We start from the raw sequence: 227,425 nt of genomic DNA on the forward strand, positions 1-227,425 counted from the left end.
TTCTCTTGGGCCAAGGCAATTTACGTTTCCCCCTTCACGCGCGAAGAGGCCGACGGGCTTGCAACTACGGTGGGCGCAAAGATGGGAATCCAAATCCAGCCAGGTGCGCTGGAAGCCCTCCACGAGGCTTCGGGCGGGCATGCCTTCCTATACAGAAACCTCAGTTCTGCCGTCGTCGGACACCTGCCGAAGGACGATTTCCAGAGGGTCATGAGCAGGTCCGCGGTTCTCTTTGAGATCACGGACTGGAAGAGTCGGGTGCAGGGCAACATCGACGAAATGATCCAGCACGTCAAGCGCTACTACGCCACTGAATCGGTCATGTTAGAACTGCTAATGGACGACCCCGCCGACTTTGCGGAACTAGCCGCCACCGAGCACGTTGCCGTCCGAAGGCTAAAGGACCTAGGTCTAATTCACGAGTCGAATGGCGCCTTCCAGCCGAGTGTCGTACTAGAGCTCCGATGAGCCAGCCCGATTACAGCGAGTGGGTCGGGCTCCTTCGACAGAAGTCCCACGTTCGGAGCCTCCTGTTTCTTCAACTTGGCGCGGCGCACGAACCGGCTAGGCGAGCGCTGCGAGAGGCGGGCTTCGCGCTCGTCAGCGCTGCCGACGTCGCCAACCTGTCAGTTGATTCGCCCGAGTCACTGATCGTGATTGACGGGGTTGAGCAGCTGGTCAACGGCCGCAGCGATCTCACGCTGGGTCTCCTGCGCGAGCGCGCGTTTGCCTGGGTTGAAGCAGGCCGCCGCTGCATCCTTCTGTCCCGGGCGCCGAGAGCGGCCTTCCCGGCCGTTCCCGGGAGTTCGCTGCTGGACGACGCCAGCTTTGCTCATGGTCCTGATGTGCAGGCGCAGGACGTAAGTGAGTGGCCCACCTGCGTAATCGACGGCGCGGACCCCGATGAAGTGTTGCGAGGGGCGCTAAGTGAGCTCGGTGCAGAAGTCAATGCGGCCATGGATCGGGCCATCTTCGACTGCCTACTGACCGGCGGTGACGCAATCGGCATCCTTTCCGCTCGTGATATCGAAGCCATCGAGGCCGCCGGCCTGATCACTGCTCACGGCACAACCTCGACATGGAACTTTCCGACGCACCTAGTCCCCCTCAAGGAGGCTCTAGCGGACGTACTAGCGGAGCAGGTCCTGCCGCAGGAGCAACTTGGTGACGTCAGCCGTGGTCTGTGGCAACTCGAACGCCTCGTTCGGCGGGCAGTACGAAGAAGGGCTATCGAAGCATGGGGGACAACCTGGCGTCAGCACTGCCTCACCAAGGACCAGTCAGCCAAGGTCCTTGAGCGAGCTACTCAGTCAGCCTACCCGGCGGCGAACTCGATAAAACTCATCCGCGACCCGCTGGAATGGCTGAGTTTGGGCGAGCTCCTAGACCTTAAGCAGAAGTCGCAAATTGGCGACCTAGGAATACCTGACTATCTTTGGCGCAACTTCGCCGGAGACATCATGCCTATCCGCAATCGGCTGGCACACATGCGCACCCTTCACCCCGGCGATTCTGCCAATGTCGTCAAATGGCTCCGCGTTCTGGAGATCAAACTCGCTAAGTAGATTACGGGGTGCGGCCGAGCGGGTTCCTCAAAGTCACACGAGGGATGGCGGTGCTAGTTGCTGAGAGGGTTGGTGGTCAAGGTCCAGTTCTCGAGCGCGTGGCAACTGCGGCATGCTACTGAGCCGTAAGGGTGCAAGTTCGGTCCGGAACGCTTCGCGGTGTCCGGGCCCAATGAGCCAAGTGAACTCTGGACTGACTGTCCAGAGCCGCCAAGCGAGCTGGCGCTGCTCGTCTCCGCGCCGCTTCGACTCAACGGTTGGGGACTCGCGGCCAAATCGTTCAACCGCCCCAAGCTTGAGGACCGACAGAGCCGGTGTCGATCGCTTGGCTTCGCCAAGCACCTTCACGGCCCCATCGTCATCCAAAATGGCCAGGTCGAGTTGTAGCGACTTGGTCGGCAACTCAAAGAGCACCCGCTCGTGCGGATAGCCAAGGTCGAGGATCGCGTCGACGTATGCCGCGATCTGTGGCAGGTACTCGGCGTTGAACCACCCGCCTTCCGCTGAACGGGAGAGCAGCGCCCAATGCCCCTGAGGCGTTGGGCGGTCGAGAGTGTTGAAGCGCCCGTCGGGCTTCACCTCTACGAGTCCGGCCCGCACCCCGCGGAAGAACAACTCGACATCGCCGACATCCACTTGGTTTTGCGTCGCCAGGAGTTGCCCGGATCGCATCGTGAGGCGGTTGTCCGCGTAGAGCTCCTTCGATGCGTCCCTCAGTAGCTTCTCGAACGCGGGCGTTCCGAACATGGAACCAACGTACGCACCACCGCTGACAGCCGCCCGAACCCTCCAGTGGGTTACCACCCAGTCCCGCACAAGGTTCAGGCCGCCGGCTTCACCCGGCGGGCGCCGCTCCTATTCTGGATCGATGGAGGCAAGCACCGATCCTGCAACGCCATGCGCGACCCACGAACTTCAGTTCTGCGCCCTGTGCCACCCGCCGGCCAGGTCGTACCGCACAGGTCTGCGCGCAGTCGACGTCCCCTCCGGCTCTTACGTACAAGTCAAGGGAGGGAGAAGCGTCTACCACCAGCCCGACTGCTACAACGTGACTGGCGACTGGGATGGCGCCGATCAGGCACAGCTTGGGGCACTCCTGATCAGACCCCCCGAAGACATCCAGCGCAACGATCTTCGCCCAGCCCAGTGCTGTCAGCCACCCGATTTGCTTCGACATTAGGGGCACCGTCCGGTCAGTGACGACAGGAGGCGCCCGGTCAGCGGGCAGTGCGCACGAGCGTCATGTCGCCGCCTCGGATCTACTGCTCGCGCCCACTACTGTCAATTCCGTGTCTGACTCCTTCGATGGGGCGGAGAAAGCCCTCGCGCGTGCTACGAGGATGACGGACGACCTCGTCCGTCACCAAGACACCGAGGAGGCATTCACAGATCGGCTTCCATATGTGCTGGAACTCTTGGCCGGGGTGCGTCGCCAACTTGATGCAGTCATCCCGAGGGGTGGCGATCTTGGGGTGTGGTGGGCTGGGCAGCGGACAACGGAACGCGAGGCCCTGACGCAGCTCCGGCACGCGCAATTGAAGCGGCTTGAGTCCAATCAGGCCTCGCGCTGGCACACGCAGACGAACACTCCAGCGGGGCTTTGGCGCGGGCACCGCGTTAGTGCTGGGGACACAGTGAGTTGGATCGAGTGGCATTTCGTTGACGGCTACTTTCAGGGGCGCCAGGTTCTCGACGTGTTGTACGAAGCAGTGAGCGACTTACGAAACCTCATAGACGAGGCACGCCGAAGGTCACGCGAGTAGGTGACCGAGGTGCCACGAGCGCAGGGGGGCACCACACCTGGCTACACCTCAGTCCAGCGCGACTCCCAGATGCGTCACTACGCCGCCTGTCAGCCGGTCGCAGCTGTGCTCTCATTGTGCCTATGCATCGTCTCGCAGGATCGATCGCCATCGACGATCTGCTGGCAGCAATGAAGTCGACTCGGGCGGTGTTTCACTCCGAGGCCGATTTCCAACATCATCTTGCCTGGCAAGCTCACCTTCTAGACCCTCAGCTCCAGGTCCGTCTCGAGTTCCGACCGGACGCGGGGATCCGCGAATCAGTCGACGTGATGCTGGTGAGGCCCGATCTTGGCATGGCCACGTTCATTGAGTTGAAGTATCTCAAGGCAGCATGGTCGGGACTGGTGTCCTCTGAGCAATTCGACCTTCCCAACACGGGAGCACACGACATCGTCCGATACGACGTCATCAAGGACATCGAACGCCTTGAGCGCTTCGTTGACGGCCGCCCCTTCAGCAACGGGCTACTACTCTGCCTGACTAATGACTCCTTGCACTGGCGCGAACCCATCGGCATGCGCGCCACCATCGCCGAAGCCTTTCGCATCCATGAGGGAAGTCGCGTTCACGGAATACGCCAATGGGATCAGAGGGCCGGTGCTGGCACCACACGAGGCCGGACGTCCCCTCTGAACCTTCGAGGGCAATACGGCCTTCACTGGCTGCCATACTCGAGAATCGATAATGGACGCACCGGAGAGTTTCGCATCCTGGCCGTGGCCGTCGAGGCTGGCAGCCGCTGACGGTTGCTAACCAGGATCCGATCCACCCTGAACGCTAGGTCATTTCGAGGTTCGCCACATCTCTCATGGCGCCGGGCCCTCGCGTCACACCGCCGCGTGTGCGGTCCTGCCGTGAGCCGCAACTGCAAGTGCGTCGAACCGTGATGTTCACACCAGCACGTGACTAACGAAACACCAGCCTCGAGCAGGTGCTTCAGATCGATTAGGGCGTCCTCCGCGCGGTAGTGGAGCTTCGCGCCGGCAGGAACCTTCGGATTGACCCGTCGCAAGTAGTTGATTGTCTTCTTCTCACCGAGCACGAGGTCGCAGTAGGCAGCGGCGTAGCTCAGATGGAGCCAGTCGTTGAGGTCGTTGGCCTCCCACTTCTCGGTCGCGTTAGCGATCCGCAGATGGAGAACCTCACGCATCCGACCCAAACCGGGTGTCAGTGCAAGATCTTCCTCAGATCGATCGCCCAGCCACGTCCCGAACTCCTCGGGGGTCAAGCCTGCTTCCTTGGCGCTGGCCGGGAGATCGGTGCCGAGATCCGAGATGAAGCGGGTTCTCGTGAGGTCACGGATGCGCGCCTTGGCCTTGCCGTTGCCGGGAATAGCCGTGGCGAGGGGAAGGAACGACTGAGACCACTTCTCGACGACCTCTTTGCCGTCGTCTGGCATCGGGTCCGAGTCGATCAGCAGATCGGTTAGGACAGTGGCCCACACCTGCCGCTCGATCAGCCCGGAGATCTCCGGGCCGAGGTCGGGCGCGACAGGCTTTGCGCGCTCCATATCGAAGACCGCCCGCGGGGCGAGTGTCGCAACGTCGCTGATGGTCAGCGGAGCCCCCCCAAAGAGCGCGCGAAGTTCCGCTCGCCGTAGAGCCAAGACTGAGCGCATCTGCCAGCCCCGCGAGTAGCGCAGCATGGTGGCCGCGAGTTGGATACGTGAGGCACCTCCTCGTTTCGAGGTTTCCTTCAGGTGAGCGCCTGACAGCGGGATCACTACCCGTTCTTCATTAGCGGCCGACGCCAGCAGCTCGAAGAACTCGCGCTTGGCAGGAGCCAAAGGCTGCGGATCCTTCTCCCAACGGGCGAAATCGATCCAGTCCCGCTGATCCAAGTACACCGTTGGAAGTTCGCACCTGTCTTGCGTGGTACCCAGCTTCATGGTCAGCGTGTGACCGGAGGCGACGAATTCCATCCGTGACTGTTGAGGAAAAAACGTGGAGCTCGCCACGGCGACACCAGCCCCCTCGGGTCGAGACAGCGGGGCAGTGGCCACCATCAAGTCGTCTCGCACGAACGTCGCGGTCGCGGCGGCGTAGTCAAGCTTGATCGCGAGAATCCGGCTGAGCGGGTGCGCCCCGGACAACTCGAAGTCACCCATCTTTCCCCCAGGTCTCCGTCAAAAACGAACGGCTTCGAGGGTCTCACAACCCGAAGATCGACGAGGGAGCAATCGGTCATGTGTGCACCCGGACCCGCGCGAAGACTAGGCAGCGCCAATGTTGCCGTTGCGGGGATTAGAGACCGACTGCGTCTTACCGCCGCGTGGTGGCGCAGGGCGAAGGCGGTCAGCGGCTGCCCTTGCCGAGCGTGGGGAGTCCGCCTTGCATCACCCATCGAGGTTCGCTGTCAAACCCCACCGCGTAGTCGCCGCCCTGTTTGGGATTGCGACCTCGGCACGGTATGTCGCTAATGCTCGAGCGGTGGGGCAGTAGTCGGTTCGACCCATCGAGCCTAGTGAAGGCGCCACAGATTCGGCACTGACCCTGGATTGCAGACATGCACAAAGGTTCATGCCACCTTGGCTACTCGTCAAGGGGCTTTGCGCAGGCGCTGAAGCTTGCTCGGGGTACGAAGCAGGACTGGGCTAATGGGGCGAGCGCGGCGGGCCATCTCGACGACCCGCGTCACACCGCCGCGTGCGACAGCCCAAAGTTGGTGCTTTCCAAGGCCTTTGTGTCCAAGGTAGGAGGTGCCGGGTCGCGCCTGAACGGCAGCAGTTAGGTCGCTGACTCACTGGGCCACCGGCGTATCAACTCAGCAAGGCGCTGTGCGCATTGAGCGAGAGTCCACGAGTGCCGTGGAGTCCCTCCGGGCAGCACAGCGTGTCGAGCGCCGGCCCCGAGCACGTCGGGGTGATTGAGCGATCCCGTCAAGGTTCTGAGCTCTTGCTTGCTCCAGCCGGAGCGCTGCAGGAAGGCCTTTTCCGAGCCCCCTGCACTCCGCTTGAGGAACTCGAACACCTTGTACAGCAGAACCGCATCTGGCTCCCCGGGCTTCCCGAAAAGCGCCAACGCCGCAGCGTAGTCAGGGTCCCGGTCGGCAAGCCGTGAGATGTCGCCCACCGAAGATGGTGGCTGGCTGGCAGGTTCCACCCCGGTGCGCCAGCGGATGGATCGCTGGGAGAACACGGTGGCGAACCCGTCTGCCCGGGTGTCGTCTCGTACCCGATCCATGGACACCACTGCACTGGCGGATGGGTCCAGGACTCGCGCCATGGCGGTCAATTCGGAAGCGACCTTGCGCGCCTCGGCTAAGGCAGTCTGGGCGTTCTGGCAGTCCGCGAAACGGGTGCCGGAGGCGTAAAGCGTCCCGTCGGCCTCGTGTCCCAGCATGAGCTGGGTTTGGCCTCTGTACTGCTTCTCCAGCAGTTTCGTCGTGTACGGGTCTGCTTGGAGGTGGAGACGCCAGCCCATGAACCAGACGCTACCGAGGGCGGGCGGAAGAATCCGCGCGATGTAGGGGCCCACTGCAGTCAAGTGTCAACCCACTCTGGCCGTCAGGGCGTCGCCATGGCAGGAAGGATGGGCTGCGTCTCTTCGCCGCGAGTCCCCAGACCAGTCTGGGCCACTCGGCGCGCTGTTGACCGTCTTGCTATGGGAGTCCCTAAGGCGGAGGTGACGCGCCGTCGACGTGAGCCTCTTCGCCTCGAGGATTGATGCCTATGGCATCGCTCTCAACATGGTTCAGCTGCAGGCTGCAGAAGAAGCACTCGAAACCGAGGAAGAGCAAATATGCGTTGTTGCTGTACTCGTCTGGCCCCTCGTACTCGAAGTCGATCTCAACGTCCCAAATGAGCCAGCCACTATTTCCACAAGCGGGGCAGTCGTAGTTCTCGGTGACGTCGCCGGCGTGGGGAGTGCGATTGCCGAGCTCGGTGAGAACCTCCGAGGACCCCCCATCCGGGAGTCGAGCGACGAGGGCCTCGTACCGTTCCCGGGCGCGTTTGACCTTCCGCTGGGCAGCCGAGGACAGGGCCGCGTTGCGCTGAGCAACCTCTCGTTCGACCTGCTCAGCGACCTCCGCACCTAGGAAGGCTGCGCGGTCTCGAACGAAGCTGTCGACTCCGGCTAAGACGAAGTCGATGCCGGCGGTGACTTGGTCAGTGACTCTGGAATCGTTAATCGCGGCTGCGTGGGCGGCATCGTTACGGGCCTCCAAGGCCTGCTGCGCTGCGCCTACATGGGGACGTACCTGCTCGCAGACTCGGGCAGACAGGATTACCGCTTTCGCAGCCCCAACTGTCTTCTTGCCTCGGTACGAGTGGGGCTGCGCCGTGGCGACACCTCGCTCGACGAGTAGGTCAATCAGGACGTGGTGCCCATCTCGATCATCGAACAGCAGCCGAGGATCCACCTGAACCAAGATCGCCTTCGCCATCAGCTCCACAGCGGCACCTGCGTGGACAGCCGCATCCATACGAAGGTGTCGATCGGACGACCGGACCTTGTCGTTGGCGCAACGGGTGTGGTGCGAAGCAGCCGAATACAGACGCTCCACATCAGAAGGTTGCGCCGATTCTCGATGATGATCCCCCATGGCCGTCAGAGTAGACGTAGGCACTCCGTGAGGAGCCAAAGGTCGGTGCCGGATCGCTTGTTGGGCCGGCATGCGCCGTCCATGCCCAGCATTCCTCTATGGGGAGAAGAGCAGGGCCAGCGCTTGTAGGAGCAATGACAATCGCCCTGGTACTTCCGGGCTGCTCGTCAGGCGACCAGAAGTCACCTGACGAACATTGAAGGCGGCTTACCTGGCGATCAGCGAAGGCAATTTCGCCAACGCCTGCAGGTTTGTCGACGAGCAGGCCAAGAAGAGGGTTGGCGACCTTCGGCTCCGGTTGCGAGGTGGCCATGGCCAAGGAGTATCCGCCCGAGACACGCGCGAAGATGACCGACGTTGAGATTGCCATGGCTGACGTGGACACCTCAGCCGACATGGTCAAGATCCCCGAGCAGGCCGTTTCCTTCGGTGGCCAACCCTCGCACGACGGTGACACGACGCTCGTCAAACGCGATGGATTGTGGTGGATCACTGCCAGTAGCTGACAGCATCGCGCCGTCCGTAGGCCAGTCTCGGGCCAAGCTGGCTGATGGTCTGGAGGAACGCCCGCCCGTAGCCTCCCCGGTGCGTCTCAGCGCCGCATTCCGCTCACTCGGAGGCGATCGGCTGCCCGCTGGCCATGTAGTCGGAAACCCGCTGCCCGGGAGGCCCGTAGTGGAGCTACATCGGTTGGTGGCACAGGGGCGCGCCGGCTCACTCGACTTGTGGCTCCCGTTACACCAGCATTGAGGGCGTGGCGGAACCAAGTGATCCCAAGCGGGCGGTGCACGCGGTTGCCGATCTTCGGGCGTGGATCGCGAAGGACGCCTTGGCAAGGACCCTTCCGGCCTCGGCTGTCGATTGGGCGCGGTCTGCCTTGATGGCCTTCGATGAGGACGACTACGTGGGCGCCTGCATCGGTGCCGGGCAGGCAATCGAGCACTTGGCCAAGACACGGTTGCTCGACCACCCATCCAAGCTCGCCAAGCAACAGGATGGCAAGAAGGAGGACTTCGCTGCTTTCCTTGATGGGGTCGGTCGAGTCAATATCGTGACCTCGGGGACGTCCAGACCGTCCAGATCGGCGAGGCACTCAAGAATGCACTCGCGTTGGACGCAAAGGCCTTTCCTTCTAGAGAAGCAGCCGTGCTGCGGAACGGTCGAAACAGCGCTCTCCACCTCGCCTACGCGGACGTGGGCATGACAGTCAGTTCTATTGGCGCCATGGCTCGCGTGCTACGGCTCCTGCTCGGTGGTCCACAGGCAACCGCAGGCTGGTTGTCGATCTCGGAACCGATGGAGGCGCTCCTAGCTGCCCTCCCGCTGGTGGATTTGAGCCCTGAGGATGTCCGAAGTAAGGAATTGATGGCGGTTCTCGCCAAGAGGGATCTCCACGTCCTCATTGGAGAGTGGGCGGCTGCTCGAAGATGGGATGCGCTTTGGAGCCGAATTCCGCCCGAGCAGCTCCTGGCCATGACGACCGCGTCAGCTCCCTCGGGTGGGGACGACGGTTACCTCGGACTCTGCCCAACGGGCGGCCACCTCGCGTGGTTCTACGACGACTACGAAGAGGACGAGGATTCGGAATACGACGAAACCTCTCGGTACATGAGGCACTTCCTAGACCGCGTCGACTGCCCCCTATGTGGGCTGCGGCTTCAGTCGCCGGAAGAGCTGGATTACCACGGCCTGGAGCGCGACTTCGGCGTCGAAGAGTGGGTACGCGAGGAGCCGTAGGTAGCGCCCACGCGCACCTCGGGTCGCAGCCAAATGGCCCGTGAAACGGGCGATGCGCTCTCAGGCCCTGCGGCGAAGGTGACACGCCGGTGCGATTGGATCGGAAGTTTCAGCATGTTGGTCAACGCACCTGCGTCCTATCGCCGCGATCGTCCGGCTGCGTCATGACGCCCCGGCCTGGCCTTCTTCCTGCGCGCCGTCGCCACCGGCAAGACCTTCAAGGAGGCGCTGTACGACCTAAACGAGCTCTCTCGGATGTGGTGTGCCGGCGCCTGGTCGCTTGCGCTCGAGTGGCTTTCGAACGGGGACATGGACGCGCGGCGGGTGGGCCCTGTGGCCGAATGTCAGGGCAATTGTGCTTCTTGCTGAAGTACGCCATTCCGGATCTCGCGCAAAGCCTCGACCGTGCGCCGGACGACGATGTTCCAAGACTTCTCCCAGTCGCCGCGAACATGGTCGAGGTCCAATGCAACGAACGCCGGCTCCTGTTTGTGTGCACTGCTCGGATGGCCCGCGGCGTTCCGAACGGCGACCACGTGCTGAAGTGTCCCGATTGCTCTGATCGCCGGATGCTGATCATCCTTCAGGGAGTCAGTCAGAGATAGTCGCAGGCGGTGAAGGGTTCCAGCCTGTGGTGCGTCTGCTCGCGCCGGAACTCTCATGGTGGAGAGGACGTCGGTCAAAGCGGTGCAGCGGGAGTCGAACGTCTCTCGACTGTCGACGCTGTCGATCATGCTGGCGATGACTCCCAGGCGATTGACTTGCAGCAGTTTCTCGCTATAGATGCTCCTCCACGCAAGGTCCAGGTGATCGAAGGCGTCCGTAAGGGCAGCGTGAGGGACCGGACTGCTATCGATGTGGACGGTCGACCGTGTTCCGAGCGCCTCGTCGAGCGCCGCCAGGAGGTCCTGGATATCGGTGGCCTCACGGAACGCATGTGTGCGGAGTCGTGTCACGTCCCACGACCACGTAACGCTGTCCGTGTTGGTCTGAATACCACCGGCAGTAATCGGTTCCCGCTTCAGAATCCCCAAAAGCTGATCATCGGATAGAGAAGTGGACGCTCGCATGTTGACGGCTCTTACGAGGGGAGCGCCCTGAAGAACGAGGTTCTCAGCGCGGTCCGGATGCGGTTGGACCTCTCGCTGCCTGACAGCGGCCAAGTGCATGGCCGCGAGGAAGGCACGACAGAACCCCCCGGCCCAATGGCCGGATGCGTGACCGAGTCCGCCAACGGTCACCGCGATGCGGTCCCCCGGACCGGGTTCGATCCCGTGGCCGGAGTCGCTCCATGTCGGCCCGTACTGGTGAGTCCAACGAGGTAGGTCCTCCAGCGCCTGCGCGGCGTCGTAGCCAGCTTGGTCCATCTGGTGCTGGACGTATTGCCAGACGGGCCAACGACCCGCGTTTAGCCGGTGACCCTCGGTGATGATGTCGACGAGGGTGGCGGCGTCCAGTGGTAGGGGATCGGAAATGCGAAGCACTTGTCCATGGTGACACTTCGTCGATCATGTGCTCGCTTGTCCACGCAAGCGAGGCTTCGTAGTGAGAGCTGCTAAGCGCCTCAGCCCGATTCGCGGGCCAAGACACGCTATGGATTTGAGAGATCCCGTGCGTCACTTCGCCGCCGAGTGGACGTGACTGACCTTCGTCGCACTTCGGCTGCTCGCCACGTCGAGCAAGTCGTTGCAGTCGTAGTCGGAACGCAGGAGCAAGAGCGATTGGCAAACGGATCCTCCGGGCCTGGCTGGGCTGCGTCAGGCGTTCCCCGCAGCCCGGGGCACGGTGGGGGGGCTAGCTGCTGCCCGACGCATGTTCAGGGGAGCGATGGCGGAGAACAGTAGTTGCCGCAAGGGCACAAGCCCAGCCGATCGCGGCCCAACCGCCGACGGTCCCGAAGCTTCCGGCGTGCGTGGGGTAGCCGACCGAAAATCCCCCCATCCACATCACCGTCACGGCAGAGGTCCATGATGGGACCGGCCAACCAGAGATGTTGGTTGAGGCCAAGCCAGTTGTCAGCACAATGGCCACGGCCAAGGCCGCTTGCATCGGCCAGTGATCCAGACCGATCGTGATGTCGTCGGTGGGTGGACGTCCCTCACGCCGCCCAGCCACCATGTCAGCCGCATAAAGGGTTAGAGGGATAGAGGCGGCGACCGTGAGAAGCAGAGTTACTCGGTTCAGCGCGCCGGATCCGACGGCGGTCATGGCCGCTCTGGGCCTGAGCCCGATACCGGTGTGGCCGGATAGCAGAGCCAGAACGAAAGACGTGAGAAGCAGTCCAGCGGCAGGCAACAGCTGACGCCATTCCGGGACGACGACAGCGATGGTGCCTACGGCGAAGCCGACGAGGGCTACCTCTATCTGGGGAGCCATCCGTTCGGGTGCGAAAGCCGCAGACACGACCGGAGCTCCGACGAGGAACACGAACATGGCTCCCCAACCGGTCTCAAGGAGGTAGCTCGAGTCGAAACCGGGCTGACGGAGGATAGGTACTAGCAGATCGACGTAACCAAAGAAGAAGATCACCCAGAAGGCTGCGGCGAGCATTGCGAAACCACGCGCAGGCCACATCTTCGACATCACACAAGACTGCACCTGATCGGCACGACTGACCAGACCGCGCCCCGCGAGGCATGGTCAGCTGATGGAACGCGATATGACCGGTCAGCCGAGACGCGTGGTGCTGTTGACACGGCATGCTTACGCACGAATAAGGCGAGTACGACAACCGAGTTGCCACGTGAGGTGCGTCAAACCGCCGCGAGCCGGCGCTTCCGAACAGCGGCACATCCGACGACTCACGACGCCGAGCGCGGCAGCTCGCCGATGTGGCGAGCCTCAATGCCTTTGGGCACCTTCCTGGTCGTGTCCCTCTTCAGGAAATGGCTGGCTGCCCTCAAACACCTCGATGATCAACTCGTGGTCGGTGGCCGGTTCCGGGGGCTGTGGCGGGCCCTGCTCCTGATCAGTCTCCTCTTCAGGCATCTGCGTTCCCTTCTTCCTCTGAGTCCTCACGCAGCTCGCGTGCCTTGGTGCGAGTCTCTTCCAGCATGGCGCTGTCCCCCTCGACATCGTGGATCAACTCGGGATCCGGATCGAACGGGGGAGGACCTGGCTCGGGTTTGGACATCGACGAGTTCACCCCTTGCCCATGAGAGTTGAGGAGAGCAAGCCTAGGACGCTCACCACGATTGACGCGGCCAAGAGAACAGCCGCAGTCCGGAACCGCTTCGTCTTCTGGCTCATGCGCTGCTCGCCGCTGGCAAGCGTGAGCAGGTGAGAGTCGATGATTACCAGCCGAGTGCGGCTCGGATCCCGATGAATGTACTTGCGGCGGAGCACTGCTGGGTCGATGGTCTGACCCACAGCAGGCCACAACGCCCAAACAGCGCAGGCACCGCTCACAGTAGCGACAAGAGCGGAGAACAGTCCGAGCCAACTCACGTCGTTGGCGCGCAGGCCAACCACCACGCCCGCGGAGCCCAACACCAGGCCGGCCTTCGAATCGAGGGACGCTCTGCGGGCTCGCTGGTCCTCGATCGCTCGAAAGAGAGCCGCCTCAACCTCAGGCAAACTCGCGACTGAACGCGGGTCGAGTTCACCCCCATCGGCAGCCATTGTCCAAGGTTACGACTGACAGCGTTCGGTGCAGGGATATCGAGGTCGCGACGTTCCCGGGCCGCTCGTAGGGTGCTCCACTGACTGACCGTCCGGACATTAGGCGGCGGGAAGCCGCCGTGGCTGGGACGGCCTCGCTCGCCTCGTTCGCCAGCAGACATGCCAGACCACCCATCGGGCACCGCCGCGCCGGCTCGTCCCTTTCCGGCATTAGGGGACGGATAGAGGTGCGTCACACCGCCGCGATTGACGAGGTGTGTGTCTGCGGGCGATCATGACCAACCACGTCTCGAGACTCGCCGGTCAAGGCGCCGCAGTGCTTGACATTGCACAACTGCCTGACAGCGGCCCTACTTACGGGTCCGGCGTTGCCGCCCGCTCGGACTGCAGCTTCTCAAGCAGCAAACGATTCTGCTCCAAATGGTCCTGCGACAAAGGGACATCAAGGGCATCTGGCCGGGCGTTGCGGCGCTCGGCGGTGACGATCCAGGTCATCAAGACGAATGGCCCACCTAGCGCTGCCAGGTTTGGGTTGTCCTCGAGTTCTAGATAGGCCAACTCACGGTAGGTGTCGGCCTCGGCCCAGCTCAAGGTCTTGGCGACGGCGAGGCGTTCGCTGGGGAGCGGGAAGACCCCGGGTCCGCCGATCACCGGCATAGGTTCCTCAATGCCGTGGCGGGCGAGGTTGCGCTGCGCGTCGGTCATCCTGCCGGGGACGTTCAGGTCGACCAGGCGCCAGGTCATCGCACGGTCAAGATACTCGCGCACCTCGGAAGCTGTGGCGTGCGAGTGGGCCAAGCCCACCTCGTCGCGCACGAGCTTCCACACGGTTCTCGGCAGCAAGGCAGCCGCCCGCTCCCCAATCTCGGCGAGCTCCTCGTCTGGATCGTTTGACGGGCTGGCTTCGCGCTCGGCACGGGCCCAGGCCCTGCGCATGGGGTTCAGCTGACGCTGGATCAAGAAGGTCGCGGTCTCCCGCAGTGCCTCCGGGGAGAGGGAGCAGCCTTCGTCGAATAGGACGAGGGCGCAGTACTGCCAGGGGCTACTTCGGCGCGAGACCTGCCCCAGCAGTGCGGCAGCTTCCAACACTTCGTCGTTGTGCGTCAGGACGCGAGTTCCTCCGAAGCCGTCACGAATGACCTTGGCGCGGGGCAGAAGGCCCCTTGTACGCCAGCGCTCCAATTGCGTGGGGCTGACGCTGATGTCCGCTTCGGCCGCCAGGCGCGCGATCAACTCCAGGTCAGCGTCGCTCGGCTTGGATCGCACATGGCAATCTTCCTGTATGAGCACGCCCGCGTCACGCGCCCCCGCTCCTCGGCATTGCCCGCCGGACCGCGACTGCCAGACGTGGGCGTTTGTGCCGAGCCCGGATCCCGACGACCCAAGCAGCCACGAGCAGGTCGACGAGGAGGTCGAGGACGCGTGGAGCGCGGCGTCCACTTGGCTCGAAGCGGTGGACCAAGCCCTCGACGATGGGCACGGGCTGACCTCGCTGCTGCTCCCACACCCCCAGGCGGGGCGAGCTTCGGTTGAGACCGGGCTGGTCGACGCCGACCTCGTGTATGCGATCGTGGCAAGCGTCGAGAGGGCTGGCGAGGAGGTCGATGGGCTTTATCTGGGGCTGGTGGCCCAAGAGCCCTCGACGCGATGGATCGGCTTGGCAGGCTTCTTCTTGCCGGTCTGCGCGAAGTGTGACAGGGGCGGCGTCGCACGAGGCACCGACCGCATCCTTGACCTGACGAGCCGATCCGGGTTCGGTGAGATTCCGGGCTCCGCGATCCCCGAAGGCCTGCGCCCTGGACCGGGATGGTTCGACCGGGAGCGACTCCAGACTGTTGCCCGCCGCTCCACGGCTTCCATGCGGACCCCATGGTCCCCATGGCCACCGGCCGCGCAGGGCAACCTCCCCACCGCATTCTTGGTCCGGGTGGGGCCGGTGGTTACGAGCCTCAGCGGCCTGGTGCTTTGCGCCTCGGCGCAGGAGGCGTTGGGATTGCCTGAACTGATAGGTGAGCCGCCAGCCGCGTGGTCCTGAACGACAGGGGATCTGGGCTGGTTCCTCATCACCACTCGACATCGGCCCCGTGCGCCACGCGAGGTTCTGCTTGGACGCGGCGCGAGCCATGACTGGTGGACAAGCGACAACCCGTCCGTCGACGAGGCCCCCCGGCGACTCCACCGGGGTCATCTCCCCCGACAAGCGACTGAAGCGGAGGAGTCTGACAGATCGCGCTTTTGGGCCTTGGGCGGCAGTGGTGTCGCAACTCGTGCCGAGTTGCAAACGCTGCTACACACCCCCGCGTAATTGTTCTTGCCACACCCCCGCGTAGATAGACCGGTCCTGGGACCAGCGCGATGCGGATCATTGTGCTGGCAGCACTCGCTGCCTTGACCGCAAGGGTTCGCATGCCACTTCCTCTCATCCTAGGCGCCATCGCGCTCATCGCCGCCGGCGGAGGCGGGGCCACTGCCGGCGCCATCGGCGCAATCGACATGGCCGAGGCCAAGAAGGTCGCCGGTCGCTCGAGGGAGCGCTACGAAGCGGCGCTGGCCGGGCACGCCAAGCATGAGAAGAAGACCGGTGACCACCTCGCCTCCTACGGCCGGCGCCAGATCGAGGTGCAGACCACGACCCTCGCAGGGTGGGTCTCGTGGCTGGAGGCGAACGAGCGGAAGATCAAGAGGCTGGACCGGACTGTGGTGGACGGGCTCCAGGTCGCCAGACTTGACCTTCCGGCCCTGCGCAATCTGGTCAACCAGGGCAAGCTCCTCCAGGGCGGGGTCGGCGCCGCTGTTTCGGCGGTGGTGGCCCAACAGGCGGCGCTGAGCGGCGTGCGCGCTCTTGCGGCGGCCGGTACGGGTGCCGCCATATCCACGCTGTCCGGCGCGGCTGCCGAGAGCGCAACCCTGGCTTGGCTCGGTGGCGGCACACTCGCAGCAGGCGGCGGTGGCATGGCGGCCGGGGGGATGATGCTCACAGGCTTCGCAATCGCGCCCGCTCTGCTGATCGGGGGCATCACACTCGCCATCCAGGGTGAAAAGGCCCTCACCCAGGCCAAGCAGTACGAGGCCGATGTGAAGAAGGCGCAAGCCGAGATGGACCTCCAGGTCGACCTCATGAAGCGCCTGCGTCGGCGCTCCGACGAACTCCGGTCGGTGCTCGACCAACTGGACGAGCGTGCCAAGTCTTCGCTCAAGGAGCTCTTGAAGCTCGACTTCGACCCCGACCGCGACCTCGAGCACTTCCAGCAGACCGCCCTGCTCATGGCCGAGATCGGCCTGGTCCTGTCCGCCCCGCTCCTGGACGAGAACGGAACCCTCACCCAGGAGTCGCTCACAATCATCGAGAGGAACGCCGCATGAACACCAAGGCCCTGACCAGCCTCCCCATCGCCGGGAAGATCGTCGGCAACGTCGCCGGTCCTTTGTCTGCGGCGACCGTGCTGGACGAGATCGTCAAACTCACCGCGGAGTGGATCAACGTCCACGAGGAGGAGACCACCAAGAGGGTCCAGATCAAGGCCGACACCAAGGTCAAAATCGCCGAAATCCACGCCCGGCGCGACCTGTTCCTCACCCACCTCGACAAGACGTTCGACGAGCGCCAGAAGAACTTCGAAGTGCTCTTCGCGCGCCTGGACGACGCCCTCGCCAACAACCTCGAGGCTGTCGGGTTGATTCTCTCCAGCATCACTACCCTCGCCCTGAAGAGCCCCTTCGCAGACCTGCACGACCCAGTGGCCCTGCGTCAGAAGTTAGATGACCCCACCGCGGAGTGGGAAGTCTGACGCCGTCCAGCTTGCGCCCTTCTGCGACAAGCAAGGACGTATGCATCTGTACGTCGTTGACTCGTGATCGCTCCCTTTGGAACCGAACTTCTGCGGGGAGCAGCCGTCCTGAGCGGACGCAATGCCCCGATGTTCTCGCCCACGAGCAGGCAACAGGGAGTGTTCCGCCCACGGCTACGAGGTGGATGCCTCAATGGCTCGACAGGGGCAGATGGTTGCAGAAGCAGGGGGACCAATTGGCTCTGCTGATTCGGCAACGTGCGCTTGACCAACGGGGCGCAGCACTGCTCGATGTCGCTACCTCTCGCCAAACCTGACCCCATTCCGGAGACGCACGAGTATCCGAATGAACGGCGCTCGGAGCCATCGGGTTCAAGTCGCATCGGCGCTTGGCCCGGCCTCTCGGCAACGGTGCCCGGCCCACGGGCCCGTCTTCTCCGTGGAGCCATCAAGTGCGTCCTACCGCCGCGAGTCGACCATCCCGAGCGCGCCGGTCCCGGCGGTAGGCGAACTGACTGTGGCCTAACTGGGGCGGGCGAACGCCGGGGTCACAGTGCGTCTGCCTCGGCCAGCAGTGCGGCAGCCTGGCGCACCATGGTTTTGGCCCTCTCGACGGTGATGAGGGTCGAGGAGTAGTGCGCAGCGTCTTTGTCCGCGAGCAAGCGCCTGAGTTTGGTGGGCAGGGTCGTGTCGCGCAGTGCAACCTCGCCGAGCATGATCACAGCCTGTCCGTGATCCTGGCCCCGGCTCCATTTGCCGAGGCTGAGTCCGCAGATGGCATCGGTCGCGGCGATGCCAGCCAAGACGGCCAGGGCTGCTGCGACGTGGGCCTCACGGCGGTCTTCGGTGAGCACAAGTTCGGCGACGTCCAGAAAGGCTCGCGCCTGATCACGACGTGCTCGGCATTCGGCTGGGGCGCAGGTGACGACGCGACCGGAGTGGCGAGGAGTCACCGCAGCCTCCGGAGCAGGTCCAAGAGGCGTTCGCCGTGCACCGGGATGTCGTCGGCACGCCATGAGTCGACCAAGGGATCGGCGTCCCGAGCCATCTGCCCCAAGGTGGCTGGCGTGAGGTCGATGATCTGGGCGGCGTTGCCGGTCCAGGCTCTGATGTGGCGGTCGAGACGGTCGAGTTGATCCAGCCAGGCGCCCTCGTCGATCTGGGCCAAGGGCTCCGGGCGAACAAGCAGCACATCGATGTCGCTGTCCGAGTCGGCGCTGCCCCTTGCGAAGGAACCGAACATGCCGACGTGGATCGGCTCGACCGCCCAGTCGGCCACTTCGCTGCTGATGCGATCGAGAAGCTCCCCTCGCACCCTGGTCAGCCGCTCGATGTGGGGAACGGCCAGGTGCTCACGGTTCAGGTTATAGACGGGGTAGCGAGCAGGCGTCTCGACGAGCACCACTCCCTGCCTGACCAAGCGGGTCAGCACGCGGCGGACCCCCTCGTCGCTGCCCCGCGCAAGACGACGGTGCACCTCTGCTGCAGTGCATCCCGCGGTCGTGGCTGCGAGCACCTGCAGCACCCCAGCATCGAGGGTGGGCGCGATGGTCGTGAGCGGGAAGGACAGGTCCACAAATCCATCATCCAACTATTGTTGGCATGAGTCAACTATAGTTGGCACATCCACCGGGCCTGGGGCTATTTGGGGCCTGGCAACTTGCCAATCCGGTCGGCGATGACGAACGCCATGATGTTGTCGAGCTCGACGGTGAGGTCGGGGGTTTGACCTTTGAGGCATGTGGGGCAACGAAGGGGCCATCGCCGACCGTCGCCTGAGCCAAGGGGCAGGAATCCGGTTCCTTGGCATTGCTTGCAGGTGGTGTAGCCGTCAATGGTCACGATTGCGTGCAGGACGCTCAGCAGGGGGCGCCACGTGCCGACCGTGTTTTGGTTCAGTGCCTGTCGGGCGGTAGCGACGAGCTGGGCGAGCTGGACATCGTTGCGAACGTGCGCGGTCGTGGCCGCGCGTCGGTGAAGAGAGCGCAGTTCTCGCACGATGTCCTGCTGTTGACGATGCAGAGGAACCAGAGCTGCGCCGAGGGCGCGACCGCTCAGGCCTTCGGCTCGCAGAGCGGCCGAGTCTGCGCTGATTTGCTGGTCAAGGTCCAGGAGCTGGGCTTCGAGCGCGTCTGCTTCACCTTCGGGTTGGGCTGGACCCAGCAGGCAGCGTTTGGCGGCGTGTTCGAGCACCTGCGGCGCCGCAAGTACGTGTCTGACGTGTTCCAGGACGGCAGCGTCGACAACGTCGACCGGGACGTTGAGGCAGGACCCGTGCCGGTGGGGATCTGCGGTTGGTAGGTAGTGGTCCCGGCATGAGTAGGTCGGGCGTTGGGTTCCCGCGGTTCGCCCCATGGCCCCGCGCCCGCACGGCATCCGCAGAACGCCCGACAAGAGGTAGGGCCCCCGGGACTGCTGTTGCGGCCCGGTACGGGCCTGTTGCCAAGCTGACCATTGCGCAGACTCCGCTTGGGTGAGGATCGCTGGGATCGAGACGGAGATGCCATCGAAGATCCAGATTCCGGAGGCCGCTCGAAGTGGCGGTTCCCTGAGGGTCCAGCGACGCAGAGAGGCAGCGGACCAGGAAGACGCCCGCGCAGGCTTCATACCCGCCGAGTTCAGCTCTGCCGCAACGGTGGTCGCGTTCGAGCCGTCCACGATCAGTCGTTGGAAGATGGTTCGGATGGTGTCCGCTTGCGCGTCGTGTGTGACCAAGCGTTTACCTCGCTTGGAGGGCGCTGACACGACTCGATACCCGAACGGTGGCGTGGAAGAAACGAATCGTCCTTCATTTTGGGCGGCAGCGCGGCGGCCCTGTTGTGTGCGTTCCGAGATGCGGCGCCGCTCCCACCCGCCAATGACACCCAACACGCCAGAAGTCAGATCGCCGGCGGGAGTGGAGGTGTCCAGGCCTTCGTCGATGAGGACGACATGACACCCGTGTTCACGTAGCTTCTCTACAAGGTTGAGCAGGCCGACCGCCGAGCGGGAGATGCGATCGATTTTGGTGGCCATGACGGCATCCACACCACCGGCTCCGACTCTGGCCAGGAGCCGGTCAAGGCCCGGTCGGGAGTCCAGCACGCCTGAGACACCAGCATCATCAAAGTGCTCAACCAGGACCGCGGCTCGGGCTGTCACAGCTGCGGCCAGGCGGCGCCGCTGGTCGGGCAACGATGTGCCCTTCTCGACCTGCTCAGCTGTCGAGACCCTCGCGTAGGTCACGACCCGCACCCGGTCGCTCACGACGCCCTGCGGCTCACCTTCAGTGAAAGAACCCGCTGCTCGGGAGGCAAGAGGGCTTCGATCAGACGGGTGAGGACTTTGGGATCCACCTGATCCCGAAACCTCACCCGAACCCGCACCCCGCCCACTGGTGGAAGACGCCTCTGCCATTCGCTCATACCCCCCGAAGGCCGACGAGGCACTGCGGGCGGTCAACCCGCAACAGCACGGGATAGCCCTGGCAACGGACAAGTAGGCAACCAACAGGGAACGCTGGCTGCCTGCGCCTTCGCCGCCGTCCTCATGCTCGTCGTGAAGTCGGGACCGGTGAAGTCCGCGCTGGCCAAGGTGATCACCGCCGCCCTCGGAACGGGCACGTGACCCCAGCCGTCCGCCGCGAGGCCGGCATGGTCACGGCCGAGATCGCCGTGGCCCTGCCGGCCCTCGTGCTGGTGCTCACCCTTGGGCTCGGGGCCGTGGGTGCGGTGACCGACCACCTGCGGTGCGTCGACGCCGCGAGGACGGGTGCTCGACTGCTCGCACGCGGGGAGCCGGTCGAGGAGGTGCGGCGAGAGGTTGCCCGGCAGTCGCCTGAGGGTGCCCGGATCGCTCTCGCCGTCGGCCCCGGCAGCGTGCAGGTCGACGTCAGCACCGACCTGCCCACCGTCCTGTCGGCGCTCGGGGTGCGGGGTCGACCTCGTGGAGTCGCCCATGCCGTCCCGGAGGCCGCTCCATGACGACGGCTGACGAGCGCGGCTCGGGGACGGTGCTCGTCACCGCCGTGGCGGGGACACTCCTCATCGTGTCCGTCGCCGTCGTCCAGATCGGAGCGGCGGCGAGTGCCGCACACCGTGCGCGCGCAGCGGCGGATCTCTCCGCCCTGGCTGCCGCCAGCGCCTTGCAGCAGGGTCTGGCCGACCCGTGCGGCCGGGCCGAGGAGTTGGCGAGCCGCAACGCCGCCCGGCTGCAGTCCTGTCGCCTGACCGACGGCGCATCGGTGCAGGTGCGAGTGCTCACCGACGTGAGCGCTGGCTGGCCGGGGGTGGCGCGGACCGCCACGGCGTCGGCGAGGGCGGGACCGGCGCAGGACCCTGCTCAGTGAACGACCGTCAGACGCGACGAGCACCCGTGTCCGCCGACCGGCCCTCGTGGTCATGAGGGGCCGGTGCGCCCGGGAGCTGGACCTGGGCCGTGGTCCACGCGTGCGCCGGCGCCCGGACGTGAAAGGCCCGGCACGGCATCATCAGCTGATGCGGTGCCGGGCCTCCGGTCTCGCAGAACCCCCGCAGGGTCAGCGCTGGTCGCGGGGAAGGTCTCGGGTCGGCTCCGTGTGGCGGCCCGGGAGGTCCTGATCCTGCGTGGCTCGAGGCTGCGTGGTCTGGTACTGGGCGTTCTGGCTCTCGGCGATCTCGGCGCGGCGACGGGCCTCCTCGGTCGAGAGGTGCTGCTCCTCGACGCGCTCGTCGGCCTCGCGTCGCAGCGCGGTGGTCTCCTGCTCGCGCAGCTGACGCTCCTCGGCCAGCTGGCGCTCACGCTGGGCGAACTCCTCCTGCATGCGCCGCTCGTCATCGAGTCGCCGCTGCTCGGCCAGGGTGGCCTGCTCCTTGGCGTCACGGCGCCGACGGGAGCTGCGACGCATGCCGCCGCGCATGAGGGCCCATCCGAGCCAGAAGACGGTGATGACGGCGGCACCGGTGATGAGCAGAGCGAGCGGGGGGAGGCTGACCGTGCCGTTGAGGACGTCGATGTCGACCCCGTCGGTGAGGGCCCGCGTCCCCTCGAAGAGGAGGATTCCGGCGGCGACGGCGAGCAGGACGAGGATGAGTCCGAGGATGATCACGCCTGCGAGGCTAGCGCGATCGAGAGCCGTTGTGCCTGATCAGCGCACCCGAGTCGAGCCGGCGCCTCCTGCGGGTGGCCGCGCGGTCGCTCCGGCACCCGCACCCGCAGACCAGGGGTCAGGCCGGTCGCGACATGAGGACGACGTCGAGCAGACGGACCGCTCGCTCCTTGTCGAGCGGCTCGTTGCCGTTGCCGCACTTCGGCGACTGCACGCAGGCGGGGCATCCACGCTCGCACCGGCACCGGGCGATGGCATCGCGGGTCGCCTCGATCCACTCGCCGAACGCCGTGTGGGCGCGCTCGGCGAAGCCGGCACCCCCCGGGTAGCCGTCGTAGACCATGATCGTCGGCAGGCCGGTGTCCGGGTGCTGGTCGGTCGACACCCCGCCGACGTCCCAGCGGTCGGAGGTCGCCACGAGCGGCAGCATCCCGATGGCCGCGTGCTCGGCGGCGTGGGCGGCTCCGGGGATCTGTGCCTCGTCGATCCCGGCGGCCTCGAGCAGGTCGACGGGCATCGTCCACCAGACGCCGCGGGTGACGAGCGAGCGCTCGGGCAGGTCGAGCGGGTGCGTCCCGAGCACCTCACCCGAGGGCAGGCGCCGGAGGAACGACGTCACCTGGCTCGTGACGCGCACCGAGCCGAAGCAGACGTCGACCTCGCCCCACTGCACCGTGCGCTGGGCGCCGAGGATCTCGAACGAGCTGCGTGACTGCGAGTGCGTGCTCCAGCCCGGGTCGCCGCGGACGACGGTCGCCGTCGCCGACTCGAGGTCGAGGTCGGTGACGACGAACGGGTCGCCCTGGTGCACGTGCACCGCGCCGGTGTGGACCTGCGAGTGCGCCGACGCCTCGTCGATGGTGCCGAGCACCCGGCCACTGCGTCGCTCGACGATCGAGACCACTTCCGTGGTGCCGCGGAGGTTGACGTGGTCGCCGGGCCGGTCGTCACGCGCCCAGAACCACCCGGTCGGGCGACGGCGGAGGATGCCTCGCTCGACGAGCAGGTCGAGGACGCCCCTCGCGCCGGTGCCGAACATCGGCAGGTCGGCCTCGGTCAGCGGCAGCTCGTGCGCCGCGGCCGCGAGGTGGGGCGCGAGCACGTGCGGGTTGGCCGGGTCCATGACCGTCGACTCGATCGGGGCGCCGAAGATCGCCTCGGGGTGGTCCAGGAGATAGGTGTCGAGCGGGTCGTCCGCCGCGATGAACATCGCGAGAGACGCGCGACCAGAGCGCCCGGCGCGCCCGGCCTGCTGCCAGAGGTTGGCGCGACGCCCGGGCCACCCGGCCATGAGCACGGCGTCGAGCCCGCTGATGTCGACCCCGAGCTCCAGTGCGTTGGTCGCCGCGAGCCCACGGAGCTCTCCGTCGCGCAGCGCCCGCTCGAGCTCGCGCCGCTCCTGGGGGAGATAACCGCCCCGGTATGCCGCAATGGTCGCCTCCGGTGTGCCGCCCACCTGGCCGAGGCGGCGACGTGCGGACGAGGCGAGCGACTCGACCCCGGCCCGGCTGCGGGCGAAGGCGAGGGTCTGGACCCCCCGGTCGACGAGCTCGGCGAGCAGCTCGGCCGTCTCGGTCGTCGCTGACCGGCGGGACTCGTCGATGGTGGGCGGCTCCCACAGCGCGAAGGTGAGCGCCTCGCGAGGTGAGCCGTCGACCTCGACGGGACTGACCGGCATACCGATGAGGCGTGAGGCGTGGGACGCGGGGTGGCTCACGGTCGCGGAGGCGAGCACGAAGGTCGGGTCGGCGCGGTAGCGGGTCGTCACCCGGCGCAGCCGGCGGAGCACGGACGAGACGTGCGACCCGAACACGCCGCGGTAGATGTGGCACTCGTCGATGACGACGTACTGGAGGGACCGCAGGAACGGTGACCAGTGCTGGTGGCCCGGGAGCAGGGAGTGGTGCAGCAGGTCCGGGTTGGTGAGGACGACGTTGGCGTGCCCGCGGATCCAGCGGCGCTCGTCGGTGGGGGTGTCGCCGTCATAGGTGGCAGCCCGCACGCCCGGGATGGCCAGCGCCTCGATGCGAGCGAGCTGGTCGGCGGCGAGGGCCTTGGTGGGCGCGACGTAGAGGACGGTGGCGCCGCGACCGGTCGGCGATGCCAGCCCCTCGACGACGGCGGACAGCCCGGGGACGAGGTAGCCCAGGCTCTTGCCCGAAGCCGTGCCGGTCGACAGCACGACGTGCGAGCCCGCGTGGGCGAGGTCCATCGCCTCGCGCTGGTGCGACCACGGCTGGGCGATGCCGCTGCCGGTGAGGCTGGCCAGGACGGGCGCGGCGACCCACTCCGGCCACTCGGCGACACGCGCCGCACGGGCGGGGAGGTGCTCGACGTGACGCAGCCGAGGGCTGCGGTCACCGGCCGCGAGTGCGGCGAGGATCGCAGTCGGCTCGGCAGATGTCGACATGGGGGTTACGGTAATGCCGTACGCCGACAGCGCTGCCAGCTTCCTGGCCTGCGTGGATGCATCTACGACCTGGATCCGGAGCCTCGGATGCCGGACTGATCAAGGAGCCTGGCCGAAGTGAAGCTCAGCGTGTCGATGACCGAGCGCGAGGACGTCGTCATCGTGACCGTCGCGGGTGAGGTCGACGTCTACACCGCCCCCCAGCTGCGTTCCGTCCTCGAGGAGCGGGCTGCCGCCGACCAGACGAGGATCGTCGTCGACCTCCAGGGTGTCGGCTTCCTCGACTCGACCGGGCTCGGTGTCCTCGTCGGGCGCCTCAAGGCGGTCCGCAAGCTCGGCGGCACGCTGCACGTGGTCTGCACCGACGAGCGCATCCTGCGGCTGTTCGCCATCACCGGGCTCGACCAGGTCCTGCCGGTCCACGCCACGGTCGACGAGGCGCTCGCGTCGGTCGACGACGACGTCCAGGAGCCGGACCTCTCCGACTGACGCACCCATGGTCCGGGCGCCTCAGGGCGTGAGAGCAGTCACACCGGGGCACAGGCCCTTCATGTGACTTGAGTCACCGGGTAAGGTCCACCCCGCGCCTGCCTGTGGGCATTCGGTCCCGGGCCTCGACGGCGCACACCCGTCAAGGAGGATGGAATGGCTGCACTCGCGCTCGCACCAGCCGAGGCGAGTTCCACGCTGGACCTCACCGGATCGAACGTCACCCTGGTCCTGGGGGTCGCGGTCATCGCCGTGATCGCCCTCGTCATGGGGTTCGTCTTCCGGGCACAGGTCCTGCGTGCGGACACTGGAACCGACAAGATGCGCGAGATCGGCGCTGCGGTCGAGGAGGGGGCCGCGGCCTACCTCACGCGACAGTTCAAGACGCTGAGCATCTTCGTCGTGCTCGTCTTCGGGCTGCTGCTCCTCCTCCCGGCCCCCGACTGGGGCGTGAAGCTGGGTCGCTCCGGCTTCTTCGTCGTCGGCGCGCTCTTCTCCGCCTCGATCGGCTACCTCGGCATGAAGCTGGCCACGAAGGCCAACGTCCGCGTCGCCGCCGCCGCGCGCGGTGAGAACGGTCGCGACGAGGGCATGCGCATTGCCTTCCGCACCGGTGGCACCGTCGGCATGGCGACCGTGGGCCTCGGCCTGCTCGGCGCCTCCGTCGTCGTGCTGCTCTACAAGGCCGAGGCGCCCAAGGTGCTCGAGGGCTTCGGCTTCGGCGCGGCCCTGCTCGCGATGTTCATGCGTGTCGGTGGAGGCATCTTCACCAAGGCCGCCGACGTCGGCGCCGACCTCGTCGGCAAGGTCGAGGCAGGCATCCCCGAGGACGACCCCCGCAACGCCGCGACCATCGCCGACAACGTCGGTGACAACGTGGGCGACTGCGCCGGCATGGCGGCCGACCTCTTCGAGTCGTATGCCGTGATGCTCGTGGCCGCTCTCATCCTCGGCTCCGTGGCGTTCGGCTCCTACGGCCTCGTCTTCCCGCTGCTCGTCCCGGCCATCGGTGCGGTCACCGCCCTCATCGGCGTGTTCATCACCAAGGCGCGCGGCACCCAGAACGCGCTCGACGCCATCAACCAGGGCTTCTACATCTCGGCCGCCATCGCTGCCGTCCTGTCGGCCATCGCTGCGTGGCTCTACCTGCCCGCGACGTTCGCCGAGCTCGGCTCGCGCGACCAGGGCATCGGCGCCCTCGAGGGCAACCCGCGCATCACGGCGATCCTCGCGGTCGTCATCGGCATCGTCCTCGCGGCGATCATCCTCTGGCTCACCGGCTACTTCACCGGCACCGACAAGCGCCCGACCAAGGACGTCGCGCGCACATCGCTCACCGGCGCCGCGACCGTCGTCCTCTCGGGCATCGGTGTCGGCCTCGAGTCGGCCGTCTACACCGCGGCGATCATCGGTGGCGCGGTCTACCTCGCGTTCCTGCTCGGTGGCGGCTCCGTGGCCCTGTCGCTGTTCCTCATCGCGCTCGCCGGCTGTGGACTGCTCACGACCGTCGGTGTCATCGTCGCCATGGACACGTTCGGACCCGTCTCGGACAACGCCCAGGGCATCGCCGAGATGTCGGGCGACGTCGACGAGGAGGCCGCGAAGATCCTCACCGAGCTCGACGCGGTCGGCAACACGACCAAGGCCATCACCAAGGGCATCGCCATCGCGACGGCCGTGCTCGCCGCGACCGCGCTCTTCGGCTCCTACACCGACGCGTGGCAGACGGCGGTCCGCGAGATCACCGACCCGGGCACCACGACGCAGGCGGAGGCCGAGTCCTTCCTCGGCGACGCCCAGGCGCTCGTGACCAACCCGTCCACGCTGGTCGGCCTGCTCCTCGGTGCGGCCGTGGTGTTCCTCTTCTCGGGCCTGGCCATCAACGCGGTGACGCGTGCGGCCGGCGCCATCGTCTTCGAGGTGCGTCGCCAGTTCCGCGACATCCCCGGGATCATGGAGGGCACGACCAAGCCGGAGTACGGCAAGGTCGTCGACATCTGCACCAAGGACTCGCTGCGTGAGCTCGCGACGCCCGGTCTGCTCGCGGCCCTGACCCCGGTGGTCGTCGGCTTCGGCCTCGGCATCGGCGCGCTCGCGGGCTTCCTCGCCGGCGCGATCGGCACCGGCTGCCTCATGGCCGTCTTCCTCGCGAACTCTGGCGGCGCCTGGGACAACGCGAAGAAGATCGTCGAGGACGGCCACCACGGTGGCAAGGGTTCGTCCGCGCACGAGGCCACCGTCATCGGTGACACCGTCGGTGACCCGTTCAAGGACACCGCCGGCCCGGCCATCAACCCGCTCATCAAGGTCATGAACCTCGTGGCCGTGCTCATCGCCCCGGCGATCGTCACGCTGAGCATCGGCGGGGGCGCGAGCGCTCCGATCCGCTACGGCATCGCCGCGGTCGGGTTCATCATCATCGTCACGGCGGTCATGATCTCCAAGCGTCGTGACCTCGCCATCGGTGGCGACGACGACGTCGAGGGTGTCAAGGAGCTGGACGCCTCGGCTCCTGACTCCGGGGCCGTCACCGAGCCGGGCGAGGCCGTCGAAGACGCCCTCGACTCCGACGTCATCGACAACGGTGACCACGTCGAGGTGTCCGCGCGCCGCTGAGGCGGGCCCGACCCGGTCAGAAGTTGGTGAGCCGACCACCCACGGGTGGTCGGCTCACCCATTTCTCCATCGTTCGAGCGCCCTGTGGAGGCCGACGCGGCTCGCCTCGGCGTCCCGCCACGATCGAGCATGCCGACGACCAGACATCACCCTCTGGTGCCGAACCATGGCTGACTCGCTGGCCGACCAGACGTCGAGTCGACGCCTCGCCTTAGGCTGAGGACATGCGCTCCTCGCTCCTCGACCAAGCCGACCTCGGCAACCTCCGCGACGCGTGACTCCGGTGTCCGCTCCCGTCCCGGTCGTCGACGACGACCTCGTCGCGCGGCTCCGCGCCGACCTCACCGCCGCCGACTTCACCGTGACCGGCACCCTGCAGGTCCTCGGTCCCCTCGCCAGCGGCGCCCTCGCCCGCGAGCAGTCGCTGCCCGCGCGCCGGGTGGCCAGCGCCTCCTCGACGCCCGCGGCCACCCTCATCCGGCTCTTCACCCTGGGAGACCCTGTCGACGTCGCCGAGGTGGACCGTGCCCTGCCGACGCTGCGCCTGGCGGGCGCCATCGCGCTGGGTCTCGTCACCGAGGAGGGCGACGGCGTCGTCGCCCGCTTCGACATCCGCCCCTACGCGTCCGACGACCGGCACTGGTGGGTCGCGTCCGACCTCGCCGAGGTCGCGACCGGGTCGCCGGTGCGCGAGGACCACGTCCTCGGCATCGGCGGCGCGTCGACGACGCTCGCGCAGTGGACGATCCGACGTCCCGTGGCCAAGGCGCTCGACCTCGGCACCGGGTGCGGTGTGCAGGCGCTGCACCTGGGCCACCACGCAGACCACATCGTCGTCACCGACCTCTCCGAGCGCGCCCTCGCCTTCGCGAGGTTCAACGCCGCGCTCAACGAGTGCGCGTGGGACGTCCGGTCCGGGTCGATGCTCGAACCCGTTGCAGGAGAGCGCTTCGACCTCGTCGTGAGCAACCCGCCGTTCGTCATCACCCCGAGGTCGGGAGAGGTCCCGCTCTTCGAGTACCGCGACGGTGGCGCGGCGGGTGACTCCGTCGTGGCGGGACTCGTGCGCTCGGTCGGCGAGCACCTGGAACCCGGAGGAGTCGCGCAGCTCCTCGGGAACTGGGAGGTGCCGCGCGGGTCGACGTGGACCGAGCGGGTCGGCTCATGGCTCGAGGGGGCAGGGGTCGACGCGTGGGTCGTCCAGCGCGAGGTCCAGGACCCCGCCGAGTACGCCGAGACCTGGTCGCGCGACGGTGGTCACCACGCGGGCACGGCGGACTTCGACGCGATGTATGCCGCGTGGCTCGACGACTTCGCATCTCGCGACATCGAGGCGATCGGGTTCGGCGTCATCACCCTCCACCGGCCGGCCACCGACAGAGAGCCGTTCGTCGACCTCATGGACGAGCGTGGACCCGTGCCGGCGGCGATGGGAGACGTCGTGCAGGTCGGTCTCGAGGCGCGCACCTGGCTTGCCGAGCACTCGGACGACGAGGTGCTCGACCGCGCGTGGAAGGGGACACCCGACGTGACCGAGGAGCGGCACACGCTTCCCGGCGCCTCGGACCCGTCGGTCATCGTCGCCCGCCAGGGTGGCGGGCTGGGACGGGTCATCAGGCTCACGACGGTCACCGCGGCATACCTCTCCGTGGCGGACGGCGAGCTCACCCCCAGACAGGGCCGTCGGAGCGATCGCGGGGATCCTCGATCTCGACCCAGCCGAGACCGCGCGCGAGGTCGTCGCGTTCGTCCGGGACGCTGCCAAGGACGGCCTCCTCGTGGCACCGACGGCCTGACCACCGCCCCGAGACATCCAGCAGGCGCTTCGCAACGAACACACCGCAGGGTCGACCCCCCGGCCCTCCCTGCGAAAGTGAGTTGATCCGCAATGAAGCGCATTCTCATCGGAGCCACCGGCGTCGCCGGCCTGGCCGTCGGACTGATGCTGGCACCCGGGGCCGCCCAGGCCGGCCACAGCAACGCCCTCGTCAGTGCCCACCTCACCGGCCGGGCGGAGGTCGCCGCCGACGGTTCCAAGGGCGTCGCGGGTGACCCCAACGGACGGGGCGAGGCCTACGTCTTCGGTGTCGACGGCGACCCGACCACGCTCTGCTACATCCTCGAGGTGAGCCGGGTGGCCGAGCTGGAGCAGGCGCCGGGTGCGCCGCGCATGGCCCACATCCACAAGGGCGCCGAGGGCACCAACGGCCCGGTCGAGGTCAACCTCGCGTTCCCGCAGGGTGGCCAGGCAGCGGACTGCCTCACCGAGGGTGAGGCCGGCAAGGGCCTCGACCCGGGCGAGGTGCAGGCCATCCTCGCCAACCCGTCGGCGTACTACGTCAACGTCCACAACGGCGAGTACCCCAGCGGCGCCGTGCGCGGTCAGCTGCACGCGGACGACTGAGGGCGAGCCCGATCGGGTCGCCGCGCCTATGTTGGAGGCATGAGCGAACACCCGGACGACAGCACCAGCCAGGCCGACCCGACCCTCGAGGAGAGCGGCGCGGTCTCGGAGGCAGGGTCGAGCGCCCTCAACCCCGAGACCGCGCTCGGGGGAGCGGACAGCGTGCCCGACACCCCCGACGTCAACGACCCCGTCGAGGACGGGTCGACCGACCTCAACGAGCCCGGTCAGGAGTCCGACAACCACTGACCGGGCTCGCCGGGGGAGTGAGTGACGCGGGTCGTCCAGTCTCCCGACCCCGCCCCGTGAGCACGTGAGGTGAGCCAGTTGTGAGTGAGCGCTCACTCACTCATACTTGAGGGCGTGACTCCTCGCGCCCCCGCCATGGCCCCCGACGAACGTCGGGCCTCGATCATCGCCGCCACGCTGCCGCTGCTCCGGGAGCGTGGGAGGGCGGTGAGCACCAAGGACATCGCCAGGGCCGCCGGGATCGCCGAGGGCACGATCTTCCGCGTCTTCGACAGCAAGGACGCGCTGGTCGACGCGGCGATCCACGACGCCTTCGACAACTCGACGCTCATCACCGAGATTGCCGCCGTCGACCGCACCGAACCCGTGCGCGACCGGCTCGCCGCCGCGGTCGCGGTCATGCAGGAACACCTCCAGGGCGTCATCGCCCTCATCACCGTCCTGCAGTCGTCCGGCCACGAGATGCACCCACCCCACGGGGGAGAGGCGCACCGTCGACGGGAGGAGGCGACGGCACAGCTCGACGCGGCCTTCATCGACCTCATCGGGGCCGACGCCGACCAGCTGCGCATCCCCGCCACGACCTTCATCGGCTACCTGCGCATGCTCACCCTCTCGAGCGTGCACCCGATGCTCGACGGCGAGACCTCCAGCCCGGAGCAGCTCGTCGATGTGCTGCTCGAGGGCGCGCTCGCGCGCCCCACCACCGCTCGCTCCACGTCCACGAGGAAGAGGAAGTAGCCGTGCTGCTCCGACTCATGCGCGACTACCTGCGCCCGTACCGCGGCTCGCTCGCCGTGCTCGTCCTGCTCCAGCTGGCGGGCACGATCGCCTCGCTCTACCTCCCCAGCCTCAACGGCAAGATCATCGACGAGGGGGTGGCCAAGGGCGACACCGGCTACATCATGTCGACCGGCGGCTGGATGCTCGCCGTGTCGCTCGTCCAGATCGCCGCCACCGTGGCCGCGACCTACCTCGGCGCCAAGGCGGCCGCCGGCCTCGGGCGCGACCTGCGCGCCGGGATCTTCGCCAAGGTCGGGGACTTCTCTGCGCAGGAGGTGTCCCGCTTCGGTGCCCCGACGCTCATCTCGCGCAACACCAACGACGTCACGCAGGTCCAGACGGTCGTCTTCATGGGCGCCGCGATGATGGTCTCCGCCCCGATCATGATGGTCGGCGGCATCGTCATGGCGCTGCGGGAGGACGTCGGTCTGTCCTGGCTCGTGGCGGTCGCCGTGCCGCTCCTCGCCCTCTGCGTCTCGCTCGTCATCCGCCGGATGATCCCCAACTTCCGGCTCATGCAGGAGTCCGTCGACTGGGTCAACCGCGTCCTGCGCGAGCAGATCACCGGCATCCGGGTCGTGCGGGCGTTCGTGCGTGAGGACCACGAGCGTGCGCGCTTCGCCGAGGCCAACACGCAGTACACCGGCACCGCGCTCGCCGTCGGGCGGCTCATGGCGCTGGTCTTCCCGATCGTCATGCTCATCTTCAACGCCTCGACCGTCGCCGTGCTCTGGTTCGGCGCCCAACGTGTCGACAGCGGGCAGATGCAGGTCGGGGCGCTCACGGCGTTCATGGCCTACCTCATGCAGATCCTCATGTCGGTGATGATGGCGACCTTCATGTCGATGATGATCCCGCGGGCCACCGTCTCGGCCGGGCGCATCGCCGAGGTGCTCGACACCGACTCGACCGTCGTCCAGCCGATCCAGCCGGTCGCGCTTCCGTCCGGTGGCACGACGCTCGAGCTGCGCGACGTCGAGTTCGCCTACCCGGGCGCAGATGTCCCTGTGCTCCAAGGGGTCTCGCTCACGGCGGAGCCCGGTCGCACCACGGCGATCATCGGCAGCACCGGCTCGGGCAAGTCCACGCTGATCTCGCTCATCCCGCGCCTCTACGACGTCACCGACGGCGCGGTTCTGCTCGGCGGGGTCGACGTGCGGGACGCCACGCTCGAAGACGTGTGGAGCCGGATCGGCCTCGTCCCGCAGAAGCCCTACCTCTTCACCGGCACGGTCGCCTCGAACCTCCGCTACGGCGACGCGGACGCCACCGACGACGAGCTCTGGGAGGCGCTGCGCATCGCCCAGGCCGAGGACTTCGTCCGCGCGATGCCCGACGGGCTCGAGTCCGCGATCGCCCAGGGGGGCACGAACGTCTCGGGCGGTCAGCGCCAGCGCCTGGCCATCGCGCGGGCGCTCGTGGCCAAACCCGACGTCTACCTCTTCGACGACAGCTTCTCGGCGCTCGACCTCTCGACCGACGCGAGGCTGCGGGCGGCACTCAAGCCGGTCACCCGGCATACGACGGTTGTCGTTGTCGCACAGCGGGTCTCGACGATCATCGACGCCGACCACATCGTCGTCCTCGAGGACGGAGCGGTCGTCGGGTCGGGCACCCACGACGAGCTGCTCGAGACCTGCCCGACCTACCTCGAGATCGTCGAGAGCCAGCGCAGCGCAGGGGAGGCGGCAGCATGAGCACCGACCGGATCCTCACCGAGGAGGAGAAGGCCGCCGAGCGGCGCCGCGGCCCCGGAGCCACGCAGCGAGGCGGCCCACCGCACATGCGGATCGGTCAGCCCGGCGAGAAGTCGACGAACTTCCGCGGGTCGGCCAAGCGCCTGCTCGCCCTCCTGCGACCCGAGAGCCTTGCCCTGTATGCCGTCCTGGCCTTCGCGCTGGGGAGCGTCGCCCTCAACGCGGTCGGGCCCAAGATCCTCGGGCGCGCCACCGACCTCATCTTCGCCGGGGTCGTCGGGAAGCAGCTGCCCGACGAGGGCACCGTCCCGCAGATCGTCGCCGGCCTGCGCGCGCGTGGTCAGGACACGTTCGCCGACCTCGTCGAGGGGATGCCCTTCCTCGTCCCGGGTGCCGGCATCGACTTCGGTGCCGTCGGGCGGGTGCTGGTCATCGTGCTCGCGATCTACGTCGTCGCCAGCCTGCTGCAGTGGGCGATGGGCTGGATCCTCACCGGTGCCGTGAACCGCACGATCTTCAACCTGCGCCGTGACGTCGAGGACAAGCTCAACCGGCTGCCCCTGCCGTACTTCGACAGCCAGCCCCGTGGCGAGCTGCTCAGCCGGGTCACCAACGACATCGACAACGTCTCGCAGAGCCTGCAGCAGACGCTGAGCCAGCTGCTCACCTCGCTGCTCACCGTCATCGCCATGGTGGCGATGATGCTCTGGATCTCACCGCTGCTGGCGCTCATCGCGCTCGTGACGATCCCGTTGACGATGGTCGTCACGGCGGTCATCGGCAAGCGGTCGCAGAAGCACTTCGTGCAGCAGTGGAAGTCCACCGGCGAGCTCAACGGGATCGTCGAGGAGACCTTCACCGGTCACCAGCTGGTCAAAGTGTTCGGCCGCCAGGAGGAGGCGCGCGCGGCCTTCCGGGCCAAGAACGACGACCTCTTCGACGCCGGGTTCGGGGCGCAGTTCGTGAGCGGCATCATCATGCCGACGATGATGTTCATCGGGAACCTCAACTACGTCATCATCGCCGTCGTCGGTGGGCTGCGCGTGGCGAGCGGCTCGATGACCCTGGGTGACGTGCAGGCCTTCATCCAGTACTCCCGCCAGTTCACCCAGCCGCTCACGCAGGTGGCCTCGATGGCGAACCTCATGCAGTCCGGTGTCGCCTCCGCCGAGCGGGTCTTCGACGTCCTCGACGCACCCGAGCAGCAGGCCGAGGCGAGCACGCCGACCGTGCTCGACGACCCCCACGGTCGCGTCGAGTTCGACGGGGTGTCCTTCTCCTACTCCCCGGACAAGCCGCTCATCGAGGACCTCGACCTCACCGTCGAGCCGGGCCAGATGGTCGCGATCGTCGGTCCTACCGGTGCCGGCAAGACGACCCTGGTCAACCTCATCATGCGGTTCTACGAGCTCGACGCCGGCCGCATCACCCTCGACGGCGTCGACATCACCGACCTCTCGCGGCACAACCTGCGCGGCGAGATCGGCATGGTCCTCCAGGACACCTGGCTCTTCGGCGGGACGATCCGCGACAACATCGCCTACGGCCGCCCCGACGCGACCGAGGAGGAGGTCGTGGCCGCGGCGCAGGCCACCTACGTCGACCGCTTCGTGCACTCGCTGCCCGACGGCTACGACACGGTGCTCGACGCGGAGGCCGGCAACATCAGCGCCGGCGAGAAGCAGCTCGTCACCATCGCCCGGGCGTTCCTCTCGGACCCGGCGCTGCTCATCCTCGACGAGGCGACCTCGTCGGTCGACACCCGCACCGAGCAGCTCGTGCAGCGTGCGATGTCGGCGCTGCGCCGGGACCGGACGAGCTTCGTCATCGCGCACCGCCTCTCGACGATCCGCGACGCCGACCTCATCCTCGTCATGCAGGACGGTCGCATCGTCGAGCAGGGTTCGCACGCAGACCTGCTCGCCGCCGGTGGCGCCTTCGCGCAGCTGTATGCCGCACAGTTCCGTTCCGCTGTCGCCGAGCCCGCCGAGTAGCCCACCTCCTCACACGCGCGTCGAGCGCGACTTATTGCCAGTTGTGGCGCCGACCGTGGTCGGCGCGCCGACGCTGGGACGCGCCACAACTGGCAATAAGCCGAAGGGGGTGGGGTCAGCGGACGACGCCGAAGCCACCGTTCCAGGAGACCTTCTCGCCGGCGGCGAGGGTGATCTGGAGGAAGCCGAGGGCCTCGAGCTCGCGCGCCCGCTTGAGGGCGCCGGCGTCGATGACCGTGAGGCCACCGGCCTCGATGACGTCCGTGACGACGGACTTCGCGTCGGCGTCGTCACCGGCGACGAGGACGGTCGTGGGGAGCGGGCCGACCTCCTTGGCGACGAGCGTGCCACCGAAGGTGGTGTTGAAGGCCTTGACGACCTTGGCCTCGGGCAGCGCCGCGGCGATGACGGCGGCCGCGGAGGAGTCGGCGGGGACGGTGAGCGAGTCGAAGGTCTCGAAGTCGACCGGGTTGGTGATGTCGACGATGACCCTGCCCGCGAGCTCGTCGCGGCGGGCCTCGACGATGCCGGCGACCTCGCCGTAGGGGACTGCGAGGACGACGACGTCGCCGGTGACGGCCGTGGCCGCGTCGGCCTTGCCGAGGACCTGCACGTCGAAGTTCCCGTTGCCGGCGATGCCCGCGATGGCCGTGCCCATGTTGCCGCTGCCGAGGATGGTGATGCTGGTCATGTCGAAATGCCTTCCGTGGTGGTGGAGTCGGGTTGTTGCTTGTAGGTACAACTAAACGAACTCGTCGTCCATTCCCGCAGGCGCGGATAGTCTCGGCCTGTGACGGGACAGGGCGAGCCCAGGTGGCTGGACCAGGCGGAGATGACGGCATGGCTGCGTCTCATCGCCGTGGCCGAGCGGCTGCCCGGCGTCCTCGACTCCCAGCTGCGGCGCGGCAGCGGGCTCACGCACTTCGAGTACCAGGTGCTGGCCATGCTGTCCGATGCGCCCGAGCGCACGCTACGCATGACCTCGCTCAGCCTGCAGACCAACGCGACCCTCCCGCGCCTGTCCCACGTCGTGAAGCGGCTCGAGGACCGCGGCTTCGTCCAGCGCTCGGTCGCCCCCGAGGACAAGCGCGCGATCAACGCCGCGCTCACCGACGTCGGGTTCGAGGCACTCGCGGCGGCGGCGCCGGGTCACCTCGCCACCGTGCGAGAGCACGTCTTCGACCCGCTCTCGGACGCGCAGGTCCTCGCCCTGTCGGAGGCGCTCGGCGCGATCCTCACCCGGGTCGACCCCATGGGTGACGCCCCGACGGACCGCCGCTTCAGCTCCTGACGTCCCGACCCCTCAGGCGCTGACGTCCCACGTCCACCCCCTGGCCTCCTCACCCTCGATGGGGAGGCGGGCCGGCCGGTCGCGCGTCGCTGCACGCCGTCCTGGCTGCGCCGCACCCCCTCCACGCTCCGACCGGAACAGATCCATCCTGCGATCCGTTAGGATAGTTGAAACAACAACCAAGTGAGCCAGGAGCGATTCCGTGAGCATCAACCCCGTCCGTCTCAACCACGCCGTCTTCTACGTCGCCGACCTCGCCCGCTCGGTCGACTTCTACACGAAGGTCTTCGGCATGGAGGTCGCCGCCAGCGAGCCCCGGATGGGCGCGGCGTTCCTTCGCCTGCCCCGCTCGGGCAACCACCACGACCTGGGCCTCTTCGGCGTCGGCCCGAACGCGGCACCCAAGAGCCGTGGCCTCGGGCTCTACCACCTCGCCTGGCAGGTCGACGCGATCGAGGACCTCGAGACCGCGCGTGACCTGCTCCGCGCCGTCGGCGGCTACACCGGCGAGTCCGACCACGGCGCCACCAAGAGCGTCTACGGCATGGACCCCGACGGCAACGAGTTCGAGATCATGTGGATGCTCCCGAGCGAGAAGTGGGGCGAGTTCGACGACCTCGCGCCGGTGCTTCCGCTCGACCTCCCGGCGGCGATCCGCGAGTGGAGCGGCGTGCGCACCGCCGGTCGCGTCGTCACCGAGGCCTCGGCGTGACCGAGTTCCCCGCCCCGGTCGTCGCCCTCGCCGGCTCGACCGATCCCGCCGCGCCCCTGGTCGTGCTCCTGCACGGCCGGGGCTCGGACGAGCGCGAGATCGTGACGCTCGCGGGGCACCTGCCGGACGGGCCGGCATACGCCGCGGTCCGGGCTCCCATCGCGGAAGGTGGCGGCTACGCCTGGTTCACCAACCGCGGGATCGGGCGCCCCGTCGCCGAGTCGCTCGCCGAGACGATGGCGTGGTTCAGGACCTGGCTCGACGAGGTGGTCCCGGCCGGTCGTCCCGTCCTTCTCGTCGGCTTCAGCGGTGGCGCCGCCTTCGCGGGCGGTCTCCTGCTCCAGGACCCCAGCCGGTATGCCGGGGCTGCAGTCCTCTACGGAACCCTCCCCTTCGACGCCGGCCTCGCGGTCACGCCGGGGCTCCTCGAGGGCGCGCATGCGTTCGTCGCGCAGGGTGACGAGGACCACGTGATCCCGCGCGAGCTCCTCGACCGCACCTGGGACCACCTGCACGGCGACTCGGGTGCGACCACGCGCTCGCGGCGCGACCCGGGCGGCCACGGCATCACCCGCGAGACGCTCGACGAGCTCGGCGACTGGATCTCGGAACGGCTCGCCCTCGGTCGCTGACCAGCCAAGACGGCGACGCTCGTCCCCGATCGAGGTGTGGCGCCGGAGTAGGTTGAACGGCGTTCGGGCTTGCGAGCCGACTCGACCAGGAAGAGGCCGTTGATGTCTTCGACCCTCACGCCGGTGGCCCTCGCGGCCGCTGAGCCGCTCATCGACGCGAACGTCGTCGACTACCTCATCGTCGGGCTGTACTTCGTGTTCGTCATGGGGATCGGGCTGGCTGCCCGTCGAGCCGTGTCGGACTCCATCGACTTCTTCCTGTCCGGGCGCTCGCTGCCGGCGTGGGTCACGGGCCTCGCGTTCATCTCGGCCAACCTCGGCGCCGTCGAGATCATGGGCATGTCGGCCAACGGTGCGCAGTACGGCCTGCCGACGGTGCACTACTTCTGGGTCGGCGCGATCCCGGCGATGCTCTTCCTCGGCATCGTCATGATGCCCTTCTACTACGGCTCCAAGGTCCGGTCGGTCCCCGAGTTCATGTTCCGGCGCTTCGGCACCGGGGCCCACCTCGTCAACGCCATCAGCTTCGCGATCGCCCAGCTGCTCATCGCCGGCGTCAACCTCTTCCTTCTCGGGTCGATCGTCCAGGCACTGCTCGGCTGGCCGCTGTGGGTGGCGCTCATCGTCGCCGCCGTCATCGTCCTGTCCTACATCACCCTCGGTGGGCTCTCGGCCGCGATCTACAACGAGGTCCTCCAGTTCTTCGTCATCGTCGCCTCGCTGCTGCCCCTGACCCTCATCGGCCTCAACCGGGTCGGTGGCTGGAGCGGGCTGCAGGAGAAGATCACCGCGGCAGCGGACAGCGCCCGCGCCGAGGCCGAGGTGGCCACGGCCGAGCAGCAGCTCAACGCGTGGCCGGGCCAGGCGCTGACCGGCTTCGACTCCGGCTTCCTCTCCGTCATCGGCATCGTCTTCGGGCTCGGCTTCGTCCTCTCCTTCGGCTACTGGACGACGAACTTCGTCGAGGTCCAGCGAGCGATGGCCTCGAACTCGATCTCGTCCGCGCGCAAGACCCCGATCATCGGCGCCTTCCCCAAGATGTTCGTGCCGTTCATCGTCATCCTCCCGGGCATGGTCGCCGCCGTCCTCGTCAAGGAGATGATCGACCTCAAGGCGGGTGGCGCCCCGACCGGCGGCGCGAGCGGCGAGGTCAAGTACAACGACGCGCTCCTGCTCCTCATGCGCGACGTGCTCCCCAACGGCCTCCTGGGGCTGGCCATCGCCGGTCTCCTCGCCGCGTTCATGGCGGGCATGGCGGCCAACATCTCGGCCTTCAACACGGTCTTCAGCTACGACCTGTGGGAGCGCTACATCCGCAAGGACCGCTCCGACGACTACTACCTGCGCATCGGCCGGCTCGCGACGGTGGCGGCGACGGTCATCGCGATCTTCACGGCCGCGATCGCCGGTGGCTTCTCGAACATCATGGACTACCTTCAGACGCTGTTCGGGTTCTTCAACGCCCCGCTCTTCGCGACCTTCATCCTCGGAATGTTCTGGAAGCGGATGACGCCGACGGCCGGTTGGGCCGGGCTCGTGGCCGGCACACTGTCCGCCGTCCTCGTCGCGTTCCTCTCCGAGGACGCGTTCGGCACGGCGAGCCTGGGTTTCATCCCGCTGTCCGGCCAGGGGGCGAGCTTCGTCGCGGCGTCGACCGCCTTCGTCGTCGACATCCTCGTCTCGGTCGCCGTCTCACTGGTGACGACGCCCAAGCCCGCCTCGGAGCTCAAGGGCCTCGTCTACTCGGAGACTCCCAAGGAGGACCTCGTCGACCCGGACGAGGCGGCCCGCCCCTGGTACCAGCGCACGATCCCGCTCGCGATCATCGCGGGTGTCATGGTCCTCATCCTCAACTTCGCCTTCTAGGAGGTGCGCGACATGGCTGAAACCAAGAAGACCGCCGGCGCGTTCGACATCCGCAACTTCATCGGGATGCTGCTCGGGCTCTACGGCCTCATCCTCACGCTCATGGGTCTGTTCGGCGACAAAGAGCTCGAGAAGACCGGCGGCGTCAACGCCAACCTCTGGACCGGCCTGGTGCTGCTCGTGGTCTCCGCGGGCTTCATGACCTGGGCCCGGATGCGGCCGACCGTCGTGCCCGAGCACGTCGAGCCGGTCGTCGACGACGCGACGCGTCCGGCGCCACGCAAGAAGCCGAAGCCCAAGCACGGCCACTGACCCGAGAGCGAGAGATGCCCTGTATGCCGGACGGCCGGCATACAGGGCATCTCGCGTGGGTGCCCCGAGGGGTCAGGCGAACTGCCAGGAGCGCTTCGACAGGCCGAACCAGAAGCCGTCGATGACGCTCTGGCCGTCGATGCCGCCACCGGCGTGGGCCGCACCGAGGCTGACGAAGAGCGGAGCCCAGTGCTCCGTGCGCGGGTGGGCCTCCTGCGCGGCCGGTGCCTTGTCCATGAAGTCGAGGATCGCGTCGACGTCGCCGGAGTCCACGGCCTCGGCGGCCCAGTGGTCGAACTCCGACGAGGCGGCCGGGGGAGCGCTGTCGGCACCGGCGCGAGGGTTGAACCAGCGCAGGTTGTGGGTGGTGAACCCGGAGCCGATGATGAGCGTGCCCTCGTCGCGCAGCGGCGCCAGCCGCGTGCCGATGTCGAACAGCGCCTGCGGGTCGAGCGTGGGCATCGACAGCTGGAGCACGGGGATGTCGGCCTCGGGGAACATCTCGACGAGCGGCACGTAGGCGCCGTGGTCGAGCCCTCGCGACGGGTCCTGGTGCAGCCCGCCCCCGACGTTGCCCAGGTGGCCGGCGACGGACCGAGCCAGCTCGGCAGCGGGAGGCGCGTCGTAGGTCACCTCGTAGTACTTCTGCGGGAAGCCCCAGAAGTCGTAGAGGAGAGGGGTGCCGGCCGTCGTCGAGCTCACCGAGATCGGCGCCTGCTCCCAGTGGGCCGACACCACGAGGATGCTCTCGGGTCGGGGGAGGTCCGTCGACCAGCCGGCCAGCTCTCCGGTCCAGCGTGCGTCGTCGGCGAGGGGTGGGGCGCCGTGGCTGAGGTAGATGACGGGCGTTCGCGTGTCCACGACCCGACTCTAGGGTGGTCCGGGGTCGCGGCGCCCCTGTGTGTCGGGGATCAGCGTGCGGGAAGCCGCGTCACCCAGTACTCCGCGGTCCCCGGAGAGGCCACACCGAACCTCGCGTTGACCGCCCACAGCCAGCCACCGGCGAGGGTCGCGGTCGAGGGCACGTCGAGCGTCTCGTCGGTGCGAGCACCGCGCCACCTCGCCGCCCACGCGCTGCCGACCGGCACGAGCTCGAGCACCGAGACCTCGGCCTGGCCCGAGCCGCGCACGTTGTAGAGGGTGAGGCCATCGAGGACGAGGCCATCGCCGCCGGTGATGCCGGAACCCCCGGTGACGGTGATCGCGGATGCCTCGCCGCTCGTCGGGTCGACCTGCCACAGGCCGCCGACCCGGGAGTTGTTGAGGACGAGGCTGCCGTCGGGCAGGACGCGAATCCCGTTGGCGTTCACCGCGACTCCGTCACCCTGGGGCCACGCACCCGCGAGCGGGAGGAAGGTCGGCACCGCTCCGGTCGGGGCGCCGCCGGTGGTCAACGCGATCTTGGTGAGCCGGTCGGGCACGATGCGCGAGTCGGTGACCCAGACCGTGTCACCGTCGACGACGAGGTCGTTGAGGAACTTCGCGCCATCCACGACGGTGTCCTGGACGACCGTGCCGGTGCTCCCGTCGACGGCCCAGACGTGACCCACGGCGCCCACGTTGCCGGCCGCCCAGACGAGGTTGGTGCGTGCGTCCCAGAACAGGCCGCGGATGGCCCGACCGGTCGCACCTGCGAGCAGCGTGGAGGACGTGCCGGCGAGCAGGTCGCCGGCGACGATGCGCCCGTCGGCGAGGGAGCCGACGTAGAACCGCGTTCCGGGGCCCGAGGTGATGCCCTCGGGGCGGATGCCGTCAGGCAGGCGGACGGTCTCCGGTGCCGGTCCGGCCCGACGCGGTTCGGCCGTGGCCGCTCCGGCCAGTGCGAGCGAGGAGGCGGCGATCGATCCGGCCACCCCGGTGATGACCAGGCGACGACTGTGGCTGGAAGAAGTGTCCATTCCCCATTCTGTGCAGTTTGTTGAATGTTTGTCTAGGGTTGCGGCCGTCCTCTTCACGGTGCGGGGGGTGTGCCGATCGCCAGGGTGCGGGCCCTCGCGAGGTCGCGCTCCACGAGCGAGGTCGTCGCGTCACGCTGCCCGGGCGAGTCCCACTCGATCCGGGTGAGCTCCCGCTCGGCCGCGTCGGTCACGGAGGCGAGGCCGGAGTCGGAGACGAGCCCGACGGCATGCGCCTCGATGGCTCCGGTCACGGGAGAGTCGACGAGGACGATGCCCTCGTCCCGCAGGGCGTCCCGCTGGGCCGGAGGCGTGTCGACGACGTCGTGGATGAGGACGAGCCGCACGGCCTCGGGGTCGGCTTCGAGCATGCGCCGGCCGACCTCGATGTCCCCTTGGCCGCTGTCGCCGACGAAGACGACGTGGGTCTCGGGCATGAGGGCGCGGAAGCGCCGGAAGTTCTCGATCTTGGCCCCGGCCATGGCGTCGTGGTTGCGCAGCCCTCCGAATGTGCCCGAGAGCACCGAGTGGGGTGGGAGGCCGAGCTCCCCGAGGCCGCGCCGGGTGTGCTGCTCGATGAGGCCGGCCGGGTCCATCGGCCGGGCCGTGACGAAGGTGAGGTCACCCGGTGACTCGGGGTCGGCGGCGTGCCCGGCGTCGAGCGCGCGGTAGAGGGCGACGACGCCCGGGTAGACCGTCCCACGTGGGTAGCGCTTGTCGTGCAGGGCGCAGCGGAGCGTGTCGTCGATGTCGCTGAGGACGTGCAGGTCAGGCACGTCGACCGTCGCGGCCTGGGTGCGGATGTGGTCGAGGATGTCGGCACGCAGGCCCTCGTCGTCCACGACGTCGAACACGAGGTGCTCGAGGTCGCGGTGGTCCCGACCGGAGCCGAGCAGGCTCTTGAACCGGGTGAGGTCACGGCCCTCGAGCGCGAGGAAGGCGTCGTGGACGAGCTGCTCGTGCGCGTGTCCGGACGTCCACCGGCCGGGTCGCTGGAGGGCCTGCGCCAACGACTCCGGTGTCGGGTCCGCGAGCACCCGCTCGGCGTCCGGGGGCGCGCCCACCGGTCGCTTGGCCGGAGCCGGGGAGCGGACCAGGACCGCTCCGGGGGTGACGCCGAGCTCGACACTCACGGCCTCGCCGACGGGGTCGCCGTCGACGTGGACGGCCGTCGGCCGGGCGAGGTCGAGCTGGACGTGGCGGGTGCGGTGGGTGCGCATCCCCGTCCATCGGCCGCGCCGTCGCGTGAGCACCCCGAGGGCCACGCCGGCCCACCCGAGGAGGGTGCGAGGGGCGACGACGAGGACGTCGAGCCGGCCGTCGGTCATCGACGCCGACCGCATGAGGGGCAGGCCGAGTGGCAGCACCCGGCAGTTGCCGACGAGCACGGTGCGCACCAGCTCTGGTTCGGCCTCGCGGCCGTCGAGCCGCACCGTGACGGCCGTCGGGTCGCCGATCGCACGGCGGCCGAGGGCCGCGAAGTACGCCGCCCACCCGAGATGCTCCTTGTGCCGCTCCTGCGTGGCCGCGAACGCCTCGGCGTCCATGCCGATCCCGGCGACGACGGCGACGTCGTGGTCGAGCGTCGTCCCGTCCGCCCTCGTGACCGTGACCCAGGCGAGGTCGGTGTCACGGACCGGGCCGTCCACCGCCACCTCGCTGGCGGCGTCGAGCGAGAGCCCGTGCAGGCCGACGGTGCGCGACCACAGGTTTGCCGTCCCCGTCGGGACGACCCCGAGCGCCACCCGGTCCGCGGCCTCGCCGGAGCGCGACAGCGCCGCGGCGACGTCGCGCACGGTCCCGTCACCCCCGACCGCGACGAGCCGGTCGACGCCGAGTGCGAGCAGCTCGCCGACCTGCTCGGCGCCGGAGGACTCCGCCGTGGTCTCGCGGACGACGGGCTCGGGCCAGCCACGGCGACGCGTCGCCCGCCGGACTGCCGCCACGGCGTCGGCGCTGCGCGCCTTGGCAGGGTGGACGACGATGCCGCAGAGGTGCTCCACATTCGACCAATTGGTCATTTCTGGCGCGTCGCCCCTGTCCACATTCGACCTATTGGTCAGTTCTTGCGCTTCGCCTGTGTCCACATTCGACTCTTCGCTCATCTCAGCCCCACCCGTTTCCGGGGGTGGCGCGGACGACGGAGTCGTCGAAGGCAGCGAGGGTCATGAGTTCGGGGTCAGTCACCAGGCCACCGTATCCACGCCACGACGAGGTGGCGTCCGGTGGTACGAGGTGGTCGCGCCATGGGGCTGCGCCTGTCGGCGCCAGGGTGGTCCCGATTCATGAACCGAAGGACCTCGGTCGGGAGCGTCGTCAGGTGAGGCGGGAACGCAGCTCGCGCGCGAGCACCTTGCCGGTGGCGTTGCGGGGCAGCTCGTCGACGAAGTGCACCTCGCGCGGGACGCAGTGCCGGGCCCGGTTGGCCCTGACGTGGTCCTTGACCTCGTCCTCGGTGAGCTCGTGGCCCTCGTGGAGGGCGAGGAAGGCCACGAGCCGCTGCCCGAACTCGGGGTCGGGGACGCCGACGACGGACACCTCACGGACGGCGGGGTGCTCGACGAGCAGTGACTCGACCTCGATCGGGTAGACGTTCTCGCCGCCGCTGACGATCATGTCGTCGTCGCGGCCGTCGACGTAGAACAGGCCGTCCTTCTCGTGCCCCATGTCGCCGGTCGACACGAGCCCGTCGACGAAGTCCTTGTTGGTGCCCGACGTGTAGCCGTCGAAGACGAGGTCGTTGCCGCAGAAGATCCGGCCGGTCTCGCCCGGCGCCACGTCGCGGTCGTCGAGGTCGAGGATCCGCACGACCGTCCCGAGCGGAGGGGTACCGGCTGTGTTCGGGTCGCGGCGCAGGTCATCGGGGGTGGCGATGCAGACCCACGACGCCTCGGTCGAGCCGTAGAGGTTGTAGAGCACGTCGCCGTACTCGTCCATGAAGGTCGTCGTGAAGCCGTGCGGGTAGGCCGAGCCCGAGGTGGCGACGACCCGCAGGTGGGGTCGGCGGCGTCGTCCGTCCGGGTCCGCGGGCAGCTCCATCATCCGCTGGAGCATCACCGGGACCGCGAACATCGCGTGGCAGTCGTGGGTCTCGAGGGCGTCCTTGGCCTGCTGCGGGTCGAAGCGGCGCTGGAGCACGATCGTCGCCCGCAGGGCGAAGCACAGCTGCATCGCGGCGTAGCCCCAGGTGTGGAACAGCGGGGCGCTGATGAGGATCCGGTCCTGGGCGTTGAGCGGGATCCGCTCGATGATCGAGATGAGCGGACCGAAACCGCCGGGTGTCCTGCGCGCCGCACCCTTGGGGGTGCCGGTGGTGCCCGAGGTGAGGATGATCGTCCGACCGCCCTTGTCGGGCCGGGACAGCGGCCGGGGTCGCGCGGTGGCGGCGAGCTCGGCGACCCAGTCGCTCTCGCGAATCACGGTGAGGCTCTCGGGCAGCCCGGAGGCGACGGCGTCGAACTCGTCGTCGTGGATGAGGCCGACGACGTCCTGCTGCTCCGCGACGAGCGCGAGCTGACCGGACGAGAGCCCGGTGTTCATGAGCACGAGGTCGATCCCGACGGCGGCGGCGCCGGTCATGACCTCCATCGCGCCGACGTGGTTGCGGGCGAGCAGGCCGAGGCGCTGGCCCGGGCGGAAACCCTTCGCCTGCAAGAGTGCCGAGGCCTTCTCGGACCCGGCGAGGAGCTCGGCGTAGGTGACCGGACCTCGCTGCTCGTCGATGACGGCGACCTGGTGGGGGCTGCGGCCCGCCGCCTGGCGAAGCTCGCCGGCAAGACCGAAGCCCCACTTGCGGAGTGCGACGAGCTGGTTGACCTGGCGGTGCGGCGGGGCGGGCGCGAGCATGCCGCGCTTGGCCATCACTGCGCCGACGGTGAGCAGGCTGATCGCCATGGCTCAGGCCTTGGGCGTGTCGAACCAGTTCTGGAACGCCATCGCCGCGCTGAGGTCGCCTCGGGCCTTGATCTTGCCCATCATGACCATCATCGTCGGGTTGCCGGAGCCGGTGATGAGCTTCGCGAACTCGGCGGGGCCGAGCATGATCGAGGTCTTGGGCTCGACGGTCGGGGCCTTCTCGACCGTGCAGGTGCCGTCCTTGACGACGACGGCGTAGGTGTCGTCGGTGCCGCCCGGTCCGCCGGTGATGCGCCAGTTGACCCGGGCGTCGGCGCCCTTGGCCTTCTCGGGGTTGAAGAGGGCCGGGAAGCGCTCGAAGATCGCGTCGAGGATCGACGTGCGGTGGTCGCCGCCCATGACGTCGTTGATCTCCTTGTCGGAGGCCTTCTTGACGGTGTCGGCGAACTCCGACGGGCTCATCGTGCCGAAGGTGTTGGGGTCGATGTCGGTCATCGCGAGGCTCCTCCTCGTTGAGGTCAGGTGATCAGCCTCGACCCTACTTCCGGGTAGGTAGGGCGACAACGGCTGAGGCCCCGTGCCTCCGGTCACACCCTCAATAGTAGAGCTGCCAGCCGCTGCCGATCTGTCGGGCCGTGCCCCAGGCGCCGCGGCCGGTGCCGGGGTAGAGGATCATCCGACCGTCCCTGGTCACGGCGAGGACGTCCTCTCGTCCGTCACCGTTGAAGTCACGTGCGGCATTGACACCGGCGAAGGTGTGCCAGCCGGAGCCGACCTTGACCCGCCCCAGCCAGCCTCGCGCACCGTTGCCCCGGTACAGCCACATCGCGCCCGAGGTGTCCACCGCCAGGACGTCGGCCCTGCGGTCGCCGTCGAAGTCTCCGGGCGTGAAGACAGCGAGGAAGCCACCCCACCCGCTGCCGATGGTGACCGGGGTGCCGAGCCTGCTGGGACCGGTGCCGGGGTAGAGGCGGAAGCGCCCGGCGGCGTCGACGGCGAACACGTCGGTGTGGCCGTCGCCGGTGAGATCGGCCCCTCCGTCGACCCACCTCGCTCCCGCGAACCCGGTCGCGAGAGCCGGCCCGGACGGATCGCTTGCGTGGCGGAGGATGTCGCCGTCGACACGGAGGACCGACGGAGACCCGGTCCGGGTGATGTTGCCCCCGGAGGCGATCCGCGCGGCGTCCGTCCCGGCGATGGACGTCCCCCTGAAGGCTCCGCCGGAGACGGAGTACTGGCGGACGACGCCCTGGTCGGGGCGCAGGTGCGAGGCCACCAGGGCCTGGACGACCATCCGGCTGGTGAGGTAGCGCGGGACACCGAAGATGTTCGTCGTCATGGCCGGGGTCACGGTCACGAGTGGTGTCGGAGCGCTGGGTCCCGCCTCGCCGACGGCGGTGAGCGAGATCGTGTGCTTGACGCCCGGCGTGAGGCCGGTGACCTGAGCCCAGCGCCACTCGGCGTCAGTGGTCGCGGGGACCCTCGCGACCGACCCACCGGGAGACGCCGTGAGGAGCCATTCCGTGACGTGGGGCCGGTCGTCGGGGTAGATGCCCAGCTCGGCACCATGTGGAAGCGCTCGGACCGTGTGGTTCGCCGTCGGCGCCTTCGGCACCAGGCTGAGGTCCAGGGCCGCGAAGTCGATCGTGTGCTTCTCCGGCGGGGTCCATCCGGAACCACCCAGCCGGACGGTGCCGTCACGGAGATATGTGCTGGGCAGCATGTTCGCGTCGTAGATCGTGATGGACTCCAGCTCGTGCGACCCGGCGATCGCCGTGGCCCTCACGGTTCCCACGCCGGTGGGGACGGGCGTCGCGGGCCCCGATGTGCCGATGCCCATGCCCCAGCTGATCGACACGACCGGGAGCTGTGGCTGCTCGTCCGCGGTGGTGATCTCGACGTCGACGTTCCCGGCCACGGAAGGGTCGCCGAGGAGACGTGCGGACAGCAGTCGTGGCGGGGCGAGCTCGCCTGTCTGCGGACCCGACAGGCCGAAGGCCGCAGCCGCGAAGTCGAGGTCATGGCTCCCGACCTCGACGATCCCTCTTCGGACCCGGCCGTCCTTGCCCCACGTCTCCGTACCAGCCGTTCCGGACGTGGAGAGCATCACTCGCTGCAGCCGGTACGTCCCGGCGGGCCAGGACGCGTGCCAACCGATGGTGGCGGAGCCGGAGGCTCCGGGACCATCGACCCTCACCTTGCGCACCGCGCCGGTGACCTCATCGATGAGCTCGGCATCCAGACGCGTGGGCAGGGAGCCGCTGAGCGCGTAGTGCAGTGTCGCCGAGGTGGTGGACGTCACCGCCCCGTCGACCGTGATGGCGGTGAGCCGGTACGTGGGTTCCGCGGACGCGTTGGGGGCGGGCAGGGCGAGAGCCATGAGGAGCGTGGCCAGCACGCAGATGACTCGACCCAGGGATGCGCGCACGGCAGAGACCTTCGGTTCGGGCGAATGACCCCACTCGCGGAACGTCCGGCCCCCACGGCGCGGCAGGTGAACCGTATCGCGCGATCCGCCGGTCGGGGACCCATCCGCAAAATCGGGATGGCCGCCCGACGCGGTACGCCGCGCCTTTGGAGGGGTCAGGCCTTCTTGGCGGCCTTCTTCGCCGTCGCCTTCTTGGCCGTCGTCTTCTTGGTGGCAGCCTTCTTCGTCGTCTTCTTCGCGGCTCGCTTGCGGGTCGTCGGGCCCTTGGCGCGCTTCTCGGCGAGCATCTCGAACGCCCGCTCCGCAGTGAGCGTCTCGAGGTCGTCGTCGCGGCGCAGCGTCGTGTTGGTCTCGCCGTCGGTGACGTACTCACCGAAGCGACCGTCCTTGACGACGACCGGCTTGCCCGACACCGGGTCGGGGCCGAACTCCTTGAGCGGCGGCTTCGCGGCGGCCCGGCCACGCTGCTTGGGCTGGGCGTAGATCGCCTCGGCCTGCTCCAGCGTGATCTCGAAGAGCTGCTGCTCGGACTCGAGCGAGCGCGAGTCGGTGCCCTTCTTGAGGTAGGGACCGTAGCGCCCGTTCTGGGCGGTGATCTCGACCTGCTTCGTCGTCTCCTTGCCGTCCTCGCCGGTCACGGTCTCGCTGACGACGCCCACGACGCGCGGCAGCGACAGCAGCCTGAGGGCGGTGTCGAGCTCGATGGTGGCGATGTCCATGTCGGCGAAGAGCGACGCGGTGCGTGGCTTCACCTTCGCCTTGCCCTTGAGTGCCGCGGTGTCCTCGTCCAGCACCTCGGTGACGTACGGCCCGTAGCGCCCGGCCTTGGCCACGATGTCGCGTCCGTTCTCCGGGTCCTGGCCGAGGACGCGCCCGTCGTCGGCGGCGGTCGCGAGCAGCTCGCGTGCCTTCTCGGGCGTCATCTCGTCGGGGGCGATGTCGTCGTTGATCGTCGCGCGCCGGGGAGTGGCCGCAGCGCCGTCCTCGGAACCGGACTCACCGGCATACGACTCGGTGACCTCGCCGGTCACGGGGTCGACACCGGCGGGCGCGACCTCCTCGACGTACGGGCCGTAGCGGCCCACGCGCACGACGATCCCGTCGCCGATCTCGATCGTCGAGATGCCGCGGGCGTCGATGTCGCCAAGGTCGGCGACGAGGTCGCGCAGCCCCTCGCTCGAGCTCGCCTCGTCACCGAAGTAGAAGCGCTTGAGCCACGTGGCGCGCTGGGCGTTGCCACCGGCGATCTCGTCGAGGTCCTCCTCCATCGAGGCCGTGAAGTCGTAGTCGACGAGCCGGGTGAAGTGCACCTCCATGAGGCGGGTCACCGCGAACGCCAGCCACGACGGCACGAGTGCGTTGCCGCGGTTCGAGACGTAGCCGCGGTCCTGGATCGTGCCGATGGTCGAGGCGTAGGTCGACGGGCGACCGATCCCCTTCTCCTCCATGGCCTTGACGAGCGTGGCCTCGGTGTAGCGAGCCGGCGGCGAGGTGTCGTGCCCGTCGGCCTCGGCACGGATGACCTTGAGGGCCGTGCCCTCGCCCAGGCGGGGGAGGCGGCGCTCCTCGTCGGCGGTCGCGTTGCGCTGCTCGTCCCGGCCCTCCTCGTATGCCGCGAGGAAGCCGCGGAACGTGATGACCGTGCCGCTCGCGCTGAACTCGATGCGCTCGGCCGGTGCGTCGGTGTCGAGGCTGGCGCCAAGCTTGACCGTGGCGGTCGACCCGCGGGCGTCGGCCATCTGCGAGGCGATGGTGCGCTTCCAGATGAGCTCGTAGAGGGCGAACTCGTCGCCGCGCAGCTCACCGGCGACCTGGGCCGGGGTGCGGAAGCGGTCGCCGGCGGGGCGGATGGCCTCGTGCGCCTCCTGCGCGTTCTTGACCTTCTTGGCGTAGTTGCGCGGGGCGTCGGGGACGTAGTCGCCGCCGTAGAGGTCGCGCGCCTGCTGGCGGGCTGCGGTGAGCGCCGACTGCGACAGGGCCGTCGAGTCGGTACGCATGTAGGTGATGTAGCCGTTCTCGTAGAGCCGCTGCGCCACGCGCATCGCGTTCTTCGAGGAGAGGCGCAGCTTGCGCGACGCCTCCTGCTGCAGGGTCGAGGTCGTGAACGGCGCGCTCGGTCGGCGCGTGTACGGCTTCTCGGCGACCGAGACGACCGACACGTCGGCGGTCAGCACGGCGGTGGCGATGCCGGTGGCGGCGGTCTCGTCGAGGTGCGCGACGTCACCCTTGAGGCGGCCGTCGTCACCGAAGTCGCGGCCCGTGGCGACGCGGCGGCCGTCGACGGAGGACAGGCGGGCGGTGAACGCGGAGGACTCGGCGTCGGGCGTGAACTCACCCTCGACGTCCCAGTAGTTCGCCGACCGGAACGCCATCCGCTCGCGCTCGCGCTCGACGACCATGCGGGTCGCGACCGACTGCACGCGGCCGGCGGAGAGCCCGGCCTTGACCTTGCGCCACAGGACGGGCGAGATCTCGTAGCCGTAGAGGCGGTCGAGGATGCGGCGGGTCTCCTGCGCGTCGACGAGGGCGGTGTCGAGGTCGCGGGTGTTGGCCGCGGCGCGCTGGATGGCCTCCTTGGTGATCTCGTGGAACACCATCCGCTTGACGGGGACCTTGGGCTGGAGGGTCTCGAGGAGGTGCCAGGCGATCGCCTCGCCCTCGCGGTCCTCATCCGTGGCGAGGTAGAGCTCGTCGGCGCCCTTGAGGAGCCGCTTGAGCTCGGACACCTTCTTCTTCTTGTCGGCGTCGACGACGTAGTAGGGCTCGAAGTCGTTGTCGACGTCGACACCGAAGCGACCGAAGGGGCCCTTCTTGATGTCGGGGGGCATCTCCGACGGGGTGGGGATGTCGCGGATGTGGCCGACGGACGCCTCGACGTCCCAGTCCGGGCCGAGGTATCCGGCGATGGTCTTGGCCTTCGCGGGCGACTCGACGATGACGAGCTTGCGGCCCGTCGGTGCCTTGGCGGTGGGGCTCATGCGGCATCGATCCTTGTCCGTCACCTCGTGCAGCGGATTCGTCGCTGCTCCGACGAGGAGACGTGAGTGACGGTACAGGCTCCGCTCAGATCGCCGAATCCAGACCCAGCACCTCGGACAGCCTCGCCCGCATGACCTCGCGGTCCGGGCTGACGCCGTGCCACAGCTCGATCGCGACCGCGCCCTGGGCCACGAGCATGCCGAGTCCGTCGAGCGTCTGCGCCTCCCGCTGCGCTGCCGCGCGCAGGTATGCCGTCCTCGGCGGGTTGGGGATCACGTCGGCCACGAGCAGCTCGGGCCGGAGGGTCTCGAGGTCCACGTCGACCTGCGCGTCGCCGTCGCCGAGGCCGACCGAGGTGGCGTTGACGACGACATCGGCACTGTCGGGGACGGCATACGTGCTGGTCCAGGGGACGAAGTCCGCGTCGGCACCGGTGCGTTCTGAGACGAGCGCAGCGAGCGACTCGCCCCGAGCGGTGTTGCGGTTGACCACGGTGATCCTTGCTGCGCCGGCGAGGGCCGACTCGACGGCGATGGCGCGACCGGCCCCACCCGCGCCGAGGACGACGATGTGGGTCCCGGCCGGGTGGCGCAGCTCGCGCAGCGCCTCGACGAAGCCGCGACCGTCGGTGTTCTCGCCGATGAGGTCGCCGTCACGGGCGACGACGCAGTTGACCGCGCCGATGAGCTCGGCCGACTCGCCGAGCCCGTCGAGGTGGTCGATGACGGCGACCTTGTGCGGCATCGAGCAGTTGAAGCCGACCCACCCCATGGCCTTGGCGCCGAGGATCGCGTCGGAGAGGTCTGCCGACGAGACGTCGACGTTGACGTAGCGGGCGTCGAGGCCGGCCGCCGCGTAGGCCGCCTCCATCATCGCGACCGTCGGGTTGTCGTCGGCGGGCGTGGAGAAGGATCCGGTCAGCGTGCTGAGGAAGCCCATGGCCCACCTTCCCACCACAGCACGGGGTTGACCATGGGACGGGAGCGCGGGTCCCACGCTCTGCGTGGGCCGGCATACGACCTCGTGTGGCCCGGGCGGGGTCAGGGGACGATGACGGACTTGCCCTGCGCGTGGAACTCGCCCTGCCGCCGGAGCACATCGGGTGCGTCCTCGAGCGACCAGCGCTGCTCGATGAGCGGCTCCAGCCGGCCTGCCACGACCTGATCCATGAGCCAGGCCTGGTCGCTCGTGCTGCGGGAGGCGACCCGGAAGGCGGGGGCCTTCTGACGGGTGAAGGCGAAGACCAGCGGGACCGCCAGCATCCGGGGGAGTGGCTTGACCCATGTCGTCTTCGGCGAGGTCACCGACACGTAGGTCCCGTCCTCGACGAGGAGCCGGCGGCAGTCGCGCAGGCTGAGCGTGCCCGCGTTGTCGAAGAACACGTCGAACCGCTCGCCGAGGTCCCGGACGTCCTCGCGGGTGTAGTCGACGACGCGGTCGGCGCCCCGGGCCCGGGCAGCCTCGACGTTGCGGGTGCTGCAGACGGCGGTGACGTGGGAGGCGCCGAGGAGCCTGGCCAGGGGCACGGCGAAGCTGCCGACGCCTCCCGAGGCCCCGGCGACGAGGACCCGGTGTCCCTCGCGGAGGCCGCCCCAGTCGCGCAGTCCCTGGAGCGCGGTTTCGGCGGCCACGCCGAGGGTGGTGGCCTGCTCGTGGGGGACGCCGTCGGGCAGGGGGAGCCACCAGTCCTCGGGGGCGAGGGCGTACTCGGCGAACCCGCCACCGTCGATCTCGCCGAACACCCGGTCGCCGATGCGGTGACGCGTGACGCCGTCACCGACCGCGACGACCTCGCCCGAGGCGTCGGCGCCGGGGACCTGGCGGTTGGGGCGACGCAGGCCAAGAGACGGGCGGGCGAACATCGGCAGCCCGGTGACGTAGTGCCAGTCGAGGGCGTTGACCGAGGCCGCACGGACCCGGACGAGGACCTCGCCTGCCGCGGGCTGCGGGGTGGGGACGGTGCGGACGGACACGACCTCCTCCGGAGCGCCGTACCGCTCGTGGAACGCGCTGCGCATCGTCGCGGGAGGCGCCAGGTGCGTGGGCGGTGCGGTGGGGGACTGCGTCGGCTCGGTCATGGCGACCTCCTGTTGGGGTGACGGCGGATTCGCGCGTCCACTTACGGTGTAAGGTAGGGCTTACGGCGTAAGTTCGTCAATGGCCCATGTGGAGACGATGCGCACGACAGGAGGACCCGTGACCCACACCGCGCGACGCCCGACCCGCCGGCCGCTGAGCCGCGAGCGGGTGCTCGAGGCCGCCGTCAGGCTCGCGGACACCTCGGGGCTGGACGCGGTCTCGATGCGCCGGCTCGGGACCGACCTCGGCGTCGAGGCCATGTCGCTCTACCACCACGTCTCGGGCAAGGAGGCCCTGCTCGACGCCATGGTCGAGCACGTCGGCGCCGAGCTCAACGCCGAGATCGCGGCCCACGAGGCGGCCGGTGCGCCCGACCCCGCGAAGGACTGGCGGGCGGCGCTGCGGGCCAGGGCGCTCGCGGCGCGGGTCGTCATGCTCCGGCACCCGTGGATGCCGTCGGTCCTCGAGAGCCGGACGGAGATGAGCCTCGAGGTCGTGCGCTACTTCGACGGCGTCGTCGCGATCCTCATGGCCGGCGGGTTCGGGCACGACCTCACCCACCACGCGCTGCACGCCCTGGGCAGCCGGGTCATCGGCTTCACCCAGGAGCTCTTCGACCCGGGCGACGGCGAGGACACGTCCGAGGAGGTGCTCGCCCAGATGGCCCAGGTCGTGCCGAACCTCATGGCGATGCTCGCCGACGTCGCCCACACCGACGGGCCGGAGCAGACGCTCGGGTGGTGCGACGACCAGACCGAGTTCGAGTTCGGGCTCGACGTCACGCTCGACGGCCTGGAGCGTCGGCGCGAGCTCAGGGGCTGACAGCTCCTTGACGTCAGCGCCAATGGTCGTTCTGGCGACCGTTGGCGCTGACGCAATGGGAGCGCGCAGGCGCGTGGCGAGCGGACGGTGGGCGGACGGCATACGCGGGCTGTGAAGGGACTTGACCCTCACGCGACGTGAGCCACGACGGTGGTCCCATGACCACGACACGAGAGACTGTGACGGTGGACGAGCTGCTCACGGTGGGACAGGTGGCCCAGACCTTCGGCGTCACGGTGCGCACGCTGCACCACTACGACGAGGTCGGGCTGCTCAGCCCGTCGGAGCGCTCGCCCGCCGGCTACCGCCTCTACACCGCCGACGACCTCGACCGGCTGGCGACGATCGTCACCTACCGGCGGCTCGACCTGCCCCTCGACGAGGTGGCGGCCCTGCTGCGCGGCGAGGGCTCGACGCTCGAGCACCTCCGGCGTCAGCGCGAGGCGGTCACGGACAAGGTCGACGAGCTCAGGGGGCTCGTCGACGCGATCGACGCAGCGATGGAGCGAGAGATGAACGAGCAGCCGGCCACCCACGAGGACCTCAAGGAGATCTTCGGCGACGGGTTCAAGGACGAGTACCAGGCCGAGGCGCAGGAGCGCTGGGGCGAGACCGACGCGTGGAAGCAGTCCTCGCGCCGGACGCAGGGCTACACGAAGTCCGACTGGGAGCGGATCAGGGCCGAGGGCGACGCGGTGAACTCGCAGTTCGTCGCCGCCTTCGAGGCCGGCCTGCCGGCGACCTCGACCGAGGCGATGGACGCCGCGGAGGCCGCGCGGATGCAGATCCACACGTGGTTCTACGACCTCGACCACGACTTCCACCGGGGCCTCGGTGACATGTACGTCGCGGACCCGCGGTTCATGAAGACGTACGAAGCCATCGCGCCCGGGCTCGCGCAGTACGTCCGAGACGCGATCCACGCCAACGCCGACCGCCACGCCTGAGCCCGAGCTCGGCCTTCCCACCGACCGCCGCGTGTGCCTGAGACCACGCCGGAGCGTGCTCTCAGGCACACGGGGCGAGGGTGTCCTCGCGCTCGCCTAGGCTCAGCGCGTGAGCGCACAGGGACTCTTCATCGCCTTCGAGGGTGGCGACGGCGCGGGCAAGTCGACGCAGGTGCGTCTGCTCGCTGCAGCGCTGGAGTCGCTGGGGCGTGAGGTCGTCGTGACGCGCCAGCCCGGCGGGACCGAGCTCGGGGCCGAGATCCGCGACCTCGTCCTGCACGGCAACCACGTCTCGCCGCGCGCCGAGGCCCTGCTGTTCGCGGCCGACAAGGCGCACCACGTCGACCAGCTCATCCGACCGGCGATGGACCGGGGCGCCGTCGTCGTCACCGACCGCTACACCGACTCGTCGGTCGCCTACCAGGGCGCCGGGCGAGACCTCGGCGCGGTCGAGGTCCACGACCTCCAGATGTGGGCGGTCGACTCGCTCGTGCCCGACCTCACCGTCATCGTCGACATCTCGGCGGAGGAGGGACGCACCCGTCGCGGCGAGGTCCACGACCGGCTCGAGGCCGAGGCCGACACCTTCCACGACGCGATCCGCCACCACTTCCTCGCCATGGCCCAGGGTGCGCCCGAGCGCTACCTCGTCGTCGACGGCACGCTCCCGCCCGACGAGATCCATGCGGCCGTCATGGGCCGCCTCGAGTCGTCCGGGCTGCTCGCCAGCGGTCTCGACGGCGGCCGCGACGGCGGTCGCGACGGCGGTGCACCGTGAGCGTCTGGCGCGACGTCATCGGCCAGGAGCCCGCGGTCGAGACCCTGTCGCGGGCGGTCACCGAGCCGGCGGCGATGACCCACGCGTGGCTGTTCACCGGCCCGCCCGGCTCGGGTCGCTCCGTGGCGGCTCGGGCATTCGCCGCAGCGCTCCAGTGCCCCTCGAACGGGTGCGGGCAGTGCCGCGAGTGCCGCACCGCGTCCGACGGCACCCACGCCGACGTCGACGTCATCGCCACCGAGGGCCTCTCGATCAAGGTCGAGCAGGCCCGCGACCTCGTGGCGCTGGCCGCCCACCGCCCCTCCGTCGGGATGTGGCGGGTCATCATCGTCGAGGATGCCGACCGCCTCACCGAGCGGGCGGCCGACGCGCTGCTCAAGGCCCTCGAGGAGCCGACCCCGCGCACCGTCTGGATGCTCTGCGCGCCCTCGGTCGAGGACGTCATCATCACGATCCGCTCGCGCTCGCGGCACGTGCGCCTGCGCACCCCGTCGGTCGAGGCGGTGGCCGACCTCCTCGTCCGCCGGGACGGCGTGGACCCGCCCATGGCGATGTATGCCGCCCGCGCGGCGCAGTCCCACGTCGGTCTCGCGCGTCGGCTGGCGCGCGACGAGCACGCCCGCATCCGCCGCCACGACGTGATCTCGCTCGCCTCCAAGATCCGCACCGTCGGAGACGCCATCGACGCGGCGTCCGACCTGTCGACGATCGCGACCGAGGAGTCGCAGGCGTCCTCGGCCGAGCGCGACGCCGCCGAGAAGGCCCGGCTCATGGAGGTGCTGGGCGCCGACCCGTCGGCGCGCACCCAGCCGCCGCACATCCGCTCGCAGCTCTCCTCGCTCGAGAAGGACCAGAAGGCCCGGGCCACACGCTTCTCGCGCGACATGGTCGACCGGGCGCTCGTCGACCTGCTCTCGGTCTACCGCGACGCGCTCGTCCTCCAGACCGGCGCCCCGACCGCCCTCATCAACGAGGACGCCCGCCAGACCGTGCAGCAGGTCGCACAGGTCCTCTCGTCCGAGCGGGTTCTCATCGCGATGGACGCGATCGGCACCGCGCGGGAGCGGATCTCCGCCAACGTCCAGCCGCTGCTCGCCCTCGAGGCGATGGCGCTCGACCTCCGCCTGCCACGCTGAGCAGCCCTCTCGCGGGGACCCGCTGGCTGGCCGCGATCACCGGCCGGGCAGCGGGTCCCACGCTCTGCGTGGGCCGGCATACCCAAGGTTCGACCCGTAGGGTCGACGCCATGCGTCGCCTGCCTCTCACCGCCGCCCTCGTCTCGGTCGCCCTGGTCGCGTCGGGCTGCGCGACCGTCGGTGACCTCTTCGACCGTGGCGCGCCGGCCCCCTCGTGGTCGCCGCAGGAGCCGCCGGAGGGCATGGCCGGCCTCGACTCCTTCTACGAGCAGCAGCTCGAGTGGGAGGACTGTGGGGGTGGTCAGTGCGCGCGGCTCAGCGTGCCGCAGAGCTACGCCGAGCCCGACGGCGACACCATCGAGGTCGCCGTCCTCAAGGTCCCGGCCCGACGCGGGTCGCAGCGGATCGGCTCGCTCGTCGTCAACCCGGGCGGGCCGGGCGGGTCCGGCGTGGACTACGCGCAGGCCGCCGACTTCATCGTGGGATCGGCCGTGCGCCAGCGGTTCGACATCGTCGGGTTCGACCCGCGTGGCGTCGGGCGGTCCGCGCCCATCGACTGCGTGAGCGACTCCGAGCTCGACGCGTTCCTCGGTTTCGACCCCACGCCGGACGACGCCGGCGAGGAGGAGAAGTTCGCCGCGAACGCCGAGGGCTTCGCTCAGAAGTGCGGCGCCAACGCCGGTCCCCTGCTCGGGCACGTGTCGACCGTCGACGCCGCCAAGGACATGGACGTGCTGCGTGCGGCCCTCGGCGAGGAGAAGCTGCACTACCTCGGCAAGTCCTACGGCACCTACCTCGGTGCGACCTATGCCGACCTGTTCCCGCAGCTCGTCGGCCGCTTCGTCCTCGACGGGGTCGTGGCGCCTGACCTCACCGCGCAGGAGGTCAACCTCGGCCAGGCCAAGGGCTTCGAGACCGCGACCCGCGCCTGGGCGCAGTTCTGCCTCGACAAGGGCGAGTGCCCGCTCGGTGGGTCGGTGGACGAGGTCATGCAGGGGATCCGCGACTTCCTCGCCCGGGTCGACGACCAACCCCTGCCGGAGACCGGCGACCCCGCCGTCACCCAGCTCACCGAGGGCTGGGCCTCGACCGGGATCGCCGCCGCGATGTACGACGAGGGCATGTGGGACGGCCTCGTCGAGGCCATGCGAGACGCGCTCGACGGCAACGGCGCCGAGCTCATGGGGCTCGCCAACACCTATGCCGACCGCCAGCCCGGGGGCGGTTACAGCGGCAACATCATGGAGGTCATCTACGCCGTCAACTGCCTCGACAAGCCCGAGACGGACTCGGTCGAGGAGCACGCGGCGGCGGCAGAGGCGGCGAGGTCGAAGGCTCCGACGTGGGGCCCGTTCCTCATGTGGTCCTCGCTCATGTGCGGGTCGTGGCCGGTGGAGACCGAGCGCTCGTCCGAGCCGCCGAAGAAGGTCTCGGCCGAGGGTGCGCCGCCCATCGTCGTCGTCGGCACGACTCGCGACCCGGCGACGCCCTACGAGTGGTCGGTGCGCCTCCACGACCAGCTCGCGAAGTCGTCACTCATCACCTACGACGGCGACGGGCACACGGCATACACGCGGTCCAACGACTGCGTCGACAAGCCGATCGACGCGTTCTTCGTCAAGGGGACGGTGCCGCAGGACGGCCTGCGCTGCTGACCCGGCTCAGCTGGGCGGGGCCCTCCGGACATGCAGTGGGTATGCCGTCCGCCCCCGTCCGTGCTCGCGCGGGCTTGGTGGGTCGGTCCCGGTGGTGGGTTCTGCATGTCCGTCGGGCCGGTCCGGGGGCCGCGGCGAGGGTCTGCGGTGGCCGGTTTCGCGATGGGCGGGGGTTGTTCGTATACTCGTTCGGCGTGCTCGACCCTCGGGCCAGCACCACGCCGCTTTAGCTCAGTCGGCCAGAGCGATTCACTCGTAATGAATAGGTCGTCGGTTCGATTCCGACAAGCGGCTCACGAGAAAACGGCTCCCCACCTGCGTAAACAGGTGGGGAGCCGTTCGTGTTTCTGGCGTCAGTACACTCCAGAGTCCACTCTAAGCGCCTCTGGGGGCTGCTATTCGTGGCGTTCCTGGCGACGATGGCGACACTCCCGTGGACGATGCACGAGCGGGCCAACGCGAAGCCGGTCAAGCCGACCTGGCAGCAGCTCGTCGTAACCGTCGACGACGAGCGCGCGGTCGAGCTGGCGCGCCAGTGGGACGCTCCCTTCGCAGTGGAGTATGCGGCCGACGCCGACATCACCGTGAGCGCAGTGAGCCATGCCGACCTCGTTGCGGGTGAGGCGACCCGCTCGATGGATGGTGACCGGATCGGCGGGTGCATGCTCACGGTGGAGAACCCGTCCGACGTCGTCATGCTGCACGAGCTCGGCCACTGCTTCGGCCTGCACCACGACAACGGGCACAGCGACTCGCTCATGTACTGGATGCAGGGCGGCGACTCCGGCGCGGCCGGCGTCACCGAGCACGATCGGGCCGAGCTGCGCGACCTCTACGCGCGCTGACCCTTGGTCGGGTCTCGGCTCAGAGGTACGGGCTCCACATGTCGAGGGCCTTCTCGAGCGAGTGGTACGCCCACATGCGCTGACCGAGCGCCTCGCTGCACTCAGGGGAGTCGGCCGGTTCGCTGTCGGCGCCGCACACCGCCTCGAGGTCGACGTCGGCCACCTGTTGTAGCGCCGCGGTTGTCGTCTCGACGAGTCCGGTCATCGACGTCGGGACCGTGAGCTCACCGAGGTCGCGCATGGCGAGCTGGGCGGTGATGCCCGCGGTCTGCCCCGGCATGTAGCAGGAGATGCGTCGGGCGGACTCGGCGGGATCGTCCTGCTTGAGCACCCAACGCATGCGGCACTCGCCGGCCTCGTCGATGACTGATCGCCAGTCGTCCTGGTGTCCGGCGATGACGACCGCGACCTCTTCGGGCGTGGCCGCGCTCGGAGTGGGGGGCTGCGTGGCTGTCGCCGCGGCGGATGAGGCCGCTGGCGAGGTCGTGTCCGGGTCCGAGCCGCACGCAGTCAGCGACGCGACCATCGCCATGGCACACATTCCCCACCTGATCCCCATCGCCAGATAGTGCCATCAACGAGTTGGTCTGCGCCTGCTTTCGGGCCGGATGCCCGTCCATCGCCCTGTGTTCGTCGAGACAGCCAGTCCGCTGACCTGCAAGGATGGACAGATGAGGGTCGCCGAGGGTCCCGACGCATGCGCCGAGCACGAGTGGGTCAGCGACGCGCAGATCACGACCTCCGACGAGTCGCACGTCGTGAGGGTGTGCCGGCACTGCTCGGCCGTGGCGCTGATCGGACCCGAGCTGCCCATCGGCGACACCTGAACGGGCTGGAGCCGCAAGGCGCGGGCCCCCGCCTGCAGGGGGAGGGACGCGACGCCAGGCGGGGGCCGCTCGGCACAGGCTAACTCCGCACCCCACGCCCGTCAGCGGTTTGGTGGGGACAACTCGACGCCTGCCCCCGGCACGTAGACGTAGTGCGACCCCCGCCGGCAGGGCGGCTGCTTGGCGGGGGCCGCCGACTCAGACTAGCCCTGGCCGAGACGGCACGCGCCCACTTCACGGGGCCAGGATCGGCGAGCGCAGCGCCCGGACCAAGACCAAAAACTCACGATGCTGCTGCCTCGAGAACTGAAAGGTCTCCGTGGGGTTGCCCACCGGGTGTGACTCCGAGATCGTTAACACCAGCGTGCCGCGCCGCACGAGCCCGGGCGGCGTGAGCTCGATCCCCGCGATGGCGGCCGCTGGGAGCACCCGAACCGACTCACCCGCAGCCGGCCGTCCACGGACGGAGTGGGAAAGCTTGACGATCGAGACGCTGCCCCGCTCGAGCGACACAACACAGTTGCGCCCTTGGGCTTCGATCACGGCGCTCCTACACGTGTCCCCGGGGCGGCGTTGCCCAGGGTCGAACGGAGCCGCTTGGTCTCGAACAGACACCAGGACGACACCCCAACCCTGACGGTAGACCTCGGTAGCGCCGAGCGCGACCGCTCCGTCGGTGGGTGTGGGTTCGCCGGCTACGTCACGCCTCCAGGTGCACCTCGCAGGCTTCCGCCGGCGCAGGCTCCACCGCTTCACACGCCGCCCGTTGACGTCCTGCCACACACCGGTGTCGTGTCATGTCCGCCAGCCCTGCTCGTCGAGGGCCTTGGCCCACTCGACCTCGTCGCCGTCGGTCTCAGGGGCGAAGTCGGCGAGGGTGTACTCGAGCACAGGGGACGATCGGAGCGTCGCCGACGCCAGGCTGCTCTGCGTCAGCGCCTAATGGGGCGGCGACTCTCGCCGTCTGAGCACCGAGCACGATCCGAGCGACATGCACATGTCGGTAAGCGATGGCAGCAGCCGGCGACGAGTGGGCCGCGGTGATGTTCTTCTACGCGGCATACCAGCGCATGCGCGCCGCCCTCCTCGAGGACCCCACGTTCGACTCAGCGGCTGGCTGCGCCGCTCGACACGTTGACCTCCGGCCTGAGGATCGTCACGCCACCCGCCACCACGGACGCCGATCGCGTAACCAGTTCTTCGAGTTCGGTGTGAATGAGATCGTCCAGATCCTGTACCCCGGTTCCATCGGGGCCTACGACCAGCTACATCAGATGAGCATTCAGGTTCGATACGAGCGCGGGCTTGTGCCCGACCTCCGCGCAGTGGTCGAGGCGTGGGAGCGCTTCCGGAAGCTGGATGAGGAGGGGGCGCTCACCGGTCGGCCGTGACGGCCGAACCGAACGCCCCCACCTCCGAAGTGGTGGGGGCGTCCGCTCACGGCAGTCGGCACGAAGGGCGGGTCAACCCGAGACTGAGGTCTGCGCGTCCGCCGAGCTCTTCTGGGCCGGAAGGACCTCGGCCCGCGTCCATATCGTCGGTGCGTAGGTGGCAATGACCTTCCCCGTGCCTACCCTTATCGCGCCCTTGCTGACGTGAAGGTGGCCATCCACCACGTCGATCGCTTCTCCTTCGCCGTGCTGGATCCACTCACCCCGAATCCGAACCTTGACGGCCATCTAAATCCCCTGTCTGTCTGGGTTGGCGTCGCAGCGTGTGACGCTCGACTCGACCGTACCTACCACCGGCGACCGTGTTCAGGGCCCTGTCCACAGGCGCCCGTGAACGAGGAAACGCCCCGCCCTCCCGAAGGAGAGCGGGGCACTCGTGTGCAGGGCCAGGGTAGGTCGGGCGCCGTGGCCGCAGGGTTGTCGTTGCAGGCCGCCTCTTGACCTGCCTCGACCGCGTCACCACTGCCAGCCTCGGTTCATGCCTAACACCTCCCCCGTGTCTTCCGGAACTATTCTACGCGGGCGGCGGCCCCCGAGGGTGTGGCGTTCGCATGCCGTCGTTCAGTGGGCCTTGCGGAGCGCCCTGCGGCCCAAGCGGTGGACGCAGTAGCCACCGATGCCGACGATGAGGAGGACGCACTCGACGAGGCCTCGGCGGCCGACGTCGACGTCGTGGCCGTGGCAGGCCTTCCGGCAGCTCGACCAGTCCGAGAACGACCCCATCGACATGGCCACCGGTGATCGGGTGGGCCACATGATCTTCGTCCAGGAGTTCCTCTTGGCCGGGGACCCCACCGAGGTCGAGACGACCTTCGACGCGCTGCGTGACGGCGTGCGCGCCTGCGAGGGGCAGATCCCAGCCGGCGAGGAGGGACCCGGCAAGGCCGAACCCACGACCATCCCGGATGTGGGCGAGGACCGCTTTGGGCAAGTGACCACCGTGGAGGAGGCCGGCGGCGGGGCGTACTGGCTGCTGCACACCTCGTGGGTGCGCCAGGGCCCGGTCCTGATGAACCTGCAGGTGGTCGACATCGTGATGGGCGAGGGAGTGCAGCCTGCGTTCACGACCGAGGACCAGAATGCGTTCCTCACCACCGCCGTGGACAACCTCCCGTAGCCGTCCCAGGCATCCCGACACGGAGTGTCGTGGGGCGAGATGATCGACCCGGCGCCAACAGGACGGCATGCGAGCGGGGCCCTTCGTCCCTGAAGAGCCACCGGGTCTGCGGCACCGCGTGAACCCGGAGACTGGACCGGACCCTGGGGGTCATCCTGCACGGCAGTGTGGGGACGACAGCCGCTGACCCGCTAGTCTTGGTCGGAGAAGAACTCGACCTTGCGCCGTGCCCCGGAGACGATGATGAGGTCGCCGTCGTTGACCACGGAGGCCGGCGTGGCGTACGAGAAGTCCTTGCCCACGGTCTTGATGCCGACGATGGTCACGCCGTACTTCTGCCGTATGCCGGCCTCGGCAAGGGTGCGTCCGAGGATGCTGCGCGGCGGAGCGGTCTTGACGATGGCGTACCCGTCGTCGAACTCGATGTAGTCCTGCATCCGACCGCGGACGAGGTGCGCGACGCGCTTGCCCATGGCGTGCTCCGGGCGGACGACGTGCGCGACACCGACCTGGGTGAGGATCTCGCTCTGGGAGGTGGTGATCGCCTTGGCCCAGATGTCGTTGACCCCCAGCTTGCGCAGCACGAACGCGGTCAGGACGCTGGCCTCGAGGTTGTTGCCGATGCCGATGACGGCCTTGGAGAAGTCACCGACGCCGAGCTGCTCCATCGCCTGCAGGTCGGTGGCGTCGGCTTGGACGACGTGGGTCCAGCGACCGGCAAGGTCCTGGACGCGCTTGGCGTCGAGGTCGATGGCGAGCACCTGCACGTCGTCGCGTTCGAGCTCGTCGGCCAGCGACTTCCCAAACCGTCCGAGACCGATGACGACGACGCCGCCTGACTGCGCGATCTTCTTAGCCAATGAGGGGGGCTCCTTCCGGGTAGCGGTAGCGGCGGTTCCGCTCACGCAGGGCGAGTGCCGAGACCAGCGTGATCGGTCCGAGGCGCCCGAGGAACATCAGCGCGACCAGGACCAGCTGTCCCGGGTCGTTGATCTTGGGAGTGATGCCGGTGGAGAGGCCGACCGTGGCGAACGCGGAGGTGGTCTCGAACAGGACGTCGCGGAATGGCAGGTCGGTGAGCTCGGTCAGGACCATCGTGCCACCGACCACGGCAGCGACACCGAGCAGCGCCACGGTGATGGCCTGCCGGACGACCCGGTGTTCGATCCGTCGGTCGAACGCGATGACGTCCTCGTCGCCGCGGACCTCGGCCACGATGACAAAGAACAGCACGATGAAGGTCGTGACCTTCAGGCCGCCGGCCGTGCCGGCCGAGCCGCCACCGATGAACATCAGCAGGATGGTTCCGAGCAGGGTCTCGTCCGTGGCGGCGCCGTAGTCCCAGGCGTTGAAGCCGGCGGTGCGTGGCTGCACCGCGTGGAACCAGCCACCGAGCAGCTTGCCCAGAGGGCCGAAGGGCCCGAGCGTCCCGGGGTTGCCCCACTCGGCCAAGGTGATGAAGGCGGTGCCGCCGAGGAGCAGGATCCCCGTCATGAGGAGGGTGAGCCGGGTGTGGAGGCTCCACATGCGCGGCTCCCGGCTGCGGAGCAGCTCCATGAGCACCGGGAATCCCAGGCCTCCGATGATGATGGCCACGGAGATCGGCATCAGCACGAAGCCGTCGCCCAGGAAGCCCATGAGGTTGTCGCTGAACAGTGCGAAGCCGGCGTTGTTGAACGCGGAGACGGCGTGGAAGACCCCGTGCCACGCCGCGGTGCCCCAGGACTCGTCGTACTCCGCACGAAAGCGCAGCGTGAGCGCCACCGCGATCGTGGTCTCGACCACCAGGGTGATGAGGAAGACGCCTCGCAGGACTCGGCGCACGTCGCCCAGGCCGACACTCTTGGTCTCGGCGGCGGCGGTCAGTCGTGTCCGCAGTCCCATGCGCCGCGACAGGAAGAGCGCGATGAGGGAGGCGAGCGTCATGATGCCGAAGCCGCCGACCTGGATGAGCGCGAGGATGACCACCTGCCCCGGCACGGTCCAGTAGGTGGCGGTGTCGACCACGGTCAGGCCAGTGACACAGACCGCGCTGGTGGCCGTGAAGAGGGAAGTGACGAAGGGCGCGCCGCTCTCACCGGTGCGCGCCAGCGGCAGCATGAGCAGGAGGGTGCCGACCGCACCCGCGCCCGCGAACGCGGACACCACCACCTGGGCGGGATGTCGGAAGACAGGCTTGCGGGCCGAGCCGGTGGCCATTCGACGCAGGAACACCGGCCAAGGATGTCAGGTGGTGGACGTGCCGAGGGCTGCCGCCCAGACCCATCTCGTTGGGGTCATGACGCCATCAGTGCGATCGCCAGCCCAACGGTGAGGGCATCCGTCGCCCGCCCCCGCCCCCGCCCCGCAGGAAGGGACGCGCCCCCGCTTCCGCTTCGGCCCCGGCATACCGGCTCATCGACCCGGGTACCCGATCATCGAGCTGACGGTTCTCGACGAGCCCAACCGCGTCGGCCGGGAAGCTTCGAGGCCACTCATGACCTGGCGTGAACGTCGGACGGCCCCACCCGTTGTGTCGGGTGGGGCCGTCCGGTCATGCGGGGTGGGACAGGAGATCAGAGCTGGTTGAAGTCGCTCCGCGACGGAACCGTGCCCTGGTCGTACACGCGGGTCGGCTCGTCCTGATGGCCGGCGGCGTCGAACTTCTGCTTGGCCTGCTCGGCCTGCGCACGAATGCTGGGCGTGTTCTCGGCCTCGGCCCTGACCTTCGGCAGCTCCTCCTCGGCCTTGACGAGGTAGGACTCCCAGCGGGTCTGCATGGGCTTGATGAGCCCGCCGCCGACACCGACGATGAGAATGCCGCTGATGGTGGCCAGCACGGCAACCAGGACCGGCAGGGTGACCGTGGTGGCGATGCCGACCTGGTTCAGCGCCGCGATGATGCCAAGGCCGAGGATGAAGAACGCGGCGATGTTGGCGAGGGTCTTGCCGTAGGACAGCCCACCGAGGGTGTTGGCGAGCAGCTCACGCACAGCGGTGGCGATGGCCGCGGCCACCACGACGATGATGATCGCGACGATGGCCTTGGGCAGGAACGCGATGACGTTCGTCAGCAGGTCGCTGATCGGGTTCGGGCCGAAGACCCCGAACGCCATCTGCAGCACGAACAGCAGCAGCGTGTAGTAGACGAGCTTGCCGACGATGTCGGAGGCGTCGTACTTGCTCTGGGCCAGCGCCTTCTTGATCCCGCCTCGCTCGACGGCGCGGTCGAAACCGACCCGCTCGAGGACCTTGTCGATGGCCTTGCCGAGCGCCTTGGCGATGAGGATGCCGATGATCAGGATCAGGAGGAAGGCAACCAGCTTGGGCAGGAAGACACCGATGGTGCGCAGCGCGTCACCTGCGGCGTCTCTGAGTTCGTCGGTCATACGAGCGACTCCTTTACAACGTAAATGTTCTGGGGACCTGCGCGACGTTACCCCGCCTGACCAGCGAAAAGGCCACCAGCGCGAGGGCAATGTCCAACTCCTTCCGGTGCCCGCTCAGGCGGCGTCGTAGGCTGGTCGTCCGGCGTCAGGGAGGCAGACATGGATGTGCAGAAGACCCCCGACCCGGTGACAGGGACCCCTGAACGCCGGTGGGGTCGGCTGAACCGAGCGCTCATCGTCGACCAGGCAGTGGCGATCATCGACGCCTCCGGCCCCGGAGCCCTGACCATGCGACGCCTCGGGCAAGAGCTCGGAGCCGAGGCCATGGCCCTCTACCGCTACGTCAACGGCCGAGAGGACCTGCTCGAGGCCGTCGTGGACCGGCTGGTGGGCGAGCTGCGCGTCGATCCCGGTGCTCAGATGCACCCGATGGACGGCTGGCAGGCCTTCCTCCAGTGGATGGCTCACGAAGTCCGCCGACTGGCCCTCGAGCACCCGAACGCCTTCCCGCTGATCGCCACGCGACACCCCGCTGCACCTTGGCTGCGGCCACCACTGCGCAGCCTGCGCGTCGTCCAGGAGTTCCTCGACGGGCTGACCTCGCGCGGCTTCAGCGACGACCAGGCCGTGGCCGCCTATCGCTCCTTCACCAGCTTCCTGCTCGGCCACCTGCTGCTCGAGTCCGCCACCCTCGGAGCCGCCACCGGGCCTGTCGAGCAGCCCCTGAACGAGGGCGAGGCCGACGTGCCCAACGCCGACGTCGAGGTGGACCTGGCCGACTACCCCACCGTGGCCCGGCTGCGCGAGAGGCTGTCCGAGGACCACACCGAAGCAGAGTTCGAGAAGGCCCTCGAGGCCCTACTCGAACGCATGGACCTCGCACTGAGCCAATGACGGCGACGGTCGGCGCCATGCCACCGTTCACGCCAGTTGTGCGGTAAGGATGGACCGTGAGGATCGCCGAGGGTGACGACAGGTGTGACGAGCACGAGTGGGTCACGGACGAGCAGGTGACGACTTCTGAGGAGTCGCACGTGGTGAGGGTGTGCCGGCACTGCTCGGCAGTGGCGCTCATCGGGCCCGAGCTACCCATGGGCGACACCTGACCGGGTGGCCGTCGCAGGGGCGCGACCCCGGCGGCTCGGGAGTCGTGCTCAACCGGGCCGGCGACCTGGCTCGACGCAGACGGCCCCGCACCTGGGGTCTCAGGTGCGGGGCAGGGTCGCATGGGCATCGGCTCCGTCAGGCGTGCCGGGAGGCCGGCCGCACCAAAGAGCTTCGGGTGGTCACCACTGCCATCCCTTGCTCATGTCGACACCTCCCGAAGCCTCGGTCGCGTTGTCAAACGTCTGTTCAGAGTAGGACTGGCGCACCACGGGAAGTCGATTGGCGAATGACCATCTCGAAGGGGGGCACTGCGCCCCGTGCACCCCGTGCGAACAGGGCCGGATGGATGTGGTCCGCGGCTCACCGGGCGTGCCACATCTCCTGGGCGACGGTGATCTGCTCCCGGATCGCGTCCATGAGCACGTCGGTGACCTCGCGCGCCGCGGCCTCGTCGCTGCGCCCCGCCCACGCCGACAGGTCGACCGCGGGCCCGACCGACAGGCACGCCGTGTGCCGGTGCCAGATGTGCTCGCTGCCCTGCTTGGGCCCCCACATGCCGACCGGGATGACCGGCGCCTCGGGGTGGCGCAGCGCGAGCCGCGCGGCACCCGTGCGCGCCGGGCCGGGCATCTGGTCGGGCTCGGTCGTGAGCCTCCCCTCGGGGTAGAGGGCGACGAGGTGTCCCCTCGACAGGTGCCCGGAGGCGAGGTCCAGCGCCGCCGCGGCCGACGCCGACCCGCGTGCCACCGGGATCTGGCCCGTCGCCCGCGCCAGCGCCCCGACTCCCGGCCAGCCGAACACCTCCTGCATCGCGAGGAAGTGCGGGAAGCGCCGGTGCCCGATCGCCACCCGCGCCAGGGCGAGCGGTTCGGTCGTCGTCAGGTGGTTCGCGACGACGATGACCGGACCGGTGCGCGGCACCGAACCCGTCGTGCGGAACCGCACCCGGTGCGCCGCCTTGGCCGCGACCCAGACCAGGGCGAAGCCGGCCGCGTTCCTGAGGTGCTGGCGGAGGCTGGGCATCAGAGCCGGCCGAGGAAGCGCTCGACGTCGACGACGACGCGCGTCACCTCGCCCGTGGCGACGACCTTGCCGTCCGTATGCCGTCCGCTCACCCTGAACCGGTGCAGCCGCCCGTCGCTGTAGGACGGGTCCGCCGTGACGATGACCTCGGCGCCGACCGGGGACGCGCCGGAGTGCTGGAGGTCCACCCGCGTCCCGACGCTCGTCCGCCCCTCACCGAGGACGGGCTCGAGCGCCGCGCACGTCGCCGCCTCGCACCACGCGAGCAGCCGCGGCGTCGCGAGGACGGGCAGGCTGCCCGAGCCCAGGGCTGCGGCGGTGTCGTCGTCACCGACGACGAAGCTCTGCTCGACGGGGACGGGGGCGCGGCCCGGGGTGCTCATGCGCCCCAGTCAAGCAACGACGTCAAGAACGCGCGTGAGTACGCGACGTCAGGCGGGCGGCTCGAGCTCGTCGAGGGTGAGCAGCACGAGGGCGGCCGTCCAGAGCAGGGGTGCGGGCCCAGCGGGGCTGCCCGACCGGTTGACCTTCTCGGGGAGGGAGCCCCATGGTGTGCGGTGCTCGTCGAGCCAGGTCAGCCAGCGCTCGGCGGTCTTCTCGCGGCCCGAGGCCGCCGCGGTGTAGGCGACGAGCGCGGTCTCGGGCGTCCACGAGGTGCCGTCCTGCTTCCACTCCGCACCCGGGGCGAGCCCGCCGGAGGACCGCATCGCCTCGCGCTGGTAGGCCAGCCACCGCTTCGTCGTCCGCCCGTCCTCCGGCCCGAACGGCGGCATCATCATCGCCACGGCGGCATCAAGCCCGCCGCGCTCACCGAACCGCTCGAGCGCCGGGCCCATCGACTCGTGCACGCGCTCCTCGAGCCGCTTGGCCGCCTGCCCCGCGACCCACCGCTCGGCGGCGGGGCCGTGGTCGGCGGTCGCCCGCAGCCCCGCCAGCATCGGCGCGACGGTCCCGAGGGACGTCTGCCCGACCGGGATCTCCCAGTAGTCCGGCGACGGCGGCGGCAGCAGCCACCCGCTCGACGTCAGCCGCAATACGTTCATGACGCACTTCGTGCGCAGCGCGTCCGCGGACCTCGGCAGTGCCTCGTCGGTCATGGACCCGATCGCCCAGAGCACCCAGCCGCACCCGTCCGACTGCGGTCCGCGCGGGTCGACGACGACGCGCTGGCCGTTGAGGAGATAGCGCGCGTCCAACCCCTGCTGGGTGTCGAACGGCAGGCGCGAGATGAAGTCGATGACCGCCGCGGCCTCCTGCGTGTGACCGGTCCGGTCGAGGGCCAGCGCGATGAAGGCGCCGTCCCTGGGCCAGAAGTAGTCCCACCGGTCGGCGGCGCCGGCGGCGGGAGCATGACCGGAGTCGAGGCCGCCCATCGCCTGGTGCAGGTCGATGAGCGCCCACCGGCTCATCGACTCCCATGGCGTGCCCTCGCCCGGCACGGTGCCGAGGTCGACCCACTCCCGGGCTGCCCGGACGATGGAGGCGCCCCGAGGGTCGCCGTCGCCGATGCGGTACTGCGGTGGGGTGGCGAGCTGCGGCTCGGCCCACAGTCCGTCGGACGAGGCGCGGGTCCCGCAGGCGGCGAGCAGGGCGCAGCTCAGCAGCGCCGTCACGGCACGCACTCCACGTCGCACGTCGTCCACACCTCCCGGGCTCTTCGGTCCCGGCGAACCTACGCCGCGCCCGGGTGAGTTGTCCTGCGAACCGTGGGCGCGGGTCCCACGCTCTGCGTGGGCCGGAATACCGAAAACGCCGTGGTATGCCGTCCGCCCACCGCTACGCGGCCACGAGCGCCGTCAGGCGCGGCGCCTCGGTCTCAGTGGACGTAGGGAACGCGCTCCCAGCTGAGGACGGGCTCGTCCTTGTCGCGTCCCACGGTCACCTCGAGCCAGTTCGTGTTGTTGCCCGAACCGTCGACGGTCACGCGCTGCAGCTCGCTGGAACCCTGCACGCCGTACAGCGACAGCCACGTCGAGCCCGCCGCGAGGGGCTGGTCCTCGTTGTAGGCGTGACTGTCACCGTTGAAGAGGTAGGTCTCGCCGGCAAAGGCGTTCGACTCGTCGATGAGCAGCTGCACGAGAGGCTTGAACGCCGAGACGTCCGCGAAGGTCGGCGACCACGTCGGGTCGAACATGTCGGCCTGGAGGAAGATCGCGACGGCACGATCCTGACGACGTCGCGCGTCGTCGAAGGCCTCGCGGACCGTCGACAGGGCACTCTCCATGCGGGCGGACTGCTCGGCGAGCTGCGCGGCGTTGGGCGCCGTCGCCCCGGTCCACGCAGCGGTGCCGTCGTTGCTGCCGACGACGTGGACCGCGGCCATCGACACTCGGTCCTCCCGCCACCGGACGTTCTCCGGGTAGCCGGCCGCCGTGTCGGCCTCGACCTTGCGGGTCGTCTCGCCGAGGGTCCGGCCGGGGGCGGGGAAGAAGGTGGCGCGCAGGAACCGGAGTCGCTCGAGCGGGTCGTAGCTGCCGTTGCTGGGGCGGTGGCAGTCGGTCCACTCGTTGTCGCCGGGCGTGAAGACCAGCGGGTTCTCGACGGTGTCGAGGACCGTGCGAATGCCGGTGATGTAGTCGTCGGAGCAGACGCTCGAGCCGTTCTTGATGTCTCCGACGTGCACGGTGAACTCCGGGTCGGCGGCGTTGATCTCACCGATCCAGGCGGGGAATCGGGCGACCTGGTCGCTGCCGTAGGGGACGTCGCCGATGACGGCGAAGCGGTCCCTGTGGGCCGGCGCAGGGTCGGCGGCGGCGCCCACCGGGGCGAGCACGGCGGCAGTGAGCGCGAGGGAGGTGGCGGGCAGGACGGCATACGGGATCTTCTTCACGAAGCTCTCCTCGGGGTGGGGGCGGACCTCCACAGCCAACCGGTGCCCGGTGAACGCACCGGGCCGTGAAGATGAAACCTTGCACCCGGCGCCTACGAGGGCTCGGCTAGCCTCGCCCCGTGCCAGAGGTGAACGCGTTCGGTCAGCAGGTCGGCGACGTGGTGGCGATGTGGGCGCCGCGGGCTGCCCCGGCGCCGACCACGCTGGAGGGTCGCTACGTCCGGGTCGTCCCGCTGGACTCGGTGCACTACTCCGACCTCTTCGACGCAGTGTGCGGTCCCGACGACGGCTCGCTCTGGACCTACCGGCCAATCCCGAGGCCCACGAGCCTGGCCGGGCTGTGGATGCACCTCGCCGCGGCCGTCGACGACCCGGACACGGTCGCGTTCACCCTCGTCCCGCTCGAGGGGGAGCGGGCCGGACGCCCGAGCGGCGTCGCCTCCTTCATGCGTATCGACCCGCGCACCGGGCAGGTCGAGGTCGCGGGGGTGCTCCACGCACGCTCCCTGCAACGGACGCGCGCCGCGACCGAGGCGATCCACCTGCTCATGCGGCACGCCTTCGACGACCTCGGCTACCGGCGCTTCGAGTGGAAGTGCGACAGCCTCAACGAGCCCTCGCGCCGAGCGGCGGCCCGCCTCGGGTTCACCCACGAGGGGCGGTTCCGCAACCACATGGTCGTCCAGGGCCGCAACCGCGACACCGACTGGTACTCGGTGACCGACGACGAGTGGCCGGCGGTGCGGGCCCGGCACGAGGCCTGGCTCGACCCGGGCAACTTCGACGCCGACGGCCGCCAGCGAACTCGACTTATTGCGACTTTGCGCAGCTGAGCGGGCGGCGCCCCACCCCGGAAGGGGCGCAAAGTCGCAATAAGTCGAACGGGGGTCGGCGGGTCAGGCGTCGCTGAGCGGCTTGTCCTTGGTCGCCAGCTCTTCCTTGGCCTTGGCGGCCGCGTGGGCGTGCTCCTCGGCGGTGCGGGCGGCGGACGCAGCCCTGGCGTCGGACTCCTGGGCGGCCGGCATGCGCCAGCGTGCCGTGGTCATCCCGGCCTCGCGCGCCCGCTCGATGGCCTCGGTGACGCAGCGCTCGGCGTCCTCGCGTCCGGCCCAGTGCGCGCCCTCGACCGACTTGCCCGGCTCGAGGTCCTTGTAGGTCTCGAAGAAGTGCTGGATCTCGAGGCGGTCGAACTCGCTGATGTGCTCGAGCTCGGTGATGTGCGCCTTGCGCGGGTCGCCCGCGGGGATGCAGAGGATCTTGTCGTCGCCGCCGGCCTCGTCGCGCATGTGGAACATGCCGATGGGACGCGCCCGCACGAGGCAGCCGGGCCAGGTGGGCTCGTCGAGCAGGACGAGGGCGTCCAGCGGGTCGCTGTCCTCACCGAGCGTGTCCTCGACGTAGCCGTAGTCCGAGGGGTACGCCATCGACGTGAACAGCATCCGATCGAGCCGGATGCGACCGGTCTCGTGGTCCACCTCGTACTTGTTGCGGTGTCCCTTGGGGATCTCGATGGTGACGTCGAACTCCACGATGGTGGCCTTCTTTCGGATGGGTATGGATGACCTACGCTCGGGGACCAGTGTCCCGTATGAGTGGGGGGACACCAACGAAAGGGGTCCGATGCGGCGGGCAGCAGTGGCGGGGGTCACCCTCCTCCTCGTCGGCACCGCGGGCTATGCGGCCGCCGACGTGGTCGACCTCGCCCCCGGCATCCTCACCTACGAGGGCGCTCCCGTGGACCCGCCCACCCCCACCGGCTCGCCGTCGTCCTCACCCACCTGGGCCGCTCTGCCGAGCGCCGCCGCCACCACCGCGACCCCCTCTCCTTCGACGTCGGCCTCCGGCGCCGCACCGACGAAGGCCGGTCTCACCAAGGCCCTGTCGCCCATCGCCGAGGACCCGTGGCTGGGTCCCAGCGTCGGCATCAGCGTCCGAGACGGCCAGACGGGCGAGGAGCTGTATGCCGTCTCGCCCAACGTCGCTCGCGCCCCCGCGTCCACCCTCAAGGTCCTCAGCGCCTTCGCCGTGACGTCCCACGTCGACCTCGACGCGCACATGACGACCAGGGTCGTCACCGGGGACTCGCCGAACGAGGTCGTCCTCGTCGCCGGCGGCGACACCCTCCTCGGCCTCGGTGCGTCGGACCCGCACGCGGTCGAGGGCCACGCCGGCATCGCCACCCTCGCCGACGAGGTCGCGCAGTCGCTCGATGACCGCGCCGCCGGGCCGGTGACGCTGCGTGTCGACGCGACCTACGCGGCGGGTCCGCGCTATCCCACGACGTGGAAGAAGGAGGACATCGCCGCGGGCTTCACCCAATCCGTCTCGATGCTCGACCTCGTCTCCCAGCGCGCCGGCGGTGGCAAGGCCGCCCCACCCGTGCCCGAGTCCGGCGTCGCCGCCGCGCTCGCGAAGGCGCTCGCCGCGCGTGGTCACGCGACGACGGTGGCACCCCTGCGCGGCCACGGGTCCCCGGCCCCGGCCGGCGCGACCGAGCTCGGCGCGGTGGAGTCGGCGACCTACGCCGAGCACCTCGCCTTCGCCCTGCAGCACAGCGACAACGCGCTCACCGAGAACCTCGTCCGCCAGGCCATGGTCGCCGCGGGCGCGTCCCCGGCCGCCCCGCTCGGCCCGCCGCAGTTCGTCGTCACGACGCTCGCCGAGGCGGGAGTGCCCACCCAGGGCCTGCGCCTGCTCGACACGAGCGGGCTCTCTCCGGGGCAGACGGCGACCGCCACGGCGATCGCCGACGTGCTCGCGCTCGCGACCACCGGCAAGGACCCCGCGTTCCTGCGGGTCGTCTCGACCCTTCCCGTGGCGGGGCTCAACGGCAGCCTCTCCGACCGCTACAGGGGCAAGCAGACCAAGGCCGTGGCCGGCATACCGAGGGCCAAGACCGGCACCCTCAAGGGCATCTCGAGCCTCGCCGGGACCACCGTCGACGCCGACGGGCACGTGCTCGTCTTCGTCGTCCTCACCGATCGTGTGCCAGCCTCGTCGGGAACGCTGGGCGCACGCGCGGCGTTGGATCGCTTCGTCACCGCACTGACCCAGTGCGGTTGCCACTAGGAGGGCACGTGAGCAACAGCTACGTCGACTGGGAGTTCGCCAAGACCACGGGACGCACCCTGGTCGCCGCCGGTCCGAGCGTCTCCGCGGACGAGGCGGCCGCCGAGGTCGGTGCGATCCGCGAGGCCGCGAGCAAGGCCCACGGCCCGGTCGCGGAGACCTCCCGGCTGCACACGCCGGACGACGCGCCCGAGGCGCTCGTCATCGACCGCCCGACGTGGATCGCGATGAACGCCGACTCGATGGGCGCGATGCTCAACCCGGCGTTCGAGCAGATCATGTCCAAGCGCGGACCCGAGGCCGCCCCGAGCGGCCTGGCCGCGTCGATCGGCGGCAAGGTCACCGGTGCCGAGGCCGGGGCGCTGCTCGCCTTCATGTCGAGCAAGGTGCTCGGCCAGTACGACCTCGCGCCCGGCGGCACCCCCGCGCTGCTGCTCGTCGCCCCCAACCTCGTCCAGGTCCAGCGGGAGCTCGACGTCGACGCCGACGACTTCCGGGCATGGGTGTGCATGCACGAGGAGACGCACCGGGTGCAGTTCACGGCCGTGCCGTGGCTGCGCGACCACATGGTGGCCGAGGCCCGCGCGCTCGCGACCGAGATGGCGCCCGACCAGGACCGCCTCCAGGAGATCACGCGGACCCTGCGCGAGAAGCTGCCCGAGGTCTTCTCCAGCGGGTCCGGCGGGATCACCGAGCTCGTCATGACACCCGAGCAGCGCGAGAAGCTCGCGGAGCTCACCGCGGTGATGTCGCTGCTCGAGGGACACGCGGACGTCGTCATGGACGACGTCGGCCCCGCCCACATCCCCACGGTCGCCGAGATCAGGTCGAAGTTCACCGAGCGCCGCAAGGGCGCCAGCGCGGTCGACAAGCTGCTGCGCCGCCTGCTCGGCCTCGAGGCCAAGATGCGCCAGTACAAGGACGGCGCGAAGTTCGTCCGTGGCGTGCAGGACCGCGTCGGCGTCGAGGGCTTCAACGCGATCTGGACCTCACCCGAGACGCTCCCGCAGCCCCGCGAGATCACCGACCCCGCCGCCTGGGTCACGCGCGTCCACGGCTGAGCCGGCACCTCCCGTGAGCGGTCCGCACCCGTCGACGGCGAAGATCCGGTATGCCGTCCGCTCGGCGCTCGCAGACCTCCCGCCCGGCTCGGTCGTGCTCGTCGCGTGCAGCGGGGGAGGCGACTCGATGGCGCTGGCCGAGGCCGTCGCCCACGAGCAGCGCCACGCGTCGTGGTCGGGCGGTGCCGTCGTCGTCGACCACGGACTCCAGCTCGGGTCCGACGAGACCGCGTCACGCGCGGCGGAGTGGGTGCGGGACCTCGGCCTCGACCCGGTGCTCGTCGAGCGAGTCGTGGTGTCGGAGAGCGGTTCCGGGCTCGAGGCAGCCGCTCGCGACGCCCGCCACGCCGCTCTCGAGACCGTCGCCACCCGTGCCGGTGCAGCGGCGGTCCTGCTCGGGCACACCCTCGACGACCAGGCCGAGCAGGTGCTCCTCGGTCTCGTCCGCGGCTCGGGTGCCCGCTCCCTGGCCGGTATGCCGGTCCACGCAGAGCGTGGGACCCGCGCCCGATACCGGCTGTGCCGTCCCCTCCTCGGGGTGACCCGGGCCGAGTGCCGCGAGTCGTGCATCGCCGAGGGCGTCCCGTGGTGGGACGACCCGATGAACGAGGACACCGACTTCACCCGGGTTCGGGCCCGGCGGGCCGTCGCCGACCTCGAGGCCGACCTCGGGCCGGGAGTGGCTGCGGCCCTCGCGCGGTCGGCCGACCAGCTGCGCGAGGACGCCGACCACCTCGACGCGCTCGCCGACGCCGCCGCCACCACGCTGGGGACCGGGCCGTGGGACGTGGCGCAGCTGGCCGGGCTGCCCCGGGCCGTCCGGACGAGGGTCTGGCGCCGGCTCCTCGTCGCGGCCGGTGCGCCGGCCGGGCAGGTGAGCGCACGGCATACGGATGCCTGTGACGCCCTGGTCGCGGACTGGCACGGGCAGGGGCCGGTCCACGCACCCGGCGACCTGCGCGTCCTGCGCCGGAAGGGGCGCGTCGCGGTGATGTCGGGCTCGGACGGGGGCGGATCGGCATGGTGAGCTACCGGATCACCGAGCACGACCTCACGACCGCGACGTTCGGCATCTCGGTCCTCAGCGAGACGACGCTGTCGCTGCGTGCGGTGTGGCGCCCCGAGAAGTACCCCTACATGTCGCCCTGGCGCCGGGCGATCGAGCCGCGGCTGGCGCGCCTGGACCTCGAGCTGCTGCTCGCGCTCGTGGCGCCGGACTACTCCACCCCCGAGTTCCTCAACCCCAGACCCGTCTCGGGGACCACGGACGTCGCCGACGAGCTGCGGACGGTGGCAGCCCTGCCGCTCCGCGTCGTCGACCGGGACCTCGACGACCTCTATCCCGACGGACGGCCCGAGGCGCTCGTCGGGCCGACCCCGCAGGTCCTGCGCCGCATCGTCGGGGTGATGGAGGAGTACTGGCGGACCTGCATCCGGCCCTGGTGGTCGCCGCTGCACGGCAACCTCGCCGGTGACATCACGGTGCGGGCGGTGACGAGCGCGCGGGTGGGGCTGAGGCCCATGCTCGAGGACCTCACCCCGGCCCTCACCCTGGGCGAGACGGAGCTGCGTGCCTGGAACCCCAGCGGGCCGGAGTTCGTCGCCGACGCGCGCGGCCGGGGTCTCGTCTTCGTGCCGACGCACTTCACGCCGCACGCGTCGTACCCGTTCAACGCCGAGGCCGAGCCCTACATCCTCTACCCGGCGCTGGGGCGAGGCCGCCTGGCGCTGCCCGAGCCCGCGCCCGAGCGAGCGGTCCAGCTGCTCGGCGCCACCCGGGCCACCCTGCTCATGAACCTGCGCGAGCCGATGTCGAGCACGACGGTGGCGGCCCGACGCCGGATCAGCGTCTCGGCAGCCAACCAGCAGCTCCGGTGGCTTCGGGACGTCGGGCTCGTGACGTGCGTGCGTGACGGGCGCTCGCTGCTCTACTTCCGCACCTCGGCGGCCGAGGCCGTGCTCGGGGACCTCGACCCGCCGACCTGAGCTCCCCTACTGCTCAGGTCGGCGCGCGGGCAGGGCGGGACAAGCCTCCACCGTTGCGGGGCCTCCACCCAACGATGAAGTGAAGGACTTCACCGTCGAGGAGCGCTCGGCTGACGGTGCGAGCCGCGGGTCTCCCGGTCGAGACCCGGCCCGCCCCCGGTGGTGCCCTGAGGCGTCCCGTCCGGTTGACTAGGCGCAACGACGGACCGTCGACACGACAGGGAGAGTGCACCGTGGACGCTGCCCACATGGGAGCAGACCTCGAGCGGGTCCTCATCACCGAGGACGAGATCCAGGCCAAGCTGGCCGAGCTCGCTGAGGAGATCGCCGCCGAGTACGCCGGCAAGGACCTGCTCCTCGTGGGCGTCCTCAAGGGTGCGGTCATGGTCATGGCCGACCTCATGCGGGCCCTGCCGATCACGGCGCCGGTCGACTGGATGGCCGTCTCGTCCTACGGGTCCGGCACCAAGAGCTCCGGCGTCGTCCGGATCCTCAAGGACCTCGACACCGACATCTCGGGCAAGCACGTGCTCATCGTCGAGGACATCGTCGACTCCGGCCTCACGCTGTCGTGGATCCGCTCCAACCTCGAGTCGCGCAGCCCCGCATCGGTCGAGATCTGCACCTTGCTGCGCAAGCCCGACGCCGCCAAGGTCGAGGTCGACGTCAAGTGGGTCGGTTTCGACATCCCCAACGAGTTCGTCGTGGGCTACGGCCTCGACTACGCCGAGCAGTACCGCGGGCTGCGCCAGGTCGGCACGCTCGCCCCCCACGTCTACAGCTGACCACCGAGAGCGGGCCGACGCGCGGAACACGCGGCATACGCCGGTCGTTGTCCGATCGGACGCACCCGGTGCCGTAGGCACTGTCACGGGTAGCGTGTACACCTAGCCTGTGGCGCGCGAGCGTGCACGGATGAGCTCGTTGATCAGGAGGACATGGGGCCCTCGGCCCCATTCACATTCATGGATGCCAAGCGCGTGTTCAAGACCCCGTTGTTCTGGGTCCTGGCGGTCATCGCCATCACCGTCGTGATGTTCTCGTTGGGAGGGGACGGCGGCTACGCGACGATCGACACGGCCAAGGCCGAGAAGCTCATCACGGACAAGAAGGTCGACAAGGCCGAGCTCACCAGCGACAACGTCCTCAACCTCGACCTCAAGTCGGACTCTCCCTTCAGCGACGAGGAAGCCAACATCTCGGGGGCCGACAAGGTCCGCGCCGAGTTCGTCGACGCCCGCGCCGAGTCCCTCGTCGAGCTCGTCAAGGCCAACCCGCCGACCGACGGCTACAACGACAAGCGCGAGACCCAGAACCCGTTCTGGACGCTGCTCATCAGCATCTTCCCGATCCTGCTGCTCGTCGGCCTCTTCTGGTTCATGATGAGCCAGGCCCAGGGCGGTGGCTCGCGGGTCATGCAGTTCGGCAAGTCCAAGGCCAAGCTGGCCACCAAGGACACCCCCAAGGTCACCTTCGACGACGTCGCCGGTGCCGACGAGGCCGTCCAGGAGCTCCACGAGATCAAGGAGTTCCTCTCCGACCCGGCCAAGTTCCTCGCGGTCGGCGCCAAGATCCCCAAGGGCGTCCTCCTCTACGGCCCTCCCGGAACCGGCAAGACCCTTCTCGCGCGCGCCGTCGCCGGCGAGGCCGGTGTGCCGTTCTACTCGATCTCCGGCTCGGACTTCGTCGAGATGTTCGTCGGTGTCGGTGCCTCGCGTGTGCGCGACCTCTTCGAGCAGGCCAAGGCCAACGCCCCCGCCATCGTCTTCGTCGACGAGATCGACGCCGTGGGTCGCCACCGCGGTGCCGGCCTCGGTGGTGGGCACGACGAGCGCGAGCAGACGCTCAACCAGCTGCTCGTCGAGATGGACGGCTTCGACGTCAAGACCAACGTCATCCTCATCGCGGCGACCAACCGCCCCGACATCCTCGACCCGGCCCTCCTGCGCCCGGGCCGCTTCGACCGCCAGATCGCCGTCGAGGCCCCGGACATGCTCGGCCGTCACCGCATCCTCGAGGTGCACTCGCAGGGCAAGCCGATGGCTCCGGGCGTCGACCTGCTCGCCGTCGCCCGCCGGACGCCCGGCTTCACCGGCGCCGACCTGGCCAACGTGCTCAACGAGGCCGCGCTCCTCACGGCCCGCACCGACCAGACCCTCATCGACGACTTGACGCTCGACGAGGCGATCGACCGCGTCATCGCCGGTCCGCAGAAGAAGACGCGGATCATGTCGGCCAAGGAGCGCAAGATCACGGCCTACCACGAGGGTGGGCACGCGCTCGTCGCCGCGGCGATGAACCACACCGACCCCGTCACCAAGGTGACGATCCTGCCGCGTGGCCGGGCTCTCGGCTACACGATGGTCATGCCCATCGACGACAAGTACTCGACCACCCGCAACGAGATCCTCGACCAGCTCGCCTACGCGCTGGGTGGCCGCGTCGCGGAGGAGATCATCTTCCACGACCCGACGACAGGTGCCGCCAACGACATCGAGAAGGCCACCGCGATGGCCCGCAAGATGGTCACCGAGTACGGCATGAGCGAGCGCGTCGGCGCGATCAAGCTCGGCTCGAGCGGGGGCGAGGTCTTCCTCGGCCGCGACATGGGCCACCAGCGCGACTACTCGGAGCGGATCGCCGGGATCGTCGACGAGGAGGTGCGCAAGCTCATCGAGGCGGCGCACGACGAGGCGTGGCACGTCATCAACGACAACCGCCACATCCTCGACCGGCTCGTCCTCGAGCTTCTCGAGCGCGAGACGCTCAACCAGAAGGAGATCGCCGAGGTCTTCGTGGGCATCGTCAAGCGCCCGCTGCGCCCGACCTGGCTCTCGAGCGAGCACCGCGGCATCTCCGACCAGCCGCCCGTCCTCACCCCCGCCGAGCAGGTCGCCCTCAACGGTCACGGCCCGTCGGGCGAGCCGAGCGGGGCCCACGTCAACGAGGGTGACCCCTCGACGACCGCGGCCATCGACAAGGCCGCCAGCGAGGGTGCGCATCCGGCGGCCGAGGCCGCTGCCGAGCACCCGCCGACCCAGGTGATCGAGGTTCCCGAGGGCCAGCGTGTCGACCCCGACGCCCACTGACGGGGGCCGGGCCGTGCCCACCGACGACGAGGAGGACACCCTGCCCGCGCGCCAGGTCGACCACGAGCGCGCCCGCCGGGCGGTCCGCGAGTACCTCTACGCCATCGGCGAGGACCCTGACCGCGAGGGCCTGCGCGACACCCCGGACCGCGTCGCCCGCGCGGCGACCCAGCTGTATGCCGGCCTGTCCCAGGACCCGGCCGAGATGCTGTCCACGCGCTTCTCGATCGACCACGAAGAGCTCATCATCGTGCGCGACATCGAGATCTACTCCACCTGCGAGCACCACCTGCTGCCCTTCCACGGCGTCGCGCACGTCGGCTACATCCCGGCGCCCGACGGGACCGTGACCGGGCTGTCCAAGCTCGCGCGGCTCGTCGACGTCTTCGCCCGCCGCCCCCAGGTCCAGGAGCGGATCACGACCCAGGTCGCCGACGCGCTGGTCGAGAACCTCGGCGTCCAGGGCGTCATCGTCGTCATCGAGGCCGAGCACCTCTGCATGTCGATGCGTGGCGTGCACAAGCCGGGTTCCCGCACGATCACGTCGGCCGTCCGCGGCCAGCTGCGCGATCCTGCCACCCGGTCCGAGGCGATGTCGTTGCTCCTCGGCGGCAAGCGGTGAGCGGCACCCGGTGATCCCGCTCGTCGCTGGTCCGCGACCCCTCGTCATGGGGGTCGTCAACGTCACGCCCGACTCGTTCAGCGACGGCGGTGAGTGGTTCGAGCCCGAGGCCGCGATCGCCCACGGCCGCGAGCTGGTCCGTGCCGGCGCCGACCTCATCGACGTCGGCGGAGAGTCCACCCGCCCGGGTGCCGAGCGCCCCTCGGTCGAGGAGGAGCTGCGCCGGGTGGTCCCGGTCGTGCGAGCCCTCGCCTCCGAGGGTGCCGTCGTCTCGATCGACACGATGCGTGCCGCCGTGGCCGAGGCCGCGATCGACGCGGGTGCCGCGATCGTCAACGACGTGAGCGCCGGCCTCGCAGACGGTGACATGGCAGGCCTCGTGGCGCAGGCCGGCATACCCTTCATCGCCATGCACTGGCGCGGCCACAGCACCGACATGCAGTCGCGCGCGGTCTACGACGACGTCGTGACCGACGTCTGCCGCGAGCTCCGGGAGCGGGCGGATGCCCTGCAGGAGAGCGGGATTCGCGCGGACAACATCATCCTCGACCCCGGCTTCGGGTTCGCCAAGACGGCCGAGCACAACTGGGCCCTGCTCGGCCGCCTCGACGAGGTCGTCGGCCTCGGCCACCCGGTGCTCGTGGGAACGTCGCGCAAGACGTTCCTCGGACGGCTCGGCCGCCCGGGCGGCTCCGCGCCGCGACCCCCGGCCGAGCGGGACCTCTCGACCGCCGTGACGTCCTTCCACGCCGCCCGGTGCGGGGCGTGGGGCGTGCGCGTTCACGACGTCGCCGCGACGATCGAGGCGCTCGACGTCGCCGACGCCCTGCGTGCCCCCGACGGAGAGGAGGGCCCGTGAGCGACCGGATCACCCTCAAGGGAATCTCGGCCAAGGGCTTCCACGGCGTCCTCGACTTCGAGAAGCGCGACGGCCAGACGTTCGTCGTCGACGTCGAGATGGACGTCGACCTCACCCAGGCCGGGACGAGCGACGACCTCGCCGACACCGTGAACTACGCCGAGGTGGCGGGCGACATCGTCGCGCTCATCGAGGGCGAGTCGCTCGACCTCATCGAGGCCCTCGCCGACCGCATCGCCGCCAAGGTCCTCACTCGCTCGCTCGTCGAGTCGGTCGTCGTCACCGTCCACAAGCCCCAGGCCCCGGTCGGGCACCCCTTCACCGACGTCGCGGTCACCGTCGAACGCCTGCGCGAGACACCGGTCGTCGTCGCCCTCGGCTCCAACATGGGCGACCCGCTCGAGACGATCCAGAACGCCGTCAGCGCCCTGTGGCTGGCCCTGGACCTCAAGTCGGCGTCACGCATCTACGAGACCGCACCGGTCGGGGGGCCGGCCCAGTCGGCCTACCTCAACGCCGTCGTCGTCGGGACGACGTCGCTCTCACCCCAGCGTCTGCTGCGCACCCTCCAGGACATCGAGCTCGACCACGGGCGGGTGCGCAAGGAGCGGTGGGGGCCGCGCACGCTCGACCTCGACCTCATCCAGTACGGCGACCCGGTCTTCGACACCGACGTCCGGCTCTCGACTGAAGCCCTGACGCTGCCGCACCCCCGCGCCCACGAGCGGGCGTTCGTGCTCGTCCCGTGGGCCGATGCCGACGCCGAGGCGGCGTTGCGCGTCGACGGGCAGGTGCGACGGGTCGCCGAGCTCGTCGCCGAGGTCGGCAGCGCCGGCGTCGCCCTGGGCCCTGACGTCGACCTCATGGAGGACGGGTGGTGAGCCACCACGGGGTGCGTGCCCGCGTGGCCGTGCTCGTGGCCCTCGTCGTCGGCCTGTTGTCGTGGCTGCTGTGGCAGCTCCTCACCGGCGAGGGCACGCTCGTGCCGCGCCCCTCGTGGCTGGCCGCGCTGCTCCTCGTGGGCATGGCGGCGTTCGTCGGCGGGTGGGCCTGGCCGGTCCGCTCCTACCTCGCCGGTCGCTCGACGCGTCGGCTCGACCCGCTGCGCGCTGCCCGCGTCGTCGTGCTCGCCCAGGCGGCCACCCTCACCGGCGCTGCTGCCGGAGGCTGGTATGCCGGCCAGCTGGCCGTCGTGGCGGGCGACCTCTCGCTCGTGGCGAACCAGGCCCGGCTGTGGCGGCTCGCCCTGCTGGTGGGCGCCGGACTGGTGCTCTCTGCCGTCGGCCTCGTGGCGCAGTCCTGGTGCCGCCTCGACCCGCCGTCCGACGACGACTGACCGGTGCGAGCCGGGAGTGGCTGCCGCCGGCTACTTGTCGACGTCGCCGACGACGAAGAACGTCGAGCCGAGGATCGCCACCATGTCGGACACCAGCGTCCCCGGCAGCAGCTCGGTGAGCACCTGGACGTTGTTGAACGACGCCGACCGCAGCTTGAGCCGCCACGGCGTCTTGTCTCCTCGTGAGACGAGGAAGTAGCCGTTGAAACCGAGCGGGTTCTCGGTGGCGACGTAGGTCTCGCCCTCGGGCACCTTGAGGACCTTGGGCAGGCGTTGGTTGACCGGGCCGGCAGCCAGCGACCCGAGCACCGACAGGCAGTGCTCGACGAGGTCGAGGCTGACGTGCACCTGCTCGAGCAGCACCTCGAGCCGGGCCAGGCAGTCCCCGGCGCTCCGGGTGACGACGCGCCCTGGCCCGTCCTCGCCGAACAGCTCGGCATACGCCAAGTACGGCGCGTCCCGCCGCAGGTCGACGTCGAGACCGGAGGCGCGGGCGATGGGCCCCGACACGCCATAGGCCTGCACGGTCCCCACGTCGAGGACCCCGACCCCACGGGTGCGCGCGACGAGGATCTCGTTGCCGACGAGCATCGACTCGAGGTCGGGCAGTCGGCGACGGACCGCCTGCACGGCGTCGTCGACCCGACCGAGCCACCCGGCCGGCACGTCCTCCTTGAGGCCGCCGACCCGGTTGAACATGTAGTGCATCCGCCCGCCGGACGCCTCCTCGAGGACCGCCTGCAGCTCCTCGCGCTCGCGGAAGGCGTAGAAGACCGGGGTGATGGCACCGAGCTCGAGCGGGTACGAGCCGAGGAACATGAGGTGCGACAGGACCCGGTTGAGCTCGGCCAGCATCGTCCGCAGCCACACCGCGCGCTCGGGCACCTCCATCCCGAGCATCTCCTCGACCGCGAGGACCACACCGAGCTCGTTGCCGAAGGCGCTGAGCCAGTCGTGGCGGTTGGCGAGCACGATGATCTGCCGGTAGTCACGGACCTCGAAGAGCTTCTCCGCGCCGCGGTGCATGTAGCCGATGATCGGCTCGGCGCGCACGATCCGCTCGCCGTCGAGGGTGAGGCGCAGCCGGAGGACGCCGTGGGTCGCCGGGTGCTGCGGGCCGATGTTGAGCACCATGTCGGCCGTCGCGAGCCCACCGGCGCCGACGCCGACGGTGAGCTCGCGGGGGCTCGACTGTGAAGGCATGCCTGCAGGCTAGGACATGGCGAGAGACTCAGGTCAGGTCTGGCACGTCCGGGAGCGCGACATCGCCCAGTGGAACCCACCCAGTCCGTGGGGGTCGGTGAGTGCGGCGATCGTGGAGGCACGGCCGAGGTCGTGCACGTAGCCGAGCGGGTCGGTCGCGGCCCTCGAGTGCTCCGGGGTCGCTGCGGTGAGGCCGAGGCGGTGCAGGAGCTTGCGCTGGGTGACGACCTCGTCGGCCCCGAGCGAGTCGGTCGCGACGTGGGCGGTGAGGTCGCGCCGACCGTCCGGGACCGCTTCGACCACCTGACCCTCCCTGTATGCCGTGAGCGACCCGTGACTCGGTCGTCCGGTCCTCGCGTGGCCGTAGTCGACGGCGATGGCCATGCCAGATGCGCTGCGGGACAACAGGTCTCGCCAGGCCAAGTCGCGGCTCAGTCCGATCTCGACCCGATCGCTGGGCGTCACGGCCGGCCACCACGCGTCCGCCCACGCCCGGTCGTCGGCGGCCACCTCGTCGCCCAGCCGCTCGGCCCCGGAGCCGTCCACGAGCACCTCGCGCAGGACGCCGTCGTCGTCGACCTCGGCGACCGTGCAGGGGACGACGTCGAGCCACTCGTGGGCGAGGACCAGGGCGTCGAGGTCGCGCAGGTCGTCCGGGAGCGTCGGCCCGCCGGGGGAGCGCAGCCACTCGACGGGTGACGGCAGGTCGCGGGGGCGCTCCACGACCTCGACCCCGACGAGCTCGAGGTCGGGGCGCTGGTCGTGCAGGTGGTGCAGCAGCTCGCCGCGCCCGCACGCGAGGTCGACGACACGGCATACGCCCGCTTCGTCGGCAAGCCTCGCGACGACCTCGGCGAGGACGGCACCCAGCCCGCCGTGAGCGGAGGTCGTGAAGTGTCCCGCAGGCCCTTCCTCACGCCGGTAGAAGCCGTCGGTGCCGTAGAGCGCTTCCCCCCACGCCTCCCGCCACGTCCGCATCCCCCCATCCTGCCTCGTGTGCCTGAGCGCGACCTATCGCTCGCGCTCAGGCACACGAGGCAGGGGCTGTGGATGACGGCGAGGCCGGATCGGCGAATGTGGGCACGATCTTTCACCATGCGACGACCTCCCGCTGCGGTCACCGCCCTGACCAACGCCCAGGACGGCATGGTGGCGCGGCGTCAGCTCCGGCCACTGGGTGTCAACCGGGACCACGTCGCCGCCGGCGTCCGGGCCCAGCGGTGGGCTGAGCGCAGCTCCGTGGTCGTCAGCACCTTCACGGGGGAGCTGACCCGGAGGCAGCACGCGTGGCTCGGGGTGCTCCATGCCGGGCCGCCGGCCATCGTCGGGGGCTACACGGCTCTGGAGTTCCACGGACTCAAGAACTGGCACAGGGACGACCTCACCATCCTGGTGGACTGTGAAGAGCACCTCGAGCCCTTGGCGGGCATCAGCTGGTTCCGGACTCGTCGCCCCCTGGGCCTCTGGCACTCCAGGGAGCACGCGCTGCCGCTGGCCCGGGTGGAGCCGGCGGTGCTCCTGTGCGCGGCGTACGAGCCGAGCTGGCGCACGGCCCAAGGCCTGCTCGCCGCCGTCGTGCAGCAGCGGCTGACCACGGCTGCTCGGCTGCGGGAGCAGATGGAGCGCCTGAAGCCGCTCCGCCGCGCACCCCGCTTCAGGGTGCTGCTCGCCGAGATCGAGGGTGGGGCGGGGTCCTTGGCCGAGGTCGACGTGACGCGCATGTGTCGTGAGCAGGGGCTGCCTCGGCCGCATCGGCAGAGGCGACGCAAGGACACCGGCGGCAGGTGGCGCTACACCGACTGCGAGTGGGACCTGCCCGGCGGCACGACACTCGTCCTCGAGGTGGACGGCGCGTTCCACATGGAGGTCGAGCACTGGGAGGACGACCTCAGACGGCACCGAGGACTCACTCGTCCGGGTCGCCTCATCGTCCGTTGCACGTCCCGTGAGATCCGCGACGAGCCGTTCCAGGTGGCTGGCGACCTTCGAGCGCTCGGACTCCGCGCCTTGTGTGCCTGAGCGCCACCTAGGGGTCGCGCTCGGGCACACAAGGCTTAGGTTTGGGGCGTGAACGCAGGCGAGCACCCCGCGCGGTTGTCGATCGGGATCATCGGGGCCGGTCGCGTCGGGGCGGTACTCGGAGCGGCCCTCGGCCGGGCGGGCCACCGGATCCAGGCGGCGTATGCCGTGAGCGCCGAGAGCCGTGAGCGTGCGGCGGCGCTCCTGCCGGGCGTCCCCCTCAAGGACATCCCCGACGTCATCGACGGTGCCGACCTCGTCCTCCTCGCCGTGCCTGACGACGCCCTCCCCGAGCTCGTCTCCGGACTGGCCGCCACCGAGACCTGGCAGGCGGGCCAGATCGTCGTGCACACGAGCGGCCGCTACGGCGCCGACGTCCTGCGCCCGGCCATGCGGGCCCACGTCCTCCCGGTGGCGATCCACCCGGCGATGACGTTCACGGGCACCGCCCTCGACCTCGGCAGGCTCGAGGAGTGCGCCTTCGGCGTCACTGGACCGGACGCCCTGCGACCGATGGCAGAGGCCCTCGTCGTCGAGATGGGCGGCGAGCCGGTCTGGGTCGCCGAGGACCAGCGAGCGGCCTACCACGCAGCGCTCGCCCACGGCTCGAACCACCTCGTGACCCTCGTCGCCGAGGCGATGGAGGTCCTGGCTGCCGCCGGCGTCGAGCAGCCACGCGCCGTCCTTGGCCCGCTCGCCCGGGCCGCCCTCGACAACGCGCTGCGGCTGGGTGACGCAGCGCTCACCGGGCCGGTCGCTCGCGGTGATGTGAGTACCGTTGCCTCGCACCTTCGCGAGCTCGACCGGATCTCGCCGGAGATCAGGACGACCTACGTCGCCCTGGCCCGCGCCACCGCGGTGCGCGCGCTCGAGAGCGGACGGCTCACGCCGTCGGCCGCCGAGCCCTTGCTCGACACCCTCGCCGACCAGGAGCCACAGGAGCCGACACCGTGACCGACAGCGCCACTTCCACCGAGACCCCTGCGGCGACCCCGGTCGTCGCGAGCACTCGCGACGAGATGCGTGCGGCCCGGGCCGCCCTCGACGGGGGCGACGTCGCCGTCGTCATGACGATGGGGGCCCTCCACGAGGGTCACGCCGAGCTCATCCGCGAGGCCCGCCGGGCTGCCGAGCACGTCATCCTCACGATCTTCCTCAACCCGCTGCAGTTCGGGCCCAAGGAGGACCTGTCCCGCTACCCGCGCACGTTCGACGACGACATGCGGATCGCGACCGACGCCGGTGTCGACATCGTCTTCGCGCCGACGCCCGACGTCGTCTACCCCGACGGCGACCCCGGTGTGCGCGTGTCGGCCGGACCTCTGGGCGACGTGCTCGAGGGCAAGTCCCGCCCCGGACACTTCGACGGCATGCTCACGGTCGTGGGCAAGCTGCTCCACCTCACCGGCGCCCGCCGGGCGTTCTTCGGCCAGAAGGACGCCCAGCAGCTGCTGCTCATCCGGCGCATGGTGCGCGACCTCGACTTCCCGGTCGACGTCGTGTCCGTCCCGACGGTGCGAGAGAGCGACGGCCTCGCCCTGAGCAGCCGCAACACCTACCTCACCGCGTCCGACCGTGAGGTCGCGCTCTGCCTGAGCCGCGCGCTCACGGCGGGTGCCGAGCAGGCGGCATACGGGCCCTCGGCCATCCGCCGAGCGGCACGCGACGTCGTCGTGGAGGAGCCGCTCGCGCTCGTCGACTACCTCGTGCTCGTCCACCCGAGCACCCTCCAGGACGTGCCGGAGTGGTACCGCGGCGAGGCGCTGCTCGCCGTCGCCGCCCGCGTCGGCACCACCCGCCTCATCGACAACACCCCGATCCTCGTGGGCCCCGGTGGTGGCAGACTCGACGTCTTCTCGCAGCCCGACTCAGGCAGCATCCCCGCCCGTCCGGCCTCGTGACCCGGCATCTCGACCAGGAGCCCCCGCCCATGTACCGCTACATGCTGCACAGCAAGATCCACCGCGCGACGGTCACCCAGGCCGACCTGCACTACGTCGGCTCGCTGACGATCGACATGGACCTCATGGACGCCGCCGACCTCCTCCCCGGCCAGCAGGTCGACGTCGTCGACGTGGACAACGGCAACCGGCTGACGACCTACGCGATCGAGGGCGAGCGCGGCTCCGGGATCCTCTGCATCAACGGCGCGGCAGCCCGGCTCATCAGCCCCGGCGACACGGTCATCATCATCGCGTACGCCTCGATGTCGGACGAGGACGCGCGCGCCCACGACCCGCACGTGGTCTTCGTCGACAAGGACAACAAGATCGTCGAGGTCGGTGACGACGGCGGGGACGTGCCCGAGGGCTTCGGCCTCATGACGTCGGCCGTGACGAAGCGCTCGCACGGGTGACCGCACCCGAGGTGCGGATCCCGCGAGCGCTGGCCGCGCCCGCGCCGGGCTGGACCACGTCCGCCGACGTCATCGTCGTCGGCTCCGGCATCGCCGGGCTCACCTGCGCGCTGCGCCTGCGCGAGCGGGTCGACCGCGTCCTGCTCGTCACCAAGACCGTGCTCGACGAGGGCTCGACGGCCTGGGCGCAGGGCGGCATCGCCGCCGCGCTCCACCCTGAGGACTCGCCCGAGGAGCACCTCGAGGACACCCTCGTGGCCGGCGTCGGGCTGTGTGAGCGCGATGCCGTCGAGGCGCTCGTCACCGAGGGCCCCAAGCGGGTCCGTGAGCTCGTCGCACTCGGGGCGGAGTTCGACCGTGACGCCGAGGGCGAGATCAAGCTCACCCGCGAGGGCGGGCACCACCGTGACCGGATCGCCCACGCCGGTGGAGATGCGACCGGTCGGGAGATCTCCCGCGCCCTCATCTCCGCCCTCCACCGCGTCATCGACGACCCGGGCATCGAAGTCGTCGAGCACGCCCTTGTCGTCGACCTGCTGCAGGACGGCGCTGACGACGACGGCTTCGGCGATGACGGCCGCGTCGGAGAGGACGGCTCCGGGGAGGGCGCGCCCGTGGTCGGTGTGACGCTGCACGTCATCGGCGAGGGTCAGCTCGACGGCGTCGGTGCCGCCTACGCCCGCGCGGTCGTCCTGGCCACCGGTGGGCTCGGCCAGATCTACACGTCGACGACGAACCCGCCCGTGGCCACCGGCGACGGCATGGCCGCGGCGCTGCGTGCCGGAGCGCGGATGACCGACCTCGAGTTCATCCAGTTCCACCCGACGGTGCTCTTCCTCGGTGAGGGCTCGACCGGGCAGCAGCCGCTCATCTCGGAGGCGGTGCGGGGCGAGGGCGCCTTCCTCGTCGACGCCGCCGGCCACCGCATCATGGAGGGCCGGCACGAGCTCGCCGACCTCGCGCCCCGCGACGTCGTGGCCCGCGCCATCCTCGAGACGATGCGCGAGCAGCGCACGGACCACGTCTTCCTCGACGCCCGCCACCTCGGCGCGGCCTTCCTCGAGGAGCGGTTCCCGTCGATCGTCGCGTCCTGCCGCTCGCTGGGGTTCGACCCGGCGACCGACCTGTTGCCGGTGGCCCCGGCCCAGCACTACGCGTCCGGCGGGATCACCACCGACCTCATGGGCCGCTCGTCCCTGCCCGGGCTCTATGCCTGCGGCGAGTGCTCGTGCACCGGCGTCCACGGTGCCAACCGTCTCGCCTCCAACAGCCTGCTCGAGGGCCTCGTCTTCGCCAGCCGGATCGCCTCGGACATCCCCGCGAGGATCGCCGCCGGCGAGCTGCCCGAGATCGCCGTGCCGACCACGCCGGCGCACGCCGGTGGTGAGGGTGCGGGTCCGGGTGCCCTGCTCGACAGCTCGCAGCGCCTCACCGTGCAGCGGGCGATGACGTCGGGGTCGGGCCCGGTGCGCTCCGCCGAGTCGACCGCCTCGACCGCTCGGGATCTCGCCGAACTCGCGTCCCTCCCGCCGTCGACCGCCGAGCCGGGTCCCAAGACGTGGGAGACGACCAACCTGCTCCACCTCGGCCAGGCGCTCACCGAGCTCGGCCGCCGCCGCGAGGAGACCCGCGGCGGGCACGTGCGCAGTGACTTCCCCGAGCGTGACGACGCCCGCTGGCTCGTGCGCCAGAGCGTCGTCGTCGCACCCGACCGATCCCTCACCGTGACCGAACGGAGTATGCCGTGAGCTCGCCCTCACCGTCCGACCTCGCCTTCCCGGAGGCCGAGGCCCGCCGGGTCGTCTCGGGGGCCCTCGACGAGGACCTCGGAGGCCCTGACGGCGTCGACGTCACGACGACGGCGACGATCCCGGCGACCCAGCAGACCCGCGCGGCGGTCGTGGCCCGGGAGGCCGGCGTCGTCGCCGGTGTCGGGGTCATCGCCCTGACCCTGGACGAGGTGGCCCGCCGACTCGGGGCCGAGCCGGTGTCGGTGTCGCTCGCCGTCGCCGACGGGGACCGGGTGGAGCGAGGCGACGTCGTGGCCGAGCTGTCGGGCTCGACCCGGGTCACGTTGGTCGCCGAGCGCACGCTGCTCAACGTCCTCTGCCGGCTCTCGGGCATCGCCACCCACACGCGCAGGTGGGCCGACGTGCTCGAGGGCTCGGGCGCAACGGTCCTCGACACGCGCAAGACCACGCCCGGGCTGCGCGCCCTCGAGAAGTTCGCCGTGCGGGCCGGCGGTGGCAGCAACAAGCGCATGGGCCTGCACGACGTCGCGATGATCAAGGACAACCACAAGCTGGCCGCCGGAAGTCTCGCCGCGGCATACGCCGCCGTGCGTGAGCAGTTCCCCCAGGTGCCGGTCCAGGTCGAGGTGACCACGACGCAGGAGGCGCTCGAGTCGGTCGAGGCCGGGGCGCGGTTCCTGTTGTGCGACAACATGTCCACCGACCTGCTGCGTGCAACGGTCGACGCCGTGCGCGCGACGGGGGAGGAGGTCGAGATCGAGGCCACCGGCGGGCTCACGCTCGAGGTGGCTTCGGACTACGCGGCGACCGGCGTCGACTACCTCAGCGTCGGCGGGCTGACGCACTCCTCACCGATCCTCGACCTCGCCCTCGACCTGCGCACCTGACCTGCGACAGCTTCTGACCAAGAGGTCACGAATGGCCGTGGCGGTTCGTGACCTCTTGGTCGAAAAGTGCAGGGAAGGGGCAGAGAGGCGGGGGTGCGGGGCGCCGCGGTGCAGTCAGTGGCCCTTGCGGAGCGTGGGGTGGTCGGCCTCGATGGTCGCGGGGTGCACGAAGAGGGGCAGCAGCCGACGTGACGCGGGGGTGCGCAGCGCCTTGACCGCCGCCAGATGGGCCTCGCACCGGAGCACGAGCTCGTCGTAGGCCGACTGGCCCATGAGCTCGACGAGCTCGGCGCGGTTGCTGCGGTAGACCGGCTCGGCGCCGACGTGCGCGTCCGGGTTGCCCGAGCAGTACCAGTCGAGGTCGTGCCCGCCCGGACCCCAGCCGCGCCGGTCGTACTCACCGATCGAGACCTCGAGGTAGCTCGTGTCGTCGGGGTTCTCGACCGTCCGGAACGTGCGCCGGATCGGCAGCTGCCAGCACACATCGGGCTTCTGGGTGTGCGGGGGCTGCCCGGTGAGGACCGCGTGCTGGTGCAGGGCGCACCCGGCGCCGGCGGGGAACCCGGGGCGGTTGAGGAAGATGCACGCCCCGTCGACGACCTTGGTCTTGCGGGCGTCGTCCTCGAGCTCGGTCCAGTGCGACACCTTGGCCGGGTTCTTGCGGTCGGGCCGCAGCTGCCACTCGTCCTCGCCGAGCTGCTCGACGACGGCCGCGACCCGTGCCAGGTCGTCGTCGTCGGAGAAGTGCGCTCCGAGCGTGCAGCACCCGTCGTCGGGGCGACCGGCATAGATGCCCTCGCACCCGGACCCGAAGATGCAGGTCCACCGCGACGTCAGCCAGGTGAGGTCGCACCGGAAGCGCTGGCCGGCATCGGCGGGGTCGGGGAACTCGACCCACGTGCGCGGGATGTCGAGCGGGGTCTCTGCCACCGGGTCACCCTATGCCGCCGGGCGCGGACTACCGTGGACCCATGCGGCTCGGGGTCATCGACGTGGGTTCCAACACCGTGCACCTCCTCGTCGTCGACGCCCACACCGGCGCCCAGCCGCTGCCGGCCAGCTCGCACAAGCGCGAGCTCCGCCTCTCCGAGCACGTCACCGACGCCGGCGACATCGACGACTCGGGCCGCGACCAGCTCGCCGAGTTCGTCGCGGAGTGCCTCACCGTCGCCGAGGACCAGGGTGTCGAGGACCTCATGGGCTTCGTCACGAGCGCCATCCGTGAGGCGCCCAACGGCGACGACGTGCTCGCCCACGTCAAGGACCGCACCGGCGTCCTCCTCGAGGTGCTCTCCGGCGAGGATGAGGCACGGCTCACCTTCCTCGCCGCCCGGCGCTGGGTCGGCTGGTCGGCCGGAACCCTGCTCGTCGCCGACATCGGAGGTGGCTCGCTCGAGCTCGCCCAGGGGATGGACGAGGACCCCGACATCTCGATCTCGTTGCCGCTGGGCGCCGGCCGGGTGACCCGTGACCACCTCGCCGGGGACCCTCCCGGTGAGGCTGCGGTCCGGGCCGCACGCAAGCACGTCCGCGCCACGATCGCCCGCCAGCTCCGCCCGCTCGCCAAGGCCGGGGCCCCGGACCGGGTGGTCGGGACGTCGAAGACGATGCGCTCCCTCGCCCGGATCACCGGAGCCGCACCGAGCAGCGAAGGCATGTATGCCGTCCGCCACCTCGAGCGCGCCGCTCTCGACGACATCCTCCCCAGGATCGCGAACATGACTGCGGCACAACGCAGCTCGCTGCCTGGGGTGTCGGCCTCACGAGCGCGGCAGCTGCTCGCCGGAGGCATCGTCGCCTCGGCCACGATGGACCTGCTCGGTGTCGACCGACTCGAGCTCTGCCCGTGGGCGCTGCGCGAGGGGATCATCCTGCGCAGGCTCGACGGAATGCACTGATGGCCGCCGGCGACGCAGTGGTGATCCCGGACATCCCGGTCGCCCTGTCGACGGCGTCGGTCTATCCGGAGAACTGCGCCGCGGCCTTCCAGCACGCGGCCCGGCTGGGCTACGACGCCGTCGAGGTCATGGTCTGGACGGACCCGGTGACACAGGAGGCCGGTGCCCTCCGAGCGCTGGCGGAGCTGCACGGCATACGGATCGTCTCGGTCCACGCGCCGACTCTGCTCATCAGCCAGCGGATCTACGGCGTCGAGCCGTGGGGCAAGATCGACCGGTCGCTCGAGCTCGCGCACGACCTCGGCGCCGAGACGGTCGTGCTGCACCCACCCTTCCGGTGGCAGAAGGAGTACGCCCGCGACTTCGCCGACGGCATCGCGATGCGTGAGCACCAGTCCGGCATCACCCTGGCCGTCGAGAACATGTACCCGTGGCGGGTCCGGGGGCGTGAGATCGAGGCCTACCTGCCGCACTGGGACCCGGTGCCCCAGCCCTACGACCACGTGACGCTCGACCTGTCGCACACGGCGACCGCGGGCTCGGACGCGATGGCGATGGTCGAGGCGCTCGGGACGCGGCTCAAGCACCTGCACCTCGCCGACGGGCTCGGGTCGATGCGCGATGAGCACCTCGTCCCGGGACGTGGGTCGCAGCCGTGCGCCGAGGTGCTGGACACGTTGGTGCACAGCGGTTTCGACGGCTCAGTGGTGGTCGAGATCTCGACCCGCCGCCTCACCGGCGAGCAGCGTGAGGTGGCGCTCGCGGAGTCGCTCGCGTTCTGCCGACTGCACCTGGCCGGAGCCCTCGAGGTCGAGGGGGAGCGGTGAGCCCCCGCGGCCGCAGGCCCGGTGGTGAGGACACCCGCGCCGCGATCATCGCGGCGGCGCGGACCGAGTTCGCCCAGCGCGGCTACGACGGCACCTCGTTGCGCGCGGTCGCACGCGAGGCAGGGGTCGACCCCAAGCTCGTGCACCACTACTTCGACGGCAAGTCCGAGCTCTTCGTCGAGGTCATGGCGTTCCCCGCCAACCCCGCGGTCCTCGTGGAGCGGGTCGCTGCGGCGCCGCGCGACCAGCTGGGCGAGACCCTGGCGCGGGTGTTCCTCGCGGCCTGGGACGGACCCGAGGGCCGCGAGCGGTTCGCGGCGATGTTCGCGGCGGCAGCAGCGCACGAGGAGCACGCCCGGATGGTGCGCGAGTTCGTCGGCTGCGAGGTGCTCCACCGCGTGGTCGAGGCGATGCGCACCGAGGTCGGAGTCGAGCCACGGCCCAGCGAGTCCCTGGAGGTGCGGGTCGCGCTCGGGGCTGCCCAGCTCATCGGCATGGGCCTGCTCCGCTACGTCGTCAAGGTCCCGGCGGTCGCCGACGCCAGCGTCGAGGAGCTCGTCGCCATCCTCGGGCCGAGCCTGCAGCACCACCTCGTCCCACCGGCCCCCGGCTGACTGCCCCGCGGCGCGCACGGCGGGGCAGTCAGGTGGAACTCTTGCGGGGGAGGCGTCGGCGGGTCTAAATTCATCACATGATGAAAAGTCGTGAGGATCGGGCGACGATCGACGCGATCGTCGTCGAGCACCTCGTGGTGCGTCGCGGCGGACGTGACGTCCTGCCCGACCTCAGCGTCACGGTCCCGTCCGGCCAGGTCGTCGGGCTGCTGGGCCCGAGCGGTGGCGGCAAGTCGACCCTCATGCGAGCGATCGTGGGCGTGCAGCAGGTCGAGAGCGGTATCGTCACCGTCCTGGGCCAGCCCGCCGGCCATGCGGCCCTCCGGCACCGGGTCGGCTACCTCACCCAGTCGCCCAGCATCTACGCCGACCTGTCCGTGCGGCACAACCTCGAGTACTTCGCCCAGGTCCTCGGTGCTCCCAAGAGCGCGGTGCAGCGGTCCATCGAGGCGGTCGATCTCGTCAGCCATGCCGACGCGACCGTGGCCACCCTCTCCGGCGGCCAGCAGTCCCGGGCGTCGCTCGCAGCAGCGCTCGTCGGTGACCCCGAGGTCCTCGTCCTCGACGAGCCCACCGTCGGCCTCGACCCGGTGCTGCGCCGAGACCTCTGGAACCTCTTCCGGCGGCTCGCCCACGAGGACGGCCGGACCCTGCTCGTCTCGAGCCACGTCATGGACGAGGCGACCCGCTGCGACCGCCTCCTCCTGCTGCGCGAGGGCGTCATCCTCAGCGACTCGACCCTGCCGGAGCTCCTCGCAGCGACCGGGGCGCCCGACGCCGAGCAGGCCTTCCTCCACCTCGTGGACCGTGCCGCAGCCGACGCACCGACAGGAGAACGGTCATGAACCTGCGCATCACGCTGGCGACCGCCACCCGCATCCTGCGCCAGCTGCGGGCCGACCACCGGACCATCGCGATGATGCTCGTCGTGCCGTGTGTCCTGCTGGGCCTGCTCGCCTGGATCTTCGACGGAACACCGGTCTTCGACCGGATCGGCGCGGCGCTGCTCGGCGTCTTCCCGTTCGTCGTGATGTTCATCGTCACGAGCGTCGCGACCCTGCGCGAGCGCACCTCCGGCACACTCGAGCGGCTTCTCACCACCCCGCTCGGCAAGGGCGACTTCATGCTCGGCTACGCCCTTGCCTTCGGCCTCATGGCGGTCGTGCAGGCCCTCGTGGCAACGTCTTTCGCCGTCTGGGTCTGCGACCTCGACGTGGCCGGTCCGATGTGGCTGCTCGTCGTCATCGCCGTGTGCGACGCGCTGCTCGGCACGGCGCTGGGGCTCTTCGTCAGCGGCTTCGCTGCCACCGAGTTCCAGGCCGTGCAGTTCATGCCGGCGCTCGTCCTGCCGCAGTTCCTGCTCTGCGGGCTGCTCGTGCCCCGCGACTCGCTGCCGTCCGTGCTCTCGGCGGTCTCGGACTGGCTCCCGCTGTCGTATGCCGTCGACGCGATGCGCACGATCGCTGCGGTCCCCGAACCCCTCGGGGACGTCACCTCCGACATCGCCGTCATCGTCGGCGCGATCGCCCTCGCCCTCGCCCTGGGAAGTCTCACGCTGCGGCGGCGCACGCCCTGAGCGGGAGGTGGGCGCGGGTCCCACGCTCCGCGTGGGCCGGCATACCGGCTCGGTTCTGGTCCGGGAACGGGAGCGGTTAGCCTGACGCCGTGGATGCCTCTGACCTGCTTCGATCCAGCCTGCTGCACCTGTCCGACTCCTCGCTCGTGCGCACCACGATCGAGAAGGCGCCCGTGAGCCGGGCCGTCGTCCAGCGCTACGTGCCGGGCACCGACGTGGCGCACGCGGTCTCGGCCGCCGCCGAGCTGCGGGCGACGAACCGCCAGGTGACCATCGACTACCTCGGCGAGGACACCCTCGACGCCGGGCAGGCCGCGCACACGGTCGACACCTACGTCGGGCTGCTCCGTGCGCTGCGGGCCAAGGACCTCACGCAGTTCGGCGCCGCCGAGGTGAGCATCAAGCTCAGCGCCGTCGGCCAGGCGCTCCCCAGGGACGGCGAGCAGATCGCGCTCGACAACGCGCGCACCATCTGCGAGGCCGCCAAGGAGGCCGACACCACGGTCACCCTCGACATGGAGGACCACACGACCACGGACTCGACGCTCTCGATCCTCGCCGAGCTGCGCAAGGACTTCCCGGAGACCGGAGCGGTGCTCCAGTCCTACCTGCACCGCACCGAGGCCGACTGTCGTGACCTCGCCACGGCGGGCAGCCGGGTCCGTCTCTGCAAGGGCGCCTACAAGGAGCCCGCGTCCGTCGCCTACCAGGACGCGAACGACGTCGACCTGTCCTACGTCCGCTGCCTCAAGGTGCTCATGGCCGGCGAGGGCTACCCGATGGTGGCCAGCCACGACCCGCGCCTCATCGAGATCGCCCGGGCGCTCGCGAGCCGCCACGGCCGCGAGCCCGACTCCTACGAGTTCCAGATGCTCTACGGCATCCGCCCCGACGAGCAGACCAGGATCGCCGACCGCGGCCACCAGATGCGGGTCTACGTCCCGTTCGGCGAGGAGTGGTACGGCTACCTCATGCGCCGCATGGCCGAGCGCCCGGCCAACCTGCAGTTCTTCCTCCGCAGCCTCGTCACCAAGGGCTGAGCCCCCGCTGAGGCCGCGCTCGACCCGACGTCGTGGCGCTCGACCCCGAATGCCAACCCGGGCGGAGCGGACCATTATCGGGTGACCCGAGAATGCGGCGGCGGGCTGGACGGCATGCGGCATAGTCTCGCGACATGGGAATGGTTGCGATCTTCGGTGCGGGTGTCATGGGCGAGACGTTGCTCTCGGGGCTGTTGCGAGCGGGCCGACCGGCCGACGACCTCCTCATCACCGAGCGCCGGGCCGACCGCGCCGCCGAGCTGACCGAGAAGTACGGCGTGCGCGCCGTGACCAACGTCGAGGCGGCCACCGAGGCCGACACCCTGGTGCTCGTCGTCAAGCCGCAGGACATGGCGGCGCTCCTCGACGAGATCAGCCCGCACGTGGCCGAGGGCAACCTCGTCGTCAGCCTGGCCGCCGGCATCACCACCGAGTTCCTCGAGCGCCGTCTGCCCGAGGGGCGCTCGGTCGTGCGCGTCATGCCCAACACCCCGGCCCTCGTCGACGAGGGCATGGCGGCGGTGAGCGCGGGGAAGCACTGCCTCCCCGAGCAGCTCCAGCACGCCATCGAGCTCCTCGCGGCGACCGGCAAGGTCACCGAGGTCCCCGAGAAGCAGCTCGACGCGGTGACCGCGATCTCCGGCAGCGGGCCGGCATACATCTTCTATGTCGTCGAGGCGATGATCGAGGCGGGAGTGGTCCTCGGGATGCCCCGCTCGACGGCGACCGAGCTCGTCACCCAGACGCTCTACGGCGCGGCCACCATGTTGCGCGACACCGGGCAGCACCCCACGGTCCTCCGCGAGCAGGTCACCTCACCCGGCGGGACGACCGCAGCCGCCCTGCGTGAGCTCGACGACCACAAGGTGCGTGCCGCCTTCATCAGCGCGATGGAGGCGGCGGCGGTCCGGTCCAAGGAGCTCTCCGGTGGGTGAGGTGCTCGTGACGGCGATCGAGGTCGTCCCCGTCACCAAGGACAACTGGCGCACCTATCGCGACGTCAGGCTCGCCGCGCTGCTCGACACCCCCCGCGCCTACGCGAGCACGTATGCCGGCAACGCGGCCCGGGAGGACGAGGCCTGGCTCGCTCGACTCGACGCGATGCACGTGTGGCTGGCCTTCGAGGGGGACCGTCCCGTCGGCCTCGTGGCGCTCTCGCACGACGACGAGCTGCCCGAGAACGAGGCCTATCTCATCCAGATGTGGGTCTCCGCCTCCGCGCGCGGTCACGGTGCCGGTGACCTCCTCGTCGACGCGGCGCTGGACGGTGCGCGAGAGGCCGGGTACTCGCGCGTCCTGCTCGACGTCGGCGAGGAGAACGTCGTCGCGCAACGCCTCTACGAGCGCCACGGGTTCGAGCGGACGGGCGCGACGTGGGACAACCCGCTCTTCGGTGGCATCCGCGAGATCGGGTACGCGGTCAGGGTGGACCCGGGTTGCCGCCCCTCGGTGGCGTCGGGGACAGTTGAGGCATGAGCGAGATCAGCGTGCGCCCGCTGGGCGAAGAGGACTGGCAGCAGTACCGCGACACCCGCCTGACCGCGCTCCGCGAGTCCCCTGAGGCCTTCGTCGCGACGGTCGACGAGGAAGAGGCCTACGACGAGGACTTCTGGCGCCTGCGCATGACCCGCTCGGCGCGTCTGCTCGCCGAGCGCGAGGGCCAGCCGATCGGGATCGTCAGCGTGGGCCGCTCGAGCGACGACAAGCCGACGACCTCCGAGCTCTTCGGGCTCTGGGTCTCGCCCGAGGCCCGGGGCAGTGGCGTCGCCAGCGAGCTCGTGCGCGCCGGTGCCAGGCTCGCCCGCGAGCAGGGCCAGAAGCAGCTCGCCTACTGGGTCGGCAGCGACAACGGCCGCGCCGTGGCTTTCGCCAGCGGGTTCGGGTTCCGGCCCACTGCCGACCGGCGACCGATGCGGGTCAAGAGCGACGACGACGAGGACGAGGTCGCCATGGTTCTTGCTCTGGGCGGCGACCGCGGCTCTGCTCCCGTCGACTTCTAGTCTTCCCGGCCACCCGCCCTGCGGGCGCTCCCCGTATGCCGTCCGCTCGCCCCCGCTGTGGGTCGCGCCGGCGTGCCTGTTCGCCGCAGTCCCATCCGCGCTGCGCGCGCTGGCCGCGCTCCGCGCTCCCGCCAGGCCCAGCCAGCGGCGAACAGGCACGCATTCGCTCCTGGTCGCGGCACCCCGGCCCCTCACCCCTGGCGTCGCGCACCACGGCCGTCCGTGCGGCGGGGGGCTCGGGTGGGGGGAGCGGGTGGGGCCGCGGTCTTGGCGTCTATTGCTTGAGGTCTGCGGCTGTGGCCCGGGTCAGGGGCGGGTGGAGAGGCGTTCTAGGAGCTCGCTGGGGCCGCTGACGATGAGGGTGTCGTGGGCCGAGACCTTGGTGGAGGGGACGGCATACGTGAAGTCGGCACCGGGGGACTTCACGCCGACCACGGTGACGCCGTACTTGCTGCGGATGGCGCTCTGCTCCAGCGTGAAGCCGATGGTCTCCGTCGGCGGGCGCATCTTGACGATCGCGAAGCCGTCGTCGAACTCGATGTAGTCCTGGAGCTTGCCGCCGACGAGGTGCGCCACGCGGCGTCCGGTGTCGGCCTCGGGCCGGACGATGTGTTGCACGCCGATGCGGTCGAGGATGCGCGCGTGCTCGGGTGACATCGCCTTGGCCCAGATGTCCGGGACGCCCGCGTCGACGAGGTTGGCGGACGCGAGGACCGATGCCTCGAGCGAGGAGCCGACCCCGACGACGGCGATCTGGTAGCGCGAGGCCTTGGCGTCCCGGATGACCCCGGCGTCGCTGGCGTCACCGTGGATGATCGAGCTGAGCCGGCCGAGGAACTTCTCGGCGAGGAAGCCGTCCTTCTCGATGGCGACGACGCGGTGACCGAGGCGGCGGAGCTCCAGTGCGGCGGCGCCACCGAATCGACCGAGCCCGACGACGAGGACGTCGAGATCGCTGTTCTTGCCTCCCACGGCTTCCTCCTGACGGCGGCGCGCCGGGATGGCGGGTCCGCGATGACGGGCACTACGGGGTCGAGGCTAACGCCAGCGGGGCCCGCGGCGGGTAGCGTGCCCGACATGGCTCACCGCACGCGCCTGGTCTGGGACGACGGCTTCACGGCATACAACTTCGGCCCGAGCCACCCGATGGCTCCTGTCCGCCTCGACCTCACGACGCGGCTGGCCCGATCGCTGGGGGTCCTCGACCACGTCGAGATCGTCTGCCCCGACGTCGCGAGCGACGAACTGCTGGCCACCGTCCACGACGCCGGCTACGTCGCAGCCGTGCGCGCCGCGTCGCTCGACCCGTCCGCCGCAGAGGCGCGACGGGGGCTCGGCACCGAGGACGACCCGGCCTTCCTCGGGATGCACGAGGCGAGCGCCCGCATCGTCCAGGGGACGGTCGACCTCTGCGACGCCGTGTGGCGCGGCGAGATCGACCACGGCGTCAACTACTGCGGCGGCCTGCACCACGCGATGGCCACCCACGCGGCCGGGTTCTGCATCTACAACGACGCGGCGGTGGGCATCCAGCACCTCCTCGACAACGGCGCCGAGCGGGTCGCCTACGTCGACATCGACGTCCACCACGGTGACGGGGTCGAGCGGATCTTCTGGAACGACCCTCGCGTCCTCACCGTCTCGGTGCACGAGTCGGGTCGCGTGCTCTTCCCCGGCACCGGCTACCCCGGCGACATCGGCGGGCCCGACGCCCGGGGGAGCGCGGCCAACGTCGCCCTGCCGCCCGGCACCGGTGACTCCGAGTGGCTGCGGGCGATCGAGTCGGTCGTGCCCCACCTCGTCGAGGCCTTCGACCCCGACGTCCTCGTGAGCCAGCACGGCTGCGACACCCACAGCCAGGACCCGCTCGCGCACCTCACCGTGTCGGTCGACGCGCAGCGCCGGGCGCACGAGTGCCTGCACCGGCTGGCCCACGACACCGCCGACGGCAAGTGGGTGGCCCTGGGGGGCGGCGGCTACGAGCTCGTCCACGTCGTGCCCCGCTCGTGGACCCATCTCGCGGCGATCGCGGCCCACGCGCCAGTGCCGGCGGACACCGAGATCCCGCAGGACTGGCGCGACCACGTGCGGGCGCTCACGGGTCGCGAGGGGCCCGCCACGATGGGCGACCTGCGGGCCGAGGACCTCCCCATCTGGGTGCGCTCGTGGGGCATGGGACACAACCCGGATCGCCCCGTCGACGCCGCCATCCTCGCGACGCGTCAAGCCGTCTTCCCGCTCCACGGGCTCGACCCGTGGTTCGACTAGTGGAGGAAATCTCCCCACTGAACCGCGTGTCGGCTGGACTTGGGAAAGATTCCGCTCCAACTGCTTCCCCAATGGTCACATCAGCCCCTATGGTTGCTTCTTGCACGCCCGTAGATGACCGCCGGTGGGGAAGCCGGCGATGCGCGCGTGCAGAAGTCGAGGTGGCCATGTCCCAGGAACGCTTTGCCGAGGTGCGGTTTCTCACCGTCGCCGAGGTCGCCTCGATCATGCGCGTGTCGAAGATGACCGTCTATCGCATGGTCCACGGAGGAGAGCTCCCGGCCGTGCGCGTGGGTCGGTCCTTCAGGGTTCCCGAGGACGAGGTGCAGAAGTACCTCCGGGAGTCCTACATGGGCACCGCCTGAGCGAGCCGAACTGCGTGGCGAGGGCCGGACCGGCATGGTCCGGCCTTCGCCATGTCCGGCCCCGTTTGGGCGCTCGGCCTGCCCGCCGGTAGGGTTGCTCCCTGACACACGCGCGCCGGTCGGCCGCGCAGGCCGACCAGCAGCTGCTGGTCCACCGTCGTTCGCATCTCTCAAAAGCAAGGACTGCTCATGGGTTCAGTGATCAAGAAGCGTCGCAAGCGCATGGCGAAGAAGAAGCACCGCAAGCTGCTTCGCAAGACTCGCCACCAGCGCCGCAACAAGAAGTGACGCGTCCCTGACGCGACGAGGACGACCCCCGCCCCTTCGGCGGGGGTCGTCCCGCGTTCTGGCTCTGTATGCCGGCCCATGCGGAGCGTGGGACCCGCGCCCACCCATCGCCCCCGTCTCGGGTGACGGGCCTCTCCCTCCAAGAGTGCCGTGCCGTGGGGGCGACGAAGTAGGGTCGGGCACGACGATGTCGACCGAGGGAGGCAGGACCCGTGGGCCAGGTGGTTCTCGTGACGGGGGTGTCCCGCTATATCGGTGGGGTCCTCGCTCGCCGGCTCGCGGCCGACCCCGGTGTCGACAAGGTGATCGGTGTCGACGTCATCCCGCCGCCGCGTGACCTCGGCGGCGCCGAATTCGTCCGGGCGGACATCCGCAACCCGATGATCGGCAAGGTCATCGCTCAGGGCGATGTCGACACCGTGGTCCACGCCAACGTCATCGCGACGCCCACCTTCGCCGGAGGACGCACTCCGCAGAAGGAGATCAACGTCATCGGCACCATGCAGCTGCTCGCTGCGTGCCAGAAGGCGTCGACGGTCAAGCGGCTCGTCGTGAAGTCGACGGCGGCGGTCTACGGCTCGACGCCGCGCGACCCTGCCATGTTCACCGAGGAGATGACGGCCAAGCGGCTGCCGTCCTCCGGCTTCGGCAAGGACTCGATCGAGGTCGAGGGCTACGTGCGCGGCTTCGCCCGGCGCCGTCCCGACGCAGAGATCCTCACCCTGCGCTTCGCGAACATCATCGGCCCGCGGATCCGGACGTCGATCACCGACTACTTCAACCTGCCCGTCATCCCCGTCCCGTTCGGTTACGACGCGCGCCTGCAGTTCGTCCACGAGGACGACGCCATCGCCGCGCTCGCGCGCGGAGTGACGGGCTCGACGACCGGCGTGGTCAACGTCGCCGGCGACGGTGTGCTCACCGTCCTGCAGGCCGCGGCGATCGTGCGTCGGCCCTTCGTCCTCGTGCCCATGGCGGCTGCCGGGCCGCTCGGTGGTCTCGGCAAGAGGTTCGGCCTCGTCGACTTCAGCCCCGACCAGATGACCTTCCTCGCCTTCGGGCGCGGCATGGACACGACGGTGATGCGGAGGACCTTCGGGTTCAACCCCTCCTTCTCCACGCGCGCGGCGTTCGAGGACTTCGCGCGCACGGTGACCCCGGTGGTCCCGTCGTTCGACGCGGTGAGCGGAGTCGTGGGCGGGCTCGCGGGGGCTGCCCAGCAGGTGTTCGGACGTGCGACAGGAGGGCGGCACTGATGGCCACCGAGAAGTCCGGCGCGAAGAAGCCAGCCGCGAAGAAGCCGGTCGGGAAGAAGCCAGCCGCGAAGGAGTCCGCGGCGACGAAGGCGACTTCCGCGGCCACGAAGACGGCGACGACAACGACGAAGTCCGCGGCGACGAAGACGGCGACGACGAAGACGGCGACGACGAAGGCGGCCGCCACGAAGCCCGCCGCGACCAGGACCGCCGCCTCCACGACGAGGACTGCGACGTCCAGGCGCGCCACCTCCGCGACGAAGACGTCACCGAAGAAGGCTCCTGCACGTCGATCGTCCTCGGTCGCCGCCGGCGCAGCCCGGGCCTCGGGCGAGCGAGCCCGTCGAAGGTCCACACCGCTGCTGTCGGCACAGGTCGACGACGTGCTTCCCGTTGAGCCGAGGGCCGCCGCTCCCACGCCTGACCCCGCGCCGAGGACGACCCCTGAGCCCGCGCCGAGGTCGGCCGCCGAGCCGGCCGCCTCGCCGAAGGCCAAGCCGGCCGCCGACACGGAAGCGGGAAGCGCAGCCTCGCCCGCCACGCGCCGGGCCCACCGGCCGCACCCCACCGTCCGGGCGAAGGCGTCGGCCAAGGCGACCAAGCAGGCCGGCGTGCGACCGACGAGCCCGAGGGCCAAGCGCGCCGCGGACGAGGCGGCCCGCCGGCACCTGCGCGTGGCCACCGTGGCGGAGCCGAAGCCCGCGCTGACTCCCGTCCGGCCCGCGTCCCCGGACCCCACCGCCACCCAGACCGACATGTCGCTGCCGGTGCCGGGGATCGAGGAGCTGCTCAGCGCGTCCATCGCCGCGATGCGGATGGCCGCCCAGGGCGCCGGCATCTCCCCGGAGGAGATCGAGCGCCGGATCGCCGCGACCCTGGCCTTCCTCCGTCGTCGGCTCGAGGGGGACTACTCGGTCGACGAGTTCGGCTACGACGAGCACTTCGCCGAGCACGTGATCTTCCCGATGCTGCGCCCGATCTACCGCAACTGGTTCCGGGTCGAGGTGCGTGGACTCGAGAACATCCCCGACGAGGGTGGCGCCCTCATCGTGAGCAACCACTCGGGCACGATCGCCATCGACTCGCTCATGGTCGCGCAGGCCATCCACGACGAGCACCCCAGGCACCGGATCATGCGGGCGCTCGGCGCCGACCTCGTCTTCCAGACCCCGGTGCTCGGGTCGTTCGCCCGCCGTGGCGGCTCCACCCTGGCGACCGGCGACGACGTCGACCGGCTCTTCGCCAAGGGCGAGCTCGTCGGTGTCTTCCCCGAGGGGTTCAAGGGCGTCGGCAAGCCGTTCAAGGAGCGCTACAAGCTCCAGCGCTTCGGCCGGGGCGGGTTCGTGTCGGCAGCCCTCAAGGCCGGCGCGCCGATCATCCCGACGTCGGTCGTCGGCGCCGAGGAGATCGCCCCGATCCTCGGCAACATGAAGACGGTGGCACGCCTCCTCGGAGTGCCCTACGCCCCGATCACCCCGACATTCCCGCTTCTCGGGCCGCTCGGGCTCATCCCGCTGCCGAGCAAGTGGATCATCGAGTTCGGCGCACCGATCGAGACCGCGAGCCACGGCGCCGCAGCCGCCGACGACCCCATGCTCGTCTTCGACCTCACCGACCAGGTCCGCGAGACGATCCAGCAGACCCTCTACTCGCTGCTCATGCAGCGCCGCTCCATCTTCTTCTGAGGCCCGTATGCCGTCCGGTCCCGACCCAGCCCCCGCCCCCGACGAGCGCCCTGCGCCCGAGGCGCGGGTCACCCTCATCGGCAAGCCCGGCTGCCACCTCTGCGACGCGGCCCGGGCCGTCGTCGCGCAGGTGACCGACGAGCTCGGGGAGTCCTTCGTCGAGCGGTCCGTGCTCGACGAGCCCGAGCTCATGGCGCGCTACGCCGAGGAGATCCCGGTGACGCTCGTCGACGGTCGGCAGCACGACTTCTGGCGCGTCGACGCGGACCGGCTCCGCGCGGCGCTGGAGCGACCGCAGGCCTGACTCCGGCGGCTCCGGAGTGGCGGAAGCGGTTACACCGCCCGCTTGTACCAGAGGGCGATCTGTGCTCCGTCTCGGGGTCCGCTCGTGACTTTGTGCATCCCTTCACAAGTGCGTACGCTGATCGGGCACCACCACCCTTCTGAACAGGAGTCGAAGGCCTCGTGTCCGCCGACGTCGCAGCCCGCCGGGGGATTCCCGATGCGTCCGTGGCGCGACTCCCCGGATACCTCCAGGCCCTCACGAGCCTCGCGGAGCGGGGCATCAGCTCGGTGAGCTCGGAGGAGCTCGCGGCTGCGGCGGGAGTGAGCTCGGCCAAGCTGCGCAAGGACCTCTCGCACCTCGGCTCCTATGGCGTGCGCGGCGTCGGCTACGCGGTCGACCGCCTCGCCTACGAGATCTCCACCGCGCTCGGGCTCACCCAGGACTGGCCGGTAGCGATCATCGGCATGGGCAACCTCGGGCGCGCGCTCGCGGCATACAGCGGTTTCACGACGCGCGGCTTCAACGTCATCGCGATCCTCGACCGCGACGACGAGCTCGTCGGGACCTCGGTGGGGGACCTGCGGATCCGCCCCATGACCGACCTCGAGTCGCTCGTGCGCGACGACCGCCTCGCGATCGGTGTCATCGCGACGCCGGCCGACTCGGCGCAGGACGTCGCGGAGCGCCTCGTCGAGGCCGGGGTGCGCTCGATCCTCAACTTCGCGCCCTGCGTGCTCGACGTGCCCGACGACGTCATGGTTCGCAAGGTCGACATGTCGACCGAGCTCCAGATCCTCGCGTTCCACGAGCAGCGTCGCACCGGTGAGCTGGACCTCGCCCAGTCGTCGGTCGAGGGGGTGGCCCTGTGAGCCTGCTCGTCCTCGGACTGTCGCACCACGGCGCCCCGATCGGCCTCCTCGAGGCGGCGGCGCTCGACCCGGCCTCGCGTGGACGACTCGAGTCGGCCATCGTCGGCTCCGAGCACGTCGTCGAGGCGGTCGTGGTCTCGACCTGCAACCGCACCGAGGTCTACGCCGAGGGTCTGACCTTCCACGGAGCCCTCACCGACGTGTCCGAGGCACTGGCCGCGGCCACCGGCGTGCCGCTCCCGGACCTCCAGCCCCACCTCTACGTGCACTACGAGGACCGTGGCATCGCCCACGCGTTCTCGGTCGCTGCCGGACTCGACTCGATGGCCGTCGGCGAGGCGCAGATCCTCGGCCAGCTCCGTGAGGCCCTGAGTCGCGCGCAGCGCCGCGGGCACGTGGGGCCGGCGCTCAACACCCTTCTCCAGCAGGCACTCCGCGTCGGCAAACGCGTCCACACCGAGACCGGGATCGACGACGTGAGCCGCTCGCTCGTCGGTGTCGGCCTGGGCGTCGCGGACGACGTCGTCGGCCCCATCGACGGTGCTCGCGTGCTCGTCATCGGGGCCGGGGGCATGGGTGCCCTCGCCGCGACGACCGTGAGCCAGGCCGGCGCCGAGTCGGTGACCGTGGTCAACCGCGGCTTCGCGCGCGCCGAGCGTCTCGCAGCCCGGGTCGACGGGGTCGCGCTCTCGTGGGACGAGCGCACGACCGCGCTCGTCGACGCCGACATCGTCATCTCCAGCACCGGCGCCACCGGTGTCGTCGTCACCGCCGACGACGTCGTCGCGGCCCAGCAAGCCCGTGGCGGCCGCCCCCAGCTCTTCGTCGACCTGGCCCTGCCGCACGATGTCGACCTCTCCGTCGCCGACCTCGACGGCGTGACCCGCATCGGTCTCGCCGAGCTCGGCGACGCGCTGAGCCACGCCGGCGACGTGCCTCAGGTCCGGGACGCCCGCGACATCGTCACCGGCGAGGTCGCCGCCTACCTGACGGAGCGGTCCGCCGAGGCCGTCGCCCCGACCGTCGCCGCCCTGCGCACCCGTGCCCAGGAGGTCGTCGACGACGAGATGGCCCGCCTCGAACGGCGCACCCCCGACCTCGGCGACGCCCACCGTGCCGAGGTCCAGCGCGCCGTGCACCGCATCGTCGAGAAGCTCCTCCACGCTCCGACCGTCCGCGTCAAGGAGATGGCGCAGAACGGCCAGGGCGGCAGCTATGCCAAGGCCCTGAGCGAGCTCTTCGACCTCGACCCCCGCGAGGTGTCGGTCGTGTCCACGCCGCCGGTCATCCCGGTGACCGACGACGAGGAGGTCGGCCGATGACCCTGCGCCTCGGCACCCGCCGCTCGTCGCTGGCGACCACGCAGTCCACGTGGGTCGCCGACCGCCTGCGTGCCCTCGGGCACGAGGTCGAGCTCGTCGAGATCACGACCGAGGGCGACCGCGACCGCACCACCCCGCTCGCGACGATGGGCGGCACCGGCGTCTTCGTCTCGGCCCTGCGCGAGGCGCTGCGCGACGGCAGCGTCGACCTCGCGGTGCACTCGCTCAAGGACCTGCCGACGACGCCCGAGGACGACCTCGTGGTCGCGGCCATCCCCACCCGCGAGGACCCCCGCGATGCCCTCGTCGCCCGCGACGGCCTCACCCTCGGCGAGCTGCCCGCCGGCTCGACCGTCGGCACCGGCTCACCCCGGCGCCGGGCCCAGCTCGAGGCGCTCGGGCTCGGACTCGAGCTGCGTGAGCTGCGCGGCAACGTCGACACCCGCCTGGGCAAGGTCACCACCGGGGCGCTCGACGCCGTCGTCCTCGCCCACGCCGGCCTGCGCCGGCTCGGGCGAGCCGATGTCGTCACCGAGGTCCTCGACCCGATCCAGATGCTCCCGGCCCCGGGCCAGGGCGCGCTGGCCGTCGAGGTCAGGGCCGACGACGCCGCCACCCGCGACGCCGTGGCCGCCCTCGACGACGCCGACACCCGTGCCTGCGTCGTCGCCGAGCGTGCCGTCCTCGCCGAGCTCGAGGCCGGGTGCTCCGCACCCATCGGCGCCCTCGCCGAGATCGTCCTCGGCGACGAGGGCGACGAGCTGTCGCTGCGTGCGGTCGTCGCGAGCATCGACGGCAGCGGCGACGTCCGCCGCTCCGCCGCGGGCTCCCCGTCCGACGCCGACGCCGTGGGCCGCGGCCTGGCCCGACTCCTCCTCGAGGACGGCGCGGCCGACCTCGCACCCCTGACCACCAGCCCCACCGTCCACACCGAACGTCCCGGAGCGTGACCAGTGAGCACCACCCGCTCGAATCGACCGACCACCCCCGCCCGCACCCCCGCGCGGGTCGCCTTCGTGGGCGCCGGCCCCGGGGACGCCGGACTGATGACGGTGCGCGCCCTCGAGTACCTCGCCGAGGCCGACGCCGTCGTCATCGACCAGGTCGCCCGTGAACAGGTGGTCGAGCGCCACGCTCGTCCCGAGGTCGAGATCATCGACGCCGGGCACGGCGAGCACGGACAGCCCCTGACCCACGCCTCCCGGGCCAAGCTCGTCGTCAAGGCGGCCAAGGCCCACCCGCGTGGCCTCGTCGTCCGCCTCATGGACGGTGACCCGGCGACCTTCAACGGGCTCGCCGAGGAGGCCGCGGCCTGCGTCAAGGCCGGCGTGCCCTTCGAGGTCGTCCCGGGCGTGAGCTCGGTGAGCGCTGTCCCGACCTACGCCGGCGTGCCCCTCACGACGACGAGCTCGCGTGGCATCCACGTCATCACCGCAGGCCAGAAGATCAAGGACGTCTCGGTCGCGACCGACCCGTCGGTCACCGTCGTCGTCCTCGGTCAGCCCGACACCCTCGTCGGCACCCTCGAGGCGCTCCGCGACGCCGGTCGGGCCGAGGAGACGCCCGTCGCCATCACCGAGCGCGGCACCACCGTGCAGCAGGTGACGGTGACGACGACGCTCGGCGAGGTCGCCAAGGCCGCCAAGGCGATGCAGTTCCCGGCGCTGGCCGTCGTCGGCGACACCGTCGCCCTGCGCGACTCGCTGTCCTGGTTCGAGACCAAGCCGCTCTTCGGCTGGAACGTCCTCGTGCCCCGCACCAAGGACCAGGCCGGTTCGATGGTGCGCCGCCTCGAGCGCTACGGCGCCGGGGCCACGAGCGTCCCGACCATCTCCGTCGAGCCGCCGCGCACCCCGCAGCAGATCGAGCGGGCCGTCAAGGGCCTCGTCACCGGCCGCTACGAGTGGGTCGGCTTCACGTCGGTCAACGCCGTCAAGGCGATCCGCGAGAAGTTCGAGGAGTTCGGGCTCGACGCCCGCTCGTTCGCCGGGCTCAAGGTCGCTGCCGTCGGTGGCGTCACCGCCGAGGCGCTGCGCGACTGGGGCATCAACCCCGACCTCGTCCCCGAGGGCGAGCAGTCGGCCAAGGGCCTGCTCGACGAGTGGCCTCCCTTCGACGAGCTGCTCGACCCGATCAACCGCGTGTTCCTCCCGCGTGCCGACATCGCCACCGAGACCCTCGTCGCCGGGCTCCAGGACATGGGCTGGGAGGTGGACGACGTCACGGCATACAGGACCGTTCGCGCCGCTCCGCCTGCTGCCGAGATCCGCGACGCGATCAAGAGCGGCAGCTTCGACGCGGTCGTCTTCACGTCGAGCTCGACGGTGCGCAACCTCGTCGGCATCGCCGGCAAGCCGCACCCGTCCACGGTCATCGCGTGCATCGGGCCGGCCACGGCCAAGACCGCCGAGGAGTGCGGCCTGCGGGTCGACGTCCTCGCGCCCGAGCCGTCCGCGGACGAGCTCGTCGACGCCCTTGCCGACCACGGTCGGTCGCTGGCGCTGACGGCTGCCGAGGCCGGCGAGAGTGCGGTGCGCCCGAGCCAGAAGCGGCCCACCGCCCGGCGTCGCGCGAAGTGACGGGACGGTCGCCGATGCTGCCGGTGAGGCCTCGTCGGCTACGCCAGTCGCCGGCCGTTCGGCGGCTCGTCGCCGAGACGCGGCTGCACCCGGCCGAGCTCGTCCTGCCCGTCTTCGTCCGTGAGGGCATCGACGAGCCGCAGCCGATCGAGGCGATGCCCGGCGTCGTCCAGCACACCCTCGACTCGCTCGCCGACGAGGCGCGCCGCTGCGTCGAGGCCGGGCTCGGCGGGATCATGGTCTTCGGCGTTCCCGACGACGCGGCCAAGGACGCCGTGGGCTCCGGGGCCGACGCCGAGGACGGGATCCTCAACGTCGCCCTGCGTGCCGTGCGTGACGCGGTCGGCGACGACCTCGTCGTCATGGCGGACCTGTGCCTCGACGAGTTCACCGACCACGGCCACTGCGGGGTGCTCGATGAGCAGGGCCGCGTCGACAACGACGCGACCCTCTTCCGGTATGCCGCGATGGCCCTCGCGCAGGCCCGCGCCGGTGCGCACGTGCTCGGCCTGAGCGGGATGATGGACGGCCAGGTGGCGTTCGTGCGGGAGGCTCTCGACGAGGCCGGCTTCCAGGACACGATCCTGCTCGCCTACGCCGCGAAGTACACGTCAGCGCTCTACGGGCCGTTCCGCGAAGCCGTGCAGTCCTCGCTCGTGGGGGACCGCGCGACCTACCAGCAGGACCCGGCCAACGCGACGGAGGCGTTGCGCGAGATCGAGCTCGACCTCGCCGAGGGCGCCGACATCATCATGGTCAAGCCGGCGCAGACCCATCTCGACATCATCGCGATGGCCGCTCAGACGTCGTCCGTGCCGGTCGCGGCCTACCAGATCTCGGGCGAGTACGCCCAGATCAAGGCGGCCGCCGAGCGCGGCTGGATCGACGGCGACCGAGCCGTGATGGAGTCGCTGCTGCACATCCGTCGGGCCGGCGCCCAGGTCATCCTGACCTACAGCGCCCTCGACGTCGCCAACCGCATCTGATTGCGCAAAACTTCACCCCCGCCGGCCCGAAGGCCCTGCGGGGGTGAAGTTAGGCGCAATCAGTTGCGCACGAGGCTGTCAGGCCTGCTTGGCGAGCTGCACGTCGATGTTGATCGTGATCTTGTCGGAGACGAGGACGCCGCCACCCTCGACCGCGGCGTTCCAGGTGAGGCCCCAGTCCTTGCGGTTGACGGTCGTCGTGGCCTCGAAGCCGGCCTTGGTGTTGCCCCACGGGTCCTGGCCGACGCCACCGAAGTCGACGTCGAAGGTCACCGGCTTGGTGACGTCCTTGATGGTGAGCTCACCGGTGAGGGTCTCGCCGTCGAAGGAGGTCGAGCGGAAGGTCATGACCGGGAACTGCTCGGCGTCGAAGAAGTCGGCGCTCTTGAGGTGGGCGTCGCGGTCGGCGCTGCCCGTCTCGACCGAGGCGATCTGAGCGGTGACGTCGACGACGGACTGGGAGATGTCCTCGGCGACCTCGACGGTGCCGGAGACCTCCTTGAAGTAGCCGCGGACCTTGCTGACCATGAGGTGACGGGCGACGAAGCCGACCTCGGTGTGGGAGGCGTCGACGGCCCAGGTGCCGGCGGGGAGCTGCTGGGTGGTGAGGGTGGTGCTCATGAGTGGACTCCTCAGGAAGTTGGGGGTTGGTGCCTTCACGTGGTTCAACGGCACCGTATTAGTAGATATTTCAACCTTCTTGCCGAGGGGGTGTGATCCGGGTCACACCTAGGGTCTGCGGTGGTGCCGGGAGTGGCGTCCGAGTTCGCTAGCATTCGGGCATGGCCGGGGATGACACGTCGAGCACCCGCTGGCTCAGCTATGAGGAGCAACAGGCGTGGCGGGCCTACCTGCGGGCCCACCGTGAGCTCCAGGTCGCCCTCGACCGAGACCTCACCGAGTTCGACATCAGCCTCCCCGAGTACGAGCTGCTCTCCATGCTCTCCGAGCAGGACGGGGACCGGGCCCGCATGTCGGTCCTCGCCGACCTCGTCGTCCAGAGCCGGAGCAGGGTCACCCACACCGCCAAGCGCCTCGAGATGCGCGGCTGGGTGCGCCGCGAGCCCACGCCCGAGGACGGCCGCGGTGTCGCCCTGGCCCTCACCCCCGCTGGGCGCCGCCTCATCGAGAGTGCTGCCCCGACCCACGTGCACTCGGTCCGCGAGCACTTCATCGACCTCATGACGCCCGAGCAGCTCAGCGTGCTCCGGGACGCCTTCTCCGAGGTGCGCTCGCACCTCGTGCCGGGTGCCCGGCCGGAGGACGAGATCGCGTAGGGGGCGACAATGGGGCCATGACGTCCAGCCCCACCCCTGCCCGCTCTTCCGTCGCCCCTTTCTCTGACGCCCCGGCCTCCGCAGCCCTCCTCGAGCGCGCGACCCGCGTCATCCCCGGTGGGGTGAACTCACCGGTGCGGGCGTTCCGCGCCGTGGGCGGCACACCCCGCTTCATCGCCGAGGCCAGCGGGCCGTGGCTCACCGACGTCGACGGCCGGCGCTACGTCGACCTGCTCTGCTCGTGGGGCCCGATGATCCTCGGTCACGCCCACCCCGACGTCCTCGAGGCCGTGCGCACCGCCGCCGCCAAGGGATTCTCCTTCGGCACCCCGAGCGAGAACGAGGTGCTGCTCGCCGAGGAGATCGTGGCTCGCATCGAGCCGCTCGAGCAGGTCCGGCTCGTCTCGTCCGGCACCGAGGCGACCATGAGCGCCGTGCGGCTGGCCCGCGGCGTCACCGGCCGAGCTGTCATCGTCAAGTTCGCGGGCTGCTACCACGGCCACGTCGACGCCCTTCTCGCCGCGGCCGGATCCGGTGTCGCCACCCTCGCGCTCCCGGACTCCGCCGGCGTTCCCAAGGAGATGACCGCCGACACGATCGTCCTGCCCTACAACGACGTCGCCGCGCTCGAGGCCACCTTCGCCGCGCGCGGAGGCGAGATCGCGGCCGTCATCACCGAGGCCGCCGCCGGCAACATGGGCGTCGTCCCGCCGGCGCCGGGCTTCACCGAGGCCCTGCGCCGCATCACCCGCGAGCACGGCGCCCTGCTCGTCTCCGACGAGGTCATGACCGGCTTCCGCTGCAGCAAGGCCGGGTGGCTCGGTCTCGAGGGCCCGTATGCCGGTGGCGCACCGGACCTGTTCACCTTCGGCAAGGTCATGGGTGGTGGCTTCCCGGCGGCCGCCTTCGGTGGCACGACCGAGGTCATGAGCCACCTCGCGCCGCTCGGCCCGGTCTACCAGGCCGGCACCCTGAGCGGGAACCCCGTCGCCACCGCGGCCGGCCTCGCGACCCTCAAGGGCTGCACCGACGACCTCTACCCGCGCCTCGAGGCCACGGCCCATACCATCGCCGACGCCGCCAGCGCCGCGCTCAGCGCCGAGGGTGTGGCCCACACCGTCCAGTGGGCCGGGTCGATGTTCTCGGTGTTCTTCCGCGACTCCGCGGTCACGAACTACGACGAGGCTCGCGACCAGGACACCACGGCATACGGGCGCTTCTTCCACTCCATGCTCGAGTCGGGAGTCCACCTGCCACCGAGCGCGTTCGAGGCGTGGTTCGTCAGTGGCGCGCACGACGACCAGGCCATCGGGCAGGTCGTCGAGGCGCTGCCGGCAGCGGCCCGGGCGGCGGCCCAGTCCGGTTGACGGGACGCTCAGGTTCGTTTGCGACAATCGGCGCCATGACCAGGCCAGGCCCCGCCTCCGATGAGGCAGACCGCACGGTCGTGCACCTCGTGCGGCACGGCGAGGTCCACAACCCCGATCGCATCCTCTACGGACGGATGCCCGAGTTCCACCTCTCCGAGCTCGGGCGGCGCATGGCCGACCTCGTCGCAGCCCACCTCGTCGACCACGACATCACGCACGTCATCTCGAGCCCGCTCGAGCGCGCCCGCGAGACCGCCGCTCCCATCGCGGCGGCGCACGAGCTCGAGGTCGAGATCGACGAGCGGGCGCTCGAGGCCGAGAACGCCTTCGAGGGGCGCGCCGTGGCCGGCGGCAAGGGCATCTTCCGCGACCCGAAGATGTGGAAGCTCATGGTCAACCCGATGCGCCCGTCGTGGGGCGAGCCCTACGTCGACCTCGCGTCGCGGATGCAGGCCGCCGTCGACTCGGCGCGCGACCTCGCCCGCGGCCACGAAGCCGTCATCGTGTCCCACCAGGCGCCGATCTGGATGCTGCGCCTCGCGATCGAGGGCCGCCGCTTCGTCCACGACCCGCGCAAGCGGCAGTGCACGCTCGCCTCCCTCACCTCGCTCACCTACCGAGGCGACGAGCTAGAGTCGCTCGCCTACAGCGAGCCGGCCGCCGAGCTGCTGCCGTTCGCGCACTCGGGAGCCGGTGCATGACACCTCGAACCCCTCGGTATGCCGTGTCCCGCGCTGCCGTGTCAGTCACCTCCGTGCTCGCGCTCCTCGCGCTCGGCGCGTGCTCGTCGGACCCGAACTCGATCGCGGAGCAGGCCAAGAAGGGCGACCAGAAGGGCTACATCGCAGGCAACGGCGCGATCGAGCAGATCCCCGTCGACCAGCGGCTCAAGCCGGTGACGCTGGAGGGCACGACGCTCGACGGCAGGCAGTGGTCGAGCACGTCCGAGCGGGGCAAGCAGGTCGTCGTCGTCAACCTCTGGGGCTCGTGGTGCCCGCCCTGCATCGAGGAGATCCCCGACCTCGAGAAGGTCTGGACCGACGTGCAGGCCGCCGGCAAGCCGGTGCAGTTCATGGGGATCGACTTCCGTGAGGACCCGCAGCGCGGTGCGGCCTTCGTCAAGACGCAGAGGATGACCTATCCGAGCCTCACCGACGAGTCCGGCGTGCTCATCCTCGCGTTCGGCCGTCAGGCCCCGACGAGCCCGCCGTCCACCCTCGTGCTCGACCGCGAGGGCCGGGTCGCGGCGCGGGCCAACGGCGCCGTCTCGGCCACGACGCTCCAGGGCCTCATCGACGACGTGCTGAAGTCCGAGTCCTGACGAGTGACCGACCAGATCGCCTCCGGCGCCCTGCCGCTCGCCGTCCTCGTGGCGGCGCTCGCCGGGCTCGTGTCCTTCGCGTCGCCGTGCGTCCTCCCGCTCGTGCCGGGATTCCTCGGCTACGTCACGGGGTTGAGCGACACCGCGCTGGAGCAGCGCTCGCGCGGCCGGATGGTGCTCGGCGCCCTGCTCTTCGTGCTCGGATTCACCGTGGTCTTCGTCCTCGGCTCGATCTTCATCGCCACGCTGGGACGGGCGCTCATCGAGCACCGGGTGCTGCTCATGCGCGTCGGGGGAGTGCTCGTCATCCTCATGGGACTCGTGTTCCTCGGTGTGGGCTCGCGGGCAGGCTCGCAGCGCCAGCTGGCGCCGTCGTGGCGTCCGCGTGCCGGGCTCCTGGGTGCGCCCCTGCTCGGCGCCGTCTTCGGGCTGGGCTGGGCGCCGTGCACCGGTCCCACCCTCGCCGCCGTCCTCACCCTCTCGGCCTCGACGACGAACCCGAGCACCGGTCGCGCGGTGACTCTGGCGACGGCATACGCGCTGGGTCTGGGCCTGCCGTTCATCCTCGCGGCGGCCGGGATCGAGAGGTTCGGCCGCGTGTCCGGGTGGGTGCGGCGCCACCACCGCGTCGTGCAGCTCGTCGGCGGAGGGCTCCTCATCGTCGTCGGAATGCTGCTGCTCACCGGCGTCTGGGAGGACCTCACCCGGTGGCTCCAGACTGAGCTCGTCAACGGGTTCGAGGTGCCGATCTGATGAGTCTGTCGACCCAGCCCACCGACCCGCGCACCGAGCGCGACGACATCACCCAGCCGTCGCTCGGCCCGCTGGGGCTGCTGCGCTTCGCGTGGCGCCAGCTGACCTCAATGCGCACGGCGCTCTTCCTGCTGCTCCTGCTCGCGGTCGCCGCCCTGCCGGGGTCGATCTTCCCGCAGCGCTCGATCGACGCCGTCCGCACCGCCGACTGGATCGCCCAGCACGAGACCGCCGGCCCCTGGCTGGACCGGCTCGGGTTCTTCGAGGTCTACGCGTCGCCGTGGTTCGCCGCGATCTACCTGTTGCTCTTCGTCTCGCTCGTCGGGTGCGTCCTGCCGCGCTCCAAGGTCCACTGGAAGGCCATGCGCTCGCAGCCGCCGCGGGCACCCAAGCGCCTCGAGCGGCTCGCCGCGCACGACACGGTCACGGTGGACGGTGCGCCCGAGGACGTCCTGGGCGAGGTGCGTGCGGCGCTGAGGTCCGCGCGCTTCCGCACCCACTCGCACGACGACACCACCGTGTCGGCCGAGAAGGGCTACCTCAAGGAGACGGGCAACCTCTTCTTCCACCTCGCGCTCATCGGCGTCATCGTCGGCATGGCCTGGGGCCACCTGCTCGGCTGGAAGGCCGACATCATCCTGCCCGTGGGCGAGTCGATGGCCAACGTCGCTGCCCGCTACGACACCCTGAGCACCGGCCCGCTCGTCGACCCCGCCGACTTCGAGCCGTTCACGATGACGCTCACCCGCTTCGACGCCGAGTTCGAGACCGACGTCCAGGGCAAGGGGCAGTTCGGCTCGCCACGGGACTTCACGGCATACGTCGACTTCACGAAGTCTCCCGGCGCCGAGGTGGAGAAGAAGGTCATCCGGGTCAACGGGCCGCTCGAGACCGGCGGCGGCACGGCCTTCCTGCTCGGCAACGGCTATGCGCCGAGGATCACGGTCAAGGACGCCGACGGCAACGTCACCTACTCCGACGCGACGCCGTTCCTCGCGCAGGACAACAACTACACGTCGGTCGGCGCGGTCAAGGTCGCCGGTGCCGGGCCGGCCGGCAAGCAGCTCGGGTTCGCCGGGCTCTTCCTGCCGACGTCCGTCCTCGACGAGCAGGGCCCGCGGTCGGTCTTCCCCGACCTGCTCGAGCCGGCGCTCGCACTGTCGGCCTTCGAGGGGACGCTCTTCCCGGGCGGGCGGCCGCAGTCGGTCTACTCCCTCGACACCTCGGGCATGACGCAGCTCGAGAACAAGGAGGGCACCGACTTCCTGCGGATCTGGCTCAAGCCCGGCCAGACCTACACGCTGCCCGGCGGGCAGGGCTCGATCACGTTCGACGGGGTCGAGCGGTTCGCCGGGATCTCGGTGCGCAATGACCCGGGCAAGGAGCTCACGCTCGTCGCCTCGCTCGTGGCGCTGCTCGGGCTCATCCTGTCGCTGACGATCCGTCGGCGCCGGGTCTTCGTGCGGGTTGCGCCCGCGAGTGAGGAGGGCCGTACCGTAGTGAGCATCGGCGGCCTGGCCAAGGACGACGACGAGGGCATGGGCGAACAGCTCGAGGACGTCCTCACACGACTGGAGGAACGACGCACGTGACCAACGAGACCCTGGCGAGCTACGCCAACCTCAGCCTGTACTCCGCGATGGCGGTCCTCACCCTCTCGATGCTCGGGTATGCCGGCTACCTCGCCGGGCTGCTCCCCGCCCGCGAGGCGCGGGCCGAGTCCGTCGAAGGGGCCGAGGCGCCGGAGCGCGAGCTCGTCGCCGCCGGTGGCGGGTCCGTGGGTGCCGGTGCCGGGGGTGGCGACGTCGTGACGACCTCTCCGACGGGCACCGAGGTGCCGCTGCGCGCCCGCAAGGCCGGAGGCATCGCCCAGACCCTCGCGATCCTGGGCACGGTGCTCCTGCTCGTGTCAGCGGCGCTGCGCGGCGCCTCCGTGCAGCGCTGGCCGCTGGGCAACATGTTCGAGTTCGGGGTGGCATCGGCGCTGTTCACGATGGTCGTCTTCGTAGCATGGGGTGTGCGCCGCGACCTCAAGTGGCTCGGGCTGTTCGTCGTCGCACCCGTGCTCATCCTGCTCGGGCTCGCCAACACGGTCTGGTACACCGAGGCCGCCGAGCTCATGCCGTCGCTCAAGAGCGTCTGGCTCGTCATCCACGTCACCGTCGCGACGATCTCGGTCGGGCTCTTCGCGGTCGGGTTCGTCGTCGCCCTGCTCTACCTCGCGCAGGACCGCTTCGGTGCCGACAGCCGGGTGCTGCGTGCGCTGCCGGCGGGCAGGACCCTCGAGCGGCTGACCTACGGCCTGCACATCGTGGCGTTCCCGCTGTGGACGTTCACGCTCATCGCCGGTGCCATCTGGGCCCGCCAGGCGTGGGGTTCCTACTGGAACTGGGACCCCAAGGAGGTCTGGACGTTCATCATCTGGGTCGTCTACGCGGCCTACCTGCACGCCCGGGTCACCCGTGGCTGGCGCCGCCAGTCGGCCACCTGGGTCGCGGTCGCCGGCTTCGTCTGCATCATCGTCAACTACGCCGTCGTCAACGTCTACTTCGTCGGCCAGCACTCGTACTCGGGACTCTGAACACATGTCGATGGTTCGCTACCTCATCCTGCGCACGCTGATCTTCGTCGGCTGCCTGGCCGCGACGTGGCTGCTCGGGATGCGTGACCGCGAGGAGCAGCTGCTCGCGGTCGTCATCGCCGCCGTCGCCTCGCTCGTCATCTCGGCGGTCGTGCTCAAGCCGTTCCGGCAGCAGGCCTCGGCCGACATCGCCGAGCGGGTCGACCGCCGCGTCGAGCGCAAGCGCGAGCATGCCTCGGGGAGCGACGAGGCGGCCGAGGACGCCGAGGTCGGACGCCCCGCCACCCGCACCGACGACGGCGCCACCAGCGGCGAGGCGGACTCCGACTTCCGCTGACCGCGGCCTCGGGCGGTTGTCGCCACCATCTCGCGCTGTCGGGTGAGGATTCGTCCCCGACGACGCAGGCTGCCCCCGACAGCCGGTGGCGGGGAGCGTCACGCCCCCACAACCGGGGGCGGCGGCGTCAGAAGAGGGCGCGGGAGGTGAGGATGCCGACGAAGATCGACACGGCATACACGAGCTCGTACTTGCCCGTGGAGCCGAGCACGGGCACGAGCCGGCGCCCCTCCGCGCCACCCATGACGACCTGGACGGCGCGCCAGATGGCGGCCATCGACAGCAGGCCGAGCAGCGCCCACGGGTCCCAGATGGCCATGACGCCGACCGCGAGGATGCTCACGACGATGAGGGCGAGCCAGAAGCGTCGGGTGCCCGCGTCGCCGAGCCGCACGGCGAGCGTGTGCTTGCCGGACTGCGCGTCGGTGGGGATGTCGCGCAGGTTGTTGACGACGAGGATCGCCGACGCGATGGCACCGACGCCCACGGCCGCGGCGACGCCGAACCACGACAGCTCGCCGACCTGCGCGTAGAGCGTGCCGAGCGTGGCGACGAGACCGAAGAAGACGAAGACGAAGACCTCGCCCAGGCCGAGGTAGCCGTAGGGGTTCTCGCCGCCGGTGTACTTCCACGCCGCGATGATCGAGAGGATGCCGAGCGGCAGGAGCAGCCACGCCTCCGCGAGGGCGACGAGCGCCAGCCCGGTGATGGCCGCGAAGCCGAACGACAGGAACGCTGCGGCCTTGACGCTGCTGGGCTGCGCGAGCCGCTGTCCCACGAGGCGCACCGGGCCGACCCGCGAGTCGTCGGTGCCGCGGATGCCGTCGGAGTAGTCGTTCGCGTAGTTGACGCCCACCTGGAGGGACAGGGCGACGACCGCGGCGAGCAGCGCGATCGCGTAGCTCGGCTCCGAGTGCTGGGCGGCCGCGGCGGTGCCGATGACGACGGGGGCGACGGCAGCGAAGAGGGTGCGGGGGCGCGCGCCGGCGACCCACTGTCCGAATGTGGCCATGTGGAGGTGTGCCTAGAGTCCTTTGAGGAAGTCGGGGTCGTCATCGGGCCCGCGCGGCATCTGGCGACGCGGCGGCGGGGGGCTCGCCTTGGGCCGGCCGGCGAGCAGCCACGCGACGGACCCGGCGAACGGGAACAGCAGGATGACGAACACCCAGATGAGCTTGGGCAGGCCCCGGACCCGCTGCTCGTCGGTCTTGACGCAGTCGACGACGCAGTAGATCGACAGCGCGAGAGCGATGAGGAAGGGCAGGAAGCGGAGCACGCCCCTATTCTCCCACGGGCGCGAAGAGCCGCCGGATGGCCGCCCGGTCGGGCTTGCCGGGGCCGCGCGCGGGGATCGCGTCCACCTCCCGGACCGCTCGTGGCAGGGCGTGGTCGGGCAGTATGCCGCGCAGCTGCTCGCGCAGCCCACTCACCGTCGGCGCGTGGCCGGGTGAGGTGCCGTCACGCACGACCGCGACCGCGAGGACCTCGCCCCACTCCGGGTCGGGGATGCCCACGGCGACGGCCTCGGCGATCCCCTCGAGCCGGGCCACGGCCTCCTCGACGAGGCGCGGGGCGACCTTGAGCCCACCCGTGTTGACGAGGTCGTCGATGCGCCCGTCGACGTGCAGCCGGCCCTCGTCGTCGACGTGCCCGACGTCGTCGGTGCGGAACGTCCCGGGCGCCGGGAAGGCGGCGCGGGTGCGGTCCGGGTCGCCGAGGTAGCCCCGGGCGACAGTGGGGCCGACGAGGTGGATGCGTCCGTCGGTGTCGAGGTCGACCTTCATTCCGTCGAGCGCGCGCCCGTCGTAGACGCAGCCGCCGGCGGTCTCGCTCATGCCGTAGGTCGTCACCTCCCTGACTCCGGCATCAGCGGCCCGGCGGAGGAGGTCGGGGTGGGTGGCGGCGCCACCGACGAGGACCGCGGCGAAGCGGGCGAGGCGCTCGGTGGCGTGGAGGTCGGCGAGGAGCCGGGTGAGCTGGGTCGGGACGACGGAGACGTAGGTCGGGAGGTCGGTCGGGGGCATCCCGTCGACGGCAGCGACCCAGGTGGCCGGCGTGAACCCCTCGGAGAGCGCCATGACGTGTGGTGTCGTCCCCGCGACGACGGAGCGGAGGAGGACCTGGAGCCCGGCGACGTGGTGTCCGGGGACGGTGAGCAGCCACTGGCCGTGACCACCGAGCCGGGCCGCAGTCGCCTCGATGCTGCTGCGGAGGTTGGCGGTCGTGAGCAGGGCTCGCTTCGGGGCGCCGGTGGACCCGGAGGTCCCGACGACGACCGCGAGGTCGTCGTCGAAGTCGAGGTCACCGGGGTCGAGAGGTGCGAGGTCCGGGGGAGGGGAGCCCACGGCATACGGGGCCACGGGGTGACCGCCCTCGAGGGCGAGCGCGAGACGCGGGAGGACCTCGAGCACCGTCGCGCCGCCCGGAACGGCGAGCGGCTCGATCCTCATGGGACAACTCTAGGCAGCGCGGCTGCGGATGAGGATGATGGGCGCATGGACCCCGAGTTCGCGGCATACCTCGAGCGGGTTCGCGCCCATCGGGCCGAGCTCGGGGAGTCCATGGCCGCCCTCGACGCGGCGCTCGCGCTGCCGATCGGGCTGGGGGTCCTGTGGCGGCGCCGGGTGCGTGCGGCGCTGACCGAGCTCGAGCACGACCTGCGCGACCACCGCGCGATCACCGAGCAGCCCGGCGGGCTCTATGCGGACGCGGTGGCCCGTGCGCCGCGCCTCGCCTCGGTCTCCAAGCTCCAGATGGAGGAGCACCTGGACTTCGTCGAGGTCGTCCAGCGACTCCTCGGGGAGCGGGAGGCCGGCCTCCAGAGCGAGGAAGCCGTTGCGGCACACCGGGAAGCGGCGACCGAGCTGGTGGGGCGCATCGTCCGTCACCGGCAGCGCGGTGCCGACCTCATCTACGAGGCCTACGAGGTCGACATCGGCGGCAGCGGCTGAGCTGCCCTCGTCACCCTTGCGAGCAGGGACGCGGACGGCTCACCGCAGGGCGAGCAGCCCGAGCTTGCCCAGGGTCGCGCTCGCGACGACGTCGTCCCGCCCCTGCACCAGGGCCCAGGCGTCGCGCATGCCGTCGTTGTAGTCGATGTCGTCGAGCACGAGCAGGGCGCCCGGCTCGGACACCGCAGCGATCCGGTCGACGTAGTCCAGCGTGGCGGACCCGACGTGGTGGCCGTCGATGTAGGCGTAGCCCCACGGCCCCTGCGCCAGCACACCTTCGAGGGTGTCGGCGAACGTCCCGACGACCACCTCGGCGTTGCCGATCCCGGCGCCGCGCCACGTCTGCTCCGCCTGGCGCGCGAGCCCGGAGTAGCCCTCGAGGGTGGTCAGCGTGGCACCAGAGGGCAGCGCGGCGGCCTGGTAGCCGCCCGAGATGCCCACGCAGGTGCCGAGCTCGAGCGCCTTGCGTGGTTGCCACACGGTGAGCAGGTGATGCAGCATCCGTGCGCCGGTGGGCGGCTGCGAGGCACGGGCGCAGATCCACGCCACGGGCTCCTCTCGCCCGCCGGACCACGACACCACGTCGTCGGAGTGCAGCATGTCGCGGCGTCCCGCCTCGATGAGCTCGAGCGTCCGTCGCAGACCCGGGTCGGTGGTGTCGGCGGCGACCCGTGCCATCGCCTCGCCCAGGCGTCGTGCGGACGGCTCGGTCGCCGCCGCCAGCCGTGCGGACTCCTGACGGGCGTGACGCCGCAGCGCGGGCGCACGAAGCCAGGACCGCAGGGCCACGCGCCGAGCCAGCAGGCGTGGGCCCAGGGTGCGCTTCAGCGTGTGCATGGTGACTCCCCGTGCGGTGGTGTGGCAGAGGCGCTCCCCCGGTCAAGGTGCGACAGCCTGCCGGCGCTGATCGAGCCACAGTCTAACGGCGGAGCAGCTCCTCGACGGGTGGCCCGGAGAAGGGTGTCGCGGGCCGGTGAGCGCGGCGGACCGCCCCGCATGCCCCAGTGGCCCGCCGGCGCCTGACGCTCGCCACTCCCTGGTGGGCCCCGCCACGAAGGCGCCTAGGTCAGAAGTACCAGGGGAACGGCGACCAGTCCGGGTCACGCTTCTCGAGGAACTGGTCGCGTCCCTCGACGGCCTCGTCGGTCATGTAGGCCAGTCGGGTCGCCTCGCCGGCGAACACCTGCTGGCCCATGAGTCCGTCGTCGGTGAGGTTGAAGGCGAACTTGAGCATGCGCTGCGCCTGCGGCGACTTCGACATGATCTCGCGCGCGACCTGGAGGGCGTCGGTCTCGAGCTCGGCGTGGGCACTCACGATGTTGACCGCGCCCATCCGGTGCATGTCGTCGGCGGTGTAGGTGCGTCCGAGGAAGAAGATCTCGCGAGCGAACTTCTGGCCGACCATCTTGGCGAGGTAGGCGCTGCCGTAGCCCCCGTCGAACGAGCCCACGTCGGCGTCGGTCTGCTTGAACCGGGCGTGCTCGCGCGAGGCCATCGTCAGGTCGCAGACGACGTGCAGCGAGTGCCCGCCGCCGGCCGCCCAGCCGTTGACGAGGCAGATGACGACCTTGGGCATCGTGCGGATGAGCCGCTGCACCTCGAGGATGTGGAGCCGGCCGCCCTCGGCCTTGACCCGGCGCTCGTCGACGCCGGCGGCGGTGACGTCGTCGGTCCCCTCCTGCGCGTACTGGTAGCCGGAGCGACCGCGGATGCGCTGGTCGCCACCGGAGCAGAAGGCCCACTTGCCCTCGCTGCCCGTGCCCGACGGACCCGGCCCGTTGCCGGTGAGGAGGACGACGCCGACGTCGGCAGTGCGCCGGGCGTGGTCGAGCGCCCGGTAGAGCTCGTCGACCGTGTGCGGCCGGAAGGCGTTGAGCACCTCGGGGCGGTCGAACGCGATGCGGACGGCGCCGAGGCCTCGAGCCCGGTGGTAGGTGATGTCGGTGAAGTCGAAGCCCTCGACCTCGTCCCACGCCGCCGGGTCGAACGTCTCACTCACGCCATCGATCGCAGTCACGCGACGGAGCCTAACGGGGGACGACCCGGGCCCCGCCCTGAGTCAGCGCTGCCAGTCGTAGTCGGCCTCGCCCTCGGCCTTGACCAGCTCGTCCGGCACGACGACGAAGTGGGTGCGCTCCGCCTCGCTGAGGGTGGCCGGGTCGACCTTGCCCTCGGGGTCGACGATGTCGAGGTGCGCCCGCAGGGCTCCCTCCGCGAACTCGTTCCAGGTGAGGCCGGAGCGCTTGGCGTAGCTGCGGGCCTGCTTGAGGAGGGCGGAGTCGAGGCTGATCGTGGTCTGCATGCTCCCAGAGTAGGTTCGCACCATGCGTTTGCTCCCTCCCACACGCGGCCGATGACCCAGCCCTCCCTCGACGACCTGCTGACCCCGCTGCGGGTCGTGTCGATCCCGATGCGGGTGCGCTTCCGTGGGGTCACCGAGCGCGAGGTGGCCCTCATCGAGGGTCCGGCCGGCTGGGGCGAGTTCGGACCCTTCCTCGAGTACGCCCCAGCCGAGGCGAGCCGGTGGCTGGCCTCCGCGGTCGAGGCCGCCTGGGTCGGGTGGCCGGACGCGGTGCGCGACTCGGTGCCCGTCAACGCGACCGTCCCGGCGGTGGACCCGGACGCGGTTCCCGCTGTGCTGCAGCGCTTCCCGGGGTGCACCACGGTCAAGGTCAAGGTCGCCGAGCGTGGTCAGCTCCCCGACGACGATGTATGCCGTGTGGCCGCCGTCCGTGACGCGATGGGCCCTTCCGCTCGGATCCGGGTCGACGCCAACGGCGGCTGGGACGTCGACACCGCGACCGAGACGCTGAGGCGGCTCACGGCATACGACATCGAGTACGCCGAGCAGCCGTGTGCCACAGTCGAGGAGCTGCGCGACCTGCGAGTCGTGCTGGCGCGCAACAGGATCGACGTTCCGGTCGCGGCCGACGAGTCGATCCGCAAGGCCGAGGACCCGATGCGGGTGCGTGACCTCGGGGCCGCCGACATCATCGTCATCAAGGCGGCGCCGCTCGGGGGAGTGCGACGGGCCCTCGAGATCGTGCAGGAGTGCGGCCTGCCCGCGGTCGTCTCGTCCTCGCTCGACACCAGCGTCGGCATGGCGGCCGGGGTCGCCCTTGCCGCGGCCCTGCCCCGGCTCGACCACGCGTGCGGGCTCGGGACCGTCGCCCTGCTCGACGGCGACGTGACGACCGACTCGCTCACCCCCGTCGACGGGGCACTGCCGGTGCGACGTGTCACGGCCGACCCGGACCTCCTCGACCGCTACGCCGCGCCGCCCGACCGCGTCCACTGGTGGCGCGAACGACTCACTGCCGCACTGGAGCTCGCATGATCGACATCCGCTGGGTCTGGACCTTCCTCGACACCCCCGCGCCCGACGGCGACCGCTCGTGGGACTTCTGGGCCGAGGTGACGCGTTCGCACCTCACACCACCACGAGGCGAGCGCGGCGAGTTCTCGACCCTGCTCCCGGAGCAGGGGGACGCCTGGGTCAAGCTGCAGGAGGTCGTCGAGGGCGGTGGCGTGCACGTCGACCTCGACGTCGACGTGCCACTGCGCGAGGCTGCCGAGGAGGCGGCGCGGCTCGGGGCGTCGGAGGTGGCGGCGCACGAGGGCTTCGTCGTCATGCGTTCGCCCGGAGGGTTCACCTTCTGCCTCACGTCCTGGAGCAACGCCGGCTCGGCGACGACGCAGGTGCGCGAGGGCGAGCCCGACCTGCTCGACCAGGTCTGCCTCGACATCCCCGCCGACGGCTACTCGCGCGAGGTCGACTTCTGGGAGACCCTCACCGGGTGGCCGAAGCGGCCGGGCTCGCTCCCCGAGTTCGTCTCGCTGACGCGACCCGACGGCATACCCGTGCGGTTCCTGCTGCAACGACTCGACGAGCCCACCGGCACGGCCCGCGGGCACGTCGACTTCGCCTGCCACGACCGGGAGGCGAGCCGGGAGGCCCACCTGACCGCCGGCGCCACCGTCGTCTCCGAGCACGAGTTCTGGACGGTCATGCGCGACCCGGTCGGCCGTCTCTACTGCCTCACCCACCGGCGGCCCTGAGGGGTCGGGTTCGACGTCTCCCAGCCACGGCACAGGTGCGGCACCTACCCTGTGACGCACCGGCGGACGGAGGGTCGATGGCGACCAAGGGCCTGAGAGGGCGACGCAGCGCGCTCGAGCGCGCGCGCTCGGCCTGGGCGGACCGGGTCGGCCCGCGCCCCCGACCGGACGACGTCGACGACACGATCGTCGACAGCTGGGACCGAAGTGCCGGCCACGTGCCGGAGGGTGTCACCGAGGCGCCGATGGCCGACCCCGACCAGACCCGTGCCGAGTTCGAGGACTCGCCGCTGCACGTCGCGGTCGGCAACATCTCGACCGAGCTGCGACGGGCAGCGGAGGACGGCGACCTCGTCGTGGCGGTGACGGACCGGGACACCCGGATCCTGTGGACCTACGGCGGTCGGGTCATGCGGCGCAAGGCCGAGCGCGTCAACTTCGTCACCGGTGGCCGGTGGGACGAGGAGAGCGTCGGCACCAACGCGCTCAGCCTGGCCCAGCGGACCGGTCGCACGCAGACCGTGTTCTCGGCCGAGCACTACGCCCCGATCGTGCACAACTGGGTCTGCTGGGCGGCGCCCGTGCACGACCCGGCGACGGGTGAGCAGATCGGCGTCCTCGACCTCTCGACGACGTGGGACCGCACGCACCCCATCGGTGCGGCGACCGCGATCGCGCTGGCCGCGCTGCTCGAGCGCGAGATCCCGCGCGGCGGGCTGGTGGGCGCAGCACCCCGGCTCGGGACCGGACTGACGCTGCGCATCCTCGGAGCCGCCGAGGCCCACCTCGACGGCGCGCGGCTGCTGCTCACGAGACGGCAGAGCGAGATCCTCGCGCTGCTCGCGCTCCACCCCGAGGGCCTCACGCTCGACGCGCTGCACGCCGCGCTCTACGGCGACGCGCGGGTCTCGCCGTCCACCCTCAAGGCCGAGGTGTCGCACGTGCGCCATGCCCTCGGCGGCCGGCTCGCCTCACGGCCCTACCGCCTCGACCTGCCGGTGACGTGCGACGCCCTCACGGTCATGGAGGCCGTGCGGGCGCGCGACGTCCAGCGGGCCGTCGAGCACTACGGCGGCGACCTCGTGCCCGGCACCGACTCGCCCGAGCTCACCTCGACCGGGGAGTACCTCGCGGTGGCCGTGCGCGAGTCGCTGCTGGCAGACCCGCGGCCGGAGGTCGTCGTCCGCTACGCCCGCGCGGTCCCGTGGGACGTCGAGGTCGTCGAGCGTGCGCTCGCGGTGCTCGGGGACCGGCCGCACCCGGTGCGCGCCGAGCTCGTGGCGCAGGCCCGAGCGGCCAACCTCTGACCCAACCTCTGGGCCCACCCTCTGGGCCCATCCTCTGCCCATCCTCTGGGCCCAACCTTCGACCAACCTTCGACCAACCCTCGCCGACCTAGCGTCCGCAGCAGATGGTGACGCACTGGCGCGTCACCCGTGGACAAGGAGGTCCGGTCATGGTCTTTGCACCCCCGAACGCCGAGGGCTCGAAGGTGACGATCCCGTCGCACTTCGACAACTTCATCGGCGGCAAGTGGGTCCCGGCGCAGGACGGCGAGACGTTCGAGGACATCTCACCCGTCGACGGCAAGGCGTTCGTCACCGTCGCCCGCAGCAAGGCGGCGGACATCGACGCGGCCGTCCAGGCTGCCACCGACGCCAAGGACGCGTGGGCCCGGACCTCGACCACCGAGCGCAGCAACATCCTGCTCAAGATCGCCGACCGCCTCGAGTCCCACCTCGAGGAGCTTGCCGTCCTCGAGTGCTGGGAGAACGGCAAGCCGGTGCGCGAGACCCTCGCCGCGGACCTGCCCCTGGCGATCGACCACTTCCGCTACTTCGCCGGCTGTGTGCGCGCCCAGGAGGGCGGCATCTCCGAGATCGACCACGACACGATGGCCTACCACTTCCACGAGCCGCTCGGCGTCGTCGGCCAGATCATCCCGTGGAACTTCCCGATCCTCATGGCGACGTGGAAGCTCGCCCCCGCCCTCGCCGCCGGCAACTGCGTCGTCCTCAAGCCGGCCGAGCAGACGCCCGCGTCGATCCTCAAGGTCGTCGAGCTCATCGCCGACCTGCTGCCCGACGGCGTCCTCAACGTCGTCAACGGCTTCGGCGTGGAGGCCGGCAAGCCGCTCGCCTCGCACGACGGCATCAGCAAGATCGCGTTCACCGGTGAGACGACGACCGGCCGCCTGATCATGCAGTACGCCTCGCAGAAGATCATCCCGGTCACGCTCGAGCTCGGTGGCAAGAGCCCCAACGTCTTCTTCGCCGACGTCATGGCCAAGGACGACGCGTTCTTCGACAAGGCCCTCGAGGGCTTCACGATGTTCGCGCTCAACCAGGGCGAGGTCTGCACCTGTCCCTCCCGCGCCCTCGTCCAGGAGTCGATCTACGACGAGTTCATGGAGCGGGCCATCGCCCGGGTCGAGGCCATCACGGTCGGCAACCCGCTCGACCCGAACGTCATGGTCGGCGCCCAGGCGAGCAACGACCAGTTCGAGAAGATCCTCAGCTACCTCGACATCGGACGCCAGGAGGGCGCCAAGGTCCTCACCGGTGGCAACAAGCGCACCGTCGAGGGACTCGAGGGCGGCTTCTACATCGAGCCGACGGTCTTCGAGGGCGACAACTCGATGCGGGTCTTCCAGGAGGAGATCTTCGGGCCGGTCCTCTCGGTCACGAAGTTCACCGACCAGGAGGATGCGCTCCGGATCGCCAACGACACCCTCTACGGCCTCGGAGCGGGAGTCTGGTCGCGCGACACGAACACGGCATACCGGATGGGCCGCGGCATCGAGGCGGGACGCGTGTGGGTCAACTGCTACCACCAGTACCCCGCGCACGCCGCCTTCGGTGGCTACAAGCAGTCCGGCATCGGTCGCGAGAACCACAAGATGATGCTCGACCACTACCAGCAGACGAAGAACCTGCTCGTGAGCTACAGCCCCGACAAGCTCGGGTTCTTCTGAGATGACCGAGCCATCGGTGATGACCCGCGTCGAGCTCACGGACCCTGCCGCCGAGCTCCTCGCGCGACTGGAGCGCATCCACGGTGCGCTGATGTTCCACCAGTCCGGCGGGTGCTGCGACGGGTCGTCACCGATGTGCTTCCCGGCAGGCGAGTTCATCACCTCGGACGCCGACGTGCTCCTGGGCACGTTGGCGCCCGAGGGGGTGACCCCCATCGAGTTCTGGATGAGCACCTCGCAGTACGAGTACTGGAAGCACACCCACCTCACCGTCGACGTCGTCCCCGGCCGCGGCTCGGGCTTCTCCGTCGAGGCACCCGAGGGCGTGCGCTTCCTCATCCGCTCGCGGCTCATGACGGAGGAGGAGCTCGTCGCGTTCGACCTGCTCTGAGGCGCTCTTCGTCGCGTATGCCGTCCGCCCACCACCCGACGTAGGCTCACGGGCGTGCCGCTGCTCCTCGACCTCGAACCGTTGCGGAGCAACACCGACTACCGACGCCTGTATGCCGGGTTCACCCTCTCGAACGTCGGCTCCCAGCTCGCCGTCGTCGCCATCGGGCTCCAGGTCTACGACCTGACCCGGTCGACGGCGTCGGTGGGCGTCGTGGGGCTCTGCGCTCTCGTGCCGCTCGTCGTCATGGGGCTCTACGGCGGGACGCTCGTCGACCACTTCGACCGACGCGTCGTCGGGCTCGTGGCCCAGTCGGTGGCGTTCGTCGTCTCTCTCCTGTGTGCCCTCCAGGCCTGGATGGGCAACACCCAGGTGTGGGTGCTCTACGCCCTCGTCGCCGCGTGGAACGCCGCGTTCGCGGTGTCGTCGCCGGCGCGCACGTCGATCTACCCGCGGATCCTGCGCCGCGACCAGCTGCCCGCGGCCAACGCGCTGTCGGTGTTCGCGATGAACGCCTCGATGACGGTCGGTCCGCTCCTCGCGGGCGTGCTCGTCGACTGGGGCGGGTTCCGCGCGGCGTACACAGTCGACGCCGTCATCACGACCGCCGCGCTCTGGGGCCTGGCCCGGTTGCCCTCTCTCCCACCGGACCCCCACAGCGTCCGCCGAGATGACGGCCTGACCCCCACGGTGGCGGACGCAAGGCAGAGGCGGGCACCCGGCATACGGTCGGTCCTCGACGGCTTCTCGTTCCTCGCGACGCGACCCAACGTCCGCATGACCTTCATCGCCGACATCTGCGCGATGGTACTCGCCCAGCCTCGGGTGCTCTTCCCCGCGGCGGGCGCCGTGATCTTCGGTGGCGGAGCGACGACCGTCGGCGCGCTGTCAGCGGCGGCAGCGGTGGGCGGCATCGGTGCGATGTTCTTCTCCGGACGGCTGGGGTCGGTGATCCACCAGGGGCGGGCGATCCTCATCTCGATCGTCGGCTGGGGCGCGGCGATCGCGGGCCTGGGGGCGGCGATGCTCGCGGCCGGTGACGTGCTCACCCGCGGCCAGGCGCTCTGGGTGGGGCTCGTCGCGATGGCGGTTGCGGGCGGGTCTGACTCGGTGAGCGCGGTCTTCCGGACGACGATCCTGCAGGCGGCGACGCCGGACCACCTGCGCGGCCGGCTCCAGGGCGTCTTCATCGTCGTCGTGGCCGGCGGGCCTCGTCTCGGCGAGCTGCTAGGCGGGTTCGTCGCGGAGAACATCGGCGAGGGGACGACGGCGCTCGTGGGCGGGTTCGCCTGTGTCGCAGCGATCGTCGTGCTCGCGAGGCTGCAGCCGGGTTTCCTCCGCTACGACGCGCGCACCCCGACGCCCTGATCAGTCGGCGGTGGTCGTGAGCCTCGGCAGCTCGAGACCGAGCAGGGCGTTCTCCACGACCTCCGCCAGGGCGGGGTGGATCCAGTACTGGCCGCGCGCCACCTCACGTGCCGACTGCCCGAACGACGCCGCCTGGATGAGTGGCTGGATGAGCGTCGACGCGTGCGGCCCGAGGCAGTGCGCGGCGAGAAGCAGCCCGGTGTCCGGGTCGGCGTGGACGACGAGGATCCCTGTGGTGTCCTCGAGGGCCCATCCGTATGCCGTGTCGCCGAACGACTGCGTGTAGCTCACGTAGGGCGTCCCGGCCTCGTCGAGCTCGGCGCTGGTCGGGCCGAAGCCGGCGATCTGCGGGTGACCGAAGACGGCGTGCGGGACGAAGCGGTGGTCGGCGTCCACGGCCTTCGCGGCCGGGTCGTGGTGGCGGCCGGTGTCGACGGCCAAGTTGTGGGCGACGATGCGCGCCTCGTGGTTGGCGACGTGCTTGAGCTGCCACGAGTTCGCGACGTCGCCGAGGGCCCAGACGGCGTCGGCGGTGGTGCGCTGCTGCTCGTCGATGACGACGACGCCACGCTCGTCGAGCTCGATGCCGCCGGCTGCGACCTCGAGGCGGGCGCCGTTGGGCGTGCGACCGACCGCGACGAGGACGGCGTCGACCTCGAGGTCGGTGTCGCCGTCGAGGCCCTTGAGGCCGAGGGTCCACGTGCCGCCGTCCGAGCGCGTCGCCGACGACACGATCGTCTCGAGGCGCAGGTCGTGGCGACCGCGGGCGAGCTCGGTGTAGCGACGGGAGATCTCCGCTTCCTCGACACGGAGGAGTCTGCTCGACCGCTGGACCTGGGTGACCTCGACGCCGAGCGCGCTGAAGACGTGCGCGAACTCGCAGGCGACGAAGCCGCCACCGACGATCGCCATCCGTCGTGGGAGCTCGTTGATCCGCATCACCGTGTCGCTCGTGTGCACGCCACGGTCGGGGTCGACCCGATCGAGGCCGTCGACGTCGAGCATGTCCGCGCGGGACCCGGCGGCGACGACGACCCGGTCGGCGGTGATCTCCTCACCGGTCGAGAGCGCGAGGTGGCGCTCGCCGACGAAGCGGGCGGTCGCGGCATACACGGTCACGAACTCCTGGCTGCGCCGGAAGCGCTCACCGCCCGCAGCGATCTCGTCGATCCGGCCGGTGAAGATCCGATCGCGGATCGCAGGCCAGTCCACGGTGACGTCGCGGCTGATCGTCACTCCCAGCCGCTGCGCCTCGCGTGACTCGATGACGCGGTCGGCGGGCAGGACGAGCATCTTGGTCGGGATGCACCCGACGTTGAGGCAGGTGCCGCCGAACTTCCCCTCCTCGACGATGGCGATGTCGAGGCCGGCGAGCTCGGGGGTGATGAGCGAGTTCCCCGACCCGGTGCCGATGATGATCAGGTCGTGGTGCGTCGCCATGACAGCAGCGTATGCCGGGTGCTCGCCCCGGTCGTCGGCTCGGGTGGCCGTGCGGGGACCGCGGGCGGCGGTGGAGGAGGCGGTCGACGGCACGCGCCTGTCCACAGGCGTGGTGAGTGGCGCGCCTTGTCCACAGTGCGATGATCTCTGGGTCGACGTGGGATCGCCTGTGGCAGTTGGCTGTTCGCATGGTGGACGTGGAGACCTTGAGGGAGCGGGCCGCACGGTGGCGGCTGGCGGCGGACACGACGCGGCAGGAGTGCCGGATGCTGGCGGGGGTCACCGAGCTGAGCTGGCGTGGCCCCTCGTCGGTCGAGTTCCGCAGGGCAGTCGCGGGGCGGCTCCGAGAGATGCACGAGCTCGCCGAGCGCGAGGACTCCGTCGCCGACCTGCTCGACCGGCTGGCGGACGCAGCGGAGAGGGCGGCGTGAGGTCGTCATGGGGCGTGTGAGGGCTTCGTGAGCGACCTCGACGTCACCGGTGGCGCCGGTGGCGTGGAGGTCGCCGTCGAGGACCTGCGCCGGGCGGCGTCCCGTCTGCGGGTGGCTGCGGGCGTGGTCGACGAGGCAGCGCCGGGCCCGTGGCGGGCACCGTTGCTGCCGGTCGTGGTGTCACCGGAGCTGGTCCAGCTGCTCGGGCGGGCCAGGTCCCAGTCGGGCGACACGCGTGAGCGGGTGGACGAGGTGGTCCGGCGGCTCCGGGAGCTCTCGGTGTCGACCGACCGTGCGGCCGCGGGCTACGAGTCTGCCGAGGCGACCGCGCGTGGCCTCGTGGCCGGACTGCACGACCAGGCGATGGTGCTGGCCTGGCTGGTGTCGGAATCCACGGGCCACGCGTTCGGACTGCTCGACGAGGGGGAGGGGTGGGACGTCGATGTCACCGCCGTGCCGGCTCCCGACTGCGTGCCCGTCCCCACCTCCGCGGACTCGCTCCTCGCCGGTCTCGAGTCGCTCGGCGACCGCGAGAGCGAGGGCGGCGTCCGCGTCATCGAGCTCGCCGCGAGCGACGGCACCACGACGTGGGTCGTGCAGGTGCCGGGCACGCACGGTGGTTGGTTCGAGGGTGGGTCGGTCCCGATGGACTGGTCGGCCAACGTCTCGCTCATGCTCAGCGCGACCAGTGCCTCCAAGGTCGCTGCAGCGCGGGCGCTGGATCTCGCACAGGGCGCTCGGGCGAGTGCGCGTGACCGGGTCGTCCTCGTCGGGCACAGCCAGGGCGGCATCGTCGCCGCAGCGCTCGCCTCGGACCCTGCGTTCGCCGGGAACCATCGCGTGAGCCACGTCGTCACGGCCGGCTCACCCATCGACGACTTCCCGATCCCCGGCTCGACCCAGGTGCTCTCGCTCCAGCACGACACCGACCCCGTGCACGCGCTCGACCTGTCGCCGCCACCGGACCGGCGGAGCTGGACGACGGTCGAGACCACGGCGCCGCTCGACGTCCGGGCCCACCTCGCCGCGGGCGCCCACGCGCTCTCGGCCTACCGCGCAACGGCGGCTCGGGTGGACCGGTCCGGCGACGTCTCGCTGCGTCACTGGCGGGCCGGCCTTGCCCCGGCGCTGGCTCTCGCACCCGGCGCGCGACCGGTGGTGCATGAGTTCCGTGCGGAGCGGCGGTGGCAGAATCGCGACTCGTGACCCCCAAACTGCTCTTCCGCCGGGTGGCCGTCGCCGAGGCGATCACCTGGGCCCTGCTGCTCGTCGGCATGTTCCTCAAGTACGTCACCGAGACGACCGACCTCGGCGTGCGGATCTTCGGGATGGTCCACGGGGTCGTCTTCATCGCCTACGGGCTCGTCGCCATCACGACGTGGGTCAACCAGCGCTGGCAGCTCGGCGTGGGCATGCTCGCCCTCGTCAGCGCCGTGCCGCCCTTCGCCACCATCCTGTTCGACCGGCGCGCGGAGTCCTCGGGCCTGCTCGAGGGTCCGTGGCGGTTCGGGGCCGGCGACGAGACGCCGACCACGGCGCCCGAGCTTGCCCTCGCGTGGCTCACCCGCAACCCGGGACTGGCCGCGGTCGCCGGGGTGGTGGCCGTTGCCGGGCTCACCGGCGCCGCCCTCCTCGTCGGACCGCCCGCGTCGGGCAGCTGATGAACCCGTCCACCGCGCTCGCTCGCATCCTCGTCGACGAGCTCGTCCGCGGTGGCGTGCGGGACGTCGTCCTCGCACCCGGATCACGCTCAGCCCCCCTCGCGTATGCCGTCCAGCAGGCCGAGCGCGACGGACTCCTCCGCCTGCACGTCCGAGTGGACGAGCGGACCGCCGGCTTCCTGGCCCTGGGGCTCGCGAAGGGTTCTGGCACACCGGTTCCTGTCATCACCACATCGGGGACGGCCGTCGCCAACCTGCACCCCGCGGTCCTCGAGGCGCACCACACCGGCGTGCCGCTCGTCGTGATCTCGGCCGACCGGCCGCACGAGCTGCGCGGCACGGGCGCCAACCAGACGACCGCCCAACCGGGGATGTTCGGGTCGGCGGTGCGCTGGTCGGTCGACCTTCCCGCGCCGGAGTCCGTCGAGTCCGTGGGCGCCCCCCACCGCACCTCCGTATGCCGTGCGCTCGCCGCCGCGACCGGCTCGATGCTGGCCGGACCCGGCAACGGTGCCGGCGGTCCAGTCCACCTCGACGTCGGCTTCCGCGACCCCCTCACCCCCGACGACGACCGACTGATTGCCCGTAGCGGCGCCTCCCAGCCTCGTGGAACCGGCAGTTTCCCCGCCGCTACGGGCAATCAGTCGCAGGGGCTGGCGGGGCGCGCCGAGGGTCGGCCGTGGGTCATGCCGCCGGCACCGACGACGGCCATGTCGTGGGGAGGGGTCGAGCACGTCCCGCGGACGCTGGTCGTGCTCGGTGACCTGGGCTCCTCGATCCCCTCGCAGCAGGTGCTCGACTGGGCGAGCCGTCACGGGTACCCCGTCGTCGCCGAGCCGTTCGGGGACCACGACCGGGCCGGCGTCCTGCCCCACGGCCCGCTGCTGCTCACTGCGGCGGACTGGCTGGAGCAGCACCTCCCGGACCGTGTCCTCGTGGTGGGCCGCGTCACCCTGTCCCGAGCGGTGGCCGGAATGCTGCGCCACCCGGCTGTCCGCGTCGAGGTCGTCAGCGCCCAGCCGCAGTGGTCCGACCCCGGACACGTCGCCCACGCCGTGCACCCCCTCTCCGCGCTCACGGACTCGAACGGCGCCACTCCCGACGCGGCATGGCTGGGTGCCTGGCAGGACGCGGGATCCCGTCTGGCGCAGGCGGTCTCGGCATCCCCGGCGAAGTGGGGGACGGGACTGGCCGTCGGTGCCGTGGTGGGGGAGGCCCTGCCGGAGGGGGCCCAGCTCTTCGTCGGGTCGTCCAACCCGGTGCGTGACCTCGACCTCGGCGCGGCTCCTCGGAGCGCACCTCTGAGCGTCGTCGCCAACCGTGGGCTCGCCGGTATCGACGGGTGCCTCTCGACGGCGATCGGCCTCGCCCTGACCACCGACGCGCCGAGCTACGCGTGGGTCGGCGACCTCACCTTCCTCCACGACGGCAACGCGCTGGCCATCGGTCCCGATGAGCCGCGCCCGGACCTCACCGTCCTCGTGACCAACGACGGTGGCGGCGGGATCTTCCGCACCCTCGAGCACGGCGCCCCCGAGCGCGCTGACGACTTCGGCCGGATCTTCGGCACGCCGACGGGGACCGACTTCTGGGCACTGTGCCGAGCACACGGCATACGCCATGTCCTCGCGCAGACGCGCGATGAGGCGGCCGCGGCCCTGTCCGCGGAGCCCGACGGAATCACCGTCGTCGAGGTGCCGGTCGACCCCGAGTCGCACCGCGCAGCGCACGAGCGGCTGCGGCAGGTCGCGCGCGAGGCGCTGGCGATTTCGGGCTGAGGGTCCGGCCTTGCGAGAATGAGCGAGTGACCACCCCCCAGCGCACGGACGTCCTCGTCGTCGGAGCCGGCCCGGCCGGATCGGCGGCAGCGGCATGGGCGGCCCGCGCCGGCCGCGACGTCGTCCTCGCCGACGCCGCCGTCTTCCCCCGCGACAAGACCTGCGGCGACGGGCTCACGCCCCGCGCCATCGGCGAGCTCGAGCGCCTCGGCCTCAAGGACTGGGTCCGCGCGCACACCGTCAACCAGGGCCTGCGCGCGCACGGGTTCGGCCAGACGCTGCTCCTGGAGTGGCCGGGTGGGTCGCTGCCCGACTACGGCTCGGCGGTCGCGCGGACCGAGCTCGACGACCACCTCCGCACGACGGCGCTCAAGTCTGGTGCCCTCGGCGTCGAGGGGGCCAAGGCGGTCGACGCCCGGCTCGAGGGTGGCCGGGTGCGCGCGGTGACGTTCCAGCGCGACGGCGAGACGTTCGAGATCGAGTGCGAGCGGCTCATCGTCGCCGACGGCGTGCGCTCACCGCTGGGCAAGGTGCTCGGTCGCGAGTGGCACAAGGACACCGTCTATGCGGTGGCGGGCCGCTGCTACGTCGACTCGGCCATGTCCGACGACCCGTGGATCAGCAGCCACCTCGAGCTGCGGGGTGAGACCGGCGAGATCCTGTCCGGGTACGGCTGGATCTTCCCCCTCGGCGACGGCACGGTGAACGTCGGCGCCGGCACCTTGGCCACGACCAAGCGACCCGCCGAGGTGGCGATCAAGCCGCTCATGGCGCACTACGTCGAGGAGCGGCGGGCCGACTTCGCGCTGAGCGGCGAGGCGAGGATGCCCACGAGTGCGCTGCTGCCCATGGGCGGCGCGGTGAGCAACATCGCCGGGCCCAACTGGGCGCTCATCGGTGATGCCGCCGCCTGCGTCAACCCGCTCAACGGAGAGGGCATCGACTACGGGCTCGAGGGCGGCCGTCTGGTCGTCGACCTGCTCGACACCGATCTCTCCGTCACCTGGCCGGCGACGCTCCAGGAGCACTACGGCGAGGCGTTCTCGATCGCCCGCCGCCTTGCCGGTGTCGTCACCGTGCCGCGCATCCTGCCGGCACTGGGCCCGGCCGGCATGCGCTCGGACTGGCTCATGACGCTCGCGCTGCGGTGGATGGGCAACCTCGTCACCGACGACGACCGCGACCGTGCTGCACGCGTGTGGCGCTGGGCCGGGCGGCGGTCGATCGCCCTGGACTCGCGCCCGCCCTTCACCTGACCCGCGCGACCCTCTCCGGCCGCCGCACCGACCTGCACCCGACCCGACCCCTCGAGGTCGGGTGCAGGCGATGCGTCCGCTGGTTCCCCGCTCAGCCGGTGGTGGTCCAGCGCCAGCTGCTGCCCTCGAAGTTGACCTCGGAGAGGGAGTCGCAGGCCGACGTCATGCAGACGCCGAAGCGGATGCCGACCTGCTTGCCCTCCGGCAGGTTCTTGTTCATGACGCCGATGACGAACTGGTCGGTCGCGCCCCACCGGATGAGGCCCCGGCGCGAGTCGTCCCCGAGCTTCCAGTGGACCGCCACCTTGCCGGGTCCGCTCTGGTCCCGGAGGTAGAAGTAGTCGCCGTAGGCGTGGTAGCAGGCGTCACCTGCCGGGTGCGACGAGAGCGCCTGGCAGCTCGCCATCGACGAGACGCCGGACATCGTGTCGAGCTCGAGGGTGGCCGCGTTGGCCTGGGTCGACGTCCCGAGCATGAGGAGGGCGGCGGTTGCTGCAGTGAAGGTCATCCGTGTGAGTGTCATGCGCGAGAGGATGGATCCACCCGCTGCGAATCTGCTGCGATCCTGCTGCGGGCGGCGCGCGAAGAGCTGCCTCGTTCCGCGGGCGGGCTGCGGCGGGGTCGCGGCGGCTCACGACGTCGGCCACGGCCTTGACATTGATCCGGTTGTCGCCCGTACCTCGCGTCGCCGGGGCAAGATGTGGGCCCGAAAGCGCGAGATGGCCCCGACAAGGCGGCACGGTGCCTCAGGGACGGGGGGCGGTGAGGGCGTCGCGCATCGGGATGAGCTTGGCGTCCGACTCGGCCACCTCGGCCTCCGGCACCGAGCCGGCGACGATCCCGCAGCCGGCGTACAGCGACATCCGCCGTGGGTCCTCCGGGTGGATCGCGCCTGACCGCAATGCGATTCCCCACTCGCCGTCGCCGCTGGCGTCCATCCAGCCGACCGGGCCGGCATAGCGGCCGCGGTCCATGTGCTCGAGCTCGGAGATGAGCGCGTCGGCCACCGGCGTCGGGGTGCCGCAGACGGCTGCGCTCGGGTGCAGCGATGCGGCCAGCGCGAGCGACGAGGTGTCGTCGGTGAGCACCCCGGCCACGTCGGTCGCGAGGTGCATGACGTTGGAGAGGTGCAGCACGAACGGCGCCTCGGGCACGTTCATCGAGGAGCAGTGCGGGGCCAGGGCATCGGCGACCGAGCGCACGGCGTACTCGTGCTCCTCGAGGTCCTTCGACGAGCGCGCCAGCGACGCGGCGAGCGCGAGGTCGTGCTCGTCGTCGCCGGTGCGGCGGATGGTCCCGGCGAGCACGCGGGAAGTGACCAGGCCCTTCTCGCGGCGCACGAGCATCTCGGGCGTCGCGCCGACCAGCCCGTCGACCGCGAAGACCCACGTCGACTCGTAGCTCTCGGCCAGCCGGCCCAGCAGCCACCGCACGTCAATCGGCGCAGCCGTGCGGACGTCGAGGTCGCGGGCGAGGACGACCTTGTCGAGGTCACCGCGCTGGATCCGCGCCACTGCCTCGGCTACGGCACCGGCCCACTCGGTCGGTGACAGCGAGCCGTCGGCGAAGGCCACCTCGCCGGGCGCCTCCACGTCGCCGTGAGCGACCGGCTCCACGCTCGGCGGAAGCGCGTCCGTCGTCGTCGTGGTGGTCACCCACCAGTGGTCGCCGCGTCGGCCGATGACGACCGAGGGCACGACGAGCGTGGCGCCGGAAGGCGAGTCAGCGGCATACGAGATGGCGCCGAAGGCGACCGGTCCGGTGCCCGGCAGGTCGACCTCGTCCCGGACCACGGCGGACGCGGACACGGACTCCCACCACGACTCGAGCACCTCGAAGCGCGACGCCCCGTGAGCCGTCACCGACGCGGCTCGACCCCAGCCCACGAGCCCTTCGCCGCGGCGCACCCACGACGTGGTGTCACGGGCGTCCGCCGCAGGCAGGAGCGACAGCAGGGCGGTGCCGTCCGCGGGGGACAGCGGGACGGTGCGCGTGACCAGGGGCGCGAGGGGTGAGGTGTCCGGGCCGGACGTGGGCAGCGACGTCATCACCGGTGAGCGTAGTCCCGCCGACGCCGGAGTCCCGCACCGAGCCGCCCGGACGCGGTGAGAGGATGACGCCATGAGCCGCGCCTCCCTCGACAAGCAACCGCGCGACGTCGCCGCGATGTTCGACGACGTGGCCGAGCGCTACGACGTCACCAACGACGTGCTGTCCCTCGGCCAGGACCGCCTCTGGCGGCGCGCCGTCCTCAAGGCGGTCGACGCCAAGGCGGGGGAGCGGGTCCTCGACATCGCCGCCGGCACCGGCACGTCGAGCGAGCCCTTCGCCGACACGGGTGTCCACGTCGTGCCCGCCGACTTCTCCCTCGGGATGCTCCGCGTCGGCAAGAAGCGTCGTGACGACCTCGGCTTCACCGCCGCCGACGCCATGAAGCTGCCGTTCGCCGACGAGTCCTTCGACGCGGTGACGATGTCGTTCGGGCTGCGCAACGTCGCCGACGTCGACGCCGCCCTCGCCGAGTTCGCCCGCGTGACCAGGCCGGGTGGTCGCCTCGTCGTGTGCGAGTTCAGCCAGCCGGTCAACGGTGCCTTCCGCAAGGTCTACAGCGAGTACCTCATGGAGGCGCTGCCCCGCGTCGCCCTCAAGGTGAGCTCGAACCCGGAGTCCTACGTCTACCTCGCCGAGTCGATCCAGGCCTGGCCCGACCAGCGCGCGCTCGCGACGCGGGTCGCCGCCGCCGGGTGGAGCGAGGTCGAGTGGCGCAACCTCAGCGCCGGGATCGTCGCGCTTCACCGAGCGGTCAAGCAGGCCTGACGCCGGACGCGCGTGCTCGACCCGACTTGGTCCCGCTCGACCCCGGATGCCAACTCGGGCCGAGCGCCGCTGTATCGGGTGACCCGATAATGCGGCAGCCGTGTGGACTTAGGTTCGCCTTAGTGCAGGGTGCGAAATCGGCTGCATAGAGTAGGTCGGTGTTCGTGAAGACTTTCACAAGCAAGGTGTGTCGTTGACGTATCCCCCTGACGCCGCAGGCGTCGTCGTCATCGGAGCCGGCCCAGCCGGTTCCGCTGCTGCGGCACACCTGAGCGCGGCCGGGCACGACGTCCTCGTCCTCGAGCGCACCCCCGACGCCTCGACGCGCACGGGAGCCGCAGCGCTCTCACCCGCCGCGGTGCGCGAGCTCGAGGTCCTCGGGCTCGGCGATGCCGACACCGAGGGCTGGCAGCGCACCACCGGCGTCCGCTTCGTCGGCGGCGGCATGCGTCTCGCCCTCGCCTGGCCCGATGCCGGCGGACGTCCCGCGCACGGCCTCACCACCTCGCGTTCCGCTCTCGACGACACCCTTGCCTCGTATGCCGTGCGCTCCGGCGCGCGCCTGCGTCGCGGCACCGAAGTCACTAGCTTCACCCGCGACGCCGCGGGTCGGGTCGACGGTGTCACCACGACCGACGGCGCCGTGCGCGCCGACGTCGTCATCGACGCCTCGGGCGGCACCCTCGACGCCGGCGCCGGCGTCGGCACCCGCTCGCGTGGGGCCGTCGCCGTCAGCGCCGACTTCGAGAGTCCGCGCCACACCGATGACCACGTCGAGTCCTGGCTCCGCCTGTCCGCCGGCGACGGCGCCGCACTGCCCGGCCACGGCTGGATCGTCGGCCGCGGCGACGGACGCGTCACCGTCGGCGTCGGAGCCCTTGCCGAGGACACGACCGCGACGGCCGACGCCTGCGCCGGAGTCCTCCAGCGGTGGCTCACCGCACTCCCGGCCAACTGGCAGCTCACCGAGTCCTCGATGACCGGCGCTGTCAGCGGTGACCGACTCGGCACCGGTGTGACCACCTCGCCGTACTACGCGGACGGCGTCCTCCGCGTCGGCGACGCAGCCTCGGTTGCCCACCCCGTGACGGGTGAGGGATTCACCGCCGCACTGACCTCCGGACGCCTCGCCGCCGTGGCCGTGGCCCGCGCCCTCACCCACTCAGGCGCAGCCGGGCGCGAGGCCGAGCTCACGGCATACGACGCGGTTCTCGCTCGCGCGCTGGGACGGCACCGGCCCCTGGGACGGGCCGCCGCGCGCGTCCTCGACAACCCCCGCGCGACGCGCCTCGTGACCACGTGGGCACTGCCCCGCGAGCCGCTCATGAAGCTCGTCCTCGCCCGCGTCACCGCCCCGAACCACACTGCAGTTGAGACCTGCGTCACGCCGTCTACGATGAAGCGCGTGACCCGAGCCGCCGCACACCCTGGCACCGAAAGGGGAGTTGACCAGCGATGAGCAACCCCTACGTCCCGATCCTCTTCCTCCTGGCGCTCGGTTTCGTCTTCGCCGCCGGCTCGGTGGGCACCAGCCTCGTGGTCGGACCGAAGCGCTACAACCGCGCCAAGTCCGAGCCCTACGAGTGCGGCATCCAGCCGTCGCCGCGTGCCGAGGGTGGCGGTCGCGTGCCGATCAAGTACTTCCTCACGGCGATGCTCTTCATCATCTTCGACATCGAGTCGGTGTTCCTCTACCCGTTCGCCGTCGCCTTCGACCAGCTCGGGCTCTTCGCGCTCGTCGAGATGGTCCTGTTCATCCTCACCGTGTTCGTCGCCTACGCCTACGTGTGGAAGCGCGGCGGACTGGAGTGGGACTGATGACCCGTATGCCGTGTGCCCCCGACGCGCTCGCGCGCGCCACTGCTCTGCCTGACCCGAACGGAAGGGGTCTCTGATGGGACTCGAGGAGAAGCTGCCCGCAGGCTTCGTGCTGACGACCCTGGAGAACGTCGTCGGCTACATGCGCAAGGCCTCCATCTGGCCGGCGACGTTCGGACTGGCGTGCTGCGCCATCGAGATGATGGCCGTCGGCACGCCCGACTACGACATCGCCCGCTTCGGCATGGAGCGCTTCTCGGCGACGCCGCGCCAGGCCGACCTCATGATCGTGGCCGGACGCGTGTCCAACAAGATGGCGCCGGTCGTCCGCCAGGTCTACGACCAGATGCCGAACCCCAAGTGGGTCATCTCGATGGGCGTCTGCGCCAGCTCCGGCGGCATGTTCAACAACTACGCGATCGTCCAGGGCGTCGACCACATCATCCCGGTCGACATCTACCTCCCCGGCTGTCCGCCGCGTCCCGAGATGCTGCTCAACGCGATCATCGAGCTGCACGACCAGATCCAGAACTCCAAGCTCGGAGTCAACCGGGTCGCCGCTGCACGTGCCGCCGAGGAGGCCGCCCTGCGCGCCGTCCCGACGTCGCTCATGCCGCCGACCCACGACCACGGCGCCCTCACCGCGACGCCCGGGAGGAACCTCCTCGCATGAGCGACGACACAAAGCCCCCCGCGCCCGACGCGACCGCGCCGGAGCCGGTCACCGGTTCCGAGGACCTGCACGCGACCGACCTCGACCTCACCGAGGCCAACGCCTACGGTGACACGACGCCCGTCCGCATCGGCGAGCGTCGTGGCATGTTCGGGCCCACCCGCGGTGGCGACACGAGCGGCTACGGCGGCCTGCGGACCCCGATCCTCTTCCCGGGTTCGGCCGAAAAGCCCTACGGCAGCTACTTCGACGAGCTGACCGGCACGCTCGAGCGGGCGCTCGGCGAGACCGGTGGCACGGCATACGGATCGGCCATCGAGCGCGTCGTCGTCGACCGCGGCGAGCTGACCCTGCACGTGCGCCGCGAGGCGCTGCGGACGGTGGCTCGTGCCCTGCGCGACGACCCGCAGCTGCGCTTCGAGATCTGCACCGGGGTCTCCGGGGTGCACTTCCCCGGCGAGGTCGGCCGCGAGCTGCACGCGGTCTACCACCTGCTCTCGATCACCCACAACCGCCGCGTCCGCCTCGAGGTGAGCGCGCCCGACGGCGACCCGACGATCCCGTCGGTCGTCGAGACGTGGCCCGCTGCCGACTGGCACGAGCGCGAGACGTGGGACATGTTCGGCATCGTCTTCGAGGGCCACCCGGCCCTGACCCGGATCCTCATGCCGGACGACTGGCCGGGCCACCCCCAGCGCAAGGACTATCCGCTGGGTGGCATCCCGGTGGAGTACAAGGGCGGCACCGTCCCGCCGCCCGACGAGCGGAGGTCGTACAACTGATGGCCACTCACGACGAGACCGTCTACGAGGACAGCCCGGGCCTGGACCCTGACCTCGGGACCGACAGCAGCGCCAGCACCGACCCCTACGCCACGACCGATGCCGACCGCGAGGAGGGCGCCCGCGTCTTCAACGCCTCCGGTGGCGACTGGGGTGACCTCGTCGACGAGGCGACCTCCCTCCACGAGGAGCGGATCGTCGTCAACATGGGTCCGCAGCACCCGTCGACGCACGGTGTGCTCCGGCTCATCCTCGAGCTCGATGGTGAGACGGTGACCGAGGCCCGCGCGGGCATCGGCTACCTCCACACCGGTATCGAGAAGAACATGGAGTACCGCACCTGGGTGCAGGGCGTGACGTTCTGCACGCGCATGGACTACCTCACGCCGATGTTCCAGGAGGCGACCTACTGCCTCGGCATCGAGCGCCTCCTCGGCATCGAGGACCAGATCCCCGAGCGCGCGAGCATCATCCGCGTCCTCATGATGGAGCTCACCCGCGTCAACTCCCACCTCGTGTGCCTCGGCACCGGTGGCATGGAGCTCGGCGCGACGACCGTCATGACCGTCGGCTTCCGCGAGCGCGAGCGCATCCTGCGGATCTTCGAGGCCGTGACCGGCCTGCGCATGAACAACGCCTACATCCGCCCGGGCGGTGTGGCGCAGGACCTGCCGCACGGCTGCCTCGACCAGATCAACGACACGGTGCCGCAGCTGCGCGCCGGCCTGCGCGAGCTGGAGCTCCTCCTCAACGAGAACCCGATCCTCAAGGGCCGCACCAAGGACGTCGGCTACCTCGACCTCGCCGGCTGCATGGCGCTCGGCATCACCGGCCCGATCCTGCGCTCGACCGGCCTGCCGCACGACCTGCGCAAGAGCCAGCCCTACTGCGGCTACGAGACCTACGACTTCGACGTCATCACGCGCACCGGCGCCGACGCCTACGACCGGATCCGGATTCGCCTCGACGAGATGTACGAGTCGCTCAAGATCGTCGAGCAGTGCGTCGAGCGGCTCAAGAAGGTCCACGGCCCGGTCATGGTCGAGGACAAGAAGATCGCGTGGCCGGCCCAGCTCTCCGTCGGCAGCGACGGCCAGGGCAACAGCCTCGACCACATCCGCGAGATCATGGGCACGTCGATGGAGTCGCTCATCCACCACTTCAAGCTCGTCACCGAGGGCTTCCGCGTGCCGGCCGGCCAGGCCTACGTGCCGATCGAGTCGCCCAAGGGTGAGCTCGGCTGCCACGTCGTCTCCGACGGCGGGACGCGACCCTTCCGGGCGCACTTCCGGGACCCGAGCTTCAACAACCTGCAGGCCGTGGCCGCGCTGTCCGAGGGCGGCCAGGTCGCCGACGTCATCGTCGCCGTCGCCAGCATCGACCCGGTTATGGGAGGCGTTGACCGCTGATGGAGCACTACGGATTGCAGACGGCTGCCGGTCACCTCACGGTGTCGGCGGAGTCGAAGGAGCCGTATGCCGTGGAGCAGCTCGCGCAGCTCCACGCCGACGCCGAGCAGGTCATCGCCCGCTACCCGCAGAAGCGCTCGGCGCTGCTGCCGCTGCTGCACCTCGTGCAGTCGGTCGATGGCTACGTCACCGGTCGTGGCATCGACTTCTGCGCCGAGGTCCTCGACCTGTCCCGCGCCGAGGTCTCGGGTGTGGCGACCTTCTACACCCAGTACAAGCGCCACCCCAACGGTGAGTACACCGTCGGCGTCTGCACCAACACGCTCTGCGCGATCATGGGTGGCGACGAGATCTGGGACTCGGTCTCCGAGCACCTCGGCATCGGCCACGACGAGACCACCGAGGACGGCAAGGTCACCCTCGAGCGCATCGAGTGCAACGCCGCGTGCGACTACGCCCCCGTCGTCATGGCCAACTGGGAGTTCTTCGACAACCAGACCCCGGAGTCGACCAACCAGCTCGTCGACGACCTGCGCGAGGGCAACCCGGTGAGGCCGACCCGCGGCCCCGACACGGTGTGCACGTTCAAGCAGATGTCGCGCGTCCTCGCCGGCTTCCACGACGGGCTCGCCGACCAGGGCGTCGGCGCCGGTCCGGCCTCGCTGCGCGGCCTCGAGGTCGCCCACGAGAACGGCTGGGAGGCGCCGCGCGCCGAGCGCAGGGACGACAGGCCCGCCGCAGCCGAGCAGCCCGGCACGACGGCGGCAGCGTCGACCGATGACGCCACGGGAGCCGAGCCCGCGAAGGCCGAGGTGCCCGCCAAGGGCGCCGCCGAGCCGACGACCGGCGAGGCGCACTCCTCCGCCACCAAGCCGGGTTCGGACGAGGCCACCGAGACCACGCCGACCAAGGCCGACGACGCGAAGGCCGACGACGGCAGCAAGGGCGGCAAGGACGGCGACGCCGCTCCGGCCCAGCCCTCGACGGTTCAGGCCGAGGCCGAGCCCGCAACGCTCTTCGACGACGGGTCCACGACCGCCGAGGCCGAGCCCAGGGGCGACGCACCCCTCACCGGCACGCCCGCCTCGCCGGCATCGCAGGGTCCGACGGTCCAGACCGGTGGCGAGGCGCCCGCCGGCTTCGTGACCTCGTCCTACGGCGACGGCACGGTCACGCCCCTCACCGACGGCAGCGGACCCGAGGGCTGGGAGATCAAGGGCAACTCGCGCTCGATGCTCTTCCACACGCCCAAGTCGCCCTCGTACTCGCGCACCAGGGCCGAGGTCTGGTTCCGCGACGAGGATGCAGCCCGGGCAGCAGGCTTCACCAACGCGCTTGACCGCAAGAACGCGAAGAACGGGAAGGACGCACAGTGAGCACCACGCTGACCCCGATCCTCACGAAGTTCTGGGACGACCCCCAGAGCTGGACGCTCGAGACCTACGAGAAGAACGAGGGCTACCAGGCGCTCAAGAAGGCGCTCGGGATGGCTCCGGCCGACCTCGTCCAGATGACCAAGGACTCGGGTCTGCGCGGTCGCGGTGGCGCCGGCTTCCCCACCGGCATGAAGTGGGGCTTCCTGCCCCCGCCGGACGGCGGTCCCCGCTACCTCGTGGTCAACGCCGACGAGTCCGAGCCGGGCACCTGCAAGGACATCCCGCTCATGATGGCGGCGCCGCAGTTCCTCGTCGAGGGCGTCGCGATCACGTCGTTCGCGATCGGCTGCAACCACGCCTTCATCTACCTGCGGGGCGAGGTCGTCCACGTCTACCGCCGCCTGCTGCGCGCGGTCGAGGAGGCCTACGCCGCCGGACACCTGGGCAAGAACATCCACGGCTCGGGCTTCGACCTCGAGGTCACCGTCCACGCCGGCGCCGGCGCCTACATCTGTGGTGAGGAGACCGCGCTCCTCGACAGCCTCGAGGGCCGCCGCGGCCAGCCGCGCCTCAAGCCGCCGTTCCCCGCCGTCGCCGGTCTCTACGCCCGCCCGACGGTCGTCAACAACGTCGAGTCGATCGCGTCGGTGCCGCCGATCCTGCTGCACGGCTCCGAGTGGTTCGGCGACATGGGCACCGAGAAGTCGCAGGGTTTCGGCATCTTCAGCCTCTCGGGCCACGTCAAGAACCCCGGTCAGTACGAAGCGCCCCTCGGCATCACCCTGCGCGAGCTGCTCGACATGGCCGGCGGCATGCGCGACCCCGACAAGGCCCTGAAGTTCTGGACCCCCGGCGGGTCCTCGACGCCGCTGTTCACGGCCGAGCACCTCGACACCCCGCTCGACTTCGAGTCGGTCGCCGCGGCCGGGTCGATGCTCGGCACGCGTGCGCTCCAGATCTTCGACGAGACGACCTGCGTCGTGCGCGCCGTCGACCGCTGGACCGACTTCTACAAGCACGAGTCCTGCGGCAAGTGCACCCCGTGCCGTGAGGGCACGTGGTGGCTCAAGCAGATCCTCGGCCGCCTCGAGCACGGGCAGGGGAGCGAGGAGGACCTCGACAAGCTCCTCGACATCTGCGACAACATCCTCGGCCGCAGCTTCTGCGCGCTCGGCGACGGTGCGACCAGCCCGATCACGAGCTCCATCCAGTACTTCCGTGACGAGTACCGCGCCCACCTCACCGAGCGACGCTGCCCGTTCGACTCGCGTGAGTCCACGCTCTTCCACAAGGACCGAGTGACCGCATGAGCACTCCACGACGTTCTGTTCCCCCGCTCCGCTCCTCCACACCACGCCTTGGGGACCCCGCATGAGCACCCCACGACGTTCTGTTCCCCCGCTCCGCTCCTCCACACCACGCCTTGGGGACCCCGCATGAGCACCCCACGACGTTCTGTTCCCCCGCTCCGCTCCTCCACACCACGCCTTGGGGACCCCGCATGACGGCTGTAAGCGACAAGATGGACGACGTGCAGACCAAGCCCGCCGTCGACATGGTGGACGTCTCGATCGACGGCATCGACGTCTCCGTCCCCAAGAACACGCTCGTCATCCGGGCGGCCGAGGAGGCCGGGATCGAGATCCCGCGCTTCTGCGACCACCCGCTCCTCGAGCCGGTCGGGGCCTGCCGCCAGTGCCTCGTCGAGGTGTCGACGCCGGGCCCCGACGGAACCCTGCGCCCGATGCCGAAGCCGCAGGCCTCGTGCACGATGACCGTCTCGCCGGGCATGCAGGTCAAGACCCAGCACAGCTCGCCGGTCGCCGACAAGGCGCAGCAGGGCGTCATGGAGCTGCTCCTCATCAACCACCCGCTCGACTGCCCGGTCTGCGACAAGGGTGGCGAGTGCCCCCTGCAGAACCAGGCGATGAGCAGCGGCCGCCCGGTGAGCCGCTTCGAGGACGTCAAGCGGACCTACCCCAAGCCGATCAACATCTCGAGCCAGGTCCTCCTCGACCGCGAGCGCTGCGTCCTCTGCGCGCGCTGCACGCGGTTCTCCGACCAGATCGCCGGTGACCCGTTCATCGCCCTCGTCGAGCGTGGCGCCCTCCAGCAGGTCGGCATCTACGAGGAGAAGCCGTTCGAGTCGTACTTCTCCGGCAACACCGTCCAGATCTGCCCGGTGGGTGCCCTCACCGGCGCCGCCTACCGCTTCCGCGCGCGCCCGTTCGACCTCGTGTCGACCCCGAGCGTCTGCGAGCACTGCGCGAGCGGCTGCTCGACCCGCACCGACCACCGCCGTGGCTCGGTCCTGCGCCGGATGGCCGCCAACGAGCCGCTGGTCAACGAGGAGTGGAACTGCGACAAGGGCCGCTGGGCCTTCCAGTACGCCACCACGCCGCAGCGCCTCGAGCTCCCCATGGTCCGTGAGGAGGGCGAGCTCCGGGTCGCCTCCTGGCGCGAGGCCCTCGAGGTCGCCGCCGCCGGGCTCAAGGCCGCGTCGGGCGCCGGTGTGCTCGTCGGCGGTCGCGTCAGTTCCGAGGACGCCTACGCCTACGGCAAGTTCGCCCGCACGGTCCTCGGCACCAACGACGTCGACTTCCGCGCCCGTCCGCACTCCGCCGAGGAGGCCGAGTTCCTCGTCTCCTCCGTCGTGGCCACCGGTCCCGCCGGCGGCTCCGTGACCTACGCCGACCTCGAGACCGCGAAGACCGTCGTCCTCGCGGGCTTCGAGCCCGAGGACGAGAGCCCGATCGTCTTCCTGCGCCTGCGCAAGGCGTCGCGCAAGAGCAAGACCGCTGTGTATGCCGTGTCGCCCGTCGCGACCCGCGGCCTCGCCAAGGTGTCCGGTCGCCTCATCCCGACCGCGCCCGGCACCGAGCCCGAGGTCCTCGACGCCCTCGGCAAGGGCTCGGCCAGCGGCGCAGCCGGTGACGGTCCCGACACCGTCCGCGACGCCGCCGAGGCGCTGCGCGGCGAGGGCGCGATCATCCTCGTCGGCGAGCGTCTCGCGACCGTGCCCGGTGCGCTGAGCGCCGCCGCCCGTCTCGCCGAGAGCACCGGTGCCCGGCTCGCCTGGGTCCCGCGTCGTGCGGGGGAGCGCGGTGCCCTCGAGGCCGGCGCCTTCCCGACGCTGCTGCCCGGCGGTCGCTCGGTGAGCGACGCCTCGGCACGCGCCGAGGTCGCCGAAGCCTGGGGTGTCGTCGGCCTGCCCGACGCCCCCGGTCGTGACTCGGCCGCCATCCTCGAGGCCGCGCGCACCGGCCACCTTGGTGCGCTCGTCGTCGGTGGCGTCGACCCGCTCGACTTCGGCCGGGCCGACGCAGCCCAGGCCTTCGAGTCCACGTTCGTCGTCTCGCTCGAGATCCGCGAGTCGGCCGTCAGCGCGATCGCCGACGTCGTCCTGCCCGTCGCTGCGCACGCCGAGAAGGCCGGCAGCTTCGTCGACTGGGAGGGGCGCGTGCGTCCGTTCCAGCAGGCGATCGAGACCGGCTACGTCAGCGACCACCGCGCGCTCGACATGCTCGCCGACGAGATGGGCGAGTTCCTCGGCTGCCGCACCGTCGGCGAGGTCCGCTCCGAGATGGAGCGCATCGGACCCGCTTCCGGAGCGCGCGCCGCTGCGCCGTCGGTCGAGGCCGGTGAGGTCCCGAGCGCCGAGGACGGACACCTCGTCCTCGCGACCTGGCGTCACCTGCTCGACAAGGGCCTGCTCCAGGACGGCGAGCCGTTCCTCGCCGGCACCGCACCCAGGGCCGCGGCCAAGGTGTCGGCGACCACCGCCGCGTCGCTCGGCGTCATCGAGGGTGACGCCGTCACCGTCGTCGCGGGCGACTCGACCGTGACGGTCCCGGTGGCCGTCACCGAGATGGCCGACCACGTCGTCTGGCTCCCGACCAACTCCGAGGGCTGTGACCTGCGGGGCACGCTCGCGGACGCCCCCGGCATCCGCGTCTCCGTCACCAAGGTGGACTCACAATGAGCACTCTCCTCAGCCTCCAGCAGGTGGCCGGCAGCTTCAGCGAGACCGCGCTGACCGGCATACAGACGCTTGCAACCGAGGGCAAGGACAACCCGCGCGCGGACTTCTCGGACACGCCGTGGTGGCTGTCGCTCGTCAAGGCGCTCATCATCTTCGTCTACCTGCTCGTCTCGACGCTGCTCGTCATCTGGTTCGAGCGCCGCGTCATCGGCCGCATGCAGCAGCGGCCCGGGCCCAACCGCAACGGTCCGTTCGGCCTGCTCCAGACCCTCGCCGACGGCATGAAGTCGATGCTCAAGGAGGACAACACCCCCGCCAAGGCGGACCGGTTCGTCTTCACCCTCGCGCCGCTCATCACGGCGACCATGTGCTTCATCGGCTTCGCGATCATCCCGCTCGCCGGTGAGGTGAGCATGTTCGGCCACCGCACGCCGCTCCAGCTCGCCGACTCCTCGATCGCGGTGCTCTTCGTGCTCGCCATCGCCGGCATCGGCATCTACGGCGTCGTGCTCGCCGGCTGGTCCTCGGGCTCGCCCTATCCGCTCATGGGTGGGCTGCGCTCGTCCGCGCAGATGATCTCCTACGAGATCGCGATGGGCCTCTCGCTCGTCGCCGTGTTCCTCTACAGCGGCTCGATGTCGACCTCGCAGATCGTCGGGGCCCAGGGCAGCGTCTGGTACATCATCCCGGCGTTCTTCAGCTTCTTCGTCTACGTCATCACGATGGTCGGCGAGACCAACCGCCTGCCGTTCGACCTCGCCGAGGGCGAGGGTGAGCTCACCGGTGGCTTCCACACCGAGTACGGCTCGATGCGCTTCGCCATGTTCTTCCTCGGCGAGTACATCAACATGTTCACCGTCGCCGCCCTCGCGACGACGATGTTCCTCGGTGGCTGGCAGGCGCCTCCCGGCATCGCCGCCATCAACGACGGCATGTTCAACGAGGGCTGGTGGGGGCTGCTCTGGTTCACCGTCAAGCTCTGGATGTTCATGTTCGTCTTCGTGTGGCTGCGCGGCTCGCTGCCCCGCACCCGCTACGACCAGTTCATGCGCTTCGGCTGGAAGTTCCTCATCCCGGCCACGCTCGGGTGGGTCGTGCTCGTCGCCTTCTTCCGCGGCGCGCAGAACGGCTGGTTCGGTGACGCCGCCCTCGAGGTCGCGGGGCGTCGCTTCCCGGTCTCGTCGCTGGCGATCGTCGGCCTCGTCGCCGTGGGCGCCCTCGCGTTCGGCTGGTGGTGGGACAACCGCGCCATCGCTAGGGAGGCCGCGGCCAACCAGGCGCCGCCCGAGGAGATCGACCCGTATGCCGGTGGGTTCGTCGTGCCTCCGCTGCCCGGTCAGCGCCTGCGCGAGACCGCGCGCGTCGGCGCTCCCGCGCTGCCCGGGGCCGACCCCCTGAAGACCGACCTCGACCCCGACAAGGAGGCCACTCGTGGCTGACAACAACAAGGGCGGGTTCCTCTCCGACCTCTTCGCCCCCGTGGGTGGGTTCGGGGTGACCTTCGCGACGATGTTCCGCAAGGTCGCCACGACCGAGTACCCCGAGGTGAAGCGCCCCACGGCGCAGCGCTTCCACGGCCGCCACCAGCTCAACCGTCACCCCGACGGCCTTGAGAAGTGCGTGGGCTGCGAGCTGTGTGCGTGGGCCTGCCCCGCGGACGCGATCCTCGTCGAGGGCGCCAACAACGACGACTCCACGGGCCAGCGTTTCAGCCCCGGCGAGCGCTACGGCCGCGTCTACCAGATCAACTACCTGCGCTGCATCTTCTGCGGACTGTGCATCGAGGCCTGCCCGACGCGCGCCCTGACGATGACCAACGAGTACGAGATCGCCGACAACAACCGCGCCGACCTCATCTTCACCAAGGAGCAGCTGCTCGCGCCGCTCCAGGGCGGCATGGTCCCCGCGCCGCACCCGATGGTGCAGGGCATGGAGGAGCGCGACTACTACCTCGGCAAGGTCTCCGGCGCCACGCCCACCCAGAAGGAATGGGTCGAGGAGCACCACGTCAAGGCCACCGAGGAGGCAACGCCATGACCAGCACCGGAGAGGCGATCCTCTTCTGGGTCCTCGCCCCCCTCGCCGTCGCGGCCTCGCTCGGCCTCGTCTTCGCGCGCAAGGCCGTCCACGCGGCCCTCGGCATGGCGCTGACGATGATCATCCTCGGTGTCTTCTACCTCGCCCAGGACGCGGACTTCCTCGGGGTCATCCAGATCTTCGTCTACACCGGCGCCGTGATGATGCTCTTCCTCTTCGTCGTCATGCTCGTCGGCGTCGACTCCTCGGACAGCATCGTCGAGACCCTCAAGGGGCAGCGCCTCGCCACGGTCGTGCTCTCGCTGGGCCTCGGCGTCCTGCTCGCGGGGGCCCTCGGGCGCATCACCATCGGTGACGCCCCGGCCGACCGGCTCAAGGCCGTCAACGCCGAGACCGGCAACGTCTCGGGCGTCGCCGAGCTGATCTTCGGTCGCTACGTCTGGGTCTTCGAGGCGACGTCCGCCCTGCTCATCACCGCCGCGCTGGCCGCGATGGTCCTCGCCCACCGCGAGCGGCTCGGCTCCCGCCCGAGCCAGCGCGCCTGGGCCGAGCGACGGATCCGCTCCGGCGAGCACCTCGCCGGCCTCCCGGTGCCGGGCGTCTACGCCCGTCACAACGCGGTCGACACCCCCGCCCTGCTGCCCGACGGCTCGCCGAGCGAGCTCTCGGTCTCGCGCGTCCTCACCGCCCGCGACCAGGTCGGCTCGGCCACCCCGTGGGTCGAGGCCGAGGACGAGATGCAGCGCGAGGTCGGTGACGCCGCGTGGTCGCCGAACGCCCTCAACGACGGCGACGGTGCGTCCGCGCGCATGGACGACGCGGCCCGCGACGCCGCCAAGGAGGACAAGCCTTGAGCACCCCACGAAGTTCTTCCGCCGCTGCGCTCCCCCAGATACTTCGCGAGGACCCCGCATGAGCCTGCTCAACTACATCTACCTCGCGACGCTGCTCTTCGTCATCGGTGGCGCGACCGTCCTGACCCGACGCAACGCGATCGTCGTCTTCATGGGCGTCGAGCTCATGCTCAACGCGGCGAACCTCGTCTTCGTCACCTTCGCGCGGATGCACGGCAACCTCGACGGGCAGGTCATCGCGCTGTTCGTCATGGTCGTCGCCGCTGCCGAGGTCGTCGTCGGTCTCGCCATCATCATGGCGATCTTCCGTGCCCGCCGGTCGGCCTCGGTCGACGATGCCAACCTCCTGAAGCTCTAAGGGGCTGCACTCGTGAACTCATTGGCACTGCTCGCCGCGGAAGGTGAGGTGGCCGCGGCCACCGGCATCACGGCATACGCGTGGCTGCTCGTCCTGTTCCCCGCCGCGGGAGCCGCGATCCTCCTCCTGGGAGGCAAGGCCACGAACGCGTGGGGACACCTGCTCGCCACCGCCCTGTCGTGGGCCAGTTTCGTCGTCGGCTTCCTCGTGCTGCTCGCGATGGTCGGGCGAGGCTCCGAGGAGCGCGCCGCCCATGTCGGTGGCTGGAACTTCATCCCCGCGGGGCAGTTCCAGCTCGAGACCGGGCTGCTCGTCGACCAGCTCTCGATCGCGTTCGTCCTGCTCATCACCTTCGTCGGGTCGCTCATCCACGTGTACTCGATCGGCTACATGGAGCACGACGACAACCGTCGGAAGTTCTTCGCGTACCTCAACCTCTTCGTCGCATCCATGTTGTTGTTGGTGCTGGCGGACTCCTACCTCCTGCTGTTCGTCGGCTGGGAGGGCGTGGGCCTCGCGTCGTACCTCCTCATCGGCTTCTGGAACCACAACCCGGCCTACGCCACCGCGGCCAACAAGGCGTTCTTCGTCAACCGCGTCGGTGACGTCGGCATGTCGATCGCGGTCATGCTCATGTTCGCGACCTTCGGCTCGGTCGACTTCGCGACCGTCCACGCGGGTGCGGCCGAGGCCGGCTCGACGACGATGACGGTCCTCGGCCTGCTGCTGCTCGTGGGTGCCTGCGCCAAGTCGGCGCAGTTCCCGCTCCAGTCCTGGCTCGGTGACGCCATGGCCGGCCCGACCCCGGTGTCCGCGCTCATCCACGCGGCGACGATGGTCACCGCCGGCGTCTACCTCGTCGTGCGCTCCAGCTCGATCTTCAACGCGGCGCCCAACGCCCAGCTCGCCGTCGCGATCGTCGGTGCCATCACGCTGCTCTACGGTGCGATCGTCGGTTGCGCCAAGGACGACATCAAGAAGGCGCTCGCCGCCTCGACGATGAGCCAGATCGGCTACATGATGCTCGCCGCGGGTCTCGGCCCGGTCGGCTACGCGTTCGCGATCTTCCACCTCATCACCCACGGCTTCTTCAAGGCCGGCATGTTCCTCGGTGCCGGCTCGGTCATGCACGGCATGAAGGACCGCGTCGACATGCGCGGCTTCGGCGGGCTCTCCGGGTTCATGAAGATCACCTGGGTGACGTTCGGTCTCGGCTGGCTCGCGATCCTCGGTGTCCCTCCGTTCTCCGGCTTCTGGTCCAAGGACAAGATCATCGAGGCGGCGTTCATCGGCGAGGGCTGGCGCCCGTGGGTCTTCGGCGGCATCGCGATGCTCGGCGCCGGGATCACCGCCTTCTACATGTCTCGCCTGTTCTTCCTGACCTTCCACGGCAAGAAGCGCTGGGTCGACGAGCACGAGGACGCCGAGCGCGGCGTGCACCCGCACGAGTCGCCGCTCACCATGACCGTCCCGATGATCGTCCTCGCCGTCGGCTCCGGCGTGCTCGGCCTCGTCCTGTCGTGGGGCGGCATGTTCACCCACTGGCTCGAGCCGGTCGTCGGCGCCCACGGTGAGGAGCACCCGGTCCTCGCGGTGCCGGTCATCATGGGCCTGACGCTGCTGCTCGTCGCCGGCGGCGCGGCCTACGCGTGGATGCTCTACTGGCGAGACGAGGTGCCGGTGACGGCGCCGCGCGGCTCGCTCGTCACGCAGGCGGCGCGCGCCGACCTCTACCAGGACGCGATCAACGAGGGCCTGTTCATGCGGCCCGGCACGCACCTCACCCGTGCCCTCGTCTTCACCGACGGCAAGGGTGTGGACGGCGTCGCCGGCTCGCTCGCCGCGGCGATCGGCGGCGCGTCCTCAAGACTGCGCCGCGTCCAGACCGGCTACGCCCGGTCCTATGCCCTGACGATGCTCAGCGGCGTCGTCGTCGTCCTCGGAGCCCTGTGGGTGATGAACTGATGTCCTTCCCCGTGCTCACCCTCATGATGGTCGTGCCGCTCGTCGGTGCGGCGGTCGTCTGGCTGCTCCCCTCCGGGTCCTCCCGGTCGGCGCGGCCGGTGGCGCTGGCGACCTCGCTCGTCACTCTCGTGCTCGCGCTCGTCGCCTGGTCGCGGTTCGAGACCGGTGGCTCGGCCGAGCGCTACCAGCTCACCGAGACGCACTCGTGGATCCCGCAGTTCGGGGTGTCCTACGCGCTCGGCGTCGACGGCATCGCCCTCTCGCTGATCGTCATGGCCGCGATCCTCACGCCGGTCTGCCTGCTCGCCGCCTGGAACGACTTGGGTGACGACGCCGACCCGAAGCGTGAGAAGACCTACTTCGCGCTCATGCTCGTGCTGCTCACCTTCATGGTGGGCGTCTTCGCGGCGCGCGACGTCTTCCTCTTCTACGTGTTCTTCGAGGCCATGCTCATCCCGGTCTACTTCCTCATCGGGATGTTCGGTGGCCCGCGCCGCCAGTACGCCGCGGTGAAGTTCATCCTCTTCTCGCTCGTCGGCGGGCTCATCATGCTCGTCGCCGTCATCGCGCTCTACTTCGCCGGACCGGGTGGGGAGCAGGGCTTCCTCTACGAGTCCCTCGAGGGCGCCGTCGGCGGGTCCACCGCGGCCCAGCGCTGGATGTTCCTCGGCTTCTTCATCGCCTTCGCGATCAAGGCGCCGATGTGGCCGGTCCACACGTGGCTGCCCGACGCCGCCTCGGAGGCGCGCCCCGCGACCGCCGTGCTGCTCGTCGGCGTCCTCGACAAGGTCGGCACCTTCGGGATGCTGCGCTTCTGCCTCGGGTTCTTCCCGGAGGCCTCGAAGTGGGCGACGCCGGTCGTCATCACGCTCGCGGTCATCTCGGTGATCTACGGCGCGCTGCTCGCCATCGGCTCGCGCGACATCATGCGGCTCATCGCGTTCACGTCGATCAGCCACTTCGGCTTCATCGTCATGGGCATCTTCGCGATGACGTCGACGGCCGGTGCGGGGTCGGCGCTCTACATGATCAACCACGGGTTCTCGACGGCCGGGCTGTTCCTCATCGCCGGGTTCCTCGTCGCGCGCCACGGCTCGCAGCGCATCGCCGACTACGGCGGCTGGCAGCGGGTCACCCCGGTGCTCGCGGGGACGTTCCTCGTCGCCGGTCTGTCGTCGCTGGCACTTCCGGGCCTGTCGTCCTACGTGTCCGAGTTCCTCGTGCTCGCCGGGACGTTCCAGCGCTACACGTGGGCCGCCGCGATCGCCACGGTCGGCATCGTGCTGGCCGCCCTCTACATCCTGCTGACCTACCAGCGCGTCTTCACCGGTCCGCGGCCGGTGTTCGCCGAGGCGGCCGAGCCACGTGACCTCGGCCTGCGCGAGAAGCTCGTGGTGGCGCCGATCATCGCCTCTTTCCTGCTGCTCGGCTTCTTCCCGAAGCCGGTCCTCGACCTCGTCAACCCTGCCGTGACCAAGACGCTCGAACTCGTCGGTGCCACCGATCCGGCAGCGACCAACGCCTCCGGGAGTGCCAAGTGACCGCCCTCATGCCGACGGCCTTCGAAGCCGTCAAGGTCGACTACGCCGCTGTCGGACCGATGCTCGTCGTCGTCGGCGCGGCCCTCGTGGGAGTGCTCGTCGAGGCCTTCGCGCCGCGCCTGCAGCGCCACGCGATCCAGGTCGCTCTCGCCCTCGTCGCGCTTGTTGCCTCGTTCGCCGTCCTCGTGCTCCTCTCGGTGGACCACCACGGCGTCACCGTGGGCGGCTCCATCGCGATCGACGGCCCGGCCCTGTTCATGCAGGGTTCGCTGCTGATCTTCGCGATCCTCGGCGTGCTCACGATGTCGGAGCGGTTCGGTGGTCGCTCCGCGGACGCGTTCACCCCCATGGGCGCGGCCACTCCCGGCTCACCCGCCGAGGCTGCCGCTGACAAGGCAGGTTTCGCGACCTCGGAGGCCTTCCCGCTGACGATGTTCGCGGTCTTCGGCATGCTCATGTTCGTCTCGGCCAACGACCTCATCACGATGTTCGTCGCGCTCGAGGTGCTCTCGCTGCCGCTCTACGTCCTCACCGGCCTCGCCCGCCGCCGCCGCCTGCTCTCGCAGGAGGCATCGCTCAAGTACTTCCTGCTGGGCGCGTTCTCGTCGGCGTTCTTCCTCTTCGGTGCTGCCCTGCTCTACGGGTATGCCGGGTCGTCCGACCTGTCGAAGATCGCGACCGCGATCACGACGGCCAACGGTGACCTCGAGGGACTGCTGCTCCCCGGTGTCGTCCTGCTCCTCGTCGGCCTGCTCTTCAAGGTCGGTGCGGTGCCGTTCCACTCGTGGACGCCGGACGCCTACCAGGGTGCACCGAGCCCGGTCACCGGCTTCATGGCGGCCGCCACCAAGCTCGCGGCCTTCGGTGCGATCCTGCGCCTGGCCTACGTCGGTCTCGAGGCCTCGCGCCTCGAGTGGCGTCTCGGTGTCGCGGCGATCGCCATCCTCACGATGGTCGTCGGTGCCGTGCTCTCGGTGACCCAGACCGACATCAAGCGGCTCCTCGCCTACTCGTCCGTCGCCCACGCCGGCTTCATTCTCGTCGGCGTCCTGGCGTTCGACGTGACCGGCGTGTCCGGCGTGATGTTCTACCTCGTGGCCTACGGGCTCGCGACGATCGCTGCGTTCGCCATCGTCGCGCTGGTCCGCTCGGGCGGCTCCGAGGCGACGCACCTCTCGCAGTGGGCGGGCCTGGGGCGCAACCACCCGGTCGTCGCCGGCGTCTTCGCGCTGCTCCTGCTCGCCTTCGCCGGTATCCCGCTGACGTCCGGGTTCACCGCGAAGTTCGCGGCGTTCGCACCGGCGATCGCGCACGGTGGCCTGGCCGGCATCGTCATGGTCGTCGTCGGTGTCCTCGCGTCCGCCGTGACGGCGTTCGTCTACTTCCGGCTCATCGTGCTCATGTACTTCACCGAGCCGACCGGTGACGAGGTCGCCGCCCTCACCCCCTCGATCGCCTCGACGATCGCCATCACCGTCGGCGCGCTCGGCACCGTGATCCTCGGCGTCGTCCCGGGCCCGATCCTCGACCTCGCCGGTCGGGTGTCGCAGTTCATCCAGTGACGCTGGCCCTGCCCGAGGTGTCGGCCGGGCTCCAGGAGCGGCTCACCGACGGCCTGGCCCGGGTCGAGGCGCTCATCGAGGAGCGCATCGACCACGACGACCCGTTCATCGCCGAGGCCAACGTCCACCTGCTGCGCGCGGGTGGCAAGCGCTTCCGGCCGATGCTGACGATCCTCGCCGCCGAGCTGGGCGAGGGCGTCAACGACGACGTCGTCACAGCCGCGGCTGCGGTCGAGCTGACCCACCTCGCCTCGCTCTACCACGACGACGTCATGGACGAGGCGGACCTGCGCCGCGGGACGCCCACGGCCAACACGGCATACGGGAACTCCACGGCCATCCTCGTCGGCGACCTGCTCTTCGGCCACGCGTCGGCGCTCGTCGCCGAGCTCGGGGCCGAGGCCGTCCGGATCCAGGCCGAGACCTTCATCCGTCTGTGCACCGGACAGATCCGTGACGACCGGCAGGCGCCGGAGGGTGAGGACGCGGGCGCCTACTACCTGCGCGTCCTCGAGGACAAGACCGGTGTGCTCATCGCGACGTCGGCGCGCTACGGCGCGATGTTCTCGGGGTGCTCCGACGAGGTCGTCGAGACGATGCGGGTCTACGGCGAGCGGCTCGGCATGGCGTTCCAGCTCGCCGACGACCTCATCGACATCGAGTCCAGCGAGGCCGAGCTCGGCAAGACGCCCGGCACCGACCTGCGCGAGGGCAAGCGGACGCTCGCCGTCCTGCACGCGCTCGCCTCCGCGGACCCGGCGGATGCGCGGCTGCAGGAGCTGCTCCGCTCGGACCTCTCGGGTGACGCCGACCTCGCAGAGACCCTCGGGCTGCTGCGGGCCCACCCGGCGCTCGAGCAGGCCCGCGCCGAGACACGTTCCGTGGGTGAGCAGGCGCAGGCAGCCCTCGTCGACCTGCCCGACGGTGAGGCCAAGACGGCCCTGCTCGCCCTCGCCACCTCGGTCACCCACCGCGTCTCCTGACCTCAGGGCGGTGCCAGCCGTCGCCGTCGGCGCCGTCAGCAGGCTGTGACGTGCAGGTACTGACGGCACTCGTCGTCGGTCAGTGAGCGCGTCACCCGCGATGCCGCGAGGTCCGCGAGCTCGTCGATCCGCAGCGGGTGCAGGGCGACCGTGCCGTCGATGCTCGCCGTGGCGAGGAAGCGGCCATCGGGACTGAAGCGGACGGCATACACGGTCTTCGTGTGGCCGACGAGGGTCAGCAGCTCGAGTCCGGTGCGGGCGTCCCAGAGCTTCGCGGTGCCGTCGGCGCTCCCGGTGGCGATGGTGCCTCGGTCGGGGCTGACGGCGACGCCGAGGACGGCACCGTTGTGGCCGCGCAGGCTGCGCAGCTCCCGTCCGCTGTCGACGTCCCAGACCCGTCCTGTGCTGTCGGACCCGACGGAGACCACGGTCCGGTCGTCGATGAAGGCGAGGTCGACGAGGGCTTCCTCGTGCGGCCCGATCCCGCTCCTGCGGGTGAGGCCGGCCGACTCGAGGACGGACATGGCCCCGTTGGAGTCGGGACCGGCGACCACGGTCGTGCCGTCGGGGCTGAAGGCGAGGGCCCAGGCGTCGGCACCGATGTCGTGACTGCGCAGGACGCTGCCCGTCGCCGTGTCCCACAGCCGGACGGTCCCGTCGGCGCTGCTCGTCACCAGTCGCGTGCCGTCGGGGCTGAAGACCGCGTTGGAGACGTCAGCGGTGTGACCCTTGAGAGTGAGCAGGAGGGCTCCGGTCGCGGTGTCCCAGACGGGGACGACCCGGTTGGCGGCATCCTGGTTCGCGCCCGAGCCGGCGGTCCCGACGACTCGCCGGCCGTCGGGACTGAAGGCCAGCTGGTTGACCGTCAGCTGGATCCCGGCGAGCACGTGGCGGCTGGCGCCCGTGGCCGCGTCGTGGATCGTGGCTCCCGAGCGCGGCCCAGCCACGGCGAAGGTCGCACCGTCGGGCGCGAACGCCAGACCTCCGTAGTGGCGCGCCGAGGCGGGGACGGTCACCCACTCCCGGGCACCGCCGACGCTGAGGTCCCAGAGTCGCGTCGCCTTGCTTCCCGCCGAGAGCAGTCGCGAGCCGTCGCCGTTGAAGGCGACCGAGCCCACCGCGCCCTGGTGGCCGACCAGGTTCTGAAGCAGCATCCCGGTCGTGACGTCCCAGACGCGGACCCCGCCGTCGGTCGCGCCCGTCGCGACGCGCCCGCCGTCGGGGCTGTAGGCCACGCTGACGACGTCGCCCTTGTGGTCGGCGAGGGTCATGAGCACCCGGCCGGTCCGCGCCTCCCAGATCTTCGCCGTCCCGTCGATGCTCGCGGTCGCGACGTGGTCGCCGTCGGGGGCGAAGGCCACGTCCGCGATCTCCCACTCGTGGCCGGTGAGGGTCTGCACGAGGCCGCCCGTCTCGAGGTCCCAGACGACGGCCCGCAGCGCTCCCGGCGCGCCGACGAGGAACCTGCCGTCCGGGCTGAAGGCGATGCCGTGGGGGTCGTCGATGGTGGGCTGCACGCCGGGCGGGGCCGTGAGCGTCCGCTCCTCACGCCCGGTCCGGGTGTTCCAGACATGGACCGTGTGGGCCGCGTCGGTGATGGCGAGACGGTCACCTGCCGGGCTGAACGCGAGCCGGTCCGCCGAGGCGCTCAGTCGGAAGATCGACGGCGGGGAGTCCCGTGCTGCGTCCCACAGGCGCACGATGCCGTCCTCGCCCGCCGTGGCCAGGACCGACCCGGTCGGGGCGAACGCCACGTCGTTGACCCCACCGACGTGACCGGCCAAGGTCCGGATCGGAGCCCCGGTCTCCATGCTCCAGACGGTGGCTCCACCGGCGACGGGGGTGGCGAGCAGGGTCGCGTCCCGGCTCATCGCCGCCCGTCCGCTGCCCGGGACCGTGAGGACGAGCCGTGATCGCCAGAGCGCACGGTGCAGGGCCTCGCGTGCCTCCCGGGTGAAGCTCTCGTCGACTCCCCGGGTCCGGCGCACCGCCTCGAGGGCGAGCAGGATGCTCCGCTCAGGGTCGACGTCGAGGTTGGCCACCGCCGCCGCGGCGAGCTCGCGTCCGGCGGCGATTCGAGCCTCGAGCTGGCTGCGTCGCTGCTGGGTCAGCGCGAGACCGGCGAGGGTGGCTGCGATGAGCGACAGGATGGCGAAGAGGGCGACGGCACCCTGGAGGCGCGACTTCGAACGCAGCTCGTCGGCAGCCTCACGCTCGAGCCTCGCCGCCTCGGCATCCGCGAGAGCGGCGCGGTGAGCCAGGCTGGCCTCGACGAAGGCCCGCTCGTCCTCGGTGAAGGCGATCGCCGAGGCGGCCATCCACCCCTCGAGCCGGATCAGGCGCTCGCCCTGGATGAGTGCGCTCGGGTCGCGATCGGACTCGACCCACTCGGCGCTGGCCGTGCCCAGCCGTCGCTCGAGCTGCACGTCGTCCCTGGCCGCCTCCAACCAGCCCCGCAGCCGGCCCCACTCCTGCAGCAGGGCCTCGTGGGCGACCTCCACGGTGGGTTCCCCGGTCGACGCGTCGCGGTCGAACGTCAGCAGACGGCGCGAGCCGAAGACCTCGATGGTGGCGTCCAGCTGGCCTCGGTCGAGGCCGAGGGCGTCGAGCTCGGAGTGGAGCACCCGCCGGCGGGAGTCGTCCTTGCCGTCGGTGCCGAGGTTGACCAACCTGAGGAAGAGCTGGCGAGCCACGTCCCGCGCCGTCCGGTCGAGACGTCCGTACGCCTCGTCCGCCGCTCGGGCCAGGGTGCCGGCGAGACCGCCGAGGTGACGGTAGGCCCGCAGGGTCAGCGTGTCATCGTCGCGGTTCTCGAAGGTCTCGGTGAGCGCGTACTGGAGCAGGGGGAGGGCGGAGGGCTGGCTCGAGAACTCGAGCACGATCTCGGTGAGCAGGTGGGGGTCGAGCCGGACCCCGACGCGGTCGAGCGGCGCCACGACCGCTCGCTCGAGCTCTTCGACCGTGAGGGGCAGCAGGGCCTCGGTGCGGCTGGCCACGAGGTCCCCGAACCCGGCGTGGGCGAGCGGACGGTCATAGAAGTCGGCTCGGAGCGTCACCACGACACGAACCCGCCCCGTCGGTGACCGGGTGGCCGCCACCACCGACCGGAGGAAGCGGTCGCGTTCGTCGTCATCGGCCACGAGGGTGAACAGCTCCTCGAACTGGTCGACGACGACCATGAGCTCGGCCTCCGCGCCCGGATGGGCGGTGCGGACTGCGTGGGCGGCCGCTTCGAGACCGTGGTCGGTGTCCAGACTCTCCCGGACGTCCTCGGGGAGGTTCGGGCACTGCTCGCGCAGGGCCGCGGCGAGCTCGTCGACGGGGCTGAACCCCGGTCGCATCGTCGCGATGACCCACCCTGCTGACCCGGGCAGCCCGCCTGCTCGCAGGGCTGGCACGAGGCCCGCGGCGACGACCGACGACTTGCCGCTGCCCGAGGGACCCACGACGGCGAGGAAGCGGGAGCTGCGGGTGCCCTCGGCGAGCCGAGAGATGATCCGCTCGACGGCACGCTCACGACCGAAGAAGTGGTCGCTGTCCGACTCGTGGAACGGTCGGAGGCCCTTGTACGGGTTGCGGGCGAGCACCACGGGCACGTGGTTGTCGACGAAGAGGGCCTCGTCCTGCTCGAGGATGCTCTGGTGCAGGTGCTGCAGGTCGGGGGAGGGGGCGATACCGAGCTCGTCCCTGAGCACCTGGGCCGAGGAGCGGAAGGCCGACAGCGCCTCCGCCTGGCGGCCGCTCCCGTAGAGGGCGGCCATGTGGAGGGCCACGAGCCGTTCCCTGAGCGGATGGGTGGCGACCAGGAGCTCGAGCTCCGGGACGAGTGCACCGTGCTGGCCGAGCGCGAGCTCGCCCGCGATGCGTTCCTCGAGCGCCACGAGGCGCAGTGACTCGAGGTGGGTGATCTCCGGGTGCAGCGCGGTGATCCCGGACAGGTCCTCGAGGGCCGGGCCCCGCCACAGGGCGAGCGCCTCCTGCAGCGCCTCGACCCCGGCACGCCGGTCCGTCGCCATGAGGGAGCGTCCGCGACCCAGCAAGGCCGTGAAGCGGGTGACGTCCACCTCGTCCTCGGCCACGACGAGGACGTAGCCGGGAGAGCGGTACTGGATGCGGTCGCCGCCGACGATCCGGCGGAGGTGACGGACGTAGGTCTGCAACGTGTTGCGTGCCGTGCCCGGGGGTTCCCCTGCCCAGACCGTGTCGATGAGTCGTTCGACGGACACCACCTCCCCCGCGTGCAGGGCGAGGAGTGCGAGGACGGCACGCTGCTTCGGACCTCCGAGGGGCAGGGGCCGCCCGTCTACGGACACTGCAAGTGGTCCGAGGAGTCGGAACTCCATGCTCCCGACGGTAGACCCGCAGCAGGCGTGCCCGTCGCCGAACACCGATTCCAGCGGTTCTCCAGTGCCTCGCACGCGCCTCTCCACGGACGGCGTCGAGGGTGGGTCTCGACCGCATCGGTCACTCGAGCACCGGGTCCCGTCCACGGGCCCGTCAGATCCCACCAAGGAGCAGGACCATGTCCCACACCTCGAGCATCCGCCGCACCGCCGCCGTCGCAGGGACGGCCGGCATCATCGCCCTCTCCATGGCCGCACCGGCCTCGGCCCGCCCCGACCCGGGGAACGGCTCGCAGTCCGAGTGGAGCTGCCGTTCGCTCTGCTACGAAGGCGGGACCGAGGGCAGCTCCGGCGGCCTCGTCCCCAACGTCATCACGACTGACGACAACGCCATCGAGCTCCTCCAGCTCGGTGCCGGCGTCCTGGGCGGTATCGCCCTCGCCGGAGCCGGTATCGCCGTCGCGTCACGTCGCAGCCACGCCCACGCCGCCCACCCCGCGTGAGGCGTCACCCTCGCGGGGGGCCCGATGCTGAGATCGCCGGGCCCCTCGCGTCGACTCGCCGGGGGATGGACAGCGCGATGACGACGCTCGCGAAGCAGAGCCCCGCGGCGAACAGCCACGCCGAGCCGTAGTTGCCCGACGACTCGCGCACCCAGCCGGCGATCGAGGCCCCGACCCCGGCGCCGACCATGTGCGACGCGAACACCCACCCGAAGACGATCCCGGAGTCCGCGAGGCCGAAGTGCTGGCGGCACAGCGCCACCGTCGGCGGCACGGTCGCCACCCAGTCGAGCCCGTAGAAGACGATGAACACCCACAGCGCCGGCTGCACGTCCGGCGCCATCACGGCGTCGATGGCGAGCAGCGACAGCCCGCGCCCGCCGTAGTAGATCGCGAGGAGCACCCGCGAGTCGACACGGTCGGTGAGCCACCCCGAGGCGACGGTCCCGGCGATGTCGAAGATGCCGACGAGGGCGAGGAGCCCGGCAGCGGTCTGCGTCCCCATGCCGTGGTCGTGCGCCGCCGGGATGAAGTGGGTCTGGATGAGCCCGTTGGTCGACCAGCCGCACACCCAGAACGTGAGCATGAGGGCCCAGAACGTCCAGGTCCGGCTCACCCGCACGAGCACGGCGACGGCGTGGCGGGCCGGGGCGACACGGGGCCGGGCCGCGACGACGGCAGCGGCGTCGGCGGCCTCGCGCTCGGACTCGGCGGTCGCGCCGTAGGGGAGGAGCCCGCGGTCGGAGGGACGGTCGGCCATGAGCAGCCCGACGAGCAGCGAGACGACAAGGGCGAGCACGGCCACGACGAGGGCGGCGGCTCGCCACCCGTGCTGGGTCGCGGCCCAGGCGATTGCGGGGAGGAAGACGAGCTGCCCGGTGGCGTTGGCCGCCGAGAAGATCCCGGTGACGAGTCCGCGGTGCGACACGAACCACCGGTTGGCGACGATGGCCCCGAACACGAGCGCCATCGAGCCGGTGCCGATCCCGATGACGAAGCCCCAGAGGACCCACAGGTGCCACGCCGAGGTCATGAGCGTCGTCGCCGCACTGGCCAGCCCCACGGCGACGAGTGAGAGCGTGGCCATCCGCCGGACCCCGAACCGCTCCATGAGGGCCGCCGCGAACGGCGCGGTGAGCCCGTAGACGATGAGGTTGAGGCTCACGGCCCCCGACGTCGTCGTGCGCGACCAGCCGAACTCCTGCTCCACGGGCTCGAGCAGCACTCCCGTGGAGGAGCGGAAGGCTGCGGCGGCGACGAGGCCGGCAAGCGTCACGCCGGCGACGATCCAGGCGCGGTGGACCGGCTTGCGAGGAGGGTCGCCGGCGAACGGTTCGGAGCTGGCGCCGGTGCCCAGGGCGACGTCGTCGGTCATGAGGACGATCCTCACACCTGGGCTCGCGTCCGCCTAGTGGCAGGAACGCCACATTGTGCAAAGATCCAGCCATGAGCCCGTCGCGCAGCCCACGGCCGCACCGCGTCGTCGTCCTCCTCCTCGAGCCGCTCGTCGGCTACGACGCGACGATCCCCTCCGCCGTCCTCGGCTCGGCCAGGGACCCGCAGGGCTGCCCGCTCTACGAGGTCACGATGGCGTCGCTCGACGGCGGGCCGGTCGCCACGACGACGGGGTATGCCGTGGTGCCGCACGGTGACGCCTCGCTCCTCGAGCGCGCCGACACCGTGATCGTGCCCGGCACCCGCATCCCCGGCCCGCGGCTGGAGGGGAGCGTCCCCGACGACCTCGCCGCCGCGCTCGGACGGCTTCGCCGTGGTGCCCGGGTCGTCTCGATCTGCACGGGTGCCTACGTGCTCGCAGCAGCCGGCTTCCTCGACGGCCGCCGCGTCACGACCCACTGGCAGCACGCCGACATGTTCCGCGAGCTCTACCCGCAGGTCGACCTCGACGAGGACGTGCTCTTCACCGACGACGGTGACGTCCTCACGTCCGCAGGGCTCTCGGCTGGCGTCGACCTCTGCCTGCACCTCGTCCGGCGCGACCACGGTGCTGCCATCGCGAACGACGTCGCCCGCTACTGCGTCGTGCCGCCCTGGCGTGACGGGGGCCAGGCGCAGTTCATCGAGCGACCCGTCCCCGTCGTGGACGACGCCTCGACCTCGCGCGTGCGGGCGTGGGCGCTGGGGCACCTCGGGGGTGACCTCGCGGTGCCTGCCCTGGCCCGCCGCGCCCGGATGAGCGAGCGCACGTTCGCCCGTCGCTTCCGCGAGGAGACCGGGCTGACACCGGCGGCCTGGGTCACCCAGCAGCGGCTGCACTTCGCCCAGCACCTGCTCGAGACAACCGATCTCACGGTCGACGTCATCGCGACACGGGCGGGCTTCGGGACCGGTGCCTCGCTGCGCAAGCACTGCGCCGCCGCGCTGGGGGTGTCACCGCAGGCCTATCGCCGCACCTTCCGCGGCGCCGAGAGCAGGAGCGCATGAGCCGCAAGGACGAGCCGTTCGTCGACGTCGAGGCGCTCGAGACCGCGACGGCCGGTCTGCCCGCACCGCTCGTGACCGTCGACCTCGACGCCTTCGACGCCAACGCCGCCGACCTCACCCGTCGCGCCGCTGGTCGCCCGATCCGGCTGGCGAGCAAGTCGGTGCGTTGCCGGTCACTGCTGCGGCGCGCCCTCGACCGCCCCGGCTTCGCCGGCGTCATGGCGTATGCCGTGCCCGAGGCGGTCTGGCTCGTGCGGCAGGGCTTCACCGACGTCTTCGTGGCCTACCCCAGCGTCGACGGCGAGTGGATCCGGACGGTCACCGAGGACGAACACCTGCGCGACGAGGTCACGCTGACCGTCGACAGCGTCGAGCACGTGCAGTTCCTCGTCGACCTGCTCGGCTTCGGGAGCGGCGTGCGCGTCGCGCTCGACGTCGACTGCTCGCTGCGTGTCGGGCGTCTCCACCTCGGGGTCCGGCGCTCGCCCTTGCGCACCCCCGCAGACGCGCTCGCCGTCACCCGGGCGGCGCTCGACGCCGGGCTGCGGGTCGTGGGGCTGATGTTCTACGACGCCCAGGTCGCCGGGCTGCCGGACCGGGGACCGCACCTCAGGACCCTGAAGAAGCGCAGCCTCGCCGACCTCGCGGAGCGGCGCGCACCCCTCGTCGAGGCGGTGGGCGCGCTCACCGACCTCGAGTTCGTCAACGGCGGTGGCACCGGCAGCCTGGGCCGGCTCGCCGGAGCGGACGGCCTCACCGAGCTTGCGGCCGGCTCGGGGCTCTACGGCCCGACGCTCTTCGACGCCTACGACGACTTCTCCCCGCGTCCCGCGATGGCCTATGCGCTCCCGGTGGTGCGACGGCCCGCGACGGGGGTCGTCACGGCATACAGCGGGGGTTATGTCGCGAGCGGCGAGCCGGGCTGGACCCGCGTGCCGAGCCCGGTCGACCGCGCCCTGCGGCTCATCCGCAGCGAGGCGGCGGGTGAGGTGCAGACGCCGCTGCGGGGGAGTGCCGCGGACCGCTTGGCCATCGGCGACCGGGTGTGGATGCGGGGCGCCAAGGCCGGCGAGCTGCTCGAGCGCTTCGACCACGTTCACCTGGTCCGGCAGGGGCGGCTCGTCGAGACCGTGCCGAGCTATCGCGGTGAAGGGCAGAACTTCGGATGACGTGGAGCAACTGGGCCGGCAACGTCACGGCCTCCCCGACGCGGGTCGTCGAGCCGAGGTCCGACGAGGACGTCGTCGACGCCCTCAAGCAGGCGGCCGAGCGGGGCGAGCGGGTGCGGGTGGTCGGCGCCGGTCACTCGTTCACGCCGCTGGCGGCGACCGAGGGCACGATGCTCCGGCTCGGTCACCTGTCCGGGCTGGCCGCGGTCGACCGTGCCCGGCAGCGCGTCCGCGTCCAGGGCGGCACGCCGCTGCACGTCCTCAACCCGTTGCTCGACTCGCTCGGGCTCGCGCTGCCCAACCTCGGTGACATCGACCGGCAGGGCATCGCCGGCGCCGTCGCGACCGGGACGCACGGCACCGGGGTCCGCCACCAGGGGATTGCCGCGGCGGTGACCGGGATGACGCTCGTGCTCGCGGACGGGAGCATCGTCTCCGTCGACGACGCCCACGACGCCGAGCTCTTCCGCGCGGCGACGGTCGGGCTCGGGGCCTTCGGCGTCGTCACCGAGGTCGAGCTCCAGTGCGTGCCGGCCTTCCGGCTCCGGGCGCTCGAGACGCCGGGGAGGCTCGACGAGGTGGTCGACGGCTACGAGGAGCTGGTCACGGCCCACGACCACGTGGACTTCCACTGGTTCCCGCACACCGATCGCGTTCTCCTGAAGCGCAACTCACGCGTCGATGACGACGACCCCGGCAGGCCGCAGCCGCGGTGGCGGGAGTGGCTCGATGACGACCTGCTGAGCAACCGCCTCTACGAGGCACTCAACCGTGCCGCGACCGCACGCCCCGGCATCGTGCCGCGGCTCAACCCCGTCGCCGCGCGACTGCTCGGCCCCAAGGAGTACACCGACACGTCGTGGAAGGTCTTCTGCACCTCGCGCGACGTCCGCTTCCGGGAGAGCGAGTATGCCGTCCCGCGCGCCTCTCTGCCCGCCGTCATCCATGGGCTGCGGGCGTGGATCGACAGCCACGACGTGTCGCTGCCCTTTCCGGTCGAGGTGCGCTCGACGGGAGCCGACGACGTGTGGCTGTCGACGGCATACGAGCGGGAGAACGCCTATGTCGCGGTCCACCAGTACCACCGGATGGACGACGGGGGAGTGTTCGCGGCGTTCGAGGCGATGGTGCGCGAGCACGACGGGAGGCCGCACTGGGGCAAGCTGCACACCCTCGGCGCCGAGGACCTCGCGCGGCTCTATCCGCGCTTCGCGGACGTCCAGCGGGTTCGCGACCGGGTCGACCCCGATCGCCGCTTCGCCAACGAGCACCTGACCCACCTGCTGGGTCCCTGACGGCGCTGTGCACTGCTGCGCCGGGCCGCAGCAACGCACACCCCCGCTGTGCAGTGCTGCCCTGGAGCGCAGCACTGCACAGCGCCGAGCGACCAGGTCAGTGCGTCAGTGGCCGGACGTCAGGGGCAGGGATCGGGCTCGAGGGCGGCGAGCCGGGCTCGGCGGTTCGTACGCCCCTGGCGGAGCGAGTCCACCGACAGGAGCACCAAGGCCACCCAGACGATCCCGAACCCGACCCAGAGCGCACCGGACACGTCCTCGTCGAGCACGATCACCCCGATGAGCAGCTGCAGCATCGGGGTGAGGAACTGGATGAGCCCGATGGTCACGAGTGGGATGCGGCGGGCAGCAGCAGCGAAGAGCAGCAACGGAATCGCCGTGACGACGCCGGCGGCGACGAGCAGCGACGTGTGCCAGACACCCTCCGACCCGAACGTCGTCGACCCCTGCGCACCCAGCCAGACGAGCACCCCGACCGCGACGGGTGCGAGCACCATCGTCTCGACCGTGAGCGAGTGCATCGCGTCGAGCGTCGCCCCGACCTTCTTCTTGACCAGCCCATAGAACGCGAACGAGAACGCCAGCGACACCGCGATCCACGGGAACTCGCCGCCGGCCACGGTGAGGTAGACCGCGGCCACGGCACCGACGGACACCGCCGCCCACTGCAACGGACGCAGGCGCTCACGCAGCACGAACACGCCCAGCCCGACCGTGACGATCGGGTTGAGGAAGTAGCCGAGCGCCGCGGCATACGTCCGTCCGGTGATGACGGCGAGGACGTAGATGACCCAGTTCGCCGCGATGAGCAGCGCCGCGATCGTCAACCCACCGAGCAGCTTCGGCCGGGCAGCCACCGTCCGCAGCCACCCGAAGTCACGACGGACGAGCAGCACCAGCGTGCAGAACGCGAGGGTCCACAGGATCCGGTGCGCGAGGATCTCGAACGCGCCCGACGGCTTGAGCGCGTGGAAGTAGAGGGGGAACAGACCCCAGATGCCGTAGGCGAGGAAGGCGTATGCCGTCCCCCGCCTCAGCTCTGCGTCGTCACCGGCGAGGGGTGGGCTCACGCTCCGGTCATCCGACAGTCCAGGTGTCACGCCCGCGCAGGAGGGCGCCGAGGTCGTCGTCGGTCGCCGGTCCGCCGCCGATGTCGACGGCAGCCTTGACCTGGGCGCGCACCCCGTCGTCGTAGGTCGGGCGCGAGACCGACCGGAAGATGCCCATCGGCACGTGCGTCATCTCCGGGGAGTCGAGCCGCGACAGCGCGAAGGCCTGGCTCGGGTCCTCGGCGGCCGCGTCGTGCACGACGACCTCGAGGTCCTCGGCCTCGACGGCAGCCGCGGCGACGAACTCGAGGCGACCACCCGGCATACGGACGAGGACCTTGCGGTCGTCCTCGGGACCGACGCCCACGGGCTCGCCGTCGAGGAGGTGCACGATGCGCGCCTCCTGCTGGGTGCGGTCCTTGATGAGGTCGAACGCGCCGTCGTTGAAGATCGGGCAGTTCTGGTAGATCTCGACGAGCGAGGTGCCCCGGTGCTCGGCGGCCGCGCGCAGGATCGAGGTGAGGTGCTTGCGGTCGGTGTCCATGGTGCGCGCGACGAACGTCGCCTCCGCGCCGAGGGCCAGCGACACCGGGTTGAACGGCTGGTCGACCGACCCGAGGGGCGAGGACTTCGTGACCTGACCGACCTTGGACGTCGGGGAGTACTGGCCCTTGGTCAGGCCGTAGATCTCGTTGTTGAACAGCAGGATCGTCATGTTGACGTTGCGGCGCAGCGCGTGGATGAGGTGGTTGCCACCGATCGACAGCGCGTCACCGTCACCGGTCACGACCCACACGGACTGGTCGGGCCGCGACGTCGCGAGACCGGTCGCGATCGCCGGCGCGCGGCCGTGGATCGAGTGCATGCCGTAGGTGTCGAGGTAGTACGGGAAGCGGCTCGAGCAGCCGATGCCCGACACGAACGTGATGTTCTCGCGCTTGAGCCCGAGCTCGGGCAGGAACGACTGCACCGCCGCGAGGATCGCGTAGTCGCCACACCCGGGGCACCAGCGCACCTCCTGGTCGGAGGTGAACTCCCGCTTGGTCTGCTTCGGGGCGTCCGGAGCCAGCAGGGGTATGCCGGCCAGCCCGCTCGGGCGCGCGGCGGCACCGTTGCCCGTCGCACCGTGGGCGACGACGTCGTGCTGGGTGGGCTGGTGGTCGGTGGTGGTCACGAGACCTCCTCCAGGTGGGTGAGGACGACGTCGGCGAGGTCGACCGTGGAGAACGGCAGGCCGCGGACCGACGTGTGCGGGCGGACGTCGACGAGGAACTCGGCGCGCAGCAGCATCGAGAGCTGGCCGAGGTTCATCTCGGGGACGACGACGCGGTCGTAGGACCGCAGCACCTCGCCGAGGTTGGCGGGGAACGGGTTGAGGTGGCGCAGGTGCGCGCTGGCGACGGCGTGGCCGGCGTTGCGAACAGCCCTGACAGCAGCGGCGATCGGGCCCTGGGTGGATCCCCAGCCGAGCACGAGCAGCCGCGCGTCGCCGGCCGGGTCCTCGACGACCACGTCCGGGATGCCGGCGATGCCCGCGATCTTGGCGGCACGCAGGCGCGTCATCTTGTCGTGGTTGTCGGGGTCGTAGGAGATGTTGCCGGTGACGTCGGCCTTCTCGATGCCGCCGATGCGGTGCTCGAGGCCGGGCGTGCCGGGGACGGCCCAGGGCCGGGCGAGGGTCTCCTCGTCACGAAGGAACGGGTGGAAGACCGGGTCACCCTTGTCGTCGACGCCGTTGGGCTCGCTCGCGAACTCGACCTGCAGGTCGGGCAGCTCGCTCACCTCGGGGACGGCCCATGGCTCGGAGCCGTTGGCGAGGTAGCCGTCACTGAGCAGGAAGACAGGCGTCCGGTATGCCGTCGCGATCCGGACCGCCTCGAAGGCGGCGTCGAAGCAGTCGGCCGGGGTCGACGGCGCGATGATCGGCACCGGGGACTCGCCGTTGCGGCCGAACATCGCCTGGAGGAGGTCGGCCTGCTCGGTCTTGGTCGGCAGGCCGGTGGACGGGCCGCCGCGCTGGACGTCGACGATGATGAGGGGCAGCTCGAGGGACACGGCGAGGCCGATCGTCTCGGACTTGAGCGCCACACCCGGGCCGGAGGTCGTCGTCACGCCGATGGCGCCACCGAAGCTCGCGCCGAGGGCGATGCCGATGCCGGCGATCTCGTCCTCGGCCTGGATCGTGGTGACGTCGTGCCGCTTGAGTGCGGAGAGCGCGTGCAGGATGTCCGAGGCCGGGGTGATCGGGTAGGACCCGAGCACGAGCGGCAGCCTGGCCTGGTGGGCGGCGGCGACGAGGCCGTGCGCGAGCGCGGTGTTGCCGGTGATGTTGCGGTAGGTGCCGGGCGGCATGACCGCGGGCGCGATCTCGTAGCTCGACGCGAAGTCCTCGGTCGTCTCGCCGTAGTTCCAGCCGGCCTTGAGGGCGGTGAGGTTGGCCTCGAGGATCTCGGGGTGCGCGCCGAACTTCTTGGTGAGGAAGGCCTCGGTGCCGGTCGTGGGCCGGGTGTACATCCACGACAGGAGGCCGAGCGCGAACATGTTCTTGGCGCGCTCCTTCTCCTTGCGGGTCAGGCCGTCGAAGGCGGTGAGCGCCTCGACCGTGATGCTCGTGAGCGGGACGGCGTGGACGTGGAACGACTCGAGGCTGCCGTCGTCGACGGGGCTCTCGGCGTAGCCGACCTTGGCGAGGTTGCGCTTCGAGAACTCGTCGGTGTTGACGATGATCGTGGCGCCCCGCGGCACGTCGGCGATGTTGGCCTTGAGGGCGGCCGGGTTCATGGCGACGAGGACGTCCGGGGCGTCGCCCGGCGTGAGGACGTCGTGGTCGGCGAAGTGCAGCTGGAAGCTCGAGACACCCGGCAGCGTGCCTTGGGGCGCGCGGATCTCCGCGGGGAAGTTGGGCAGCGTCGACAGGTCGTTGCCCATGGCCGCGGTCTCGGAGGTGAACCTGTCCCCGGTGAGCTGCATCCCGTCGCCGGAGTCCCCGGCGAAACGGATGACGACGCGATCGAGCTTCTGGACGGTCTTGCTGGACATGAACACCTGACTCGAGAGACGTCGGTCGGGACGCGTGCGTCGTGTCCCGACGTGGTGCCTCCATCGTACGACCGAGGTAAGGCAAGGCTATGGAGGTGTCCACACAGAAACCGGACGCGGACCCGGCCGGCCGTCGGGGAGCACCAGATGTCGCTCTCCTCACGGCGCGGTGGGTGTGTCCGCCGCGGGGGGCGCGCCGCTAGTCTCGTGGCATGACGGGATACATCGCTGCTGCCGCCGTCCTGGCGACCGGCATGCTGCTCGTCATCGCGGCGATGGGCGCCCGCTTCCTGCTCGCCCCCCGGGCGGCCACCGCCGCCAAGCTCACGACCTACGAGTCGGGCGTCGACCCGGTCGGCCAGGGCTGGGCGCAGAGCCAGGTCCGCTACCTCGCCTACGCGTTCCTCTACGTCGTCTTCGCCGTCGACGCCGTCTACCTCTTCCCGTGGGCCTACGTCCTGCGCGACGCCGACCTGGGCGTCGCGTCGCTCGTCGAGATCGCCATCTTCATCGGCATCATCGTCATCGGGCTGGTGCACGCCGCCCGTCGTGGCCTCCTGCGGTGGACGTGAGCCACGTGGACGTGACAGGCGTGGACGTGACCGATGTGGACGTGACCTCGTGACCGCCGACCAGCCCGTGATGCTGCCGATGCCCCGCGTCGGCCCCGTCGGTGAGCACGCGCCCAAGCCGATCCGGGTGGTTCTCAACTGGGGCCGTCGCTACTCGTTGTGGGTCTTCAACTTCGGGCTGGCCTGCTGCGCCATCGAGTTCATCGCCGCGTCGATGGGCCGGCACGACTTCATCCGCCTCGGGGTCATCCCGTTCGCCCCCGGCCCGCGGCAGGCCGACCTCATGATCGTCTCGGGCACGGTGACCGACAAGATGGCTCCCGCGATCCGGCGCCTCTACGACCAGATGCCCGAGCCCAAGTACGTCATCTCGTTCGGCGCCTGCTCGAACTCGGGCGGCCCGTACTGGGACTCGTACTCCGTGACGAAGGGCGTCGACCAGCTCATCCCCGTCGACGTCTACGTCCCCGGCTGCCCGCCGCGGCCCGAAGCCCTGCTCCACGGGATCATCCGGCTCCAGGAGCAGATCGCCGGTGAGCGCCTCTCCGGACGCGCCATCGCCGACCGGCTCGGTGGTGCGAGCGCGACCGGCCCGCGCTACACCGCCCACCGGACCGCCTCCGCCGCCGAGGTGACGCGCGAAAGAGTCGAGCGCCCTCGGTGACCCTCGTCGTCCTCGGGGTGCTCGCTTTCGCCATCGAGTTCGCCTTCATGGTGGGCGTCTTCATGCTCGCCGCCGGTCTCACCGGGGGTGGCGTCGTCGGCAGCCTCGTCGGCGTCCTCGCGGTCGTGCTCGTCGCCTCGCTCTGGGGCGTCTTCGTCGCTCCCCGGGCGCGGCGACGGCTGCCGAAGCTGCCGCGGGCGCTCGCCGCCGGGGGAGCAGTCGGCGTCGTGGGCGCCGGCCTGCTCGGGCTGGGCCACCAGCGCTTCGGCCTCGTCCTGCTCGGCGCCGGCCTCGTCCTTGTCGCCGCCCAGCTGGCCCTCGACGAGGCCGTGCCGACCGCCCCGCCGCGTCCTCGGCGCGACGCGGCGGACTCGCGCCGCTCGCGCTCCCGACGCCGGCGCTGACCGCCAGCGAGTCAGAAGGTGGCGAGCCGACCACCCAGGGGTGGTCGGCTCACCCATGTCTGCATCGCTCGAGCCTGCTTGCTGCCGAGGCGGGCCTACCCGTAGGTAAGAACTTGGCAAATTCGTGTGACACAGGTCACTCACGAGGCTCCGGCACCCCTAGGTTGCGACCACCAGTCCTGCCACCCATGGGAGATGTCAATGACGACAGTTCGAGCGTTGGGCCTGATCGCCGCGGGAGCCGCCGCGACCAGCCTCGTGATCAGTGCAGCACCCGCACAGGCCGCCAGTTCCTACGTCGCCCTCGGCGACTCGTACTCCTCCGGGACCGGAACCCGCAGCTACATCGCCGACGGCACCTCGTGCCAGCGCTCGACCTTCGCCTACCCGTCTCTCCTCGCCGCCTCCAAGGGCCTGGCCCTCAACTTCCGGGCCTGCTCCGGCGCGACGATCCCCGACGTCACCAACACCCAGCTCAGCGCGCTCACGTCGTCGACGACCCACGTCACCATCTCGGTCGGCGGCAACGACGCCGGCTTCGCCGACGTGCTCACGGAGTGTGCGATGCCCGGTTGGGCCAGCAACTGCAACGGTGCGATCGACGCCGCGCAGAGCTTCGTCAACAACGTCCTCCCGGGCAAGCTGTCCACGCTCTACACCTCGATCCGCTCCAAGGCGCCCAACGCCAAGGTCGTCGTCGTCGGCTACCCGCGGATCTTCATGGGCGAGGACTGCAACGCCTTCACCTGGTTCTCACCGGCCGAGGAGACCCGCCTCAACGCGATGGCGGACCTGCTCAACAGCAAGACCTCGTCGGCTGCGAGCGCCAAGGGCTTCAGCTTCGCGAACCCGACCTCTCGCTTCATCGGTCACGCCGTGTGCGACGACGTCGAGTGGATCAACGGGCTCTCGGACCCGGTCAGCGAGAGCTACCACCCCAACAAGCCCGGCCACTCGAGCGGCTACGCCCCGACGGTGAGCACCCCGCTCACCGGCAGCGCGTTCACGCTCAGCGCGACGACCAGCAAGCGCGCTGCCGCCAGCGCCGACCGGCTCGCTGCCCAGCAGCGGACGTATGCCGCCCAGGACGCCTCGATCGAGCCCAAGGAGTTCCGCGCTCCGGACCTCACGACCGCGGCGGTCAAGGCGGCTGCGGCGCGAGCCGGTGTCGACCTCGCCTCGCGGGCGAGCATCGACGAGGCCGACCGCGTCTGGTCCGCCCGCCAGACACCGACCCGCTGACCAGCGGATCGGTGACCTCCTGACGAGCCTCCCCGGCGGCTCCCGACTGATTGCCTTTTCCGGCGCTGCTGGAAAGGGCAGTCAGTCGTCCGGGGGCGGATGGAAAGGGCAATCAGTGGCGCATCCGTCGAGCAGCTGTCGTGCCGTGGCTAGGCTGCGAGGGTGAGCACCGATGAGCTGCACGTCGTCGCCGTGGCCGAGTGGCACGAGGCGATCTCGGCGGCGCGGGCGACCGGGTTCACCTTCTTCGACTGGCTCAGCGCCGTGGACCGCACCTACGACGCAGTCGTCCCCGGCTACGACGTCGTCCTGCGCGCACTGAGCCTCCAGCGCCGCGACCCGGTGGTGGGCGTCGAGCTCGCGGGACTGCACGGCATACGGATCACGACGCGGGTTCCGGAAGGTGCGTCGCTCGCCTCCGTCACCGACGTGTATGCCGGCGCGGCCTGGCACGAGCGTGAGACGCACGAGATGTTCGGGCTCGAGTTCGACGGCTTCGACGACGGGTCCGGCTCCGGGCTGCGGCCCCTGCTCCTCCCCGACGGCTTCGAGGGCACCCCGCTGCGCAAGTCGTTCGTCCTGGCCGCGCGGGCGTCCAAGCAGTGGCCCGGCGGCAAGGAGCCCGGTGAAGGCCACGACTCCGCGAAGTCGCCCTCGCGGCGTCGCGTCCAGGCGCCCGGCGTCCCCGACGCGACCTGGGGCCCCCGCTGACCGGGTCACCCCCGACCTCCTCGGTGTGCGTTCGACGTCAATGACCTATTGGTGTGTACGAACACCTATAGGTCATCGACCCCGACAGCACCCATGCGGCGGGGGCTGCGGCGCCGATGCTCGAGACGGGTCACTCGGGCTCGTTGGGAGTGGACCCGCCGATCCGGTAGGGCGTCGTGACGCCGTCGTACATGAGGTGGGCGATGAGCCCCTCCCGCGCGTGGGGGAGGTTGTGGCAGTGGTCCATCCAGATTCCCGGGTTGTCGGCGACGAAAGCGACGTCAAAGCTGGACCCGACCGGCACCTCGAGCGAGTCGGTCCACCACGGGCTGCCGGTCGCGGGCTTCCCGTCACGGGCGAGGACGAGCAGGTGGTGTCCGTGCAGGTGCATCGGGTGGGTCTCGTTGCTGCGGTTCGTGATCTCCATGCGCACGACGTCGCCCTCGGACACGACGTACATCGGGATGTTCGGGTAGAGCTTGCCGTTGATCGACCAGTGCACGCCGGGACGGCCCTTGACGAAGCCCGGACGGCGCCCGATCGAGTACGTGAACCGTCGGTCGGGCTGGTCGGGGTCGAAGGCGAGTGACGTGGGGGTGCCGTAGGTGAGGAGGTCGACGTCGTCCTTGGGACGAGACGTCCACGGCGTGGTCGAGCCGGGAGGCCCCACGACCAGCGAGGCGCCGCTGAGCTCGACGCGGACGGCGCCCGACGTCGGCACCTCGACGACGACGTCCGCCCGCCCCCCTGCCGGCACGACGAGGGCCTTGCCCTCGACCTCTGCGGGTGCGTTGACGTCCGTGCCGTCGATCGCGGCGACGACGTATGCCGCCCCGCTCACCCAGAGCGGCGCGACGCCGGCATCGGTGTTGATGACCCTGACCCGCACGCGATCGCCGGCGGCGGCGTCGACGTGCTGCTCGCCCACCTTCCCGTTGATGGTGCGCTTGCCGCCGTAGGTGTGGGACAGGGCCACGACATCGGCGGCGGAGGCGGTGGCGGTGACGGGTGTGGCGGCGGGTGTGCTCGAGGCCTTCGGCGTGATGACGAGGGCGCCGAGGAGCCCCTTGCGGACCTGCTCGTGGGAGACCTGGTGCGAGTGGTACCAGTACGTGCCGACCTGGCGCGCGACGAAGCGGTAGGTGCGCGACTGCCCCGAGTGCACGGCGTCCTGCGTGACTCCGGCGACCCCGTCCTCGGCGTTCGGTACGTCGAGGCCGTGCCAGTGCAGCGTCGTCCCGCCGGGCACGGACTCGTTGACGAGCGTCACCTCGACGATGTCGCCCTCGGTCGCGCGGATCGTCGGCCCGGGTGAGGTCCCGTTGAGCGTGATGCCCTGCACGGTGACGCCGGGCGCGATGGTGATGCGCCCGGAGGCGGCCACGAGCCGGAGGCTGACGTCCGGCGTGCCACCCTCCTGCTCGACGAGGTCGTCCACCGAGACCTTCGTGGTCGAGGTGCCCGGCAGCCCGTGGGTCGGGCCGTGGCCACCGGCTCCGGCGCCACCGACGACCCCGGCGACACCGTCGAGTCCGGCCTCGTGGACCCCCATGTCCATGACCGAGAACGTCTCGGGCATGCGGCTGGCGTTCCACATCCAGCCCAGGGGAAGGGTGATGGCGAGGGTCGCGACAAGGGCCAGCAGGAGTGCCAGCCGGCTCTTGCCGCGGACCGTGGTCTGGTCAGGCGATGACACGTTCCCTCGGGACGTCCGAAGCCCCAGTGGCGTCGCCGACGAGGCGGCGGGAGCGGTAGAACGTCCAGGCCGCCGACGAGAAGAGGACCAGGGCGTTGATCCCGTGCAGGGCTCCGATGATCGGGAAGCTGTGCCCGAGGAGCCCCAGGGTCACCTGGAGGACGACGAGCCCCAGGACGATGCCGCCCCACTTCGAGCCGCCCGGGACCTTGGCGAAGAACGACGAGACGAGGAGGAGGAGCGCGAGGAGCGGGATGACCATCATCCCGTTCATGCCGTGGAGCATGAACGCGATGAACTCGGAGAAGGGAGCATCGCCGCCCTCGAACGCCGCTTCCATCCCCGCCTTGTCGATGACGCCGCCATCCTCGACGTACTTGCCCATCCCGGCATCGCCGTAGACGATGAACGATGCCTGGAGCATGACCTCGACGGCGATCAGGCCGGCGAGCACACGGTAGACAGTCCGCATGGTTGAGCCTTTCTGACAGGGCCCGGCCGAGAGCAGTGCCACCGACCGCGCCGCGGAACGTCAGGGGCGTGCCCCTGCACTGGTGAGGAGGTTCCGGCTGGGCCTCTGATACATGGTCCCGCCGCGGGTTTCCACTGTCTGGCGTTTGGCGAAATGCCGCTGCCGAACGGCACCCACCATGTCGTGCCCCTGACAACTAGGCTGCCCACGATGAGCGTGCTCGAGGTCGTGGTGAGGTCGGTGGCCGTGCTGGCCGCCTTCCTCGTGTTCCCCCTCCTCGTCGGCCAGGCCGAGCACAAGCTCATGGCACACATGCAGGGACGCCTTGGACCGATGTATGCCGGTGGGTTCCACGGGTGGGCCCAGCTCGTCGCCGACGGGGTGAAGTTCGTCCAGAAGGAGGACATCACCCCCAGCGCGGCCGACCGGACGATCTTCCGGATCGCTCCCTTCGTGGCGCTCGTGCCCTACCTGCTCGCCATGGCCGCCCTGCCGCTGCAGTCCGGCGTCGCCGGTGTGGACGTCCCCGCCAGCGCCGTCCTCATCCTCGCCGCGACCAGTGTCGGTGCCCTCGGCACGCTCATGGCCGGGTGGGCGAGCGCCAACAAGTACGCCCTGCTCGGCGCGCTCCGGTCCGCGGCCCAGCTCGTGTCCTACGAGCTCCCGCTCGTCCTCGCCGTCGCGTCGGCCTGCCTCGCCGCGGGCACCCTGAGCCTCACCGGGATCGTCGAGGCCTGGAACCCGTGGTGGCTGCTCTGGCAGCTGCCCGCGATGCTCGTCTTCCTCGTGGCGGCGCTCGCCGAGCTGCAGCGGCCGCCGTTCGACATGCCCATCGCGGACGCCGAGCTCGTCATGGGTCCGTGGACCGAGTACACCGGGCTGCGGTTCGCCTTCTTCCTGCTCGCCGAGTACGCCGGGATCGTCGTCTTCTCGCTCCTGTTCGCCGTGCTCTTCCTCGGCGGCTGGCGCGGACCGTTCGACGAGCAGCTCGGCTGGGCCTGGACCCTGGCCAAGGGCTTCGGCGTCGCGGTCCTCGTCATCTGGTTCCGGGTGGCGTGGCCGCGCATGCGCGAGGACCAGCTGCAGCGGCTCGCCTGGCTGGTCCTCCTTCCTCTGGCCCTGATCCAGCTGGCCCTGACCGGAATTGGCGTGGTGGTGTGGCAGTGAACGACGAGACCAAGCGGAGCGGACCCTCGAGCAAGGGCATGCTGCCCGGCATACTCAAGGGCTTGGCGACGACCGCGAAGACGGCGACGCGCAGGACCCACACGCACGAGTACCCAGACGTCGCCCCCGACCTCCCGCCGCGCAGCCGAGGCGTGATCGCGCTGCTCGCGGAGAACTGCACGAGCTGCATGCTGTGCGCCCGCGAGTGCCCGGACTGGTGCATCTACATCGACTCGCACAAGGAGACGATCCCGGCGACGACCGAGGGCGGTCGCGACCGGCAGCGCAACGTCCTCGACAACTTCTCGATCGACTTCTCGCTGTGCATGTACTGCGGCATCTGCATCGAGGTCTGCCCGTTCGACGCGCTGTTCTGGAGCCCGCAGTTCGAGTACGCCGAGACCGACATCCGCGACCTGCTCCACGACAAGGACCGCCTCGGCGGGTGGATGGAGACGGTCCCGCCGCCGCCCGCGCTCGACGAGCACGCCGCCGAGCCGGCCGAGGTCGCCGCCGCGAACAAGCCTGCCCGTATGCCGCGGGGCCGCGAGACATGACCTCTCTCGACCTCGCGTTCGCGGCGTGCGGACTGCTCGCCGTCGTGGGCGGGCTGCTCGCCGTGACGACGCAGCAGGTGGTCCACGCCGCGCTGTGGCTCGTCGTCGCCCTGCTCGGGGTCGCCGGGTGCCTGCTCGTGCTCGGGCACGAGCTCGTGGCCCTCGTGCTCGTGCTCGTCTACGTCGGAGCGATCGTCGTGCTCGTGCTCTTCGCGCTCATGCTCACCCGCGCACCGATCGGACCCGACCTCGCCCACGCCGTGCCGTGGTGGCGCCGCGTGCTGGCGGGACTGGCGGGAGCGGCGACGACGGGGCTGCTCCTCACGGCGCTGCTGCCGCTCGCCGGTGACGCTGTGGAGCGGCGCGAGATCGCCAACCAGGCCGTCGCGACCGAGCTCTTTGGCACGTGGGTGTGGCCCTTCGAGGCCCTGTCGGTGCTGCTGCTCGCGGCGCTCGTCGCCGCCCTTGCCGTCTCGCGCGGCGCAGGGTCTGGTGGGGGTGCTGGGGTCGGTGCGGGCGCTGGCGCCGGCTCGAGCGCCGCGCACGACCGGAGCAAGGAGGCCGCGTGATCCATCTCGCCGGCCCCTACATCGTCGCCGCGCTGCTCGTCGGGCTCGGGGTCATGGGCGTCCTCGTCCGCCGCAACGCCGTCCTGCTGCTCATCGGCGTTGAGCTCATCCTCTCGGGCTCGCTCGTCCTGCTCGTGGCGTCCGGTGCGACCTCGCCGTCGCGCTGGGAGACGTCGAGCATCCTGCCGCTCTTCGTCATCACCATCGCTGCGGCCGAGGTCGTCGTCGCGCTCGCGGTCATCCTCACGGCGTTCCGCCTGCGCGGGTCGATCGACCTCGACGAACCCCTGGACGAGCGACTGATTGCCCGTTCGGCCAGTTCCTCGTCCCTCGGAACCGGCCGAACGGGCAATCAGTCGCGCAGCGGGCGGGGTGAGGGGGCGTGAGCGCGCAGTGGGTCTCCTACCTCCTCGTCGGGATCCCCGTCCTCGCGGCCTTGGCCACCCTGCCGCTGCGACGCACGCCGGCGCTCGCCGCACTCGTCGCCACAGGCGCCGCGATCATGTCCGTGTTCGTCTCGGTGGTCGGGCTGGCCGTGGCCCAGACTCCCATGGAGGGTCGTCTCTTCCTGCGCGAACCGTTTCAGGTCGGCGACATCGAGATGCCGCTCCGGCTCGCCTGGGGCCCTTCCACCGCGGCCGTCGCGGGCGTCGTCGCGCTCGTGGCCGCCGCCGTGCTGGTCTTCACCCGCTGGTACCTCGCCGACGACGACCGGCTCGCCCAGTTCGCCGCGACGGTCTCCCTGTTCACCGCCGCGATGATGCTCGTCGTCCAGGCCCGCGACCTCGTGCTCACCCTCGTCGGCTGGGAGGTCATGGGCTGGTGCTCCTACCTGCTCATCGGCCACTGGTCGCGCAAGGAGTCCGCACGCCGCGCGGCATACAAGGCCTTCCTCGTGACGCGCGTGGCCGACATCGGCTTCGTGCTCGGCGTCGTCATCCTCGTCGCGGGCGTGGGCTCGACCGACCTCGAGAGCGTTCTCCTCTACTGGACCGCACCCAGCGAGTGTGTCGAGACGGCCACCCAGCCCCTCTGCATCGCCGGTCCCGAGCCGTGGGTGCGCAGCCTCGCCCTCTCACTCCTCGTCATCGGCGTCCTCGGCAAGTCGGCGCAGTTCCCGTTCCAGGACTGGCTGCCGGACGCGATGGAGGGCCCCACCCCCGCGTCCGCGCTCATCCACGCCGCGACGATGGTCGCCGCCGGCACCGTCGTCCTCGCCCAGCTGTTCGAGGTGCTCGTCCTCGCCGACGGTGCGCGGTGGCTCCTCGGCCTGGCGACCGCCGTGACGATGGTCGGGGCGGCGGTCCTCGCCCTCGGGCAGTCGGACCTCAAGCGGCTCCTCGCGTGGTCGACCGTGAGCCAGGTCGCGATCATGCTGTCGGCGCTGGCGACGGCCACAGACGAGATCGGACCCGACCCGGGGCTGTTCCACCTCTGGTCGCACGCGATCTTCAAGTCGCTGCTCTTCCTCACCATCGGCTGGCTCTCGGTCGTCGCCGGCTCGACTCTGGCCGTCGCCCTGCGGGGCAGCGCCGCTGTCCACCAGCTCGCGCGCGTGGCCTGGCTCTTCGGACTTCTCGCCCTCGCGGGCGCGCCGTTCGTCGTCGGCGGGCTCTCCAAGGAGCACGTCATCGCGACGGCGTACGAGGGCGCGGTGAGCGCGGGCGGACCCGGCGTCATCGTCCTTGCCGCCCTGCTCGTCACCGTCGTCCTCACCGCGGCCTACGCGACCCGCGCCCACCTCGTCGTCACCGACCCCGGACAACAATCGACCAATAGGTCAGGAAATGTCGACGGAGCCGACGCCGCCGTCGGACCACATTCGACCAATTGGTCACAAAATGTCGGCGGAGCCGACGTCGCCGCCGGACAACAATCGACCAATTGGTCAGAAAGTGCGGAGGAGGACGCGCAGGAGCACCCGGACGAGGACCACCTCCGTATGCCGTCTCCTCCCGTTCTCCTGGCGCTCGCGGTCCTCACCGTCCTCACCGTGGTCGGTGGGCTCGTCCTGCTCACCGGGCTGTTCGACGTCCACGGGGCGTCGGTGTGGTGGGTGCTCCTCACGCTCCTGCTCATCCTCGTCGGTGGCGGCATCGTCTGGCTGGCCCGTGACCACGGCGACCCGCGTGACGCCTTCGTCCGCACGCCCCGCCAGCGCGACCTCGCCGACGCGGGACTCGGGTTCGACACGGCATACCGCGCGGTTGTGGTGCGGCCTGTGCTGGGACTGGCCTCGGTCGTCGCCTTCCTCGACCGCGAGGTCGTCGACGGCTACGTGCGCGGGGCGGCGGCGTCGGCCGGCATCGCCGGCTGGCTCACCGAGCGCGGGCACCGGCGCGAGGCCGCGTCCGGTGGCGTGGCGCTCGTCGCGCTCGGGCTCTTGGTCGCGGCCGGGACGGCGGTGCTCGCATGGCGCTGATCCTCATGCTCCTCATGCCCGGTGCCGTCGGCCTGTGGCTCGTCACCGGTGGGCGCGCGCTTCCGGCGTCGTCGGCCCGCCTGGTCGCCTTCGTCGCCGCCGGTGGGGGCGGGCTCGCGGCCCTCGTCGCGACCGTGATGCGGCCCGTCGTCGACCGGGCGTGGATCCCCGACCTCGGTGTGCGCTGGCACTTCGAGGTCGACGGGGTGAGCGCGCCGCTGGTCGTGCTCACCGCCGTCATCGGCGTGCTCGTCGTCGCCCATGCGTGGGTCGAGGAGCCGTGGGCCGACGCTCCCGGCAGTGGCAGCGCCGCGACCTACCTCGGCGCGCTGCTCCTCGTCGTGGCCGGTGCGTTCGCCGCCTTCGCCGCACGCGACGCGGTGCTGTTCTTCCTCGCGTTCGAGGTCGTCCTCGTGCCGATGTGGGTGCTCATCAGCCGCTACGGCGACCGGCACAGCGCCGCGGCCCGTGCCGATGCCTCGGCGCGGTTCATCCTCTACACGGCGGTCGGCTCGACGCTCATGCTCGTCGGCATCCTGCTGCTCGTGGCGCGCGCAGGCACCGCGGACCTCGGCGAGCTGCCTGCGGCCGCCGCCGGGCTGGGCCTGGGCGAGCAGACCCTCATCGCAGCGCTGCTCACCCTCGGCCTCGCCGTCAAGGTCCCGGTCTTCCCGTTGCACACGTGGCTGCCCGCCGCCCACACGACCGCGCCCACCGCCGGTTCCGTCCTGCTCGCCGCCGTGCTGCTCAAGCTCGGCACCTACGGCCTCGTCCGGCTCCCGCTCGCCAACGTGCCCGAGGGGTTCGCCCGCATCGCACCCGTGCTGGCCATCACCGGCGTCGTGGGCATCCTCTGGGGTGGCCTCATCTGCCTCGTCGAGCGCGACCTCAAGCGGCTCATCGCCTTCTCGTCGGTGGCCCACATGGGCTTCGTCGTCCTCGCCCTCGCCTCCGGCACGGAGACCGGCGTCCAGGCGGCGCTCATCGGTAACATCGCCCACGGCGTCATCTCGGCGATGCTCTTCGTCATCGTCGGCGGCCTCAAGCATCGCTGGGGCTCGGTCGACCTCGCCGTGGTCCGACCCGCACTGCGGGAGGTGTCGCCGCGCCTGGGCTTCGCGCTCATCCTTGGCTTGGCCGCAGGCCTGGGCCTCCCCGGCCTCGCCGGGTTCTGGGGCGAGCTCGTCTCCCTCCTCGCTGCGTGGAACCCGGCCCAGCACACCGGGATCCTGCGCACCTGCGCCGTCATCGCCGCGGTCGGTGCCGCGCTCGCCGCGGCCTACTCGCTGCGCGTGGCCCGGGTCGTCTGGGTCGGTGAGGCCGTCGCCGCCGAGGCGGTCGACGACGCGAGACGGCAGACACCCGACGCGCGGTCGGTCGAGCTGGCCGTCCTGGCCGTGCTCGGCGTCGCCGTCGTCGCCATCGGCGTCGCACCGTTCCTCGTCTTCTCGGTGACGGCCGACGCCGTCACCGCCCTCGTGGGGAGCGGCCGATGACCCTCGACATGCAGTGGGCGCTGCTCCTGCCGGCACTGGTGCCCGTCGCCGCGATGGTGCTCGTCCTGGTCGTCGACGCGGTCGCGCAACGCGCCCGGCTGGCCGCACCAGTCATCGGCGCACTCGGGCTCGGTGGGGGAGCGGCGACGGCACTGCCCGGTCTCGTGGCCTCCGAGCCACGCCTCACCCTCTGCACTCCCGCACCAGACGGGCGCTGCCTCTGGGACGGCGGCCCGCTGCCGAGCACCCTCCAGGCCGCCGCCCTCCTCGCGACGCTCGCCGTCCTCGCGCTGCTGTCGGTACGCAAGGTGGGTGTCATCGAGGTCGTCATGCTCCTCGCGTCGGCGAGCGGAGCGGCCGCCGTCGTCGCCGCTCGCGATCTCGGCACCTGGCTCATCGCCCTGGAGCTCGCGACGCTGCCCGTCATCGCCCTCGTCGCGTGGCGTGAGCGCCGGGCCGCCGCCCACGGTGCCCTGACCCTGCTCACCACCTCGCTCGTGTCGTTCGGGCTGCTCGTCCTCGGCACCGCGCTGTGGGTCACGGCGACCGGCGACCCGACCCTCACCGGGCAGTCGCTGGCGACCGCGTGGGCGGTGCCCGAGCAGCGCACGCTCGCCGGCCTCGCCACCGTCGTGCTCCTCGCCGGGCTCGCCTTCAAGCTGTCGGCCGTGCCGTTCCACGCGTGGACGCCAACGACCCTGACCTCGGGCCCCCTGCCGGTGTCGGCCCTGCTCGCGTCGGCCTCGAAGCTCGCCGCCGTCGGCGCGCTCGTCGTCGTGCTCGCGCCCTACGACGCGGTCGTGGGCATCAGTCCCGGCCCCCACGTCGTCGTCGCCGCCCTCGTCACCCTCACGGTCGCCTCGATGCTCGTCGGCACCGTCATGGCGCTGCGCCAGGTCGAGGTCGTCCGCCTGCTCGCGTGGTCGACCGTCGCGCAGGCGGGCTGGATCCTCCTGCCCCTCACGTCCCTCACCGTCGCCGGCCGTCAGGCTGCCGCGGCCTACGCCCTCGTGTATGCCGTGGCCAGCCTCGTCGCGTTCGCTGCGGTCCGCGCCGTCCACGGGTGGCGAGCCGAGGACGGTCGGGAGCTCACGGCATACACAGGCCTCTTGCGACGGGACCCGCTCGCGGGCGGGACGCTGGCCCTCGCGCTGCTCGTCCTCGCCGGGCTGCCCCCGGGAGTGATCGGCCTCGTCGCCAAGGTCGTGGCGCTGCGGCCCGCGGTGGAGGCCGGGCTCTGGCCGGTCGCCGTCGTGGCGGTCGTCGCCGCGGTGCTGGGGATCGCCGTCTACGTAAGGTGGTTCGCGGTGCTCTTCGGCGAGCCCGAGGCCGGTGCCCCGCCACGCCCGCGGTCGCGTCGGGCGAGCCTCGGCGTAGCCGTCGCCGGAGCGGCCGTCCTCGTCGTCACGAGCGTGCTGCCGCAGCTGCTCGTCGGGCTGGTCACATGAGGGCCGACACGGAACGATCACGCACAGGTCGAGCGTTGGAGGAGACATGCACAACCATTTCAACGGGCTGAAGACCGCAGGTCTCTTCGGGCTCATCTTCGGTCTGCTGCTCGCCCTCGGCTGGGCAGCGGCGATCTACTTCAACAGCAGCGTCTTCATCCTCGTCTTCGCCCTCATCGGTGTGGCGGTGACGTTCTACTCGTACTGGAACAGCGACAAGCTCGCCATCAAGGCGATGCACGCGTTCCCGGTGAGCGAGACCGAGGCGCCGGGGATGTACCGCATCGTTCGCGAGCTCTCGACCAAGGCCGGGCAGCCGATGCCGCGCCTCTACATCTCGCCGACCGAGGCGCCCAACGCGTTCGCGACCGGTCGCAACCCGCAGAACGCCGCGGTGTGCTGCACCCAGGGCATCCTCCAGCTGCTCGACGAGCGCGAGCTGCGAGGGGTCCTCGGGCACGAGCTCATGCACGTCTACAACCGGGACATCCTCACCGGCTCGGTCGCCGCGGCGATCGCCGGTGTCATCAGCACCGTCGGGCAGATGCTCTCGTTCAGCGCGATGTTCGGCGGCAACCGTGACAACGACAACCCGGGCGGTGCGGTCGCCGGCCTCGCGATGGCGTTCATCGCCCCGATCGCGGCGATGTTCATCCAGCTCGCCATCTCGCGCACGCGGGAGTACGACGCCGACGAGGACGGGGCGAACCTCACGGGCGACCCGCTGGCCCTGGCCTCCGCGCTCGCCAAGCTCGAGGCGGGCGTCGCGCGGGCGCCGCTGGCGCCGACCAAGAACCTCATCAACGCGAGCCACATGATGATCGCCAACCCGTTCCGCGCCCAGGACATCTCGCGGCTCATGGCGACCCACCCGCCGATGGCCGACCGGATCGCGCGGCTCCAGGGCATGGCGACGGGCTACCACCCGCGCTGACGCGGGCCGAGCCCGCGGGCTGCTGCACCGTAGGTGCTGCGAACACAGCACCTGCGGTGCAGTAGTCGCGTTGATGACCGGCCGCGCGAGTGCGGTGTGACACCATCTCGGCGTGCCATCACTGACTCGCGACGAGGCCCGGCAGCGGGCGCAGCTCATCTCCGTCGACCGCATGGAGGTCGACCTCGACCTCGACCGCGGCAGGGAGCACTTCGGGTCGAACGCCCGGATCACGTTCTCCTGCAGCGATCCCGGCCAGTCGACGTTCCTCGACCTGCGGGCGGTGAGCTGCGAGCTGATCGAGCTCAACGGCATACGGATCGATCCCGGCACGGTCGTCGACGGGCGCCTGCCGCTCACCGACCTCGCGGCGGACAACGTCGTCGAGGTCACCGCGACCATGGCCTTCTCGCGCGACGGCCAGGGTCTGCACCGCAGCACCGACCCGGCCGACGGTGAGGACTACGTCTACGGGCACCTCTTCCTCGACGCCGCCCCGACCGTCTTCGCGTGCTTCGACCAGCCCGACCTCAAGGCGCCGTATGCCGTGACCGTGCACGCGCCGCAGGAGTGGGTCGTCCTCGGCAACGGGCGTGCGACGCAGACTTCTCCCGGCCGGTGGGAGCTGAGCGAGACGCTGCCCTTGGCGACCTACTTCGTCACCGTGTGCGCCGGCCCCTGGGTCTCCGTGCGCGACGAGCACGACGGCATCCCGCTCGGCATCCATGCCCGGCGCAGCCTGCAGCACGAGCTCGAGACGCACGCGCCGCAGATGTTCGAGGTGACGAAGCAGTCGTTCGACCACTACCACCGCACCTTCGACGTGCGGTACCCGTTCGGCGACTACGACCAGGTCTTCGTGCCCGAGTTCAACGCCGGGGCCATGGAGAACCCGGGCTGCGTGACGTTCCGCGACCCGATGCTCTACCGGGGGGCGGCGACCCGCGAGCAGATCCTGCAGCGCAGCACGACGATCGCCCACGAGATGGCGCACATGTGGTTCGGCGACCTCGTGACGATGCGCTGGTGGGACGACCTGTGGCTCAACGAGTCCTTCGCCGAGTACATGTGCTTCGCCGCCACGGCGGCGGCCACCGAGTTCACCGACAGCTGGGTCGAGTTCGGGATATCCCGCAAGCAGTGGGGCTACGCCGCCGAGCGGGCGCCGAGCACGCACCCCGTCGCCGGCGCTCCGGCTCCCGACGCACGCAGCGCGCTCGCGAACTTCGACGGCATCTCCTACGCCAAGGGCGCGGCGGTGCTGCGCCAGCTCGTCGCGCACATCGGTGAGGACACGTTCAACGCCGGCGTCACGGCATACCTGCGTTCGCACGAGCACGGCAACGGTGAGCTGTCCGAGTTCCTCGCGGCGATGGAGGAGGTCCACGGGTCGCCGCTGGACACGTGGAGCGCCGCGTGGCTCGAGACCGCAGGGGTCGACGTCCTCGCACTCGACCGCGACGGAGAGCTGACGCGCACGACCCCGACGGCCCACCCCGCCGATCGCCCGCACGCCCTCGACGTGGCGGGCTTCGGTGAGGGCGAAGAGGTCTTCCGCACGACGCTCACGCTGGACACCGACCGGGTCCACGTCGAGGGTGTCCGGCGCGACGCCCCGGTGCTCGTCCCCAACGCGGGCGACCTCACCTGGGCGCAGGTCGACCTCGACGCCCAGTCACTGGCTGCCCTGCCGCACGAGCTGCCGCTGCTCACGGACTCGACCGCCCGCTCGGTGCTCTGGGGTGGTGTCCTCACCGGCGTCTTCCGCGCGACCGTGGACCCGCGGGTGGCGCTCGACGTCTTCACGGCGGCGTGGCCGCACGAGCCGCACGACGCGTTGATGACGCGCGTGGCGAGCGCGTTCACCGACCGGATCCTCCCGCAGTTCCTCACCGAGGAAGCGGCCGACGAGGCGAAGGACCGGGTCGCCGGGGCCGCGCTCATGGCGTTCCGGGGTGCGGAGCCGGGCTCGGACCGTGCGCTGGTCGCGGCGCGCGTCCTCGCCTCGACGACCACGGACGAGGACCGGCTCGACGCGTGGGTCGCCGGCCAGTCGCTGCCCGAAGGGCTCGAGGGCGACTCGGACTTCCGCTGGGTCGTGCTCCAGACGCTGGCCCGCCTCGGTCTCGCCGACGAGGACCGCATCGCCCGCGTCGAGGCCCTCGACACGACCCTGTCCGGGCGCCTGGCCGGGCTCACCGCGCGAGCGGCGCGACCCGGCAGACAGGAGAAGGAGTGGGCCTGGTCCGAGCTCACTACGAACCGCGAGCACTCCAACTACGAGCTCAACGCCCTCGCCACCGGCTTCTGGTCGAGCGGCACGGTCGAGGACCTGCGTCCGTATGCCGCGCGCTACGTCAACGACCTCCCTCACCTTGCCGAGTGGGTCGGGGTCGACGCGCTGGACCGGGTGACCACGCTCGCCTTCCCGTCACGCATCGTCGAGCCGGCGACGGTTGACCTGGTGCGCGAGGCGATGAAGCGCCCGGACGTCACGTCGGGAGTGCGGCGGTCGATGGGTGACGAACTGTCCAAGCTGGAGGAGGCTCTGCTCTCCCGGTCCCGCTGGACCTGATTCCCGCTGGGCGTGGCTGGCTGAGCCCGACTTCTTGCCCCAGGACCACCGGGATCGGGTCGATATCAGCCCGAGCGGTGGTCCTGGGGCAATCAGTTGGTGGGTCAGAGCCCGCACATGGCGGCGCCGACCTCGGCGAAGTTCTGCTGGGCCTGCGGGGCGCTGTGGGAGTTCTCGGTGGCCTGCGGGTTGTGCGTGAGCACGTTCAGGCAGGCGTTCCACGTGTGGGCCGGTGCCGACGGGTTGGGCTGGGGTGACGCCGACGCCGGCGCGGCGGCGCAGAGCGCGACGGTGGAGAGCGCAGCGGCGGACAGCAGCATCGTGAGCTTCTTCATGGCTTCCTCGGGCGTGGGGCCCTGGGCGGTCCAGGCCCCTGCCGTCTCGCAAGGTACGCCCCGCCGAACGCGGCGCCAATGGCCCTGATGACCCTGCCTCCGGCGCGCGCCGACCTCATGCCCTCATCGCCGCGTCGAGCCGTCACCGACTTCTTGCCCCGGGACCACCGGGATCGGGCCGTTCAAGGCGTCGAGCGGTGGTCCTGGGGCAATCAGTTGGGGGTCGTGTGCCTGAGCGCCAGCCATAGCTGGCGCTCAGGCACACGACGCAAGGGGTCAGAGGCTGACGCGGGCCATGATCTGGTCGGCGTAGGCGCGCTCGCCGGCGGCGTTGGGGTGGACCGGCACGTAGTTGAGCGACCCGGCGAGCGGCTCGACCCAGCGCACCCACGGCAGCTGGCAGGCGTCACGCCCGGCCGACGGTGCCCACATGTCGACGAAGGTCGCGCCGTTGTCGGCGGCGGCCTGCGCGAGCACCCCGTTGAGGATCTGCTCGATGCCGTTGACGTAGGGCACGTCACCCTCGGCGATCGGCATCGTCGCGTAGCAGCCACGCGTCGGCGGCAGGATCTGCGGGTAGCCGGGCACGACGATCTTCGCCTTGGGGGCTCGGGCCTTGGCTGCCGCAATCGCCTGTCGCACAGCGGGATAGGTCTTGGTCTGGATCGTGTCGGCGTAGCTCGAGCCGTAGGTGTCCTTGCACGGGCTGCCCTGGCCCGCCGTCGAGAGACCGGCGGTGGCGCACTGCTCGATGATGCTCGTGAAGACGCTCGAGTCGTTGCCGCCGATGCCGATGGTGACGAAGCGCGCCTCGGCCGTCACCGCGTCGAGCTGCGGCGGGACGCCGGGGTGCTGGGACTCGGAGAAGTCGCTCGTGTCCGCGCCGCTGCACGTCACGTCGGTCAGCGTGCGACCGGTGCGCTGCGCGAGGAGGTGCGGGTAGTTCACCGCGGCCTGGCTGCACTGCGGGTTGGCGTCGCTCAGCGGCAGCACGCCCGCGCCGGCGGAGAAGCTGTCGCCGAGGGCGACATAGGGGCCGCCGGGAACCCGCTGACCACCGCTCGAGTCGGTGAGGGGAGCACCCAGTGCTGGGGCCGCGAGCCCCAAGGTGAGCGTGGCGGCGCTGGCGAGGGCGGCCAGTCCGAAGGTGTGGCGGGTGGGACGGCGCATCGTGAACTCCGTTGTTCGGCGGCGTGGTTACCTCAACGTAACCACAGATCGCGCCGATCTCGGGCGGGGGAGTCGCCCACGTCACGCGCGCACACGGCATACCCACCTCCGGAGGAAACCGTGAGGGTCCGGACGGAAATGGGCGGATTCAAGGGGTGCTCGCAACACCGCTTGGTTTTAGGTGGTGAGTAGATCACGCAGGCGCTCGGCTGGGGTGTCCCAGCCGAGCGTTTTGCGTGGTCGGCCGTTGAGCTCTTGGGCGACGTGTTCGAGGTCTTCGGGGCCGTGCACGCTGAGGTCGGTGCCTTTGGGGAAGTACTGGCGCAGCAGTCCGTTGGTGTTCTCGTTCGATCCGCGTTGCCAGGGGCTGGCGGGGTCGCAGAAGTAGACGGCCATGTCGGTGGCGGTGGTGAACTGGGCGTGGCGGGCCATCTCCTTGCCCTGGTCCCAGGTCAGTGACCCGCGCAGGTGCTGAGGCAGGGTGGAGATGGTGGCCACGAGTGCGTCGCGCACGTGTTCTGCGTCGTGGCCGTGGGGCAGGTGCAGCAGCATCGTGTAGCGGGTGCTCCGCTCGACGAGGGTGCCGATCGCCGAGGCGTTGCCGGAGCCCATGATCAGGTCGCCCTCCCAGTGGCCGGGCACGGCGCGGTCGTCGATCTCTGCGGGTCGGTCGCTGATCATCACCATCGGGTCGATGAACCGGTGGGTGCGCTGGTCGGGTCGACGGTGGGGTTTGCGTCGTGTCCGACCGGTTCGCAGCGCCGCCTGCACCTCCCTCTTGAGGCCGCCACGGGCCTGGAAGTACAGCGCTTGGTAGATCGTCTCGTGGCTCACACGCATGCTCTCGTCATCGGGATAGTCGCTGATGAGCCTGTGCGAGATCTGCTCCGGAGACAACCTGCGCTGCAGCCCGTGCTCGACCTCGGCACGCAGCGCGTGGTGGGTGAGCAGCTTGGACGGTTTCGGTCGGGCCCGCGCGGTCTTGGCGGCACGCTCGGCCTGGTACGGCAGATAGATCCCGTCGATGCTGCGGGCTCGCACCTCCCGGGAGACCGTGGAGACGTTCTTGCCGATCCGGGCTGCGATGGCACGCAACGACTGCCGAGTCACCAGCGCGTCGGCGATCACCAGACGGTCCTGCAGGCAGAGGTAGCGGTCGCTGATCGCGGCGTCGGTGCTCATGGGACAGCCATACCGTGAACCGGCGCGACGCCACCGCCGGCCGGTGCGCTCACTGACCCCGACCTGACGGGCCGCACGAGCCGTGGAACAGCCCTGCCTGGTCAACACCTCGAACTGCTTCCTGTCCGCGGACCGGTCCACCGGCTGGGTCTGTGCCGGCACAGCGCCTGCCCCAACCAGAATCCTGCGGGCTGTCGGGTGACTGACCCCGCTGTCCCTCGCTGCCCGGCTGATGCTGCCCGACACCGCGAAAACTGACTCCACCATCCGCGCCTGCGACGCAGAGACCCGCGGAGCAGGATGGCCACGCGCGTGACCTGCCCTGACCAGCAGCCGATACGCCTGACCCAACCGCAGCCCCATCCCTGCAGCTGCTTCATGCACCGAAGCACCCGCCTCGATCAGCCGCAGCAGCTGACCCACCTCGTCCGAAACAGACACGGTCCTCGCAACTCCTCAGGTCAAGGTGTTGCGAGGACCGCGTGAACCCGCCATGTTCCCTCCGGACCCTCACAGTGCCCTCCGCATGGGGAGGAGAAGCTGTGCGCGCGGCGCTCGGGTCAGCGGTAGTTCGTGTACTGCAGCGCCACGTCGAGGTCGGCGCCGCTGAGCATGCGCTGCACGGCCTGGAGGTCGTCGCGCGACTTGCTCGAGACCCGCAGCTCGTCGCCCTGGATCTGCGACTTCACACCCTTGGGTCCCTCGTCGCGGATGAGCTTGTTGATCTTCTTGGCGTTCTCGGTGGAGATGCCCTGCTTGAGCGGGACGTCGAGCTTGTACTCCTTGCCGGACAGCCGGGGGCCGGCCTCGGGCACGTCGAGGTGCTTGAGCGACACCTTGCGCTTGACCAGCCACGTCTGGACGACGTCGAGCACGGCGAGGCAGCGCTCCTCGGAGTTGGCCTGCATCGAGATGGACTCGCCGGACAGCTCGACCTTGGCACCGACGTTCTTGAAGTCGTAGCGGTTCGCGACCTCCTTGGCCGCCGCGTTGACCGCGTTGGCGATCTCCTGCTTGTCGTAGTTGCTGACGATGTCCATGGAGCTGTCGGCCACGGAGCCTCCTCGTTCGGGTGCCTCGCGGGATGGCTCCCGGGGCACGGTTTCGTTGTTGCGCGGTTGGCTTGCTATCCTTCCACGCGCACGGCGGGTTGCCCGAGCGGCCAATGGGAGTGGACTGTAAATCCATCGCGAAAGCTACGAAGGTTCGAATCCTTCACCCGCCACCAGTGCTTGGAAGGCCCCTGACCGGTATGCCGGTCAGGGGCCTTCGTCATGCCCCTCACGCTTCGCGCGTCCGTCATCCGGTAGGCATGTCCTGACGAAGGGACGGTGCGCATGCCGGTGTGGGCACAGGCGGGTCTGTGGGGCCTGCTCGCGGGCGGGGCTCTCGTGCTCGGCGCGGCGATCGCCTGGTGGATCCGCGTGCCGCAGCGGGTCGTCGCCACGGTCATGGCGTTCGGCGCCGGCGTCCTCATCTCGGCGCTCTCCTTCGACCTCGTCGACGAGGCTGAGCGAACCGGAGGGCTCGTCCCGACCGCGGCCGGCTTCCTCACCGGCGCCGTCGTCTACGTCGCAGCGAACGTCGCGCTGGCACGGCGTGGTGCCCGCCACCGCAAGCGCTCGCACGAGATCCAGGGGTCGGAGGAGGACACGCCGGGCAGCGGCGCCGCCATCGCGATCGGAGCCCTCCTCGACGGCATCCCCGAGTCGATCGTGCTCGGCCTGACCCTGCTCAAGGGTGGCGGCGTGGGCGTCGCGGTCTTCGCGGCGATCTTCCTGTCCAACCTGCCCGAAGGTCTCTCCAGCGCCGCGGGGATGAAGGCCTCAGGGCGTACGCCCCGCTACGTCTTCGGGGTGTGGGGCGCGATTGCCACCGCGAGCGGGCTCGCCGGACTCCTCGGAGTCGTGTTCCTCGAGGGCGCCTCGCCGACGACGGTCGCCGCCATCACCGCGCTCGCGGCTGGCGCGATCCTCGCCATGGTCGCCGACACGATGATCCCGGAAGCCTTCGAGAAGACCCACCTGTATGCCGGCCTGGCCGCCACCGTGGGCTTCCTCTCGGCCTTCGTCATCAGTCACGCGTAGGGCGCTCTCAGGGCGCGAGGATCTGGCGGACCTCGGCCCCCGAGTGCAGCCGGTCGAGCGCGACGTTGACGTCGTCGAGCGGCACCGAGCGCGACGTGACGAGAGCATCGGCGGGCAGGAGCCCGGCGGCATACAGGTCGAAGAGACGCGGCAGGTCGCGGCGCGGGACCGACGAGCCCATGTAGGAGCCGAGGATCGACTTCTCCTCGCCGACGAGCGAGGCGATCGGGACCGAGATCTGGTGGCGCGGGTGGGGGAGCCCGGCGACGACGACGCGTCCGCCCACCCGGGTCATCGCGTATGCCGTCGCGAGCGCAGCCGGGTGCCCCGCGGCCTCGATGGCGACGCTGACGCCGCCGCCGGTGAGGCCTCGGACGTGCTCCACGGCGTCGTCACCCGCGAGGACCGTGTGGGTGGCACCGACGGCTGCCGCAGAGGCGAGCTTGGACTCCACGGTGTCGACGGCGATGACGGGGTGGGCGCCGGCGAGCGCCGCGGCCATGACCGCCGAGATGCCGACGCCGCCCAGCCCGACGACCACGACCCCCTCGCCGGGGCGCACGGTCGCGGTGTTGAGCACGGCGCCTGCACCGGTGAGGACGGCGCACCCGAAGACCGCGGCGACGTCGAGCGGCACCTCGTCGGGCACGGGCACGAGGGAGCGGGGCGAGACGACGGTGAGCTCGGAGAAGGCGGAGACGCCGAGGTGGTGGTGCAGCTCGGCGCCCGACGCGTCGCGGAACGGCCGGCGGCCCCTGACCAGGCGTGCCTCGCGGTTGGCTGCCTGGGCGCTGGCGCAGCGCACGGGATGACCGCCGGCGCAGTCGGCGCACACCCCGCAGGAGGGCACGTAGGAGCAGACGACGCGGTCGCCGACGGCGACGTCGGTGACGCCGGCGCCGACCTCCTCGACGACGCCCGCGGCCTCGTGGCCCAGGACCATGGGCAGAGGGCGCGGCCGGTCGCCGTTGACGACGGACAGGTCGGAGTGGCACAGCCCCGCGGCGACGATCCGGAGGAGCACCTCGCCGGGCCCGGGTGGCTGGAGCGTCACGTCCTCGACGGTGAGCGGAGCCGACTGCGCGAACGGCTGGTCGTCGGTGGAGGCGCGCAGCACGGCCGCCCTCGTGGTGATCGTCATCGCTGCCTTCCGTCCGGCGGGCGGGCCGACGCGCCCGTTCGTCCTCGATGACTCTGGCAGATGGGCCCCCGCTGGGCACCCGGTCGGTGGCACAGTGTGCGGATGGCTGATGGTGGGGTCGCCGGTCTCGTGCTCGCGGCGGGGGCAGGGCGGCGCATGGGGGGACCCAAGGCGCTGCTCCGCCTCTCGCCCTCGGGGCCGTCCCTCGTCGAGACCGCGATTGCCCGGCTCCACGACGCGGGCGTGGTCGACGTCCACGTGGTCGTCGGGTCGTCCGCGGAGCAGGTCACCGCCCGGGCGCAGCGCGTTGGAGGCATCGTCGTCGAGGCGACCGACTGGGACGACGGGATGGGTGCGTCCCTGCGCCGCGGCCTGGAGGCGTTGGCGGACACCGGCGCCGAGGCGGCTCTGCTCATGCTCGTCGACCTGCCCGACGTCGGCGTCGAGGTGCACGCGCGGGTGCTCGCCTCGATCGTGAGTCAGGGCGAGAGCGAGGGCCCCGACGAGAGCGAGGGTGAGGGACGGCGCGAGGGTGACCTGGCCGCCGCACTGGTGCGGGCGGCATACGAGGGGAGACCCGGCCACCCCGTCATCCTGGGCCGAGAGCACTGGCAGGCGGTGCACGACAGCGCGGTCGGCGACCACGGTGCGCGCGACTACTTCCTGGCGCACCGGCCGCTGCTCGTCGAGTGCGGCGACCTCGCCACCGGCCGGGACATCGACAGGCCGACTGACGTCTGAACGAGCGCCGTGTGACGATGCTCGGTATGGACCTCGCCTCAGCCTCGACCGACGAGCTGCGCACCGCGCTCGAGGGCACCGGCTACCTCGTCGACGACGAGCTGGCGACGATCACGTGGCTCGCCACCCGGCTCTCTCGCCCGCTGCTCCTCGAGGGCGAGCCGGGCACCGGCAAGACGGCACTGGCCGAAGCGCTGGCGCTCGCGGCCGGGGTGCCGCTCATCCGGCTCCAGTGCCACGAGGGGATCGACGCGAGCCAGGCGCTCTACGACTGGGACTTCCCGCGCCAGATCCTCCACCTGCGCGCGGTCGAGGCGGTCGACGGCGCGAGCTCCCTCGCCGACGTCGAGGCCGGGCTGTTCGAGGAGCGCTTCCTCGTCGCGCGCCCGATCCTGCGCGCCCTGCGCGAGGCGCCGGCGGTGCTCCTCGTCGACGAGATCGACCGTGCGGACGACGAGTTCGAGGCCTTCCTCCTCGAGGTGCTGTCGACGTGGCAGGTGAGCATCCCCGAGCTCGGCACGGTGCGCGCCGACACGCCCCCGCTCGTCGTCCTCACCTCCAACCGCACCCGCGAGGTCCACGACGCACTCAAGCGCCGCTGCCTCTACCACTGGCTCGAGCACCCCTCTCTCGAGCGCGAGCTCGCGATCGTGCGCTCGCGGGCGCCCGAGGTCCCGGAGGCGCTGGCCGACCAGGTCGTCAGAGCGGTCCACGCGGTCCGCGAGGACACCGAGCTGCTCAAGCCGCCGGGTGTCGCCGAGACCCTCGACTGGGCGCGCGCCCTGCACGAGCTCGGTGTCCGCGACCTCGACACCGCCTCGGCAGCGGCGTCGCTCGGCGTCGCGGTCAAGTACCGCGAGGACGCCGACCGCGTCTGCGCCTCGCTCGACCGGATCCTGGGCCGGTGACCGCGACCCGCTCCCCGGAGGAGGTCCTCCTCGGCTTCGCGCGAGCCCTGCGCGCGGCGGGTGTCGCCGTCACGGCAGACCGGGAGCGCACCTACCTCCTCGCCGTCGCCACGGTGGGCCTCGAGAACCAGGCCGCCGTGTATGCCGTGGGCCGCGCGACGCTCTGCGCCTCACCAGCCGACCTCGAGAGGTACGACCTCGTGTATGCCGTGTGGTTCGGTGCCCAGCGTCCCGCGGCTGCGCGTCGCGCACCGTCACGACCGCCCGCCACCATGGCCGACCTCTCCGACCGTGGCGCGCCGGGAGAGCGGGGTGACGACCTCGAGTCCGACGACGTGCGAGCGCGCGCCAGCGCCACGGAGGTGCTGCGGCACAGGGACATCGCGTCGATGTCCGCACGGGAGAGTGCGGCCCTCGCTCGGATGTTCGGTGCGCTGCGGCCGCGACCCCCTCGCCGCCGCACCCACCGTTGGGCCGCTGCCTCACGAGGTCGCGTCGACGCCCGCTCGACGATGCGCGAGATGGTCCGCCGCCACGGCGAGCCCGGACCGATCCGGTGGCGCCGCAGGATGGAGCGACCTCGCCGCGTCGTCGTGCTCCTCGACGTGTCGGGGTCGATGAGCGCCTACGCCGACGCGCTGCTCCGTCTCGCCCACGCCTGGTGCCGGTCGTCCGGTCCGGTCGAGGTGTTCACCCTCGGGACGCGGCTGACCCACGTGACCGCGGCGCTGCACCAGCGCGACCCGGACCGGGCACTCGTCTCGGCCGGGCGCACGATCCCCGACTGGTCCGGCGGCACCCGCCTGGCCGACGGGCTCAAGGCGTTCCTCGACCGGTGGGGCCGGCGCGGCATGGCCCGGGGTGCGGTCGTCGTGCTCGTCAGCGACGGGTGGGAGCGCGGTGACCCCGAAGGGCTCGCCGAGCAGATGCGCCGACTCCGGTCGCTGGCCCACCACGTCGTGTGGGCGAACCCGCACCGCGGCCACGACGCCTACGAGCCGGTGCAGCAGGGCATCGTCGCGGCTCTGCCACACGTTGACACCTTCGTCGCCGGTCACTCGATGGCCGCGTTCGCCGAGCTGCTGGAGGTCGTGGAGCATGCGTGAGGTCCTGCGCGAGCTGCGCGCGTGGTGGGAGGCGGGTGAGCCCGTGGCGATGGCGACCGTCGTCGACACGTTCAGCGCGTCGCCGCGACCGCCTGGCGCCTCCATGCTCGTCGGGGCCGACGGCACCGCGGTCGGGTCCGTGTCGGGCGGGTGCGTCGAGGGGGCCGTCTACGAGGTCGGGCAGTCCGTCCTCGCCACTGGCACAGCGGAACTCGCGCACTACGGCGTCTCGGACGACACGGCATACAGCGTGGGTCTGACCTGCGGGGGGCAGCTCGACGTCTTCATCGAGAAGGTCGACCAGCGAAGCTTTCCCGAGCTCGGCGACATCGCCGACGACATCGACGCCGGGCGCCCCGTCGCCGTGGCGACGGTCGTCGCCCACCCCGACCCCTCGTGGGTCGGGCGGAGGCTGGTCGTGCGGCCGGACTCCGCCGTCGGCAGCCTGGGCAGCGACCGGGCCGACGCCGCCGTCGTCGACGACACCCGGGGCGCGTTGGCGTCGGGCACGACCGAGACCCTGACCTACGGACCCGACGGCGAGCGACGCGGCGAGGGCATGCGCGTGTTCGTCGCCTGCCACGCCCCGAAGCCGCGGATGATCGTCTTCGGCGCCATCGACTTCGCGGCGGCGGTCGCCGAGATGGGCCACTTCCTCGGGTATGCCGTGACCGTGTGCGACGCGCGACCGGTCTTCGCGACGCCGGCCCGGCTGCCCGCCGCGGACGAGGTCGTCGTGTCCTGGCCGCACGCCTACCTGCGCGACGAGGCCGACGCCGGACGCATCGACGGGCGCACCGTGCTCTGCGTCCTCACCCACGACCCGAAGTTCGACGTGCCGCTGCTCGAGGTGGCGTTGCGCCTGCCCGAGGTCGCCTACGTCGGGGCGATGGGGTCGCGGCGCACGCACGACGAGCGGATGGAGCGCTTGCGCGAGGCGGGCCTCACCGAAGTCGAGCTGGGACGTCTGTCGTCACCGATCGGGCTCGACCTCGGCGGGCGCACCCCGCAGGAGACTGCAGTGTCGATCGCGGCCGAGATCGTCGCGCTCCGCTGGGGCGGGGCCGGCGACCGGCTGAGCGAGCGACAGGGTCCGATCCACATCTGACCGAGTCCACGGCCCGACGCTGCCCAGCCCGCCCTGTCCGTGATGCCCGTGCTGCCCGTGCTGCCCGTGCTGCCCGTGCTGCCCGTGACAACAATCGACCAATAGGTCACGAAGTGCACGGGCCCGGCGCAGTTCGTGACCTCTTGGTCGATTGTTGACGGGGTCAGGCGGCGCGGTCGTACGCGTCGGCGCCCCAGGCCTCGAGGTCGTGGGCGGCGCGGCGGGTGTCGGCGTCGTGGTCGACGTGGTGGCGGAAGTCGTCGGACCAGGGCGCGACCCGCTGGCGACGGTTGTTGCGCTCGAGCGCCCAGACGAAGAGGGCGGCGAGGATGAGCGCGGGGATGACGGGGGCGATGTCTGCGAGGAAGGTGCTCATGGCACAAGTTTGTCGCCCAACCACATCCTGCCACGAGTGGCAGAACTGCCCCTCTTGCACAAGATGCTGCCACCCTGTCATGCTGCGGGGATGGCCCTTCGTTCCGTCGCCGTCGTGCTCCAGGATCCGGTCGCGCTCTTCGAGTTCGGCGTGCTCTCCGAGGTCTTCGGGATGGACCGCACCGACGACGGCGTGCCGCCCTTCGACTTCCGCGTGTGCGCCGAGGAACCGGGTATGCCGTTGCGCACCGACTCCGGTGTCGTCCTCACCGCGCCCCACGGGTTGGAGGCGACCGCGGACGCCGACCTCGTGGCCATCCCGGCCAGCCCGACGGCATACACGCCGTCCGAGGCGGTCATGCAGGTGGTTCGGGACGCGGTCGACCGGGGGGCGCACGTCCTCTCGGTCTGCTCGGGTGCGTTCACGCTCGCCGCTGCCGGGGTGCTCGACGGGCGGGAGTGCACGACGCACTGGATGCACACGGATCGGCTCGCGACCGAGTATCCGCTGGCCAGGGTCAACCCCGACGTCCTCTACGCCCACGACGGGAGCGTCATCACGAGTGCGGGCACCGCCGCCGGGATCGACGCCTGCCTGCACCTCGTGCGAAGTGAGCACGGGGGCGCGGTCGCCAACCGGATCGCGCGACGCATGGTCGTCTCGCCGCACCGCGATGGCGGCCAGCGGCAGTTCATCGACCGGCCCGTGCCCGTCACCGAGGCCGAGAGCCTGGGGCCGGTGCTCGAGTGGATGGTCGAGCACCTCGACCAGCCGCACACCGTCACCCAGCTGGCCCGTCGCGCGTCGATGTCGTCGAGGACGTTCGCCCGCCGCTTCGTCTCCGAGACCGGCACGACCCCGCACCAGTGGGTCACCGACCAGCGCGTGCTGCGTGCACGCGAGCTGCTCGAGGAGACCGACCTGTCGATCGAGCAGATCGCGGGCGACGTCGGGTTCGGGTCGGCGGCGCTGCTGCGCCACCACTTCTCCCAGTGCACGGGGCTCACCCCCACGGTCTTCCGGACGCGACACCGCTCCCCGGCCTGAGCCGAGGAGCGGTGTCGCAGTGGCTGACTCACCACTGGTGGAAGCAACCAGTCACTTCGGGGCGTTGGGGACGTGGCAGGTCACCGACGCCGAGCGGTTGCCCGACCCGTCGACCGCGTAGAGCTGCGCGTCGCCCTTGCCCTTGAGGTTCCACTCGACGACACCGTCGCCGGGCTTCTGGCTGGGGGTGGCGCCGTTGGCCTCGACGTACTTGATGTCGGTGGCGACGGCGAACGCGCCCCAGACCTTGCTGCTGCCGGCGTCCTTGACGAAGAGGTCGAGGTCGCTCGCCGGCCACACGTCGTCGGTGGCGACGAGACGGTAGTAGCCATCCTGGTTCTGGCCCTGACCACCGTTGCCGGGGGCTCCGGGGACGTCACCCTCGGGGTTGGTCGACTCGACGCAGGTGGCGACCGGCGGGGTGGTGTCCTGCCAGAGCTTCGAGACCGACCGCGTCGCCTCGTCACCGTGGATGGTGGCGGTGGCAGAGATCGTGTCGGTGCCGAGCGAGGCGGGTTCGACCGGGACGGTGTAGGTGAAGGTCACCACTCCGGCGGCGTTGGTCTCGCAGGACGCCGGGGCACACGTGCCCGAGTCACCGGCGTTGGGGCCGGCCGAGATCGAGAAGTCCACCGCGTGGCCGCTGAGGTCGGAGGCCGGTCCGGTCACGGTTGCCGTGACGGTGTGGGTGTCGTCGCTGCCGAGCTCGTTGGTCGCCGTGGGCGGCGTGAGCGCGAAGGCGAAGACCGAGAAGCTCTCGCAGCGGTTCGCGGATCCCGTGGCCGTCGGCTCGCTCGCCGGGCCGGTGCCGGTCGCCGTGGCGCACACCTGGTGCGTGCCGGGGGCGAGGTCGTCGCCGGGTGCCGTCCACGTGATCGAGGCCGGTCCCGCGGTCGGCAGGGCCGTGCTGGGCGTGGCCGCCACCGGGTTCCCGTCGAGGGTCACCGCGAGGCTGTCGAGCCTCGTGGCCGTGACGTTCTTGATGACGTTCGGCAGGTTGGCGGGGTTCGTGACGTGCTGGCACACGGTGCCGCTCGCCGTCGCCATCGCCGCCAGGGTCCCGAAGAGGCCGCTGGTGCACGACGCTGCTGCGCCGACCGCGAACGGGTAGATGGTGGCGCCGGCCGCGACCGAGGAGAGCGCGGTCTGGAACGCAGCGAGAGAGCCCGCCTCCGAGATGCCGTCCGAGACGAAGACGACGTTGACCTGGCTGCCCGAGGCTGCCTGAACCGCGGTGTCGGCCGCCTCCAGCGCCTCGGCGTAGTTCGTGCTGATGCCGACGCTCTTGGGGGTGAACTGGCCGATCTGGCCGGGCGTGAGCGAGTCGACCACCGTGTTGACGTTGGTCCCCGACGGGGAGGTGAACCGCTGGTCGCCCGGGGCTGGCTGCATGTCGGCGGGCTGCGCGGTCGTGCCGAAGGCGACGACGGCACTCTCGAGCGCGGAGCCGTCGGTGACCACGAGGTCGTTGAGTCCCTTCACGGCGACCTGCTCGCAGGCGAGGATCGTGCGGGTCGCGTCGCACATGAGGTTGACCGTGCTGCCCGAGATGTCGACGACGTAGATCCAGCTCGTGCTCGGTGCGCCGGTGGCGACGCTGGCCGTACCGGACAGGGGCACGTCGACCGTGGTGTCGCCCCCCGGGACGATGAACGAGTCGCCGTCGACGGGTGAGGTGATGCCCACGGTGATCTCGGCGCCGTTGGGCAGGGTGCCCGAGGACGTGCCGGCCAACGCCGCCGGCGTGACGAGAGCGGCGACCGCGAGTGCGGCACCGACCGTGAGACAGGCGCGTCGGCGCGCCCGTGCTGCTGAGTACATGATGTTCCCTCCTGGTTGGTGCGATCGCACCGAGGCCGTCCCCCGAAGAACGGCGACGCGGTCGCTGAGGGTGAGGAGGGCGGCTTCCGTCTCCTGATACATCCGCCCTGCCCGTATGCCGGCCCACGCGAAGCGTGGGACCCGCGCGCATCTTCACGAGATCTCCACAGGTCGTGCCCACGCGCCCGACGGGTTGGCTCCTACTGTCAGTGGCATGACGGGAACTGGTGCGGGGACGACGGGTGCGGGGACGTCCGGCGCGGGGACGGGCGCGGGGATGCCCGGCGCGGGGACCGCGGCCGGCCCGAAGGCGACGGTGCTCGTCGTCGAGGACGAGCCGACGATCAACCAGGCCGTCACCGACCGTCTCCGTGCTGAGGGCTATGCCGTCCACCAGGCCTTCGATGGTCCCGACGCGGTCGCCGCGTTCGGCGAGCACGCCCCCGACCTCGTCGTCCTCGACGTCATGCTGCCCGGCTACGACGGGCTCGAGGTATGCCGCCGCATCCAGGCCGTCCGGCCGGTCCCGGTGCTCATGCTCACCGCCCGCGACGACGAGACCGACATCCTCGTGGGCCTGGGCGTCGGGGCGGACGACTACGTCACCAAGCCGTTCCGGATGCGCGAGGTCGTCGCCCGCACCCACGCCCTCCTGCGCCGCGTCGAACGCGCTGCCGAGCTCGCCTCGGTGCCGGCCCCGACCACCGAGGTCGGTGAGGTCCGGATCGACGGACCCGCCCGCCGCGTCACCGTCGACGGCGCCGAGGTCCACCTCACCCCGCTCGAGTTCGACCTGCTCGCGGCGCTCGCGGCCACGCCGGGTGCGGTCCGCTCCCGCGAGCAGCTCATGAGCGAGGTCTGGGGCTGGTCCGACGCCTCGGGCACGCGCACCCTCGACAGCCACGTGAAGTCCCTGCGCGCCAAGATCGGCGCCGCCCGCGTCCGCACCGTGCACGGGGTGGGCTACGCCCTGGAGGCGCCGTGAACACCGTCGAGCCCCTCCAGGGCGTCGGCTCGATCAAGGTCAAGCTCGGGCTCCTCGTCGGCGCGACCTGCGTGGTCGCCGCACTCTTCGCGACGATCGGCGAACGAGCCGGTATGCCGCTCTGGCTCACCCTCCCGGTCACGGTCGCCGCGGCCCTGCTCGTGACCCAGTGGCTGGCCCGGGGCATGACCGCCCCGCTGCGCGAGATGACCCACGCCGCCAGCGTCATGGCCGCCGGCGACTACGGGCAGCGGGTCTCCACCGACTCCACCGACGAGGTCGGCCAGCTCGCCCGGGCCTTCAACGCCATGTCCGCCGACCTCGCCGGTGCCGACCACCAGCGCCGGCAGCTCATCGCCACCGTGTCGCACGAGCTGCGCACCCCGCTCACCGCCCAACGGGCCCTCCTCGAGAACCTCGTGGACGGTGTCGTGCAGCCCGACGACCAGGCGCTGCGTGGCGCCCTCACCCAGTCCGAACGGCTCAGCGACCTCGTCGGCGACCTGCTCGACCTCTCGCGCATCGACGCCGGCGTCGCGCCCTTGCGTCTCGAGGAGGTGGGCGTCGCCGACCTGCTTCGTGGCGCCGTCGCCGAGGCGGAGCTCGGGTCGCGCACGGTCACGTACGTATGCCGTGTGGTCCCCGAGGACCTCACCGTTACGGCCGACCCCGCACGCCTCGCGCAGCTCGTTGCGAACCTGCTCGACAACGCGGCTCGTCACAGCCCGCCCGGCGGCGAGATCCAGCTCGTCGCAATGGCATTGGACGACGACCGGTGGTCGCTCGAGGTCGTCGACGACGGTCCGGGTATCCCCGCCGACAAGGCGGCGAACGTCTTCAGCCGGTTCGGCACCGGGGACGACGCCGGCGGCGGCACGGGCCTCGGCCTCGCCATCGCGTCCTGGGTCTGCGAGCTGCACGGCGGCTCGATCCAGGTCCTTCCCACCCCGCCCGGCGGACGAGGCGCGCGGCTGCGCGCGGTGCTGCCACGGCATACACGCATCCACCAGCGCGCGGCGAGCCTGCCGACCGCTCTGCCGACCCCGGAGGTCACCATGACGACCACGCCCGCTCCACGACCGGCCCAGCCTGCGCCGACGCCCTCGCCCACTACGGCGACGACGCTCGCCAAGCCGGGTCCGCCGCCATTCACCGACCAGCTGTTCGGGAAGTTCTGGCCCGAGTCGGGACTCGGACCGCAGCCGCACCTGCTCATCGGCGCCCTGCTCCTGGGCCTGCTCGCCTCGATCATGTTGCCGGACAGGCGGATCGGGCTCGCCGCTGGTCTGGTGGTCCTGCTCTCGGCGGGCCTCATCCTGTGGGCGTTCAAGGAGAAGCGCAGCCCGTGGAGCATCGCCTGCGTGGCGGTCGGCATCGGCCTCACGGCCATGACGGTCGTGCGGGCGACGGAGTGGATCGCGGTGCTGTCGGTGCTGCTGGCGGCGCTGCTGCTTGCGGCGACGGTGACCAGTGCTCGCTCCTTCGTGAGCATCCCGCTGTCGGCGATGTCGTGGGTGCTCGCCGGCCTGCGCGGTCTGCCGCTGTTGGGGCGCACGCTCACGGCGACGAGCCGGATGCCGCTGCTCTGGCCGGTGCTGCGCACGGTCGCGATCGCCGCGGTGGGGCTCGTGCTCTTCGGTGGCCTCTTCGCCTCGGGTGACGCGATCTTCGGGTCGTGGGCGCAGTCGCTCATCCCCGACCTGCGCTGGGACTCGATCATCGCCCGCGTCTTCGTCTTCGTCTTCGTCGCCGGGGTGGCGCTGGCCGGTGCGTACCTCGCGCTCAACCCACCGCGGATCGCCGACCTCGACGTGCCGCGCGGTGCTCCGGTGCGCCACCGCTGGGAGTGGCTCGTGCCGCTCGGCGTGGTCATCGCGCTCTTCGTCGCGTTCCTCGCTGCCCAGGCCACGGCGATGTGGGGTGGGCACGAGTACCTGCGGGAGACGACGGGACTCACGTACGCCGAGTACGTCCACGAGGGCTTCGGCCAGCTCACGACCGCGACGTTCCTCACGCTCGTCGTCGTCGGCATCGCTACCCGCAAGGCCTCGCAGGAGACCGCCTCGGACCGGCTGGCGCTCCGCGTCTCGTTGCTCGCGCTCTGCACGCTGACCCTGGCCGTCGTGGCGTCGGCGCTCTACCGGATGTCGCTCTACCAGGAGGCGTACGGCTACACGGTGCTGCGGGTCTTCGTCGACGGGTTCGAGCTCTGGCTCGGGCTGCTCATCGTGTTCATGATGGTGGCGGTCGTCCGCCTCAAGGGGACGTGGGTGCCGCGGGCGGCGCTCATCTCGGGCGCGCTGTTCTTCCTCGGGTTCGGGCTGATGAACCCCGACGGCTGGGTCGCCACCCGCAACATCGAGCGGTTCGCCCAGACCGGCGAGCTCGACACCTACTACCTCGCCGGCCTCGGCGTCGACGCCACCCCGGCGATCATCAACGGCCTCGACGACAAGCAAGCCGCCTGCGTCGTCACGTGGCACATGGAGAAGAGCGATGACCGCAGCGACGACCTGCTGGAGTGGAACCTCGGGCGCGCCCGCGCGTTCGACGCCGCCCGAGGTGCTGAGCTCACCGTCGACCCGGCGTTCTGCCGGACGTTCGGTGAGGGGTTCGTGCCGACGGGCACACGCTCCGAGGTCTTCGACTGACTGCCCCACCGCTGCGTCCGGCACTGTGGTGGCTCAGCCGTCGAAGTGCCGGACGTTGCGCGTATGCCGTGTGCTTGCGTCCGCCAACCCGACGTCCTGGCCACCACAGTGGCGGACGCAAGCAGTGGCGCGGGGGTGGGTGGACGGCATACTCACCGCATGGACTCGACCACGGTGCTCGTCCTCAACGGCCCCAACCTCAACCTGCTGGGGGAGCGCGAGCCCGAGATCTACGGCAGCGCCACGCTCGCCGACGTCGAGGAGCTGTGCCGTCGGGCGTGCTTGGACGCCGGGCTGACGCTCGACTTCCGGCAGAGCAACCACGAGGGCGTGCTCATCGACTGGGTGCAGGAGGGGCGGCGGGGGATCGCCGGGCTGGTCGTCAACGCAGCCGGCTACACGCACACGTCTGTGGCGCTGCGCGACGCGCTGTCAGCGGTGGCCGTGCCGCGGGTCGAGGTGCACATCAGCGACATCCACGCCCGCGAGGAGTTCCGGCACCACAGCTACCTCACCGACGTCACCGACCACCAGGTCATCGGGCGCGGGGTGGACGGCTACGTCGAAGCGATCCGGTGGGTGGCCACCAGACGTGACTGACCTGCCGGCGCTCTGGCGCAGCGACGAGTGGCGCCTCGAGCTCGAGGCGTGGCTGCATCCGGCGCTCGCGGCGAGCGGCCGGGCGGTCACCGGTCCGCTCGTCCAGGAGCGCGTCCGGTTCTGGTCGACGGTGCTGAGCGTCGAGACCGACCGCGGCAAGGTCTGGGTCAAGGAGAACGCACCGTCGCAGGCCTTCGAGGCCGAGCTGGCCCGGGTCGTCGAGGGTCTGGTCCCCGGGACGGTGGCACCGGTTGTCGCAGTGGAGCCGTCTCGCGGTTGGTTGGTGACGGCCGATCTGGGTGCGCCGATGTGGGACGACGCGATCCCGCCCCTTGCAGACTGGGTCGCGATGGCGGATCAGTATGCCGTCCTGCAGCGCCGCTCGCCGGTCACGAGCCCGAGATGCTCTCGACGGGACTGAGCGCGTTCCCGAAGGAGCCTGACGACGTCGTCATCTGGGTCGAGCGCCACGTCGAGGCGCTGCTGGCGCTCCCTGAAGATGACCCGCGACGGCCGAGTCCCGCCGAGGCTGAAGGGATCGAGTCCGGGTTGCCGCTCGTGCGCGACGCCGCGGCTGCGCTCGTGGACAGTGGGCTGCCCGACTCGCTCCAGCACAACGACCTCCACCTCGGCAATGCCTTCCGACGGGGCGAGGGTGCGGCCCTCATCGACCTCGGTGACGCCCTGTGGACGCACCCGCTCACCTCGGCGCGCATCCCGATGTGGATCGTCCGCAATCGACTGCAGCTCGCGGTCGACCATCCCGACCTCGTTCGCGTGGCCGAAGCGTTCATCGAGCCGTGGACCGACCTCGCCGACCGCGAGTCGCTGCACGCGCTCCTGCCGGCTGCCGACCGGATCTCGTGCCTCCACCGAGCAGAGTCGTGGCGACGCCTCATTGCAGACGTCCCGCTCTCCCGCGTCGACGACGACTTCGTGCGAGCGGCGACGGAGTGGCTGGTGGATGCCACCGCCGCCGACCCGTTCGCGTCTGCGGTCGATCGCTGACGCGCACGTGCGCCGCGTCGGTTCCGGCGATCGTGAGGTGATCAGCCGGCCTGAGCACGTCCCGGGCTTCGTGACTTCCGGGTAGTTAGTAGGACGTCCTACTATTTGGGGCATGACACAGACGTCGCCCGAGGCTCCCGAGCTCCACGTGCCCGCCAACCCGGTGCGCATCGTCACCGCGTCGAGCCTGTTCGACGGGCACGACGCGTCGATCAACATCATGCGGCGCATCATGCAGAGCCAGGGCGCCGAGGTCATCCACCTCGGGCACAACCGCTCCGTCCAGGAGGTCGTCGACGCGGCGATCGAGGAGGACGTGCAGGGCGTCGCCGTGTCGTCCTACCAGGGCGGGCACGTCGAGTACTTCGAGTACCTCGTCCAGCTCCTCCGTGAGGCCGGCGCGGGCCACGTCAAGGTCGTCGGTGGTGGCGGCGGCGTCATCGTCGCCGACGAGATCGCGCGGCTGCGCGAGGCCGGCGTGACGATCTTCAGCCCCGAGGACGGCCAGCGACTCGGTCTCGTCGGGATGATCAACACGGTCATCGAGGCCTGCGACACCGACCTGTATGCCGCCGGGCCGGCTGACATCTCGGCCGTCCTTGCCGGGGAGCGCGGCGCCGTCGCACGCGCCATCACCGGCGCCGAGGTGAAGGCGCTCTCCGACGCCGATCGCGCCGAGCTCACCAAGGCGGCCTCGGGTCACCACGTCCCCGTCCTCGGCATCACCGGCACCGGCGGCTCCGGCAAGTCCAGCCTCACGGACGAGCTCGTCCGCCGCCTGCGCGTCGACCAGCAGGACAAGCTCCGCATCGCCGTCGTCGCGGTCGACCCGACCCGTCGCAAGGGCGGGGGTGCCCTCCTCGGTGACCGCATCCGGATGAACGCCAACAGCAGTCCTGACGGGTCCTCTCCCATCTTCTTCCGCTCGCTCGCGACCCGCGGCGGCCGCGAGGTGCCCGAAGCGCTCGAGGACGTCATCACGATCCTCAAGGCCGCGGCATACGACCTCATCATCATCGAGACCCCCGGCATCGGCCAGGGCGACGCGGCGATCGTGCCGTTCGCCGACGTCTCGATGTACGTCATGACACCGGAGTTCGGCGCGCAGAGCCAGCTCGAGAAGATCGACATGCTCGACTTCGCCGACCTCGTCGCGATCAATAAGTTCGAGCGGCGCGGCGCCATGGACGCACTGCGCGACGTCGGCCGCCAGCTCGTCCGCAACCGCGGCGCGTTCGGCAAGAAGCCTGAGGACATGCCGGTCTTCGGCACCTCGGCCGCGACCTTCAACGACGACGGCGTCACCGCGCTCTACCAGGAGCTGCGCGGACTCCTCGTCGCCAAGGGACTCCAGCTCGGCGAGGGCGTCCTCCCGGCCGTCTCGGTGCGGCATTCGTCGGTGCTGCGCCAGATCGTCCCGGCCGCGCGCGTCAGGTACCTCTCCGAGATCGCCGACACCGTCCGTGGCTACCACTCACAGACCGAGGCGTATGCCGCCCACGCTCGTCGCGTGCAGCGGCTCGAGTTCGTGGACGACGAGCTCGCTGCGGCCGGCCACGAGGACCACGCCGTCGACCAGCTGTTGGCTGCTGCGCGCAAGGAGCTGCCGGCAGAGGTCGAGGAGGCCATCGAGAAGTGGCCGACCGTCGTCGAGTCGTATGCCGGCGACGAGCAGGTCGTGCGCATCCGCGACAAGGAGCTCCACACCTCACTGGTCAAGGAATCGTTGTCCGGCAGCAAGATTCGCCGCGTGGCGGTGCCGTCGTTCGCCGACCACGGTGACCTCGTGTCGTTCCTGCGGCGTGAGAACCTGCCCGGCTTCTTCCCGTTCACCGCGGGTGTCTTCCCGTTCAAGCGGGACAACGAGGACCCGGCGCGGATGTTCGCCGGTGAGGGCGACCCGTTCCGCACCAACCGCCGTTTCAAGCTCCTGTCCGAGGGGCAGCCGGCGACCCGTCTGTCGACCGCGTTCGACTCGGTGACGCTCTACGGCCGCGACCCCGACCCGCGCCCCGACATCTACGGCAAGGTCGGCACCTCCGGTGTCTCGATCGCGACCCTCGAGGACATGAAGGCGCTCTACGACGGGTTCGACCTCACGTCGCCGTCGACGAGCGTGTCGATGACGATCAACGGCCCGGCGCCGACGATCCTCGCGTTCTTCCTCAACACGGTCATCGACGGTGAGATCGCGAAGTTCACCGAGCGCGAGGGGCGCGAGCCGAGCGAGGAGGAGGCGGCCGGCATACGGGCGTCTGCTCTCACGCAGGTGCGCGGCACGGTGCAGGCCGACATCCTCAAGGAGGACCAGGGGCAGAACACGTGCCTGTTCTCGACCGAGTTCTCGCTGCGGATGATGGCCGACATCCAGGAGTGGTTCATCGAGCAGCAGGTGCGCAACTTCTACTCGGTGTCGATCTCGGGCTACCACATCGCCGAAGCCGGGGCGAACCCCATCAGCCAGCTCGCGTTCACGCTGTCGAACGGGTTCACCTACGTCGAGGCGTACCTCGCGCGCGGCATGGACATCAACGACTTCGCGCCGAACCTGTCCTTCTTCTTCTCGAACGGGATGGACCCGGAGTACTCGGTCATCGGTCGGGTTGCTCGTCGCATCTGGGCGGTCGCGATGCGCGAGAAGTACGGGGCCAACGAGCGCAGCCAGAAGCTGAAGTACCACGTGCAGACGTCGGGTCGCTCGCTGCACGCGCAGGAGATGGACTTCAACGACATCCGCACGACGCTGCAGGCGCTCATCGCGATCTATGACAACGCGAACTCGTTGCACACCAACGCTTTTGACGAGGCGGTGACGACCCCGGGTCCGGACTCGGTGCGGCGTGCGCTGGCGATCCAGATGATCATCAACCGTGAGTGGGGGCTGGCGATGAACGAGAACCCGCTGCAGGGGTCGTACATCATCGACGAGCTGACCGACATGGTCGAGGCGGCGGTGTTGGCGGAGTTCGACCGGATCTCAGAGCGCGGGGGAGTGCTCGGTGCCATGGAGACGGGCTACCAGCGCGGCAAGATCCAGGACGAGTCGATGGTCTACGAGCACCGCAAGCACGACGGGTCGCTGCCGATCATCGGTGTCAACACGTTCCGCAAGCCCGACGCCGAGGGTGGCACGCCGCAGCACGTCGAGCTGGCGCGGGCGTCGGAGTCCGAGAAGGAGTCCCAGCTGGCCCGGGTTCGGGCTTATCGGGAGGCGCACCGCGAGGAGGCTGAGGTTGCTCTGCAGCGGCTGCGTGAGGCGGCGATGAACGGCGACAACGTGTTCGCGGTGCTGATGGATGCGGCTCGGGTGTGCACGCTGCAGCAGGTCACCGATGCCTTCTTCGAGGTCGGAGGCCAGTACCGCCGCAACGTCTGAGCGTCAAAGCAGCCAGGACGTCACTGGCCGCTTCTCGAAGATCGTGAGTTGAAGACCCTGCTGCGGGCTCCCCGCCGTGCCGCTCGGCGCTTGATGGACTCCGTCTAACGAGCGGGAGTGTGGAAACCGTGGCGGGGACGTTCGCAAATCGCAAAAGCCGCGTTCTTACTTGGTGCCGTGGTGCCACCGAGCAGCAAAAGGCTCGAGTTCCCTTCCCGCGGCCGTGGCCTTGGCGACTCGGTCATTGCTCCCGGGGCTTACGAACTCGAGAAGGAGGAGGCCCGCGGCGCCCCCTGCTGCAGTGGCGAGCCCGGGCTGATCGTTGACGATTGCGAAGGCAAGGACTGCAATGGGAGGCACGAGTACGAGTAGCCTTCGACCCGCGCGCCACCAACGCGCTCTGACTGACTCAGTCTCGGTCACTTGGTACTCATCATCTGCGGGTAAAGCCCCCCAGCGACGGTTGGTCGCACACACGCAGACAACCCACATCACCCTGAGTACCTCATCAACCGCTGAGTCGTCGCCCAAGAGAATGTCGCGTTTCCACCGATGGATGACTGCGGCTCGGTGGCCGAATGAGGTCCGAAGGTTTGCGGCGTTGCGAGGATCGATTCGCGCCAGCTGACGCGGTATGTGTGTCTCCAGCAAACCGGCCAGCCGGTCAAGATCTGAAACGAGTGCCTGCCGCCAAGCCGCCAATCGACGTGAGGTCTTCTCATCGGCGTCGATTCTCGTGAACGACCAGACTATCGATTGGACGAATTCCTCTTCGGGTATGCGGCGCAACGTCGCTCTATCCAACCCTCGAAACGTGACTTGGTTTACTAACTCAACGCAAACAATCCATAGGCCAAGTACGGCCCCGCCCCCGAGTCCGTACTGCGCGCCTCGCACCATCGATGACGCCCAAGCCGACATGTCGCCGACTTCGGGGACGCTTCGAATGCAGGCGTACACCAGGACCAAGTTCCCCAGAAAGATGATCGATAGGGCGGGGTAGGACACACGGCGCTTGAGCAGGTAATTGTTGAGCCAAAGCGTCGCCAACGACAGGGCTAGCGCCAATCCAAAGGTGGACGTGCGCCAGAGAGCCGCAAGACCGAATGGAAGGGCCAAGATCGCGATGAGGAGTGCAGCCGTTGTGGCCAGAATGGCCATGATGGCAGTGTCAGACGAGAGGCGCCTACGGAATGGTGTGAGGTCTTCCGTTGCCGTGAAGATGGAAATGGCGGATGCGATGACCGCAATGACAAACACCAAGATCAGTGCGAAGGACATGGCGCTGCTCTCGCTGACAGTCGCGAGGGCAACGACTGCGGGAGCAAAAAGGATCGTGTCGTATGTGACGTCTAGGACCAGGCTCGCGAACGGGGTGATGCTGTCGCGAATAGCCTGACGTCGTGTGGCGACAGCGATGTCGGAACGCAGGTTTGTCATTTCCTCCGGATCCAGCGAGGCCTCGCGATGGACGAGAATCTGGTTCATCGCTCGAGAAGACTCGTCGAACTGACCCTGAAAGATGCGGCGAAAACTTGACCCGCGTAGCAGATAGGTCACCAGCCAAGACTGAACCGATCTATCGGCTGACACAGTCGTGATTTCGCCCGGTTCGGGCTCCATCGCCCCTCCCTGTCGTCACTGACAGCGATGTCGCCGTCGGCTTGGGAAACGCACCCTGTACCCCTGACGGTGAGGCATTTCGATGCGTCGGTCAAGTCCCTTGGGGCGTCCAGCCGCACGATTTTGGGGCCGCTGCGGTAGGGCAGCCCGCGCCTTTGACGCGAAGAGATTACGCAAGTGATTCGCCGGCGGGGCCGTCGGCCTCCGTCGATCATCCATGCGATGCCGGAGGCGCCCTCCGCGATCGATGACTTATGTCCCCGCAACAAGGGGACACCGGCCCCTCGCGACGGGGACGGGTCCGACACGAACCTCGAGGAAGCAGGCGGACAGATCGTCCGCCCCACCTCGAAAGGCTCCACCGCCATGACCGACCTCCGGGCCCACGCCCTCCCCACCTCCACCCCCGCCACCCCCGTCACCCCCCGCCGCCCTCTCATCGGCCCGCGCCTCGCCACTGTCGCCCTCGTCGGCGGCGCCCTCCTCAACGGCGCCGAGTCCATCGGGATGAACCTCCTCCTCCCCGAACGCCCCGAAGCCATCAGCGACCAGCTCCGCCTCGTCGCCGAACACGAGGCGACTTTCACTGCGCTCACCGTCTCCGGCATCCTCGCCATCCCGCTCATGGCGATCGGCTTCCTCGTCCTCGCCCAGCACGTCCGCACCCGCTCGTCGAGGCTCGGCACCGCCGCCGCCTGGTTGCTGATGTCGGGCATGTGGGGCTTCGTCGGCATCCACCTCATGTCGCTCATGCAGGTGCCGTTCGCCCGCTCCGGCGACCTCGCCGGTGCAGCCGGCGCCATGGAGGCCGCGCAGCAGGACCCCGTCCTCGGAGTGCTCTTCATGGCGCCGTTCCTGTTCGGCACTTTCGTCGGAATGATCCTGCTGGCGGTCGGCCTGTTGAAGACTGGGGTTATGCCTCGCTGGATCCCGCTGACGATGCTGACGTTCATCGTCGTCGACTTCGTCCTGCGCAACCCCGGCCCGGTCGACACCCACTGGCTGTGGATCGCCGCGTGCATCGGTGCCGCGCGCTTCCTGCGCCGCGACGACCAGCCGGCCGTGACGGCCTGACCGTGCCCGACCCCACCTCGACCCCGCCCCGGACGGCTCACCTCGTCCGGGGTGCGGGCGTGCTCGCGACCCTGCTCGCCGTCGCCGCCGTCCTCGTCGCCTGGGCACACGACGACCTCGGCGAGCTCCTGCGCACCCCCGAAGCCGTCGTCGCACCGGCATACGGACTGGCTGCTGCCGGTCTCGCCGCAACCTCACGAGCGCGACGCATGGTCGGCATCCTCCTGGCCACGAGCGCCTTCGCCGGGACGTACACCCTCGCGCGGGCCGTCACCCTCGCGGGAGCCGAGGGCCCGGCCGCCGGCGGGTGGGAGGCGTTCGCCGGCTGGCTGACCCTCTGGACGTGGATCCCAGCGCTCGGTCTCGTCGTGGGCCTCCTCCCGTATGCCGTCCCCGAGGGTCGTCTCCCATCGCGCCGTTGGCGGCCGGCCACGTTCGCCGTCGGACTCGTCGTCGTTGCCGGAGTGCTCCTCGCAGCCCTGGCCCCCGTCGCCGTCCCGGGCAACCCCGCCGTGCGAAACCGGCTGGGCGTGACCGCCCTCGACGGCATGCGCGCGCCGACCGCTCTCGTCCTCGCCGCTGCCGGCGCACTGCTATGCGTCGTCGGTCTCGCCTCGCTCGTGGTCCGGTACCGACGCGCGTCCGGGATCGAGCGTCGCCAGGTTCTCTGGTTCGGGTATGCCGTCCTGCTCACCGTCGTCGCGACGGCCATCGCCCCACCGTGGGTGAGGGCGGTCGCGGTGCTGCTCATCCCGCTCGCGCTGGTCATCGCCGTGTTGCGCTACCGCCTGTTCGACATCGACTTCCTGCTCAACCGCACCGTCGTCGCCGCAGTGCTGCTCGTCGGTGCAGCGCTCTTGCACGCCGCAGTCGCCGGCTGGGTGGGCGTCCTCGTGGGAGATCAGGGTCGCGCTGCGTCCTTCGCTGCAGCCGTGGCAATTGCCCTGGCGTTCAACCCTGCTCGCGTACGGGTCCAGCGCTATGCCAACCGGCTCATGCAGCGGGACCGGCCCGCGCCCGAGACGGTCGTCTTCCGGCTGGACGAAGCCGTCCGGTTCGCGCCGTCGCCGCGCCAGGCCGTCCAGGACGTGCTCGACGTGCTCCGAGACTCCCTCGGCCTCGCAGGCGTGCGGCTCCAGCTCGACGCACCGACCGGTGGGGTCGACCTGTCGTCCGGGGACGTCGACGCCGAGGGCGCCCATCGGGTGGAGGTCGTCCACCACGGAGAGATGCTCGGCGCCCTGCACCTCCTGCCTGTCGCTAGTCGTGGTGGCCTCTCGCTGCAGGACCAGCAGGTGGTGCACGCGGTGACGGGTCCACTGGCGGCAGCCGCCGCAACGCTCGTCCTCACCGAGGGCCTCGAGAGAAGCCGAGGGGAGCTGGTGTCGGCGCAGGAGGAGGAGCGGCGGAGGCTGCGTCGCGACCTGCACGACGGGCTCGGCCCACAGCTCGCCGCAGTGACGATGACGGTGGACGCGGCGCGCCGAGCGCTGCTCCGCGGAGACACCGACCGGGTGAGCGCTCTCCTCGAATCGACCTCGGAGCAGGCGTCGCTGGCTGTCGAGGACGTGCGCGCGGTTGCCCGCGGGCTCCGACCCGCTGCTCTCGACGAGCTCGGGCTGGAGGGGGCCCTCAGGTCCACGGGCCCGGCCGTCGCCGCCGCTCAGGGGTCGACGATCAGCACCGAGGTCGTCGCCGAGTCCGAGCTGGTGGGGCTGTCAGCGGCAGGTGAGGCTGCGGCATACAGGATTGCGCAGGAAGCGATCACGAACGCGGTGCGGCACGGAAGGGCCACTCGCGTCCGGGTCGGTCTGGCGCTGGACGAGCACGCACCGCGGGTCTCGGTGCAGGATGACGGCGTCGGGTTCCACCCGGCGACGACGCCTGTCGGAGTGGGGCTGGCGAGCATGAAGGAGCGGGCTGCCGAGCTCGGCGGGTCGGTCGAGGTGCGCTCGGCGCCCGGGGCCGGCACCACCGTCGTGGCGACGCTGCCGGAGAGGATCGGGACCCCATGACCACTGCCGTACTCGTCGACGACCACCCCGCCTTCCGCAAGGGGCTGCGCACGCTCCTCGAGGAGCTCGGCACCGTGGTCGTCGCGGAGGCTGCTGACGGCGCTCAGGGCCTGGCCGCTGCGCTCGAGCACCGACCCGACGTCGTGCTCATGGACGTCCAGATGCCCGAGCTGGACGGCGTCACCGCCACGGCGCGGCTCATCGAGACGTGGCCCGAGGCGCAGGTGCTCATGCTGACGATGGCGTCGGACGACTCGGCGGTGTTCGCCGCGATCCAGGCGGGTGCCCTGGGCTACCTGCTCAAGGGCGCCGGGCTCGACGAGATCGACCGAGCCGTCTCCGGGGTGGCGCAGGGGCACGCGGTCTACGGTCCCGAGGTCGCTCGCCGGATGCGGGCGTTCTTCACGGCCGGCAGCGGGGTTGTCGCGAAGCCGTTCCCGGAGCTGTCCGAGCGGGAGCGCGACGTCCTCGAGCTGGTGGCGGCGGGGCTGATGAACCCTGCGATCGCGCGCCGGCTCTTCCTTTCCGAGAAGACCGTGCGCAACAGGGTGAGCAACATCTTCGCCAAGCTGGGGGTGGCCGACAGGGGAGAGGCGATCGTCGTCGCTCGCGGCGCGGGGATGGGCGGGCAGCCCGGTCAGGGGAGCTGACCGGCCGGCGAGGACCGGCGGCAGGGTCTGGGCGCGTTTCCGCAGGTCAAGGCCTCATTCTTCACCCCCCGGACGTTGTGACACCCCTCCGCGACCCATAGGGTCATGAAGGTACCGATGCGATCGCCGCCAGCGCACGCGCCGACGGACTTTCGCTTCCCTTCACGACCACGCGCTCCGCGCAGAGGAGAAGACATGTCGAACGACGCCATCGTCCTGCTCAAGGAAGACCACAAGGAGATCCGCAAGCTCTTCACGGACTTCGAGAATGCCGGCGAGGACGCCAGCAAGACCAAGGGCAAGATCGTCCACCGGATCATCGAGCTCTTGACGGTGCACACCTACATCGAGAACGAGGTGATGTACCCCCGGGTCCGCGCCCTGCTCCCCGACCTGGAGGACGACATCCTCGAGTCCTACGAGGAGCACCACGTCGCCGACGTGCTCGTGATGGAGCTCTACGGCATGGAGCCCGACGCCGAGCGCTTCGACGCCAAGGCCACCGTGCTCATCGAGAACGTCCGCCACCACATCGAGGAGGAGGAGGACGAGTGGTTCCCGAAGGTCCGCGCCGGCCTCGGCCGCAAGGCCCTCCAGGAGATCGGTGAGGAGCTCATCGCCGCCAAGAAGAAGGCGCCCCGCGAGCCCAGCGAGCCTAGCGCCCTCAAGAAGACGATCGACGCCGTCATCTCCTGAGCGAGGCACCTCGTCCACGCAGCCCGGTTGGCCCTGGTGCCGTCCGGGCTGCAGCGATGAGTGGACTCAACCCCCGGCGGCCCGCCGACACCGGAGGAGAGCGAAGCCGACCCACGAGACGAGGACGACGACAGCCACCAGCGCTTGGACGAGCGTCTCGTGCTCCTTCGGGTAGACGACGTCGGCGAGGTAGTGGTCGATGAAGCCGGTGCCGGGCAGGGTGGCCTCGCCGGCTCGGTCGCGTCCCCAGTTCTCGATGTGGGTCAGCGGGCACGGCCAGCCGACGAGCACGTTGAAGAGCCCGTAGAGGGCTGTCGCGACGTGGATCCAGATGGTGCGGGCCCAGCGCCACGCGACGAACCCGCCCACCACGAGGTAGGCGAGGAACGAGAAGTGCGCCACCATGGCGGCGTCGGCGACCAGTCGGAACCACATGAGTCCTCCCAGCCTGACGCACCGGACCCCGCCGCGTGGGGCATCGCCGCGGATCGTCGGCGATCAACCGGCGCGGCTCGTTCGTGCGGAGTAGGTTGACGATCCTCGGCCGTGGTGGCCGCTCTGATGTGCTCCACGTCCGACGTCGGGGGAGATGCGCATGGCCAGTCAGTTGCAGGTGCGTGAGGCGAATGCCGAGGACCTCGAGTGGATCTACGGTCTGCGCCACCGGGTGTACTCCGAGGAGCTGGGGCAGCATCCGCCCCACCTCGGTGAGCGTCTCGTCGACGGCCTGGACGGTGACAACGTCTACCTCGTCGCGGCGAGCGGGCCGGACCGGGCCGGCTTCATCAGCCTGACGCCGTCATGGCTCGGGCGCTACGGGCTGGACAAGTACGTCACCCGCGACGAGCTACCGGTCCTGGACGATGACGACCTGTTCGAGGCCAGGATCCTCACGGTCGAGTCGCGGTGGCGGCGGTCCAGCGTGGCGCCGCTCCTCATGTACGCGGCGCTGCGGTGGATCTCCTCGCGCGGTGGACGAACGATCGTGGTCATGGGTCGACGAGAGCTGATCGGTATGTACGAGGCCGTGGGTTTTCGTCCGGTCGGCCGCATGATCCACAGCGGTGCGGTGACGTTCGAGGTCATGACGGCGTGCGTCACTGCGTCGACGAGCCTTGTGCTGAGCGCCTTCTCGTCCGTAGTGGCGCGCTGGCGATCGGACGTAGACTGGCAGCTCGACATGTCGTTCGCGCCGCGGCCGGACGGCTGTGAGCACGGTGGCGCCTCGTTCACGGCCATCGGCTCTGACTTCCGCACCCTCGATCGGCGCAGTCACGTGGTCTCGGCGGACGTCCTGGACGCGTGCTTCTCACCCGCACCCGGTGTCCTGGCTGCGCTGGCGGATGATCCGGCGTGGAGCGCACGCACCTCGCCCCCGACCGATGCCGGAGGCCTGCTGGCGGCGATCGCCGAGTCGCGCCAGCTGCCGGTGGACTCGTTGGCGGTGGGCGCCGGCTCCTCCGACCTGATCTACCGCGCCTTCTCCCTCTGGCTGAACCCTGAGAGCCGGGTGCTGCTCGTGGACCCCGGATATGGCGAGTACGCCCATGTCACCGAACGCGTCATCGGCTGCCACGTGGACCGGTTCAGGGTGCGTCGCGAGGACGACTGGGAGATCGACCTCGTCCGGCTCGCCACCACGGTGGGCTCGGGATGCTACGACTTGGTGGTCGTGGTCAATCCCAACAACCCGACGGGGCGTCACCTGGCGGGGGAGTCGCTCAGGCGAGTCATCTCGAACGCGCCCGCCACCACCCGCTGGTGGGTCGACGAGGCCTACCTCGGCTACGTCGACCTGGCCGACTCGCTGGCGAGCCTCGCCTCCACCGATTCTCGCGTCGTGGTCTGCACGTCGTTGTCGAAGATGTATGCCCTGTCCGGCATGCGCGCGGCCTACCTCGTGGCCGAAGCGAGCGTCGCCAGGCAGCTCCGCCGCTGGACACCACCGTGGCCGGTCAGCCTCCCGGCGCAGCTGGCTGCGGTGGCGGCTCTGCACGACCCTGAGCACTACCGCGACTGCTGGCAACGCACCCACGACCTGCGCCGTCAGCTGGCGCTCGACCTCGTCGGGCTGGGCCAGGGCGTGGTGGTGGAGGAGTCCGTGTCGAACTTCGTGAACATCACGCTGCCGGCTGGCGGTCCGAGTGCCGCACGTCTGGTGCAGGAGTGCCGCAGGCACGGCGTCTACCTGCGCGACCTCTCGCCCATGTCCTCGGAGTACCTCGGTCGCACGGTGCGCATTGCGGTGCGAGACACCGCCGAGAACGACCGCATCGTCCAGGCCTGCTCCGCCGCGCTCGCCGAACTCGCCGAGCTGCGATCCGGCTCCGGCTCTGTCGTGCACCGTCCCGTCGCCGCTGCTGCCAGCACGCCGTGATCTCGTCGTGGTGACGGCCCTGGCGCCGTGGCTCGGTGGCGCGCTCGTGCTGGGCGGTTTCGCCGCTGCGCTCTCACGGCGGCGTGAGTTCATGATCCGCTGGTGCGCCTGGGCGGTCGGAGTGCCCCTGGTCACCGCTGCCTTCTGGGCCGGGCCTTCGACCACGGCAGCCGTCGCGATCATCGCTGCGGTGATCGGGACCGTCGAGTTCGGCGCACTGATGCGTATGCCGTGGGGAGACCGCGCGGTCCTGGCTGGTGCCGTGACCAGCACCGTGGTGACGGCCTGGTGGGCGCCCGACCAGCTGCTGCGGGTGCTCGGTGCCAGCATGCTCGTCCTGGCCCTGGTCCCACTGCTCTCCGGGGACGCCACCGACGGACTGCGTCGGCTCAGTGCGAGTGCGCTGGGGCTGGCTTGGCTCGGCCTGCTGGCGGCGGCAGCTCCGTTGGGGGAGAGCGCGTTTGTGCTCTTCGTGGCGGTCTCCGTCGGGGACCTGGTGGCCTACTTCGCCGGTCCCCTGCTCGGTGGACCCCACCTGTCTCCGCTGTCCCCGGCCAAGCGGTGGAGCGGTGCCGTCGCCGGCGCCGTGGCGGGGATCGCCGTCCTGGCCCTCGCCTCCGCTGTCAGCTGGCCGATGGTCCTGGCCGTCTGCGTCGGAGCACCACTCGGAGACCTGCTCGAGTCCATGATCAAGAGAGGTGCTGCCCGCAAGGACTCGGGCAGCTGGCTCGCCGGCCAAGGGGGCCTGCTGGACAGGATCGACTCGCTGCTCCTGGCTCTGGCAGTGCTGGTCGTCCTCCAGTGACAGCACGTGGAAGCAGAGACGGACTCCACGAGACTCACTAGATTGGCTGGCATGGGCCTACGCGAATGGTGGCGACAAGCGTTGGGCCCGCGGCGAGCTGCTGGTTCACGGGCAGCTCGCGAAGCTCGACATCATCGCCCTCCGACGGTGCCCGGAGGCTCCGAGACGGCAACGCGGCGAACCGTGACGGTGAACGCGGAAGCGGTGGACTGGACACTCTTTGCCCGGGTCACTGTCGAACTGCGCCACAGCGACCCCGCGGCGGGCTCCCTCTCAGAGACACAGCTGCTGTTCTCTGCAAGCGGGCCGTCCAGTCAGGAGTGGCAGTTCACGGTTGGTGACAACGCGACCGCCACGTACGCGTGGCAGGCGACGTATGCCGCGCACGATGGCTCCCTGTTGACCTCGCAGGAGGAGGTGACCACCGACGACGTGCTCGTGTTGCCGCCCACCGCACCTGGTGTGGGCGGCCAGCTCGCCCTCCAAGTGGACGCGCAGGCGATCGACTGGACTGTCATCGCTCGGGTGGTCGTGGAGGTTCGCTACGCCGACCCCGCCGCCGCGTTCACCACCGAGGATCACTTGGTGTTCTCCTCGGACACGGCACGGACCTTGGTGCGGCGGTTCATCGTTCCCGGCGACAGGACTGGGGCGTATCAATGGGAAGCGACCTACCTCGCGCACGACGGCCGCACCTTCGTCCGCCAGGGCGAAGGCACGACCGTCGATGGGGTTTTGTCCGTGCCGCCGGCGACCGGCTAGGCGTCAGGCCACCCGATCAGGAGGCGACGACAGCGCCGCGGGGCTGCCAGCCGCCGTCCCAGTCCATCGCCGTCCGCCCGGCCGTGGCCAGTGCGAGCTCCGCCGGCAGGGTCAGGAGGACCTCGGCGTAGGCACCGTCGAGGGTTGCCTCGGTCGGCCAGCCCAAGGACCGCATCAGCGCGAGCACCGGACGGTTGTCGGTGAGCACGGTCGCGGTGAAGTGGGTGACGCCCACGTCGGTGGCCAGCTCGGCGAGCTCGTTGACGAGCCGGGTGGCCACGCCGCGTCCGTGGTGAAGGTCCGCGACCTCGCCGGCGACCTCGGCGCGATCGGGCTGCTTTGAGGAGCGCAAGGACTGCGCGATCCCGATGAGACTGGGCCCGTCGAACGCGCCGACGGCCACGTGGTCTCGGCTGAGAGTCACGAAGCGGGCGATGTCGGCCGGCCGGAACGAGTGAACCGGCCGGAAGTAGCGCTGGTAGCGCGAGTCCGGCGACATCCGCTTAAGGAGGTCCGTCACGTGCCGCCCGTCATCGGGCGTGAGGCAGCGCAGGTGGATGGTGCCGGGGGTTCGGTTCCGGGTGTGCCGGCGCGCTCGGGCGGCAGCCAACAGGGAGATGGTCATGGGGGTGCCTTTGCGTCAGGTCTGGGTTCAGCGGCGGTGCTCACGGCAGGGCTAGGCGATCGCCGTGCCGGAGATGTGCGTGTTGAACGGGAGGAACGGCGAGTGGATGCGGTGGTGGCGGAGGTCGACGCGGCTGAACCCGGAGGACTCGATCAGAGTCGCGAGGTCTCGCTCGCAGGAGCAGCCCTCGAAGACCCACGCCCACGGCCGACGCAGGACCCGCTGCACCCAGCGCGTCGGCGTGCCCGGCTTGGCGGCGACGTGCTCGGCGAAGCTGAACCGCCCACCACGTCGAAGAACGCGGCGCACCTCGGCGAGGACCGCCTCCGGGTCAGTGACGCTGCACAGGACCAGGCTGGAGATGACGACGTCGGCGCTCGCGTCGGGCAGGTCGATCCGCTCGCCGACGACGCTACGAATCTCGAGGTCGATGGCTCGCGAGCGGGCCGCCCGACGGAGCCGCGTGTGCATGTACGGGTTGGGCTCGATCGCGATGAGGCGCGCGCCGACCGGCAGATGGCGCATGTTCGCTCCGACTCCTGATCCGAGCTCGACGACGGTCGACGGCAGGTCGGCGAACGCAGTGGCCTTGGCCTGGCGCATGTGCCAGTTGATGTAGCCACCCATGACCCAGAAGAACGCCGAGTTGAACCGCCCGCGCCCCGCGTGCGCCTCGAACTCCGCCACGTCGTTGCGGTCGTCAAAGCCCTCAAATGCGGGCGTATGCCGTGTGGTCACGGACGGGGTCTGCGTGGGTTGCATGCTCATGCACTGAGCCTGCTGGGGACGCCCCCACGCCGTCAGCAGTGGAAATACCGCAGCTGGGGGATCAGCCGCCCGCGTGCGAGGCGACGTACCAGGCCGCAACCTGGGCCCGGGAGCGGAACCCGAGTCGGTCACGGATCCGCTCGACGTGTGACTCGGCGGTGCGTTCACTGATGACGAGCTCGTCGGCGATCTGCCGGTTCGAGAGGCCCTGCGCCACGAGTGCTGCCACTGCTGTCTGGCGCTGGGTCAACGTGGGTGCGGACAGGCGGTCGAGAGAGGGCAGCCCCAGGCCGTGGCGCATGGCGTTGAGGAGGGCGTGGGAGTCGCCTGCGAAGGGGATGTGAGTGCGACCCGGAAGGACGGTCAGCGTCGCGCCATCGATTCCGGCGGCCATTCGTTCGCCCTCGGCAAGCGGCACTGCTCGGTCGTCGGCACGGTGGATGACCGAGGTGGGTGCGGTGATCCGGCCGAGGTCGTCGGCGACGTCGATGTCGTAGCAAGCTGACAGGAGGTGGTGCGCCCACTCGGCGGAGGCCGAATCCCGCTGGTAGCGCGAGAACATGGCGCGGAACCCGGCGCTCGCTTCGGGGGCGAAGATGTCGGTCAGCACATCGGACGCCAGACCCCAGTGCTGCTCGACCAGTCCGAGCACGTGCTGACGGACTTCGGGTGCTGCCACACCGTCTCCGTCCACCCACCCGCCGTAGAGCACCAGACGCTTCACCGATTCCGGGTGACGAGCAGCCCACTTCACGGCAAGTGGCGCACCGAAGGAGGCGCCGACGAGGTCGAAGTGGGAAGCCCCGACCGCCTCCGCAACAACGTCCAAGACCTCCAGCTCCATCTCGACGATGTCCGTACGGATCGTGGGCCCGGACAACCCGCGCCCAGGCCGGTCGTACCGCACGAGCGCCCGGCCGTTCGCCAGACCCTCGTAGAACTGTCGCTCGGCCGGAACTGCCCACCCCAACTCCAGATGGGACACCCACCCAGGCACGTAGATCGCCACCGGACCACGGCCCGCCGCGGCGAACTGGATCTCCGTGCCGTCCGTCAGAGTCACCGAGCCGAGCCGCTGCTCCACGAGCCCCATTGTGGGACGCGCGACCGACGCGAGGGAAGCGGGTTCCGGTGGCCACGTGCAGACGTCGGGTCGGTCGCTGCACGCGCAGGAGATGGACTTCAACGACATCCGCACGACGCTGCAGGCGCTCATCGCGATCTATGACAACGCGAACCCGTTGCACACCAACGCTTTTGACGAGGCGGTGACGACCCCGGGTCCGGACTCGGTGCGTCGGGCGCTGGCGATCCAGATGATCATCAACCGCGAGTGGGGGCTCGCGATGAACGAGAACCCGCTGCAGGGGTCGTACATCATCGACGAGCTGACCGACATGGTCGAGGCGGCGGTGCTGGCGGAGTTCGACCGGATCAGCGAGCGCGGGGGAGTGCTCGGGGCGATGGAGACGGGCTACCAGCGCGGCAAGATCCAGGACGAGTAGATGGTCTACGAGCACCGCAAGCACGACGGGTCGCTGCCGATCATCGGAGTCAACACGTTCCGCAAGCCCGACGCCGAGGGTGGCACGCCGCAGCACGTAGAGCTCGCACGAGCCTCGGAGTCCGAGAAGGAGTCCCAGCTGGCCCGGGTTCGCGCGTATCGGGAGGCGCACCGCGAGGAGGCTGAGGTGGCTCTGCAGCGGCTGCGTGAGGCGGCGATGAACGGCGACAACGTGTTCGCTGTGCTTATGGACGCGGCGCGGGTGTGCACCCTGCAGCAGGTCACGGACGCGTTCTTCGAGGTCGGAGGTCAGTACCGCCGCAACGTCTAATGTGGACGAGGCCCAGAACGAAGCGGACCTGGGGTATCAATAGCCGTATGTGAGTGTTCGGATAACCTGTCTCATCGCGATCCCATGACTCATGTCGGCCGCGATCATTCGTTTGGTCCGATCGGAAGTAGTCAGGCTGGCTGGAAGATGTTGGGTCGCTGATCTAGCTGCCTCATCATCCAGGGAGTGAAGGGCGAAGAGTTCTGCGTGGTCGAGCGCAACCTCGTTGATCCACAGGACATCGTCGTCGCCAACGCCGACCCCAAGTGCACGGACGGTTTGGCGTGTCGATGGAGGGGCCGGCGCGGTCACTCTGTGCCACGTTGGCGACATTGAAAGTCTGCGTTCGTGGACCTCACCTGTAAGCCACTGACCGGCTTGGTTCCTCAACGGTCCGATCGCTGCGTCCTTGTCTCTTACCCGCCGCTCGTTTGGCCAGCAAGGTGCGCGGTCGGAGACAAACAGATCAACGTCGAGGGCTCGACCGACTTTTGCCTCCCAACGGACAACACCGGCTTGTGCCTTGTTGGGGCGTTTGACATTTCCGGGGTTGGGCCCGGAGGGCACGCCGGGCCTGAACATCGTCCAATCGAACCGCAGTCGCACGCAATGCCGTACTCCAGGGCGTAACTCACGACCGCCGAACCAGAGGGGTAAGTTCCATCGCCCAACCGCCATGCTCGCGCTCGTCTGGACACTTCGGTCCGGTCCGAACTTCAGCCATGGCCCTGGACCCGGCGTGTCGGGGCGCGGACCATGAAGGCTGAGTTTCATGTCCTCAAGTCCCGGAGCAGTGGTCTTGATATAAAACGATGTTCCCCCCGGCCACAATCGCCATGTGAAACTATTTGCAGGAACCTGATCGTCGCGCACGACGATCAGAATCTTTTCGAGGGGTTGTACAGACTGCGACTTGGACGTAGGTGCGAGCAAGGGGAACTCCAGATTGGGGAAGCGCAAGAACGGAACTTTGCCATTGAATCGTATGTCTATGCAGTCCATCTACGTCTCCGCCACCCCGGATAGCCTGCTGAGACGCCGTAGTCGCCGCTTGGTTTTGCGAAGACATGTGAATGGCACCAGGCTTGTCTACTTGACCCGTGGATCTGCGGGGGAGCGCCTGTGCAGTAGGTCGCCGCCATGACGTCCAACGATGGTCTTCCAGCACCGTGGGCGCCTGGATGCCGGTCAGACGGGCAGGTAGATTTTTAGGCGCCGGCGCCGGCGCCGGCGCTGACGCGACGCGACCTGTTACGCCTAGTAGATCCCACGAGGGCGCTCAGTAACTCGAGTTCCGTGATGTCCGGTGGAACGGCGCACTACGTTCGCCATGTTCACCGAGCTCGGGATCCTTAGGTTGATGACTGCGCGCGTGCGCCTTGACCTGACAGTCTTCTTTCCCAGATCCTCGATCGGCGTATCCCAAGGAATGCAGGGTCCTACGAAGCCCGACGACCTCAGGACAGAGGCCCGCCGCCTAAGAGCAAGCCAAATTTGCCTGCGGATCCACCGATCCAATGCTTGCCAGTCGTGGTCATCGGTGACGACTGGGTGTCTGGCTACAAAGCCAGTGAGATAAGTGTGTGGAATATACCCGGATTGGCTAAAGCGTCGGACCTGATGTTCACTCATGCTCCCGTATAGGAGGCGTCGCAACTGAGACAAAAGGGTGATGTAGTCACGATCAACGCCGTTGCTGAGTCGGGTTAGATCTTGCGTGCCGTTGAGTGGTTGGCGAAGTAGGTTCGCGTAGATGAGGTCCGAGATTCGGCGCCGAATAGCGCTCTCAGGGCGTCGCGCGAGACCAACATGTTCTAACGATATTTTATGGCTGAGAAACTCAACGGATTCCACGTCGCGGATCTCTGACTGGCCTGCGGCGCCCGGTGGCGATAGTATTTGTATTCCTCTGCTCTTTTCACTGTTAATTTCTACGCCGGAGACGTTCGACCAATCGAAGAGCATGTCCACTCCAGCTCGAACTGCGGAATAGTCTGCCCCCCATAGCAGCAAGTCGTCGGAGAAGCGAGCGAACCCGACATTAAGCCGCTCGAGGGAACGGTCCAGCGGTGACAGAGCGATGCCGGAGAGGAATAGACTTACGGAGGTGCCTTGGGGGAACCCGCGCCCCGGCTCGCCGATTCGCCGCGCTTCGACGTCCATGAAGGCCTCGATGATGTGACGTTCTCGCGGAGTCATCCGCAAGCGTAAGGATTCCATCTGACGAAAGAGATACTCGTGCCTAACTGAGCCGAAGTAGTCCTGGAGATCATACTCGGCAACGTACAAGCGCGGATGGTCCTGCCACTCGCGCGATATGTAGCTGATGGCATCGAAAACGTTGACATCGGCCCTGTACGCGTAAGACCTACTGCTAAGTGCCGCCACGTTCTTGGACATAAGCGAGCGATAGGTGCGCCTGGAGAGTGCCTCGTCCGGTATGCCGAATGACTTAACGACTCGCGATCCACCATGTATCTTCGGAACCGTGAGCAAGTAGGGGTCTCGTACCTCATACGACCCCTTATCGAGGGCGCGCCTGATTCCGTGCGAGTAAACCTCGCAACGCGACCGCACTACGAATGGATTAAAGTCGCGGCGAAACGACCACGACGTCGGTCTGGGATAGGGGATCGCAGGGATTCCCACTGACGTGCGCCTATCGTGTCGATGGTATTCGTCTGAATGCCGTTTCGTTGACCGCTCAAAGCGACTGATACGTGCCTCAGCGATCCGGAGCATTGTGCTCGCGAGATCCTCCATAGTTCCCCCTCAACATCAGAACCCGCCCGAAGGCGGGTTCTGAGCGGCCGATCAGACCCTGAAAGAGTTGCATTCGCATGCAGTTCGTCGATGGCG

General features: G+C 70.2%; 215 protein-coding genes, 2 tRNA genes and 2 pseudogenes (1 of these 219 running past the window's edge). 150 read left to right on the forward strand and 69 right to left on the reverse strand.

Annotation, left to right across the window (positions count from 1 at the left end):
• Both LL946_RS10805 and LL946_RS10810 read left to right on the forward strand, forming a co-directional pair.
• Positions 1-468: the final stretch of a translation initiation factor IF-2 N-terminal domain-containing protein gene (locus LL946_RS10805; RefSeq protein WP_404380498.1), read on the forward strand. The gene continues 1,332 nt to the left of window position 1, outside the view; only the last 468 of its 1,800 coding nucleotides appear in the window; the start codon falls outside the window, past its left edge; the stop codon is at positions 466-468.
• On the forward strand, positions 465-1,565 hold the full coding sequence (locus LL946_RS10810; RefSeq protein ID WP_404380500.1) for a hypothetical protein: 1,101 nt from the start codon (positions 465-467) through the stop codon (positions 1,563-1,565). The genes LL946_RS10805 and LL946_RS10810 overlap by 4 nt, the downstream gene beginning before the upstream one ends.
• 33 nt (positions 1,566-1,598) lie before the next feature.
• Here the strand turns inward: LL946_RS10810 and LL946_RS10815 are convergent, their stop codons facing one another.
• Complete coding sequence (locus tag LL946_RS10815) at positions 1,599-2,312, reverse strand: hypothetical protein (protein WP_404380502.1); 714 nt, start codon at positions 2,310-2,312, stop codon at positions 1,599-1,601.
• Positions 2,313-3,450: 1,138 nt separating this feature from the next.
• Between LL946_RS10815 and LL946_RS10820 the strand changes: the two genes are divergently transcribed.
• Positions 3,451-4,113, forward strand: a complete 663-nt coding sequence (locus LL946_RS10820; RefSeq protein ID WP_404380504.1) for a hypothetical protein — start codon at positions 3,451-3,453, stop codon at positions 4,111-4,113.
• On the opposite strand, the gene LL946_RS10825 is transcribed toward LL946_RS10820, so the two are convergent.
• The 3 genes from LL946_RS10825 to LL946_RS10835 form a co-directional block, all read right to left on the reverse strand.
• Entirely contained in the window at positions 4,026-5,477 is a 1,452-nt protein-coding gene (locus LL946_RS10825; RefSeq protein ID WP_404380506.1) for a hypothetical protein, read from the reverse strand. The genes LL946_RS10820 and LL946_RS10825 overlap by 88 nt on opposite strands.
• 619 nt (positions 5,478-6,096) lie before the next feature.
• Positions 6,097-6,792: a hypothetical protein gene (locus tag LL946_RS10830; RefSeq protein ID WP_404380508.1), complete on the reverse strand. Its 696-nt coding sequence runs from the start codon at positions 6,790-6,792 to the stop codon at positions 6,097-6,099.
• A gap of 190 nt (positions 6,793-6,982) precedes the next feature.
• Positions 6,983-7,795 carry a hypothetical protein gene (locus tag LL946_RS10835; RefSeq protein ID WP_404380510.1) on the reverse strand — a complete coding sequence of 271 codons (813 nt, stop codon included), beginning with the start codon at positions 7,793-7,795 and terminating at the stop codon, positions 6,983-6,985.
• A 425-nt stretch (positions 7,796-8,220) separates the two neighbouring features.
• Here LL946_RS10835 and LL946_RS10840 point away from each other — a divergent pair, with 425 nt between their 5' ends.
• Positions 8,221-8,421, forward strand: coding sequence for a hypothetical protein (locus tag LL946_RS10840; RefSeq protein ID WP_404380512.1), 201 nt, complete (start codon positions 8,221-8,223; stop codon positions 8,419-8,421).
• 640 nt (positions 8,422-9,061) lie between these two features.
• On the forward strand, positions 9,062-9,652 hold the full coding sequence (locus LL946_RS10845) for a hypothetical protein (RefSeq protein WP_404380514.1): 591 nt from the start codon (positions 9,062-9,064) through the stop codon (positions 9,650-9,652).
• 344 nt (positions 9,653-9,996) lie between these two features.
• On the opposite strand, the gene LL946_RS10850 is transcribed toward LL946_RS10845, so the two are convergent.
• From LL946_RS10850 to LL946_RS10865, 4 genes are all read right to left on the reverse strand, one after another.
• Positions 9,997-11,136: a hypothetical protein gene (locus LL946_RS10850; RefSeq protein ID WP_404380516.1), complete on the reverse strand. Its 1,140-nt coding sequence runs from the start codon at positions 11,134-11,136 to the stop codon at positions 9,997-9,999.
• Between the two features lie 310 nt (positions 11,137-11,446).
• Positions 11,447-12,235 (reverse strand): hypothetical protein, encoded by a 789-nt coding sequence (locus LL946_RS10855; RefSeq protein ID WP_404380518.1) that lies wholly within the window; start codon positions 12,233-12,235, stop codon positions 11,447-11,449.
• A gap of 558 nt (positions 12,236-12,793) precedes the next feature.
• On the reverse strand, positions 12,794-13,273 hold the full coding sequence (locus tag LL946_RS10860; RefSeq protein WP_404380520.1) for a hypothetical protein: 480 nt from the start codon (positions 13,271-13,273) through the stop codon (positions 12,794-12,796).
• 354 nt (positions 13,274-13,627) lie between these two features.
• Positions 13,628-14,539 (reverse strand): hypothetical protein, encoded by a 912-nt coding sequence (locus LL946_RS10865; protein WP_404380522.1) that lies wholly within the window; start codon positions 14,537-14,539, stop codon positions 13,628-13,630.
• A 16-nt stretch (positions 14,540-14,555) separates the two neighbouring features.
• Here LL946_RS10865 and LL946_RS10870 point away from each other — a divergent pair, with 16 nt between their 5' ends.
• The 3 genes from LL946_RS10870 (at position 14,556) to LL946_RS10880 (ending at position 17,061) form a co-directional block, all read left to right on the forward strand.
• Entirely contained in the window at positions 14,556-15,308 is a 753-nt protein-coding gene (locus LL946_RS10870) for a hypothetical protein (protein WP_404380524.1), read from the forward strand.
• 371 nt (positions 15,309-15,679) lie between these two features.
• A complete protein-coding gene (locus LL946_RS10875; RefSeq protein WP_404380526.1) occupies positions 15,680-16,636 on the forward strand; it encodes a hypothetical protein in 957 nt (318 codons plus the stop codon).
• Positions 16,633-17,061, forward strand: coding sequence for a hypothetical protein (locus LL946_RS10880; RefSeq protein WP_404380528.1), 429 nt, complete (start codon positions 16,633-16,635; stop codon positions 17,059-17,061). Before LL946_RS10875 ends, LL946_RS10880 begins: the two co-directional genes overlap by 4 nt.
• A 548-nt stretch (positions 17,062-17,609) precedes the next feature.
• Here the strand turns inward: LL946_RS10880 and LL946_RS10885 are convergent.
• The 3 genes from LL946_RS10885 to LL946_RS10895 all read right to left on the reverse strand — a co-directional run bounded on the left by LL946_RS10885 (position 17,610) and on the right by LL946_RS10895 (position 20,457).
• Positions 17,610-18,014, reverse strand: a complete 405-nt coding sequence (locus tag LL946_RS10885; RefSeq protein ID WP_404380530.1) for a hypothetical protein — start codon at positions 18,012-18,014, stop codon at positions 17,610-17,612.
• Complete coding sequence (locus tag LL946_RS10890; protein WP_404380532.1) at positions 18,011-18,637, reverse strand: nucleotidyltransferase domain-containing protein; 627 nt, start codon at positions 18,635-18,637, stop codon at positions 18,011-18,013. Before LL946_RS10890 ends, LL946_RS10885 begins: the two co-directional genes overlap by 4 nt.
• 65 nt (positions 18,638-18,702) lie before the next feature.
• Positions 18,703-20,457, reverse strand: coding sequence for a recombinase family protein (locus tag LL946_RS10895; protein WP_404380534.1), 1,755 nt, complete (start codon positions 20,455-20,457; stop codon positions 18,703-18,705).
• Between the two features lie 132 nt (positions 20,458-20,589).
• Between LL946_RS10895 and LL946_RS10900 the strand changes: the two genes are divergently transcribed.
• The 3 genes from LL946_RS10900 to LL946_RS10910 are packed head-to-tail and all read left to right on the forward strand — an operon-like array spanning position 20,590 to position 21,388.
• Complete coding sequence (locus LL946_RS10900; protein ID WP_404386863.1) at positions 20,590-20,667, forward strand: hypothetical protein; 78 nt, start codon at positions 20,590-20,592, stop codon at positions 20,665-20,667.
• On the forward strand, positions 20,664-21,023 hold the full coding sequence (locus LL946_RS10905; RefSeq protein WP_404380536.1) for a TadE family type IV pilus minor pilin: 360 nt from the start codon (positions 20,664-20,666) through the stop codon (positions 21,021-21,023). The genes LL946_RS10900 and LL946_RS10905 overlap by 4 nt, the downstream gene beginning before the upstream one ends.
• Positions 21,020-21,388: an Rv3654c family TadE-like protein gene (locus tag LL946_RS10910; protein ID WP_404380538.1), complete on the forward strand. Its 369-nt coding sequence runs from the start codon at positions 21,020-21,022 to the stop codon at positions 21,386-21,388. The genes LL946_RS10905 and LL946_RS10910 overlap by 4 nt, the downstream gene beginning before the upstream one ends.
• Positions 21,389-21,577: 189 nt before the next feature.
• Here the strand turns inward: LL946_RS10910 and LL946_RS10915 are convergent, their stop codons facing one another.
• The gene (locus LL946_RS10915; RefSeq protein WP_404380540.1) at positions 21,578-22,126 is read right to left on the reverse strand and encodes a hypothetical protein; all 549 of its coding nucleotides are present in this window, start codon (positions 22,124-22,126) and stop codon (positions 21,578-21,580) included.
• Positions 22,127-22,244: 118 nt separating this feature from the next.
• The gene (locus LL946_RS10920; RefSeq protein WP_404380542.1) at positions 22,245-24,536 is read right to left on the reverse strand and encodes a DEAD/DEAH box helicase; all 2,292 of its coding nucleotides are present in this window, start codon (positions 24,534-24,536) and stop codon (positions 22,245-22,247) included.
• A gap of 117 nt (positions 24,537-24,653) precedes the next feature.
• Here LL946_RS10920 and LL946_RS10925 point away from each other — a divergent pair, with 117 nt between their 5' ends.
• From LL946_RS10925 to LL946_RS10960, 8 genes are all read left to right on the forward strand, one after another.
• Entirely contained in the window at positions 24,654-25,025 is a 372-nt protein-coding gene (locus LL946_RS10925) for an anti-sigma factor antagonist (protein WP_404380544.1), read from the forward strand.
• Positions 25,026-25,181: 156 nt separating this feature from the next.
• Positions 25,182-27,641, forward strand: coding sequence for a sodium-translocating pyrophosphatase (locus LL946_RS10930; protein ID WP_404380546.1), 2,460 nt, complete (start codon positions 25,182-25,184; stop codon positions 27,639-27,641).
• Positions 27,642-27,924: 283 nt separating this feature from the next.
• On the forward strand, positions 27,925-29,523 hold the full coding sequence (locus LL946_RS10935; RefSeq protein WP_404380548.1) for a methyltransferase: 1,599 nt from the start codon (positions 27,925-27,927) through the stop codon (positions 29,521-29,523).
• A gap of 6 nt (positions 29,524-29,529) precedes the next feature.
• The gene (locus LL946_RS10940; protein ID WP_404380550.1) at positions 29,530-30,045 is read left to right on the forward strand and encodes a CHRD domain-containing protein; all 516 of its coding nucleotides are present in this window, start codon (positions 29,530-29,532) and stop codon (positions 30,043-30,045) included.
• Positions 30,046-30,084: 39 nt separating this feature from the next.
• The gene (locus LL946_RS10945; protein ID WP_404380552.1) at positions 30,085-30,294 is read left to right on the forward strand and encodes a hypothetical protein; all 210 of its coding nucleotides are present in this window, start codon (positions 30,085-30,087) and stop codon (positions 30,292-30,294) included.
• Positions 30,295-30,408: 114 nt separating this feature from the next.
• Positions 30,409-31,035 carry a TetR/AcrR family transcriptional regulator gene (locus LL946_RS10950; protein ID WP_404380554.1) on the forward strand — a complete coding sequence of 209 codons (627 nt, stop codon included), beginning with the start codon at positions 30,409-30,411 and terminating at the stop codon, positions 31,033-31,035.
• 2 nt (positions 31,036-31,037) lie between these two features.
• Positions 31,038-32,774: an ABC transporter ATP-binding protein gene (locus LL946_RS10955; protein ID WP_404380556.1), complete on the forward strand. Its 1,737-nt coding sequence runs from the start codon at positions 31,038-31,040 to the stop codon at positions 32,772-32,774.
• Positions 32,771-34,768: an ABC transporter ATP-binding protein gene (locus LL946_RS10960; protein ID WP_404380558.1), complete on the forward strand. Its 1,998-nt coding sequence runs from the start codon at positions 32,771-32,773 to the stop codon at positions 34,766-34,768. Before LL946_RS10955 ends, LL946_RS10960 begins: the two co-directional genes overlap by 4 nt.
• A 115-nt stretch (positions 34,769-34,883) precedes the next feature.
• Here the strand turns inward: LL946_RS10960 and LL946_RS10965 are convergent, their stop codons facing one another.
• Positions 34,884-35,459: an NADPH-dependent F420 reductase gene (locus LL946_RS10965; RefSeq protein ID WP_404380560.1), complete on the reverse strand. Its 576-nt coding sequence runs from the start codon at positions 35,457-35,459 to the stop codon at positions 34,884-34,886.
• A 99-nt stretch (positions 35,460-35,558) separates the two neighbouring features.
• Between LL946_RS10965 and LL946_RS10970 the strand changes: the two genes are divergently transcribed.
• From LL946_RS10970 to LL946_RS10990, 5 genes are all read left to right on the forward strand, one after another.
• Positions 35,559-36,059 (forward strand): MarR family winged helix-turn-helix transcriptional regulator, encoded by a 501-nt coding sequence (locus LL946_RS10970; protein ID WP_404380562.1) that lies wholly within the window; start codon positions 35,559-35,561, stop codon positions 36,057-36,059.
• Positions 36,060-36,261: 202 nt separating this feature from the next.
• Positions 36,262-36,771 carry a VOC family protein gene (locus LL946_RS10975; protein WP_404380564.1) on the forward strand — a complete coding sequence of 170 codons (510 nt, stop codon included), beginning with the start codon at positions 36,262-36,264 and terminating at the stop codon, positions 36,769-36,771.
• Positions 36,768-37,403, forward strand: a complete 636-nt coding sequence (locus LL946_RS10980; protein WP_404380566.1) for an alpha/beta hydrolase — start codon at positions 36,768-36,770, stop codon at positions 37,401-37,403. The genes LL946_RS10975 and LL946_RS10980 overlap by 4 nt, the downstream gene beginning before the upstream one ends.
• Before the next feature lie 102 nt (positions 37,404-37,505).
• Positions 37,506-39,269: a sodium:solute symporter family protein gene (locus tag LL946_RS10985; RefSeq protein WP_404380568.1), complete on the forward strand. Its 1,764-nt coding sequence runs from the start codon at positions 37,506-37,508 to the stop codon at positions 39,267-39,269.
• A gap of 12 nt (positions 39,270-39,281) precedes the next feature.
• Positions 39,282-39,581, forward strand: a complete 300-nt coding sequence (locus tag LL946_RS10990) for a hypothetical protein (RefSeq protein WP_404380570.1) — start codon at positions 39,282-39,284, stop codon at positions 39,579-39,581.
• A 72-nt stretch (positions 39,582-39,653) separates the two neighbouring features.
• Here LL946_RS10990 and LL946_RS10995 read toward each other — a convergent pair whose 3' ends face one another.
• The 9 genes from LL946_RS10995 to LL946_RS11035 form a co-directional block, all read right to left on the reverse strand.
• Positions 39,654-40,442 carry a dioxygenase gene (locus LL946_RS10995; protein ID WP_404380572.1) on the reverse strand — a complete coding sequence of 263 codons (789 nt, stop codon included), beginning with the start codon at positions 40,440-40,442 and terminating at the stop codon, positions 39,654-39,656.
• 50 nt (positions 40,443-40,492) lie between these two features.
• On the reverse strand, positions 40,493-41,479 hold the full coding sequence (locus LL946_RS11000) for a hypothetical protein (RefSeq protein ID WP_404380574.1): 987 nt from the start codon (positions 41,477-41,479) through the stop codon (positions 40,493-40,495).
• Positions 41,480-41,532: 53 nt separating this feature from the next.
• The gene (locus tag LL946_RS11005; RefSeq protein WP_404380576.1) at positions 41,533-43,497 is read right to left on the reverse strand and encodes a diacylglycerol kinase family protein; all 1,965 of its coding nucleotides are present in this window, start codon (positions 43,495-43,497) and stop codon (positions 41,533-41,535) included.
• Between the two features lie 295 nt (positions 43,498-43,792).
• Complete coding sequence (locus LL946_RS11010; RefSeq protein ID WP_404380578.1) at positions 43,793-45,370, reverse strand: AMP-binding protein; 1,578 nt, start codon at positions 45,368-45,370, stop codon at positions 43,793-43,795.
• A 3-nt stretch (positions 45,371-45,373) separates the two neighbouring features.
• A complete protein-coding gene (locus tag LL946_RS11015; protein WP_404380580.1) occupies positions 45,374-45,826 on the reverse strand; it encodes an SCP2 sterol-binding domain-containing protein in 453 nt (150 codons plus the stop codon).
• 100 nt (positions 45,827-45,926) lie between these two features.
• Positions 45,927-47,759, reverse strand: coding sequence for an FG-GAP repeat domain-containing protein (locus LL946_RS11020; RefSeq protein ID WP_404380582.1), 1,833 nt, complete (start codon positions 47,757-47,759; stop codon positions 45,927-45,929).
• A gap of 155 nt (positions 47,760-47,914) precedes the next feature.
• The gene (gene topA, locus LL946_RS11025) at positions 47,915-50,737 is read right to left on the reverse strand and encodes a type I DNA topoisomerase (RefSeq protein ID WP_404380584.1); all 2,823 of its coding nucleotides are present in this window, start codon (positions 50,735-50,737) and stop codon (positions 47,915-47,917) included.
• An 85-nt stretch (positions 50,738-50,822) separates the two neighbouring features.
• Positions 50,823-51,677, reverse strand: a complete 855-nt coding sequence (aroE, locus tag LL946_RS11030) for a shikimate dehydrogenase (protein WP_404380586.1) — start codon at positions 51,675-51,677, stop codon at positions 50,823-50,825.
• 101 nt (positions 51,678-51,778) lie between these two features.
• Positions 51,779-52,816, reverse strand: coding sequence for an NAD(P)-dependent alcohol dehydrogenase (locus LL946_RS11035; RefSeq protein WP_404380588.1), 1,038 nt, complete (start codon positions 52,814-52,816; stop codon positions 51,779-51,781).
• A gap of 118 nt (positions 52,817-52,934) precedes the next feature.
• Here LL946_RS11035 and LL946_RS11040 point away from each other — a divergent pair, with 118 nt between their 5' ends.
• The 7 genes from LL946_RS11040 (at position 52,935) to LL946_RS11070 (ending at position 59,000) form a co-directional block, all read left to right on the forward strand.
• On the forward strand, positions 52,935-53,639 hold the full coding sequence (locus LL946_RS11040) for a TetR/AcrR family transcriptional regulator (RefSeq protein ID WP_404380590.1): 705 nt from the start codon (positions 52,935-52,937) through the stop codon (positions 53,637-53,639).
• Between the two features lie 158 nt (positions 53,640-53,797).
• Positions 53,798-54,586 (forward strand): MerR family transcriptional regulator, encoded by a 789-nt coding sequence (locus LL946_RS11045; protein WP_404380592.1) that lies wholly within the window; start codon positions 53,798-53,800, stop codon positions 54,584-54,586.
• 109 nt (positions 54,587-54,695) lie between these two features.
• Positions 54,696-55,364 (forward strand): dTMP kinase, encoded by a 669-nt coding sequence (gene tmk / locus LL946_RS11050; protein ID WP_404380594.1) that lies wholly within the window; start codon positions 54,696-54,698, stop codon positions 55,362-55,364.
• Positions 55,361-56,500: a DNA polymerase III subunit delta' gene (locus LL946_RS11055; RefSeq protein ID WP_404380596.1), complete on the forward strand. Its 1,140-nt coding sequence runs from the start codon at positions 55,361-55,363 to the stop codon at positions 56,498-56,500. The genes tmk and LL946_RS11055 overlap by 4 nt, the downstream gene beginning before the upstream one ends.
• 110 nt (positions 56,501-56,610) lie before the next feature.
• Positions 56,611-58,155: an alpha/beta fold hydrolase gene (locus LL946_RS11060; protein WP_404380598.1), complete on the forward strand. Its 1,545-nt coding sequence runs from the start codon at positions 56,611-56,613 to the stop codon at positions 58,153-58,155.
• 220 nt (positions 58,156-58,375) lie between these two features.
• Positions 58,376-58,449 (forward strand) — tRNA-Thr (locus tag LL946_RS11065).
• A 107-nt stretch (positions 58,450-58,556) separates the two neighbouring features.
• Complete coding sequence (locus LL946_RS11070) at positions 58,557-59,000, forward strand: matrixin family metalloprotease (protein WP_404380600.1); 444 nt, start codon at positions 58,557-58,559, stop codon at positions 58,998-59,000.
• A 19-nt stretch (positions 59,001-59,019) separates the two neighbouring features.
• On the opposite strand, the gene LL946_RS11075 is transcribed toward LL946_RS11070, so the two are convergent.
• Positions 59,020-59,532, reverse strand: a complete 513-nt coding sequence (locus LL946_RS11075; protein WP_404380602.1) for a hypothetical protein — start codon at positions 59,530-59,532, stop codon at positions 59,020-59,022.
• A gap of 139 nt (positions 59,533-59,671) precedes the next feature.
• On the opposite strand from LL946_RS11075, the gene LL946_RS11080 reads away from it, so the two are divergent.
• A complete protein-coding gene (locus tag LL946_RS11080) occupies positions 59,672-59,827 on the forward strand; it encodes a hypothetical protein (protein WP_404380604.1) in 156 nt (51 codons plus the stop codon).
• A gap of 234 nt (positions 59,828-60,061) precedes the next feature.
• On the opposite strand, the gene LL946_RS11085 is transcribed toward LL946_RS11080, so the two are convergent.
• Positions 60,062-60,370 (reverse strand): hypothetical protein, encoded by a 309-nt coding sequence (locus tag LL946_RS11085; RefSeq protein WP_404380606.1) that lies wholly within the window; start codon positions 60,368-60,370, stop codon positions 60,062-60,064.
• Positions 60,371-60,837: 467 nt separating this feature from the next.
• Here LL946_RS11085 and LL946_RS11090 point away from each other — a divergent pair, with 467 nt between their 5' ends.
• Entirely contained in the window at positions 60,838-61,218 is a 381-nt protein-coding gene (locus tag LL946_RS11090; RefSeq protein ID WP_404380608.1) for a hypothetical protein, read from the forward strand.
• Positions 61,219-61,290: 72 nt separating this feature from the next.
• Here the strand turns inward: LL946_RS11090 and LL946_RS11095 are convergent, their stop codons facing one another.
• Together LL946_RS11095 and LL946_RS11100 are read right to left on the reverse strand one after the other, a co-directional pair.
• Complete coding sequence (locus tag LL946_RS11095; protein ID WP_404380610.1) at positions 61,291-61,506, reverse strand: hypothetical protein; 216 nt, start codon at positions 61,504-61,506, stop codon at positions 61,291-61,293.
• A 333-nt stretch (positions 61,507-61,839) separates the two neighbouring features.
• Entirely contained in the window at positions 61,840-62,034 is a 195-nt protein-coding gene (locus tag LL946_RS11100; RefSeq protein ID WP_404380612.1) for a hypothetical protein, read from the reverse strand.
• On the opposite strand from LL946_RS11100, the gene LL946_RS11105 reads away from it, so the two are divergent.
• Entirely contained in the window at positions 62,033-62,395 is a 363-nt protein-coding gene (locus LL946_RS11105; protein ID WP_404380614.1) for a hypothetical protein, read from the forward strand. The two genes, LL946_RS11100 and LL946_RS11105, sit on opposite strands and share 2 nt — an antisense overlap.
• 191 nt (positions 62,396-62,586) lie before the next feature.
• On the opposite strand, the gene LL946_RS11110 is transcribed toward LL946_RS11105, so the two are convergent.
• The 3 genes from LL946_RS11110 to LL946_RS11120 form a co-directional block, all read right to left on the reverse strand.
• Complete coding sequence (locus LL946_RS11110; RefSeq protein WP_404380616.1) at positions 62,587-63,255, reverse strand: potassium channel family protein; 669 nt, start codon at positions 63,253-63,255, stop codon at positions 62,587-62,589.
• Entirely contained in the window at positions 63,248-64,609 is a 1,362-nt protein-coding gene (locus LL946_RS11115; RefSeq protein WP_404380618.1) for a TrkH family potassium uptake protein, read from the reverse strand. The genes LL946_RS11110 and LL946_RS11115 overlap by 8 nt, the downstream gene beginning before the upstream one ends.
• Before the next feature lie 341 nt (positions 64,610-64,950).
• Positions 64,951-65,763 (reverse strand): hypothetical protein, encoded by an 813-nt coding sequence (locus tag LL946_RS11120; RefSeq protein ID WP_404380620.1) that lies wholly within the window; start codon positions 65,761-65,763, stop codon positions 64,951-64,953.
• 159 nt (positions 65,764-65,922) lie between these two features.
• Here LL946_RS11120 and LL946_RS11125 point away from each other — a divergent pair, with 159 nt between their 5' ends.
• Complete coding sequence (locus tag LL946_RS11125; protein WP_404380622.1) at positions 65,923-66,657, forward strand: TetR/AcrR family transcriptional regulator; 735 nt, start codon at positions 65,923-65,925, stop codon at positions 66,655-66,657.
• 56 nt (positions 66,658-66,713) lie between these two features.
• Positions 66,714-66,869 (forward strand): hypothetical protein, encoded by a 156-nt coding sequence (locus LL946_RS11130; RefSeq protein WP_404380624.1) that lies wholly within the window; start codon positions 66,714-66,716, stop codon positions 66,867-66,869.
• A 361-nt stretch (positions 66,870-67,230) separates the two neighbouring features.
• On the opposite strand, the gene LL946_RS11135 is transcribed toward LL946_RS11130, so the two are convergent.
• From LL946_RS11135 to LL946_RS11150, 4 genes are all read right to left on the reverse strand, one after another.
• A complete protein-coding gene (locus LL946_RS11135) occupies positions 67,231-67,893 on the reverse strand; it encodes a lysophospholipid acyltransferase family protein (protein ID WP_404380626.1) in 663 nt (220 codons plus the stop codon).
• Positions 67,893-68,276, reverse strand: coding sequence for a thioesterase family protein (locus tag LL946_RS11140; protein WP_404380628.1), 384 nt, complete (start codon positions 68,274-68,276; stop codon positions 67,893-67,895). Before LL946_RS11140 ends, LL946_RS11135 begins: the two co-directional genes overlap by 1 nt.
• A 48-nt stretch (positions 68,277-68,324) precedes the next feature.
• The gene (locus LL946_RS11145; protein WP_404380630.1) at positions 68,325-69,527 is read right to left on the reverse strand and encodes a glycoside hydrolase family 15; all 1,203 of its coding nucleotides are present in this window, start codon (positions 69,525-69,527) and stop codon (positions 68,325-68,327) included.
• Between the two features lie 182 nt (positions 69,528-69,709).
• Positions 69,710-70,723 (reverse strand): metallophosphoesterase, encoded by a 1,014-nt coding sequence (locus LL946_RS11150; protein ID WP_404380632.1) that lies wholly within the window; start codon positions 70,721-70,723, stop codon positions 69,710-69,712.
• Positions 70,724-70,842: 119 nt separating this feature from the next.
• Between LL946_RS11150 and LL946_RS11155 the strand changes: the two genes are divergently transcribed.
• On the forward strand, positions 70,843-71,556 hold the full coding sequence (locus tag LL946_RS11155) for a GNAT family N-acetyltransferase (RefSeq protein WP_404380634.1): 714 nt from the start codon (positions 70,843-70,845) through the stop codon (positions 71,554-71,556).
• Positions 71,557-71,619: 63 nt separating this feature from the next.
• On the opposite strand, the gene LL946_RS11160 is transcribed toward LL946_RS11155, so the two are convergent.
• Complete coding sequence (locus LL946_RS11160; RefSeq protein WP_404380636.1) at positions 71,620-72,252, reverse strand: inorganic diphosphatase; 633 nt, start codon at positions 72,250-72,252, stop codon at positions 71,620-71,622.
• 91 nt (positions 72,253-72,343) lie between these two features.
• Here LL946_RS11160 and LL946_RS11165 point away from each other — a divergent pair, with 91 nt between their 5' ends.
• From LL946_RS11165 to LL946_RS11210, 10 genes are all read left to right on the forward strand, one after another.
• Positions 72,344-73,792, forward strand: a complete 1,449-nt coding sequence (locus LL946_RS11165; RefSeq protein ID WP_404380638.1) for a D-alanyl-D-alanine carboxypeptidase — start codon at positions 72,344-72,346, stop codon at positions 73,790-73,792.
• Between the two features lie 8 nt (positions 73,793-73,800).
• Positions 73,801-74,853 carry a zinc-dependent metalloprotease gene (locus LL946_RS11170; RefSeq protein ID WP_404380640.1) on the forward strand — a complete coding sequence of 351 codons (1,053 nt, stop codon included), beginning with the start codon at positions 73,801-73,803 and terminating at the stop codon, positions 74,851-74,853.
• Between the two features lie 13 nt (positions 74,854-74,866).
• Positions 74,867-75,880: a tRNA lysidine(34) synthetase TilS gene (tilS, locus tag LL946_RS11175; RefSeq protein WP_404380642.1), complete on the forward strand. Its 1,014-nt coding sequence runs from the start codon at positions 74,867-74,869 to the stop codon at positions 75,878-75,880.
• Entirely contained in the window at positions 75,874-76,839 is a 966-nt protein-coding gene (locus tag LL946_RS11180; protein WP_404380644.1) for a hypothetical protein, read from the forward strand. The genes tilS and LL946_RS11180 overlap by 7 nt, the downstream gene beginning before the upstream one ends.
• Positions 76,840-77,087: 248 nt before the next feature.
• On the forward strand, positions 77,088-77,624 hold the full coding sequence (gene hpt, locus LL946_RS11185) for a hypoxanthine phosphoribosyltransferase (protein ID WP_404380645.1): 537 nt from the start codon (positions 77,088-77,090) through the stop codon (positions 77,622-77,624).
• 180 nt (positions 77,625-77,804) lie between these two features.
• Complete coding sequence (ftsH, locus tag LL946_RS11190; protein WP_404380647.1) at positions 77,805-79,928, forward strand: ATP-dependent zinc metalloprotease FtsH; 2,124 nt, start codon at positions 77,805-77,807, stop codon at positions 79,926-79,928.
• Between the two features lie 13 nt (positions 79,929-79,941).
• A complete protein-coding gene (folE, locus tag LL946_RS11195; protein WP_404380649.1) occupies positions 79,942-80,550 on the forward strand; it encodes a GTP cyclohydrolase I FolE in 609 nt (202 codons plus the stop codon).
• 10 nt (positions 80,551-80,560) lie between these two features.
• Positions 80,561-81,409: a dihydropteroate synthase gene (folP, locus tag LL946_RS11200; RefSeq protein ID WP_404380651.1), complete on the forward strand. Its 849-nt coding sequence runs from the start codon at positions 80,561-80,563 to the stop codon at positions 81,407-81,409.
• Positions 81,406-82,290: a 2-amino-4-hydroxy-6-hydroxymethyldihydropteridine diphosphokinase gene (gene folK, locus LL946_RS11205; protein WP_404380653.1), complete on the forward strand. Its 885-nt coding sequence runs from the start codon at positions 81,406-81,408 to the stop codon at positions 82,288-82,290. The genes folP and folK overlap by 4 nt, the downstream gene beginning before the upstream one ends.
• Complete coding sequence (locus LL946_RS11210; RefSeq protein ID WP_404380655.1) at positions 82,287-82,745, forward strand: DUF3180 domain-containing protein; 459 nt, start codon at positions 82,287-82,289, stop codon at positions 82,743-82,745. Before folK ends, LL946_RS11210 begins: the two co-directional genes overlap by 4 nt.
• Before the next feature lie 30 nt (positions 82,746-82,775).
• Here LL946_RS11210 and LL946_RS11215 read toward each other — a convergent pair whose 3' ends face one another.
• Positions 82,776-83,948, reverse strand: coding sequence for an NADH-quinone oxidoreductase subunit D (locus LL946_RS11215; protein ID WP_404380657.1), 1,173 nt, complete (start codon positions 83,946-83,948; stop codon positions 82,776-82,778).
• A 33-nt stretch (positions 83,949-83,981) separates the two neighbouring features.
• On the reverse strand, positions 83,982-84,926 hold the full coding sequence (locus LL946_RS11220; protein WP_404380658.1) for an SAM-dependent methyltransferase: 945 nt from the start codon (positions 84,924-84,926) through the stop codon (positions 83,982-83,984).
• Positions 84,927-85,043: 117 nt separating this feature from the next.
• Here LL946_RS11220 and LL946_RS11225 point away from each other — a divergent pair, with 117 nt between their 5' ends.
• The 6 genes from LL946_RS11225 (at position 85,044) to nadC (ending at position 90,961) form a co-directional block, all read left to right on the forward strand.
• On the forward strand, positions 85,044-85,967 hold the full coding sequence (locus LL946_RS11225; RefSeq protein ID WP_404380660.1) for a hypothetical protein: 924 nt from the start codon (positions 85,044-85,046) through the stop codon (positions 85,965-85,967).
• 48 nt (positions 85,968-86,015) lie between these two features.
• Positions 86,016-86,921 carry a Rossmann-like and DUF2520 domain-containing protein gene (locus tag LL946_RS11230; protein WP_404380662.1) on the forward strand — a complete coding sequence of 302 codons (906 nt, stop codon included), beginning with the start codon at positions 86,016-86,018 and terminating at the stop codon, positions 86,919-86,921.
• Between the two features lie 65 nt (positions 86,922-86,986).
• A complete protein-coding gene (panC, locus tag LL946_RS11235; protein ID WP_404386865.1) occupies positions 86,987-87,868 on the forward strand; it encodes a pantoate--beta-alanine ligase in 882 nt (293 codons plus the stop codon).
• A 29-nt stretch (positions 87,869-87,897) separates the two neighbouring features.
• On the forward strand, positions 87,898-88,323 hold the full coding sequence (panD, locus tag LL946_RS11240) for an aspartate 1-decarboxylase (RefSeq protein WP_404380664.1): 426 nt from the start codon (positions 87,898-87,900) through the stop codon (positions 88,321-88,323).
• The gene (locus LL946_RS11245) at positions 88,320-90,071 is read left to right on the forward strand and encodes an L-aspartate oxidase (RefSeq protein ID WP_404380666.1); all 1,752 of its coding nucleotides are present in this window, start codon (positions 88,320-88,322) and stop codon (positions 90,069-90,071) included. Before panD ends, LL946_RS11245 begins: the two co-directional genes overlap by 4 nt.
• Complete coding sequence (nadC, locus tag LL946_RS11250) at positions 90,068-90,961, forward strand: carboxylating nicotinate-nucleotide diphosphorylase (protein WP_404380668.1); 894 nt, start codon at positions 90,068-90,070, stop codon at positions 90,959-90,961. The genes LL946_RS11245 and nadC overlap by 4 nt, the downstream gene beginning before the upstream one ends.
• Positions 90,962-91,075: 114 nt before the next feature.
• Here nadC and LL946_RS11255 read toward each other — a convergent pair whose 3' ends face one another.
• A complete protein-coding gene (locus tag LL946_RS11255) occupies positions 91,076-91,891 on the reverse strand; it encodes a hypothetical protein (RefSeq protein ID WP_404380670.1) in 816 nt (271 codons plus the stop codon).
• Between the two features lie 41 nt (positions 91,892-91,932).
• Here LL946_RS11255 and LL946_RS11260 point away from each other — a divergent pair, with 41 nt between their 5' ends.
• From LL946_RS11260 to LL946_RS11300, 9 genes are all read left to right on the forward strand, one after another.
• The gene (locus LL946_RS11260) at positions 91,933-92,859 is read left to right on the forward strand and encodes a Ppx/GppA family phosphatase (RefSeq protein WP_404380672.1); all 927 of its coding nucleotides are present in this window, start codon (positions 91,933-91,935) and stop codon (positions 92,857-92,859) included.
• A complete protein-coding gene (locus LL946_RS11265; protein WP_404380673.1) occupies positions 92,859-93,686 on the forward strand; it encodes a sugar phosphate isomerase/epimerase family protein in 828 nt (275 codons plus the stop codon). Before LL946_RS11260 ends, LL946_RS11265 begins: the two co-directional genes overlap by 1 nt.
• Positions 93,683-94,300 carry a TetR family transcriptional regulator gene (locus LL946_RS11270; RefSeq protein ID WP_404380675.1) on the forward strand — a complete coding sequence of 206 codons (618 nt, stop codon included), beginning with the start codon at positions 93,683-93,685 and terminating at the stop codon, positions 94,298-94,300. The genes LL946_RS11265 and LL946_RS11270 overlap by 4 nt, the downstream gene beginning before the upstream one ends.
• A 77-nt stretch (positions 94,301-94,377) precedes the next feature.
• Positions 94,378-95,145 (forward strand): ABC transporter ATP-binding protein, encoded by a 768-nt coding sequence (locus LL946_RS11275; protein ID WP_404380676.1) that lies wholly within the window; start codon positions 94,378-94,380, stop codon positions 95,143-95,145.
• Positions 95,142-95,876, forward strand: coding sequence for an ABC transporter permease (locus tag LL946_RS11280; protein ID WP_404380678.1), 735 nt, complete (start codon positions 95,142-95,144; stop codon positions 95,874-95,876). The genes LL946_RS11275 and LL946_RS11280 overlap by 4 nt, the downstream gene beginning before the upstream one ends.
• Before the next feature lie 89 nt (positions 95,877-95,965).
• Positions 95,966-96,916, forward strand: a complete 951-nt coding sequence (locus LL946_RS11285) for a proline dehydrogenase family protein (protein WP_404380679.1) — start codon at positions 95,966-95,968, stop codon at positions 96,914-96,916.
• A gap of 134 nt (positions 96,917-97,050) precedes the next feature.
• Positions 97,051-97,851, forward strand: coding sequence for a pyrroline-5-carboxylate reductase (proC, locus tag LL946_RS11290; protein ID WP_404380681.1), 801 nt, complete (start codon positions 97,051-97,053; stop codon positions 97,849-97,851).
• Complete coding sequence (locus LL946_RS11295; RefSeq protein WP_404380683.1) at positions 97,844-98,392, forward strand: GNAT family N-acetyltransferase; 549 nt, start codon at positions 97,844-97,846, stop codon at positions 98,390-98,392. Before proC ends, LL946_RS11295 begins: the two co-directional genes overlap by 8 nt.
• Entirely contained in the window at positions 98,389-98,916 is a 528-nt protein-coding gene (locus tag LL946_RS11300) for a GNAT family N-acetyltransferase (protein WP_404380685.1), read from the forward strand. The genes LL946_RS11295 and LL946_RS11300 overlap by 4 nt, the downstream gene beginning before the upstream one ends.
• Before the next feature lie 306 nt (positions 98,917-99,222).
• Here LL946_RS11300 and LL946_RS11305 read toward each other — a convergent pair whose 3' ends face one another.
• The gene (locus LL946_RS11305) at positions 99,223-99,888 is read right to left on the reverse strand and encodes a potassium channel family protein (RefSeq protein WP_404380687.1); all 666 of its coding nucleotides are present in this window, start codon (positions 99,886-99,888) and stop codon (positions 99,223-99,225) included.
• Between the two features lie 105 nt (positions 99,889-99,993).
• Between LL946_RS11305 and LL946_RS11310 the strand changes: the two genes are divergently transcribed.
• The 12 genes from LL946_RS11310 (at position 99,994) to hemB (ending at position 110,820) form a co-directional block, all read left to right on the forward strand.
• Positions 99,994-101,184, forward strand: coding sequence for an acetoin utilization protein AcuC (locus tag LL946_RS11310; protein WP_404380689.1), 1,191 nt, complete (start codon positions 99,994-99,996; stop codon positions 101,182-101,184).
• A 167-nt stretch (positions 101,185-101,351) separates the two neighbouring features.
• Positions 101,352-101,549, forward strand: coding sequence for a helix-turn-helix domain-containing protein (locus tag LL946_RS11315; RefSeq protein ID WP_040884494.1), 198 nt, complete (start codon positions 101,352-101,354; stop codon positions 101,547-101,549).
• Positions 101,550-101,738: 189 nt separating this feature from the next.
• Entirely contained in the window at positions 101,739-101,837 is a 99-nt protein-coding gene (locus tag LL946_RS11320) for a 30S ribosomal protein bS22 (RefSeq protein WP_003792170.1), read from the forward strand.
• Positions 101,838-102,076: 239 nt separating this feature from the next.
• Positions 102,077-103,093 carry an NAD-dependent epimerase/dehydratase family protein gene (locus LL946_RS11325; protein ID WP_404386867.1) on the forward strand — a complete coding sequence of 339 codons (1,017 nt, stop codon included), beginning with the start codon at positions 102,077-102,079 and terminating at the stop codon, positions 103,091-103,093.
• Entirely contained in the window at positions 103,071-103,490 is a 420-nt protein-coding gene (locus LL946_RS11330) for a hypothetical protein (protein ID WP_404380691.1), read from the forward strand. The genes LL946_RS11325 and LL946_RS11330 overlap by 23 nt, the downstream gene beginning before the upstream one ends.
• On the forward strand, positions 103,477-104,778 hold the full coding sequence (locus LL946_RS11335) for a 1-acyl-sn-glycerol-3-phosphate acyltransferase (protein ID WP_404380693.1): 1,302 nt from the start codon (positions 103,477-103,479) through the stop codon (positions 104,776-104,778). Before LL946_RS11330 ends, LL946_RS11335 begins: the two co-directional genes overlap by 14 nt.
• 7 nt (positions 104,779-104,785) lie before the next feature.
• Entirely contained in the window at positions 104,786-105,082 is a 297-nt protein-coding gene (locus LL946_RS11340; RefSeq protein ID WP_404380695.1) for a glutaredoxin family protein, read from the forward strand.
• 161 nt (positions 105,083-105,243) lie between these two features.
• On the forward strand, positions 105,244-105,933 hold the full coding sequence (locus LL946_RS11345; protein ID WP_404380697.1) for a redox-sensing transcriptional repressor Rex: 690 nt from the start codon (positions 105,244-105,246) through the stop codon (positions 105,931-105,933).
• A complete protein-coding gene (locus LL946_RS11350) occupies positions 105,930-107,255 on the forward strand; it encodes a glutamyl-tRNA reductase (RefSeq protein ID WP_404380699.1) in 1,326 nt (441 codons plus the stop codon). Before LL946_RS11345 ends, LL946_RS11350 begins: the two co-directional genes overlap by 4 nt.
• On the forward strand, positions 107,252-108,205 hold the full coding sequence (gene hemC / locus LL946_RS11355; RefSeq protein ID WP_404380701.1) for a hydroxymethylbilane synthase: 954 nt from the start codon (positions 107,252-107,254) through the stop codon (positions 108,203-108,205). Before LL946_RS11350 ends, hemC begins: the two co-directional genes overlap by 4 nt.
• Positions 108,206-108,208: 3 nt before the next feature.
• Positions 108,209-109,834: a uroporphyrinogen-III synthase gene (locus LL946_RS11360; RefSeq protein ID WP_404380703.1), complete on the forward strand. Its 1,626-nt coding sequence runs from the start codon at positions 108,209-108,211 to the stop codon at positions 109,832-109,834.
• A gap of 14 nt (positions 109,835-109,848) precedes the next feature.
• Entirely contained in the window at positions 109,849-110,820 is a 972-nt protein-coding gene (gene hemB, locus LL946_RS11365) for a porphobilinogen synthase (RefSeq protein WP_404380705.1), read from the forward strand.
• A gap of 78 nt (positions 110,821-110,898) precedes the next feature.
• Here the strand turns inward: hemB and LL946_RS11370 are convergent, their stop codons facing one another.
• Positions 110,899-111,441, reverse strand: a complete 543-nt coding sequence (locus tag LL946_RS11370; RefSeq protein WP_404380707.1) for a YceI family protein — start codon at positions 111,439-111,441, stop codon at positions 110,899-110,901.
• Positions 111,442-111,602: 161 nt separating this feature from the next.
• On the opposite strand from LL946_RS11370, the gene LL946_RS11375 reads away from it, so the two are divergent.
• The 8 genes from LL946_RS11375 to LL946_RS11410 are packed head-to-tail and all read left to right on the forward strand — an operon-like array spanning position 111,603 to position 118,459.
• Entirely contained in the window at positions 111,603-112,097 is a 495-nt protein-coding gene (locus LL946_RS11375; protein ID WP_404380708.1) for a MarR family winged helix-turn-helix transcriptional regulator, read from the forward strand.
• Between the two features lie 17 nt (positions 112,098-112,114).
• Positions 112,115-113,464 (forward strand): glutamate-1-semialdehyde 2,1-aminomutase, encoded by a 1,350-nt coding sequence (gene hemL, locus LL946_RS11380; RefSeq protein WP_404380710.1) that lies wholly within the window; start codon positions 112,115-112,117, stop codon positions 113,462-113,464.
• Positions 113,465-113,499: 35 nt separating this feature from the next.
• Positions 113,500-114,168 carry a histidine phosphatase family protein gene (locus LL946_RS11385; protein WP_404380712.1) on the forward strand — a complete coding sequence of 223 codons (669 nt, stop codon included), beginning with the start codon at positions 113,500-113,502 and terminating at the stop codon, positions 114,166-114,168.
• Entirely contained in the window at positions 114,165-114,788 is a 624-nt protein-coding gene (locus LL946_RS11390) for a TlpA family protein disulfide reductase (protein ID WP_404380714.1), read from the forward strand. Before LL946_RS11385 ends, LL946_RS11390 begins: the two co-directional genes overlap by 4 nt.
• A 3-nt stretch (positions 114,789-114,791) precedes the next feature.
• A complete protein-coding gene (locus LL946_RS11395; protein ID WP_404380716.1) occupies positions 114,792-115,541 on the forward strand; it encodes a cytochrome c biogenesis CcdA family protein in 750 nt (249 codons plus the stop codon).
• Positions 115,541-117,133: a cytochrome c biogenesis protein ResB gene (locus LL946_RS11400; RefSeq protein ID WP_404380718.1), complete on the forward strand. Its 1,593-nt coding sequence runs from the start codon at positions 115,541-115,543 to the stop codon at positions 117,131-117,133. Before LL946_RS11395 ends, LL946_RS11400 begins: the two co-directional genes overlap by 1 nt.
• Complete coding sequence (gene ccsB, locus LL946_RS11405) at positions 117,130-118,122, forward strand: c-type cytochrome biogenesis protein CcsB (protein WP_404380720.1); 993 nt, start codon at positions 117,130-117,132, stop codon at positions 118,120-118,122. The genes LL946_RS11400 and ccsB overlap by 4 nt, the downstream gene beginning before the upstream one ends.
• 4 nt (positions 118,123-118,126) lie before the next feature.
• Positions 118,127-118,459 (forward strand): DUF4229 domain-containing protein, encoded by a 333-nt coding sequence (locus LL946_RS11410; protein ID WP_404380722.1) that lies wholly within the window; start codon positions 118,127-118,129, stop codon positions 118,457-118,459.
• Between the two features lie 127 nt (positions 118,460-118,586).
• Here the strand turns inward: LL946_RS11410 and LL946_RS11415 are convergent, their stop codons facing one another.
• Genes LL946_RS11415 through menE form a run of 3 tightly spaced genes read right to left on the reverse strand, consistent with a single transcriptional unit; the run spans position 118,587 to position 120,909 of the window.
• Positions 118,587-119,471, reverse strand: coding sequence for a 1,4-dihydroxy-2-naphthoate polyprenyltransferase (locus LL946_RS11415; RefSeq protein ID WP_404380724.1), 885 nt, complete (start codon positions 119,469-119,471; stop codon positions 118,587-118,589).
• A 12-nt stretch (positions 119,472-119,483) separates the two neighbouring features.
• Positions 119,484-119,735: a PLDc N-terminal domain-containing protein gene (locus LL946_RS11420; protein ID WP_404380726.1), complete on the reverse strand. Its 252-nt coding sequence runs from the start codon at positions 119,733-119,735 to the stop codon at positions 119,484-119,486.
• A gap of 4 nt (positions 119,736-119,739) precedes the next feature.
• Positions 119,740-120,909: an o-succinylbenzoate--CoA ligase gene (gene menE, locus LL946_RS11425; RefSeq protein WP_404380728.1), complete on the reverse strand. Its 1,170-nt coding sequence runs from the start codon at positions 120,907-120,909 to the stop codon at positions 119,740-119,742.
• A gap of 45 nt (positions 120,910-120,954) precedes the next feature.
• On the opposite strand from menE, the gene LL946_RS11430 reads away from it, so the two are divergent.
• Positions 120,955-121,410: a hypothetical protein gene (locus LL946_RS11430; protein WP_404380730.1), complete on the forward strand. Its 456-nt coding sequence runs from the start codon at positions 120,955-120,957 to the stop codon at positions 121,408-121,410.
• A gap of 39 nt (positions 121,411-121,449) precedes the next feature.
• Here LL946_RS11430 and LL946_RS11435 read toward each other — a convergent pair whose 3' ends face one another.
• The 3 genes from LL946_RS11435 to LL946_RS11445 all read right to left on the reverse strand — a co-directional run bounded on the left by LL946_RS11435 (position 121,450) and on the right by LL946_RS11445 (position 123,712).
• Positions 121,450-122,247 carry an O-methyltransferase gene (locus LL946_RS11435; protein ID WP_404380732.1) on the reverse strand — a complete coding sequence of 266 codons (798 nt, stop codon included), beginning with the start codon at positions 122,245-122,247 and terminating at the stop codon, positions 121,450-121,452.
• A gap of 229 nt (positions 122,248-122,476) precedes the next feature.
• On the reverse strand, positions 122,477-123,427 hold the full coding sequence (locus LL946_RS11440) for a 1,4-dihydroxy-2-naphthoyl-CoA synthase (protein ID WP_404380734.1): 951 nt from the start codon (positions 123,425-123,427) through the stop codon (positions 122,477-122,479).
• Positions 123,428-123,469: 42 nt separating this feature from the next.
• Positions 123,470-123,712 (reverse strand): hypothetical protein, encoded by a 243-nt coding sequence (locus LL946_RS11445; RefSeq protein ID WP_404380736.1) that lies wholly within the window; start codon positions 123,710-123,712, stop codon positions 123,470-123,472.
• Positions 123,713-123,763: 51 nt separating this feature from the next.
• Between LL946_RS11445 and LL946_RS11450 the strand changes: the two genes are divergently transcribed.
• From LL946_RS11450 to LL946_RS11475, 6 genes are all read left to right on the forward strand, one after another.
• The gene (locus tag LL946_RS11450; RefSeq protein ID WP_404380738.1) at positions 123,764-124,747 is read left to right on the forward strand and encodes an o-succinylbenzoate synthase; all 984 of its coding nucleotides are present in this window, start codon (positions 123,764-123,766) and stop codon (positions 124,745-124,747) included.
• Entirely contained in the window at positions 124,744-125,469 is a 726-nt protein-coding gene (locus LL946_RS11455) for a VOC family protein (RefSeq protein ID WP_404380740.1), read from the forward strand. Before LL946_RS11450 ends, LL946_RS11455 begins: the two co-directional genes overlap by 4 nt.
• A gap of 77 nt (positions 125,470-125,546) precedes the next feature.
• Positions 125,547-126,776 (forward strand): transcriptional regulator, encoded by a 1,230-nt coding sequence (locus LL946_RS11460; protein ID WP_404380742.1) that lies wholly within the window; start codon positions 125,547-125,549, stop codon positions 126,774-126,776.
• A 149-nt stretch (positions 126,777-126,925) separates the two neighbouring features.
• Positions 126,926-128,443: an aldehyde dehydrogenase family protein gene (locus tag LL946_RS11465; RefSeq protein ID WP_404380744.1), complete on the forward strand. Its 1,518-nt coding sequence runs from the start codon at positions 126,926-126,928 to the stop codon at positions 128,441-128,443.
• A 1-nt stretch (position 128,444) separates the two neighbouring features.
• On the forward strand, positions 128,445-128,834 hold the full coding sequence (locus tag LL946_RS11470; protein ID WP_404380746.1) for a DUF779 domain-containing protein: 390 nt from the start codon (positions 128,445-128,447) through the stop codon (positions 128,832-128,834).
• 54 nt (positions 128,835-128,888) lie between these two features.
• Positions 128,889-130,202 (forward strand): MFS transporter, encoded by a 1,314-nt coding sequence (locus tag LL946_RS11475; protein WP_404380748.1) that lies wholly within the window; start codon positions 128,889-128,891, stop codon positions 130,200-130,202.
• Here LL946_RS11475 and LL946_RS11480 read toward each other — a convergent pair whose 3' ends face one another.
• Positions 130,203-131,642 (reverse strand): mycothione reductase, encoded by a 1,440-nt coding sequence (locus LL946_RS11480; RefSeq protein ID WP_404380750.1) that lies wholly within the window; start codon positions 131,640-131,642, stop codon positions 130,203-130,205.
• A gap of 197 nt (positions 131,643-131,839) precedes the next feature.
• Here LL946_RS11480 and LL946_RS11485 point away from each other — a divergent pair, with 197 nt between their 5' ends.
• Genes LL946_RS11485 through LL946_RS11505 form a run of 5 tightly spaced genes read left to right on the forward strand, consistent with a single transcriptional unit; the run spans position 131,840 to position 136,768 of the window.
• Complete coding sequence (locus LL946_RS11485; RefSeq protein WP_404380752.1) at positions 131,840-132,073, forward strand: hypothetical protein; 234 nt, start codon at positions 131,840-131,842, stop codon at positions 132,071-132,073.
• Positions 132,074-132,100: 27 nt separating this feature from the next.
• Positions 132,101-133,279 carry an esterase/lipase family protein gene (locus LL946_RS11490; protein ID WP_404380754.1) on the forward strand — a complete coding sequence of 393 codons (1,179 nt, stop codon included), beginning with the start codon at positions 132,101-132,103 and terminating at the stop codon, positions 133,277-133,279.
• On the forward strand, positions 133,276-133,734 hold the full coding sequence (locus tag LL946_RS11495; RefSeq protein ID WP_404380756.1) for a DUF3817 domain-containing protein: 459 nt from the start codon (positions 133,276-133,278) through the stop codon (positions 133,732-133,734). Before LL946_RS11490 ends, LL946_RS11495 begins: the two co-directional genes overlap by 4 nt.
• The gene (gene menD / locus LL946_RS11500) at positions 133,734-135,512 is read left to right on the forward strand and encodes a 2-succinyl-5-enolpyruvyl-6-hydroxy-3-cyclohexene-1-carboxylic-acid synthase (protein WP_404380758.1); all 1,779 of its coding nucleotides are present in this window, start codon (positions 133,734-133,736) and stop codon (positions 135,510-135,512) included. The genes LL946_RS11495 and menD overlap by 1 nt, the downstream gene beginning before the upstream one ends.
• 26 nt (positions 135,513-135,538) lie before the next feature.
• Positions 135,539-136,768: a geranylgeranyl reductase family protein gene (locus tag LL946_RS11505; RefSeq protein WP_404380760.1), complete on the forward strand. Its 1,230-nt coding sequence runs from the start codon at positions 135,539-135,541 to the stop codon at positions 136,766-136,768.
• Between the two features lie 91 nt (positions 136,769-136,859).
• Here LL946_RS11505 and LL946_RS11510 read toward each other — a convergent pair whose 3' ends face one another.
• Both LL946_RS11510 and LL946_RS11515 read right to left on the reverse strand, forming a co-directional pair.
• Positions 136,860-137,291: a hypothetical protein gene (locus LL946_RS11510; RefSeq protein WP_404380762.1), complete on the reverse strand. Its 432-nt coding sequence runs from the start codon at positions 137,289-137,291 to the stop codon at positions 136,860-136,862.
• 223 nt (positions 137,292-137,514) lie between these two features.
• Entirely contained in the window at positions 137,515-138,816 is a 1,302-nt protein-coding gene (locus LL946_RS11515; RefSeq protein WP_404380764.1) for an isochorismate synthase MenF, read from the reverse strand.
• A 73-nt stretch (positions 138,817-138,889) separates the two neighbouring features.
• Between LL946_RS11515 and LL946_RS11520 the strand changes: the two genes are divergently transcribed.
• The 17 genes and pseudogenes from LL946_RS11520 to LL946_RS11600 all read left to right on the forward strand — a co-directional run bounded on the left by LL946_RS11520 (position 138,890) and on the right by LL946_RS11600 (position 158,925).
• Positions 138,890-139,585, forward strand: coding sequence for a demethylmenaquinone methyltransferase (locus tag LL946_RS11520; protein WP_404380766.1), 696 nt, complete (start codon positions 138,890-138,892; stop codon positions 139,583-139,585).
• Positions 139,586-139,778: 193 nt separating this feature from the next.
• A complete protein-coding gene (locus LL946_RS11525; RefSeq protein ID WP_404380768.1) occupies positions 139,779-141,044 on the forward strand; it encodes an NAD(P)/FAD-dependent oxidoreductase in 1,266 nt (421 codons plus the stop codon).
• Positions 141,041-141,403, forward strand: coding sequence for an NADH-quinone oxidoreductase subunit A (locus LL946_RS11530; protein WP_404380770.1), 363 nt, complete (start codon positions 141,041-141,043; stop codon positions 141,401-141,403). Before LL946_RS11525 ends, LL946_RS11530 begins: the two co-directional genes overlap by 4 nt.
• 76 nt (positions 141,404-141,479) lie before the next feature.
• Complete coding sequence (locus LL946_RS11535; protein WP_404380772.1) at positions 141,480-142,076, forward strand: NuoB/complex I 20 kDa subunit family protein; 597 nt, start codon at positions 141,480-141,482, stop codon at positions 142,074-142,076.
• On the forward strand, positions 142,073-142,858 hold the full coding sequence (locus LL946_RS11540; protein ID WP_404380774.1) for an NADH-quinone oxidoreductase subunit C: 786 nt from the start codon (positions 142,073-142,075) through the stop codon (positions 142,856-142,858). Before LL946_RS11535 ends, LL946_RS11540 begins: the two co-directional genes overlap by 4 nt.
• The gene (locus tag LL946_RS11545; RefSeq protein ID WP_404380776.1) at positions 142,858-144,267 is read left to right on the forward strand and encodes an NADH-quinone oxidoreductase subunit D; all 1,410 of its coding nucleotides are present in this window, start codon (positions 142,858-142,860) and stop codon (positions 144,265-144,267) included. Before LL946_RS11540 ends, LL946_RS11545 begins: the two co-directional genes overlap by 1 nt.
• Positions 144,267-145,184, forward strand: a pseudogene (gene nuoE, locus LL946_RS11550) (NADH-quinone oxidoreductase subunit NuoE); the annotation flags it as partial. The gene LL946_RS11545 and the pseudogene nuoE, both read left to right, overlap by 1 nt.
• 455 nt (positions 145,185-145,639) lie before the next feature.
• Positions 145,640-146,953, forward strand: coding sequence for an NADH-quinone oxidoreductase subunit NuoF (gene nuoF, locus LL946_RS11555; protein ID WP_404380778.1), 1,314 nt, complete (start codon positions 145,640-145,642; stop codon positions 146,951-146,953).
• A 191-nt stretch (positions 146,954-147,144) separates the two neighbouring features.
• Positions 147,145-149,625 (forward strand): NADH-quinone oxidoreductase subunit G, encoded by a 2,481-nt coding sequence (locus tag LL946_RS11560; RefSeq protein ID WP_404380780.1) that lies wholly within the window; start codon positions 147,145-147,147, stop codon positions 149,623-149,625.
• Positions 149,622-151,064: an NADH-quinone oxidoreductase subunit NuoH gene (nuoH, locus tag LL946_RS11565; protein WP_404380782.1), complete on the forward strand. Its 1,443-nt coding sequence runs from the start codon at positions 149,622-149,624 to the stop codon at positions 151,062-151,064. The genes LL946_RS11560 and nuoH overlap by 4 nt, the downstream gene beginning before the upstream one ends.
• Positions 151,057-151,662 (forward strand): NADH-quinone oxidoreductase subunit NuoI, encoded by a 606-nt coding sequence (gene nuoI / locus LL946_RS11570; protein WP_404380784.1) that lies wholly within the window; start codon positions 151,057-151,059, stop codon positions 151,660-151,662. Before nuoH ends, nuoI begins: the two co-directional genes overlap by 8 nt.
• The gene (locus LL946_RS11575) at positions 151,659-152,516 is read left to right on the forward strand and encodes an NADH-quinone oxidoreductase subunit J (RefSeq protein ID WP_404380786.1); all 858 of its coding nucleotides are present in this window, start codon (positions 151,659-151,661) and stop codon (positions 152,514-152,516) included. The genes nuoI and LL946_RS11575 overlap by 4 nt, the downstream gene beginning before the upstream one ends.
• Before the next feature lie 58 nt (positions 152,517-152,574).
• The gene (gene nuoK, locus LL946_RS11580; RefSeq protein WP_404380788.1) at positions 152,575-152,874 is read left to right on the forward strand and encodes an NADH-quinone oxidoreductase subunit NuoK; all 300 of its coding nucleotides are present in this window, start codon (positions 152,575-152,577) and stop codon (positions 152,872-152,874) included.
• A gap of 12 nt (positions 152,875-152,886) precedes the next feature.
• Positions 152,887-154,839, forward strand: a complete 1,953-nt coding sequence (nuoL, locus tag LL946_RS11585) for an NADH-quinone oxidoreductase subunit L (RefSeq protein ID WP_404380790.1) — start codon at positions 152,887-152,889, stop codon at positions 154,837-154,839.
• Complete coding sequence (locus LL946_RS11590) at positions 154,839-156,380, forward strand: NADH-quinone oxidoreductase subunit M (protein ID WP_404380792.1); 1,542 nt, start codon at positions 154,839-154,841, stop codon at positions 156,378-156,380. Before nuoL ends, LL946_RS11590 begins: the two co-directional genes overlap by 1 nt.
• A gap of 8 nt (positions 156,381-156,388) precedes the next feature.
• Positions 156,389-157,942, forward strand: a complete 1,554-nt coding sequence (gene nuoN, locus LL946_RS11595; protein ID WP_404386869.1) for an NADH-quinone oxidoreductase subunit NuoN — start codon at positions 156,389-156,391, stop codon at positions 157,940-157,942.
• Positions 157,939-158,925, forward strand: coding sequence for a polyprenyl synthetase family protein (locus LL946_RS11600; RefSeq protein WP_404380794.1), 987 nt, complete (start codon positions 157,939-157,941; stop codon positions 158,923-158,925). The genes nuoN and LL946_RS11600 overlap by 4 nt, the downstream gene beginning before the upstream one ends.
• Before the next feature lie 35 nt (positions 158,926-158,960).
• Here LL946_RS11600 and LL946_RS11605 read toward each other — a convergent pair whose 3' ends face one another.
• Positions 158,961-163,268, reverse strand: a complete 4,308-nt coding sequence (locus LL946_RS11605; protein WP_404380796.1) for a BTAD domain-containing putative transcriptional regulator — start codon at positions 163,266-163,268, stop codon at positions 158,961-158,963.
• 179 nt (positions 163,269-163,447) lie between these two features.
• Between LL946_RS11605 and LL946_RS11610 the strand changes: the two genes are divergently transcribed.
• Positions 163,448-163,771 carry a hypothetical protein gene (locus LL946_RS11610; protein ID WP_404380798.1) on the forward strand — a complete coding sequence of 108 codons (324 nt, stop codon included), beginning with the start codon at positions 163,448-163,450 and terminating at the stop codon, positions 163,769-163,771.
• A 4-nt stretch (positions 163,772-163,775) separates the two neighbouring features.
• Here the strand turns inward: LL946_RS11610 and LL946_RS11615 are convergent, their stop codons facing one another.
• Positions 163,776-165,146: an MFS transporter gene (locus tag LL946_RS11615; protein ID WP_404380800.1), complete on the reverse strand. Its 1,371-nt coding sequence runs from the start codon at positions 165,144-165,146 to the stop codon at positions 163,776-163,778.
• 71 nt (positions 165,147-165,217) lie between these two features.
• On the opposite strand from LL946_RS11615, the gene LL946_RS11620 reads away from it, so the two are divergent.
• The 3 genes from LL946_RS11620 to LL946_RS11630 are packed head-to-tail and all read left to right on the forward strand — an operon-like array spanning position 165,218 to position 168,677.
• The gene (locus tag LL946_RS11620; RefSeq protein ID WP_404380802.1) at positions 165,218-166,213 is read left to right on the forward strand and encodes a GlxA family transcriptional regulator; all 996 of its coding nucleotides are present in this window, start codon (positions 165,218-165,220) and stop codon (positions 166,211-166,213) included.
• Complete coding sequence (locus tag LL946_RS11625; protein WP_404380804.1) at positions 166,210-167,382, forward strand: amino acid deaminase/aldolase; 1,173 nt, start codon at positions 166,210-166,212, stop codon at positions 167,380-167,382. The genes LL946_RS11620 and LL946_RS11625 overlap by 4 nt, the downstream gene beginning before the upstream one ends.
• Positions 167,379-168,677 (forward strand): D-arabinono-1,4-lactone oxidase, encoded by a 1,299-nt coding sequence (locus LL946_RS11630; RefSeq protein WP_404380806.1) that lies wholly within the window; start codon positions 167,379-167,381, stop codon positions 168,675-168,677. The genes LL946_RS11625 and LL946_RS11630 overlap by 4 nt, the downstream gene beginning before the upstream one ends.
• A 119-nt stretch (positions 168,678-168,796) precedes the next feature.
• On the opposite strand, the gene rarD is transcribed toward LL946_RS11630, so the two are convergent.
• From rarD to LL946_RS11645, 3 genes are all read right to left on the reverse strand, one after another.
• Positions 168,797-169,747 carry an EamA family transporter RarD gene (gene rarD / locus LL946_RS11635; protein WP_404380808.1) on the reverse strand — a complete coding sequence of 317 codons (951 nt, stop codon included), beginning with the start codon at positions 169,745-169,747 and terminating at the stop codon, positions 168,797-168,799.
• Positions 169,748-169,754: 7 nt separating this feature from the next.
• Entirely contained in the window at positions 169,755-170,813 is a 1,059-nt protein-coding gene (locus LL946_RS11640; protein ID WP_404386871.1) for a 2-oxoacid:ferredoxin oxidoreductase subunit beta, read from the reverse strand.
• 83 nt (positions 170,814-170,896) lie between these two features.
• Complete coding sequence (locus LL946_RS11645; RefSeq protein ID WP_404380810.1) at positions 170,897-172,765, reverse strand: 2-oxoacid:acceptor oxidoreductase subunit alpha; 1,869 nt, start codon at positions 172,763-172,765, stop codon at positions 170,897-170,899.
• 212 nt (positions 172,766-172,977) lie between these two features.
• Here LL946_RS11645 and LL946_RS11650 point away from each other — a divergent pair, with 212 nt between their 5' ends.
• The 5 genes from LL946_RS11650 (at position 172,978) to LL946_RS11670 (ending at position 176,358) form a co-directional block, all read left to right on the forward strand.
• Positions 172,978-173,337: an NADH-quinone oxidoreductase subunit A gene (locus LL946_RS11650; RefSeq protein ID WP_404380812.1), complete on the forward strand. Its 360-nt coding sequence runs from the start codon at positions 172,978-172,980 to the stop codon at positions 173,335-173,337.
• Positions 173,338-173,407: 70 nt separating this feature from the next.
• Positions 173,408-174,001 carry an NADH-quinone oxidoreductase subunit B gene (locus tag LL946_RS11655; RefSeq protein WP_404386873.1) on the forward strand — a complete coding sequence of 198 codons (594 nt, stop codon included), beginning with the start codon at positions 173,408-173,410 and terminating at the stop codon, positions 173,999-174,001.
• Complete coding sequence (locus LL946_RS11660) at positions 173,998-174,405, forward strand: DUF2568 domain-containing protein (protein WP_404380814.1); 408 nt, start codon at positions 173,998-174,000, stop codon at positions 174,403-174,405. The genes LL946_RS11655 and LL946_RS11660 overlap by 4 nt, the downstream gene beginning before the upstream one ends.
• Before the next feature lie 201 nt (positions 174,406-174,606).
• Complete coding sequence (locus LL946_RS11665; RefSeq protein WP_404380816.1) at positions 174,607-175,647, forward strand: SGNH/GDSL hydrolase family protein; 1,041 nt, start codon at positions 174,607-174,609, stop codon at positions 175,645-175,647.
• Positions 175,648-175,809: 162 nt separating this feature from the next.
• Positions 175,810-176,358, forward strand: coding sequence for an NADH-quinone oxidoreductase subunit C (locus LL946_RS11670; protein WP_404380818.1), 549 nt, complete (start codon positions 175,810-175,812; stop codon positions 176,356-176,358).
• Between the two features lie 130 nt (positions 176,359-176,488).
• Here the strand turns inward: LL946_RS11670 and LL946_RS11675 are convergent, their stop codons facing one another.
• Together LL946_RS11675 and LL946_RS11680 are read right to left on the reverse strand one after the other, a co-directional pair.
• Complete coding sequence (locus LL946_RS11675; RefSeq protein ID WP_404380820.1) at positions 176,489-178,054, reverse strand: multicopper oxidase family protein; 1,566 nt, start codon at positions 178,052-178,054, stop codon at positions 176,489-176,491.
• Positions 178,041-178,526 (reverse strand): DUF6220 domain-containing protein, encoded by a 486-nt coding sequence (locus LL946_RS11680; RefSeq protein WP_404380821.1) that lies wholly within the window; start codon positions 178,524-178,526, stop codon positions 178,041-178,043. The genes LL946_RS11675 and LL946_RS11680 overlap by 14 nt, the downstream gene beginning before the upstream one ends.
• 210 nt (positions 178,527-178,736) lie before the next feature.
• On the opposite strand from LL946_RS11680, the gene LL946_RS11685 reads away from it, so the two are divergent.
• The 9 genes from LL946_RS11685 (at position 178,737) to pepN (ending at position 189,694) form a co-directional block, all read left to right on the forward strand.
• Positions 178,737-179,693: an NADH-quinone oxidoreductase subunit H gene (locus LL946_RS11685; RefSeq protein ID WP_404380823.1), complete on the forward strand. Its 957-nt coding sequence runs from the start codon at positions 178,737-178,739 to the stop codon at positions 179,691-179,693.
• A 38-nt stretch (positions 179,694-179,731) separates the two neighbouring features.
• A complete protein-coding gene (locus LL946_RS11690) occupies positions 179,732-180,250 on the forward strand; it encodes a 4Fe-4S binding protein (protein ID WP_404386875.1) in 519 nt (172 codons plus the stop codon).
• Positions 180,247-180,819 carry an NADH-quinone oxidoreductase subunit J gene (locus LL946_RS11695; protein WP_404380825.1) on the forward strand — a complete coding sequence of 191 codons (573 nt, stop codon included), beginning with the start codon at positions 180,247-180,249 and terminating at the stop codon, positions 180,817-180,819. The genes LL946_RS11690 and LL946_RS11695 overlap by 4 nt, the downstream gene beginning before the upstream one ends.
• A complete protein-coding gene (nuoK, locus tag LL946_RS11700) occupies positions 180,816-181,205 on the forward strand; it encodes an NADH-quinone oxidoreductase subunit NuoK (protein ID WP_404380827.1) in 390 nt (129 codons plus the stop codon). The genes LL946_RS11695 and nuoK (LL946_RS11700) overlap by 4 nt, the downstream gene beginning before the upstream one ends.
• Positions 181,202-183,241 carry an NADH-quinone oxidoreductase subunit L gene (locus LL946_RS11705; RefSeq protein ID WP_404380829.1) on the forward strand — a complete coding sequence of 680 codons (2,040 nt, stop codon included), beginning with the start codon at positions 181,202-181,204 and terminating at the stop codon, positions 183,239-183,241. The genes nuoK (LL946_RS11700) and LL946_RS11705 overlap by 4 nt, the downstream gene beginning before the upstream one ends.
• Positions 183,232-184,737 (forward strand): NuoM family protein, encoded by a 1,506-nt coding sequence (locus LL946_RS11710; protein WP_404380831.1) that lies wholly within the window; start codon positions 183,232-183,234, stop codon positions 184,735-184,737. Before LL946_RS11705 ends, LL946_RS11710 begins: the two co-directional genes overlap by 10 nt.
• On the forward strand, positions 184,734-186,185 hold the full coding sequence (locus LL946_RS11715; RefSeq protein ID WP_404380833.1) for a proton-conducting transporter membrane subunit: 1,452 nt from the start codon (positions 184,734-184,736) through the stop codon (positions 186,183-186,185). The genes LL946_RS11710 and LL946_RS11715 overlap by 4 nt, the downstream gene beginning before the upstream one ends.
• 46 nt (positions 186,186-186,231) lie before the next feature.
• Entirely contained in the window at positions 186,232-187,119 is an 888-nt protein-coding gene (gene htpX, locus LL946_RS11720) for a zinc metalloprotease HtpX (protein WP_404380835.1), read from the forward strand.
• A 112-nt stretch (positions 187,120-187,231) separates the two neighbouring features.
• Entirely contained in the window at positions 187,232-189,694 is a 2,463-nt protein-coding gene (gene pepN, locus LL946_RS11725) for an aminopeptidase N (RefSeq protein ID WP_404380837.1), read from the forward strand.
• Positions 189,695-189,798: 104 nt separating this feature from the next.
• Here the strand turns inward: pepN and LL946_RS11730 are convergent, their stop codons facing one another.
• The 4 genes from LL946_RS11730 to LL946_RS11745 all read right to left on the reverse strand — a co-directional run bounded on the left by LL946_RS11730 (position 189,799) and on the right by LL946_RS11745 (position 193,436).
• Positions 189,799-190,029, reverse strand: a complete 231-nt coding sequence (locus LL946_RS11730) for a hypothetical protein (RefSeq protein ID WP_404380839.1) — start codon at positions 190,027-190,029, stop codon at positions 189,799-189,801.
• A gap of 276 nt (positions 190,030-190,305) precedes the next feature.
• Positions 190,306-191,199, reverse strand: coding sequence for an SGNH/GDSL hydrolase family protein (locus tag LL946_RS11735; RefSeq protein WP_404380841.1), 894 nt, complete (start codon positions 191,197-191,199; stop codon positions 190,306-190,308).
• A 177-nt stretch (positions 191,200-191,376) separates the two neighbouring features.
• Positions 191,377-192,381: an IS30 family transposase gene (locus tag LL946_RS11740; RefSeq protein WP_404380843.1), complete on the reverse strand. Its 1,005-nt coding sequence runs from the start codon at positions 192,379-192,381 to the stop codon at positions 191,377-191,379.
• A 560-nt stretch (positions 192,382-192,941) separates the two neighbouring features.
• The gene (locus tag LL946_RS11745; RefSeq protein ID WP_404380845.1) at positions 192,942-193,436 is read right to left on the reverse strand and encodes a YajQ family cyclic di-GMP-binding protein; all 495 of its coding nucleotides are present in this window, start codon (positions 193,434-193,436) and stop codon (positions 192,942-192,944) included.
• A gap of 89 nt (positions 193,437-193,525) precedes the next feature.
• On the opposite strand from LL946_RS11745, the gene LL946_RS11750 reads away from it, so the two are divergent.
• Together LL946_RS11750 and LL946_RS11755 are read left to right on the forward strand one after the other, a co-directional pair.
• A tRNA-Tyr gene (locus LL946_RS11750) sits at positions 193,526-193,609 on the forward strand.
• Positions 193,610-193,718: 109 nt separating this feature from the next.
• Positions 193,719-194,468, forward strand: coding sequence for a ZIP family metal transporter (locus LL946_RS11755; protein WP_404380847.1), 750 nt, complete (start codon positions 193,719-193,721; stop codon positions 194,466-194,468).
• Positions 194,469-194,475: 7 nt separating this feature from the next.
• Here LL946_RS11755 and LL946_RS11760 read toward each other — a convergent pair whose 3' ends face one another.
• Complete coding sequence (locus LL946_RS11760; RefSeq protein ID WP_404380849.1) at positions 194,476-195,609, reverse strand: zinc-binding dehydrogenase; 1,134 nt, start codon at positions 195,607-195,609, stop codon at positions 194,476-194,478.
• A gap of 102 nt (positions 195,610-195,711) precedes the next feature.
• Between LL946_RS11760 and LL946_RS11765 the strand changes: the two genes are divergently transcribed.
• Genes LL946_RS11765 through LL946_RS11780 form a run of 4 tightly spaced genes read left to right on the forward strand, consistent with a single transcriptional unit; the run spans position 195,712 to position 199,472 of the window.
• Positions 195,712-196,350 (forward strand): NTP transferase domain-containing protein, encoded by a 639-nt coding sequence (locus tag LL946_RS11765; protein ID WP_404380851.1) that lies wholly within the window; start codon positions 195,712-195,714, stop codon positions 196,348-196,350.
• Positions 196,351-196,367: 17 nt separating this feature from the next.
• The gene (locus tag LL946_RS11770; protein ID WP_404386877.1) at positions 196,368-197,258 is read left to right on the forward strand and encodes an AAA family ATPase; all 891 of its coding nucleotides are present in this window, start codon (positions 196,368-196,370) and stop codon (positions 197,256-197,258) included.
• Positions 197,255-198,364, forward strand: coding sequence for a VWA domain-containing protein (locus tag LL946_RS11775; protein ID WP_404380853.1), 1,110 nt, complete (start codon positions 197,255-197,257; stop codon positions 198,362-198,364). The genes LL946_RS11770 and LL946_RS11775 overlap by 4 nt, the downstream gene beginning before the upstream one ends.
• Positions 198,357-199,472 (forward strand): XdhC family protein, encoded by a 1,116-nt coding sequence (locus LL946_RS11780; protein ID WP_404380855.1) that lies wholly within the window; start codon positions 198,357-198,359, stop codon positions 199,470-199,472. Before LL946_RS11775 ends, LL946_RS11780 begins: the two co-directional genes overlap by 8 nt.
• A 163-nt stretch (positions 199,473-199,635) precedes the next feature.
• On the opposite strand, the gene LL946_RS11785 is transcribed toward LL946_RS11780, so the two are convergent.
• A complete protein-coding gene (locus tag LL946_RS11785; protein ID WP_404380857.1) occupies positions 199,636-199,848 on the reverse strand; it encodes a hypothetical protein in 213 nt (70 codons plus the stop codon).
• A 90-nt stretch (positions 199,849-199,938) separates the two neighbouring features.
• Between LL946_RS11785 and LL946_RS11790 the strand changes: the two genes are divergently transcribed.
• Positions 199,939-200,895, forward strand: a complete 957-nt coding sequence (locus LL946_RS11790) for a helix-turn-helix domain-containing protein (protein WP_404380859.1) — start codon at positions 199,939-199,941, stop codon at positions 200,893-200,895.
• A 51-nt stretch (positions 200,896-200,946) separates the two neighbouring features.
• Here LL946_RS11790 and LL946_RS11795 read toward each other — a convergent pair whose 3' ends face one another.
• Positions 200,947-202,716, reverse strand: a complete 1,770-nt coding sequence (locus LL946_RS11795) for a hypothetical protein (protein WP_404380861.1) — start codon at positions 202,714-202,716, stop codon at positions 200,947-200,949.
• A gap of 277 nt (positions 202,717-202,993) precedes the next feature.
• Here LL946_RS11795 and LL946_RS11800 point away from each other — a divergent pair, with 277 nt between their 5' ends.
• The 6 genes from LL946_RS11800 to icmF all read left to right on the forward strand — a co-directional run bounded on the left by LL946_RS11800 (position 202,994) and on the right by icmF (position 211,336).
• The gene (locus LL946_RS11800; RefSeq protein ID WP_404386879.1) at positions 202,994-203,701 is read left to right on the forward strand and encodes a response regulator transcription factor; all 708 of its coding nucleotides are present in this window, start codon (positions 202,994-202,996) and stop codon (positions 203,699-203,701) included.
• Complete coding sequence (locus LL946_RS11805) at positions 203,698-206,352, forward strand: DUF4153 domain-containing protein (protein WP_404380863.1); 2,655 nt, start codon at positions 203,698-203,700, stop codon at positions 206,350-206,352. Before LL946_RS11800 ends, LL946_RS11805 begins: the two co-directional genes overlap by 4 nt.
• 159 nt (positions 206,353-206,511) lie before the next feature.
• On the forward strand, positions 206,512-206,952 hold the full coding sequence (gene aroQ, locus LL946_RS11810; protein WP_404380865.1) for a type II 3-dehydroquinate dehydratase: 441 nt from the start codon (positions 206,512-206,514) through the stop codon (positions 206,950-206,952).
• Positions 206,945-207,373, forward strand: coding sequence for a hypothetical protein (locus LL946_RS11815; RefSeq protein ID WP_404380867.1), 429 nt, complete (start codon positions 206,945-206,947; stop codon positions 207,371-207,373). The genes aroQ and LL946_RS11815 overlap by 8 nt, the downstream gene beginning before the upstream one ends.
• Positions 207,355-207,960, forward strand: coding sequence for a phosphotransferase (locus LL946_RS11820; RefSeq protein WP_404380869.1), 606 nt, complete (start codon positions 207,355-207,357; stop codon positions 207,958-207,960). The genes LL946_RS11815 and LL946_RS11820 overlap by 19 nt, the downstream gene beginning before the upstream one ends.
• Before the next feature lie 112 nt (positions 207,961-208,072).
• The gene (gene icmF / locus LL946_RS11825; RefSeq protein WP_404380871.1) at positions 208,073-211,336 is read left to right on the forward strand and encodes a fused isobutyryl-CoA mutase/GTPase IcmF; all 3,264 of its coding nucleotides are present in this window, start codon (positions 208,073-208,075) and stop codon (positions 211,334-211,336) included.
• Positions 211,337-211,501: 165 nt separating this feature from the next.
• Here icmF and LL946_RS11830 read toward each other — a convergent pair whose 3' ends face one another.
• Positions 211,502-212,824, reverse strand: coding sequence for a hypothetical protein (locus LL946_RS11830; protein WP_404380873.1), 1,323 nt, complete (start codon positions 212,822-212,824; stop codon positions 211,502-211,504).
• A 501-nt stretch (positions 212,825-213,325) separates the two neighbouring features.
• Between LL946_RS11830 and LL946_RS11835 the strand changes: the two genes are divergently transcribed.
• The 4 genes from LL946_RS11835 to LL946_RS11850 all read left to right on the forward strand — a co-directional run bounded on the left by LL946_RS11835 (position 213,326) and on the right by LL946_RS11850 (position 217,394).
• Entirely contained in the window at positions 213,326-214,033 is a 708-nt protein-coding gene (locus LL946_RS11835; protein WP_404380875.1) for a hypothetical protein, read from the forward strand.
• A gap of 2 nt (positions 214,034-214,035) precedes the next feature.
• Complete coding sequence (locus tag LL946_RS11840) at positions 214,036-216,048, forward strand: ATP-binding protein (RefSeq protein WP_404380877.1); 2,013 nt, start codon at positions 214,036-214,038, stop codon at positions 216,046-216,048.
• Positions 216,045-216,698 (forward strand): response regulator, encoded by a 654-nt coding sequence (locus LL946_RS11845; RefSeq protein WP_404380879.1) that lies wholly within the window; start codon positions 216,045-216,047, stop codon positions 216,696-216,698. Before LL946_RS11840 ends, LL946_RS11845 begins: the two co-directional genes overlap by 4 nt.
• Before the next feature lie 195 nt (positions 216,699-216,893).
• Positions 216,894-217,394 carry a hemerythrin domain-containing protein gene (locus tag LL946_RS11850; protein ID WP_404380881.1) on the forward strand — a complete coding sequence of 167 codons (501 nt, stop codon included), beginning with the start codon at positions 216,894-216,896 and terminating at the stop codon, positions 217,392-217,394.
• A gap of 66 nt (positions 217,395-217,460) precedes the next feature.
• Here the strand turns inward: LL946_RS11850 and LL946_RS11855 are convergent, their stop codons facing one another.
• Positions 217,461-217,829, reverse strand: a complete 369-nt coding sequence (locus LL946_RS11855) for a DUF2784 domain-containing protein (RefSeq protein WP_404380883.1) — start codon at positions 217,827-217,829, stop codon at positions 217,461-217,463.
• A 160-nt stretch (positions 217,830-217,989) separates the two neighbouring features.
• Here LL946_RS11855 and LL946_RS11860 point away from each other — a divergent pair, with 160 nt between their 5' ends.
• The 3 genes from LL946_RS11860 to LL946_RS11870 all read left to right on the forward strand — a co-directional run bounded on the left by LL946_RS11860 (position 217,990) and on the right by LL946_RS11870 (position 221,338).
• Entirely contained in the window at positions 217,990-219,771 is a 1,782-nt protein-coding gene (locus LL946_RS11860) for an aminotransferase class I/II-fold pyridoxal phosphate-dependent enzyme (protein ID WP_404380885.1), read from the forward strand.
• Positions 219,772-219,778: 7 nt separating this feature from the next.
• Positions 219,779-220,576, forward strand: a complete 798-nt coding sequence (locus LL946_RS11865; protein ID WP_404380887.1) for a phosphatidate cytidylyltransferase — start codon at positions 219,779-219,781, stop codon at positions 220,574-220,576.
• 183 nt (positions 220,577-220,759) lie between these two features.
• Positions 220,760-221,338, forward strand: a complete 579-nt coding sequence (locus LL946_RS11870) for a hypothetical protein (RefSeq protein ID WP_404380889.1) — start codon at positions 220,760-220,762, stop codon at positions 221,336-221,338.
• 16 nt (positions 221,339-221,354) lie between these two features.
• On the opposite strand, the gene LL946_RS11875 is transcribed toward LL946_RS11870, so the two are convergent.
• The 3 genes from LL946_RS11875 to LL946_RS11885 all read right to left on the reverse strand — a co-directional run bounded on the left by LL946_RS11875 (position 221,355) and on the right by LL946_RS11885 (position 223,824).
• On the reverse strand, positions 221,355-221,963 hold the full coding sequence (locus LL946_RS11875) for a GNAT family N-acetyltransferase (RefSeq protein ID WP_404380891.1): 609 nt from the start codon (positions 221,961-221,963) through the stop codon (positions 221,355-221,357).
• A 51-nt stretch (positions 221,964-222,014) separates the two neighbouring features.
• The gene (locus LL946_RS11880; protein ID WP_404380893.1) at positions 222,015-222,731 is read right to left on the reverse strand and encodes a methyltransferase domain-containing protein; all 717 of its coding nucleotides are present in this window, start codon (positions 222,729-222,731) and stop codon (positions 222,015-222,017) included.
• A gap of 61 nt (positions 222,732-222,792) precedes the next feature.
• Positions 222,793-223,824: an alpha/beta fold hydrolase gene (locus LL946_RS11885; protein WP_404380895.1), complete on the reverse strand. Its 1,032-nt coding sequence runs from the start codon at positions 223,822-223,824 to the stop codon at positions 222,793-222,795.
• Between the two features lie 43 nt (positions 223,825-223,867).
• Here LL946_RS11885 and LL946_RS11890 point away from each other — a divergent pair.
• A pseudogene (locus LL946_RS11890) lies at positions 223,868-224,566 on the forward strand (methylmalonyl-CoA mutase family protein); the annotation flags it as partial.
• A gap of 1,257 nt (positions 224,567-225,823) precedes the next feature.
• Here the strand turns inward: LL946_RS11890 and LL946_RS11895 are convergent.
• The gene (locus tag LL946_RS11895; protein WP_404380897.1) at positions 225,824-227,329 is read right to left on the reverse strand and encodes a reverse transcriptase domain-containing protein; all 1,506 of its coding nucleotides are present in this window, start codon (positions 227,327-227,329) and stop codon (positions 225,824-225,826) included.
• Positions 227,330-227,425 lie beyond the last annotated feature (96 nt).

It is taken from the genome of Knoellia locipacati (assembly GCF_044791685.1).
Lineage (GTDB): Bacteria > Actinomycetota > Actinomycetes > Actinomycetales > Dermatophilaceae > Knoellia > Knoellia locipacati_A.

Excerpts from the sequence above, each read along its gene's own strand:
- LL946_RS11755 (WP_404380847.1), top strand. The coding sequence starts at position 193,719 with ATGCCGGTGTGGGCACAGGCGGGTCTGTGGGGCCTGCTCGCGGGCGGG.
- LL946_RS10990 (WP_404380570.1), top strand. The coding sequence starts at position 39,282 with ATGGCTGAAACCAAGAAGACCGCCGGCGCGTTCGACATCCGCAACTTC.
- LL946_RS11610 (WP_404380798.1), top strand. The coding sequence starts at position 163,448 with ATGTCCCACACCTCGAGCATCCGCCGCACCGCCGCCGTCGCAGGGACG.
- LL946_RS11460 (WP_404380742.1), top strand. The coding sequence starts at position 125,547 with ATGGCGACCAAGGGCCTGAGAGGGCGACGCAGCGCGCTCGAGCGCGCG.
- LL946_RS11215 (WP_404380657.1), bottom strand. The coding sequence starts at position 83,948 with ATGCCTTCACAGTCGAGCCCCCGCGAGCTCACCGTCGGCGTCGGCGCC.
- LL946_RS11850 (WP_404380881.1), top strand. The coding sequence starts at position 216,894 with ATGTCGAACGACGCCATCGTCCTGCTCAAGGAAGACCACAAGGAGATC.
- panD (WP_404380664.1), top strand. The coding sequence starts at position 87,898 with ATGTACCGCTACATGCTGCACAGCAAGATCCACCGCGCGACGGTCACC.
- LL946_RS11010 (WP_404380578.1), bottom strand. The coding sequence starts at position 45,370 with ATGGCGATCAGCCTGCTCACCGTCGGCGCAGTGATGGCCAAGCGCGGC.
- LL946_RS11860 (WP_404380885.1), top strand. The coding sequence starts at position 217,990 with ATGGCCAGTCAGTTGCAGGTGCGTGAGGCGAATGCCGAGGACCTCGAG.
- LL946_RS11545 (WP_404380776.1), top strand. The coding sequence starts at position 142,858 with ATGGCCACTCACGACGAGACCGTCTACGAGGACAGCCCGGGCCTGGAC.
- LL946_RS11680 (WP_404380821.1), bottom strand. The coding sequence starts at position 178,526 with ATGCGGACTGTCTACCGTGTGCTCGCCGGCCTGATCGCCGTCGAGGTC.
- LL946_RS11685 (WP_404380823.1), top strand. The coding sequence starts at position 178,737 with ATGAGCGTGCTCGAGGTCGTGGTGAGGTCGGTGGCCGTGCTGGCCGCC.
- LL946_RS11315 (WP_040884494.1), top strand. The coding sequence starts at position 101,352 with ATGTCCCAGGAACGCTTTGCCGAGGTGCGGTTTCTCACCGTCGCCGAG.
- ftsH (WP_404380647.1), top strand. The coding sequence starts at position 77,805 with ATGGATGCCAAGCGCGTGTTCAAGACCCCGTTGTTCTGGGTCCTGGCG.
- LL946_RS11080 (WP_404380604.1), top strand. The coding sequence starts at position 59,672 with ATGAGGGTCGCCGAGGGTCCCGACGCATGCGCCGAGCACGAGTGGGTC.
- hpt (WP_404380645.1), top strand. The coding sequence starts at position 77,088 with ATGGGAGCAGACCTCGAGCGGGTCCTCATCACCGAGGACGAGATCCAG.
- LL946_RS11780 (WP_404380855.1), top strand. The coding sequence starts at position 198,357 with ATGCGTGAGGTCCTGCGCGAGCTGCGCGCGTGGTGGGAGGCGGGTGAG.
- LL946_RS10860 (WP_404380520.1), bottom strand. The coding sequence starts at position 13,273 with ATGGCTGCCGATGGGGGTGAACTCGACCCGCGTTCAGTCGCGAGTTTG.
- LL946_RS11830 (WP_404380873.1), bottom strand. The coding sequence starts at position 212,824 with ATGAACCAGATTCTCGTCCATCGCGAGGCCTCGCTGGATCCGGAGGAA.
- LL946_RS11450 (WP_404380738.1), top strand. The coding sequence starts at position 123,764 with ATGACCCAGCCCTCCCTCGACGACCTGCTGACCCCGCTGCGGGTCGTG.
- LL946_RS11730 (WP_404380839.1), bottom strand. The coding sequence starts at position 190,029 with ATGAAGAAGCTCACGATGCTGCTGTCCGCCGCTGCGCTCTCCACCGTC.
- LL946_RS11835 (WP_404380875.1), top strand. The coding sequence starts at position 213,326 with ATGACCGACCTCCGGGCCCACGCCCTCCCCACCTCCACCCCCGCCACC.
- LL946_RS11630 (WP_404380806.1), top strand. The coding sequence starts at position 167,379 with ATGACGTGGAGCAACTGGGCCGGCAACGTCACGGCCTCCCCGACGCGG.
- panC (WP_404386865.1), top strand. The coding sequence starts at position 86,987 with ATGCGTGCGGCCCGGGCCGCCCTCGACGGGGGCGACGTCGCCGTCGTC.
- LL946_RS10940 (WP_404380550.1), top strand. The coding sequence starts at position 29,530 with ATGAAGCGCATTCTCATCGGAGCCACCGGCGTCGCCGGCCTGGCCGTC.
- LL946_RS10825 (WP_404380506.1), bottom strand. The coding sequence starts at position 5,477 with ATGGGTGACTTCGAGTTGTCCGGGGCGCACCCGCTCAGCCGGATTCTC.
- LL946_RS11300 (WP_404380685.1), top strand. The coding sequence starts at position 98,389 with ATGAGCGAGATCAGCGTGCGCCCGCTGGGCGAAGAGGACTGGCAGCAG.
- LL946_RS11105 (WP_404380614.1), top strand. The coding sequence starts at position 62,033 with ATGATCTTCGTCCAGGAGTTCCTCTTGGCCGGGGACCCCACCGAGGTC.
- LL946_RS11120 (WP_404380620.1), bottom strand. The coding sequence starts at position 65,763 with ATGACCGACGAACTCAGAGACGCCGCAGGTGACGCGCTGCGCACCATC.
- LL946_RS11645 (WP_404380810.1), bottom strand. The coding sequence starts at position 172,765 with ATGTCCAGCAAGACCGTCCAGAAGCTCGATCGCGTCGTCATCCGTTTC.
- LL946_RS10820 (WP_404380504.1), top strand. The coding sequence starts at position 3,451 with ATGCATCGTCTCGCAGGATCGATCGCCATCGACGATCTGCTGGCAGCA.
- LL946_RS11410 (WP_404380722.1), top strand. The coding sequence starts at position 118,127 with ATGTCGATGGTTCGCTACCTCATCCTGCGCACGCTGATCTTCGTCGGC.
- nuoN (WP_404386869.1), top strand. The coding sequence starts at position 156,389 with ATGCCGACGGCCTTCGAAGCCGTCAAGGTCGACTACGCCGCTGTCGGA.
- LL946_RS11465 (WP_404380744.1), top strand. The coding sequence starts at position 126,926 with ATGGTCTTTGCACCCCCGAACGCCGAGGGCTCGAAGGTGACGATCCCG.
- LL946_RS11095 (WP_404380610.1), bottom strand. The coding sequence starts at position 61,506 with ATGGCCGTCAAGGTTCGGATTCGGGGTGAGTGGATCCAGCACGGCGAA.
- LL946_RS10910 (WP_404380538.1), top strand. The coding sequence starts at position 21,020 with ATGACGACGGCTGACGAGCGCGGCTCGGGGACGGTGCTCGTCACCGCC.
- LL946_RS11035 (WP_404380588.1), bottom strand. The coding sequence starts at position 52,816 with ATGACCGAGCCGACGCAGTCCCCCACCGCACCGCCCACGCACCTGGCG.
- LL946_RS11560 (WP_404380780.1), top strand. The coding sequence starts at position 147,145 with ATGACGGCTGTAAGCGACAAGATGGACGACGTGCAGACCAAGCCCGCC.
- LL946_RS10985 (WP_404380568.1), top strand. The coding sequence starts at position 37,506 with ATGTCTTCGACCCTCACGCCGGTGGCCCTCGCGGCCGCTGAGCCGCTC.
- aroE (WP_404380586.1), bottom strand. The coding sequence starts at position 51,677 with ATGGGCTTCCTCAGCACGCTGACCGGATCCTTCTCCACGCCCGCCGAC.
- LL946_RS11605 (WP_404380796.1), bottom strand. The coding sequence starts at position 163,268 with ATGGAGTTCCGACTCCTCGGACCACTTGCAGTGTCCGTAGACGGGCGG.
- LL946_RS11845 (WP_404380879.1), top strand. The coding sequence starts at position 216,045 with ATGACCACTGCCGTACTCGTCGACGACCACCCCGCCTTCCGCAAGGGG.
- LL946_RS11140 (WP_404380628.1), bottom strand. The coding sequence starts at position 68,276 with ATGAGCACCCCGGGCCGCGCCCCCGTCCCCGTCGAGCAGAGCTTCGTC.
- LL946_RS11710 (WP_404380831.1), top strand. The coding sequence starts at position 183,232 with ATGGCGCTGATCCTCATGCTCCTCATGCCCGGTGCCGTCGGCCTGTGG.
- LL946_RS11735 (WP_404380841.1), bottom strand. The coding sequence starts at position 191,199 with ATGCGCCGTCCCACCCGCCACACCTTCGGACTGGCCGCCCTCGCCAGC.
- LL946_RS10810 (WP_404380500.1), top strand. The coding sequence starts at position 465 with ATGAGCCAGCCCGATTACAGCGAGTGGGTCGGGCTCCTTCGACAGAAG.
- LL946_RS11480 (WP_404380750.1), bottom strand. The coding sequence starts at position 131,642 with ATGGCGACGCACCACGACCTGATCATCATCGGCACCGGGTCGGGGAAC.
- LL946_RS11615 (WP_404380800.1), bottom strand. The coding sequence starts at position 165,146 with ATGACCGACGACGTCGCCCTGGGCACCGGCGCCAGCTCCGAACCGTTC.
- LL946_RS10855 (WP_404380518.1), bottom strand. The coding sequence starts at position 12,235 with ATGTCGAAGATGTGGCCTGCGCGTGGTTTCGCAATGCTCGCCGCAGCC.
- hemL (WP_404380710.1), top strand. The coding sequence starts at position 112,115 with ATGACGTCCAGCCCCACCCCTGCCCGCTCTTCCGTCGCCCCTTTCTCT.
- aroQ (WP_404380865.1), top strand. The coding sequence starts at position 206,512 with ATGGACTCGACCACGGTGCTCGTCCTCAACGGCCCCAACCTCAACCTG.
- LL946_RS11895 (WP_404380897.1), bottom strand. The coding sequence starts at position 227,329 with ATGGAGGATCTCGCGAGCACAATGCTCCGGATCGCTGAGGCACGTATC.
- menD (WP_404380758.1), top strand. The coding sequence starts at position 133,734 with ATGAACCCGTCCACCGCGCTCGCTCGCATCCTCGTCGACGAGCTCGTC.
- LL946_RS11625 (WP_404380804.1), top strand. The coding sequence starts at position 166,210 with ATGAGCCGCAAGGACGAGCCGTTCGTCGACGTCGAGGCGCTCGAGACC.
- LL946_RS11740 (WP_404380843.1), bottom strand. The coding sequence starts at position 192,381 with ATGAGCACCGACGCCGCGATCAGCGACCGCTACCTCTGCCTGCAGGAC.
- LL946_RS11470 (WP_404380746.1), top strand. The coding sequence starts at position 128,445 with ATGACCGAGCCATCGGTGATGACCCGCGTCGAGCTCACGGACCCTGCC.
- menE (WP_404380728.1), bottom strand. The coding sequence starts at position 120,909 with ATGAGGATCGAGCCGCTCGCCGTTCCGGGCGGCGCGACGGTGCTCGAG.
- LL946_RS11090 (WP_404380608.1), top strand. The coding sequence starts at position 60,838 with ATGGCAGCAGCCGGCGACGAGTGGGCCGCGGTGATGTTCTTCTACGCG.
- nuoH (WP_404380782.1), top strand. The coding sequence starts at position 149,622 with ATGAGCACTCTCCTCAGCCTCCAGCAGGTGGCCGGCAGCTTCAGCGAG.
- LL946_RS11535 (WP_404380772.1), top strand. The coding sequence starts at position 141,480 with ATGGGACTCGAGGAGAAGCTGCCCGCAGGCTTCGTGCTGACGACCCTG.
- LL946_RS11445 (WP_404380736.1), bottom strand. The coding sequence starts at position 123,712 with ATGCAGACCACGATCAGCCTCGACTCCGCCCTCCTCAAGCAGGCCCGC.
- icmF (WP_404380871.1), top strand. The coding sequence starts at position 208,073 with ATGACACAGACGTCGCCCGAGGCTCCCGAGCTCCACGTGCCCGCCAAC.
- LL946_RS11390 (WP_404380714.1), top strand. The coding sequence starts at position 114,165 with ATGACACCTCGAACCCCTCGGTATGCCGTGTCCCGCGCTGCCGTGTCA.
- LL946_RS11370 (WP_404380707.1), bottom strand. The coding sequence starts at position 111,441 with ATGAGCACCACCCTCACCACCCAGCAGCTCCCCGCCGGCACCTGGGCC.
- LL946_RS11575 (WP_404380786.1), top strand. The coding sequence starts at position 151,659 with ATGACCAGCACCGGAGAGGCGATCCTCTTCTGGGTCCTCGCCCCCCTC.
- htpX (WP_404380835.1), top strand. The coding sequence starts at position 186,232 with ATGCACAACCATTTCAACGGGCTGAAGACCGCAGGTCTCTTCGGGCTC.
- LL946_RS11885 (WP_404380895.1), bottom strand. The coding sequence starts at position 223,824 with ATGGGGCTCGTGGAGCAGCGGCTCGGCTCGGTGACTCTGACGGACGGC.
- LL946_RS11690 (WP_404386875.1), top strand. The coding sequence starts at position 179,732 with ATGCTGCCCGGCATACTCAAGGGCTTGGCGACGACCGCGAAGACGGCG.
- LL946_RS11415 (WP_404380724.1), bottom strand. The coding sequence starts at position 119,471 with ATGGCCACATTCGGACAGTGGGTCGCCGGCGCGCGCCCCCGCACCCTC.
- LL946_RS11435 (WP_404380732.1), bottom strand. The coding sequence starts at position 122,247 with ATGCACACGCTGAAGCGCACCCTGGGCCCACGCCTGCTGGCTCGGCGC.
- LL946_RS11005 (WP_404380576.1), bottom strand. The coding sequence starts at position 43,497 with ATGACCAATTGGTCGAATGTGGAGCACCTCTGCGGCATCGTCGTCCAC.
- LL946_RS10900 (WP_404386863.1), top strand. The coding sequence starts at position 20,590 with ATGCTCGTCGTGAAGTCGGGACCGGTGAAGTCCGCGCTGGCCAAGGTG.
- LL946_RS10945 (WP_404380552.1), top strand. The coding sequence starts at position 30,085 with ATGAGCGAACACCCGGACGACAGCACCAGCCAGGCCGACCCGACCCTC.
- LL946_RS11820 (WP_404380869.1), top strand. The coding sequence starts at position 207,355 with ATGCTCTCGACGGGACTGAGCGCGTTCCCGAAGGAGCCTGACGACGTC.
- LL946_RS11790 (WP_404380859.1), top strand. The coding sequence starts at position 199,939 with ATGGCCCTTCGTTCCGTCGCCGTCGTGCTCCAGGATCCGGTCGCGCTC.
- LL946_RS11620 (WP_404380802.1), top strand. The coding sequence starts at position 165,218 with ATGAGCCCGTCGCGCAGCCCACGGCCGCACCGCGTCGTCGTCCTCCTC.
- LL946_RS11760 (WP_404380849.1), bottom strand. The coding sequence starts at position 195,609 with ATGACGATCACCACGAGGGCGGCCGTGCTGCGCGCCTCCACCGACGAC.
- LL946_RS11180 (WP_404380644.1), top strand. The coding sequence starts at position 75,874 with ATGGTGAGCTACCGGATCACCGAGCACGACCTCACGACCGCGACGTTC.
- LL946_RS10830 (WP_404380508.1), bottom strand. The coding sequence starts at position 6,792 with ATGGGCTGGCGTCTCCACCTCCAAGCAGACCCGTACACGACGAAACTG.
- LL946_RS11260 (WP_404380672.1), top strand. The coding sequence starts at position 91,933 with ATGCGGCTCGGGGTCATCGACGTGGGTTCCAACACCGTGCACCTCCTC.
- LL946_RS11220 (WP_404380658.1), bottom strand. The coding sequence starts at position 84,926 with ATGCGGACGTGGCGGGAGGCGTGGGGGGAAGCGCTCTACGGCACCGAC.
- hemC (WP_404380701.1), top strand. The coding sequence starts at position 107,252 with ATGACCCTGCGCCTCGGCACCCGCCGCTCGTCGCTGGCGACCACGCAG.
- LL946_RS11695 (WP_404380825.1), top strand. The coding sequence starts at position 180,247 with ATGACCTCTCTCGACCTCGCGTTCGCGGCGTGCGGACTGCTCGCCGTC.
- LL946_RS11320 (WP_003792170.1), top strand. The coding sequence starts at position 101,739 with ATGGGTTCAGTGATCAAGAAGCGTCGCAAGCGCATGGCGAAGAAGAAG.
- LL946_RS11880 (WP_404380893.1), bottom strand. The coding sequence starts at position 222,731 with ATGAGCATGCAACCCACGCAGACCCCGTCCGTGACCACACGGCATACG.
- LL946_RS11530 (WP_404380770.1), top strand. The coding sequence starts at position 141,041 with ATGAGCAACCCCTACGTCCCGATCCTCTTCCTCCTGGCGCTCGGTTTC.
- LL946_RS11455 (WP_404380740.1), top strand. The coding sequence starts at position 124,744 with ATGATCGACATCCGCTGGGTCTGGACCTTCCTCGACACCCCCGCGCCC.
- LL946_RS11075 (WP_404380602.1), bottom strand. The coding sequence starts at position 59,532 with ATGGCGATGGTCGCGTCGCTGACTGCGTGCGGCTCGGACCCGGACACG.
- LL946_RS11165 (WP_404380638.1), top strand. The coding sequence starts at position 72,344 with ATGCGGCGGGCAGCAGTGGCGGGGGTCACCCTCCTCCTCGTCGGCACC.
- LL946_RS11510 (WP_404380762.1), bottom strand. The coding sequence starts at position 137,291 with ATGACACTCACACGGATGACCTTCACTGCAGCAACCGCCGCCCTCCTC.
- LL946_RS10815 (WP_404380502.1), bottom strand. The coding sequence starts at position 2,312 with ATGTTCGGAACGCCCGCGTTCGAGAAGCTACTGAGGGACGCATCGAAG.
- LL946_RS11650 (WP_404380812.1), top strand. The coding sequence starts at position 172,978 with ATGACGGGATACATCGCTGCTGCCGCCGTCCTGGCGACCGGCATGCTG.
- LL946_RS11125 (WP_404380622.1), top strand. The coding sequence starts at position 65,923 with ATGGATGTGCAGAAGACCCCCGACCCGGTGACAGGGACCCCTGAACGC.
- LL946_RS11135 (WP_404380626.1), bottom strand. The coding sequence starts at position 67,893 with ATGCCCAGCCTCCGCCAGCACCTCAGGAACGCGGCCGGCTTCGCCCTG.
- topA (WP_404380584.1), bottom strand. The coding sequence starts at position 50,737 with ATGAGCCCCACCGCCAAGGCACCGACGGGCCGCAAGCTCGTCATCGTC.
- LL946_RS11275 (WP_404380676.1), top strand. The coding sequence starts at position 94,378 with ATGATGAAAAGTCGTGAGGATCGGGCGACGATCGACGCGATCGTCGTC.
- LL946_RS10875 (WP_404380526.1), top strand. The coding sequence starts at position 15,680 with ATGCCACTTCCTCTCATCCTAGGCGCCATCGCGCTCATCGCCGCCGGC.
- LL946_RS11265 (WP_404380673.1), top strand. The coding sequence starts at position 92,859 with ATGGCCGCCGGCGACGCAGTGGTGATCCCGGACATCCCGGTCGCCCTG.
- LL946_RS11765 (WP_404380851.1), top strand. The coding sequence starts at position 195,712 with ATGGCTGATGGTGGGGTCGCCGGTCTCGTGCTCGCGGCGGGGGCAGGG.
- hemB (WP_404380705.1), top strand. The coding sequence starts at position 109,849 with ATGCTGCCGGTGAGGCCTCGTCGGCTACGCCAGTCGCCGGCCGTTCGG.
- nuoK (WP_404380788.1), top strand. The coding sequence starts at position 152,575 with ATGAGCCTGCTCAACTACATCTACCTCGCGACGCTGCTCTTCGTCATC.
- LL946_RS11100 (WP_404380612.1), bottom strand. The coding sequence starts at position 62,034 with ATGTGGCCCACCCGATCACCGGTGGCCATGTCGATGGGGTCGTTCTCG.
- LL946_RS11045 (WP_404380592.1), top strand. The coding sequence starts at position 53,798 with ATGACCACGACACGAGAGACTGTGACGGTGGACGAGCTGCTCACGGTG.
- LL946_RS11000 (WP_404380574.1), bottom strand. The coding sequence starts at position 41,479 with ATGGACACTTCTTCCAGCCACAGTCGTCGCCTGGTCATCACCGGGGTG.
- LL946_RS11715 (WP_404380833.1), top strand. The coding sequence starts at position 184,734 with ATGACCCTCGACATGCAGTGGGCGCTGCTCCTGCCGGCACTGGTGCCC.
- LL946_RS11280 (WP_404380678.1), top strand. The coding sequence starts at position 95,142 with ATGAACCTGCGCATCACGCTGGCGACCGCCACCCGCATCCTGCGCCAG.
- LL946_RS11060 (WP_404380598.1), top strand. The coding sequence starts at position 56,611 with ATGCGTCGCCTGCCTCTCACCGCCGCCCTCGTCTCGGTCGCCCTGGTC.
- LL946_RS11785 (WP_404380857.1), bottom strand. The coding sequence starts at position 199,848 with ATGAGCACCTTCCTCGCAGACATCGCCCCCGTCATCCCCGCGCTCATC.
- LL946_RS11800 (WP_404386879.1), top strand. The coding sequence starts at position 202,994 with ATGCCCGGCGCGGGGACCGCGGCCGGCCCGAAGGCGACGGTGCTCGTC.
- LL946_RS11400 (WP_404380718.1), top strand. The coding sequence starts at position 115,541 with ATGAGTCTGTCGACCCAGCCCACCGACCCGCGCACCGAGCGCGACGAC.
- LL946_RS11655 (WP_404386873.1), top strand. The coding sequence starts at position 173,408 with ATGCTGCCGATGCCCCGCGTCGGCCCCGTCGGTGAGCACGCGCCCAAG.
- LL946_RS10870 (WP_404380524.1), top strand. The coding sequence starts at position 14,556 with ATGAGCACGCCCGCGTCACGCGCCCCCGCTCCTCGGCATTGCCCGCCG.
- LL946_RS11770 (WP_404386877.1), top strand. The coding sequence starts at position 196,368 with ATGCTCGGTATGGACCTCGCCTCAGCCTCGACCGACGAGCTGCGCACC.
- LL946_RS11225 (WP_404380660.1), top strand. The coding sequence starts at position 85,044 with ATGCGACGACCTCCCGCTGCGGTCACCGCCCTGACCAACGCCCAGGAC.
- LL946_RS11520 (WP_404380766.1), top strand. The coding sequence starts at position 138,890 with ATGAGCCGCGCCTCCCTCGACAAGCAACCGCGCGACGTCGCCGCGATG.
- LL946_RS11015 (WP_404380580.1), bottom strand. The coding sequence starts at position 45,826 with ATGACCGACATCGACCCCAACACCTTCGGCACGATGAGCCCGTCGGAG.
- LL946_RS11310 (WP_404380689.1), top strand. The coding sequence starts at position 99,994 with ATGGCTCACCGCACGCGCCTGGTCTGGGACGACGGCTTCACGGCATAC.
- LL946_RS10920 (WP_404380542.1), bottom strand. The coding sequence starts at position 24,536 with ATGTCGACATCTGCCGAGCCGACTGCGATCCTCGCCGCACTCGCGGCC.
- LL946_RS11875 (WP_404380891.1), bottom strand. The coding sequence starts at position 221,963 with ATGACCATCTCCCTGTTGGCTGCCGCCCGAGCGCGCCGGCACACCCGG.
- LL946_RS10965 (WP_404380560.1), bottom strand. The coding sequence starts at position 35,459 with ATGACCAGCATCACCATCCTCGGCAGCGGCAACATGGGCACGGCCATC.
- proC (WP_404380681.1), top strand. The coding sequence starts at position 97,051 with ATGGGAATGGTTGCGATCTTCGGTGCGGGTGTCATGGGCGAGACGTTG.
- LL946_RS11590 (WP_404380792.1), top strand. The coding sequence starts at position 154,839 with ATGTCCTTCCCCGTGCTCACCCTCATGATGGTCGTGCCGCTCGTCGGT.
- LL946_RS11515 (WP_404380764.1), bottom strand. The coding sequence starts at position 138,816 with ATGACGTCGCTGCCCACGTCCGGCCCGGACACCTCACCCCTCGCGCCC.
- LL946_RS10835 (WP_404380510.1), bottom strand. The coding sequence starts at position 7,795 with ATGGATGCGGCTGTCCACGCAGGTGCCGCTGTGGAGCTGATGGCGAAG.
- LL946_RS11375 (WP_404380708.1), top strand. The coding sequence starts at position 111,603 with ATGGCCGGGGATGACACGTCGAGCACCCGCTGGCTCAGCTATGAGGAG.
- LL946_RS11340 (WP_404380695.1), top strand. The coding sequence starts at position 104,786 with ATGCCGTCCGGTCCCGACCCAGCCCCCGCCCCCGACGAGCGCCCTGCG.
- LL946_RS10895 (WP_404380534.1), bottom strand. The coding sequence starts at position 20,457 with ATGGCAGAGGCGTCTTCCACCAGTGGGCGGGGTGCGGGTTCGGGTGAG.
- LL946_RS10880 (WP_404380528.1), top strand. The coding sequence starts at position 16,633 with ATGAACACCAAGGCCCTGACCAGCCTCCCCATCGCCGGGAAGATCGTC.
- LL946_RS11540 (WP_404380774.1), top strand. The coding sequence starts at position 142,073 with ATGAGCGACGACACAAAGCCCCCCGCGCCCGACGCGACCGCGCCGGAG.
- LL946_RS11430 (WP_404380730.1), top strand. The coding sequence starts at position 120,955 with ATGGACCCCGAGTTCGCGGCATACCTCGAGCGGGTTCGCGCCCATCGG.
- LL946_RS11795 (WP_404380861.1), bottom strand. The coding sequence starts at position 202,716 with ATGTACTCAGCAGCACGGGCGCGCCGACGCGCCTGTCTCACGGTCGGT.
- LL946_RS11665 (WP_404380816.1), top strand. The coding sequence starts at position 174,607 with ATGACGACAGTTCGAGCGTTGGGCCTGATCGCCGCGGGAGCCGCCGCG.
- LL946_RS10930 (WP_404380546.1), top strand. The coding sequence starts at position 25,182 with ATGGCTGCACTCGCGCTCGCACCAGCCGAGGCGAGTTCCACGCTGGAC.
- LL946_RS11855 (WP_404380883.1), bottom strand. The coding sequence starts at position 217,829 with ATGTGGTTCCGACTGGTCGCCGACGCCGCCATGGTGGCGCACTTCTCG.
- LL946_RS10960 (WP_404380558.1), top strand. The coding sequence starts at position 32,771 with ATGAGCACCGACCGGATCCTCACCGAGGAGGAGAAGGCCGCCGAGCGG.
- LL946_RS11385 (WP_404380712.1), top strand. The coding sequence starts at position 113,500 with ATGACCAGGCCAGGCCCCGCCTCCGATGAGGCAGACCGCACGGTCGTG.